The following is a 230,686-nucleotide window of genomic DNA, read 5'->3' on the forward strand; positions in this document are numbered from 1 at the left end:
GCGGTGAAGATAAATCGGGGGGAACCGTATCATAAATAGTGGTAAAGCGGTAATGGTCACATTAAAACAATGAGCCAAAGCTATGTAGTCTTGGTTCAAAATTAAGTAGTGGCTACAGTCGTATAACGACTGTAGCCTTTTTTTAATATTTTTGTGAATAAGCATTAATTTCTCGGAATGCTTCAGGTAGATAATTGCACTTATAACACCATATTCATATCAATAGTATAACCAGAATTCTTAATTCCTTAGCTACTGCAATATGCCATGCTCTGTGCGGTAGGGGGGCACGATCGACCCTGTTTCTAGCCTCCCCGTTCAACTCTGGCAGGGTTGAAGCAAAATGTAGTTGGCATTGGATTGACCCTGCCGCCACTTTTTCCAAAAATATTCGCTGATGCCAACAAGATTACTACAAGTCATCGATATCAAAACCTTATGCTATTTCGTGACGTGCTGAATGAAGCCTTAGTATGTGTTGATAATAGGCAAAATAGTTGTGAATCGCATACTTTATTCGAACGGGTAACTAATTATATTCATGAATATTATTATCAAAGCCTTACAATCGCATCGCTTGCAGAACAACATAACGTTAATCGAAATCGACTTTCTTACATATTTAGAAGACATGCAGGTATGGGACCAGCAGAATATTTATTAAAATATCGTATAAATGCGGCGCAAGAAATGCTATTTACGAGTGATGCGCCTGTACAACAAATTGCGCAAACGGTTGGAATGGCTGACCCCTTTTATTTTAGTAGAGTGGTTCAAGAAACAATGTGGCATTTCTCCTACTGAATATCGAGAGAAGTTCATCAATAATCCATGCTAATTTCAACATGCATCCATTCTAATCTAAAAATTACTTTACTATAATAATGGTTAACTAAAGAAACCATTATGTTGGAGGAATTTCGTATGCAGAAGATTAAAGGACTGCTAGTCTCAATGCTATTATTAGCAGGCATACTAGCAGGTTGTAATGAAGCACCTGCTGAAAATAAAGGATCAACTAAAAAAGGCGTATCTACATCAGCAGTTAATTTAGATGCAACTGATTGGCCGAGAACATTTAAGGATGCCTTAGGTAAAGAAATTGTTATCAAGAAAAAACCAGAAAAGATAGCCTCACTATGGTATTTTTATCCTGAAATATTAGTTGCATTAGGTGAACCACCTGCTGCTTCGACTGAAAAAGAGTATCTATCTTCTTTATCTTATTTAAAAGGAAAGCTGGATTCAGCTGAAGAATTAGGCGATAAAGTGTCTCCTAGTATTGAAAAAGTTTTATCTATTAACCCTGATTTTATTTTAGCAACAGAGCATCATGAAGCAGTGTATGATTCACTAGATAAAATTGCGCCAGTCATTACGTTAAAATACAAGGACATCTATGAAGATTGGCAATATGGACTCCGTACAGTAGCCGAGATTATTGGTAAAGAAGACGAAGCAGAGAAAGTAATTGATAAAATGATGAAAGAAATCACAACTGGGCGTGAAGTATTAAAGTCGATGGAAGGAGAGACAGTAGCACTTATATTGTCTTGGGATGGAAAAACTTTTAATGTTCTAGGTGAAGGAAATCCGGTCTATAAAATTGCGTTTGATAAAGAAAAGGGACTGGGGCTTACACCAGATGATACATATACAGGTGCTAATAATGAATTTACTACGTTTGAAGGAATGTCAACTATTCAAGCAGACCATATTTTCCTTATAGGTGACATTACAAAAGAGGAACAATTAATGAATGGCTTAAAACAAAGTAATGTATGGAATGCTATGAATGCCGTAAAGAAAGGCAATGTCTATTTAATGGATAATTCTGCTATTACTGGTGGGCCATTAGCTACTGAATATGCTATGCAAAATATATTAACTGCCTTGCGTAAGTAGATAATGGTTAGCTCTTGCCTATTCACTGTAAGTAACTTGAAGGTCAAAAAATAAGGAGTGATTACTATCCATTACCAAGCGATTAATCTAAATGAGAAACTATCTGAACTTAACGATCTTTGGTCTCTGAAAGTCATTGGTGAAATGAATGACTATCAATTTAAACTCATTAAGATTGCCGGGGAGTTTGAATGGCATAGTCATGAAGAGACCGATAAGGTATTTATGGTGATCGAAGGGGAGATGATCATTGATTTTCGTGACGGTCAGGTTAAAATCTCCAAGGGTGAGATGATTGTTCTCCCGAAGGGGATCGAGATGAAGCCTTCCGCCGAAAAGGAATGCCATATCATGTTGGTGGAGCCTAGAAGCATAGTAAACAATGACGGTACTGAGTCCGAATTAACTGCAGCCAATGATACTTGGATCTAGTGTTTGTTACTAGTACGATCTCAATGTATGAGAAAATGGTTCACTTGACATTCCCACGGCTAAAGCCGCAAGGTCACTAACGTGACTGGGATTCTTGGCAGAAAATTGGGCTATCCACTTACCTGAATGTTTTGTGATACGGAGTGTACCGAGTCTGGGCTAGCACGACCTCACTATCCATGACACTTCGGCCACCCTGTACGGTCACAAGAATGGTTCCTTGTGCCAATTCATGTGATTGATGAAGCGGTAAAACATATTTGGGATGGCTCGATTACTAATGTAGTTTACGATCCTAAGACTGTCAGATTGGTCGATCTTGCTCAGTGGAAATTCCATTTTTAGCCCTTGTCTCTACAATGAAGGGCACCCAATCAGGGTGTCCTTCATTTCGCTCTATAAATGTTACGGTGAACCGTAACATTTATAGAGCGAAAATTTTTTGATGAAAACAAAGCTCACCCTAAAGAAAAAAGAGCATCGTTCGCCAATTAAAAACCTTTATCCCGATTAGCGGAATAGAGGCTTTACACACAAAAAGATCCAATCACCTGAAATGACTGGATCCTCAATCATAAACTAAATTTCAAAATCAAGAGTACCCTGTTCGGTTAATTCAAAGGGACCAGGTGTAACATCTGCATCCGGTCTCTTTGTTCCGAAGAAATCGGAATCAAAATGATATGGACTGCTGTCTGGTTCCTCAAACTTCATGTTGGCGTGATAAGTCTTTCCAAGCAGATCCGTGGTAACTAACATTGCAGAGGTTCCCCGAAGCAATTCAGGATTATGGATCTGAATGTGCACTTTGCCTAGGGCAGGATTCATCTCAATATTTACACCCATCTGTGCAACTATCTTCGCTTGGGATTCATGACGACTTGGAACCGCATCGTTAAGAAATACATTGCCACCCATAGCCACCGGAAGAACGGCATTGCCTATAAAGATATCCTTCGCCGCATCGCCAAGCTCAAGAAGCTCCTCTTTGGTGTATTCCCACCATTTTTTATCTTTCACATCAGGATGTTGATCGTAGCCGCCAAGTCCTACAGCATGCAGATAACATATGGAATTGTCCGGAACACCATCCATGACGGTCTTCCCGTCCTCTCCAACTTCATCCCTTGGTTTAAGTGGAAGATGTTCAAAAAAGGTGATGGGCACAGGCTCCTTATTAGGATCATTGTCACCCAAGAAGATATTGTTGTAGTACCTGTCATCGCCTCCAGTGATATTGGAGTATCCGGCCATGGCCGTCTCGTGAGGGAAGTGATATGGCGTAATACGAGTAATTTCGGAACGAACTACAAATCGGCCTGCAAACAAATTATGAGCAAATGCCCCGCCCTGAGCCATATTTCTGAAATTCATCGGAGAGAGAAATAGGTTATGATCGACCATATATGGACCATGGCACACCTCAACGAAGAGGTCCTCCGAAAGATTGTCAAAAAATACATTACGGCTGATGCGAGTGCCCTGTGCCTGCCAGTCCAACCAAAGCGCACGGTAACAGCTATACATTATATTTTCGCTGATTTGAGTATCCAGGGAAGCATGCAGTTTAATTCCCGCTACTTCGGCACCATGTCTGAGTCGTTTGTGGTGAATATTATAAATACGGTTCTGATAAATGTGGCTGAAGGCTGCTCCCATATGACCCACAATACCTGCCTGTTCACAATCATGAATCACATTACCTCGAACTGTGTGACTGCCGATGTTATCTTTATGCCAGCCGGAGCGTAATGCTTGTAAAATAACCTCCTGCTCGCGTTGAGTACCACCTTTACTATGCTTCTCCAAAGACTTGGTGTGCCCTGTACCGATTTCGGTACCCAGGCTAATACCAACGCATTTGGATTCACTGATTATATTGTTTTCAATAATCCAGCCCTTGCTCCAGTGAGGTCCAATCAAACCTTCCTGGTAGTCCGTAGGTGGTGCCCATTGGGGGGAGGCTTGACGAAGTGTGAAACCACTTACGGTGATATAGTTCAGTCCCGGTTTCTCAGGCCAAAAGCAATAAGGACGTACATTAATTTCTACATTTTCCGTACGAGGGTCTTTTCCACCAAAGTTGGCCCAGATTTTTGTTGTTGTAGAACCAACCTCGGCATACCATTTTAACAATGAATCCTTGGGATACTTGGCTTCGGACCAAACTTCAGGATTGTGAACGCTTTCAATACTATCGCATTCATACAATGATTTACCATCCAAATAGACATCGCCTAGATGAATTGGGAAGGGCCCGTCAAACAACCAGTCTCCACTGAGCTCTACCTCATAGGGATTGCGAACGGAAAAGAGGGAATTGGGCACTTCTGTGCTCCAGACATGGTTTCCTTCAGAATTCCAGTTGGTAATCCGTTCAGCTCCTGTAATCACGACTTCCCCGTCTCCTGCGGATCGATATACGATTCTATGCTCCGCTGTTCCTCCATTAGCCGGGTTAACCCATTCCCTGTATACTCCCGCATGAACAATAACTGTATCACCGGCCATGGCATGAGCCGCAGCGCGTGATATGGTACGAAGGGGTTGATCCGCTGTTCCTTTTCCTTGATCATTCCCATGGTTGGATACATGATATTCCATAACAACTCTCCTTCTATTTTAAAATGTTTGTTGTATCCCGTTATTATACTAGAAAATAATTATAATGGCAGAGATAGGAAGGTGTATGTTAGCCTGAATTGATATTGATAAAAGGTAAAACCAAATCCACTACCCTATGAAGTTGTGGATTTTTGCGTATTAAAGTCTTGTAGCTATTGTTAAAAGCTATGACTAGCCATGCTTTTTTCATATAACAAGCATTCCTTTTCATCATGCTATACTCATTAGAATAAAAAGTTAGAAGGAGAAATAGTTATGATACCATTTCGTAATGATCATGTAGGTAGCTTTCTACGTCCTGCAGATTTAAGTCAGGCACGTGAACAATATAAATCAGGCAACATCACATATGAGGAATTAAGAGCTGTGGAAGATAAAGAGATTATTCGAATTATTGATAAGCAAAAAGAAAATGGCGTATTGGCAGTTACGGATGGTGAATTCCGCAGAAGCTGGTGGCATTTTGATTTTCTGGGTGGCTTGGATGGCGTAGAGTTGTATGAGCAAATAGACGGACCAAAATTCCATAATATGCAAACGCGCAAGGGTGGGATTCGTGTTGTTGGTAAAGTTGATTTCTCGAGTCATCCCTTTGTTCAGGATTTTGAGTTTTTGAAAAAGCATGCAGGTGACGCTGTGGCGAAACAGACCATTCCAAGTCCCAACATGCTTCTATATCGATTGGAGAATGACGCTAATATCTATACGGACCGAGAGCAATTCCTTCAGGATACGATTGCGGCGTATCAAAAAGCAATTCAAGCCTTCTATGATGCGGGTTGTCGATACCTGCAATTAGATGATACAGCTTGGGCAGACCTGTTCTCAGAAGCTGGTCACGATAAGTTACGTGCTAAAGGTCTGGAACCGGCGGAAGAGTTGAAAACGATGCAGCGCATGATTAATGAATCCTTGTCTCATAAACCAGCAGATTTAGTGGTGACGATGCATATTTGTCGTGGTAACTATAAATCGAACTATTTCTCAACGGGTGGTTATGATTACGCTTCTGAAGTTATCTTTGGAGGCTTAAACGTAGATGGATTATTTTTAGAGTTTGATGATGAGCGCTCAGGTGGTTTCGAGCCATTAAAATATGTGAATCGAAAAGATTTGAAAATCGTGCTTGGTTTACTCACATCAAAAACAGGCGAGTTAGAGGATAAAGAACACATTAAAGCTCGGATTGCAGAGGCGGCAACCTATGTTCCACTTGAGCAACTATGTTTGAGTCCACAATGTGGTTTTTCGTCTACAGAAGAAGGCAATATTTTAACGGAAGAACAACAATGGCGTAAACTTCGTTATGTTAAGGAAATTGCAGAAGAAGTTTGGAATTAATCCATCTAAATAACGGAGGGATTCAAAATGACGATCCAAGCAGACCAAGAGACAATTATAGTTGAAGCGTTCATTAATGGTCAAAATGTAAAATCCCTTTCGCAGGTAACAAAAGAGAATCCGACAAACCCAACTGAGATCGTAGGTTATTTCCCTGTCACTACGAAAGAACAAGCGGTTGAAGCGATTGAAGCGGCCGCAGGGGCTTTTAAAACATGGAAGCAGACCCCCATTGATGAACGCATTATGATGATGCGCAAGGCGATCGAGAAGATTAGAGCAGCTGAGAATGAAATTGTACATTTGCTGTCTAGAGAGCATGGCAAGCCCCTGTATGATGCACACGGTGAAATTTATGTTTCCTTAATGTGGATGGAGTTTGCTTGTAATGAAGCTAAATCGGCTCTACAGGAAGAGATCAAAGAGCATGAGAATGGTAAAACGATTCTTTCCTATGATCCCATTGGTGTGGTGGCAGCAATTAGTCCATGGAACTATCCCATTGCTTTATCTACGATTAAGATCGCTCCTGCCTTACTTGCGGGTAACACCATTGTGCTTAAACCAAGTCCATATGCGCCACTGGCGGCAGCGAAAGTGGCAGAGATTATTGCGAGTGAGTTCCCGGCTGGTGTAATCAATGTCGTTCATGGTGATGCGGATGTGGGCGTTGAACTGACTAGTAATCCTCTTGTTACTAAAATCGCCTTTACAGGTGGAACCGCAACAGCTAAGCATATTATTAAAGCGGCTTCGGAAACGATTAAGGATATGACGCTTGAGCTTGGTGGTAATGATGCGGCTATCTTCTTGGAAAGCTTTGATGTTCATGATGAGCGAGCAATGCGCCGGATTGTCATTTCTAATTTCTTGACAGCAGGCCAGATCTGTATGATCGCCAAACGTGTGTATGTACACCGTTCTATTTATGATGAGTTTGTGGAAAAATATATAGAGGCGGCTAATCGCTGGATTCGAATTGGTGACCCATTTGATTCAAATACGACAGTAGGTCCGGTTAATAACCTGAAGCAGAAAAATTATGTGCTTGGTTTGGTTGAAGATGCGCAAAAGCGTGGGGCTAAGGTCATCCATCTCGGTCAAATTCTTGATCAGAAGCTGTTTGAACAAGGTTACTACCTACAACCTACGCTTGTCTTAGGTTGCGATGTTCATGATCCGATTGTAGTGGAGGAACAGTTTGGTCCTACGGTTCCGATTCTTCCATTTGACGATGAAGAGCAGGTTATTCATCTACACAATGAAAGCATATATGGATTGACGAGTTCTGTGTGGGGGAAAGAAGAGGATGCCATCTCCGTCGCACGTCAACTCGAAGCTGGAACGACTATGATCAATACAGCTGCTGTGCAGGGGCTCGACGTTCGGTTCCCTTTCGGTGGGGTTAAGCAATCCGGTATTGGCCGTGAATACGGCGTGGAAGGTATCCGCACTTATACAGAAAAGCATGTCATCAACGTTCCGAAGACACTGGATCTTCCTTATATACCCGAATAAATCTTATAGTACACAACTTCGCATAGTACAGGAATGTACATGTGAAATTGAATGTAGGCTCTAACTTTGCGCTTTGTTTACTGATTTTTAAGAATCAGTAGGCAGGGCGTTTTTTTGTCAGATAAGTTTGACCGCAGCAACTTTTTAGAAAAAATTAACTCATATCTAATGGAGGTGACGCTGAAAAAACAAAGAAGCCACTTCCATTGATGGAGTGGCTTTTTATTCAGCTATTATACGGTGAACGGCCGTTATTTTCTACCTAGTGTCTCCCAAATGCCATGAAGCCAGGAGTCGAATTCAGCATCTTTGTCGCCCTCGTAAGTATCATAAATATCCAGACGTGTCTTTTGCAGTTTTTCCTTAAATTGCTCGAATGTGTGACCTTCAGGAAGGCTTTTTTTAATCCGTAGCAAAATTTTGTTAGTACCTTTAAACAGCTCACCTTTGTTTTTGGCAGGCATTTGTACATCTTCATCCAACTGCTTGAGCTTTTGATATGCGGCTTCGCGCACTTGAAACACTTGATCATTTTTCAAAACATGCTGCAGCAATTTAATGGTAGGGGCTGTATTCCAGTTCCCCAATTCGTTCACCGCATTTAGTCTTTCTCTCCAGCTTGACGTCCGGTTAGCCGCTCGTTTGAGCTCTTCAAAGTTCTCCGGTAGTTCGTTAACTGCTCCAATATCATGGTTGTTCGTCAAAATTCAATCTCCTTAATCATCGCCATCTCGGCAGAATGATGAATGTTATTTATGTGATCACTATTATAGCACGAACCTGACTAAACTACTCCTATGAAGCCGATTGGTTAGCCTTTTCCTTAATGAAGTCCACCATATACACCCAACCAATCAGTCCACATAAGACAAAACCAAACGCATGCAGAGATCCGTATATGGGAATGAAATCGAGTATGGTTAAGGAGTACATATTTTTCAGTAACGGATAGAAGATGGAAATGACAACAACCGTGTAAAAGGCTAGACAAGAAAGGCCTAAGAAGAAGGCTGCCTTAATATCCAAAGCATTTTTCCTCAAGTAAGCAAGGAGATAAGCGGTGTAAACCACAATATTGCAGGCGAACAAACTGACACCAATGTATTCAATCGGCTTGGAGAAAATCATACCAATAGCAATCAATATGGGTCCGATGATATCGATGGCAACAACCCAGGGATACCAACTTTTCTTCGTCATGATGCGTCCCAGTGCACCAATAAAAATCGGAACGATCGCAGATGAGAAATGAAAGTGGAGCGAGCTTAACGCGTGCGTTGCAGGATTAGCTTGAAAGAGGGTCAATTGATATTGATATAAGGTAAACCAAATGCCCCCGATAAAAAAATAAACGAGCCCCGCACCAATCGCTATTTCAGCTGCTTTTCCTTTAGAGATTACAATCGTGGTCAAGCCATAGATGCCAAGCAGCAGTGTGAACAGTAGCCATCCAAGAGACAGAATCCCTGGGATTTCCGTACTTTCTAACCCCCACATCTTATTACTCATTACCGAGGCCAGGGTAAGAAGCGCAGCGGGAAATTGAAGCCATTTCATAGCAACATAAATCATTCGTTGATGTTTATTCTTTTCGTCATGGTTCAAAAGTGAAATCACAAGAGGTACAATGACAAAAGCCGCAAAAAGCAGAAATTTTTCAACAAGTTCGATTTGGAAGTAATCAAGGGAAAATATCAGAATGGTTATGATTCCACCGGGAAACACGGGTGCTAATAATGATTTCATTCGTTGCTTCAAGGAACTATTCATGGGGTTTCCTTTCTAACTACGTTTATCGTAATAACTGCCTTTATCCAGTTGTGTTGCATTCTTTAGTATAGATTGGCAATTCTTCTTTTAGTAGTCTAACACATTTATTTGTCAATATATGAAAATAAGCTTATCTTACTGGGGTTGATGGAGTCATGGGAAATAGCCCTTCCGCTTTTCAAAGACTTTCGCGATAAAGGAGCTGTGGTATCAAATGAATAAGGATAAAAGTATAGAAATGAAATACTCTTCAAAAGCAGGGGACATTCTACAGCAGATCAATAGTAAAACTAAGCTAGGCGAATTACGAAAAATCGCAAAGGATATTAAAAAAGATCACGAACTAGCTATGGAACTTTGGTCGACCGAAGCGTTTTTGCCCAGACTATTAGCTATTTTAATTATGAATAAAAAACTTCTCTCACAAGAATTGCTCAATAAGTTTGATAAGGATATGCAGACTCACACTTTTGATGAGCGAAATAACTTAATGGATTGGTTAATGGCTAATCAGCTCACCAAAGACAAGAAGACCATTGCATTGATGGAGTCATGGGAAAAAAGTCCTTCTGCTCTTCAAAGGCGAGCTTTTTGGTATTATCAAGCGCGATTGAGATGGACCGGACAAACGCCTCCTGATAACACCGAGGACTTACTATCTGCAATTGAAGCTAGTATTACGCAGGAAGAGCCGGAAGTTCAGTGGGCTATGAATTTCATTGCAGGCTGGATAGGCATTTATGATCAAAAGTATCGTGCACGTTGTATAAAACTTGGTGAGAATACAGGTCTTTATAAAGATGAAATGGTATCAAAGGGCTGTACTCCTAATTATTTGCCAGAGTTCATTGCAATTGAAGTTAACAAACGAAATAAGAATTAGTTATCCCTGAAAAGTTCAATTAAGATGAATTAATTTTGGCGGATCAACCGCTTGGACTTTGAGATAAGTGGTAGTAAAGGGGATTGTGTAGAGAGATTATCGGAGTCTAACAGTTTATGTTGAGCGCATGATTGTCCTCCAGGACGGCGTAAATAGGAATCGATACGTACTATACAATAATTAACAGCACGAACAACATCTCAACGTTTTATGGCATTCGCTGATTTAGCGTCTTCTGCAAAAAAAACGAATAAGAGGTCAATCCACTCTCCTAAATATGATGGTGATCGATCTTTTTTGAATGCATACTTCTATCATCTAAACCAACATGAATTGGTGAGTAAGATAAAAAGGCAGAGAGACTTATAATTAGTCTCCCTGCTTTTCAGTTTGTATTTATTTTGATACTGGGGTGTATTCATTTACTTCAAATGTAATGATTTTATCGAAGATGATATAGTCTTTCCTACTATTGAATTGTCCAATGTTATTTTGAAGTTTATTGATTGCAAACATGATAGGTCCGGTACCAGATGCTTTTTCTTCATACCACTTAATGAAGGCATTTACATCCGTCATAGAGAGATCGTACTCTTTTTCTAAGCCAGTATTAAAGGTGATTTTAAAGATTGCTCTTTCTATCGCTATTTGAGCTTGTGGCGTAGCAGAAACTTGGTTAGAAGGTGCGCTATCCCCATCTTCATTAGCGGCTGTAATCTCGTAATAGTATGTAGTTCCATTGATAACATCAATATCTGTGTACGTAGTTGAAGTTACAGTTGCAATCGTTTCAAATGGGCCACCAGAAGTGAGTGAGCGTTTGACGTTATATGTAACTGCATTACTGACTGAAGTCCACTTAAGATCAACCTTAGCGACCTGAGCTTGTGCACTCAGAGTTGGAGAAGCGATACCTTGATTAATCAAATAACCGGTTTGATCAATATCAATAGCATCTAAAACCCAACGTTTTGTATCAGTGGATTTTATTTGAACAGTATGTTTACCAGATTTTAAATTTTCCACACCGAACACGAGAGCCTTATTAACTGGTGTTGCTGTTCCAGAAGAATTAGCTGGAGAATAATCGACTCCATCAATTGTAACAATCAATTTCGTTGTGTAATCCTGATACATTGTACCAATAATTCTTAATTGAGTACCATAAAATGTGAATGTTACAGATTGAGAAGAATCCGTAGGGTTATTTGGGATGAAATGCAACGTATTACCAAAAAAATTAGGGCCGGTTTCTTCCTTCCACTGACCGCCATTATACGAAATTTTTTTGTCAGCATCGTCTATTCTTTGCCATCCCGACTCAGCAACCGATAATTGCTGACCAACTGTTGCGGCCGATACACTTGAAACGAAAAGTGACGAAACTAAAATAAATAGCGCTATGAAACCTAATGTAACCTTTATTTCCTTAAACATTGAGATACCTCCAAAACTAGTGATTTATTAATAGATGTATAATATCTTGTGTAGAAAATATTGTCTAAACATAACATGGGATATTATGTAAATTTTGATTGTTGTGATTTAAAAGCATAATTTATAAATGAAATTACTCTGCTAGCTACGATAGACTGACCGGCCGTTAACGGAAATTTTCTATTTATTTTGCTGCCTTGATATGTCCCAGTATTAATCAATTTGCGATTCACGTCTGTATATGACAAACAAAAAGAACCTCACCATGGCGAGGTTCTTGAATATTAAAGTGACACTACTAATCACTATAATTGGTGTGAAACCAATTTTTTAACTCTTCACTCATTATCTCATACTCCTTCTCAGTAGCCTTCGGATGCAATTCGATTCCTCCAGAAGGTCCGAAAATAACGATGTCTAGGCTCGTTTCGTCTGTAAATGTAATTTTTCCATCATTGTTCGATCCAAACACATCACCTGCATCAAAAGGTCTAAGTTCTGCATCTTGTATCATTTGGATAACCGTATTTTTTTCTTCCTCGCTTAATATGGTGGGATTAATCATGCCTGAGATCCGTCCAGCACTTAGTGCTAAATCACTTGGCTCCGCATCTTTAAACTTCCATCCCAGTCGTATATACCAAGCAAAGTAAGGCCAAATTGCCATAATTAATCCTATTATTAAGATAAAAACACCTATGATACCTGTCAAACAATCAGATCCTCTATATGTTAAGTATTAGTCTAATATAAAAAACAGTAAGAACACCACTCTAAAAACTAGTCCCCAATTTTATCTAGGAACTATACATAATGCGATTAATTTAATGTATCGAATTCACTGTAATCGAACTGAGTATCAGTCTATTACGTTCTTGTTCAGTTTTTGTTTAGAGTTAATGATTATACTAAAATTCGCAACAAATCTGGAGACGGGAAGAAGGTAATAAATGTTGCTATAGTTCTTTTTGAACAGGGTAGGTTATAGACGAATAAACACAAGAAGTTTGCTGTATTAGGGATATTTACATTTCAATTTTGTACGGAGGACTAGATATGAACAACAATGGCTTTAGAAAATTTATTTCAATTGCGCTTACGGTCTGTCTAATATTTGGGCTTAGTGGTCTTACTCCTTTAGACGGCTCAGTGGCCAATGCGGCAATCGCTCCGACTATGGCGGAGACGAACTACGACCAGTACCAAGTCAAGTTAACTGCCGACCCGGTGACAGATGCGCCACCTAGTGGTTTTGGCACAGCGGCATCAGACGGACGTATTTGGACTGACAAGAGCGTTACAGCAGAGGGTGATGGCAGTTTTAATGTCAAATTGTCAGCGTTAGCACAAGAATATATGACGGCAAATTCGACCAATCCAGGTGTCGGGGGGAGCGGCAATGCTGACGGTCCTGCGGCGGACGTAACCTTTATTTTGGACATGAGTTCGTCTATGGGAAATCTAAATGGGAGAGAAATAGCAGAAACAGCAGGTGGACCTGGTGTGTACTATCGTGTCGAAGCGATGGCCAAGGCAGCCAATGATGCAATCCGCACAGTCATGGATGCGAATCCCAATAACCGCGTTGCGGTTTATTGGTTTGGAGGATCGGCTAGCTCCAACCACCTTGGCACTTTTATGGAACTAGGACACTACGTATTTAGTTCAGGACATGGAACGGAAGATTATTTGAAATATGCAACATCGAACCAAAACATCACATTGAACAGCAATCTAGTCAAGGATGGTACGGCCGTTGGAACGAAGTCGGCAGTCTCGCTAGGGGCAGGTACGCCAACGCAGGACGGTATCATGTATGGTGTCTCCAAGACGATGAGCAGTGTGGGAACTAAGGGCACGGGACCTAAGCGCCAGCCTTACTTGTTCCTTCTATCAGATGGGGCGGCAATTCATGCCAAGAAGGCATGGTATACTTCGCCCAAAGGCAAATCGTTTGAAACTGATTTTCAGAATGCGGTAACCGAAGCTACAACGATTGCAAACTACAATCAGAGTGGCACTGATGGTACCAAATACGTACCAGCTACTGCCGGTACCAGTCTGGCCAATACAGGTGATCCGGAAATTGCTGCGCTGACTATACTCACGGGCGCATATATGAAGGGTCTTTTAGATAATCAGTACACTGCATACAATGGAGGAGAATCCACTAAAGCCAAAGTGTATACAGTGGGACTGGGTTCCACAACGGCAATTAACGGACCGTATAATGGTAACCAGCCAGTCTACGCATGGGCAGGTCTTGACCCGAAAAGAGTCAACGATCATAAGGAAGACAGTAGTTATAACTATGGTACGGCAAAGAATACCTATGACAAGCTGAAAACGTATGCTGCTCAGGGGCCAAATGGTTTTAACTACGCAGACTCTTTTGTTTACAGTAATTATTACACATTCGCTCCAACCTATGACATTGTGAGTTCAGCTTTTGCTGGGTTGGCCAATGATGTAGAAGCTACTACGACCATACTTCCGCTTCTCAATATACCGGAGACTACCGATCTTGGCTCAGAGACAGCCGATATAGCAAGTGCAATTGTTGTTGCAGACGAAATCAGCGAGGACTTTAATGTTGATCTGTCCACGTTGAAAATCGTTGACGCTGTCGCAACGGTGGATGCAACTACAACGATAAATGGCGGTACAGCGTATCAATTCGCTGGATACGGAAGTAAAGCCGTCATTAAGACAGTCGCAGGTGTTACCAGTCTCACTTGGTATATCGACGCAGAAGATATGCAACGGCATATTTATCGCTTCAAGAACCGGACAAGCCCAAAGTCGGGAGAATATAGTGCACCAACAGACGGTTCATTTGCACTCAACTATAAAGTAAAACCTACTTTTCGGGTATCTCCCAATAATGTAGGAAACATATCTCGCTACCTGAATTCAGGTAATGCCATGGATGGGGCCAAAACAGCGGCTTATTTCTTCCCGCCTACGGACAGCCCTTACTATCTTGCTTTAACGAGTAAGCAGACGATCTCCAAATCAGATGGAATTGGTGCAACCTATGTAACCGAGGAGTCACTGAATAATGGAAGAGCGACGATGAAACTTGGAAACAACGGTAAGCTTGATCTGAAGATGGGGATTGACAAGACAGGTCCTGCAACGATTCAGACCAACGGATCTATAAACTACACAGTCACAATCTATAACTATACGAATACAACAAAAACAGGTCTTAGTGTCACCAGTGAGGGCCAAACACAAACGGGAATTGATGTACCCGCGAATAGCAGTAAGGTGCTGAGCTTCACGAAAACGGCACCAGGTACACCGCAAACTGTGATCAGCGACAATGCTGTAATTTCGGGTATTAATCTTGGCTCTAATACAGTAACTACCAATGTAACGGATGTGACAACAGCTGTAGTCACCACGCATGTCATCGAAGCCATTGGAGGCACGACTGAAGGGGATAACACCTACAGTATTGGTGACTCAGCAACAATTAAGGCAAGCGCAGATCAAGGATATTCATTCGTGGGATGGTACGACAACCAAGCAGGCACTGGTACTCCAGTAAGTACAAGTGCAGCATATACGTTTACCGTTCAGACGGATGTAGGCTATTATGCTAAATATGTTATGCTGCCAGTCGCGGAGAATGACACGTATAGTGTCTTAAGAGGAGATACGCTCACCGTTTCGGCACTAGAGGGCATCTTGATGAACGATACGGATGCGGAGGGACGTCCACTTACGGCGGGGGCTATCAGCTCTGTCAGCGACCCGAGCAAGGGCACTCTGAATGTAAGTCCTGACGGATCATTCACATTCGTGGCAGATGAGGAAGCATCCGGTGACGTGACGTTTACCTACCAAGCAGACAATGGCATCGCCCAGTCAAACGTAGCTACGGTGACGATTGCGATTACTCTACCAGTTTCTACGCATGAGCCTATTGCGGAGAATGACACCTATCGCATTAAGAGTGGAGATACACTCACTGTTCCAGTTGAGGCAGGTATACTCACGAACGATACCGATGATGAGAATCATCCGCTTACGGCGATGAATGTCAGCTCAATCAGTGATCCAAGCATGGGCACGCTGAATGTGAGCCCTGACGGATCGTTCACGTTCATTGCGGAGGAGAATGCTTCCGGTAATGTTACGTTTACCTATCAAGCCTTTGACGGAACCGTTTATTCGAGTGTAGCTACGGTGACGATCACAATTACGTTGCCAATCAATACACATGTCATTGGAAATGTCGGGGGCACGACTAATGGTGACGATGCTTATGGGCTTGGCGAATCGGCAACAATTGCGTCTAACCCAAGTCTGGGCTATTCATTCGTGGGATGGTATGAGAACGAAGAAGGCACAGGTATTCCAGTAAGCACGGATGCGTCATACACCTTTACTGTTCAGACAGCCGGAGACTATTATGCAAAATTCAGAGCGGTGCCAGTTGCCGAGAATGACAGCTATCAGGTTGCAAGAGGGGGTAAACTTACCGTCCCGGCAGAAAAAGGAATTTTACTCAACGACACTAGCGTAGGGAATGATACGCTCACAGCAGTGAATATTAGTTCAGTTAGCGAAGCAAGCAAGGGTACGCTGACGGCCAGCTCGGATGGCTCATTCACGTTTGAGGCAAAAGAGGAAGCATCAGGAAGTGTGACGTTCACATATCAAGCTTCTGACGGAACAGGTCAGTCCAACATTGCTACGGTGACGATCACAATTACCAACCCGAGCATTGTTGGAACGGTGACGGATAAGAAAACCGGAGATCCGGTATCCGGGGCGACAGTCATTTTACGTGACCTTGCAGGTAAAGAGAAGGAGCGGTTCACGACAGGTTCAAATGGTAAATACAATTTTGAGAATGTCGTGATCAATAAATATATTCTAGAAGTGGTTAGCGATGAGTACAGCTTTGCTCATCGAGAAATCTCAGTATCCACGATCAACGTTAATACGAATGGAGTTGTCATCCAAGACTTTGAGCTTGTCGAGTTTGAAATGACATTGACGGCCAACCCATCGTCCATACTTGGTAACGGCGCGTCAACATCCGTCTTTAAGGCGGTGGTGACTGATAAAGAGGGTCATCCTCAGGCAGGGATTCAAGTCGTATTTAAAGTGCCGGATACAACATACGGCCATTTTGCTGGGAACTTGAATATGATAAGCGTCTTGACGGACGCACACGGAATCGCAACTACAACCTTCACGGCGGCTATACTTGGCGGTACGGAATCTACATCTATTCCATTAACGGCAACGGTTGCTGATAGCCCAAGAGATCTCTACGTGAGTGATACGATTCATATTACGATCACCCCTGGTGTTATTACGGGTATCGTCACAGACCAAGCGGGTCACCCCGTAGCAGGCGCTTTGATTAAAGTGAGCAAAGATTTTGATGGTGATGGTATTACTGATTTTCATGCTGTTGCAGTTACAGCGGGCGATGGAGCATACACCCTAGCTATACCGCAGGGTAATGTGACATACGATGTATCCATTACAAAGCAAGTAGAGATTGGTGGACAGAAAAAACCCGTCACGTTTAATCAGAGTGTTCCAGTAAATGCTAGTGTGGATGGTCGATCCTTTGAGGGAAATAAAACAGTCTCTGGTGTTGTCTTGGTAGAAACATCGCAGGGTGGCTCCCTGGCACTCAACGGAACTGTGGGCGGCGGTTACACGGTGTTGATCAATGACGGCAATGGGACTCATACAGGCCAAATTGATTCTAATGGAATATTTAATATCGACAGTGTACTTAAGGGCATCTACACTGCCGATGTCATCTATAACATTCCGCTCCCGGGCGGTGGAACACAACCTGTTGTTGTTGGTCATGCTGATATTGAGATTAGTTCAGAAGGACAAATCAGCATTAGTGAGGTGCTCATTGACCCCTACGGTACAATTACCGATTCCGTGACGGGTCATCCAATATCCGGTGCAATCGTTACGCTTCATTACAGCAACGGAACGGTGGTCAACTTGCCACCGGTGGGCAACTTCCCGCCAGCGGATAACGCGAACCCGCAGACGAGTGATGCGACTGGGCAGTATGCGTTCATGGTATTTCCTCATACGGACTACTACTTAACCGCGACCAAGGCAGGATATAAGGATTTCGACAGCAGAGTTGTCGATACGAAGCAGCCACTAATTCATGTAGGTACGGAGATCGTACTGTATGACTTTAGCATGACGCCACTGCCGTCATCCAACGGAGGGGGATCTCCAGTTGTAACGACTGATCCTGTAGCGCCACCAGTCACAACGACTGAGCCTGCACCACCGAAGACCATAACGACCAAGCCCATTGACTTTGCCACAGCTATCCTTGTGGACAAAATGAAGGGCAGAGAAGATGATATTCTAACCTTCACGGTGATTTACGCCAATAAAACGTTGACTGAGGCTGATGGCTTGTATGTTAAAGCTACGATCCCGGCCGGAATGAGTTTAGTTGATGCTAACGGCGGCGTCGTTACCGGCCAAGAAATAAAATGGAATGTTGGGAAGCTGGCAGGAGACACACGAGGCCAACTGACGTTTAAACTAAAGGTTAACGAAATGACCGAGGGCGAGAACTATGCTTCTGTTACGGCTGTGATCGGCTCAGATCATAAGCTTACGCTTGTGAATACGCAGGACGATACGTCCTTGATTAAAGTGATGTTGTACTCTAACCGTTATGAGCACAAACATGATCGATATATTATGGGGTACCCAGACGGTAATGTGAAACCTGAAAAGCTCATCACTCGTGCAGAGATTGCAGCTATTTTTGCCCGTACACTTCATTTGCAAGATGAGGTTCGACAAATCAAGCTGTACAGCGATGTCGCTACGGATTACTGGGGTGCCAATTATATCGAAGCTGTTGCAAATAAAGGGATATTCAAAGGCTATGCGGATCATACATTCAGACCGGATCAGCCCATTACAAGAGCAGAGCTGGCGACAGCCATTGCGCGTTATCTCGGCGTTGCCAAAGAGCTGAAGATGGACCCTATCTTGAGAATTAGCTCGTTTACAGATATTGAGGGGAACTGGGCAGAGCAGTCTATCGATGAAGTTTTCCGTTTTGGTATCGTATCAGGGTATAAGGATGCTTCTTTCCAACCTGGAAGTCAGATTACCCGAGAGGAAGCCGTTAAGATGATTAATGGGATGCTGTATAGAGGTCCTCTGACTGGAGCAGAACCTTCATATCCGGACAACCGTTTGGACAAATGGTCATATGGACATGTCGAGGAAGCCACAAGAACCCATACGTATAAGATCAATGAAGATGGCTCCGAAACGATGATCAAGTACATCCCGGAAGATCTGTGGTAATCTCGCTCTATCAATACACTCAAGCTTAAAAGTATAAGCAATTTATCTCAAACTAACCTGAGGGACCTAACTAGGTCCCTCAGGTTTTTTTAAAGCTGATGTGAAACGTACTAGGTCTGTCTGGTGAATTCTACAAGGGCTCGCTTTGACCGTTGTTTTTTTGCTCATAAATTTTCTTCCTGCAAGCAGCCAAAAAAGGTATGAAGAATTATAAACCTTTCACGCTTGGTATTGCTTCCGGCCCTGCCGCTAAGGACGGAAAGTCAACAGGGAACGTGTATGTTAATGAGATATTTGCGATTCCAGCAGACGCATCTCATGTTGATGCAGCTTGGGATTTCATCAAATATTTCAATGGAGATGACTACGCTAATGAATACTATAAACCCAAGAACTCGAACAATAGTATCGGTGCGCCTCTATCTCGCATGATTAAGGAGTACTTAGGGTACAAGTTGGATGCATTCTATAAATTAAAACCTAATCTGGATTCATCGATAACAAGTTATGTTCTTATGAACAAGTCACCAAATTTTGAATTGAGATTTCGATCAATTGTATTGAAAGGATTGACATAGGTAGTAAACGGGAAGAAAACATTAGACAAAGCAACTGCAGCTATTCAATCCAACACTCAAGCCGTTGCTGATAAATTGAAGAAGGCTCAGACGGCAAAGTAATAGACTCTCTAGAGATATTTTATTTCCCCGAAATATAGAGAGCGGAATAGTCCATACGATATTTATGTATAGAGGTCAGCCATTTTTACTGGTTGACCTCTTTTTGTTAAGTGGTGAGTCTATCAGCACACCTTGCAGTATGTAAAATTAAAGCTGAACCTTATCACAAATATAGCGAGTTGGTTCCATCATCCTACTTTCTTTCATTATTCTTTCATAGCGCTCTGTTAATATCCATAGAAGGTGATGACTTTCGGATCTGATCAAAAAGTATGCTCTGGCGTTGCCTGAATCAAAGGGATGAAGGAGAGAATACATATTGTTATCGTTTAATTGGAGAAAGATGGATTATCTTGTTATATGCTTCGTATTGTTGTTCAGCACAATCGTTCCATTTGATGTTCGATCGGCTTATGCTGCAGGTCCTGCTTCACCTGTTAAAGTAGAGAAAATAGACGCAGGCGGTCTTGCTTCAATGGCGTTAAAGTCAGATGGGACGTTGGTGGCCTGGGGGAGAAACGACTTTGGTCAACTAAACGTTCCCTTAGGTTTAAGTGAAGTTGTAGCAATCGATGTTGGGTATTTCCATACACTTGCATTGAAATCGGACGGTACTGTTGTCGGCTGGGGTAACAATAGCGTTGGTCAACTAAACGTGCCAGCGGGCTTGAATGATGTGGTGGCTATCGCCACAGGAAGCAACCATTCACTTGCACTGAAGTCAGACAACACGTTGATCGGCTGGGGGAACAATGCCAACGGTCAAACCAATGTACCCGTGGTTGTAGACGGAGTAGTGGCGATTGCTGCTGGTAACCTCCATTCGCTTGCACTGAAGTCAGATGGCACGGTGGTCGCCTTGGGAGGCGATAATGTTGGTCAAACTAATGTGCCTGTAGGCCTAGACGGAGTAGTGGCGGTTGCTGCAGGAGCATCTCACTCACTAGCGCTAAAGTCAGATGGCACGGTGGTTGCCTGGGGAGGTAATAATGGTGGTCAAACCAATGTGCCCGTAGGCTTAGAAGGAGTAGTGGCGATCGCTGCAGGAGAAGCTCATTCACTAGCGCTAAAGTCAGATGGCACGGTGGTCGCCTGGGGGGAAAATATTAGTGGTGAAACCGATGTACCAACCGACTTAGAAGGAGTAGTGGCGGTCGCTGCAGGTCATTTACATTCGCTTGCCTTAAAGTCAGATGGTACCCTAGTTACTTGGGGATATAATCAGGATGGACAAATGAATGTACCTGGGAATGCCAATCTGAGAGATCTTAAGCTAGAGGAAGGGAATTTCACGGAATCCTTTGATCCTGCAGTCATGGACTACACGTATTATTACGACGGTCAATCGCTGTCCAGTGTAGATGTAACGCCGACAATGGCAAGCACGGACCAGACAGTTATGTACGTAAACAATGAGCTGCTGCCGGACGGCAACACCAAGACGATAGATATCTCGGGAGCAACCACGGATACGGTCATTCCTGTTCACGTGAAGCCCTATTTGCTTCCGGGTCAAACGTATACCATTACTGTAGCAATCGATTCAACGTCTCCAGAAGTGCAGTTCGGTACGAATGGTCGTGTTGCCGCGGCGAAAACCGCAGTAAGCCAAGTGAAGGTCAGCGACATACAAAGCGGAATAGATACTGCTTCACTGCAATATGTGTGGACGCAAAGTACCGTCGTTCCGACAGGTGGCTGGTTGCCCTTCAGCAACAGTGATAACTTGAGTCAGACTAGCGGAAATGGCAACTGGTACTTACACATTCGCGCAACAGACAACGTAGGGAATGTTAAGGATGCGATTTCCAATCCTTTTCTACTGGATAACACAATGCCGGTACCAGCACCGAATCCAATAGATCAAGGGGGTAATTCGTCTGCTCCGCCTGCAGTAACCTCATCTCCATCTAACCAGGCAGCTTTAGCTAAAATAAATGTTTATAATTCCGGAAAGGCTTTGGAATTATCTCCTAATTTTACATCCAGGACTATGGATTATACAGTAGAGACAGATGCTGAGCAGGTGGAGTTGGAAGTAACTTCAGTCCATTCCAAGGCGGTTGTTAAGCTAAGGGGAGAACGCATAAGTGAGATGGCGACCGTTCCTTTGGCGATGGGTGCCAATGTGCTGACACTTACGGTTCAAGCCGAGGATGGAACGATCAACACGTATACCGTAACGGTTACCCGTATTACCGATGATGAGGATAATGCGTCATCAGCTCCGGTATGCCGGCTCACGGATATCGAGAATCACTGGGCAACATCCGAAATTTGCGAGGCAGCAGAATTGGGTATTGTGGAGGGGATAGATGCCTACACCTTTGTACCAAGAGGCAACGTAACAAGAACGGAGTTCGCCGTTATGCTGATGCGGACAATTCAGATCCCGATACGTAACGAATCAAGTGAGGTGTCTTTCAGCGATGCAGAGAGCATCCCGGCATGGGCACACCTGACGATCCAGACAGCCGTAGCCGAGGGAATTATGCAAGGATATCCCGATGGAACATTACGGCCGAAGAAAACGGTAAGCCGTGCAGAGATGGCTACGATGGTCTCCAAGGCCATGAAGTGGAATGCTGATCGTACGGCTAACTCTTATTTCTCTGATAATACAAGCATTCCAACATGGGCCAAGGCATATGTCGAAGCTGCTCAGGAGCACGGACTTCTGAAAGGGCAAGCGGGTAATCGATTTGTTCCGGAGGGACGAACAACAAGAGCCGAAGCAGCGGTTGTACTCTTGCGACTTTGGAAATCTATACATTAAGCAATAAAGGACTGACCCCTGATGTCATTAGATGACAACAGGGGTCAGTTTTTGTTGAAGCCTGATAGGAGATATGCTTGTAATCCATAATTCCCTCTACTATTATGGATAGAAAAGGCATAAGGTGTCTATTTTCTTAATTTAAATATAAAGGGACCTGATGTATGAATTCCACTGTAGAACTTATCCTGATGATTGTTTCATTGATCATGACGGGTATCATCTTACTCACTGTGTACGGGTTTAGACGAGAGCGCGGAGTAATCTACCTCGTAGGTTTGATCGTATGCCGAATGATGTACTCAAGCAGTATCATTCTGGAGAGACGTAGCGATGTATTTATGACTAAATTAATTTTTCGCAATATTCAGAATACGACCCAAAATGTAATGGTCCCTTTCTTGATCTTATTCGTTTATCACTTAGTCGGTCGAGACAAGCTGCTGAAGAACCAATGGAAGATCCTATTGTTTGCCGTATTTGTATCGTGGTCGTTGCTTATGTGGCTTGACCCAAACTTTCATATTATATATCTGACGATTGAGCTTTATAATGGCCACCTAGTCACAACAAAAACCCTCTATTCTAGAGCATTCAGCCTCATTTGCTATAGTGCAGTGGTTATATGCCTCTACTATTTATTTCAGTATGTAAGGAATATTAGGAGTGATTATCGTAAGCCGGGAATGTGGGTTCTCCTTCTGGCTACATTACCGTTTGTCCTGGAGATTATCAAATTTGTGAAGCCTGAGTGGTCATCATGGTTACTTCCATTAACAGTTTACTGCGGATCTACAGGGACAATTATGCTGGTGATTATTCTGAGGATTAAGTTCTTCTCTACCGTTCCGATTGCCAGGAATATTGTGCTCGATACGTTGCAGGAGAGTATTGTGATTGTGAATGGTTCGGGAAAGGTCATCGATAACAATAATCGAGCTTCACAATGGTTCTCAGAGTTGGGCTATACCAATATTTCGGGTCGGAATATATCGGAAATCCTAGCTTCCTGGCCAGAATGGTATAAGCTGAGCAAGTCTATGCAACCGGGCAGTGTAGAGATTGATAAGTGGCTGGATGGAGAAAGAAAAATATATAGTGTAAACGTATATCCATTATATACACTGGGTAAGGCACAGGGTAATATTTCTCTTATTTTTGATATTACAGAGAAACAACGGCATCTGGAGCAGATGGCACAGTTGAACCAGTTGAAGGATCAACTGTTTACAATTATATCGCATGATATTCGCAGTCCGCTAGCGCTGCAGTTTCAACTCGTGGAGTTACTGGAGGCGGACAGGCAATCCTTCGCTGCGGATCATCAGGAGATCATTGAGCAGCTGGGTGACCAGATTCGTAATACACTTGGAATGGCTAATAACTTGTTGGAGTGGTTTCGCAGTCAGGTTGAAGACATGACACTTCGTCCAGAGTTACTGGAGCTTTCGGAGGTTGTTGAGGACTGTTGTCATATGTTACACATTAAAAGTGAGAGTAAACATATCAGCGTGATGAATAAGATTGCTATAGGCACCCATGTATATGCAGACCGGGAAACAGTTGGTTTAATTATTCGTAACTTATTAACCAACGCCATCAAATTTTCCGAATTGGGTGGTTTAATCGAAGTGTACGCTCAGTTGTCAGGAGACATGGTGATCGTGTCCGTTCGTGATAACGGAGTAGGTATGGAAGAGGGGCGAGTTCGTCAGCTATTTAACGAGAAGCAACTCAACTCCATGGCGGGTACATTAGGTGAAAAAGGGGCAGGGCTTGGACTGCTCGTAAGTCGGCAGTTCGTACAACTAAGTGGTGGAGATATGTGGGCAGAAAGCACGGTGCAACAAGGAAGCGTATTTCACTTCACTTTGAGAGGCGGAACAGAGAGATGAAAGTACTCATCGTTGATGATGAGCCTGCCATGCTGTTGGCAATGAAGCGGATGCTGTCGAGTATGCAAGATGTGGAGATTGTCGGAAGCTTTCAGAATGCGGCAGAGGCACTCGATTTCGTTAAGAACAGGGAAGTGGATCTCGCATTCCTGGACATCCAGATTGCTACGGACAATGGATTAGAGCTTGCACGCAGCTTGATCTCAGTTTGTAATGATCTTGACATTGTGTTTACCACTTCGCATGCAGAATATGCGATTCACGCTTACGATGTTTATCCGTTGGACTACATGGTTAAGCCGATTTCCAGAATGCGACTGGCTCAGACGCTCACTAGGGCGGCCAGCAGACGCAGATCTTCTTCTAATCTTGCTGACGACATTGCGCCTAATCGGCTGACGGTTTATGGACTGAGTTGCTTCGAGGCTAGCAGCAAACAAGCGGGTGCAGTAAAATGGAAATCCAAAAAAAGCATGGAGCTATTTGCCTATCTGCTTGTTCATCAGGGTCGAAGTGTAGCCAAATCCCGAATCCTGGAGGATCTCTTCCCAGGGAGGCCTCTCAAGCAGGCGGAAGTGTACTTGAATACGATTGTCTATCAGCTTAGAAAGGTGTTATCCGAGCATGGGTTCAAGGAGATGATCCTATCAGCGCAAGAGCAATATCGGGTAGATTTAGATCAAGCCGATGTTGATTTTATTCGATTCGAACAGACCATGTTGGAGTTATTCGAATTCAATATAACTAATGAAAAAGCGGCCATAGCGTTAGAGAAACAGTTCTTAGGCGAGTTGTTTGAGGGTAAATCTTTTGATTGGGCGACAGGGGAACGTGAGAGATTGTTAACTTTGTACGTTTCCTATGCCAAGCGTCTTGCAAGCTGGTTGCTGGAACGGAATCAATATAATGAAGCAGCCCGCATTGCCAGAAGAATTGTATCCCGCAATGAGTTTGAGGAAGAGTCAACATTGCTGTTATTAAGTATATTGGGAGCCATGGGAGATCGAAAATCACTACATAACCACTATGAGCAATATACGCAATTACTGCTTCATGAACTTGGATTACAGCCTTCGCTGTCTATTCAACAGCAATATGAACAATATCAATGATATCTTACTGATAAACAAAAAAAGAGCCACGCACCATGCGGCTCTCTAACTGATTTTAACGCCCGCCCGTATTGGAAGCCCAGACAGGAATCCAACTGTTAGGATAATAGTCATTGGTCAGGGTTGTGTTATAGAGAACTAAATTACCATCACTTTGCATGACCAGTGTATCACCCGTTGTGTTAGCAGGTAAGCTGCTCCCGTGATGACCTGGAATCCATGAGGTGGTATTGGGAGACCAGGCAGCTACCTGTACAGAAGTATCAATCATCAAAACTTTATCCCATCCCCAACCGGTGTAATATTCGAATTTACCTGTAGCCGGGTTGAAACCATATCGATAACCATATTGGTAAACGTCTTGATATTTCATGCCATATTTATACATGACAGGTTTCCCGTACTGTGATTCAAAATTGAACGAAAGAGCCCCACTGTTACTAGTTCCGCTACTCCAGAGAGAAGAACCGTTTTGATAGATAACAAAGTTCCCGTCATTTTGCCAGATGGCTGAGAACCTGCCATCTTGGGAGGTGAGATAGTCACCCTTTGCCATGCTTTGGCCGATCGTGAGTTTATCTCCAAGATAGCCAGCAGAAGCTGTTGCTGGTACGGCAAATGCAAGAATCAACAAGCAAGCCATAAGAACTCGAAAAGATCTGGGAAAAAGTCGTTTGTTCATTGGACACGCTCCTATTTTTCTTATAATGGTTAAAGTTAAATGCATAGAACAACAAATCCTTACAGCTATTGCATGTTTCTGCGTTGTATTCAGTCAGGAGCGGTGAGGTAACACGTCCCCATCTGGTGTAAAACGGGAACTAAGATCTAAAATGCTCCCAACGGTCACCTCCTTTAATAGAAGTGTGAAAATCTTTGATACATATTATGTAATGGGATGTGTGTGTTTTAGGAGATGGAAGCTAAGTGTTTTTTAGTAGAGGAGTTATATCATCAAGTGAAAATACATACTTTATTTTCCATTATAGCAACAAAAAATATAAAATCCATATTTTTCTATATGAGATTTTGCATCTATTACTTACAACCAATGCGTTATAACTTCTCGTCTCCTGAGCTAGAAAAAAACCTATTATTCGATTGAATAAATTGAAGCTAAACACTAATTTTGGTGCAGATCGAGATATAGGTATTCATCTCCTCTATCAATCTCTCAACTTTTTACACCCATTTTATATATTTAATGATTTTTATGAATTGAACTATGGTAAAATATCTCAGGATCTAAAATTGGAGAGGGGTTTTTTCATTCATGTTTTGGAAAAAAGTTTTGGGTAAAAGCACACTGCGTGTAGCTACCGCTGCACTATTACTCACGCAACTATTGGGCGCAGCGGGTTCTGTCTCTGCCGCAGGTAACGATGTAGAAGTACACTTGATTGGAATCAATGATTTCCACGGTCAGTTAGATACCACATCAATCGTGGGTGTTAAGAAGGCAGGAACGGCTCCAATTCTAGCAACCTATCTCAAAGAAGCTCAAGCCAAATATGAACACTCCCTACTCTTCCATAATGGAGACTCTGTTGGTGCATCTGCTCCAGCCTCATCTTTGGATCGTGACGAGCCTACCATGGAATGGATGAATATGATGGGCTTCGATGTAGGGTCCTTAGGGAATCACGAATTCGACCAAGGTGTCGCTGCTTTAAAGGCACAGATCTTTGGTGGCCTTGATCCAAAAGAAGGTAAGGTAACGCATGCCGGTGCAAAATTTGATTACGTCAATGCAAACGTGATTGAAACTGCCACAGGAAAAACATTGATTAAGCCGTATGTGATTAAAGAAGTGGGCGGAGTCAAAATTGGATTTATCGGACTAGTGACGAAATCAACACCTGCCAAAGTATCTCCATCTGGGACAGCTGGCGTACGTTTCTTAAGCGCAGAAGAAGAAGTGGAAGCCGTTAATAAATATGCTAAAGAATTGCAAGACCAAGGTGTAGAAACGATCATTGTTTTGGCACATGATCCAGCAACAACCAAAGAAGGCGTAACCACTGGAGAAGCAGCTGATCTGGCAAAAGCTTTACCAGCGGACTCCCCTGTTGACGTTATCGTTGCAGGTGACAATCATGCTTTGGCTAACGGTGAAGTGAATGGAAAGTTGATCGTTCAAGCTTATTCCTATGGTACGGCGTTTGAAGATATCAAGCTGATGATTGACCCTGCTACCGGGGATGTAACTGAAAAATCAGCGACTGTTACAACGACTTTCCAAGAGGGTGTAAAAGAAGACCCTGAATCTTTAGCTATTATTAAAAAATCATTAGACAAGCATCCTGAGCTGACGAAGCCAGTAGGTACAACGGACGGTTCTGTTACCCGTACAGATGCTTATAATAACGAAGCCCCTCTAGGCAACCTCATTGCAGATTCAATGCGTGAAGCAGACTTTGGGGATGAGGCAAGTGCTGCTGACTTTGCATTTATGAATCCAGGCGGTATTCGTGCGGATTTGCCACAAGGCGATGTGACCTTTGCTGATCTTGCCAAAATCCAACCGTTTGGTAATACTCTAGTAAAACTTGAGCTGACTGGCGAACAGGTTAAAACCTTGTTGCAGCAGCAATGGGGTACCAATGCTGACGGTACACCTAATACCAAAACACTCCAAATCTCTGGTTTGAAATACACTGCAGATTTCAATAAGCCGGTCGCAGAACGTGTTACGGGTCTTAGTCTGGAAGATGGAACATCGATTGATCCTGCAAAAACATATACGGCTGTAGTTAACAACTTTATGGCTGCAGGTGGAGATAACTATAAAGTGCTACTGGATGCTAAATCATCCCTGGCAGGTCCTATCGATCTGGATGTATTCTACCAATACATCGTAGACACGTATAAAGGCGGTAGCATCGAAGCTAAAAATGAAGGACGTATCACAAACCTGGCTGCATCTACCGAGCCAACAGAAACACCTGTAACAACAGAAGTCATTTCTCGTGCTGAATTTGTAAGTGCTCTGGTCGACATGTTGAAACTTAACGAAGTAGCTACAGCACCTGCATTCAAGGATGTTGCGGCTAATACTGCATATGCAGATGCGATTGCTGAAGCTATGCATGCTGGATTCATTCAAGGTTATGGTGGAAACTTCTATCCTGATCGGGATATCACACGTGAAGAAGCTGCTACCATTCTTGCTAAATTGGTAAAAGATCAAGCGACTGATAAAGACGCTGCTACGATTATTGCTAGTTTCGAAGATGGTAAATCCGTGTCTGCTTATGCAATTAAACCTATGGCAAAACTGATTGACAAAGGTATTTTTGCTGGAACAGATAAAAAATCACTTCAACCTAAACTAGGTCTGACTACTAACGATGCAAAAGCATTAATTGAAAAAGCTGTTGCAGCAAAAGCTTCATAATGTAGAACTTATTCAAACTTTATATTAAAACAGAGAAACACATCCTATCGGGCGAATGAGCATTCCTCTACGGATAAACCCTCTCATCAAGTAGTTCTTTAATTGGTGAAAAGGGTTTACCCAGGAGAATGCCATATCCCAATTTAGGATGTTTTTTTATGCTTAAAATCCACGATTCTATGGAGAAATCTATGTCTGAATTGGCTCTATGGTTTGGTTACCGTTTAGTGTTCAGAATTTGGTAAGGGCTCTAAAGTAAAATGGTAAGGCAAGCCATATGAACTTGATGAATTTTATCAGTTTCTGTTGTAAGGATGGAATGGCCAAAGGAAAGGGAAAAAGTTTCTGGTTGCTGCAAAAATTTTAGAAGTGGAGGAGATTTTCGTTTGAAACAAAAACGCAATATAGGTAAACCGTTATTGTCTTTATTTCTGGCAATGTTGCTCGTCTTGCAGACAGTGATATACTCCACCGCCGCATATGCGGAGAGTGTGCCAACCGATTCCGGAATGGAAGCGGTCATTGAATCTGACTCACCGAGTGCCGACGAACCACTTTCGGTACCTGAGGCAGTGAACGACGAACCGCTTTCGGAACCTGAGGCAGTGCAAGAGGAACCGCTTTCGGTACCAGAGGCAGTGAACGACAAACCGAATAATTTCGTAGCGATGGCGGCAGTCCCAACGGACAAAACAGCGGTATTTATGGAATCTAATTCAACCTTTCCGCTGGAAGTGACACAGGGGAATGCTGTTATTAATCCGAACGGTATTATTCAGGGTAGACAGCCCTTTACGCTCAAATCGGAAGGTCTCAAGGTACCAGTGAATGGTGATGACCCAAATCCCACTAATGCAGATCCTGAGAAATACATCCAAAAGGGTGACTGGATCGAGCTGAAAAGAGAAGATTACTTCAAGGAAGTGGTGCTGCCAACAGCTACTAAAACCTTGAATGCACAGACGGAATCAGGTACAAAACAGCTGGGCACCGCCTATTTCACTCCAAATAGCATCAAGATTGTATTTAACGGTGAAGATAATTTTTTCAATGGTGTTGGACGAGGTATTGCCTTCAGCTTTGAATCTACTGCCAATGCAGATATAACGGGACTAGCGTATGGCGATAAAAAGCCGATCAACATCTTTGGTGGTGCATATCAGCTTGAGAACCCAGATGTTACAGCAGAGTATAATATTACTTTAAGCTCGCCTGGAATGATCAGGTGGGATCAGTATGGTTACCGCGGGATTCAGCCAGCGCAATTGGTTGAAGGTGCAATTACTTGGGAGTCAAACGTCTCTGCATTCGATCAGTTTGATAAAACAGTCAAATTGCCGTTAGACGGGAAGACATTCTATACGAATCCAGCCACTTATAATACGGGTTTTGGAAATGTCCGTGGTATCTATAAGGAGGGTTCATTCAAAGTAAACGGCCAAAATGTAACGCCAGTCATTGGGGCCGACGGATCGCTGACTTACATATTTCCGCAGGGAACAGGTCTAGATCCAAAGGTTGAATATAAAACATGGATTCCAAAGGAAGCTTATTATTACGAACATCGGAATCCGCCAAACAATCTTGGTCGCAGCTACCGGGACATGAATGGCAAAGTGGAACTGAGACAGGACAACAACATGTTGGTACAGGCAGGTCAGGAGATTTCTTTTGCTCCCGACTGGATTCAAGCCAGCGCTTCGTATGACCATGCGAATGAAACCATTACATGGAAGATCGCGGTTAACCAATATAATAAAAAAGGGTTAAAGGACTTTACCATCACAAATGTATTACCGGCTGGGCTGGAATTTGAATCGGCTGCATGGCAGACATGGGTAGATGGCGCTGTATCTGAAGAAACGCCAATTACACCAGATTCAAACGGCGTGTATTCCTTCGGGGATATTAACGGAAAAGTCGAATTGTTGATTAAAAGCAAGGCAATAAGTGGTTCCAGCTTCCAAATTGACCCTCGTGCCAACTGGAATTTGGATACACCAGGTGTTATACAGAACAACGATGTAATGACGGGTAAAAGACCTATTGCGGTGACAGATGAGGCAGTCGTCAGCATTGGCGCACACACGTTTACAAAAACAGGCGCAGTATCAACCGAGGATTATAACCTGGGCAGTATCACGTGGACCGTTAATCTAGCACCACAGTATGCCTTACCTAACGCGGTAGTATACGATGTCCTTGTGCATGGCGGTGACTTGAACGTCTTGGACAACGCTGTAGATGAAACCAGCGAGGTGAGTGCGGAGACAATTGCGAAAATTAAAGCAAATATCACTTCTGCGCAGCTTTGGAAGCAGTACAAAGCGGGAACTCTGAAGTCGAATGCAACCGGATTGGCGATGAAAGCTATTCCATTAACCGTGGACGGTAAAGTGGTCGCGGATTTGATCAAGGTGACCGGATACACCGAAGAAGCGGCATCCTTCAGCTTCCGTGCACTTGAGACCAACCCGAACATTCTCTTCAGACAGGATATTAACGCAGGGAAAACTGTTTCGAATCGGGCTTTGCTCATTGATGGCGAAACCGTGAAAAAAGCAGATAACAGCGCCAACCTACACATGCATATGTTGAACAAGGATATGCTCTTTGCTTCGAGGCCATTAAAAGTAGATGGTACTTTTGACAATGTGACGCCGAATAACGTTAGCAGTTACATTAGAAATGATAACAATGAAGCATGGACAATTTCTGGCTATGACAGGACAACCAAGACGGTCACATTCCGTTTAGGGGTTAATATGCCTGGATATAACACAGAAGAAATGGCTAAGGATGGCGGTAATCGAGTCATTAGTAATATTAAGCTAGTGGATACACTTCCCGAAGGCTGGGAATTCGTTCCTTTCTCTGAAACTAAGGATTTTGAGCTTTGGAAAGGATTTTCGGACAATGGTGCAGGAACAGAATATGGTGTTAGAAACGATGCTAGAACTCTAATTGAACCAGGTACTAGTTCTCATGTAGTCCATTTTTCACATATTGGAAACGAGGGTACTTTCACCTTCTCCAAGTTGGAAAGTCCTTATATCATTCTGGTGAAAGCAAGACCTTCCAACGATGCTCTACAGAAGTATTTAGAGGAATACACCATCAACGGCACGGACAAACAGGTGCTGTATAACAAAGCCGACCTTCATATGACATGGGGTGGAGTGGAGAAGGTTGTCACCGAACAGCGCAAAGTTATTGTACCTATTCAGACCCTTGGAAAGTCGGTAACTAAGCCAGTTCCAGGAGTGCTGGAATGGACGGTGAACTATACCCCGCCATTTAACATGAAGCAGGGTGTTTATTTGCAGGATACCCTGGGTGCAGGCATGAATTTGCGTTATGAAGAAAACGGAAAGCTTGTGCTGACATCACCTAGTATGGCAGTCTATCCTGCTAAATTGACCGCAAGCGGGACTCTTGAACGAGAGGGCGCAGCACTGGACCTCAGCGACCCGAATGCTGAAGTTCAAGTAGAAGCTGTACCAGGCGCAGGTGGCACTACGGTTCTAACATTTAAAATGGACGACCCTAATCAGCTTTACCAGTTTGTGTACCAAACAGAAGTTGATCCATCTACAGCGAAAGCTGGAGACACAATGGGCAACGAGGTAAAACTGGAGGGCGATGACAATCTGAAATCTGTCAGTGCCAGAAGCGAAAGCACGCTGGACAGTTCGGACGTGGCCGGCAGTTCAAGTTCCAATGCTCTGTTACCTCTGAAAAAGGTAGATCCCAATGGCAATCCGCTAAAAGACGTAGAGTTCACACTCTATAAGAAAGACGGCGGAACTATAATCACCAAAGGAAAAACCGATAGCGGAGGGAAACTTAATCTGCTATTCCCTGATCCAGGGTATTATGAGCTGAAAGAAACTTATATTGACACCAATACTTGGCTGCCAACTACAAGGGTATACCAAGTATATGTAGGGAATACGCCAGGGAAGCCCATCTGGGTAGACGGGGTGAAATTAACCTCTGATAATCCGCTGATCGTGCCTACACCGGCACAAGGCAAGCTGACCATTACCAATAAGGTGGAAGGCAACGGCAGTGATCCGGACAAAGAGTTCGAGTACACCGTGACCATCACCGGCGAAGGTAAGGACAGAGAGTATACCTATAAGAAGTCGGATGATACGTTTGGCACGATCAAGAGCGGAGGCAAGATTACCCTTAAGCACGGGGAATCTGTGACGTTCCCAGCCTTGCCTGCGGATCTGGTCTATACCGTAAACGAGGCTGATTATACATCCGTTGACGGTTATACGACGATACCGGGTACGAGAGAGCTGTCTGGCTCAATCGTGAATAAAGGTGATCACAAAGCGGACTTCATCAATGAACGGACCGTTAACAAGCTGACCATCAGCAATACTGTCATGGGCAACGGCAGCGATAAAACGAAGGAGTTCGAGTACACCGTCAACTTTGAGGATACAGGCAAAGAGGAAAGTTACTCTTACTTGAAGACGGACGGCAGCACAGGTTCGATCAAGTCCGGCGGTAAATTCCGCCTTAAGGATGGAGAGGCACTGGATATTTTGGGTCTGCCTAAGAATCTGAAATACACAGTTACCCAACAAGATTATACAACCGATGAATACATGACTACTCCTGAGGAACGGTACTATACCGGAGTCATGAAAGGCATTGATGAAGATGCCCCATTCACGAACGTGCGAGTCTTGAAGGGCGGCCTATTAATCAGCAACACAGTTAAAGGCAAAGATGAAGACAAGAAGAAGCTGTTTAAGTACACGGTTGCCTTCACCGGCGAGGGATCGGACGAATCCTACGTCTATGAGAAATCAGACGGCAGCAAGGGTATGATCAAGAGCGGTGAGAGCTTTGAGCTTACAGATGGCCAGACGCTCATTGTCCAAGGGCTTCCAACCAATCTTCAGTACAAAGTGACCCAAGATGATTATACGCAAGATGGCTATGTGACTGATCCAGAAAGTCTCATTCACATGGGCACTATTCCAGAGAAAAAATTATCTGAAGCACATTTTGCCAATACCCGACCGTATCTGGAAGGCGTGTTGCGTAACAATAAAACAGGAGAAGTCATTCCGAATGCACCGATTACGGTAACCGATCTGAAGACAGGCGAAGAGATTCAGACGCAGACGAATGAGAAGGGTGAATATTCAATCCCAGCCGTAGCGGATACCGACTATACGATCAGATATACGAAGATGTATCGGGTAGGCGGTAAGGATGTACCTGTTGAGTTTACGCAGAAAGCAAATGTGAACAGCAGTGTAACGGACGAGACTGTTCCAGCGGACATTACGGCCGTGGGGATCATTCTGTTCAAACAATTGGATGGAACAACAGTGCTATTCAACGATTTGTTGACTAGCCAGATGCATATCTATTTGAAAGACAAGGATGGCATCTATGTTAAGGAAAACGGCCAACCTAAAGCATTTCCTATGGCGTCGAATGGAACTTTCTCTGTGGAAGGGCTAAGCGAGCAGAAGTACACAATGGAAGTTCGCTATCAAGCTGAGACAGGTGAGGAATTGCTCCTCAAAGTAGCGCAACTTGACGTTAAAGCTAACGGAGAGCTGAATATTTCAGAGGAGTTAGTCGACCCTTACGGTACCGTCTATGATGAAACGACAGGAGATGCCGTCACTGGCAAGAAAATTGATGGAGCCAAAGTTACACTGTATTATGCGGATACGCAGCGGAATAGAGATAACGGCCGCATTCCGGGTACGAAAGTAACGCTTCCAAAGGTTCCAAATTTCCCGCCGTACGACAACGAGAGCCCGGAGCAGAGTAGTGATGCAGATGGCTTCTATGCGTACATGGTGTTTCCTGAAGCGGATTACTATCTGATCGTAACGAAGGACGGATACGAAACGCACACAAGTGGTACTATTTCAGTCGATTTTGACATTGTCAGGTACGATGTGCCAATGAAGCCAATTAGTTCTGGTGGCGGCAATGGTAACAATGGAGGCGGCACCGTAACGCCTGGTCCAGGCACCGTAACGCCAGATCCGGGCACGGTAACGCCAGATCCAGGCACGGTAACGCCAGATCCGGGCACCGTAACGCCTGGTCCAGGCACCGTAACGCCAGATCCGGGCACCGTAACGCCTGAACCAGGCACCGTAACACCTGAACCAGGCACTGTAACGCCTGAACCAGGCACCGTAACGCCTGAACCAGGTACCGTAACGCCTGAACCAGGCAATGGTAACGATCAGCTTAAGAACGATAGCAACGAGTTGGACGATGCTCCGAAAACTGGAGATAACAGCGTATCGCCATTCTTGTATATGATTTTGGCGCTGATGTCCTTAATGACGATTGGGTTCTGTCTACTCGGGTACAAGAAGAAAAAGCACATCCAGTAATGGAAGGGAAGGCGGTAAGAAAATGAGCAAAACTAAAAAAATTCTTATCGCTGTTTCCTTGCTTGTGTTGGTATTTTCACTTGTCAGTCTTGCGAGGACTTTCTTGCGAGATTATGCCGAGAAGCAGAAAATCGAAGAGTTAACAAAGGTTTGGACAGAAGGATCAGAACAAGGTGGAGGGGATGCAATCCCCTCCCTTTTGTTCAATAAAGGCAATGAGCCGGTTATGCTTCCCGAATTTCGAGATCTTTACGAGAGGAACTCAGACATCGTCGGCTGGCTGAAGATTGACGGTACCCGAATTGAGTACCCGGTCATGCAGAGCCCACAGGATTCGGAGTACTATCTCAATCATGATTTTGATAGAAAAGAAAACCAAGGCGGTCTTCCTTTTTTGGACGAGTCTAGTACGACCAACCATTCGAACATTTTGCTGATTCATGGACATCACATGAAAAGTGGTTGGATGTTTAAAGATTTAATGAAGTACAGGAACGAAAGCTTCTATCAAGAACATGCGACGTTCCAGTTCAGCACGCTTTACGAAAAGGAAGAGTATGAGATTGTTGCCGTTATTCTGTCAAAAGTTTATCGCAAATCGGACGACGTGTTTAAATACTACCAGATTGAGAATGTAAGTACGCCCGCCGAGTTCGATTCATATGTTCAGAATATCAAACAACTCTCTCTTTATGACACAGGTGTAACAGCACAGTATGGTGACAAGCTTATTGTGCTGTCCACATGCGAGTATTCAACCGAAAACGGTAGGTTAGCGGTGGTGGCTCGAAAGCGTTAATTGACGATGCTGAAACACAAAATCAATCTGCTTTATCTCGCGTTCTCTCCTTAGAGGACGCGATTTTTCTTGTCCCCGAAATAAGGTGCTCATGGACATGTGGATTGAGGAATTACGCAGAATGATAAATTCTGACGAATCCAACGAGTATCGAGGATGTATACATTTGAGATGAGGACATGAAGGCCACTCCATCGTTGGGGTGGTCTCTATGCTGATCAACGACGCAGACTGGAAGGAGACGCTTTTGATCATATTATGGGGTTAAATCGACAAATCTATGTTTCTATGATAGGGTTGAAGCATCCCATAGGCATTCTACTCTTCGGAGTAGAGTGCCTTCATGTATATTATGGGTGCTTACATTAAATGTATTTTAAAATCAATTGGATCGTATATGGAGGTGGTGATGCTATGTTTCTCTCTTTAGCCCCAACAGGGGATGGTTGGATGAGTATGAAAAATGTGAAAATATCATTTAATAAAGAGGAGCGAACATAGCATGACTACTAGTTTTCAGGCGGAGACCCGCATTCCATTAAATACATCCCGACTTAGGGATTTACGTAAATCCGGGCGTTTGCCAGGTATTGTGTTTGGCAAAAATACGGAGAATGAAATGATTCATATTCCAACAATACAATTTCAAAAATGGTTGAAGCAGGGTACGTCTGGTTTTATCGAACTGCAGTTTGAAGAGAAAGGCTCATTGACGGTATTGTTGGAAGATCTCCAGCGTGATCCAGTTACACGGGATTTACTTCATGTGGATTTTCAGCAGGTGCAGACCAATGAGATCCTGCGTACTAAAATTCCTGTCAAGTTCAACGGCACACCGATTGGTACAAAACAGGGCGGAGTCGTGCAAGTTCAATTATCTTCTATTGAAGTGGAGGCATTGCCGAGATACTTGCCAACGTCGATTGAATTTGACATTAGTGCTATGGAACTTGGAGAAACGATACATGTAAGTGATGCTAAGTTTGCACCAGATGTGACGGTGATCTCTGAGGGAAATGAGTCTCTTCTCTCTGTAGTTAAACCTTAACAATTCCAAATTCGCAAAGCTGAATAATTCAAAATTAGCCGTACGGGTGATCATCCGTACGGCTAATTTGTGCTGATTACGAGATGTTGGCGTGCTCCCATCCTCACAAGGCGGGTAGTCTGGAATTCACCTCACGTATGTCTTTTGCTCGCGTACAGGCGCAATGATCCTGATATTTCGCTACCTTTTCAAAGTTCATTCACAAAATTTAGGTGTAAAGTAGGTAGACTCAGGAAAGGTAATCACTATAATGGAAATAAGATACATATATAGCTGAACCTGACCCGCTAAGGTCATTGGCATAACATTTCTAAACAGGGCGGTGAGCGAAAAGAAATGGACAAATTAAAGAATAGCGGATTCTATAAACTGAGATTCTTCATCACTCCTAAAGAGTTTAAAAGCCTTTTGCAGCTTTTGGAGCATCGGCAAGCGCAATTCTATCGTACCAATGCTGCCCGAACAGAGCATGATTATAATCAGGTGTACGAGGAGTATCAGACGTTCTATCAGTATTTTGTGGCAGGAGAAAAGAGAGATGACATCCATCCCTTCTTTGTTTACTCTATTTCTATTGCATCAGATCAGGAAAGTTCAGGATTTTTTGTGAGAAATGAAGGGGTTTCTTTTCCATATCACGGACAATGGGCAGAGGATGAACTGCCGTGTATCTTGCTTTCATTTCCGAAAGGTTTTCAAGTTAATGTGGAAGATGAAAAAGGAAAATACTATATATATGAGGATATCCGGGACCATAAGCCGTTGACCTATGCATTTTTCGATGAAATAAGAGACTCTATCAAAAAAATGACTAAACTCCTTCGCTTCTCAGCCCTTGATGCAGATGCGATGAAGGAGCAAAAGCCCTCTGTGCGTATAAGCCATGATGCAATGCACGAATTGAGCCAATCGTGGATATTCAGTAAATATGGACTTGTGATTCATGGCAAATAGGAGGGGGACGAAATGATGTTCGCCCTAAAGCTTATCTGTACCTGGGTACTGCTAGTTGCCTCATGTTCCGCAGTGTGGTGGAGTTTCAGAACAGAAAAGCTTATAACCATCTCCTGGCTGGCATTTTTGCTACCGGCTGTCTTCCAGCTTGTTACGGCTTTCCGGATTGGTCCAGGCCAAGCAAAGTCACTCATCGTGTTTGGCTGCATCAATCTGTTGTTTGCTGGCCTTGTGGGTGCGGGTGTCTGGTATCTAGTCCAAATAGCCAATTCATATCGAAGGGGCAAATGATCAACGAATGGAAAGGGGAACTCTAATCATGAAGCCAATGCAAGAAATAGAGACACTGGCCATAGAGATTGCCGCTGCCGCCAAAACGTCTTTTTGCACTCTTTTTGAAAATGGTGAACGTTACTATTATTGTACGTTATACACTACTGGCGAGGGACATGCGCCAAGCATCTCTGCCTGGTCGTGGGAAGCTTTGGCGTTGGAATCGGCTAGGCAAGCAGAGGAAAGTGATACGCCGGTATCCACGATTGCGAATCTCATCAAATGGTCGTATGCGGATTCCCCCTATTGTTGTTTTGGGGATGATCACTTTGACGGTGTCAAACAACGATATAACGAGCGTCCTTTCATTGCGGAACTGGAGAATGATGATTGGAATCGCGAGTTGGATGTGAGGCTGAACGCCATGGAGCTGGCGATGAAAATGCTCGATGATGAAGGCGTATTTGCCTTAAATCAACCGCGAGAGTCCGTATGTGTCCTTGTTGAAGTCATGCCACCGGATAAGATTAATACCGAAATTGCCTTACGTTTGAATCGGGCGGAATCTCCGGCTATGCAAGCATGGTTGGCGGAGGCGGCAGAATAGGGCATCTGCAATGGGGGAGTTTTGACCGTCTATGATGTACCGTTTCGACTCAATTGGCCAATAAGATGATACTAACAGCAGATCTATAATTCGCGAACCACCTTTGCATAGTAAAGGGTGGTTTTTTGTGTTTGAGTTATGACATCAAGCTACTAGTTTTCCTCTACCACTGTACAAACACACTTTTTCTGCCTTGTCCACATTTATACCTCACCAAAACTATTTAACTGCATTTAATAGATTATCAATACAAAAGGAGGTTTTGAGAATGGGAAATAGAAGACCTGGAGCACCTAGAGGTGGTTATGACCCTGTTCAGATCTATAACTCGACTTCGTTTAATGCGAGTGGAGTAGTGGAGTATGCATCGATTTTTTGTAGCAACGATAGATATAGTGTTCAGCGTGACGAGACTTGGAGATCTTCCGACCGTGGTGTGTGCCTGGTAACTAGAATCACCGCGACGGTTAGAACACCGAGTGGAAATATTGAGGCTGAACCGTATACCTCTTCTGGTACTTCGTACAGCCAGTTCGCCATTATACAGGTAGGGGTAAATCAGTTCCGAGTGACACGTGTTACAAGTGCGATTAGAAAATGCCGGAAATAACCGAAGAGGGTTAATATCGAGATTAGGTACGAAACATGAAGAGACGACTTGCCCGGGCTAGCAGGCAGGTCGTCTTCTTTTGCTTTAATGTTCTTTGTACCATAATATTCTGCGGTGCATCGAGGAATCTTTCAAAAGTCGGAAAGGCCGTAAGGCTGGTTGATAATTGCCTTCTATAATCCAAATTCGCCGTTTCTTGTCGATGGCTATATCGAACCCGACTTGTCTAAGCATAGGGTAATGCTCTCCCAATCGTTTGGCAGCTAATCGTGCAACTTGTTCCGCTCTGACAAGTAAGCGCCGATCTCTAATTCGAGCCAGTCTCAGTGCTTTAAAAACGGGAATGGGGCGGTTATTCACATTGGTGACTTGGTATCCTTGTGCAGCGACTTTAGCATAGGAACCTGTCACGTTCCAAGTGGACGAGGAACTCTTTTTGCGCTGAACCATGATCCGAATGTCGAACGGCCTGTGTTTAATTTGAGCAAGCTGCAGACGCTTTTGGACAATATATTCATCACTTTTGATTGTTTGTTCGAACCATTCCAGTAACTGCTCGTTGTCTCTCATGGTGACTGTGTTATTTTCATTTTGAATACGATAAGCATTTGCACCGCTTCGTTTAATGAACAGGATACCCCTTCCGTAACTGCCATTACGAGGTTTCAGTACAACGCTGGGATACTGAAGAAGCATCTTCGTTAACGTATCCTTCTCAAGCAACTGTGTTTCTGGCAACCGTTCAGCGAGAGAGGGCTCATCGCGCAGAATGCCATACTGCAACCATTTGTCTCTTTCGAATAACATTGGAATCACAGCCTTTTTTTAATCGTCTATGGTAATTCTAATTCAAATTCGTGATTCGCATAAGTGACCATTCGTCCAGATTTGTAAGTCGATGCATGTCCAATCGGTCGATGGAGACAGAAGATGAACTTTTGCGGAAATTACTGCATTCTGGGAAGGCGCTCATTCACGCTTTGAGTGCTTCTGGATACGCAGGCTCACTTCTATCACCACCGTGGATAACGGCATGCCGTGCTGGTACATGTACTGAAACAAGAGCCAAATGTGAAATGGTTTGAGTAGTACTAGACTGACCTTCCACTAGTGCTTTTTACCTATAAATTAGCTTATAAAAAAGTGCGACTTTTTTACCAATATATATACAAATTATTCGTTTACTGTATGACTTTTCGATGTTATACTCACAATATTCAAAAAAATTTGTTGAAATATGTCGAATTGAGGCTTATCAGGATGATTATAGGTAAACAAAACGGCGAAGCGATCATCCTCATTCCATCACTTGAACCGGATGAGAGACTTCCAACCTATGTACGGCAATTGCGAGAGTATGGATTGACCAATATTGTTATTGTGGACGACGGATCGGGTGAGGCCTACCAGTCGATTTTCGAGGAGCTTCGTGAGAATGGTTGTGCTCTGCTAACACATGCGGAAAATCAGGGGAAGGGTGCGGCACTCAAGACCGGATTTGAGTATATTGGGAAGCAATTCGACGCATCTTCCTTCGTCGTAACCGCTGATTCAGACGGACAACACGCAGCTGAGGATGTATACCTCATAGCCCAAGAAGCAAGGATTTATCCGGACTCATTGGTGCTCGGGGTAAGAAACTTCAGCGAGGGGAATATACCCCCAAAGTCCCTGTTAGGCAATCGAATGACCTCCTTTATTTTTGCCATGCTCTATGGTAAAAAACTGTCAGATACCCAGACTGGGCTTCGTGCCTTCGGTCCAGGGTTACTTGCGTTTATGCAGGATGTTCGCGGCACTCGATTTGAATATGAGCTGCAGATGCTCATCTCGTGCATTCAGTCTGGCATACCGATTCATACGATGCCAATCCAAGTCATTTATGAAAATGGCAATGCGGGAACTCATTTTAAAGCAATCCAGGATAGTGCCCGAGTAATGGGTGTGTTGTTCTCCAATTTTCTGCGGTTCATTTCATCATCTGTGGCCAGTTCTGTTGTTGATTTGGGTATCGCCTGGTTTTTGATCGACGCGTTGCGGCCCATGTTGGGTGAGCAACACTATTTAAGAATTCTGCTTGCAACCGTGATTGCGAGAGTTATTTCCATTGTAGTCAACTATGTACTGAACAGACATTTTGTATTCTGCAAGGAGGATAGCCAGGGAAGTCTATGGCGCTATCTAACGTTATGCGGAGTAGTGATCTTGCTTTCCAGTACCGGTGTATATATATTCCATACCGTTCTCTTCGTAGATGAGAAATTGGCGAAATTCGTCTGTGATGCCTTGCTGTTCCTGCTCAGTTTCCAATTGCAGCGAAGATGGGTATTTGCAGCAAGGAGGAAGCAGTTGTAGTGCAAAACGAAAAAAGGCAGAATATCTTTTTTGTCATCACGATGATCCTGATGTCGATTTATTTGGTATGGCGCACGTTCTTTACGTTGCCATGGGGTGAGGGCGTTCTGAACGTCATTTTTGGTATGCTGCTGATTGTGGCTGAAACGGTCACCGTACTGACAACCTTTGAATTATTCTTTCAAAAAATGCAAAAAGAACGTACACAGCTCGACTTTCCAATCGTTCCGCCGGAGTATTATCCGGATGTGGATGTATTTATTGCTACGCATAATGAGCCTGTTGATCTGTTATATAAAACCGTTAATGCCTGTACGTTCATGGATTACCCGGACAAGCAGAAGGTTCATATCTATCTCTGTGACGATGGAGCAAGACCAGAGGTGGAGGAACTTGCCGAACAGTTTGGTGTGGGCTATCTGGGGTTCCCCGGAAACAAGGATGCCAAGTCTGGTAATCTGAACAATGCACTGAGCAAAAGCTCTTCGCCGCTCATTGCAACGTTTGATGCGGATATGATTCCACAGCACACCTTTTTGATGAAAACGGTCCCCTATTTCATGCTCTCCACATTTATTAAGGAGAATGAGGTATGGCGTCCTCGCCGAGAGGACGAGATGGACCCTAAGTTCAAGCTTGGTCTGGTACAGACCCCGCAAAGCTTCTACAATCCGGATCTATTCCAGTTTAACCTGTATGCAGAGCAAGGTATTCCGAATGAACAGGATTTCTTCTCCAGAGAAGTGAACATCCTGCGTAATGCCTCCAATGCGGTAGCCTATACAGGAAGTAATACGATCATTTCCCGGCAGGGTATGGAAGACATCGGAGGTTTTCCGCTCAATACAATCACCGAGGACTTTGAGACAAGCATCCGCTTGCAGCAGGAAGGTTATATTACCTATGCGACTCAAGAGGTTCAAGCTGCCGGGCAGACAACAACAACAGTGAAGAGCATGATTAAACAACGGATTCGTTGGGCACGGGGTATCATTCAGAGCCTGCAGAATACGCGTGCACCTATATCGGGGAAGCTTCCCTTTTGGACGAGAGTAACCTACTTGAGTAGTTTCTTATACTGGTGGTCCTTCTTTAACCGCTTGATTTTCATTTTGGCGCCTATTTTGTTTGCGTTATTCGACTTCCAGATTGTAAATACAACCTTCTGGCAAATCTTAATATTCTGGCTTCCATCTTATTTCTTCTATAGTCTATCCATGCGATATCTGTCCAGCAATATTCGGAATCAGCGCTGGAGTCAGGTTATCGATACAATATTCATGCCTTATCTGATCTGGCCGGTTCTCCTGGAGACGCTGGGTATTCGTGAGAAACAATTCAAGGTTACCAACAAAAGCAGAGCAAGCGGTCGACAATGGATGTCTGCTCTGTTATATGCACTTCCGCATATCTTCTTGCTGTTGCTTTCCATTGCAGCTGTGATTCGGTATGTGAATGGCAAGTACGGCATTGCGCTGTTCTTCAGCAGTATCATTATTTTCTGGCTGATTCATAACATGATTGCGCTGTGTTATGCCCTGTTCTTCATGATCGGCCGCCGTGCGTATCGGGAGACAGAACGGATTCGGGCGCAGGAAGATGTCACGATTCACGACCAAGCCAACAATCTGCGTTATCAGGCCAAGACGGTGGATGTATCTGAGCAAGGTATTGCCTTCTATGTCCCATATCCCATTTATTTGGCTGAGCAGAAGATCATCTCTTTGGTTGTCAAAACCGACCGGTATGAGGCCAATCTCGATGCAGTCATCGTTTATGTGAAACAGGATGGAGAGGGCTGGCGTTACTCCGCAACGGTTCAGCCGATTGATGAGAATGATAACCGCCAATACATGCAAATCATCTACGACCGTAAACACTCGTTGCCAGAGCAGATGAATCTGTGGGATACGGCTTATGACGATATGTTACGTAATGTGAAAAAACGGATTGTTCAACCCAGATCGGATCAGCGAAAAATGCCGCGGCTTTCCCTTCAGCTTCCAGTTCATTTCACCAATGATGCTAGCTGTACGCTGCGCAGCTTCAATTATCGTTTCTTCTCCGCGACGGGTTTCCATGGTGATATTGCGGCAGGAGCGGTCGTTACTTTTTATACGAAGAGTAATATTGAAGTCATTTTGCAACATACGGGAAAAACGACAGCCCGTGAGCGCGAAGTGCTTCTCTCGGTGGAGAATATCGATGATATTGTGGAGAAGGGCCTGATCGACCAATTGCTGACTGATTTGATTCAGCCACATTCTGATCGTGCCACCAGAGAGGGTTAGGAGAGATAAAGATGCTCATTGTGCTTCATTTTGTGATGGGAGTTTTATTGATAATCTCCTTTGTTGGTTATATGCAGTTTGTTCGGAAGACATTTGCACTACGGTGGGAGTTTATCCCTGTATTTGTGTTTTCCTCGATTGCCTGCATCGTATATTTCGCTGGCTTGGCAGGTCAGCTCTTTATAGGAAGTATTATCGTGATGATACTCGGCTTGTTTCTTTTTAGAGATACGCTGGTTCGAGCTGTCCGACGAGGGACCAAGCCGAATGTATTGTTCTCGTTATTTCAGTTTTCTTTTCTGGGCGGAACGTTCATCTTTTTGCTGATTCTGTTCCAAAATCAATTGACACACTACGATAATTTCTCGCACTGGGCTATTGTATTGAAGCAGATGTTGAGTACAAATGCCTTTCCGACGCCAGACTCCAATCTGATTGATTTTAAAAACTATCCGCTCGGGACTTCGTCATTTATTTATTATGTCTGTCGCTTCATGGGGCATTCCCAGTCCGTGATGCTTTTGGCACAAGGTCTGCTTATCTTTTCCTGTTTTTATTCCATGTTTGGCATTATTTCGGAGAAGAAACGTTTTCTTCTGTACGCTTTTCTCGGACTCGGGTTATCGACGCTTTCTTTTTTCAATCTGACGATTCGGATCACCAATCTACTCGTGGATTTCTTGCTTCCGATCTACGCACTCGCGATCCTGGCGGTTATTTACCAATATCGGAATGAGATCATGAAGGCATGTATTGTTGTTCTTCCGCTTGCCGGATTGCTGACCATCATCAAAAGCACGGGTATTATTTTCGCCGCGATCGGTCTGATCTTCCTGGTGTATACATGGTTGAGAAATGGGCAACGCTCGAACTGGAAAGTCGGACTGGCTGTGCTTGGTACCATTGGTGGTTCACTACTTCCGTATTTCGGCTGGAGCTGGCGAATGGCGACGGTGTTCCAAGGCATTAATAACAAGTTCGAGGGAACAGCCTCGGTGATCAAAGCGGGCAAGACGGGAGAACAGAAATGGGAGATTCTGACGCTCTTCTTGAAATCAAGCATAGATATCACGTCCAGGCCTGTGCTCGGCATTGTACTTTTTCAACTTATCGCGATCGGAGCTTCGGTATTTGCTATCGTTGTGCTCAAGAAGAAGTGGAACTTATGGAAAGCATTAATTGCTTTGGATTTTGTACTGTTACTGTATTATGCAGGTATTCTGGCCCTGTATCTCTTCTCCATGCCATTGGATGAAGCCATTGTCCTGGCTGGATTTGAGCGTTATGCGTCCAGTATCGTGGTGCTGTTCGCCGGTGGGCTAGTGTTGTGTGCTGCGATCGACCTGGAGCGATCATTTCACTATCGGATTGGTGAAGTGCCTGATTATCAATCCTTTAAGACGGTTGAGACAAAAGGTCATTATCAAAAAGGCATTATCGGCTGTATGGCGGTTGCGGCGACCATCCTTTTATCGGAATACAACGGGATCGTCTCGATTGCCAAAACCTACGATACAACGCTCCCTTACAAGATTCATGCGGTTACCGGTGATCGGTGGTACCCAGGTGGGCAGGTGGATAATAATAGATATCTCTTCTACGCCTCAGACAGGGACCAGCAGGTCACGAATTATTACATGCAATATGTAGGAAAGTATTTCTTGTATGCTCCACATGTGGACGGGATCGTGTTGTTCTATGAGGATAATATGGATAACCTTCTGAGCGGCTACGATTATCTGGTGGTCGTCGAGACGGATCTCAACGCCAAGTGGTTGCTGAAAAAGCATTATGGCATCGACATGCAAGAGGGGATTTATAAAATTACCCGTTCGGGGGATCAAATCGTTCTTACGTTGACTTGAAATCATAGATGTTGAGATCCTGTTCCGGACATCCGGTCAGGTAAGATGGAATACATGATTGTATATGGAGTCTCCTTAAATATAGCCCGCTATAGCTAATACCTATAGCGGGCTATAACTCTTTCGTAGAACAGCTATTCCGATCGGATATGTTATATTTAATTCTATAATGATAAACGGGGAGATTAAACTATGAGCCTACAAACAGAACCTAAACAACGAACAGTCACTCCATTTCGATATGATATTGTTGGCAGTTTCCTGCGGCCGAGTACGTTGAAGGATGCCCGATTAAAATACCAGAACGGCGAAATTACCACGGAACAGTTGAAGGAAGTGGAGAATGCCGAGATTGTGAAACTTGTACAGAAGCAAAAAGAGGTTGGCCTTCAGGCTGTAACGGACGGCGAATTCCGCCGCTCTTGGTGGCATCTGGACTTTTTCTGGGGACTGGATGGTGTAGAGCGGACGATCATTGAGGAAGGCTACCGATTCAACGGTGCGACCTCCAGACCGGAAACAGCTCGTCTGAGCGACAAAATCAGCTATAGCAGTCATCCATTTGTAGCGCATTATGCCTTCTTGAAAGAAGCGGCTGGGGAGGACGTTGTTGCCCGTCAGTCCATTCCAGCAGCAGCCCAGTTCCTATTCGAATTGGACCGGGCAGATAATAAGGAAAGCACACAGGCCATCTATCCGAACCGCCAAGAGCTTCTCTCGGACATTGTCGGAGCGTACAAAGCATCCATCCTGGCTTTTTATGAAGCCGGCTGCCGTAGCATCCAAATTGATGATTGCACATGGGGTGCATTGTGTGACCAACAGTTCATCACAGTGATGGAGCAGATTGGTGTTAATGTGGAAGAGTACGCCAATGAACTCGCAAAACTGAACGAAGATGTGGTATCTGGCCTGCCGGAAGACCTCGTGGTAACCACTCATGTCTGCCGCGGTAATTATGTTTCGACATTTGCAGGAGTCGGTGGCGGTTATGAGCCGATTGCGCAGACACTTCTGAGCATCGATAACTACTCTGGATTCTATCTGGAGTTTGATACGGAACGGGCTGGAGACTTCAAGCCACTTCGATTCCTGAAGGACAATCAGCAGGTTGTACTTGGCCTCTTCTCTTCCAAATTCGGAGAGCTGGAGAACAAGGAAGATATCCTGAAACGGATTGAGGAAGCTACACAATATGTCGATCTGGATCGAATCTGTCTGAGCCCGCAATGCGGCTTCGCTTCTACGGAAGAAGGCAACCATCTGACCGAGGAACAGCAATGGCGCAAGCTTTCCTTCATTAAGGAAATTGCTGAAGAGCTTTGGAAGTAACATTTGCAGCGTCATTCATCATTTACGCATGTGTTTATGTATAAGAAAAAATCGCTAAAAAGCCGTACGGACCATCATCCGTATGGCTTTTTGGTGTAAATCCTCATTGTAGAGTGGATGTTTGATCAGAGTCCATAACAGCCAAGAGAGTGAAGCAATGGGTAGAGATGAGAATAACGGATTAGGCAAACGGCATGACTGAGGAAGAGGTGTGGTGGACGAAATAAAATAGCGACACTTAGGACAAAGGAATCTTTGTCGCGACTGCCGCTATTTGTCTATCTCGCATGATATCGCCCTTTAGGCACCACCATCGGTGATCCCGAAACGGGGTCTTCTATGACCGTACATTCCAATCCGAAAATGTCTTTAACCTGTGGGGCGGTTATTACCTCTGCGGGCTTACCCTCAGCCACAAGTTTTCCGGTATGAAGCACAGAGGGTTACATTCCTTGATGAAGTAGTCCATTATCCGTTCTTTTTATTAAATTAGGATGAAAATAATATCCATGTATTACATTCCAGATCATGGTATATTTGTATTATTAAATAATGTAAGGAGATTCTACATGCACAATCAAATCATCAAAAAGTTGATCGTACTTTGTTTGGTTTTTGTATTATTACCGGCAACGAGCGTTTTGGCTGCGTCGTCGCTTATTAAGGACCCGGTCTTGGCCAAAGTTATTCGAGCAGATCTGAAGATGTCGGCTAAGAAGGAAATAAAGGCTGCCGATTTGAAAAAATTAAAATCTCTATATGCTATGGAATTAAAAAGTAAGATTTCTAACCTGCAAGGTCTTGAACATGCCGTTAATATGACGGATTTATTCTTGCCTGGTCAAAATATAAAAAATATTAAGCCACTCAACAAGTTAAAGAAATTGACGTTCTTAGCTGTTGAAGGCAATCAGATTGCAGATATCTCACCGCTTTTAGGTCTGACTAATCTGCAAAATCTAGTTATGGACAATAACAAAATCAAAAGCCTGGCTCCATTAAAAAATATGCATAAGCTGACCAGTTTACTCGCCAGTGGGAATCAGGTGACCGATCTAAGTCCGCTTCAGAAATTAAAGTTGGAATGGGTCATTATGAATGATAATAAAATTCAAGATCTGACACCTTTCAAAAACCATCCAACCTTGGAGTATCTATATGTAGAAGATAACCTCATTGAGGATATTGCAGTGCTCGAAACCATCCCACATCTAACAGAGGTATATTTGGCTAACAATCCGTTGAATGATCGTGCAGAGCAGGTTGTGAAAAAGCTGGAGAAGAAAGGCGTCGTTGTAAGTCTGGTAAGCGATGAAGCGGATCAGGCGAAGTAGTTTCGATTAGAGAAAATGTATATGTATATGTAAGAAGAAGTTAATTCCTCATTATATTGAACAAAAACAAAGAAGGCCGCAGATATTCTGACGGCCTTCTTTAATTATGTTGGACAGAAACGCTCGGTAACAACTTAACGCCCGTCCCAAAACAATATTATTCCACTACGATCTCCTTCACCGTCTCCCCCTCAACCAGCACTGGCTGATAGTAGGTGTTTGTTGGCAGATCCTTTTTGCCTTGCAGCTTCTTGATCACCCAGTCGGCAGCATCACGGCCCATTTGCTCTTGAGGATGGGTTAGCGTTGTAAGCCTGATGTTGGCGTTCTTGGCGATGTACGAATTGTCCTGCCCAATGATGGATAACTCATCCGGGATCGAGATGCCGAGTTGCCTGCAGGCGTTCACGACCTCCAGTCCCACCTCATCGTTGTAACAGACAATCGCGGTGAGCGAATCCCTGTTTTCGTCCAGATACGTTGCTACATTAGAGGATAAACCCGGTTTCGATGCGGTATCAAAGGAAAGCACTTGCTCAGGATGGAACCGTAACTTCGCTTCACCCAGCGCCTTGATGTACCCCTTCATCCGGTACTTCCCCTGTAGATCATCCATTTTGGCAATGATGCCGATCTGGGTATGGCCTTTGGCGATCAATTCATGTGTGGCAAGATAACTGGATTGCACGTCATCCAGGCAGAAGAACGGAACCTCCAGCTCCTCATAAAATGCATTAATCATCGTAAACGGCACATCCTGCTCTTTGAACGATAGGTAGTATGCAATGTTGGGATTGTAGAGATTACTTTTGGTTGGTTCGACAATCAGGCCATCCACGCCGTAGGAGAGCATCATTTCGAGGGCTTTTTTCTCCTGCGCTACATCATTATTAGTACTGGCCAGCAGTAACGAGTAGTTGTCCTCATTCAGACGACTCTCAATACCGCGGATAATGGACGGAAAGATATAATCCGAGATGTATGTCGTGATCACACCAATCGTTTTCTTCGATGTGTTGCCGCCTGATCGAGAGCGATACTGATTGCTAACGTAGGTCCCTGAACCTTTTTCGCTTCGTAAAAATCCTTCGTTTGATAACTCCAAAATAGCCTTCCGCACGGTCTGGCGACTTACGGTGTAGCTTTCCTGTAATGCCAACTCGGTGGGGATCTGCTCGCCTATGCTATATGTCCCCGAAAGGATATGACTCTTTATATCATCAATGATGACCTGGTATTTTGGCTTCACGTAGTCCACTTCTTTCATCGTTACTCATCTATATCAACGTTGTTGTTCAAATAGTTGTACGTACATATTTTAGCATGATTCAGATAGGATGAAAATAAAACCGAACATTTTTCAAAATAAACCGTACATATCCAGCCTTTTTGGATGGAGGTGTACCTTACAGCATAGCCTTTTTATAGCCATATAAGACCTTTGAATGGTCAAAATGAGCACATTATGTGTCCTTTGTAAGTATAACTATTATATATTATTGACAAATGTACGTACAAAAAATATACTAAGGCTGTCAGAAAAGGAAAGCGCATTCTTTGAAAACACAGACTTTTTGAACCACCTCTTATACAAAATTCATTATTAGCTATTGTCATAAGTAGAAGCTTCACCTTATATATGCATCCTTTGGGATGTGAAATCGCGACCGGAGAGGGGATACACGTGATTATGAGTCAAATGGACTTGAAAGAAGCCATTACCAAGGGCGCTACTTCGCTCGGTATTGAATTTGGATCAACGCGGATTAAGGCGGTGTTGATTGACGAGCGTTTTGAGACCATCGCGTCAGGCAGTTATGAATGGGAGAACCTCCTGAAAGATGGATATTGGACGTACAACCAGGAGGATATCATCACAGGTCTGCAAACGGCTTATCGTGAGATGAAGCAAGATGTAGAACAGAAATACGGAATTACGCTGCGAACGGTCGGTTCTATCGGATTCTCGGCCATGATGCACGGATATATCGCTTTGGATAGCGCGGGTGAACTGTTGGTCCCTTTCCGCACGTGGCGTAACGCTACGACGGGAGCAGCCGCAAGAGAGCTAACGGAACTTCTGCAATTCAATATTCCGGAACGCTGGAGCATTGCCCACTTGTATCAAGCGATTTTGAACGAAGAGGTGCATGTGCCACAGATCGATCACCTGACAACTTTGGCTGGATACATCCACTGGTTGCTGACGGGTAATAAGGCGATTGGGATCGGCGATGCATCAGGCATTTTCCCAATTGACGAGTCTACACATAACTATCACCCATCCATGATCCAACAGTTCGACGAACAGATCGCAGGCAAAGGTTATCTGTGGAAAGTCGAGGACCTTCTGCCCAAGGTATATCTCGCTGGTGAGAATGCAGGTGTATTGACGGAAGCGGGAGCCAAGTTGCTCGACCCTTCGCAAGATCTGCAAGCAGGCATTCCGCTCTGCCCGCCAGAAGGCGATGCGGGAACGGGTATGGTGGCAACAAATAGCGTGAGAAAACGTACGGGCAACATCTCCGTTGGCACATCCGTATTTGCGATGATCGTACTGGAGAAGGAATTGTCCAAAGTGTATCCCGAGATTGATATGGTCACCACGCCGGATGGCAGTCCAGTAGGGATGGTGCATGCCAACAACTGTTCCAGTGATATCAACGCATGGGTTGGACTGTTCCGCGAATTCTCTCAAGCAATGGGATATGAAGTGGAAAACGCCAAGTTGTTTAGCGTGTTGTTTAACAAGGCTTTGGAGGCAGACCCTGATGGTGGTGGCTTGCTCAGCTACGGTTACTACTCAGGTGAGAACATTACGGGACTTGAGAAAGGCCGTCCATTGTTCGTCCGCTCCCCGGAAAGCAACTTCATTTTGGCAAACTTCATGCGGACCCATCTGTTCAGTGCCTTCGGTGCACTCAAGCTGGGTATGGACATTTTGACGGAGGAAGAGAATGTGGCGATTGACAGCATTTTGGCTCACGGTGGCCTGTTCAAAACGCCTGTCGTCGGGCAACGGATTGTAGCCGCTGCGATGAACGTGCCGGTGTCGGTAATGTCTACCGCTGGTGAAGGTGGCGCATGGGGCATGGCGCTTCTGGCTTCCTACATGATCAACAAGGATCAAGAGGAGAGTCTGGATGTGTTCCTAGAGCAGAAAGTCTTTAACGATGTGGAGGGTGTCGAAGTGGCGCCGGATGCATCCGATGTGAAAGGGTTTGAAGCATTTATCGAACGCTACCGGAGTGGACTTGCGATTGAGCAATCAGCCGTAGATCATCTGGTAGAGAACGGGAGGGAATAACATGTTAGAACAACTGAAAGAAGAGGTATTCCAGGCGAATCTGGAACTGCCAAAGCACGGACTTGTGAAATTCACATGGGGTAACGTCAGCGCAATCGATCGGGAAAGCGGTCTGTTCGTGATCAAACCAAGTGGCGTTAGCTACGATACGATGAAAGCAAGCGACATGGTTGTGGTTGATCTGGACGGTAACGTGGTGGAGGGTGAGATGAGACCTTCCTCGGATACCGCAACACATGCCGTACTATATAAGCATTACTCGGAGATTGGCGGCATCGTGCACACACACTCCACATGGGCGACCATCTGGGCGCAAGCCGGACTGGACGTACCTGTAATGGGCACCACGCATGCAGACACGTTCTACGGGGCGGTGCCTTGTGCACGTTTCCTGAATCAGGACGAGGTTGATCGCGGATACGAAGCGGAAACAGGACGCGTCATTATTGAAACGTTTGAACAGCGTGGCATTGATGTTATGGCTGTTCCAGCAGTATTGCTCCATGGTCATGCACCGTTTACGTGGGGGAAAGATGCCAAGTCTGCGGTGGTGAACAGCGTCGTGCTGGAGGAAGTGTGCAAAATGAACCTGTACGCGCGGCAGTTAAATAACTTCGCGAAAGAACTGCCACAAGGCATTTTGGATAAGCACTATCTGCGAAAACACGGAAAAGACGCGTATTACGGACAAAAGTAATTAGTTTGTGTATCGATCGGATGACACTAATCCAATCGAATAGATCTTGTGCTACTACTGCCAACGAAGTTGTATAAAACTTTTACACGATAACGGAGAAGACAGAAGAAAGCTGGAGAAGCGGAGCGTTCACCTTTATCCCCGGATTTTCCCTTTAGAAAAGGGAATCAAAAAAATCTGGGGATAACAGTGATCGGAAGATTATTCTGGCTGCGCAGTGGTCCAGTGTAACCCATTTATTCAACTATAAAATAATGAAATGAGGATGATTATATGTCAGCAGCAAAAGAATTCTGGTTTGTGGTCGGTTCACAGCACTTGTACGGAGAAGAAGCACTGGGCGAAGTAAAAGCCAACGCACAGAAAATCACGGATGCCCTTAATGCAAGTGGCGTACTGCCGTACCCGCTCGTATTGCAGGATCTGGCGGTAAGCGCAGATAAAATCACGAGCACGATGAAAGAAGTCAATTACCGTGACGAAGTAGCAGGTGTGATCACATGGATGCATACGTTTTCCCCAGCGAAAATGTGGATTCGTGGTACGAAATTGCTGCAAAAACCTTTGCTGCACTTGGCAACCCAATTCAACGAAAGCATTCCTTGGTCAACCATCGATATGGACTTCATGAACTTGAACCAAGCGGCACACGGTGACCGTGAATATGGCTTCATTAATGCCCGCCTGAGAAAACAAAATAAAATCGTTGTTGGCTACTGGGAGCGCCCAGAAGTGCAACAACAGGTTGCTGACTGGATGGACGTAGCGGTAGCTTATAATGAAAGCTTTAACATCAAAGTAGCGCGCTTCGGTGACAACATGCGCAACGTGGGCGTAACCGAAGGTGATAAAGTAGAAGCACAGATCCAATTCGGATGGACCGTTGATTACTTTGGTATTGGCGACCTCGTGCAATACGTGAACGCTGTGACAGAGCAGGAAATCGATGATTTGATCGCTCAGTATGGAGACCTCTACGAATTCGATTACGGCACGAACAGCAAGGAAGCTTGGGAAGCCAGTGTACGTGTGCAAGCGAGTTATGAAATTGCGATCAAACGTTTCCTGGACGAAGGTGGTTACAGTGCCTTCACTACGAACTTCGAAGATCTGCATGGCATGAAACAACTTCCGGGTCTGGCTGTACAACGCCTGATGGCTCAAGGGTACGGATTTGCCGGTGAGGGTGACTGGAAAACAGCTGCGCTGGATCGTTTGCTGAAAATCATGGCCCATAACGAGAACACAGGCTTCATGGAAGACTACACATACGAGATGGCCGCTGGACAGGAAGCTATCCTGCAATCTCACATGCTTGAAGTAGATCCGACACTTGCCAGCACCAAACCAAGAATCATCGTGTCCCCACTGGGTATTGGCGATCGTGAAGATCCGGCACGTCTCGTATTCGACGGCAAAGCAGGTGAAGGTGTTGTGGTATCCATGGCAGACTTCGGTACACATTACAAACTGCTGATCAATGAAGTATCTGCATTTGAGCCAACCGTTCCAGCACCTAACCTGCCGGTAGCACGTGTTCTGTGGAGCGTGAAGCCTAACTTCCAAGATGGAGTGAAAGCATGGATCGAAAATGGTGGTGGTCACCATACGGTTGTATCCTTGAACCTGACGACAGACCAGATCGTGACTTATGCGAAGCTAGTGAATCTGGAGTACGTTATTATTAAGTAAAAGTTGAGCGGTAGCTACTGCCTGAACTCAACCAATTTTTTTCTCTGTGGCCGGGGGTTAACCCTCGGCCCTTTGTTTGTTATGCTGAGAAGCATGATGTGAAGCTGAGCAAGGATTTGCTTTTTCATCGAAAAGGGATAAGAAATGAAGGAGGAAGGACATGTATACAAAAGAAAGCTTGATGCAGCAACTAGAACAGCTTGGTGTGGATAGGCAAGGCACGGTGCTCATTCACTCTTCAATGAAAAGTATAGGCGAGGTTGAAGGTGGAGCAGACACGGTGTTGTATGCCTTTAGTGACTATATGAAAGAGGGATTGTTGGTGCTTCCCACTCATACGTGGTCTACCATTAATGCGGATAACCCAGTGTTCCACGTGGAAAATTCTACCTGTTGTGTCGGTATTCTGCCTGAACTTTTTCGTAAACGTCCGGGCGTAGTTCGTTCGTGGCACCCGACGCACTCAGTAGCAGCACTGGGACGGGACGCAGAGGCATTTACGAAGGACGATCATCTATTCGATACACCGTGTGCGAGAGGTTCAGCATGGGGGAAACTGCTCGATCGGAAAGCAACGATCTTATTAGTAGGCGTTGATTTGAAGCGGAATACATTTATCCATGGGGTCGAAGAGTGGGTGGACATCCCAGGCAGAATGACGGACGAGCATGAAATGCTGTATACGGTTTTATCAGATGGAAGTCAGATTTCAGTACCATCCCGCAGACATTGTGGGTTGCCATGGTCGGAGCATTTCTGGAAAGTAGATGAGGTATTGGTTCGCGAAGGTGCGATGCGTAAAGGAATGCTCGGTGATGCGGTCGTAAGAGTGTGTGATGCGGCTAAGACAGCAGAGGTAATTACGGAGATGCTCAAGCATAACCCCGATCTATTCACGGACAATCTCCCTCTACATGCAGTAACCGAATGATACAAGGGCCGTCCGGTAGCCGGATGGCTCGATATCGACCACTTGATGATAGCTGAATAACTCCCGAGCAAATGATCTCCTCTCCTGTTTGTACTCTAAACCTTCAAAGGCATTCATAAATAATCAGAAATAGATCAGCATTTCGATCAGAGGTTGGTCGGACTTCCAGTGTATGGGCTACTCACCCTTATGGTGGTGTGATAAGATATGGTTAAATTAACCAATAAGGTTGGCGTAGCAGAATTGTATAGGTGTTTATTGAAGTTATATATAAGTATCACATAGAATCATGAACAACCACGTTGTCATTGTAGCATCTAAGAAGGAGAAGATTCGTGAACCCTTTAGTATGGTATGATCTCTTTTTATTTGTCCTATTGTTTGGTGTAGGTGTATATGTATTTGCTACGGTTAGAATTACGAACTTACATAAGGTGTACTTTTTATTTCACGGGTTGATGATGCTCTGGCCTTTCTGTCAATTTGCGAGTACGCTCACGGATGATTCCGGTCTGCAATTGTTCTACGTTACGTTATCTTTCGTTGCGGTCTCTCTGCTGGGGAGCGGGTGGCTTCTACTGACGATCTTTATTACCGGTTATTCAGAGCGTCTGAGTGCAAAAGGAACCTTTCTGCTATTTGTCCCTGCGGTGATCGGGGCTATAGGTGTGGTCGCTAATCCATGGAACGAATTCGTCATTCCACTGGAGGGCGGGTACATCGAGCGGGATTACGGCCTTTGGTTCTGGGTTGTGATGACTATTCTGGTGAGCTACTTCTTGACTTCTCTCGTGGTTCTATTCCGGGCGGTGTATTCTTCGCAGACGTCTGCCATGATCAAAAAACAGGTGAGAATCACCCTGTGGGGCATCTTGGTGTTGGCTGTTTTTGCAACGATTGATGCGATTCTGAATGTCGTTCTAGCCCGCTGGTTGCCGATCATTCCTGGCATGACTTCGCTGGGGATCTTTCTGTCGGACCTGTTCTTTGTTTATGTGATCAAAAGATACAATGTGTTCGATCTGGTCTCCATCGCGCATGAGGACGTGATCAATACCATTCCATATGGCATCCTGGTACTGGATGAGAATGAAGTCATTGTTGAAGCGAACAAAGCCTCTCGATCCTTTATGAATCTGCATGTGGGGGATTCTTTTGATATGGAGGTATTTCTGGAGTCTGTTCAAGTTGTGGGTAGCTATCGGGCGTTCGTGAATCATTATAAGAAAAAGGAAAATACCCTCTCTCACATTGAAGTGATCGTGGAGCGGGACAACAATATCCGGCACTATATCCTGCAATCGTCTCCGATTGTGGATTCGGCTCTTGTGCCGATCGGTCATATTCTCACGTTCCAGGATGTCTCGCAGGAGCGTTTCTACGTGAAAGAGATGAATCGCCAGAACGTAACGCTTCAGGAGCGCAATCAGGCGCTAGACCTGATACGTCAGGAGTTATCCGAGGCCAATCGCAAACTGGAGGAACTCGCCCTGACGGACAGTTTAACCAACTGTTACAACCGTCGTTATCTGACCCAACATCTGAATCACGAGGTCATTACCAATATTCAATACAAAACACCATTCTCACTCCTGCTACTCGATATCGACTACTTCAAAGCGATCAATGATCGCTATGGACATGTCATCGGGGATGAAGTGCTCGTCCGCACGGCGGAGGCGGTCAAACAATCCATTCGCAGTACCGATATTCTGACGCGTTATGGCGGGGAAGAGTTCATGATCTATCTTCCGCACACGGAGCATGATCTGGCGAACCAAATCGCGGAGCGCGTGAGAACAGCTGTGGAGTCTAACAACATTATGGTGGATCACGAGATTATGCAGGTGTCGATTACGATTAGTATTGGGATTCTTTCCTTTGAGGATTTTGAAGTTGTGCATGTGCCGGACAATCCGGAGGGGTATTTGACGCAACTGTTTGCAGCGGTGGATAAGGCATTGTATCAGGCGAAGCAGAATGGGCGTAATCGGATTGAGTTTGCGGCGTTTGAGCGGGGAGTTGTTTGAAAAGGGAAATAAAAAATTAGCGAGAATAAGACAAGTTATTATATTTAAATTCATTTTTCTGAAAATTTATCTGGTGCAATAACACTAGGTATATTTTCTTTATGGTCATTTATAATACTAGAAGGGCAAGTGGGGAGCTACTTCCCTTTTTTTATTACGGAAATTAAAAAAATTGGTGAAAAATCGATAGTTACCAAATGTGGATAGATAGTAACTTGGTATAATTATAAATATGAGAATGAGTACTAAATTTTGTTTCTGTCTTTTATAGCATCTACTTTTTGTATCAATCTGCAACTGATAATTCCATAGTTAAGGTAGATTTACATCACTAAATTGTTGCTTATTGTATGTTGACTTATTGTCTGAGAATAGTATAGTTTGAAAATGGGTGAATTATTATGAGACTACTAAATATCTTTGCAGATAATCTTAAAAGATATAGAAATAAGCTTGGACTATCACAGGAAGATTTTGCACATCGTGCGGGCCTTCATAGAACATATATAAGTGCATTAGAAAGAGGAAAGCGCAGTATTGCGCTTGATAATATTGAAAAAATTTCCTCGGCATTAGGTGTAGAAGCATACGTGATGTTTATTGATCAGACATGTAGAGAAGAGGAGTTTTCTGGAGGGGGATACAAGATGCCGATTGTAGCAGTTGATTTATTTTGTGGGATAGGCGGATTAGCACATGGGCTTATACAGTCGGGTATACGTGTGGCTGCAGGTTTTGATATTGATGGTACCTGTAAATATACTTATGAGACAAATAATAATGCAGTTTTTATTGAGGCAGATATTTCTCAATTATCATCAGTAGAGATATCAAATTTATATCCAGATCAAGCAATTCGTGCACTTGTGGGTTGTGCTCCTTGCCAACCATTTTCAAGATATACGCAACGTTATCGAAAAGAAGGGCATCAAGGAGATAAGTGGAGACTGCTTTACGCATTTTCAGATAAGGTTAGGGACATTCTACCCGAAATAGTATCTATGGAGAATGTACCAGAGCTAGCCACTGAATCAGTATTTAATGATTTTAGGATGTCTCTTATTGAAATGGGTTATCATGTTTGGTGGGATGTGGTTTTTTGTCCAGAATATGGGGTTCCTCAGAGGAGAAAACGGTTGGTATTACTTGCATCACGGCTCGGGGATATTTCTCTTATAGGCCCACAATATACTCCGGGGAATTATTTGACAGTTAGAGATTGTATAGGAGAATTACCTTCAATTAATGCAGGACAAGCCTCAGAAGAAGATCCTTTACATTCTTCGTCCAGTCTTTCGGAAGAAAATATTGCCCGTATTAAACAATCCGTACCAGGCGGAACATGGAGAGACTGGGATGAGTCACTACAATTAAATTGTCACAAAAAAGTTACAGGAAGCACTTATTCTTCCGTGTATGGCCGGATGTCATGGGACGAGCCTGCTCCAACAATTACTACTCAGTTTTATGGCTATGGTAATGGTAGGTTTGGGCATCCTGAGCAAAATAGGGCTTTGTCCATTCGAGAGGGTGCAATGCTGCAGTCTTTTCCAAGAGATTATGCTTTTCTGCCTCCAAATGGGAGAGTGAGCAAAAAGGAATTAGGGATACATATAGGTAACGCTGTACCCGTAAATCTTGGACGCGCAATTGGTGAAAGCATTCAATCTCATGTTGAGGGGATTAGACAAAATGGCTAAAAAAGGATTGAAAGGTATATCTATTGAGCAAAAGGAAAAAGCAGAGATTCAATTAAAGGCCTTACAGAAACAAATTGATTATGATACAAAAGACTATCCTGTTGAGTTAATAGTCTCAAAATTCGGAAAAAAAGAGTTCTTTGTTCCAACTTATCAAAGAGATTTTGTATGGAAAGATAAAAATAAGACTTCGTTCATTGAATCTGTTTTGTTAGGATTGCCAATTCCATTTATGTTTTTTGGTGACAGGGAAAATGGTAGTATGGAAATAATAGATGGCGCTCAGCGTGTTCAAACTCTAGCTGCATTCACAAATAATCAATTAGTGTTGTCTCAACTCCCAAAATTAACATGCCTTAAGGATTTTAAGTTTTCAGACCTTTCTGACTCGCAGCAGAGACGTTTTCTAAATAAGACTATGCGAGTTATTGTGTTGGATGAGTCCACTCCTAATGATATTAGACAAGATATATTTAATCGTATCAATACATCTGGAATTAAAGCTAATGAGTCTGAGGTCCGCCGAGGTTCATTCCCAGGTAGGTTAACTGAATTTATAGATAGTTATGCGAAAGATCCCCTATTTGTTAAACTATGTCCGGTTACACCTAGCCAGAATGATAGACATGAGCGGTTTGAACTTTTGCTAAGGTTTTTCGCGTATGTAAATAGTTACAAATCATTTGACCATAGAGTAGGTGATTTCTTGGATGATTTTTTAATTACTCATCAAAACAGTTTTGATGAAAAGGCTTATCTCGAAGAATTTAATAGTACTCTAAATTTTATTGAAATAAATTTCCCGTGTGGGTTTGCAAAAACAAAGACTGCAAAGACAACACCAAGGGTTCGTTTCGAAGCTATTTCTGTAGGTACCGCTTTAGCTCTAAGGGATAATCCTGAGTTAGAAGTGAAATCTATTGATTGGATAGATTCTGCGCGTTTTAAGGAACTTACAACATCGGATGCAAGTAATAATCAAGGGAAATTAAAAGAGCGTGTTGAGTTTGTTAGAAACCAACTGCTGAGGGACGCTAAAAATGATTAATACTTTTATTCTTTTCGAGGATCGTACAAAAGAGATAGAGTTTTATTACTCCATAATGTCCGAAATTGATAGTGAAAGTGATAATATACGTACAATAGATAATAAGAGACTTTTAAGAATTTTGAAATCAAATTTTTTACTTATGGTTTACAATTTGGTTGAGGCATGTGTAGTTAGTGGTATGTTAGAGATTTATGAGAAGCTAAAGAACAGTGGAAGTACTTATGGTGATCTTATAAGCGAAATTCAATCCATATGGTCCAACTATGAAATTGGAAAAGTCTACTCCAATATTGCGGGTAGAGCAGTTTATGAAGATCGTGTTCAATCTATAATAACCCAGGTCATTACAAGTCAGCCCCTAGCTTTAAATAAAGATTCATTAGGGATAAGTGGTAATCTTGATGCTCGAGCCATAAAAAAACTATGTGATAAGCATCGAATAAGATATGTCGCCGCTGATAATGATGGTTGCTTGAGGGTTGTGAAAGAAAAACGTAATAACCTTGCTCATGGAGATGAATCATTTGGTGACTGTGCTAGAGACATGTCCTTAAGTGATCTTGAACATATTAAAGATGAAGTTATCAGCTTTATTAGCGGAATTTTGGATGGTATGAAAGACTATAGTGATAACACACGTTATTTGAGTATATAAAATGGAGAATATAATTAGTATTTTTAATACTCTGTTTGGGAGATTTATTAATTATTTTTTCGGACAACTAGCTAACAGTCTAGAGAAAAAAGTCTGTCAAAAATAAAGAATATTGCTACATATAAATTACAGCTTTTTTTCAGTTTAATATCAATTTAACTTGTATATTCACTCTCTATCTCTCATGATCTTATTAAGTCAAATCTGAAAAAATATAAGTTATACTTCTGGAATGAAAAGTGGAGATACTAGAAGGGTACTTAGTTGTTGTTTTCTAGTTTCACCTACACTCTTGTATATCCTCATCTTTTTCTTAACAAATTAATAATCCGGCCTGTTCAGAAATGAATAAAAAAACTGCATCGTAGCAATTTTATAACGTTTTTATGGTTATAATTAGAAACTTTAAAATATTCCAAATAATTCATGATTAATTCTTTGAATTATTTGAATCTGTTCTTTAGTCAAATTACTTGTAGCAGCAATAAATTCATCAATCGCTTTCTGCCGATCATTTGTAGTTTCTTCACTGTCTCTAAGATCTTCTAAATACATCAATTCACTAATAGAAACATTCAAGGCGATAAGGACTTTCTCCAAAGTATCAATGGAAAAGTTTCTTTCGCCTCTTTCTAATGCTCCAATATATCTATAATCTAACCCAGCTATATCAGCCAGCTTTTGTTGAGTAAGTCCTTTGGCATTTCGCATTGCTCTAATTCGTGTGCCTATTAATTGGCGTAACTCTGACATTTAAATCACCTCATACATAAGCTTAGATAAGATGTGTCATAAAAGTCAGGTTAAAATATATAGCAATAATGGTGTTATTTACGCATTCTAAGTAGTATAATGAATGAATATCATTACTTCACAGGAGTAATTAGAAATTCTGTTCGCCTATACTATCAAAGGAGGATCTCCTTTTGCGAAAATCTATCCTAAAATCACTCAAACCGGACATCATTGTTGAAATGTTGGACATGGCTGTGGCTTTTGAAAATTGGAACAAGGTGATGGAGAGGGCGGACATGTTATATCAATGTGTTCAGTCGATCCATGAAGAGCGGCAGGAGTACCAGTCAAAGGGAGTGCCTGCACCACATATACACATCGAGAAGCCCTTGGTCTACTATTATGGGTTTAGTCACCTAATGCGGGGTATGGCTCACCAGAAGATGGGACAGGTAGATCAGGCGCGAGCTTGTATCGCTCAATATGGAGATCTGGGATGGATGGAGGATCTGGATGAGGTAGGTATGCTAGTGGTGCAGGAGTTCAAGCATAAGGCACAGATGAATCGGTATGCTCTTGAGATTGAAGCCGGGCAAGTGCAGCTACTGGAGGAGTTTGTGAACTTTTTGCTGGAGCATCCGGAGGAATGGTTGTTGGGTCTGAAAGTGATTACGGAGGCAGCAGTGCGGCATAGGTGGCAGATTGATCGAGTTTTACATATGAGTGAGGATCAGATGCTGGGCGGTGGCACAGAAATTAATTCTTCAAACAACGATGATATGTATCATTACTGTTATCAGCGGGCTTTGTATGAACGGTGGATGGGAAGAGCGCAGGAGGCCGTGGAGTTCATTTTGCAGGCTATTCGGTTAGCGGATAAGCTTGGGATGGATCGGTATTTTATAAGGTGCACGGCATTGTTGGAATCATTGCGGGAAGAGGCGACAGAGGAGCAGATTGGGCGGTATAAGGTGATGTTGGAGGGGATGAAGTAGGAAAGGTATTTACTGAAACTGGTAGGATATGCCTTGAAGTGGGTATATGCATATAGGACCATAGCACCGATGAGGAGCACAGCTTGTGTTTTTACCATGGTGAAATCAGGATGTTAGCCGGATAGTTTACATATTACACTTCTGCTAACATAGGATAATCCTATTTCGAATGAGCGGAGAAACGTATGAGTACAATCAAAGTTACCCCTGAACAACTACATCATGTATCGAATCAGGTGGATCAAGCCAGACAACAGTTGGAGAGTATACGAAGTGATCTGACGAGACAGATCATGTTCGTTCAGATGATGTGGATGGGTGCGACGCAGGAGCGATTTTACTATGAGTTCGAGCAGTCACGACCTATACTGGATAAAGCGCTGGAAGGTATGGTGAACACATCCAAAGAATTGAAGGATATCGCCACGCGTTTCCAAGATGCAGATGCTCAGAAGGGGAGTCTGGGTGGTGCAATTGGAGCTGTCGGTGCCGCAGCTATGATGACCAAATCAACAGGTGATTCAAGTTCGGGTGATAAGGGCTATAGGATGGCGCAAGTCAATATGTTTGGTAAGTGGGTATGGATGCCTGTCAACGAGAATGGTGTTGCGGATCAGGCTGCTCTTCAGGCTTATCAGAGGGATCAGGGAAATCTAGACTTTAATCGCATGCAAGCTGTGAACGTTGAACCGCCTGGGGAAGATATTTTTGCGTTACAGATCAAGGCTTTTGAGATGGGGATTCATCCTACGACGGGAGAGCCTGTATCCGATAAGTATGCTCAGATGATGGTGACCTCTCTGAAGTTTAGCCAGGTTTTCATGGCGCTCCAGATGGTTCGTGGGAGCATGCCGGGTAGTAAAGGGCCTTATCGATTGCCTGCTTCTAATCCTGCTGTGGCGAAGATTAAACAGCATATTGAGGCTGCTAAGGCGAAGAATGGTAAGACAGAGGGTAAAGCTACAGAGGCTTTAAGAAAACCTAACATTGAAACTGAAAATGCGATAAGAAAAATAGTCTCTGGAGATAATGTACAGGATATTCGTAAACATGCTAAAAAGGTGACTGTATATGATAATTATTCTGAAATTGTTACACATGATAATAAAGTAGTAAGAATCAATAAAGATGACATGCCGAATTCTTCGTTTAACAAGTTGGATGAACTTATCCTCTTTGAAGATAGCATTTCAGATTACGGTATGAAATCATATGATAAAATCAGGAACATGCAATTAGAGGATGTTCCCGATGTTGCTAAGAATACTGGCTTAAATATTTCAGACATTACAAATTTAAAGAAACATTTATTTTTAGAGAAACATGAAATTCCGAAAGCAGGGGGCATTCTGATCAAAAAAGAACATTTCTCACCTGACGATGAAATAGCATATGCATGGCAATTAGCTCAGAAAAAAGAACTCAATCAAGCCCAGAAGGATTGGTTTAAACAATTAGCCGATCATGAACTTACTGAAGCAAAATTAATGAGAGAGGGAATTCCGTACAGACGTATAGAGTCATGGTCAGATGATAAGAGAACGTATACTGATCAACCTCCGAATGATGGCGCACATAGAAAGGCACCTGAGCAACCGGAGTATGGTACATTTGAAGGTTTTGATCCATTTAAATAATCGCAAAATACTAAACAAAAACTCGGAACAGTGGAGGCAATGATGAGCTATTTTTCCAAAGGAATAGAAAGAATAAATAATATAGATTGGAATCTATCCGGTACTGTAGACGAGCCTTCACATATGGCACTAATACAAGAATATATAAGACGAGCAGCGGTACTAATTACATTATATGATCTAGAAACACCGTATCCTTTCTTTAAAGCTTCTCATGCAATTGGATTTGATAGTGATTTGGGTATATCAGAAAAGTGTCCTGAGTTGGCAGAATTAAAAAATACGTTTATGAAAGGAACGTGTGAAGCCTATCTAGAGTGGTTAAACTTGCAGGACACTGAGAATGAGATTGCATTGAAATTCCATGATTTGTACGAACCTCTAATTCTTCTGATTGAAAGAGGAGGAACCCTTAGAAGACGGCATGGTGATATTATTGCTGGGGGTTATGCATTCCCTCTGGCAAACGCTGATTACATGTCAAAACAGGCACCTATTGATATTAGTGATGAGGGCTTGAAAGCTTGGGTGAACCAATAACTTTCTCGCCATTCAAGGCAATTTTTTAATCACTAGCTTATTAAGTAGCATTTGTCATAATAATACGAAGCGACCTGCCTGCATCCTATAAGATCGCAGACAGGCCTTTGTTTTAATCCGGATGTATACTTAGTCAAGATCAGGAAGAATAGGCTTTTTATTTACTAAATTAAACCAATCTTCAATGTGATCACTTAAAGATGGAATGTCGTTGATCCCTTTTTCGCATATTTCGTTATACTTATCGCCTAAAATTCCTTTTAGATTATAATTTTTCTTATATTCGTCTGTTAATCTTGCCTGATACACTTCATGTGGTTCCAAGCTGTAGTTTTGGTTGCGAGTCTCAAGACCGAGATACAACTTCCATTGTAACTTGCCCTGGAAAGCATCTATACATATAGCTAATTCGTTGTACACATTCCCTGCATTGCGAAATCTGAAATAAAATCCAGGGGTGTGATGGTAAATGTCCTCTCTTGCAAACATATTATATCTGACCCATTCATAGGTACGAAGCTTAGATAATGTATAGCCTATAAGGTGCGGCAGTTCCAGAATTTTGTTCGCCATATTTGTACATGACTCTAAACTCTCAGTGAATATATCGCTCCCAAATTTTCTCCTGAACATCGTGTAGATTTCTTTAGCTAAGTTATGTTTATCCATGCTGACGTTACGAATATAATATTCAATTTGTGTTACCTCTTCCTCATATTCACCCTCAGGAGCGTAGGGGAATAGATTAATGGGGTCCCAATCGTCTATTATTTTTTTAACTAACATATGTAACACCTCTTCTAAAGTCCTTTATTGATTCTTCGGGTCTGGTCGTCACATAAACATCTTCCCATATCAGAAGCTTGATGAGAGCATCCTTTGAAGAATTCAATATAGACTCCATCCTTACTGGATGAAGCCAGATTCTTTAATTAAATTGTTGAATAAACGCTGTAAAGTCTGTGGCGGCCACATGACCACCCAAGGGGTTGTAAGAATTTATCGTTTCAATATAGATAATACTAGGCTGAGAATTGTGGCTGTAATTAAAACAAAATAGGTTACCCTCTTCATCTATAGCAAAAGGAAAATGATTAGGAGGAAGGTTATTCTTTTGCTCATTATATACATCCAATATATCAAGCTCATCAAATGCGATGAAGGTTAAGAAGGAAGAAAACATCACTTTTTTCCCACTGATGCTCAACGTCCGTTGGGCAGGTTCTGCACCGTGATATTTTTCTATGAAATGAATGTACTCAGAGGGGAATTGTATACCCCAAGTCTTTTCCACTTTCTTTACGGTATGAATATCAACAGGAGAATACTCTGTGCTCCATGCATTATTATTATCGACCATCTGATCTACTCCCTAGAGATAATCATTTTGGCTACTTCAGTTTTTGATCTACTAATTTCAAGGAATATAGTAATAACGGCCCTCTTAGTACGAATCATTCATCTTCGGGGAAAATTGGCATTTTATTCTCTGAATTAAACCAATCCTCAATTTAATTGTTCAAGGCCTGTATATCCTCAATACCCAACTCACAAATTTCATTATATCTTTCTTCCAAAATCTGATTCTTCTAATTGTTCAACAGATAGTTGTATTTTACCGTTATTTTGTTCTTGTATCGCTTTTAGATAACTATCGTATCTTTGTCATCGTCTCAATCCTCAGTTCTTGATCTATACTACATTTTAATCCATGTTAGATGCTGTTTGTGAGGACCTTGCCAAGAAGACATTTAATGTAGATACTACGAAAAATGCACATGATAAAGCAGATGTAACGGATCCTAATCCTCCCCCATTCCCAGGATACAATCCTGTAGGTGATGTCAGAAAATACGTTTTTGACGATCCAGATAAATATTGAAATTGAGGTGGCTATAGTGAATTTGCAAGCAGCAGTAGGAAGAATTAACAAGATAAATTGGGAACAAGTAGGAAGCCGATCTTCAGAAGTAGAAGCAGATTTGGCACGTGAGTACTTAAGAAGATTAGCTTATTTTTTTAAAGAGAGTTCTATACGACCGCTACCTCCTTTTATTGCTAACATTGCAACTGTATTGGGAGATAATGAAGAAGTAGAAATTTCTGATTATTGTAATATAACTGCAATGAGCGAATGTGGTACTAATGTGTATGTGTATAAAGTATTCGAATATTATTTACAATTAGCAAAGCTTGCTGATAAGAATCAATCATATGTAGAATATCTAAGCGTGTATGAACCATTTATAAAAATCTTTGAACGACAGGGATTAGTTGTACTTAAACCAAGAGAGCTGAATGTAGTAGGGTGTGCACATATTCCACTAAATAGTTGGTACGATAAATTTCTTGAGATGAAACCGTTAGATATGAATAGTTTGGAATAATAGGTCTGGGGCTGATTGAAGTATGGATTTAGCATTGTACCTATTCTATAAGAAAGATACTCAACATTTAGCGGAACTATTGTTGAGTTCACTACAAGATTTTTCTCAGGAGACTCACATGAAATCGAGGGATGGTTATTACACAATTACCAATCCTAACTTCTCACTTATCGTACAAGACGATGATGAGTTAGTGAGTTTTACGAGAGAAGAGTTAAATTTAAATATCAATTACTGTATCAATATTTCCGTTTTTTCACGTTCACCCAAAGAGGGATTACAAGTTATATTCCAAGCGATTAATACTCTAACGGACAGATTAGAAGAGGATATTGCATTGACAGATAATGAATCTGGCGTGATCTTTCTGCGGTCTGATGGTCAGCTTGTCATTAACTCGCATTGCAGAGAGAACCCTGATATCTATGATTGGCCTTATGATTTACTTGATGGGAGCTTTATTGAGAAGGATATGGCAGGATTGATTTAAGAAGCTGTGGGGTTACATTACCCAAATCTCTGAAATTGTAGATGGGATAAAGAGGGATTCCCTAGTTTCACTCTGATAGTACAATGATACGGAGATCTTAAGAGCGCTGCGTGGTGGGCAGAATATTCTAAAAATGGAGGTCTCTCTAAATGATCGAAGAGTCTAGAGAAGTAATACGAAAAAGAGCGGCTCTTCATATGAACGATCCTGCAATCGAGCAATACAGAGATGAACTAATTAATATACTAAGCCAGAATGAAGATGAGACGATTCAATTCCTCAAGAACTGTAGTAAGTACGAACTTATCTGGGTTAGTGAGGTGTTTGAAGAAATAGCTTATAATCTCCAAAGTACAGAATATATCAACACCCTCAAGGAATGTGATAAAAAATATCCTGAATTAAAATTAACGAATATTATCAAGACGGTCATTTCTTACATGGATTAATCTTACCGGTATCCAGAAAGTAGGATCAAACTGGGAGATGACTAGATAGAGGTTAATGTTTAATATGTACAAACTATTAGATAATCTTTTATCAGCTGTGACGACAGTTGATTCCTGGTATGATGACGGTTGTATTATAGCAGCAGAATTATTGGAGAATTTCGGACAAAGTGATCGGGATCAGTTAACCATTGAGGTGTTGAATAAGCCACTGTACTGGAAGAAAAAACTGGCTTACTGTCTAGATAGTACACAGCACACACAAGAATTTGAAATCCTACTTTCGCTACTTTCTGTTGAAGACAGCGAGTTATTTGAAATATGTATAGATACATTAAGAAGTTACACATCTACTGAACATAAGCAACGAATTATAAATCATCCTATAATATTAGATCGTGTGCATAATGCAATTTCAGGAGCAGGAACTGCTAGCCGAAAAATATTAGAGGAATTTCTTAAGGGGTTAAAATAGGTGAAATGAGTATAATAAGCGAGTACCTAAGTTCATTAGAGCGAGGGTAATGCTCTTTATGAACGTTGGAGAGTTGATGAACTATGAAAGAAGATAAAGTTAATGACGTTTATTATGTTGGTTACGAGGGGCAACCGGAAATATTAATTGTATTTGGAGACAGTATTGGATCTTATGTGCCAGTATGAGTCTACTGACAATGGTATTCTACAAGAATACTATGCCCATGAAGGTTGGTATGAGGAAAGTCCATGGGAAGTACAGGACCTTGATTCAGCTATTCATTTATTTAAGTCCTTCAATGTGAGTAAAGTAACTGGTGGGCAAAGAGAGAATGTTAAGAACATTGTCCCTACTCTCCCAGAAGTAGCACATCAGATATCAACATTTTTAGAATTAGCCAAAACGAACGGTTGTAGCGTGTATATTGAATTCGACTGATTGCGATCAAGGAACATAATTTCAAACGATAACGCAGTTGCCAGGGCTGCGTTATTTAGTCGTTACCTTGTACGTAACGCTAAATAGGTTTAATAGTTAATCGAGAGGAGAGCAACACATGGGGCAGCTACTAACCAAAGCTATTGAACGTTTATCGTTTATTTCATTTGAGGATACCGAAAATAGTTCACTAGAATCTTCTCATATTCTGATTAAAGAATATCTTAGACGCGTTAATCAATTATTAAACGAGATTGATGCTTCAATAGATCAATATCCCCTATTTAGTTTTGCTAAAATTCTTGGAAAAGCTATAGATGAAAAAGTATATCGAGCTTGTTCAAAACTGGACACGCTAGGAAATCCTTATGTGAAGGTAATTTGCCAAGGTTATTTAGAAGTCTCCGAATTAGCAGATCAAGGAGTGGATGAAGCAATTGAATACATCGACCTCTACGAACCGATGATAAAACTCTTCGAACTAGGTGGGAGTTTCAACATAAGACAAGGCGAAATGGTTGTAGGTGGTTCAGCTTATCCTCTTAAGTATTGGAGACATTTAAATATTTCAGTACAAGATATTAGCGACATCGAATAGGATCATGTTGATCAAACTGGGGGGATACTAATGTCCGTAGGTCTATACAGATATAACGGGGATATAGAAGACCGGAATTGTGAGCTTACACTCAGTGAGAATATTGCTACTCAGGAATTTTATGATGAATACTGGGAGGCAGCAATACATGAATTAGGAATAGCCCTGATTCGGGATGGATCTAAAATATATTCTCACCAATTAGAAGCTGCTGTAGTTGAGTTAAAACGATTAAGGGAGTGGGCAAAGGAACATTTAAACGGGAGTGAGTTAGATTATATGACGGGTAGAATTGAAAATTTACAAGATATTTTACCTAGCGCATTTATTAGTGAAAGTACAATTCTGTATATATTCTGAGGTTGGTGGCTTTATATGGGAAGATATTAGAATTGAATAGTTGACTCTAGAGGAGGAGGTATTAATGAATCATGGATTTTGATATCGTAGAGATAAAGGACTACTATGACACGGAAATAATCAATTATGACTATACTAAACTAAAAGCTTGGGGAGTAACTGAAGAGAATGCTCATTTTTTAATCGACATAGGAGTTCCAGAACAATATGATGATTTTTCCTTTTATGAATCTGAAGCTTTCCAAGTGAAAGTTGTTGAAGGAGAGGAATATATTCAGATTGGTCACTTCGCAAGTTATGGTATGCGTGACTCGTATGGTCTCTATCTAAAACAAGGGAGCGATATGTTTTTCGCAACATCATCATTGGATAAGTCCAACGTATATATGCTCAATAAGAATTTGGGAACCTTCTTTTTGTTTCATCTAATTAGAAGTGAACTGGCAACTAAAATGAGATTGGAAAGTACATATACCGCAGATGAGTATGCTAGAGCACTTCGTGGTTATTTAGAGAAGATTGATCCGATAGCAATGAAGAATGTTGAAGGTTACTGGTCACATTTGCTAGAAGACTACGAAACTGGATTGTAACTCTTCGAGAAATCTTGCATGGTTCTACATCTAAATAATCCCGGATCTTAAAGGAATGCTCGCTAATCAAGCCCTCATATGTAACAAAAAACATGAATAATCCGCTCTCATCCGAGAGTCGGATTTTTTCTCGTTCTAACACCAATATAACTCTTGTCAAAACGTAATCATTACGATATGATAATACTCACTGTTTAGATCATAATGATTACGATTAAGAGAGAGGGGCATTACCTTGAATAAAAAGACGCCACTGCTAGCGCTGGTCTCCTTGGCCTTGAGCGCTGGACTGTTGAGCGCCTGCGGATCATCTGAGTCCAGTCCCGCTGCGCAACCATCCACCGATAATAAAAATGTTCACTTCCTATATAACTTCTCCACCAGCTCGCTAGATCCACATGTGGATTCTAGCTATGTGCCGCTGCGCGCGGGCATTACGGAAACGCTGGTTCGTCTCGATGAAGAGAATCTGACGGTTGCTCCATGGCTCGCCGAGAGCTGGGAGAGCGAAGATGGGCAGCATTGGACGATCGACCTGCGAGATGATGTGACCTTCCAGAACGGCAAGCCAATGACGGGTGAATCCGTTAAGGCATCCCTTGAGCGGGCGCTGGAAGAGAATGTAGCCATCCAGAACGCGCTGAAGATCGATACGATTGAAGCCGAGGGTGACAAGCTGGAGATTACTACAACTCAGCCGTTTCCGGAGTTCGCTTCCGAACTGGTGAACCCCAACACGGCGATTATCGACGTGAGTGAGCCGGACATTGTGAACAAGCCCATTGGTACGGGCCCGTTTAAACTGACCTCTTTTACCCCGGGCAGCAAGCTGCAACTGGATCGCTATGATGAATACTGGGACGGAGCATCGCCTCTAGATTCCATCACGTTCTCATTCAATGAAGATGCCAATGCCCGCACACTAGCGCTCAAATCTGGGCAGGTAGATATCGTATACCGTCCGGAGGTAGAGAGTCTTGAATCGCTCAAAGCGATGGACGGCATGACCGTTGAATCTACATCGACGTTCCGCGTGCATCAACTAACGATGAACATGCAGCGGGAGAGTATGAAGGACCTTAATGTTCGTCGTGCGCTGGACGCGCTGATTGACCGTCAGGGTATCGTCGACACGATCCTGCTCGGCTATGGCGAAGCGGCCATCGGACCGTTCCTGCCATCGCTGCCATTTGCACCAACCTATACGGATACAGCAACGGAATCCGGAGCTGATGTCGCTGTAAAATATCTCAACGAAGCAGGGTACACGCAGCAAAACGGCGTGATGACCAAGGACGGAAAACCATTGCAATTGACCCTACTGACGTATTCGGCTCGTGCCGATCTGCCACTGATTGCTCAAGTATTCCAATCTGATGCGAAGAAGATCGGTATCGACGTGCAGATTCGCCAGATTGACACGCCAGAAGATTATATGGCATCTAACCGTGACTGGGATATTGCAACGTACAGTAATTTGACGGCTCCTCGTGGGGATGCAGGCTATTACCTTAATGCGACGTATCACCCTAAGGGTGCTCTTAACTTCAGTGGATCGGAAGATCCGGAACTGACCAAGATCATCGATGAACTGAATCTCACAGTTGCACCGGAGAAGCGCGCAGAGCTTGCCGAGAAGGCAGCCAACTATGTGCATGACAACGTGCTGAATTCATTCGTGCTGCATCCAGGTACGATCGTTGCCTATAATGGCAAGAAGATCAAGAATTGGGTTACCACTCGCAGTGAATATTACATGATTACCAATAAGCTGGATGTGATGTAATGTTTCGCATTTTGCTTCGGAAGTTCCTTGAGGTATTTATCTTTCTGTTGTTCATTATGTTTGTGAGTTTCCTGTTCATTCGTCTGGCTCCGGGTGATCCCGTGCTGACGATCCTGAATGTGGACAAACTGTCTGTTAGTCAGGAGCAGGTCGAAGCTGTACGCGAGGAGATGGGATTCAATGATTCGCTTCCTGTCCAGTTCGGCAACTGGTTGCTCGATTTTGTTCGTCTCGACTTCGGCGTATCGTATTCAACAGGCCAGCCCGTCATGCAGACCTTGATGCGTGCGCTGCCTGCTACGGCTGAACTGACGATTGGCGCACTGCTGGTCATGCTCGTTATAGCTATCCCGCTCGGCTCGCTATCAGCACTCCATCGTGGCAGTTGGATTGACCGCGGCAGCCGGATGCTCTCCATTGTGGGTGCGGCGGTGCCAAGCTTCTGGCTGGGTCTAATCCTGATCGACATGTTCGGCGTACGCTTCGGCAATCTGCCGACCATGGGCCGGGATGGATTCACATCACTTATTCTGCCATCTCTGACGCTGGGACTTGCCATCTCCAGCGTTTATGTGCGTCTTTTGCGTTCCAGCCTATTGGATTCTCTTAGCCAGGAGTTCGTTCGGTCCGCCAGGGCAAGAGGGTTATCCGAAGGCCGGATCTTCATGCTTCACGCCTTCCGGCACAGTCTGCCGCCTGTCATTACAGTATTCGGCGTCAGTCTCGGTAGCCTGATTGGCGGAGTTGTTGTAATTGAAGTGTTGTTCGCTTATCCGGGTATTGGCAAGCTTGTCGTTGATGCCATCCGCCAGCGTGATTATCCACTGATTCAGGGTTACATTCTGATCATGGCTATCGTGGTATTTCTCGTGAATACGGCGGTTGATCTGTCGTACCGTTATTTGAATCCCGAAATGAAACTGAAGGAAAAGGAGGCCCACCGATGAAAACCATACCCCTGCCCATTCCACCTACAAAATCTAAAAAACATAACTGGCAGGCGATCGTTGGTTTGCTATTTGCCCTGCTGGTCATCGCGGCCTCCGTATATGCCTTTTTAGTTCTGAAACATGATCATACCTTAACCGATCTGCGCGGACGATTGCAGGGTGCAAGTGCTCTCCATCCGTTCGGCACCGACCATCTGGGCCGCGATGTACTGACACGTCTGCTGCTTGGCGGCGGCCAAACACTGGGTTATAGTCTGCTGGCACTCGGTGCTGCATTGCTGATTGGCATTCCGTTTGGTTTGATCGCGGGTTACAAACGTGGCTGGGTCGATAAGTTGTTCATGCGGATTGCTGATGCCTTTCTTGCTTTCCCTGATACCATCGTGGCGATTGTGCTAAGTGGCTTGCTTGGCGCGGGAATCGGTAATCTGGTATTGGCGATTGTGATCGTAAAGTGGGTCAGCTATGCGCGTCTCGTTCGAAGTACGGTTTTATCGGAGTCACAAAAGGATTACATTCGCATTGCCCGCACCAACGGATTGTCGGACGGTCGTATCATGAGAAAACATCTGCTTCCACATATCGCAGGTCATGTGCTCGTGCTGGCCAGTCTTGATCTGGGTAAAATCATTCTGCTCATCTCATCATTGTCCTACATTGGCCTTGGCGCACAGCCGCCAACACCTGAATGGGGTGCGATGCTGAACGACTCACGGCCTTACTTCCAGTCTCGGCCAGAGCTGATGATCTATCCGGGTCTTGCCATTGTCTCGGTAGTGCTGCTTGCCAACATGCTGGGCGACTATCTAAGAGACCGGTTTGACGTGAAGAAAGAGGTGCAGCCATGATTCTCTCCATTGAGGAACTGAGTATCTCCAGTCGGGATCGTACTATTGTAGATCAAGTCTCTCTGGCTGTTCGCGAAGGCGAGTTCATGGCATTGGTTGGACAGAGTGGTAGTGGCAAAAGCTTGCTCTCGCAAGCAATTGGTCGTCTGTTGCCGCCCAACCTGCATGCGTCGGGGCGAGTCATGTTCGAGGGCAGCAACCTGCTCGAACGGAAGCCAAAGGAGATGCGCGCCCTGCGGGGAAGCCGCATCTCATATATTTTTCAAGACTATCAGGGAGCATTTACGCCCTTCCGCAGCATTGGCGGACACTTTGATGAATACCAGAAGGTACATGGGGAAAAGTCTTCTGCCATCCGCAAGAAACGAGCGGAGGAAGCGCTGGAATCGGTTGGCCTTGGCGCTGAATTGCTGCGCCGCTATCCGTTCCAATTGAGCGGTGGACAGCTTCAGCGGGCCTCAATTGCCACATCGCTGATGCTATCTCCTCGCCTGCTGATTGCTGACGAAGCAACAACGGCACTGGACAGTGTGTCTGGGCATCGCGTGTTGGAACTGCTGGCACGCAAACAAGCGGAGACGGGCTGTGCCATTTTGTTTATCACGCATGATTGGCGCCATGTACGTCGCTATGCCAACCGCTTGGCTGTGATGAAGGAAGGTCAGATCGTCGAATCTGGCGGGAAACATCGCATTCTTGATCATCCCCAGCATGAATATACGCGTCAGCTGATTGATGCGGCTCCCGTTCTGAGTCGCTCGCTGAAGTCGGGATTGAAGGAGGCAGGAACGGAATGAAGACAACCACAAATGCTGAATGCCGTGGACTCATGCAGTCCGAAGAATCTGGTGTGCGAAGCCACGATTTTGCTAGAGACTTAAACGATGTAGACAGAGACAATGTAATCATAGATACTGCGGGTACAGATCATACGGATATATATGCGGATACAGATAATGCCGGTTCAGACAATGCTTCATCGCTCAGCACCCTTGGCAATCCTGTGCTTCACGTGGAACATCTGAGCCGAACGTATGCGGGTGCAGACCGACCGGCTGTGAACGATATTTCCTTCACCCTGAACCACGGCGAATGTCTTGGCCTGGTTGGCGAGAGCGGGTGCGGCAAGAGTACGCTCGCCCGCTGTCTGCTACGGATTGAGGATGCAGATACAGGCTCGATTACACTGGGTGGACAGGATATTGCACGGCTGAGCGGCCGACGGTTGCGACCTCATCGCCGGAAGATTCAGATTGTTTTCCAGAATCCAATGGCTGCACTAAACCCGAAGCTCAAGATTGCTGATTCGCTGATTGATCCGTACGAACAACTTGGACGGAACGCCGAGCTGTCCCACTTTACCTATACGTCGAAGGAGGATTACGTCCAAAAGTTGCTTGAAGCGGTGGAGCTTCCTAGCGATTTGGCTGGACGTTACCCCCATGAGCTAAGTGGTGGACAGCGTCAGCGCGTCACGATTGCACGTGCTATTGGCATTGAACCGGACGTTGTTGTTCTGGATGAACCGACGGCCAGCCTGGACGTGATCTCGCAAGGAGCAGTTTTGCAGTTGCTCACCGATCTGCGGACATCGCTTGGTCTTTCATACGTGTTCATCTCGCATGACTTGGCCGCGGTACATCGCATGAGCCAGCGCATCATCGTTATGCGGGAAGGTCAGATCGTTGACCGCTTTGGTGCAGATGCGTTGTTCGCTGAAGAACGCCATCCGTATACAAAGGAACTGATTTCAATTTTCTGAGTACTCCCGGAGACGCCGGGGGTGGTAATCGTTAATTTATATATGAAGCCGCCTTACGAAGAGATTCGAGAGCGGCTTTTAGTGCATCCATTTGATCATCCAAAGTCCCCCTAAAACCGGGTTCCTTTCTTTGTTTTGAACAAATATATCTTTCAGGCCTATAACCGGGCTAACGTTCCGATGTAAACTAGCGTATACTGATGGAATAGCAAATATCTTGAAATTGCATATTTAAATTGCTCTATATTATTGATACACTAGATCAAGGTTATAATCATTCAGAGAAGGTGCGATCCCGTTCAAGAATGGGCTTGCTGCAAATGCCAAATCGATAACGCTTACATCCTTTTGGCAAATATAGGATATAAGGACGGTAGACATGAGCCAGGGACAAACGAGTACAGATGTTATCTTGATTGGTGCCGGAATTATGAGTGCAACTTTGGGAACTTTGCTAAAAGAATTGGCACCAGACTGGAATATTAAGGTTTTCGAAAAGCTAGCCACTGCAGGAGAGGAAAGCTCCAACGAATGGAATAATGCCGGAACCGGGCATGCTGCATTGTGCGAACTTAACTATACCGTTGAACGACCAGACGGAACCGTAGATATTAGCAAAGCGATTAAAGTGAATGAACAATTTCAGATCTCAAAGCAATTTTGGTCCTATCTCGTCAATAGCCGTCTGATTCGTAATCCGCGGGACTTCATTATGCCGATTCCCCATTTGAGTTATGTACACGGAGAGAGCAATGTCCAGTTTTTGAAAAGACGTTATGACTCCTTGTCGAATCACCCGCTGTTCGCAGGCATGGAATTCTCGGATGACAAGAAAGAGCTGGCGAAATGGATGCCGCTGATGATGAAAGATCGTACCAGTAATGAACCTGTTGCAGCGACCAAAATTGACTCCGGTACGGACGTTAACTTTGGTGCTTTAACGCGTATGCTGATCAAACATTTGAAGGAACAACAAGTGGGCGTCCACTACCAACATAGCGTGAAGAATATGAAACGCACCAGCGATGGACAATGGGAATTATCCGTGAAAAACCTGAAGAGTGGTGCAGTCGAACGCCATAAGGCAAAATTCGTCTTCATCGGCGCGGGCGGCGGAAGTCTGCATTTGCTCCAGAAGACGGGCATTCCGGAAGGTAAACATATCGGCGGATTCCCGGTCAGTGGGATCTTTATGGTGTGCAAAAATCAAAAAGTCGTGGAACAGCATCACGCCAAAGTATATGGCAAAGCTTCGGTAGGAGCTCCGCCGATGTCGGTTCCACATCTGGATACTCGTTTTATCGACAATAAAAAATCACTGCTGTTCGGACCGTTTGCTGGGTTCTCGCCGAAGTTCCTGAAGACGGGTTCCAATGCCGACTTAATCACGTCTGTTAAGATGCATAATCTGCTTACGATGCTCGCAGCAGGTGTCAAAGAAATCTCTTTGACCAAGTACCTGATCCAACAACTGATGTTATCCAAAGAACAACGTATGGCAGAATTGCGTGACTTTGTTCCGGGTGCGAAGAGCGAGGATTGGGATATGGTTCTGGCGGGGCAGCGTGTGCAGGTGATCAAGGATACCGTTCAGGGTGGCAAGGGTACGCTCCAATTTGGTACGGAAGTGGTCACGTCTGCAGATGGAACGATTGCGGCTCTGTTAGGTGCATCACCGGGTGCATCCACTGCCGTTCAGGTCATGCTTGAGATTCTTCAGCGGTGCTTCCCGCAGCATATGGAGGCATGGGAGCCAAAGATCAAGGAAATGATTCCTTCCTACGGCATATCCCTTGTGGAGAACTTGGATCTTCTCAAAGAGGTTCATTCTTCAACAGCCAAGGCACTGGGATTATCGGATGAAAAACATGTCCTGCACGTATAACGTTTAGCTTATTGTGTTAGATCATAATGAAGTCATAGAAAAGAGAGCTAAGCCGGGTCGAAACCCGTGCTTAGCTCTCTTTTGGTTTATTTGGTATGTCAGAACCTGAACTTGAGCTTGAAATTGAACTTGAACATATCCGCTATCACAGCGCTCCCCGTAGACCTTACACAGAGCAAACGGATATGGATCGAATAATATGCCGCTGTAGAGTTATAGAACGATCTTAATGCTCAGGCTCTCAACTGCGGTCCAAAGGGATGACAAAGGAAACTTTCGTACCTTGGCCCGGCGAGCTGACGATGGTCAAACCTTGTCCGTACATCTGGGTCAACCGGCGATGTGTATTGGTTAATCCAATGCCTCCAGTTCCACCGGGACCTTTCTTGGGCCACGCTAGTGCCCGTTCGATCTGCTCGGGCTGCATCCCCACACCGTCATCTTCGATCTCAATCAAGGTGGACGCTGTTTGGTTGATGATTCGGATATGCACGGTTCCACCCTCAACTTTGCTGAGAATACCATGTCGAACAGCATTCTCAATGAGCGGTTGAATGGTGAGTGGCGGCAGGGATAGATCAAGATCATCGGGAATATCCCAGATGACGTTCAACCGATGCATGAATCGTTCTTTCTCAATGTAGAGATAGGCGCGGGAGAGATCCAACTCATGAGTGACCTCAACCATTTTCTCCGAATTAACAAAATGAAAACTGGTCTGAAGGTACTCGATAAAAGCATCGCCCAGTTTCTGCATTCGCTCCGTGTCCATCTCACTAAGAACCATGATTGAATTGAGCGTATTAAAAAGAAAATGGGGCTGAATCTGTGCTTGTAAGTAAGCAGCCTCCATGCGCAGTCGCTCATCAATGGATTGTTTCAGTACGATCAGAGACCCGATGCGATGCCTTAATTCAACGGCATCCACGGGCTTGGTGACATAGTCCGTAGCACCGGCCATGAATCCGGCGTATACATCCGCTGGCTCGTTACGGGCTGTCAGCAACAGGATGGGAAGCTCGGATACCGAATAACGCTTGCGTACGTTCTCGGTCAGTTCATAACCGGACATATGAGGCATCATGACATCGGCAATCAGTAAGTCCCAAGGCTCCTTATCCAATAATTCAAGTGCCTCAAGCGCCGAGGCCGCGGGTTGAATATGATACGGTTCATTCGCCAGCATGGAGATCAGTACTCGCAGGTTTACAGGATCATCATCGACGGCAAGAATTCTTGCGGCAGTCTTATCTTGAGAGACGGTCTGCTGCTGTGGCTCTGCAATCGCAATTTCATCGAAGCTGTGAGCATCCCATTGCTGCTCAGTCTGGTCCGATAACGATGCGGTGTCTTCCCGTGGAAGCGAGATCTGGAAGGTCGATCCTTGCCCAGGTACGGATTGCACGGTGAGTTGGCCGCCATGGAGTTCGGTGAGCTGCCTGCTGATATTGAGACCGAGGCCGATTCCTCCGCTTAAACGGGCCTCTGGGGTCCCTTGTTCATACGCCTCGAATATTCGCTGTTGTATCTCCTCACTCATACCAACACCTGTATCTGAAACTTGAATCAAGACGTACTCTCCATGTTCCCGAACGGACACGGTAATGGTACCCTCATCGGTAAATTTGAGCGCATTATGCAACAGGTTGTAGAGCACCTGAACAAGTCTTCTCTCATCGGCTTGAATCAACGGCAGTGATTCTGGAATATCCACCTGCATATGGATGGGCTTCCCCTCTGCCATGAATCGGAACATACCGATCACGCCTGGAATGACAGATGCAAGAGATAAAGGTTTCTTCTGAAGCGTAATACGTTTTTCCTTCAAACGAATGACATCAAGGAGGTCATCCACCAGTTGGGACATGCGTCGGCCGATGGTAACTAACAGCTTCATGTCTTCTGCCTGCTGCCCACCTGATTTACGACGTTCACGAACCGCGATGCTCTCGGCGATATTGATGATCCCGTGCAGTGGTGTACGCAATTCATGAGCCGTATTCACAAGAAACTGATCCTTCTGGCGATCCTCTTCTTTGAGCTGTTCGTACAACTTCTCGATCTCACTTGAATTGCGGAAGTATTTTCTGAACCAATAGGCGGAGAAGCCAAACATGGCCGCAATCACATCGATCGGATAATACACGTTGGTAATTTCGCTATGTGAGTTCACAATTCCCCATAACACGCTTGATAGGCTGCTAGTAGCCGCAAAGAGCAAAAAGCTTGCGTCCCTTCGTTTCTCGGCTGCCATTCGGAAGAATAGGTACACAGACCAGCCGATGGCAAACAGATAAAGGAAATCAGAGAGCCCAATCTCAAGTACATGATAGATCAGGGTCACTGGTGCGACGAGCAAAAATAAACAGTAAACGCCAAGCACGCTGGCATAGATGCGGAACAGTTTACGCCATTGTAGACTATGGGAGAAGCTTTTAGCCATTTGTAAAAGAAAGAATGCGAACAACGGATAGGACAACGCTTTGGCCTTAACGATCCAAGTGAAGTTGAGTGGAATCCAACTTAATAACAGATTGTCATGGTCGGAAGCGACCGTTAGGGCAGCTACCAGTGTTAGCATCGAGAACGTCAGAAGAGCTCGTTCCTTTCGGATAAATAGAAACATGACAAAAGCGTATAGGCTGTGCAAAAGCAGTATAGCGAATGTAATCTTTTGCAAGTCAATGGATAGTCCTCGTTCACTTCCAATGGCTTCTGGAGAACCAAAATAGAGAGAGCGTGTGATCCCTCCGCTATAAGGATCGTCAAAATTGGCTGTCTGCACCGAAAGATTGAGTTCGGTAGAACCGTCAAGCACATAGGAAGTTGTAAATGCAGTCCTTTCTGGTCGATAGGCTTCGGCATGAGTGGCAGGTTGGCCGAATTCGGCAACAATGGTCCCGTTCATCTCGATAATCGATGATGTCTGGATTTTCTGAGCCCAGAGAGAGACTTCCTCCACAGATGGATCTAAAAGTATGCGAAGATGGTATGTCCCATATCCAAACGACGATGAGGATTGTGGTAATGCATCACGCCAGTCACCGGGAACTTGAATCGGTGTGGAGGGGTTATCCGCTATTTTCGCGTCACGATTAGAGATTAACGTCTGGGGATAAAACTCCCATTCTCCATCCAGGGATATGGGTGAAGTGTTGGCGAGGTCCCAGCCTCGAAGGTCTAACAAGCCTTCAATGGGTTCAGGATGTGCGGGTATAGTGAAAGTCTCGGACCATATCCAGCGAAAGCCAAGCAAAATAGTCAGGAATAGAATCGACAGCACTACATATCGGGGTATCTTTTTATAGGTTATTGGTTTCATGGCAGACTTTAGTTTTCGACAGTTTACTTCAAATTCCTGCATGCCCTCTGCCAAAGATGAACATTTTTTTGAATACCGGAACATAGATTCTATATTTAAATGATAGCGGTCCCACGTCAGGATTTATGGTAAAATTATAGATTAAAGGGTGATCAGTGAGCCAGAGGAGTTGTGCATATGAGAGTGATTTTGGTAGATGATGAATATCTCGCTCTGAGCAGGTTGAACAAACTGTTGCAAGAGAGAGAGGATTGCGAAGTTATCGGCTCTTTTCTGACGGCACAGGAAGCCATAGATCAGATCGAAATTCATCTGCCGGAAATCGTCTTCATGGACGTTCAAATGCCGGGGATGAACGGGATCGAGGCGACCGAACGTATCCATGAGGTTTCTCCTGGAACAGAAGTTATTTTCACAACCGCATATAACGAACATGCACTGACAGCCTATGGGCTTGAAGTGCTGGACTATATTATGAAGCCTGTAACGCGTGACCGTTTGGAAAAAACGATGAAGATGTATCAACGCCGAACGGTGTCAGCAAGTCTGAATATAACAGAAGGGCCATCCATGTTGATCCGTTGTCTGGGGATGCTCCAAGTCCAAGTGCACCCAAATGAGCCACCAAAACATATGAAGTTCAGAACAACCAAGATTAGAGAGTTATTCGCCTATTTGCTCCACCATCGGAACAAACCGATTAAACGGGATACGCTACTTGAACTGTTGTGGCCAGAGTTGGATGAGCGGAGAGGTATATCCAATCTGCACAGTGGGATCCATCGCTTACGCAGCATGATGAACGAATTCATGGGTGAGGACAAGATGGTCATTCGTTATCAACAGTTTGGTTATCTATTGGAAACGGGTGAATTCAGGATTGATGCGGAAGAATGGGAGAGCCGTCTTAACCGATTGCCTCTATTATCTTCGTCTACAATAACTGAACATCGGCAGACCTCAGATCAATATGAAGGCAAATATTATGGCGAGGACGATTATGTATGGGCTGAGTTGGAGCGCCAGCGATTGCATGCACTCTGGCGTAACCATGCCATGCAACTCGCACAATATTACATTGATCTAGGGCAGAATACGGAAGCACTAACGCTATATTACCGGGTACAGCAATTCGAACCATCATTGGAGGAAGTCGGACTGGCCTTAATGAAGACCTACGATCGATTAGGCAATAAAGATCCTGTGGTCGCTCAATATAATCAGTTGGTTATCGCTTTAGAACAAGAGGCAGGTATACGTCCTGGCCTAGAAGTTGAGTTATGGTACCAACAATGGAAAAATTCGAATAGTTAATTGGAAATATACAGCCTTGCAGCTTCATTTGCAAGGCTGTTTTTTTGTTGTATTTGTTAGCGAGGAGTCTGGTAAGAGTTTGGTAAGAGGCTATGTGTAGAATAAGCAAGATGAGGGTAGATATGATGTTTTGAGTCAGTAAGCAGTCCAAAAATAACATATTAAGTAGGAGGAAACTATGTACACAGCAAAAATCCGGAAGAAACCATGGCAAAGAATGTCCATGCTAGTTCTTTCCTTTATTCTGGCGATTGGAACGTTGCCCATGAGTTTGGCTCAAGCGGATGCGACTAACCAGACTCCTGTTGGTCCGGGCGGAGTTGGATCCCCTTCACTATGGCTACGACCAGAGCGGGTAAGCGGAGTTGCCAGCGGCGAAAAGGTGAGTATCTGGGAAGATCAAGGCAGTAAAATAAACAACGCAACCCAAAGTACGGAAGCTAATCAACCGACCTATTGGGATGATAAAAATCATAATATCAATTTCAATCCGGTATTGGAATATAACGGCACGAGTAGTTTTATGAATCTGGATGTAAGTAAGCTTCCTCAAGGGAAGAGCCCCAGATCGATCATTACCGTTAGCAAAACCAATAAAACGGGAGGCCTCAATTATATTATTTCATGGGGAGTACAAACAACGAATGCTTATACGGGTATGGGGATGCTTCAAGTTGACGCAAGGGGCGGCTTGACGACATTTAACAGTGACAGTAATCAGACTTTATACACTCCCGACAAGTTTATGGGAACGACATTCCCGACCGAGCTATTTGTTACTTGGACAGGTGGGGACACTGGAACGAATATAGCTAGATTGTACAGTAAAATGGAGCAGGTACAGGAACTGGGTGGTTGGGGAAAAGATAATGCTAAGGCATGGAATACTGGTAACTCGGACGGAGCTTTAGTTGGTAAGCTAATTCCGGCAACTGTGGAGAATAGTGGATATTGGCAGGGTACGATTGAAGAAATCATCGTATTTGACCATGCGCTGACGGACGCAGAACGCCAAAAAGTCAGCACATATTTGGCGATCAAATACGGCTATACGCTTGATCAGACGACAGCAAATTCATATGTCGATTCAAACATGGCTACGATCTGGGATGCCCAGGAGAACGAAGTCTATACCCATCGGATTACAAGCATCGGTCGAGATGATCAGAGCGGATTGATGCAGAAACAAGCCAAAGCGCAGGAAGAAGATTCGATATTGACGATTGCATTAGGCAACAGTATCGAGGATACGAATTCTGCTAATGAAAATAAAATAACAGAAAATTCTTCTTTCTTTACATTCGGTGACAATGGGGAGAAAAATACCGATTTCGTAACACCGATTACTAATGATAAAGAAAAACTGCTTATGATGAAGCGTATCTACAAAATACAGAAATTAAACTGGACTGAAACACAGATTACACTTCAACTAGACAAAAAAGGTGGCTCGACGGAGTTGCCTCGATATCTAGTAATTAGTGATGATGCAAAATTTGATGCTCCAAAATCGTTCTATTTAATTGAAAATGGCCAAGTAAGCATAAATACCTCCAATTTTGGTCTGAATTCATACTTTACGATAGCAGAAGTTGCTGCTCCTTTGACGGCGCCAGACATCACACTGATCGACGATGAGTTGAAATGGGAAGCAGTTGAGCATGCAGATAAATATGAAGTAACGATTGAACTGGAAGACGGCAGGAAGCGGACGGTGGAAGTAACCGAAAAGGCGCTTAACCTGTCGCAATTGGTACCATCGCTAGAAGTTGGCACCTACAAAGTGACAGTAACAGCGAAGACGGACAGTCCAGCCTATGCAGATTCAGAAGCATCAAATACGAAAAGTTATGTTGTTATTGATAAAGCGAAGTTGAAAGCCAAAGCCGATGAGATTAAGGATAAGATCGAAACAGGCGAACTGGACGAAGAGGAGTACACACCAGCGAGCTGGACAGCACTGGATAATGCAATGAATGAAGCAGAGCGAGTGTTGAATGAACCGACAGCGACTCAAGCGCAGGTAGACAAGGCGCTTTTGGATCTGACTGATGCAAGAACGGGCCTAATCCCTACAACATCTGTACCCGTTGTAGATAAATCAGTTTTGCAAGCGAAAGTAACTGAAATTACAGGTGAAAGCCTGGAAGAATCAGCTTACACGCCAGCGAGCTGGGTAACACTCAAAGATGCGATGAATGAAGCAGAGCGAGTGTTGAATGAACCGACAGCGACTCAAGCGCAGGTAGATAAGGCACTTCAGGATCTGACAGATGCAAGAACGGGCCTAATCCCTACAACATCTGTACCCGTTGTAGATAAATCAGTTTTGCAAGCGAAAGTAACTGAAATTACAGGTGAAAGCCTGGAAGAGTCAGCTTACACGCCAGCGAGCTGGGTAACACTCAAAGATGCGATGAATGAAGCAGAGCGAGTGTTGAATGAACCGACAGCGACTCAAGCGCAGGTAGATAAGGCACTTCAGGATCTGACAGATGCAAGAACGGGCCTAATCCCTACAACATCTGTACCCGTTGTAGATAAATCAGTTTTGCAAGCGAAAGTAACTGAAATTACAGGTGAAAGCCTGGAAGAGTCAGCGTACACACCAGCGAGCTGGGAAGCACTCAAAGATGCGATGAATGAAGCAAATCGAGTGCTTAATGATCTGACAGCGACCCAAGCGCAGGTAGACAAGGCACTTTTGGATCTGACTGATGCAAGAACGGGACTTACCAAAGTAATTGGTACAGATGCATCTACTTTGCAGACGCTGGTTCCTTCCGTGGGAAGCTTGTCTCCGGCTTTTGATCCGGCGAAAGACACGTACACCATCTCTGTGCCGAATAGCGTATATCAATTCCAGCTCACGCCAACGGCACTTGATCCACATGCGAAGATTGAAATAGCTGTTGGAGATGGAGAATGGAACGAGGTTTCAAGTGGCAGTGTAAGTGAGAATCTACCGCTTCAAGTCGGTGGGAATAAGATCGTTGTTAGAGTAACCGATTCACTTGGAAATGTTACGGCGTATAAAATCAACGTGACTAGAGCATCCAGTGACAATGGTAACAATGGTGGAGGCAACAATGGCGGCGGTGGAAATACGGGAGGTAACGGCGGAAGTACACCAGCACCAGCACCTACACCTGCGCCAGTACCAACGCCAACTCCGGCACCCGTGAAGGATAATTTGGAAACAACTCGGGATGGTAACCATCAACCATTTGCTACATCCAAACCATCTGACAACAAAGAAACATTGGTTCAAGTTGATCCAGCCAAGCTGAATGTTGCCATGTCACAAGGCACAGGCCAGCAGTTCGCCATTCATTCACCGAATGATGGGGATATGAAGGTGGACGGTTTAACCCTCGATACACTGAAACAATTGGTGGATCAAGGTTCCAAACTAAACATTAGCAATCCGCTGGCAATCTATCCGGTACCTGGCGGTAAAATGGACGTGAATGGTGTGTCCAGACAGCTTGGTAATGCAGCGTTGAATGATATTGATGTCCATGTTGATATCGCACGTTCCTCGGATGCTTTGATTGACAGCGCCGAGACAAGAGCCGCATCCCAAGGATACGAGCTACTTGTCACACCGGTTGATCTGGATCTGACGTTTACGAAAGATGGACAGAGCGTGCGATCCGGCCAGCTGAACGGTTATGCACCGAAGTATATTGCACTTCCGGAAGGTATCGATCCGAACCGGATTACTACAGGCGTAATCATTAATCCGGACGGTAGCATCTTCCATGTACCAACGGTTGTCACTAAGATCAGTAGTCGTTACTACGCACTCATTAATGACTTGCGTAGCAGCGGAAGTTACTCGGTTATCTGGAACCCGCAGGATTTTGAAGATGCCAGATCCCATTGGGGCAAAACTGATGTGAACAACATCGCTGCGAGATTAGATCTGCAAGGTAACGGAGATAACACATTCTCACCGAACCGTCAGGTTACTCGTTCTGAGTTTGCCGAGATTGTTGTGCTTGGACTGGGCTTAATGCGTCAGGATGCACCACAGAATCTATTCCCTGACGTTAACGATTCCGCATGGTTCCGCTCTGCGGTAGCCCTTGCAAATGAATTCGGTATCGTTCGCGGTTACGATAATGGGAACTTCAACGGTAATCAGGAGATCACACGTGAGCAAGGATTTGCTATGGTTGCTCGTGCCTACCGTCTGATTGAGCCGGAAGCGGTAATTAGCCCGGATCAGATGAACTCTGAACTGGAACGTTACAGTGATGCAGCCGATGTATCGAATTGGGCCAAGGAAGATGTAGCCCAGTTGATTACAGCGGGGATCATCCAAGGTAATGGGCCAGAAGTGCTGAGTCCGAAGACCACGATGACCCGTGCTGAGGTCACTGCATTGATTGCAAGAATGTTGAAGGTAACCAACTTGATTGATCAATAAACACAATCTAAAATGAAAAGCCTTTGCTGACATTGGGGGTCGGCAAAGGCTTTTTTCTATTTTTATTAAATTCTTAAATTCATGTCGTAATACTTTCGCCCTGTTGGCAGATCGTGGAATCTGAGATGATGGGTTCACCAGAGGTTCGGGTGACAAACTTTGAACTGCTGGCCTTCAGGCTATTGCGATCCTTCCTTCTACAATCATTGGAGATCATAGGGTCGCAGCTCTCCTGAAGATTTTATTTCAGAGAGGAGGCGTCCAGGCTATCACATTCCTTCCTTCTAACCCTAACCTTTCACGTTATATAGGGATGTGGCTTTCCTGGACTCTTTTATCATGAACAATACAATCTATTTGCGCAGAGCAAACGAACTCATTATCGAATCAAACGAAGGGAAGCAACAGTTGCCGGAGACACACCTGGCGACTGTCCTCAAAAATATTGAAGCACTCGGATACACATTCTCGGATGAGTTAATGCAGGCGATGCGGCAGCTGTCCAAGGAACAATTTGAAGCAACATATATTCAACTCGTGGCTGATCTAAGAGTCATGGTCGGCGCACATGTGAAGTACACACCGATGTATGCAGGATTCCCGATGCAGGTGATGCAAGCGGATGAGGCCGAGTTATATCTCAATGCGATTATTCATTATCTGACCAACCTGACTGTGGTCTATCCGGATCAACCATCTGTGGAGCGAATGCCTTTGCTGGAGAAGACGGACTTGAAAGTCATTGGACTGGGAAACCAGCAAGCATTCCAGACACTCATCCGTCAGATCATTGAAGCAAAAGGTTCCATCTCGGAAACAGACAAGGCCGATATCGACACGGTATTGGAGCATGCAGACCCGGAAGACGTGGATGCGCTATTACCCACTGAGATTCCGTTCAAAGAAAATGTGGGCTTTGTGGTCGCCTCGCTGTTGAAGCATGAAAAAGCGAACATCGACCGGATCGGTCCGTATTTCAAAACGGCAAGTGATGTCCTGCGTCTGGCTGTTGCCTGGTCCGATGGTGATGTTAGCCTCGCTGCGGCTTCTCCCTTCCGGAAATTCAAACGCCGCGAGAGACGCCTTTTGCTCGGATTATTGGAGCAGTGTGGCTCCATGACGGAGGATATGCTGCGATATAAAGATCGCTGGATTCGCCTTGGCGAAATTCTGCATCCTTCGGAATATAAGCTTCGGTATCCACGATGCGAAGAAGCCTTTGATATTTTGCGTAATAATAAGTCTTATTCGACCTTCAACGGAAGTGTGGAGCTTGCCTTCCAATATCGGAATGTATGGAGTCTGATCGATCTGTTGTCAAAGCGTCCAGGTGAATTCGCGAGAAGACTGGATCACTTGCTGCGGATGACCGAAGATGAAGCGTATGTACTGCTGGCATTTGGTGAGGTACTGGAGCAAGTATCTACCCCGGTGTTATTGCAGGTAAGACAGCATTTTGCCCACCGTAATGAACCGCAGGATCTGCGTGTCTTTTTCCCGAAAGGCAATGTAGCCAAAGCTTTTGCTGTTCCGAATGAGCTGACAGAGATCGATGAAGCCACGTGTCAGAATGTCGTGCAATTGTGCGAACAGGCATTGGTAGAGCGCTTCGCTGCCCTTGCCCCGCTCGGGAAGACTTATGTCGATCCGCAGCTTCATGATTATCTGGTGCCCTTTTCCCAGAGATCGGCGAGCAAGGCTCTGCATACTATCGTTCGTGGAAGCCGTGTGCCGATGGCAGAGGGTGATACCATTCGTTTCTTCAACTGGTGGAAAGAGGGGGACGTGGACGGAAAGTCTACAGGGCGCGTGGACATTGACTTGTCTGCGGTGATGTACGATAAGGACTGGAACTATGTGGAGCATATTTCCTATACGAATCTGCGATCCTCTAACTATAAGGCTGTCCATAGCGGAGATATCGTGACTGCACCTAACGGAGCAAGTGAGTTTATTGATCTGCATATTCCATCCATCGTGGCTTATGGTGGACGATATGTGGTGGCAACACTGCTTTCGTTCACCAGTCATCCGTATTGTGATCTGCCGGAATGTTTTGTAGGGTGGATGATGCGGAAGAAACCGGGGTCTGGCGAGATTTTCGAACCGTCTACCGTAGCGAACAAAATCGATATTACCGCGGATACGCAGATTGCGATCCCCGTCATTATGGATCTGGTTGAACGCACCGTCATCTGGACAGACCTGGCGCTGACCAGATATCCGGACTACTACAATAACGTAGAGGGGAATCAGAAAGGTATCGTGCTGATGGGTAAAGCACTAACGAATTTACGCAAACCCGATCTGCACGACTTGTTCATGCTCCACGCCAAAGCTAGAGGAGAACTGGTGGATACAATAGATCAGGCGGATACAATCTATTCGGTCGATCAAGGTATTACACCCTATGATATCGAGCAGATTATGGCGGAGTATCTGGTTTGACCTGTTTGACTTGACTACTGGTGATATGTGAATATCAAAGTTAGAAAAGAGTAGCTGATGCTGCTCTTTTTTTCTGGTTTAAATGCAAAGAGCCTACAGAATGGTGCAGGTAATGTCGGATGCAAAGAGAATGACTTTGCTAAGCTTGAATTAACGTGGGAGGGATGATATGGATACGCTGAGGCGGTTAAATGAAGCCTTGAATTATATTGAGGAGCATCTGATGGATGTCGTGGACATGAAGGAGATTTCCCGAATTGCCTGCTGTTCGGAGTATCATTTTACACGCATGTTCTCTTTTCTTAGTGGTGTAACACTCTCGGAATATATTCGACGTCGCCGCTTGACACTTGCAGCCATGGAGTTAAGCCACAGTGACAGCAAAATCATTGATATTGCACTAAAATACGGGTATACATCGCCGGATTCTTTCTCGCGTGCTTTTCAAAGCATGCATGGCACTACGCCCTCCGAAGCGCGAAACCATGGTCCATCTCTTAAAGCCTTCCCACGGATGACATTTCAACTGACCATTCAAGGAGGAAGCGAAATGAACTACCGTATTGAAGACAAAGAGGCTTTTCGAATCGTGGGTATTCGTAAAAGGGTGCCAATCGTATTCAACGGGGTTAATCCGGAGATCGCTGCGATGTACCAGAGTCTCACACCGGAATTGATTGATACGATCAAGGGTGCATCAAACGTCCAACCTCTGGGCTTAATCAGTGCTTCAGCCCATTTCAGTGAGGGACGGATGGCGGAACAGGGAGAACTGGATCATTACATTGGTGCAGCTACGACAAAAGAGACGCCTGAAGGACTGGAACAGCTGGAAGTTCCTGCTTCGACGTGGGCTGTATTTACTGTCGTTGGCCCGTTTCCAGGCACGCTTCAGGAGGTGTGGGGCCGGATCTACGCGGAATGGTTTCCTTCATCGGACTATGAGCTGAGTGAGGGCCCGGAAATGTTATGGAATGAGCACAAGGATGTTACTGTAGAGCAATATAGAAGTGAGATATGGATACCTATTCGGAAGAGATGATACTGTCTCTAGCTTAGTATCTGCGGGCGCAGCTTTTTGAAGCTGCGTTTTTTGTTTTCAGAATTTGCTATCGGATGTACGAGCCGTTTTCATTGCAAATATATGTAATATAATGGTATTATTTTATTGGAATTGTAAGAATACTTGTATTTAGAAGAGTGATTTAAGAAGGGGGTGGCGAGATCAGGTTTACATGAAGTGATGACTCTATTCTATACGCACGCAGACATAACATTCCATTGATTATGGACAGGCTCACATAGCAGACATATCGATATGAGACGGAAGTGTCAGTTATTATATATTATAATGTAAGCGCTTTATTAAATGAGTTCCAAGGAGGGAATTACTCATGACCAAAAGTATAGTGAGAAAGGCGCTTGGTTTGTTTTTAATCATCGTTATGATCGCAACAGCTGTTGTATACCCTGCATCTACTGGACACGCGGCAACCATTAATGTTACGGATAACGGCTCCAGAATTGAAGTAAACACCGGATCAGGATTAGTCTATGTGGTGAACAAAACCAATGGGGATATCATCTCAGCCAAAATGAACGGTACGGAGCTGAACAGCAACAGAGGATCACATATAGGCTCAGGTTTGGGCTCATCTGCCAATGTGACGTGGAATACCTCTCCTTCAGGATCAACGGTGTTAATCACGGTATCCACAAGCACACTAACTCACTATTATGCTTCACGTGGTGGGGAGAATATCATATACATGGCCACGCATATCACGGCTCAACCTTCGATCGGGGAGCTGCGATACATTTTCCGTGGCAATGGTAGTGTGTTGACAGGTGTTCCGGCGAATTCAAACAACCGGGGTAACACCGGAGCGATTGAAAGTCAGGATGTGTTCGGGTTCGCAAACGGCCAGAGTGCCTCCAAATATTATGGTAATGATCAGGCCAAAGATTTATCCGTTCGTGGAGTTACGGGTAATGGCGTCGGTGTATTTATGGCCTACGGCAATCGGGAAAAAAGCTCTGGTGGTCCATTCTTCCGCGACATCCAGTTCCAAAGTGGAACCGAGACGGAAGTATATAATTATATGAACTCGGGACATGCACAGACGGAGAATTGGCGCCTGGGTCTGCATGGGCCGTACGCTTTGATCTTTACAACCGGAGGTACGCCAAGTGTACCCGACTTCAGTTGGATGTCTGGTCTGAATCTGCAGGGTTGGGTATCCAGTCGGGGGAACGTTGTGCTTAATGGTCTCTCCGGGATGGATACGGGTTATGCATACACAATTGGGTTCGCCAATAACAATGCCCAGTATTGGGTGGGGACGTCTTCAAGTGGGGCGGCCGCCAAATACAGCATGATCCCGGGCACGTACACTATGACAGCTTATAAGGGAGAACTAGCCGTATATACGGAAACGGTTAATGTCACGGCAGGGCAAACGACGACTCTGAATACACGTACGATCAACAATGACCCAAGTAAAGCCTCTAACATCTGGCGAATCGGCAACTGGGATGGTACACCACGGGAGTTGCTGAATGGACAGACGATTCCGATCCGTCACCCTTCCGATAGTCGCAACCCAAGCTGGGGACCTGTCACCTATGCTACCGGTAGCGCGACCAATCGATTCCCGGCAATCCAGTTCCGTGGTCAGAATTCTCCAACCACAATAACGTTTAATTTGAATGCATCTCAAGCGGCATCTTCTCATACGCTCAACATCGGTATTACCGCAGCTTACAATAATGGCAGACCGAGTGTAACGGTTAATGGACATGCTTTAACCAATCCTGCTGCATCTTCACAGCCCAAATCTCGTAGCTTCACCATTGGTACGTATCGTGGAAACAACACAACCTTTAGCTGGAATGTTCCAGCATCCTACTTCGTCAATGGTTCCAACACTATCACGATTACGCCGATCAGTGGTTCCAGTGACTTGGGTAACTGGTTAAGTGCAGGTTGGGTCTACGATTGTGTTGAGTTGTTGAATTAAATTGCGAATGCAATGTAAGAGCAGGTGAAGATATGATCCGTAATAAAACATATTGGATGGTACCGGTCTTCATAGGGTTGATTATTTTCTTAATGGGATGTACTTCCTATTCTAATGTTTCATCTGCTTCAATTAAGGCGTATAAGCAAAACATCAAGCAGGAGTTTCCGAAAATTCGAGAGACGAAGATTCGTTATTCCACTCCACGGGTGGAATTTGCCTACATTGTGAAAAAGCAGTTGGGAGAAAATGAGGTAGGACGTCTGTTTGTTCAGACCCGAGATTTCATGACCAGCCCATCATTTCAAAATGAAGTAGTCAATGGAGAGTATAAGGACGAAAATCCGAGTTGGGGCGATCCGGAACTGGCGATTACAATTACCGTTCGTGGTAATGATGTGACAGCCTATCAGTTTACGTGTAAACCGACGGAATCAGATTCCGACACAGGTGCAGCAGAGTATACGGAATGGTACGTCCAGACAGCAGGTGATCCAGAAAGTAGGCCTTATTCAGTCCCGAACAACGAGGACGACACATAAATATTATTAATTTTCTGCCAATGATTCTTAGGTAAAGTAGTCCGAGTTGCATGATCAAACATAGTGGGTGTCATCCAAGTCGTCTGAATGAACTTGGATGACACCTATTTGATTTAAATTTGCAGGCAGTCCATTGCTGGAGATGGTGATCCGGATAGTGGTATAATTTTCAATACGTAATCATGAGTGAATGAACGGGGAGGAAAAGAGAATGAGAGACGATCTGTTGGTTCAATTGCAAGAGTGGCATGAAGAAGATGAGTTTCAGGAAATTGTAGATGCAATTCAAGCAATTCCTGTGGAAGAAAGGGATTATGAGCTGGTTAACCATTTGGGAAGAGCGCTAAATAACCTGGAAAGGTATGAAGAAGCGGTTGAACAATTCCTGACGGTTGCTAAAGAGGGCACAGGCGACCCACTTTGGCATTATCGGATTGGACTGGCTTATTATTATCTGGAGCAATATGCGCATGCCCAGCAAGCGTTCGAAAGAGCGGATCAATTGGAGCCTGAGGATGAAGATACGCTGGAGTTTCTGGAATGGATTCGAAGCAAAATGGAGGAGCCATCCGAATCTGAATCTGAAGTTGAAACGGATCCAGAGGCTAGTGAAGAATTCCGTGTACCCGTTGACGTTGCAGCGACCCTTCCAACGGTTCCCAGACCGGAATCAGGAAAATTCTGGAACGATAGTGAGCAGGCACTGGAGCATTATGTGTCCAATCCGCCAAGTGATGGTCTCATTGACTCTGTGGAGGAGCAATTGGTGTTCCGACTCCCTGTCTCCTACATTGAGATGATGAAGCTACATAACGGTGGCGTTCCGTACAATCGTTATTTCCCTGTAGCGAATACAGATACAGGAGCTACGGATTATGTTGAAATTGAAGGCATACTGGGCATTGGCCGTGAGAAGCCTCGCACATTAGCCGGTGCACAAGGTAGCTGGACTTTGATTGAACGTGAAGGCTATCCGGAGATTGGTGTAGTCATCGCAGTTTCTCCTTCGGAGTCGGGGGTTGTCATGCTCGATTATCGTTCATTCGGTAATGATGGAGAACCAGAGGTCGTTTATGTGAAGAGGGAGAATCCCAAAGAGATCATTCCGCTGGCACCGAACTTTGAGACGTTTATCCAAGGGCTGATGACTCCAGAAGTCTAAAAAATCGACAGAGGTTCTTTAAACTGTTGTGTGGAAGGGAGACAGAAGGTGATATGGAGGAACCGATCAAGGTATATAACACCGCAGTGGAAGCTTTTCTTGAAGTAATCGGGGGGAAGTGGAAGCCTGTTATTCTATTCCATCTTACCTTTGGCAAGAAACGTAATGGTGAGCTGATGAAACTGATCCCTGCGATCACTCAGAAAGTGTTGACTCAGCAACTTGGTGAACTAACGGAGGCGGGGGTTATTGTCCGTATTTCCCATCACCAGGTCCCACCTAAAGTGGAGTATGAGTTAACAGCGTATGGATGGAGTCTTAAAGAGATTCTTCATCTGATGTGTAGGTGGGGCGATATACACGTGGAGAATGTATATGGTGATCGAGGAAAAATTCTGTTTAAGCCGCCAACTACTACTGACCGTTGAGGGACTTATATTAGCCGATTCTGGAATTCAGGAATCGGCTTATTTTGCATTTTATTTACTTTACGGAAGGATCTTGCGATCACGTAGATTTCTGAAAATATCCATAAACATAGTCTCAGTGTCAATGAAATCATGGAATCCGAAGCGGCGAGCTTTGGAACCATCTGCGAAGAAATCATAATCCCACGAGAAGACAAAGTCACCAAATGCCCATGAAGAGACATCGTCATAAGGGGTGTTTAACAAACCATACTTTTCAATCATGGAATTCCAGAGATTTTCTTTATCCGCCATCACTGTTGCAAGTGAAAGGGGCAGTGGAGGTGCTGTTTCCAATTCAAAAAACGTAGCGATTTTGGGCCATAGCTCATTCCAGCGAAACAGATCACCATTGGTGATATTAAATGCCTGATTGGCACATTTCGGATCGGTTGCTGCCCATACGGTTGCATGAGCCAGCAATGTTGCATCAGTCATTTCAAGAAGAGAATGATACGCTCCTGGTTTCCCAGGGAATCGAAGGGGCAAGCCAAGTTCCTTGGAGATAGCAGCATAAACGCCAATAACCATGGCAAGGTTCATTGGATTACCCAGGGCAAATCCACATACAACAGATGGGCGCAGGGCTGACCAGGTCCAGCTGCTTCCGGGTTGCCGATCCTCGAGAAACCGTTGCTGATCGACATTAAATTCAGGGGGCATATGATATGCGTCCGTTTCTTTGGCAGGTGTTTTGAATGGCCCCAGATGTGCACCGTACACTTTATAACCTTGCATTAGGCTAATATGTTGGAGATTTGGAGCGATGGGTTCGATGGTATTCACCACATTGACGAGCATGGCCAGGTTGGGCTGTACCAATTCGGCCCAAGTTGGGCGATCCTGATACGCGGCGTAGAAAATATGCGTAACCGTCGTTAAATGACTCAGTTTGTCTTGTGTGTCTGCTTCGTTCAGTAAATCAGCTGATATATAACGTAAACCGGGGGCATCTTCTCCTCCGCGGCGAGATACACCAATGACATTCCATTGCGGAAGTGTCATCAGATAATCAATAAGGTTTCTTCCAATGACGCCTCCAGCACCAATGACAAGTGCGGTATGACGGGTAACGTTTTGTTCAGGTTTCAATGGACATGCTCCTCTCTTCTTCTGTTCATATTGTGGGTCAGAAAAAGAAGGATGAGAAGTACGCACCTCAAAGTCATATACGTACTTTGAAGTAATATATGAGCCTGGTACAGGATATGAGCGTTATAATCTGCACTTCATTGGATGTTACTTGCCTATAACCACAAAAAGCCGTAAAAGGAACAATCGTCCTTTCACAGCTTCGGTGTGTCTGTATATTCGTTCCATAGATCTGTTGTAGATATCGTTTACGCCGGGAACCCGCCACCTGGAGGTGGCCATGCGCCGTAGAAGCGACGCAGTAGAACAATCTCCCCTAGATGATACGAGTTATGGGAGGCGATATTGCGCAGAAGTCCTGCTTTAGTTTCACCCGGGAAATAGAGCAGTGGATCATCTAATTGTGCAGTTTCTGCAATGGCTACGGCTTGATCAACCCCATCCAAGAATGCCTGAATATCTGCCTTCCACGTCGCTTCGTCCTGTGGACCCTTCTCTTCAGGCCAGCTTTCACTCACGTTAGCAGGGAGCTGTGGCTTGCGTCCTTCCAAGTGTTCGAGCATGAATTGCTGCCAATAATGCATGTGCTTCACCAACTGATAGATCGTATATGGCATGGCATCGTGCGTACGAGTAGCAAGTGTGACATCGATATCGGGTAGAGCACGGGCGATGCGGATATGACCGCGTTCCCCCACTAATGATTTGACAAGGGCTTGCCCAAAGCTTTGATTAACATCTGACATATGGTACCTTCCTCTCTTCCAAGACCGGATCTGATAACCTGTCTTCTATTTAGTATTATACAATTAAATTGCTAAAAATTAAAAATGGGTAACGAAGAACGCTAAATACTTAAAATGCCTATGATATAATAGTAAAAATAAATCTCAAGACCTCAGGGTCGAGGAGGAAGCTCCTGTGAAAGTGATATTGGTTGACGACGAACGTCTAGCGTTGATAGGCCTTCAAAAATCACTAGAAAAAGAAGTAAGCGGCATTGAAATTATCGCTACATATATGAATCCAACAGAGGCTGTGGCGGGTATTGTGGAGCACCGTCCTGATGTTGTATTTCTGGATATTCATATGCCGGAGATGGATGGTATGGATCTGGGAAGACAGATTCAGGCGGCAACACCGGGCACCGAAATTATATTTGTGACCAGTTACGATCAATATGCGGTGCATGCTTTCGAATTACAGGCTTTGGACTATGTGATGAAGCCCATCCAAAAGGATCGATTGAAGCAGACGGTGAGCCGCGTAAGAGAGAAACTGAGCGTAAAACGCGAGCAACGGTCAAAGGATACAAACGTACCTTTAATTTGCTGTTTTAATCAGATTCAGTTTAAGCTTCCAGGCAAGGATGTTCAGGTGGCCAAATGGCGTACAAGCAAGGCGCAGGAGCTGTTTGCATACTTGCTTCACCACCGGAACCAGGTCATCCATCGCAGTGTTCTGCTGGAGCTTCTGTGGCCGGGAATGGAAGAGGAGAAGACGACACATCAACTCTACACTGCAATGTATCATGTCCGCCAAACCCTGAAAACTTGCAATATGGATATGATCACGATTCAGAGCGGGCACCTGGAGGCAGGCTATCGACTCGAATTGGGTGAGGCTCAGTTGGATAGTGAGCAGTGGGAACGGGAAATCAGGCAATGGAAAGTCATAGACGCAAGTACCGTTCATGCCTATGAGCAAGCGCTTCATCTATATAAGGGTACCTATCTTGGCAATTATGAATACATGTGGGCTGAACCTGAGCGGGAAAGATTACGCTATCTGTGGCTATATCATATGAGACAACTAAGTCTGTATTACCAGCAGCATGGGCTGGCGGAGAAAGTGGTCGAGAGTACACAACGTATCCAGCATATGCTTCCGGATGAAGAAGAAAGTTACTTTATGCTAATGAAGTTATATGATGAAATGCACAACGATCTCGGTGTGGAGGAGCAGTATCGTCTCTTAACCACCAGAATGGAGCAAGATTTGGAGATACCGATCAGTGAGGATATTACTGAATGGTATCAGGACTGGAAGCTCGGTTTAACCAAAGTCATGAAAAAATAATTAATGAAATTACTTCAAACGAAACGTATGGACCGTTACAAATATTTGATCATCATGCTAATCATTTTTGGAGTGTTAATTGGCATGCGCTCGGTATGGTCGGAGCTATTCCACACAGTAGATGAGCATCGCGCCGTTAACGGGGTGCTTGATTTGAGAGATGTGGATCTGGATCAGTCCCCTGTCATGTACTTGAATGGGGAATGGGAACTTTACCCGGATGAGTTGCTGACCCAACAAGATATTGCGAAGAAGAATGGCGGTGCGAAGAGTGTTCAGGTCCCAGGAGACTGGGGGAGTGCACAGAATCAGGAACAAGAGAGTTCGTACGGTTACGGAACATATCGATTGCGCATTTTGACAGATCCACTTCAGACGCCGGTAATCTTCTGGTTCAAGGGAATCCGAAGTTCATCCGAGATCGAGTTGAATGGAGACGCGGACGGGGGTATGGGTGAGGTCTCCGCGGATAGCAGTACATATATACCCCGAAGCACTTCATATACAGCGACCTATGATCAGGAAGGAACAACCTCCATTGAACTATTGGTTCGTGTAGCCAATTACGATAGCCCGTATATGGGCGGAATTAGCAAACCTGTTCGCTTTGGTTCACAGGCAGCCGTTGATTTTTCGCGTTGGTATTCCATTGGTTTTCAGATGCTCACCTTTCTGGTTCTGCTCCTCCACGGCATGTATGCCTGTATTCTTTACGCATTTAATCGACAGGAACGTTCCTTGCTGGTTGGAGCCGTATTAACTTTATCTGTTGGCATCACGGTTACGATGGGTCATGATAATATATTGATGTTATGGCTTCCTATTAATTATACCTGGGGCATTAAAATTCGATTGATCTCATTGTTGCTGCAAAATGCTTGTATCCTTCTGTTATTCCAGAGATTAACGATGGTTCATGTACGAAAGGCATGGCTACAGTGGCATGTTGTCATGACCTTGATCTATACGGCCGTGATTGTGGTGGTGCCCATTCATATTACCTATGCCATGATCCATTACAACGTCATTAACCTATTCTTTCTTGTATCCATGATCTGGTTTCTATACATCGTCGGAACGATGATCTTCAGGAAACAGGCGGACCGGGATATTGTTTTTCTGCTGCTTACTGCAGGAGGCATTATATCCAACCTGATATGGAGTGTGGTCGAGACAGCCAAAGATGTGACAACAGTCTATTATCCCATTGACATTATCTTTGCGATTACCGGCTTCTCCGCCTATTGGTTCAAGAAATACTTCAGGAATGTCAGGGAGAATATGAAGCTGAACACAGAACTGCAGAAGGGCGACAAAATTAAAGATCAATTCTTGGCGAATACATCACATGAACTGCGGACCCCGTTGCACGGGATCATTAACATCGCTCACAACGTGATCACCCGAGAGAAAAACCGGTTGGATGAACGGAGCCTGGAGGATATGGAGTTGCTGATTACGATCGGTCGACGGATGTCACATCTCCTTGGTGATCTACTGGATGTAGTCCGGCTGAAGGAGCACCGCATTGAGTTACGTCAGGGGCCTCTTTCCATACAGTCGGTTGTGCCTGGCGTTATCGCCATGCTGCAATTCATGGCAGAACGAAAACCGGTTTGCCTTCATATGGAGATTCCAGAATCGTTCCCTCAGGTCATGGCTGATGAAGAAAGGCTTGTTCAGATTTTGTATAATCTACTGCATAACGCGCTTAAACATACAGAGGAAGGAACGATATCCGTAAGTGCCGAAATTCGTGAAGGACATGCTCTGATTCATGTGACGGATACAGGCATTGGCATGGATGAGGATACACGGATGCGCATTTTCCTCCCGTATGAACAAGGGTCGTATGGAATCAGTGATGGACAAGGCATCGGGCTTGGACTGAACATCTGCAAAGAGCTCGTAGAACTGCACGGCGGGGCACTTACGGTTCACTCGGAACTCGGAAAGGGCTCGGTATTCAGCTTCGATCTACCACTCGCGGATGAAGCCGCCGATCAGGCTCAGTCGCAGCTACCTCTAATTTGGGAACAGGCCGCGGAGATGATGGAAGATGCACCTAGCGGATTCCTGTTACCCCGCCAAGGTATGGGGGACGCGGAAGCCTTGGCGACAGCAGAGATGGCTCCGTTGTTAAAAGAGGGAAGAGCTACCATTCTGGCTGTGGATGATGATCCGGTGAATCTGGATGTGTTGGTCAGCATCCTTTCGACGGAACCATATGATATAACTACAGCAGGTTCGGGTCAGGAAGCGATGGAATTGCTCGGCACACGTCAGTGGGATCTGCTCATTACAGATGTGATGATGCCTAATATGTCCGGATATGAGTTAACCCAGAAGGTGAGGGAACAATTCTCGATGTCTGAGCTTCCTGTGCTGCTGTTGACGGCACGAAGTCAGCCACCAGATATCTACACGGGGTTTGCATCGGGCGCCAATGATTATGTCACGAAGCCTGTAGATGCGGTGGAACTGAAATATCGGATACGTGCATTGACCATGCTAAATCAGTCTATCCAAGAGCGCCTGCGCATGGAGGCCGCGTATTTACAGGCTCAGATTCAGCCTCACTTCCTATTCAATACGTTGAATTCACTTATGGTTTTAAGTGATATTGATACAGAGCATATGCGGAAGCTTGGCGATGCTTTTTCATCTTATTTACGGATCAGCTTCAACTATCTCAACACAGGGGAACTGGTGAAATTATCATATGAGCTGGAACTCGTTGAAGCCTATCTTTTTATTGAAAAAACACGATTTGAAGATCGATTGTCGGTGGTATTAAACGTAGAGCCGGACCTTCCGTTGCTTCTCCCGCCGCTATCCATTCAGCCTTTGATTGAAAATGCCGTCAGACACGGACTATTAAGCCGCAATGTAGGCGGTACGTTATGCCTATCCATTACTCGTCATGAGGGTTATACCCGTATTGAGGTGAAGGATAATGGCAAAGGCATCGAACCGGAGAAGGTTGCAGAACTGCTACATGCTACGCCAGGTGGAAAAGGCGGAATAGGCATTGTGAATACAAACCGCAGATTGCTGCAACGTTATGGTCAGGGATTATCGATCGTAAGTGAGCCGGGTGAGGGAACGATGGTATCATTTGATATTCCGGATGAGATATAAGGAAAAGGCCGCAGAAGTGAAGACTTCCGGCCTTTTTGTTTTGCTTGCGTGTTCATTCCCTGATTTTAATTATTTCTAATGCTTCTTTCATATGTTAGTATATTTAACATTAGAAGCGCGGGTTTCGGCATTGGGCGCTAAACGTTGTTATAGTGGGTGAAGAGATCGATGCGCAATTGGGTCAAAAATGAGAATGTGCAGATGACGGCCATTGCCTTTACCACTGCGGTAGGGGCGCAATTCAAGATAAATCCGTTCCGGGAAGATTACTTCCGAATCGGGCTGGGGGTTAGCATCCTTTTATTTCTGCTGATGATCATGCCACACTTGTCTTATGTGAAGACAGGAATCCTGACAGGCATCGCGAATTTGCTGTTCCAGTCGGTAGATCTCATCAATCATGTACAGACGGTGTCTATACTGGAAAGCATGCGGGACAATCTGGGGGCAGGTGTGTATTATGTGGTCTTTGCCTATGGGCTTAGCATGTTCAAGCATCGATTCCATGAGATGCAGCCTCTTCTGCTCGGCGGGTTAATCACATGTATCGATTTCTCCTCTAATCTTGTTGAACTGCTTTTTCGCGGAATGTTAAGCGGGACCAATATCTTTTATATGAAGGAATGGTTGTATCTGCTTGTGGTAGGTGGTCTGCGAAGTTACTTTGTGATTGGGCTATATAACAGCATTGCGGTGAGGCAGATGCGGCTCTTACATGCAGAGCAGGAGAAGCGGATGGAGCAGATGCTGAGTGTGAACTCGGGTCTGTATGGCGAGGTCTTTTACCTGAAGAAAGCGATGAATACGATCGAAGGTATTACAGCTGACAGCTATGATCTATATCGCGATCTCCGGGAGCAGGACATGAACCAATACAGTCAGCGCACGCTGGGCATCGCTCAGCAGATTCATGAAGTAAAGAAGGATTCACAACGCATTCTGGCGGGTCTGCTGAAGCTGTATGATAATGAAAAAGCGGTCAACATGAGCCTGTCTGAAGTGCTGAACTTTGCCAGCAAAGCAAACCGAAAATATAGCGAGATGTTGCATAAGCAGGTCGAGATCGATATTGAGCAACAGTATAATTGTGAGTCTCCGTATTACATTCCTCTTCTCACGGTAATGAATAACCTGATTGCCAATGCGGTAGAGGCGATTGAGCATGATGGGACGATTCGAATTCGTATATATGAGCAGGAAGAAAACGTGCATTTCGTTGTGATGGATTCTGGAAAAGGCGTACCTGAAGCCAAACGGGATGTTATTTTTGAACCAGGCTATACAACAAAGTTCAATGAAGTTGGCATTGCTGCGACGGGCATTGGCTTGTCCCATGTACGTGATATCGTTCAGTCGTTGGCGGGACAGATCACAGTGGAATCGGCGCCTCTGGGAGCGAGAGGGACTACATTTCGTATAGCTATTCCCAAGATGAATTTAATAAAGGGGGCCGATGTCGATGACACTTTCTATCATGATCGTGGATGATGATGTGGTGAGTCGTAGCATGCTACATGATATCATTGAATCCTGTGGTATCGGTGAGCTTGCGGGCATGGCTGAGGGCGGTATAGAAGGCGCACGGATGATCATGGATCTGCGTCCTGATGTGGTGTTGATTGATCTGCTGATGCCGGATCAGGACGGAATTGAGACCGTAGCGAAACTGAGGCAGAGCGGATATACCGGGAAATTCATTATGATCTCTCAGGTGGAGAACAAGGAGATGGTAGGGGCGGCCTACCAAAACGGCATTGAATTCTTTATTCATAAACCGATTAATCGGGTGGAAGTGGAGCATGTGCTCAGCAAAGTGAATGACCAGTGGAAGTACGAACGTTACGTGCTGGAGATCAAGCAGTCGATGGCTCGATTGAATCTGGTGGAAGCGCCGGCCCCTGCCCAAGGTCGTACGGTGCGCGATGCGGCACGAAGCATTCTAATGGATCTGGGGATCATCGGAGAAAGTGGTAGCAAGGACATTGTTGCCCTTATGGAGTATGCGATTGATCAGAAGCAGGTCGCGGAGTGGCCGCCACTGAAGGAGTCCTATGAAGCGGTGGCCCAGACGTACAAGTCTACGCCCAAGGATGTGGAGAAAGAGAGCAAGGCGATGGAACAGCGCATTCGCAGAACGGTAATTGCCGCGTTAACAAACATGGCCTCGATTGGACTCACCGATTATAGCAACCACAAGTTTGAGCATTGTGCGCCCCTTTACTTTGACTTCCGGGATGTCCGAATGAAGATGAGAGCCATAGAAAAAGATCAGGCAGGAGACAAAGGCAAGGTTAATATCAAAAAGTTCCTGCATGTGTTCTATATGGAGACGCTTGAAAAGATGAATAACTGAGGCATCATATGCCTCTGTCTGTTGGAGGATATGAAAACCCGGGAAGGTGACCATCGGCGGTGTCGAGGTCACTTCACCAAAGACGGGCAAGCTGAAGGGGTTATTATTTTAATCCATAATGACTTCTTTATCTGGCTGTTCAAGAAATTCGAACATGATTTTAATTTGTTCCAGCGTATTTCTTTCCAATGATAATTCAGGTAAAGCGTCGATAGCAAAAAAATCAACTGCGCTGGTTTCTACACCTGTTTCCGCATGCCCTCCCACAATGTCACAGCGGATAAACATCTTATATACGTGATAAGGCTCAGGTGGGTGTCCATGGAATTTTTTGTCCAATACCGCTAACAACCGCATCGGCACAACATCAAAACCGGATTCTTCTTTAATTTCTTTCACAGCTACTTCTGATGGTGATAGGCCGATGTCACTCCATCCCCCTGGTAATGCCCATGCGCCATCTATTTTCTCTCGAACCAAAAGCACTTTGTTTTCCCTGAAAACAACACCGCGAATATCGACTTTAGGCGTTGCGTAACCTGAATCACTTGCAAATGTAAGTGATATTTTCTCTTTGTTAACAGAAGTATAGTTACTTAAGATATCAATACTAATGCGCCTCAATTCCTCATATCGCTCGATATCATAAACATCCTTGGCATAGGTTAAACCTGTTTGTGAGATAGCTTGAATCTGTTTTGCCCATTCTAGCCACTTTGTGTCCATGGACACCTCTTTTCTTCGCAAGTCACGAGATTTAGTTTAGTTAGGAAATAACCCCATTATATCATATGAATTACAGTCTATAACTACTAAGAAAGGACAACTCGAGGTTAGGGAATCACGCTAATGATTGAACGCACTTTACGATTATTGCTTTTTATTATAAAACTGCGAGATATTATAAAGAAACGATGTCCAGAGGAGGAGAAAGTGAATTGAACATAACCATTGATCAGCAAGGCAATTCCAAGGTCGCCATTATTGAAAGTGATGGTATCGTCATCAACAATGCTCAAGATGCACTGGATTTGATGGCTTCGGTAAGGTATAGCGATGATGCCGATAAGCTCATTATCGACAAATCGAACATCACGGAAGAGTTCTTCGAACTGAAAACCAAGCTTGCAGGTGAGATTTTGCAGAAGTACGTGAACTATCATGTTAAGCTTGCTATTGTGGGAGATTTCGAAGGACATAACAGCAAGAGCCTGAGAGATTTCATCTATGAGTGTAACAATGGCAAGCATGTTTTCTTTTTGAAAAACAAAGATGAAGCGCTTCAAAAGTTGCATAATATCAGTTAAGCGTACAACCGAGGCATGTAGAGAGCCTGCTTATAATCTGAGCCAAACGTAGGAGGTTTGCACCGTGATATCTAATGAGAATTTAAAGGTATATGCTCTGCCTGAGATCGGAAATCTTAAAGTGCATGGCAGAACAACTGGAGAGCGATCGCCGTTGACGTTATTTTGGACGGGGAGTGCAGTTGAACTCAATGTACAGGGCTCCGAACTATGGGTTGAAGTAGAGTCGCAGTATGACATGTATGAGTCATGGATCAGCATTCTGATCAATGGTGTTCCGGTGAGCAGACAGATGTTAACGGCGGGAAGGTACTGGGTCTGTGTATTCCGAGGTATGAACGCAGATGTTGTGAAGAATGTACGGATCGTCAAAGATGTTCAAGCGATGAGTGGTGACCCGGGTTGTGCCTTGCAGATTCATGCGTTGAAATCCGATGGAGCGTTCCTGCCTGTGCAGGAAAAACCGTACAAGATCGAGTTCATTGGTGACAGTATTACATCTGGCGAAGGTGCGATTGGAGCGAAAGCGGAGGAAGATTGGATTCCGATGTGGTTCAGCGCCATACATAATTATACGTTTATGACAGCAGAGGCATTGAATGCGGAGTATCGGGTCATCTCGCAAAGTGGCTGGGGTGTGCTGACAAGTTGGGATAACAATCCAAAGGGGAACATCCCCGAGTATTACGAACAGGTCTGTGGCTTACTTACTGGTGAACGTAACGATGCGCTAGGCGCAGGAGATCAGCATGATTTTAGTTCCTGGCAGCCGGATGTGGTAGTCGTGAATCTGGGTAGCAATGATGGGGGTGCATTTCAGTCACCGGAGTGGAAAGCCCCCGAAACGGGCAAGGTGTACAAGCAGCGTTTGAATGAAGATGGTACTTATCATGAAGAGGATCTGGCTACTTTTGAGAAAGCGGTGGAACAGTTCCTGTTCAAACTTCGGAAAAACAATCCGGCGGCACATCTCGTATGGGCTTATGGCATGCTGGGTTTTCCTATGATGCCTGCCATCTACCGCGCGGTTGATACGTATACAAAGGGGGCAGGAGATCGTAAGGTCTCAATCATCCAGCTTCCTGATACAACCGAAGAGACGGTAGGTGCGCGCACCCATCCAGGCGAGTTATCTCACCGTAGGACGGCAGAGGTGTTAGCGGAATATATACGAGGAATGATAGGATAACTTGATACTTGATACTTGATACTTGATACATGGTAATGGAAAGACCACTCTTTCATGAACGGGTACCCCAATGGTTAGATGGTGTCTAACTTTATGGTGTCCATTTATCACAAGAATGGTCTTTCCCTTTTCTACTCATCTAGATATTCGAGGGTGTATCCGCTGTGCTGGTGTTCTGTACCTCATAACGAATCGAAATGATCTGTCCGAGCGTCTGGGTTCGGAGCATTTTAAATTGACTTGGCACAGTGCCTGTCGGGAATAAAGGAATGCCTTCACCAAGAATTTTGGGAATGATGGCGACTTCAATCTCGTCCAGTAATTTTTTTGCTAACACAGCTTGAACCAATATGCCGCCACCCACAATCCACACGTCTCCATCAGAAGTCTGCTTTAATCGGGGAATGAGCGTATCTACCGTCTCAGTTGTAAACTGTACATGCGGAGCGGGCGGCTGTTCCGAGCGGGAAAGCACATACGTTGGGCGATCCGCATAGGGAAATTCTTCGGAAAGTGTGAGCACCTCTTCATACGTATAACGTCCCATAACAACGCTACCGATTGTTTTATAAAATGCAGCATACCCGTTGTCTCCACCATCACCCTCCACATCAAATAACCAATCGACCGAACCGTCCAGTCTTGCGATATATCCATCCAAACTCATAGCAATGTACAAAATTGTTTTGTTATCAGACATGTTCATCGCTCCCTTCTAAAATGTATGATACACTTTAACTATGACAAAAGTTGACGTAGTTAGGATGTTGAATAAATGAATCATCGGAAATTGGCGATCATGCGCCTGATGGATTCCAGACAAAAGTTCACTGCCCGGGAATTGGCAGAACGGTTCGACGTATCGATTCGTACGATCCAGCGAGATCTGGATGCATTGCAGGCGCTGGGTTTCCCTTTGTACACAGAAGTTGGCGTGAACGGAGGATACCGGGTGTTGCCCAATCGGATTTTGCCACCTCTTCAACTGACACAGCAGGAGGCATTAGGGCTGTTTATGATGCTGGAATATCTACAGCAAGTACCGGATTTTCCATATGGATCAATGCGTGAGCATCTGGCTGAGCAATACTTCTCTACTTTACCCGAAGATGTACAGGATCTCATTATGCGAATGAGAGAGCATATCACCTTTGTCCAGCACCCCGGTGGGCATTCCGAGCCTTTAACAACAGTAATATTGGGTGCAGCGGTAGAAAAGAGAGAAATCGAATTTATGTATCATGCCCGCAGTGGCCCTAAAAAAGTACAGGTCTTTCCCTATGGCATCTACTATGAGCAGGGACATTGGTACATGCCAGCCCGGAATAAGGATCGTGTATTGTTGTATCGGGTGGATCGCATGCAGCAGTTGGTTGTTATGGAATCAGTGGATAAATCTGTTCCAAGTCTAAAGGCATGGCTAGCTGCCAAAGAAGATAGAGCAAGCGTAGAAGTGGTGCTGCAATTCACGGAATTTGGAGCAAGGATTGCTGCGTCAGATGTGTTGTTCAAGTCAGTTGAAGGCCATGAGTGGCGCGGACTGATTCCGCCTGAAGAGTTTTCTTTTACAGCACGAAAGTTACTCTCCTATGGGCCGGAAGTGAAGGTGGTGTCTCCGCTCGAACTGCAGCAGCAGGTTAGAGGGATGCTGGAACGGAGTTTAAGCCAGTATGGTGGGGGATAAGAGCTTTCAAACGCTGGATATTAGGGTATCAAGGAAGAGATAAGAAAGGTGTGTAGACAAATGAGCGAAGTTTGGACTAAAGACATCATCCCGACTGTATCCGATAAAGTAGTGATTGTGACAGGTTCGAACGGCGGGTTAGGGTATGAAACGGCATTAGCGTTAGCTGAAAAAGGCGCAAAGGTTATCATTGCAGTTCGTAATATGGAAAAAGGTGAAAAGGCAGCTAATAAAATAAAGTCGTCTGTGCATGTAGCTGGAGAGGTAATCGTTATGCAGCTTGACCTTAGCGATTTAGCTAGTATCCGTAAGTTCGCAGCCGCTTTTCTTGAGCAATACGATTCGTTGTCCATTCTCGTTAATAATGCAGGAATTATGAACCCTCCATTCCAGTTGACGAAAGATGGCTTTGAATTGCAGTTTGGTAGTAATCATCTAGGCCATTTTGCGCTTACGGGTCTACTATTGCCTCGATTGATCTCTACTCCGAAATCGAGAGTTGTCACTGTAAGTAGTATGGCAGCTCATAATGGTGCGATTGATTTTAATAATTTAGATGGCTCCAAAGGATATAATCCCATGAAGTTCTACAGTCAAAGCAAGCTAGCCAATCTGATGTTTGCGAGAGAGCTGCAGAATAAATTTAATTCCGCCCATATTGATTCCATGAGTATCGCCGCTCATCCAGGGATTTCGCATACCAATCTATTTTCCTTTGGTTCGGGGAAACAGACCAATATATTCATGCGCAGTCTTTTGAAAATCATTAGTCAACCGGCACATATGGGGGCATTACCTACCTTATATGCTGCAGCAGATCCGACGATCACGGGAGGGGAGTATATTGCTCCCAGCGGTATGGGCGGCACTAAGGGCTATCCCAAGAGCGCTAAGATCATCGAAAAATTATATGACGCTAACATTTCAAACAAGCTATGGAGCGTATCAGAAGAATTAACAGGGGTATATTACAGATTCGACGTGTAGATTTTGCTATTAAGGAAAGTAAACCTTATTATGGAATAGACAGTTAAAAGTTCTTCAGCACGAATAAGATTAACTGAATGGGGGGCTACCATGATTCGTTTCATAAGAAGTTTCACGATCCGCTCTATGCAGAGTCCATGCGATGAACAACGGCGGTTGTTTGTATAGAGCGTGAAATCCATTTCCGCCATATCACTATAGTGCATATCCAATGCGTTCATCGTACGACTCTGCTGCCTTAAAGATTTTAACTTTTAAGGAGTGGAGCAACGTGAAATATATTAATGCGGATACAATCTTCCCGGAAGAATTACTCAAAGAAATACAGCGTCATATCTCCGGAGGCCTGATCTATATTCCAAGGCCCAAGGATGCTCATAAGAAGTGGGGCGAGAATTCGGGTGGCAGAAGGGTTGTCCAGGAGCGGAACGACGAGATCCGCCAGCTTTTTGCTGCGGGGACAACCATCGATCAGCTTGCGGACCAATACTGCTTATCCATCGATAGCATCAAGAAAATTGTGTATTGCAAAAAGGGATGAAACTATAGAAGCTATGTTCGAGCAATCGAATGTGGCTTTTTCCTGTAAGAATAAAGAATAGTTATTAAAGCTTTTTTACATATTCGAGGTTGTTAATTACGCGTACAATTCATTTGACGGTACAAGGATATGCGGTGAGAGTTCATGAATTAACTCCTTAAATCATCTGGTAAGGCTGGTGAATATGAATAATATGAATATAGAAGTGAAATTAACGAATAAAGACGAGGCGTATGTGATTAAAAATATGTACCCGCTATACCTTCATGATCTATCCGGACATTATAGTCTGGGTGGAGAGCATACCCCGAACGAACATGGCATTTTTGAGCCAAGTCCTGATTACAAAACGTTACAGGATCAGTATGATGTACAGAATATTTGGTGGGAAAAACCGGAGTGTCTTTATCCGTTCCTCATGATTGTGGATGGCATACCGGCAGGGTTTGCGTTCATAGCTACTCCGCCATATTGTTCACAAGGCACGAATTTCTTTGTACATGACTTCTTTCTGATGCAGCCGTTTCGAGGTATAGGCGTTGCTGAATACGCGGCATCGACGATCTTCGGAATGTTTATAGGAAACTGGGAGTTGTTCACCAATCCATCGGAGAAAAATAAGATTGGCCAATCTTTCTGGCGGAAAACAGTGAATAATTATACCAAAGGTAACTATCGGGAGATGTACGGGCAAACGTTCGATGGTTATAAATTGATTTTTCAATTCTCCAATATATAAAAAGAGAGACCGTCTCCCTTTGCGGAAAACGATCTCTCTCTACTGCCTTTTATAAACTACCGTTGAAATAGTGATACTCAGAATTTACTTCAAAACCAACACTGCGGTACAGATTCAAAGCACGTTTGTTCTCGGTAACAACGGATAAGCGGATATCTGTGTAACTTTGTTTCCTTAGGAGATCAACCAGGATGCTAAGCGCAGTGCGCCCCAGTTTCTGTCCCTGATAAGCAGGCAAGATACAGAAGTTATGAATAAATGCGGTTGTTGCATTAATGGAGTTGACCCGTACCAGCCCAACAGGCAGTTGATTCTGCCATGCAATATAGGTGACTCGGCTGGGTTCATTTGTTTGCATAAAGTACTCGCGTGTCCAGTCCTCCGAATCTCCAAAGGCTTGGGAGGAGCAAGTGACCATAAATTCCATATCCTCGGCTTCTGCCAAGGACAACGTTAGTTCAGGAGGCTCCACAACCGAAAGGACCTCATTCACAAGTTGCATCGAGTACTCCGCACGATCATAAATGGCTCCGAGGGATTGGGCAGTATGAACACCCGGAGATAAGCCCTGAGGAACGCGATAACTGAGTTGGTTGATTCCCTGTGGTTTCATATCCAGGATGGCCCTGTTCAGTAGGCTGCTGAATACACCTTGGCGACGAAAATCTGGGTGTACGATGGCATTAATATTCCCCCTTACGCCGTCGGATGGATACCAGCTGAGCAGTCCTACCAAATCACCTTGGCGATAACAGAGGAGCGCGTGGTCTCCGTCTTTTTTACTGATATGGTCAAGGTCAGCTTTCAGATGAATGGAATCAAGCTGCTTACATTGTTGTTCGAGTAAAATAATAGCATCAATCTGTTCCTTGGAATCATAGATCATAGGAACGACTTGATAAGTTGACATAGCTTTCACACCTTCATTGTTGAAGGAAACACGCAGTTATTGGACCCGCAGGCGCTATCCTTCGAGAGTTGGTCCAGTTGTAATTTTGATCATCATTATTATCTCCTCCAAATCAGTTCACGTTGACTATAACACAACCTATGATGAAGATGACACCCAATGGATGTAATTCACTGGGTGTCTGTTCAGATACGCCCAATAACTGGACATTATATCCTATTGAAGGGATAATTGAGAGTAATACTGACGAGAAAGGAGTTGATCACCTCGCGTAAGTTAGCTTATGTGATGAGTACGTTGTTTCTTTCATCTGTCATGATAATGGGGTGCACCCCATCTGAGTCAGCCGAGAACGTTAAAGAGACCATTCCACCAGCGACGAATCAGCCGAGTATTGTGAGCAATCAGAAGGCGTCAGCCATAGATGAGCAGCAGGCCCTCGAAATGTCGCTGGATTATAAAACAACCGAACTGACTGTTGATTATAAGGACTATGAAGATACGTTAACTGTGGAGGGTCTGCTGGCTAGAGCAGAAGTAATCAGACCATTTTTGACAGAAAGGAATTTCGAATCCAATATAGATGCGCGATTTAACAAGATTCCTTTACGTGTAGCAGACAAAGAGAAGGCTCTGCTGCATCCTGAAAATATACAAACCAAGATCAAAGATAGCAAGAGTGACTGGATTCTGGTGGAGTACACGCTAGATCTGAAATTTACAGACGAGAACGGCAAGGAGTTCAAGTCCATTCCGCTATCGGGCGATATCACCTTTTTGCAGGATCAGGGAGAATGGCGCATTCAGGATGATACGTACAACATGAAGCCCTTCACAGAAATCATTAATAATTCACTATAATGCATGAGTCACCTGTGAATCTGGCACATACAGATTGTGCTCGAATTATCCATTACGAATAAGCTCTTTCATATTAAGTACGCACTTCAAAGTGCGTACTTTTTTGTGGGTGTGTCCAGCTAAGCGTGCGTCGTCAAAAGGGCTTCATCGTGATGATTGTTCTTGTCGCTTCCTAGAAATTTGCAGGGTACATTCTCCTGTAATGATGATATTATTTGGATGATCAACTTACTTATTGCGCTCTTGTAGAATGGGGTTGGGTTCATCATGAGGGAGATTCTCCGAGTCGGTTCTCGTAAGGTTTGGTTGTATATCATTGCTGCTGTTATTGGTTTGGTTACAGGCTATGTCGTCCTCTCTTCGCCGGACTCTCCTAGGCTCCAAAGTGAAGAAGGTATTCTGGATTTAACGCAGGCTCAACTTAGTACGAATCCGCAAAAATTAATAGGGAAGTGGGCGTTCTATTGGCAAGAACTGCTGTCGCCTGAGGATATGCGGGTTCGTTCGGCAAGGGAAGGAAATCAGGACCACTGGATTAACATCCCAAGCTCCTGGCTGGGCTACCCGTTAGAAGGTCAGCGGCTGAGCGGTACAGGCTATGCAACCTTTGGACTGGTCGTTCATCTAAGCGAACAGGATCGAGATGAGATGCTTGCTCTGCGGCTGCCTAGCATTTTTAATGCGTACAAATTATGGGTCAATGGCGAGCTGCTGGCAGAAGTTGGTGAGGTTGGTCAGGACAAGCACAGCATGACCCCGCAACTGGAAACAAAGCTGGTGTATTTTCAGCCTGAAAGCGACACGTTAGAGCTGGTCATGCAAGTCTCCAACTTCCAACATCATCGGGGCGGAGTTACCAAGAATATCGAGCTGGGTGGCAGTGACGTACTAACGACCAAGACCAATCTGAATCTTGCCAGGGATATGTTCATCACGGCAAGTTTGCTAGTGATCGGTTTGTATAATCTGCTGTTGTTCATGCTGCGACGTAAGGATAAAGCTCCGTTATATTTTGGCCTGTTTACTGTACTGCTTGGTATTCGATCCTTGTTCAACGGCGAGCTTATCTTTACACAATGGTTGCCTCATTTTCCTTGGGAATTGCAGTTCAAGATCGAATATCTGATTCTTTGCCTCAGCGGTTATATCATCACCATGTATTTTGATTGTATTTTTCCGAATTATGTGTCGCGATGGTTTCGTCTTGGCACCCGGATCGTAACTGGTGCATTCTGTATCCTTGTAGTGGTAACCCCTGCAATTATATATACAAAATTTTTGCTGGTAATCGGTGTGATGGTAGTTCTACATATGATTTATCTGATGATCGGGCTGGTTCAGGCGGCTGTGCGACGTATGGAGGGAGCGCTGATCTTCCTGCTGGTGTCGGTGGTTACTTTGGTCACGGTTGTCAACGATTTTTTGTATTTTAACGGATGGTCGCTAGTTGGAAATACATCTCCGCTTGGCTTATTGATATTTACGATCGCGCAGCTGATTCTGCTGTCTTCGCGATCTACGAGGACGGCATCGAACGAAGAGAGAATTACACGTGAATTACAGGACGTTAATGACAAGCTGATTGAAATGAATATGAATCTGGAACAGACCGTTCAGGAGCGAACACAGGCCTTATCTACAGTGCATGATGATCTCCAAACCTCGTATGACCGACTGCTTCACTCCGAGCAAGGGAGGAAGAAGCTTCTTGCTTATATTACGCATGATCTGCGTATGCCGTTGTCCAGCATGCTTGGATATGTAGAGGCTATACAGGACAGGGTCAAGCCGGAACGCAATGAGCAATATCTGAAGTACATCCGGGAGAACACGATAAGGATTAACCGTATGATCGAGGAGTTGTCCTTCTTGTCGCATTTGGAGACCGGACAGGTCTCGTACCGAATGGAGCCGATTCAGATGATTCCTTTCTTGCATGGTTTTTTTGAACAATATGAGTTGGTAGTGCGAGACGCAGGATTAGACTTCATACTGGATATCGGAGATACCGAGGATAGACGATCTATTTTGCCAGTTGTCGAGATGGATGCGAAAAGAATAGAACAGGCCTTATTTAATCTAGTATCCAACGCCATGAAGTTCACCTCCAGCGGGGGGCTGGTGCGTATTGCACTAGTTGTGGAAGTGATGAATCATGCTCGCTATGCGACCATTAGCATACAGGATTCTGGCATGGGGATTCCTCCGGATCAGCTTGAGCAAATCTTCGAACGTAATTACAGATATGATCGGCCGGGAATGGGCATAGAGGGCAGTGGACTGGGGCTTGCAATTTGCAGGGAAATCGTACAAGCGCACGGAGGCATGGTTCGAGCGGAGAGCGACGGCAAGATGGGGGCGACATTCTATGTAACGTTTCCTTGTACGGTGATTGAAGGAAAGGGGTGATGAGATGGACACGCACAAAATCATGATCGTTGATGATGATCCTCATATATGCGAGATTGTGCAGGTGTATTGTGATAGGGAGGGATTTGTCTCCACCTGCAGTCATAGCGGGTCAGAAGCGATGGAGCTGCTTACATCGTTTGAGCCGGATTTAATTATACTGGATATATTGCTGGCTAATGAAAACGGTATTGACTGGTGCAGGAATGCGCGTAATCTCACCAGTGCGCCGATTGTGTTTCTGAGCAGTCAAGAGGAAGACGAAATAAAAATTAGCGCATTATCCTATGGCGGGGACGATTATGTGACCAAACCGTTCAGTCCGGGAGTGCTCATGGCCAAGATCAAGGCTCACCTTCGCAGAGTGTCGACGGGTAGAAGGGAACAACTGCTGGAGTTACCGGGTTTGACACTGGATTTCTACACGCAGTCCGTCAACATGGGGAGCATACCTATCTCTTTATCGAAAAAAGAATTCAGTCTGCTGTCCTATATGGCACAAAACGTAAATCGTGTCGTCAGTGTTGATACGTTGTTTCAAATCATCTGGGGAATGGAAAGTCTGGAGGATACAAGAACGGTTGCTGTACATATCAGTAATTTACGCAAAAAAATTGAGTCTGACCCTGCCGACCCCGAGCGAATCATTACGGTTCGGGGGAGCGGATATATGCTGGTTTCTAACAGTACGTCACAAGCATGAATATAGCAGTAAGGGTGGTAGTCTATTATAAATGGGAAAATGGCGTTGGAGCAGTACCTGACGCTATTGGCCCATTTTTTGTTTTTTCCACTAGCTTCATAATCGACTCAAGATATTGAATTCCTCAACACCAGTCTGCGCTTTTCCATCCTCGTCAAAATGATGTGCCATCTCTCCGAAGAATTAAACGATCCAATACGCACGGATTTAAAGTTTTCTTTAGGTTTCTCAAGTAGGATAATCCATCATGATAAAATCACTGTGGTCGATATAACGACATATTTCATCAAATTGTACCTGATTATTAGCTACGAGGACGTTACATTCAAGCCGGATCAAACGATAATACGTGAAGAAATGGTTGTCTTGCTGTCCCGCATTAGTACTTGAAGAGAAGGAAGTGGCTCCGATGGCACGAGTTATATGTATCACATCAGGGAAAGGTGGAGTTGGCAAGACAACGGTCACGGCTAATCTCGGGACTGCCCTTGCCTTATCGGGGAGCAGCGTTTGCCTGATCGATGCTGATTTTGGATTGAGAAATCTGGATATTCCGCTTGGTTTGAGTAATAGGGTAAGGTATCATATTTCTGATTTTCTGACGGGTCAATGTGCTTTACATCAAGTGATCGTCAAAGATAAGCGAATCAGTACCTTGTCCTTTATCTCCTGTAGTAACGACGCGGTGCATCACGATGATCCGCAAGTTTTTGGCGAGGTTGTACAGCAAATAGCCCAGGGCTATGATTATGTGCTGATCGATTCGCCGGCAGGCATTGAAAATGGATTCTGGAATGCGGCTTTGGCAGCAGATGAGGCTATTGTCGTTACTACACCTCATCGTACATCGCTTCAGGACGCGGATCGCGTAATCGGATTATTAGAAGATATGATTCCGGCTCCGCCACAGCTCATCATTAATATGGCCGACGGACAGGAAGCCCGTTCGGCAACGGTAAAGATGCAGGATATTATCGATATTCTCAATATCGGTGTGATTGGCGTGATCCATGCCGATGTAGAAATTATACGTTCCGTACATAAGGGCATTCCGATTGCGCTTAATCCCGAGTTTGAAAGCGGGCTGCGCTTCAGGCATATCGCCCACAATGTGGCGAAGAATCAGCAGGAGCCTTTTATCTCATTGAAACCCAAGAGGCATATTAGTGTTTTTTCACTTCCTCCAAGACTGCGTTGGGGGAAGAACAGTTCGTTATAGTCGCTTCTGGTAGATGAATCGTTGAGAAGAGAATCATCTGGAATGGATTGCAGACTAGCTTAAGAATTCATGAAAAATAGTGGTGTGGGAGTTACCTTCCCTACGCCGCTATTTTTTGATGTCATTGATGTTCTCACTTGCGAGTGGTTGCTTACTTAAAGTTTTCTTTATAATTCACAAGCGCCCCTATCTCGCATGATAAAATACGGAAGAAAAAACGACATAATTTGCTGTGTCGGTGTCACAATTCGACTGTAACTGATCAGAAAGGTCGGTGAACGAATTCAATCTGTAAATTTTTTTCGCTTGATCTCCGCGTGTCGAGCGAACTGACTTGCAGGAGACCAATGATCCCGATCTGGGTCAGTGGTATCCGCTATTAGTCTGGCTTTGTTGATTAGCTTGATTAGAAACCAATTTTGGATGGTCTTAGTTTGATCTATACATAGAAGGGATGAATGAAAGTGAAGAAAGTAAGACAGGGATGGAAGGTGAGCCGGCAGATCCTAATGTGGATGCTGGTGATCAGCTTAATAGTTTCTGCCGTGCCCCTATTACCAGCGCAATCGGCAGTAGCGGCTGAACTGCCGATGCAGATGACAAAAGTAACCACATCTACTGGATTCCAGGATGTGAGTCCCACCGACTGGTTCTATGATGCAGTCGTCCATGTGCAGGAGAAGGGCATATTCAGCGGAACGAACGCGAGTAGCTTCTCTCCTAAGGGGACAATGACACGTGCCATGTATGTAACGGCACTTGGACGGATGGCGGGAGTCGATGCCGGGGCGTACTCCACTTCGAGCTTTGCCGATGTACAGGCGGGCAGCTGGTATGCGCCATATGTCGAATGGGCGGTTAAGAAGGGAATTACCGATGGCACGGGGGATCGGAAATATTCGCCGGATGCTACCGTATCTCGGGAGCAAATGGCGACGATGACGTTGCGGTATTTCGAAAGGGAACAGATCCCTTATCAGACCGAGAATCCGGTCACGACAGAGCCGGGCGATATCGGGGATGTATCGCCTTGGGCGGCTGACGCGGTCATCAAGCTGTGGCAAGCCGGTGTGTTCACCGGGGACGAAAAGGGGAACTTCAATCCGCGTGCACAAGCGACTCGCGCGGAAGCAGCGGTTCTCTTCATGCGCAACAACGCGGTTGTAGAGGCGTGGAAAAATCAGAATCAAACGCCGGTGACACCGACATCGCCAGTGACACCAACACCGACATCGCCGGTGACATCAACGCCAACACCGTCACCCGGCAGTAATAGCGGTGGCGGAACGCCTGGAGACAACGGAGGTAACCCAGGCACGGGTTCCACTGCGTATACGCTCACGTTTGAGAGCAACGGAGGCACGGCGATTTCTGCGCAGACGGTACGAAAAGGCCAGGTGCTAAATAATCTACCTGCTCCAACAAAAGAAGGATATATATTCCAAGGGTGGTTTGCGGATAGTGATCTTTCACTCATCTTCGCAAGCGGCAGCACCCTGAACGCGGATACAAAGTTGTATGCAAAGTATACGGATAGCATAGATCGTGCCGTACAGAGCGTACCAAGCTATTCGGTACTGGATGTCGCGCCGAACTTCACCATTAAGGTGCAGGATTCATCGGGCAGTCTAACGGAATCCCAGGTCAAAGAGGGGATGAACTTCGTGGATACGGCGAATCCCGAATTCGAAGGGGTTACCGTCTCTGGTGGGAACGGAGTTTTCACGGTATCGTCAGCAGCCGAAAACGGCAAGTTCGTTGAAGGTAACACATATCAACTTACGTTGACGGATGACAGCTTGTCCTTCCAAGGCCAAGACGCGACGACAAGTATTTATGTATTTAGCGTTGCTAAACAAGAAGTCATGAATGTTCCACTCAATCCGAATATGATCTACATTCCGTTCACGGATGTCACGGATATGGTGATAAATGGAGCAGATGTCGATTCGCCCGCGATTTCAGTCGTTACTACGACGGTAGGTGGCGAAAATGCACTCGCCGAAGTGAATGCGAGTAGTGGAACGTTCAAGTACACCGGAAGCACTGGCACGGTAATTCAAGTCGGTGATACCGTAGCCATCTATGAGGGAGTTAGTCCCGAACTGCGCACAGTCGAAACGACTGGTGAAGACGATGGTGATGTGGCCTATGTCCAGATCACGGCGGTAGATGGAAGTGTCTACACTTATGATCACGCAGATGCCAATCAAGTGTTGTTCAAGCCGGATGTTCTACCGGTGAGCATAGAAGCAGATAAGGATGGAATTCCCAATAACCATTCCATCACGGTTGAGCACACTGCCATGAACTACAGTGACAGCCTGTACAAGCCCTTCGGTTTGGATGAGCTGACCACTGTTGATGTGGGCGACTTTATTGGTTTTTATGATGGACAATTCGATCAAGAAGGTATTGAGATCATGGGTTATGGACGTATTACGTCGATTACGCCTGAGGCGGAGATGGACGTAATTACGTATGAAGATGCCACCATTGAAGATATTGAAAATGCCTTCAACATCTATCAGAAGCAAGCAATTGACGGCGATGATCTGTTGTCGGAAGAACAGATTGCACAGCTCGAAGAGCAAATTGAGCAGCAAGCGAGAGACAGCGGATTCGTCAACGAAGCCGCGGATTATCTGTCTGACATCGCCATGGAGACAAAGGAAATTCAGGAGATCAAGGCTCAGTCCTCCCTAGCGTCCGGTAAAGGGAGCCGGGTAAGTGTGGAGAATCTGACCGTTGTTGCTTCACTCGGCACGAGGCTGAAGAATATTGACGGCCGAACCTCAGGCGTAAGCGCTACATTACAAGTTGGTGCCGATATTGTTGTCAATATCAATGAAGACAGCGATCTTGTCATCCATATGACGAGTACATTCGTTCAGGAGATGAGCCTGGACCTCGGTATCAATGGGGATATGAAAGGGCACTGGCTGAAAAAGTGGGGGATTCCTTACTGGTACAGCATTGATGATTATGTAATTACGGCGAATCTGGATGCTTATAGCTATACCGGAATGAACATCACGGCAGAGATAGCTCTTGTTGAACATGATAAGTTAAATGATGCACTGAATGACTGGCTGGGCGAGAAGAACGCTGGCAGGTTGGGAAAGGTTCAGGACATTGCGACACAGATTAAAGCGGTAATGGCGGGTGTGCAGGATACTGCCGTAGATGCGGAATCGTTGAAGGAAAAGTATCAAGAGATGTTGGAGCAAGACACGGAGTGGGTTCCGTTAATCAAGAAAGAACTCTTTGAAAAGAGCGTACGCGTGGCTTTAGGTATTGTGGAAGTCAAATTTGAAGCGGAGTTTGTGGTCAGCGCCCAGGTGAACCTGACGGTGGGGGCAGATTTCTACTATAAGATGGCCAAGCGCTACTCGGTTAGCTTGCGCGTATTGAGTTTCAGTGGTTCGAGCAATACGTTCAGCTTGCCGGGAGACGGAGATTACCAATTTACCTTCTATGTGATGGGGACGATCGGTTTACGAGCTGGTATTCATATGGAGGTCAAAGCGGGGATTGGAAGCGTCAAGTTGAATAGTATCGGGCTTGCTGTAGAACCCGGTGTGTATGTGAATCTGTGGGGCTACTTCTATTATCAATTGAAGAATATTAGCGGGGTGAAGACCACGAAGTCTTTAGGTGCCCTGTTCGTCGAGATTGGCATCTATTTGGAGGTCGAACTCGGCGCTCAATTAGGTGATGGCGGGCTTTCCGGCGGCGTAGAGCTGGTCGATGAAGAGTGGCCACTGTATACGATTGGAGAAGAACAGAACGTCTACGACTTCGCTTATCCACAGGATAAGTCGCTCAAAGTGAACATGGCGGGTTCTGCGTCATCCATCGTTGTACCGGAGTTGTGGGCCACAATGAATACCTTTGATTTGAAGACAGGCGCTACGGATAAACGGGCTTATGATCGCTCGAATTTCGATATTCAGGTGGACAATCCGAACTTCAAGTATGACGCAGTAAACGGGACGATTGAAGTGGTGGACAAGAAGATTCAGGTGAGTGATGGCAATCTGGTTATCACCTGGAAGGGGCCGCCGGGGTCGTTCACGTCCGATCCACTCAAGCGTACGATTCAGTTAAGCTGGCTTGCTAGAGTGGGTGACTACATCCTTCAGCTGGATCCGCAGAACGGCGGAGTGACCCAGGTTGTGGCGGCTCCGTATAACGCGCCAATTAGCGTGGTCACCCCGGTATATCCAGGATACACCTTTGATGGCTGGTATACGGCCGCTTCCGGCGGCACGAAGATCACGATTCCGAGCCGAATGGCTGCGGAAGATCGGAAACTGTACGCGCACTGGATTGCGAACAAGAATACGCCGTATACCGTTGAGTATTATGTGCTAGACCCGAACAGCAGGGTACAAGCTCCGCCTGTGGATACGGAAAATATGACTGGAACAACGGACACGGAGATACGAATCAGCTCCGACAGGTTTAAGGAGCAAGGCTATGCGACTGGAACGGTGAGCGGCGTATTAATCAAGGGCGACGGCTCTACAGTCGTAAGAGTTAATTACTATCCGGAGAATCGAAAGATGACTTTCGCTGGGGGTTATGCCGGTGCGCCCCAAATCTCGGTAACAGAAGCCGTTGGCAAGAACATCGCTACTCGTATACCTGTACCGACAAGGCAGGGATATACGTTTGCCGGTTGGTCGCCAGAAGTTCCAAGTGCGATGCCGATTGAGGATACTACGTATACAGCGAAGTGGACGGGAAGAGAGGGTACGCCTTATCAGGTCGTGTACTTGCTGCAAAATATCGGAAGTGACACCTATACGGTTGCAGATACGGAATCGTATCGTGGAGTTACGGGTACCGAGGCGAATATGACGGACGTCAAGCCGAGATCCTATGATGGCTTCGTGCGGGACGACAGTATTTCGGTACTGACGGATCTAATCACGAGCAACGGAAAAACGGCGCTGAAGGTATATTATAAGCGTGATGTATACCAAATGACGGTTGATTATAACGGTTCTGGAGCAGCAAATAAAACGGATAACGTTCCTTTCGGAGCGACGACGCTGCTACGTCTGGGCACTCCGACAAGGCAGGGATATAGCTTTATGGGGTGGTCGCCAACGCCGCCGACCACAATGCCTGCTGAAGATGTCCAGTTTACCGCTCAGTGGGCAATTAACGACTACACTGTAAATTTCGACAGTAACGGTGGGTCCGAAGAAGTGCCGGCTCAGACTGTAGGGTTTGGCGCCACGATTAGTACGCCGACTGAATCGACGAAAGATGGTTATGTATTCGGCGGTTGGTACAGTGATAACACGTTGACGAATGCTTACGACTTCGCTGCAGCGGTGACGGCGGATCTCACACTGTATGCGAAGTGGCTGATCCCTTACACGATAAGCTTCGAGAGTAATGAAGGATCGGTAGTAGATGCCCAAACAGTGAATGAAGGCGTCAAGGCTATGGCTCCTGCCCCTCCGACGAAAGACGGCTATGTGTTTAGCGGCTGGTACAGCGATAGTGAGCTAATGAACGCCTACAATTTCACGACTATGGTGGTTACGGGAGACCTGACATTGTACGCGAAGTGGACGGTATATGTACCGATTACCTACACTGTAACTTTCGAGAGTAACGGCGGATCGTTGGTCACAGAACAGACTGTGAATGAAGGTGCCGTGGCTACTGCTCCTGGCGCTCCGATGCTGGAAGGGTATACGTTCGATGGCTGGTATAGCGATAGCGAATTGATAATACCTTATGGTTTCACGGAAGGTGTAATGGCGAATGTGATGCTGTACGCGAAGTGGACGAAGAACAGCTACACAGTGAGCTTCAACAGTAACAACGGATCATCGGTGAGCAGTCAGTCCGTGAGTGAAGGTGACACGGCAACAGTTCCTGACGCACCGACCCGTGCAGGGCATGTATTTGAAGGTTGGTATAGTGAAGCAGGTCTGAATGAAGCCTACAGCTTCACGACACCTGTGATGAATAACCTCACATTGTATGCGAAATGGACGGCTATTTACACGGTCACCTTCAACAGTAACGGCGGATCACTGGTGGCTGAACAGAATATGCAAACCGGCGGTAATGCTACGGAGCCTGCCGTACCGACGAGGGACGGTTACGTGTTTAACGGTTGGTACAGCGACGCTGGACTGAATGAAGCCTACAGCTTCACGACATCGGTGACGGGTAACCTCACGCTGTACGCGAAGTGGACATTTAACAGCCGCATGGTGGACTTTGACAGTAACGGTGGGGCAGCAGTAGGTAGTCAGACGGTGGTTACTGGCAACCAAGCTGTGGCACCTGCTGCGCCGAAGTGGGCAGGGTATCGATTTGAAGGTTGGTACAGCGATCGTGATCTGGAGATCGTCTACGACTTCATGACGCCGGTGACGTCAGACATCACCCTATATGCGAAGTGGACCATGACATCGTGGCTACAAGTAGGTGACTTGTTGGATTTGAATAGTAAGTCCAATGTCATCTTCGACAGTCAAGGAACTCCTTACGTGGCTTATATAAAGGACAATTACGAAGTGTTTGTGATGCAATTTAAGGGAGGCAAGTGGCAGTCCTTTGGCAATCAAAGCGATCTTGAAAAAGCGGGAGGATTAGGGAGCTCAGCTATATCGCTCGGAATAGACAGTAAGGACAAGCTTTATGTTGCTTATAAGAATAGCTCAGGTAAAGTAAGCTTTAAGAATTATAATGATGAACATAAGTGGTGGAGACCAGTATCTACTATCTCTGATTTCAGTTGGAATGATGGAAAGACGAGCAGAAAAGTGGATAAAGTTAATGATAGCTTCTTCATTACCTTCGATAAGGATGATAATCCTTTTCTGATGTTTAGAGGTATTTTAGACGGTAATGCTAGGGAACCGTCAATGCTTATGTCATGGAGTTATCATCAAGGTAGTGGATGGAAACAAGAAGCGAGACTAGAGGCATTCGCAGGTCTAAGAGCCTTCCTCGCACCATTACCAAACAACGGCATGTATTTATTTGCTCCATTCAGGTCATCTAGTATCCCTGTGGCAACAGGATATAGCTTGGCAGATGGATCATGGAAACAATTAGATCCTAAATTATATTCATATCGAATAACTCCGAATATGGATGCTGCATCTGCGCTTGATCCATCTGGCGTACCTTATATGATCTATCTTAGCAACTCCAATGGTGTTGAAATGTGGAAATATCCGCACTCGACTCCGTCAGAAGATACGACATGGGAAAAGGTGAATACTTCCGGATTCTCGGTCGGTACATCTCAAGAAGGAAGCATGGATATGGCCTTTGACAGCGAAGGAACGCCTTACGTTGCTTATCGAGATGCAGCAGACGGCAACAGGGTGACTGTGTTGAAATATGAGAACATGGATTGGAGACCGGTAGGGTCTGCCGGATTCTCCAATGATGACGCTCTGGAGCTAGATATTTTCATAGACAGCACTGACCACGTTTATGTGAGTTATAAGGAACAAGGTAAAATGAACGTGATGAAGTTTGATCCTAATTTCAAATAACTTTTATAGATCAACTGGCAGAAGAGCCTACTCCCATCGGAGTAGGCTTTTTTGCATATATTACATAACTCACTATATTTCATGCAGCGTTTGTGTCTCTGGGAAGTTATGCACACCCCATTTGCAGATTTCCTCCAGAATGGGCATTAGACTTTTATCTCGGTGGGTTAAGTAATACTCCACTTTGGGCGGGGGTTGATCGTACTTGACTCGTTTTATCACACCTTCACGTTAACCGCTTCTTCAGTTCTGAACCCTGAAAAAACGGCCTTTCCCAAGATTTAAATTGTAGGTGTAGGTGGCTAATCCTCATCTCCAATTATTTTGCTTAGAAATTGGTTCGCCCAAACGTGGCATCACTCTTCACTGTTGAGCTGCTGGATGCATTGATGGCATCGAGCTGTAACACGTAGTCATAATGACGGATGTAATATCCGGGCTGACTGTACGATTGAAGGGATACTTTGGTGCTATCAGCCCAACCAGGACTGCTTAGGAACGTAGCATCTCCCTTATAGGCGGAGGTGTCGGCATAAGCTTCAAGTACAATTTTATTGCTGGTGTTGCGCTTCAAGAAGTAGCCTGGGAAGTTGATGGACTCCAGTGAAATTCCCGTGGAGCTGGCAAGGCCTGGTACGACGCGGAACTGTGAATCCAGAACAGGAGAGACGTTGGCATCCACGCGAGCGGTGTAATTGGCATGGCGGATGTATCGATCCGGAACGTTGTGTGAACTGAACCGGCTGTAACCTGTGGCTTCAGGTGTTGCAGGGCCCAACATTTTGACCTCGTGCAGGGTTGGGGTGTACCAGTTCCCCGGATTATTCCACAAGACGGCGTTCACTATATTGATCCGTACATAACGGGCAGTGAAATGCACGGCATCCGTGGTGAAGCCATAGGTCAGATTATTGGTGCGATCCAAGGTGGAGTAATTAACTCCATCTTTGCTAATTTCAATTTTGTATTTGTAGTACCCTTCGGAACCTTTATACATAAACCAGGACGTGTCGATCTCGGTGATCGTCTTTGGTGCGCCGAAGTCCACCTGCCACCAGGCAGGCCAGCTATTGGAGGAAGCCACCCATGAAGTCTGGTAGTTGCCATCATTGACGTTGGATGCAGACGAGCCGGAGGCTGTGGAGCTGGCGGTAGCTGTTTTGCCTTGTGCATGATTGACGAGAGCAGGCGGTGTTACCGCACCCGTTACTGCGTCGATATTCCACGTTGTATACCACTCCAGTGATGCGGTTCCGTTCGAATCATTCAAGGTTAGCGGCAGCCAGATATGTTTGTGCTCTCCGAGGTTCATCGGATTCCAGCGATCCCCCATGTAGATGTAGGATGTGGTGTTGCTGCCTGTAATCGTGGCAATATCATGAATCTGCGAGCCGAAGGCAGATGGATTGCCATATGGCGTAAGCGCAGTCCATGGACCCGTCATGGAAGTTGCTGTAGCATAAGCACCCTGATTCGGATACCAGCCAGCGGCTTGGGAGGTGAAGAGGTAGTAACGGTTTCCTTTTTTCACAACAGCAGGTGCTTCACGGTAGGCGTTCTCGAACAGCCAGCCCTCGAAGGACTGTATTCCGGTGTAACTTGCATTCATTTTAAAAATAGCCATCGTATCATTGGCACCGCCATTTTTGCGTGAAGCAGTAACCAGATAACCTGTGCCATCTGTATCAACAAAGACGGTCATGTCACGGGATTCATAATTCAGCGGGCGGAAGCTGCCCTCATAGGTGAATTTGCCATTCGGGGTATTGCTTGTTGCGACCGCTACACGCCCGAGGTTGTAGTCTGTACCGTTCTCATAGTGTGCCCAGAGCACATACTGATTGGTGGAGGCGTTATAGATGACTTTGGGGCGTTCGATCTTACTGGAGGCCAGCTCGGTTGCGGAATCTTTCGTCAGGATGGCATTGCTGAAAGTCCAGTTCTTCAGATCAGTGGAGGTGTAGACGTTCACGCTGTCAAACCTGCCGCCCACCGCATGTTCACCGTACAGATAATACGTCGAGCCTACCTGCAGAATGTTGCCACTATTCGCATGGATGGGGTTGCCTGCGGTATCGAGCCAATCGGTACCGTTGGTTATTGTGACACTTGCTGCGCTTGTCCGTTCAGGATGAAGTCCAAACAGGGTGAACGTGAGTGCAAAGACCAGAAACCAGACCGCTTTCCTGTTACCCATTACATACACCTCCCGAAAGATATCAGATTAAATGTAGCGCTTTCATTTATATTGTAGTTGGGTCAGACTCTTTTTCAAGTGAACAATCCATCCATTGCTGAACAAACCTTCATTTCATCGTGGCTGAGCGGTGAGAGCGGAGGAAATGTTCCTAAATATCAAGTACGATGATGTGGAGAGGATCAGGTACACACGTTAAAATAAAGCTAGACTGAATTCACATCATGGTTGGAGGGTGGACCGTCATGAACAAGTTTATTGTAGATGAAGACCTTCAGGTGATATTGCATAATGACGAGGATGGAACGAACACTCCGATTAAGGGAGGCATTACTGCTCAGGATTTTGAAGTCATCTCTACGTATCAAAAGGGATGGTTGACCTTCGCCTATCTGCGTGATCGTCAGGGAATATGGTGGTTCAATGCTCGCAAGAACAAGGCGAGTTTGTTCAGCAAGGATACGGAAGCTTTCCGTGTGATCGATGAAGATTACTGCTGCGACTCACAGTACGTATATCTGGAAGATCAGGTCGTGCCTGACTCCGATCCGGAAAGCTTTCGGCTATTGCCGGATACGCCCTACTTTGCTCAGGACCAACATTATTTATATGTGAAGAGCAACACGCATTTTCATCTATTTGAGGATATAGATACGAATGCTGTAATTGCTCATCATGACTATTGCACCGATAAAGACCATTTGTTCCATATGTCCAGTTCTCTTCGCTATGCAAATGGGGAAAAGGATGAGGTGAGGGCATGGCTGCAAGAACATCATCCCGACGTACCTGGCTGGTGGCATGATCATTATGCCCACAGTGCAGAAGGTGCTACGCTGCTCAAAGGCAATTGGGTTGAGACGCAGTCGTCCATTTTTTATAGAACAGAATGGGGCGATACGTATCGTCGAGAAGCGAAAGGTGTATTCAACCTTGTTCGTGGAGCAGACGGGTCTACCTTTGAACCGTTGGACGAGCAGTTTGCACGGGACCGGGAACGTGTTTATTTTCAGTGGCGTACTGTAAAAGGAGCAAACCCGGATACGTTCCAGTCACTAGGTGGACCCTTTGGTCGTGATGGCAAACATGTGTATTACAATGGTTACCGTGTGGATGGAGCTGACGCTCAGCATTTTGAAGCTTATGCCGGGACGGAGCATCTTGGACTTTCCAAGGATCAGCAACATGTGTATCGTGCCGAGGTTGTTCGGACAAGTCAGCCCTTCGGTCATCCGGACGATGTGCTTCAGATCATTAAGGGGGGAGACGCAGCGACTTTTGAGTTAATAACGCCTTCCGGCAGTTGGGCGGTGGATGCCAATCGTGTGTATCTATGGGGTAAACCAAATAAACATATGGATCGAGTCAGCTTTACACATCTATTTGATGCGGATCCCCAGAGTTGGGCCACGGATCAGAATGGTCTGTATAATGCCAATGGAAACCGCACGGTAAAGGGTATGAGCGGTAGTACATTTGTCATGCTGAATCAATATTGGGGTAAAGATGAGCGTGTGGTGTTCAGCTTTGTGACGGGTGGGGTTTATAAGTCGGGAGATGCAGCGACGTTTATGGTTACGGATGATATCGGGGGCGCCGAAGATGCGCTATTTCGGTATACGGTGGAAGGCGGTACAGTGCGGAAAAAGAAGAGGTAATGAAAAAAGGGATGGTAGACTTAGAAAAGAGTCCACTATCCCTGTTTGAATTTCTAGTTATTTGACCGTGTTTAGCAAACTATTTATGACCTTTGCGAACCTTAAGCTGCATCTTTTTGATCGTTATGTTTTGCATGAGCTCCAGTACGAGAGGGCCTTTGCCGTTCAGGATCTCTACATCCGTTACATTGTCCTGAATGGTAATGATCCCGATGTCTTCTGCGGTTACCCCTTCGAGCTTGGCGATGGTACCTACAAAGTCAACGGCACGAAGTTTCTTCTTCTTGCCTCCGTTGAAGTTCAGCTTCATGATCTGTTGGTTCAGCTGTTCACGCTTGTCTTTTTTGCGTTCAGGCACAATCTTCAATCGTTTCTCAAAATCTTCTCTGCGGCGATCTACAGCTTCTTCAGAAGGTGCTTTTACAACAGGGATTTCGAATCCAATATAGGATTCAATCTCGGCGAGACGTCTGCCATCTTTCGGTGTAATCAACGTAATGGCTTTACCTGTTTTGCCTGCGCGACCCGTACGGCCTGTACGGTGAACATATCCCTCTTTTTCCAAAGGAATATCGTAGTTGATGACATGGGTAATATTCGTGATATCAATACCACGTGCGGCTACATCCGTCGCGATCAGATAGCGGAATTGTCCGCGTCGGAATGCGTTCATTACTTCGATCCGCTCATCCTGCTCCATACCACCATGGATACGATCTGCTGGGTAGTCAAGATCAGCCATAACCCGGAACAGTTTATCCACATTCTCCTGCGTACGGCAGAACACAATGCAGCTATCCGGATTTTCCACAATGAACAAGTCTTGAAGCAGTGCGGTTTTGTTCACCTCGGGTACGTTAATCACAGCATGTTCAATCGTGGCTGTTGTCAGTCCACTTGCCTTGATCTCGATCTCTACCGGTTTGTTCATGTATTTGCGTGACAGCTTGGCTACATCTTCAGGGAATGTAGCGGAGAACAACATCGTTACTCGCTCCTGCGGCAGTTTCTGAATGATGGACTGTACCGTCTCAATAAAGCCCATATTCAGCATCTCATCGGCTTCGTCAATGACGAGATACGCGATCCGTTCGAGTGGTAGCGTGCCTCGTTCGATATGATCCAGTACCCGACCTGGTGTACCAACAGCCACGTGGGTTCTTTGTTTTAACTCTGCTTTTTGGATATGAAAAGGGGACTGTCCGTATAGTGCGGTTGCTTTAATACGCTTAAAGCGGCCGATATTCGTAATATCTTCGTTAACCTGCAAAGCCAGTTCCCGGGTTGGTGTAAGAATCAAAGCCTGTGGCTTATTCTCATTCCAATCCACCAGCTCACAGAGCGGAATGCCGTAAGCAGCTGTTTTACCACTACCTGTCTGTGATTTGACCACAAGATCCTGATTCTCTAGTGCTACCGGAATAACTTTGGTTTGAACCTCGGTTGGTGTCTCATAGCCCAGACTGTCCAGTGCTTTTACGATCTCTTCACCAAGTCCATAATCTTTAAATTGTTGCTCGCTCATCGTTTACCTCTTTTGCGTTAGTTTTTGTACAATTATTGCACCGTACATTTATCGTATACCTCTTCATTATACTCTATATGCAGGCAGGCTAACGGAGTAAATGCTTCAAGTGTGTAAATTGTTTTCATCATTTCCGATTTTAGTAGCAACCACCCGTTGCTGTTCGTATGTGTATCATAACGTTCCACGTGAAACGAAATGTATCGGCGTATATGCTTGGTGTTAATGAATGACCATCTTCACAGCCGTGGTTTGGGGAGGGTAAGATTGATTGATAAATCCACCGATCCACACTTCTGCACTTCGACCAACGAGTGTCTCATCCAAAGAGACGGTGACAATCTCTTCTTCGATGATGAGTTCGGCGTCCTTGCTGAGCGAGACCCAAATCGGTCCAGAATCAACACCGCCATCTTCTTTATTCTCGATGAGTACCTGACCTCTTTCTTCCTCAAAATCCGTAATAATTCCTCGTACATGTGGCTTCTCTTTCCCTTGTTCCTCGGATTTATCTGCGCATCCGAGCGTTAGCAGAAGCAAGATAAACGGGAATACGAATAATCTTCGTAAAATGGACATCGAGTTGCTCACCTCCTTTTTAATACATCTATAAGTATGGACGGTCTTAGAGACATCAAAGTTCCTTTACATCAATGGAATAAAGAACAAAAATCACTCCATTGAGGCTGGAACTGGAAAATGGGATATGGTAGCATATGGGTACCCGTAAAAAAGCTATAGGATAATCAATCGTATATTACACGTATGTCGCTAGTCATGAAAGAATTTTTATAATAGTGGTACTTTTATATACTACGTATTACCCGGCCGGAGCGAGTACAACCGAAATTTTAATGGACTGCACAGACATGGATGTCTGTGTTTTATTTTTTTATCAGGAAAAGGGGGATAAGATATGCCGCGAGTCAAGATGACATGTTGGTTGTTAAGTATCGTACTGGCTCTGGTCAGCCTATCCGGGTGCTCGTCCCCTTTTTACGAATCGTTTAATGCCGCAGGGAGCAGGTTATCCTCTGATCGAATGAATGAACTCCGCAAGGAATATCCGCTATCCACTGGCGTCCCCGCGACGATTAACATGAGAGAAGTTAGCTTCAATGAGGTCATGGCGTTTGGGGATGGGATCGTTGTGGCGGAGGTCGTGAAGGTGTTGCCGAGTTTTCGTGTGGAGCTATCGACTAAACCCGGTACGCCTGAACGAAAGGTGGCTGATAAGGATAGGGCTAATGGAATCACATCCTACCAACCTGAATTCATCTCTTATCAGGTGAAGGTAAATGAAGTAGTAACAGGAGATGATGTACCCGAGGATACTTTTTTATTTTACAACGCTGACTTCGCAGGTGTGGAGCCTGAACTTAAACCAGGTATGAAGATTATCGCTGTAGTCAAAAAGGGGACGACCGGAGAACAGCAGGGAGGATATTCATTCACTCGCTACGGCACGTACTATATTGTCGATGATGACTACGTACTTGCCGCCTACGAGGGGGAATCGGAGGAATTGCGTGATTTTATGGAACAAACGAATGGCATCCAGCTGGACGCTTTTATGGATAAAATCAAGAACCAACCACAAGGCTAAATGACTTCATTCCCCTAGAGCAGTAGAGGAAGGGCCATACGCATAACCATTCGTTTAACATAACAAAGGGCGATCCCGACCATGATATTCATGGGAGAATCGCCCTTTTTCTTTTTCGTTAAGCGTGGTGCGTCACGATTGTATCTATTTCAAAATACTTACATATTTCCCATATACAAATGCTACACGTCCATCCAGCTTCACTTTTACCCAGCCATACTTGTCTGTACTGATCACCTCAAGCAGGGTGCCCTTTGGTACCGCAGCAACGACCTTCGCTTTGGATGAAGCGCCAGTGCGTACGTTCAGGTAAGACGCTGTAACCTTGGCTTGTTTGCCTTTGGTGACAGTTCCTGGTTTACCCGTGCTTGGTGTGGATGGTTTACCAGGTTTCGACGTGCCTGGAGTTGGTGTTGGTTTTGGTACTGTTGGCGTTGTCGGCTTCTCAGGTGTAGGAGTAGTTGCTCCCTCACCACTACCTACTGCTTTGCGAGCCTTGTTCAGCTGTTGATAGAATGCTCCCTTGTTTTTCACGCCTGCGAATTGTGTTGCACTCACATCTGCTTTGGCAGATAGTGTATCAATCTCTTCTTGAGTCACCGCATCCAAAATGTTAATGGAGGCAATGTTGGTGTACTTGCCATCTTCCGTTGTTGGCACAGACATGATGCCATCGTTAACTAACTCCACCACATCTGCACGTTCCGGTGCAGTCAGGTCTACGCCGGTGATTTTCCAGTTGCGTTGAATCTTCGGTTCGTAGACACCTTCCATGACATCTTTCAGATAGGCGATGGACAGGTTGCGAATCGTACCTTGAATCTCACCAAATGCCGAGGCGTCCTTGGAGGACCAGAGTTGCTTGAACTTACGCCCTTCCATGGCGCCACCTTTGGCAATCAGCGCTTCCATCCGGTAGGCATTCATACCGAGCTTCAGCGTATCGTCTTCTTTGACAACTGATCCATTGCTGTACTTGAGATTTGTAATCCGACTACCGTATGGCTTGGTCAGGTCAATCTCATATGTTACGCCGCCGAAGAAATCATCGGTGCTGTATTTGGAAGCACGTCGTTTCGGATCAAAGCTGACGGTCACATCACCCGGGCGTGTGGAGTTGAAGTACCCCGCAGACCACTCCATATAATCCATTAGATCGCGTCCGGTTACTTCATATACGGTCACTTCACCAAAGGTGTATTGGTAGTTGAATGCAATATCCTTTTTCTTGATCGGGCCTACATCCAGCTTGGCTTTGTCGTTATCAATCTGATGCGCGACCACATCGGCATCACTGTAATGCAACATCACTTCGGTGAAAAAATCAGACAAAGGTGTTTCCTGGATCTGCACCGCAGGTATACCCTTAATCTCATCAGCAGGGACCAGGTTCGTTCCTTTCAGTTCAGCCACTTCAATGTTGGCATCGGCACGAGCGAACTCGTGGAATGGGTGCAAAGTCTCTTCCAGCGCAGGATCGGAGACTTCATACGTTCCGTCTGCTGCTTTTACAGCGAGTGCTTGAGCTTCTTTGCTTTTCAGCACAACTTTGTCGCCGTCTTTTTCAAATGTCAGATCGATTCGTGAAATATGTGAGCCATATTTATTCGGTTCGGAGATCAATACGCCGTTAACCGTTTGGGATTCAATCAAAGTATGCATGTGTCCGGCAAAAATGGCAGCCAGCTCCGGGTTGGCATTGGCGATATCCGTCACTCCGGTTCCCGGATTACCGTTCTCGTTGTCCAATCCCATATGCATGAGTCCAACCATGACATCGACTTTGCCTTTCAGCTCAGCAATAGCCTTCTTGGTCTCTTCCACAGGATCTTTGACGATGATGCCGTCCAGGTGATCCGTACCTTTTTCAAATTCGGTAATCATAGGTGTGTTCATTCCGATAACACCCACTTTGATTCCGTCTTTCTCGATAATCGTATAGGCAGGCATGTAGCGGTCGCCGTTTTCTTTGAAAATATTACCCACGAGAGGCTGTCCATTGAATTGGGAAGAGATTTTCTCCAGTACGTCCAGTCCAAAGTTAAACTCATGGTTACCCATAACCCATGCGTCATATTTCATTTCGTTCATTGCAACCATCATGGGAGATTGAGGTTGATCATTAAACAACTCAGCCGAGTTATCCTGAATCATGTCTCCTGCATCCAGCAGGATCGTATTGGGATTCTCCGCACGGACTTTTTTCACAATGGTGTAGAGCTGTGTCATGCTACCGGTTGGGTTTGGACCGTCCAGAGCATAGTCCCACGGCATGAATCGACCATGTATATCCGATGTACCCAGCAACGTAATCTTGGTCTCCTTGTCTGCCTCAGTAGCCTGAACCGGAGTGGAAGCAAAAGGGGCGAACAAAATGGAGGCACATAAGAGGAAAGATAAAGGCCATCCGGCGAAATGTTTCGTTGAAATTTTGCGCATGTTGTAATCTCCCTTGTTATCTAGTGTGTGTAAAGATATGTATCATTTCATACTAGATAAACATCTGGTGAATGTAAACTCCAATGTAAGAGGTTGTTCAAAAAGTCCGCTTTTGATTACGAATCATGCCTAGCGGCATCATCAGCATTGAAGTTGAAATTCAGCCGAAATGTCCGTTGCTCACGTAGTTTTCCCTACGCTCCGCTACTCCATTTCTAACTTCATTCCAACTTCTCGGTACTGAAAACCAAACTTTTTGAACTCGCACTGTAAGAGTTATGTTGGATTTAAGAGAGTGAATCTATGAATAACTTCAGAAAAAGCATTTAAATCTATTTTTTTGCAATAAAATACTATAATTTGACAGGTGTTAAAAACCAAAATTATCCAGTAAAATGATGTTTGTAAGCGCTTTACAAAAAATGAATTCTAAGGAGGAAAATCATTGATTAAGTCTAAGTGGTTCAAAACAGTCGGCTCACTGGCATTGGTAGGGATTCTCGCTGCTTCTGTTGCGGTTGGTAGTGTGAGCGCTGGTCTGGCGAAAGGTAGCAAATTTCTGGGCAATATTATTGCCAACCAGGTTCCTTCGAATTTTAGTCCATATTGGAATCAGGTAACTCCGGAGAACTCTACCAAGTGGGATGCTGTTGAAGGCACACGCAACGTGATGAACTGGGGCCAGGCGGACATGGCCTACAACTATGCTAACAACAACGGATTTCCGTTCAAGTTCCATACGCTCGTATGGGGAAATCAACAGCCAAATTGGATTAACAGTCTCTCAGCCGCAGATCAGAAGGCTGAAGTGACACAATGGATTAAAGCGGCAGGACAGCGGTATTCGAAGTCTGCCTTCGTTGATGTGGTGAATGAACCTCTGCATGCGAAACCATCCTATCGCAATGCTATTGGTGGAGATGGGGCAACGGGTTGGGATTGGGTTATCTGGTCATTCCAACAGGCGAGACAAGCCTTCCCTAACTCCAAATTGTTAATTAATGAATATGGTATTATCGGTGATCCTGCTAAAGCGGACCAATATATCCAGATTATCAACCTTTTGAAAAACAGAGGTCTAGTTGATGGTATTGGAATCCAGGCGCATTACTTCAATATGGACAACGTTTCTGTGAACACAATGAACACGGTACTGAACAAGCTTGCGGCTACAGGGCTACCAATCTATGTATCCGAGCTGGATATGACAGGTGACGATAATACACAATTGCAACGTTATCAGCAGAAATTCCCTGTGCTGTGGAAACACTCTGCTGTTAAAGGTGTGACGCTGTGGGGTTACAACCAGAATCAAACCTGGCAGGCTGGCTCTCACTTGGTCAATAGCAACGGTACAGAACGTCCGGCTATGCAATGGCTGAGAAATTACCTGGCGAACAATCCTTAAGCGTGCGTTTTGACGAGTCGGAGCATCCTTTGTAAATCCGGTAATCATATAACACCAAATAGCGCCTGTTCCACATGTTAAGCATGGGAACATGGCGCTTTTTGTGTTAATGCTTTGTCTCAACAGTGTTCGGCAATTTATGGTGCAGGGAAACATTTAATTTTAATCCAAATCAAGACAAAAGCGATCAGCGCAAATATCATTCCGCTCCAGATCAGTTGATGTATTCCCAGGTTTGCGATGAACCATCCGCCGATAGCAGTACCCAGGGTAATACCGAGGTTGGAAAAGGATACATACAAGCTGTTGCCGAATTCAGGCGCGTCCTGCGCTTCAGCGGTTAACCAGGTTTGGCTTACAATTAATCCTCCTGAATGCACGGATGCCCAGAGGATGACTACAATAACCATCCACATGAAGTGGGGACCGGCCCAATAGACGAGTGCGTAAGCTGCTACATACAGAAGGGGGAACATGAGGACAGTGCGGACCACGCTCTTACGCAGAAACTGTCCAAACCCCAAATTTCCGATGATCATGACGACACCAAAGACGGTCAGCATGACACTGATCCATGATCCGCTCATGTGGGTGACCTGTCCAAGATACTCGGCGAAATAGCTGTACACGGAGAACATGGCGGCGAATATAAAAATGACTGCGGCAACATTCAGCCATAATCCAGGTTTGCGCAGAATACCGAGCTGCTGGCCATAGGACATCTTTTCCTTCACGGGCATCGAGGGTAGCCAGATCCATATGCCGATCAAAGCGACCACACTGACCATCGCTCCAAACAGGAAGGCGATTTCGAGGGATAGGCGTTCAGCAAGATACGATGTGAGTGGCACGCCAAAGGCAAAGCCCGCGGTAACTCCGGTGAATACTTTGGCGACGGCCTGACTGCTTTTCTCTGCTGGTACGAGTTGGGCACTGGTGACCAGGGCTACGGAAAAGAAGACGGGATGGAATAACGCGGGAATGATACGGAAGATAAGCATGGTATCAAATGTTGTGGCGTAGGCATAGACCACGTTTGAAATGGCAAACATCAGCACAGCGGCTAAAAGGATAATTTTGCGATTCATCCCGGATGCCAGCAAGGTGAGAAAAGGGCCTGCTATGGCTACAACCAGCGCAAATATACTGACCAGCCAACCTGCCTGTGCAGCCGAGATGCCGAATTTATGCGCAACCTGAGGAAGTACCCCCACGATTCCCATTTCTGTTGTAATAATCCCGAATACCCCGAGTGCCAGCATCAAGATAAGGAGTGGATTGACCTGTTGTGATTTCATGCAAAGCGTACCTCCATTAAATTTAAATATACAGAAAAGTAGATATAATATGCTGAAATGAGCCTGCCTTGCCTCCTATAATATGATGGACATGAGAGTAAGTTCTCTGGATTACATTATATCTAGATTTATAGATTTGTAAATATAAAAAGTGAAACATCATATCTTTAAGTCGTCTTCTGCTTGTGTTCTACAGGAGTAATCATGCTGACAATAAGCATGGTCTGGCCCATAAAAAAATAGCGACGGCCCGGGGAATCCTTGGGGCCTGACGCTATTGATATCCGCGTTTTTAACGATGTGTTGGATTAGTTATTTCGGTTGAATAACCATGCTGTTGAATGAATCGGCTTCCAGCTCCATGTGTAGGGTCTGTCCTTCTTCAAGGGTTAGATACAGGTCACGACGGTCCTGGAATGGATTGTTGATGACAATCACGAGACTGTTATCCGGGTTGCGGAAAGCAACGGATTTCCCGCTCCATGCGCCAGACAGGCCGACTCTTCGAGCACCAGGAACAATATGATGCGCGAAGTGTTTCATCACATAATACTCGGGGTTCCGAGTAACCTCCCTATTGTCCGGATCTACAGTGATCATGGAGTTCTGCTCCCAGCCCCATGTGCTGCGGCCTTTGGGTTCCAGAACCATGTTCCAGTAGATGTACGCGTTCACTCCGTTGCTGAAGTAGTGCTGGTAGAGGTTATATACATATTTGGCATAGTTCCATGAGTTGTTGCCATCACCGCATTCGTTCTCAGTCTGCATATAACGTAGCTCCGGATAACTCGCTGAGGTACGTTGAATCGCATTTTTGCCTGCCCACTGATATCCAACACCTTTGATATAGGAATAGGCTTTTGGATCACTCAGGACAAGCCCGGCGTACTCATCGAAGTCATTTGTTTTTTTCTTGATTAATTCCTCCCATGGATCAGGGGCATTGATCGTTCCGAGCCAGATTTCCGTATCCAGACCGTGTTGGTCAAAAGCCGGGCCCAGATAATCGCCGATAAACTCACGAAGCTGCTCGCCTGTCCACATGCAAGAAGGAAATTTCTGATCTGCAATCACTTCGTTCTGTACATGCACCTGATGGATCGTAATGCCTGCGTCACGGTAAGCCTGTACAAACTTTACGAAATACAGGGCGTAGGCCTCCAGAATATCTTTCTCCCAGCGCAGTGTCCCATAGTTATAGGCTTTGGGCGACTTCATCCACGTTGGCGGACTCCATGGCGAGGCGAAGAATTGCAGGTTCGGGTTATAAGTCAGAGCTTCCTTGATGTAGGGAATCAGGTATTTGAAATCACGTTTGATCGAAAAATGTTCCATGGCCACGTCGCCGTCTACCTCGTTGTGGCTATACCACTGCTCTGCATAATCATTTGCGCCGATCGGCAGGCGACAGATGTTAAACTTGTGCTCGCCCTCGGGATGGAAAAGAGAGTGAAATACCTCATGGCGCTGCTCCTCATTCAAATGGGACAGAGCCATATAACCAAGCTCGTTGAAACATCCGCCAAACCCTTCCACAAGTTGGTGCTGTTCACCCGTCATTTTTAAGTTAGCGCTTTCATTAGTTGGCACAAAAGGCAGCTCTCTCCACGGGCTGTCTTGGGTTGTGGAATAACCAGTGAGCGTGAATGTCATGTGAATTTCCTCCTCGCTTGAACCTCAGTTGTCATATATATTACGTTCAGTATAACAACTCCCACGGCAAAAGAAGATATGCTAAACCGTGTGAAATTTACCCTAATCGAAGATGGAGTATCACGAGTTCGTATTCGCATAGACAGATCGTATGCTGTATTTGCTTGTGATCGGCGATGTCCATATACCATTATCCAATGTCTTAACACAACTGTCATAACACAACAAAATCCCCGCTGATTATTCAGACGGGGACTTGCGCTATGTTTCTCATATTCTCTTATGGCTGTAAATGAACGTGAGACACAACTTAAGGCTGTACACTCTCACCATGCTGTTTATTTTCAAAAATCAGAATCGTTTTGCTGCTTCCGATGTAACCAACAGAGGTATTGAATTGCTCCGAGATGAAGCGAACCGGTACAAAAGCTTTACCATCTTTCATCAGAAGAGGAGCATCATTGATCGCAAGTGTATCATTCACGACAACTTGTTTGTTACCCACGCTCCAGCGGATGGTCTTATCATTCTGTGTGATCACAGCTTCGCGCGTACCGCTGTTCCAGTTCACACGGGCGTTTAACTGCTCCGAGACAAAACGCAGAGGCACATAGGTCCGGCCTTCATCGATAAAAGGTGCAGCATCCAGTGCGTAAGCACGATCCCCAACATAGGCGGTGGTAGACCCTTCGATTAGACGCTGAAAGCTGCCCTGGGGCGTTCGTTTCTGCTCCCGCACATTCATCCGATTCAGAAGCTGCATTGTATGACTGCCACTCACAACATCCAGATAATTGTTCTGCACCGTGAGTCCGGCAGGCTCAACCTCTGAGACAGACGTCTGAATAGCCGAGGATAACGAGGTAGACGCCGAGATATCCTGTATAACATTTGTCGCTGACTGATCACGGGTAAACGTAAAACCTGCGATCGGTGTCAGATCCCACACCCGGTTGTTGGATAATTTCAACACGTCCAGGCTGGAAAGCTGCCGTAAAGGTTCCAGATCATAGATCTGATTGGACTCTGCATTCAGCTCTGTCAGCCCAGTCAGTTCCTCAAGCCCCTTGAGATGCTGTACTTGGTTACCAGAGATATCAAGTGTCCGAAGGCGTGTCATATGCTCCAGTGGTGTCAGATCCGTGATTTGATTACCTGCCACATTCAGATTCCGCAGTGTATTTGGCAATTCAGCCAGTACGTCCAGCGTCTGAACCTGGTTGTTTGCTACATTGAGTTGTTGGAGCCGGGTTTTACCCATGAGCGGTGTCAGATCGTTAATCGTATTGTTCGAGATCTCAAGCCACTTCAGTGCATCCGCATCCGAGAGGGCCGCAAGACTGGCAATCTGGTTACCACTGGCGTGGAACGTATGTAATCGGTTGAACCCACGTACAACCTCTATGGAAGAAATGGAATTGTTGCTGATATACAGCCGTCCCAAGTCTTTTAATTCAGTAAGTGCATCTATGGATGTAATGTAATTATTGCGAACATCGATCTCGCGAAGCTGGGTTAGGTGCGCCAGCGGTGTGAGATCCTCAATCTCATTCCCATATAATCGGAGGTGAGTCAAATTGGTTGCATATTCGAGACCGGACAGGCTGTGAATACCTGCATTGCTCAGATCTACCACCTCAAGCTGCTCCAGATCCGTTGAAGTTAATGGCATATCCAGAGGTTTGTTCAGGATTAACTTCAGTCCGTCTTCCAAAGCGGGATCTTCAATGATTCCCTCGCCCAAGTCCGTAGTTGTGTAAGCCATGGCTTGCCCCGATGCCCCGAGACTCAGGATGAATACTAGAAATAATAGCGTCATTCTTCTCATTGCATGCATTCCCTCCGATTTTTAGAATTATAAAATAATCCGAACAGATTGAGTTAGTTAAGTATAGTATCTACACGATAACAGCGACCGGAAGGTTGTTCTGCCCACGGAGTGTTCAGTGTGAATTGAAGAGTTTAACATATACAGGTTCGGCTCAAAGCACATCTATAGTTATTAACCCGTCAACGGGAAAAAGGAACAAGGAATTTCGTAATGGGTATTTCTCTACTTCTATTCTATATGAAACAAACCCTGCTCTGCACTCTTCAGAGACATGTTTATCAAAAAAAATAAAACATCTCCCGCAGACCCTATTCAACCCACCCTTGAAAAGGGTAAAGATGAAGTAAAGATGCCAATTTGGAGGGGAAGATGTGAGTATGCGCCAAGCCATGATCATTAGTAATCCATCGTCAGGTAAGGAAGAGGCCGAGCAGTATGTGTCCCAAGTCAGAGAAATTCTGGAGTCACAGCAGTATGAGGTGGTGGTTAATGAGACGGCCGGGGAAGGTGATGCCACCAACTACTGTCTGAGCGCCTGCAAAGACGGCTGTGATCTGGTCATCTCCATCGGAGGTGACGGTACGCTGCATGAGACGATTAACGGCATGATGGATCAGGATCATCGTCCCCGATTAGGCGTTATACCGCTAGGTACGGTGAATGATTTTGCGCGTGCGCTGAATATCTCGCTTGACCCGGAAGAAGCCATTAGGCAGTTACGTTCGAATCAGACCCATATCGTGGATCTGGGGAAAATCAATGATCGCCTGTTTGCCAACGTTGTGGCTGCAGGTTCTTTGGCAGAAGCTTTGTTCTCCGTATCCTCGGAAGAAAAGTCGAAGTTGGGATCATTCGCATATCTCAAAGAAGGCTTGAAAGACCTGGTGAATACACCAGCCAATCATCTAACCATCGAATATGACGGACAGCTCTGGGAGGGGGAATCGCCACTTTTTCTGGCGGCGCTGACCAACTCGGTCGGAGGATTCGAGAAGTTGTCCCCGGATGCAGAGGTGGACGATGGTCTGATACATTGTTTTGTTGTTCGTAATATCAGTGTGTTCAACAGTCTGACCCTGGGCACCTCCCTGTTATTTGGTAGTCTGAAAGACCATAAGGACGTGGACTATTTTACAGCCAAAGAAGTTCATGTTCGCTCAGACGAAGCCATTCGCACTAATGTAGATGGGGAAGAAGGTCCTGCCCTGCCGATTCATATCCGTGTCTTGCCAAGGCATATTGAGGTCATTATACCGGAAGAAGTATAGTTTATTCTTTTGGATCTATAGGCTGGAATGAAGAACCTATCATTTCTCCATATGAATGTAGGATAAAGCTATTGAAACCGATTGCAGATATATGTCACAATCAAAGGTAAGATACACGATAATATTCGAATATGGAGGGAAAACATCTTGAGAACGATTAAATTGGGCAGCAGCGCACTCGAAGTACCTGTAGTCGCGGTGGGCTGCATGCGGATTAATTCACTAGACGGTAAGGAAGCCGAACATTTTGTTCGTTCTGCAATGGAGGTTGGCGCAAATTTCTTTGACCATGCCGACATTTATGGTACAGGAACATGTGAGGAGATCTTCGCCGAAGCAGTACAGATGAATCCCCAAGTTCGTGAAAATATGATTCTTCAATCCAAATGCGGTATCCGCAAAGGCATGTTTGATTTCTCCAAAGAGCACATCCTGAATTCGGTGGATGGTATCCTTCAACGTCTGAAAACGGAATATCTTGACGTTCTGCTGCTGCACCGTCCTGATGCATTGGTTGAGCCGGAGGAAGTGGCTGAAGCCTTTGATCAACTGGAGCGCGAAGGTAAAGTGCGTCACTTCGGGGTATCCAACCAGAATCCGAACCAGATCGAATTGTTGAAAAAATACGTGAAACAGCCACTGGTAGCCAACCAGTTGCAGATGAGTATTACCAATACCACGATGATTGACAGTGGCATTAATGTGAACATGGAGAACGATGCCGCGGTTAACCGTGACGGTAGCATTCTTGATTACTGTCGTCTGCATGATATCACCATTCAGCCGTGGTCTCCGTTCCAGTACGGATTCTTCGAAGGTGTATTCCTGGGTAGCGACAAGTTCCCGGAATTAAATGCAAAGATCGACGAGATTGCTGCGAAGTATGACGTGAGCAATACAACGATTGCAATCGCATGGTTGCTTCGTCACCCTGCGCAGATGCAACCTGTGACAGGCACGATGAATATTGAACGTCTGCAAGACTGTGTAAAAGCAGGAGATGTTCATCTCACGCGTCCAGAGTGGTATGAAATTTACCGTGCGGCAGGTAATATACTGCCTTAAATTCAAGTTATAGTGAGCATGATGACTGCTGAGTCAGTTGAGAACACGAGCCCGTAGATGGCTCGTGTTTTTTGTCTATTTTCAGGTTTGATGCCAGACGTGTTTCCGATATAAAATAAGGATAGGATTGTCCGTTTTAAAAAAAGGATTAAAATGGTTTTAATACAAATTAGTTGAAAATATTATATTGACCGATACTTTCTAATTACATATAATTACTTTTGCATACCGATAATCCCGTTTATGTTTTTTATTTTGGAGGGTGGTGTTCGTTTGGAGTCGACAACCACGATACGCGATCACTTGGAAAGTTATCTGAAGCGTGAACAGATGTCCATTAGTCATTTTTCGGAAACGTCAGGGATTAATTCGGGTACGCTCAGCAATATTTTGAATAAAAATCGGCCTATTGCCATGCAGCAGTTGGATCGCATTACTTCCGCCATGAGACTGGAAGAAGGTTACTTCTATGAGTTATACATAGACGAGTGTTTTGTACACGCGACCCCGGACTGGCGAAGACTGGGACCCTTCCTTCATCGCTGTGCCGAGTTGGACAAGTTGGACTGTATTGAAGAGGTTATTCGTCTGATGATGGATAATCTATCCTATATTCCTTTGTTATTTGATGTGGCTGAAGAGTTCTACCAAGCGGGTAAATTCAAACCGGCCATTCTTCTATATGAAAACATTGCTGAAAGCGAGAAAATGCAACATTCCGAGCGGCTTGCACTCTGTCAGTATCGACTGTTCCGGTTGGGACTGACTAATGATCAGCAGCGGAATCTGATTATCGCAGCCCGGTTCGAATATTATGTGGATCGGCTGGATGAGCGCTATCAATTGGATGCGCTTAACGAACTAATTAATGCATTTGCATCACTTCACAGATGGAGTAAAGTTCAGGAACTATCTGAAAAGCTGAAGGTGAAAGCAGCCATCCATTATGAGATGAATGGCCGAAGGAAACAAGAAGAGACCAAACGACCTATCGTTTTTTATATTATGTATGCGTATTTAGCCTGTGGAAGTGCCCACTTCCACTTGAACAACTATGAAATGGCATTGAAGTATGTTGCATTATACTCCGATTACAGTTGGGTGAAAGAGCCTGAACCTGAAGAAAAAGTGGTTATTCATCAGTTTCAGGAATGGGCTGAGGGTAATCGTTATATATATCAATTAATGGCTGGGCAGTTTGAAGTATTACCTGACTACCTCGCGTATATCTCAACGAAGGAAAATGAGATATTTCCAGCGCTTTGTGATATTGTAACGGCTGCTAACCGTTATGATATGAACATAGATCATGTACTCAATCAATATGAGCCATACTTCACTTATCATGAACAGAGAAATCGGATTGGGAAAGTAAGCAAGCAGGTAACCGATGATCGCTACGTTCGTCTTTTAGCTGGATTAGGCACGTATTGTCTTAAAAAAGACAGGTTTGTGGAGGGGTTAGATTTTGTACTGAACAGCTTGAGATTTTCTATTGAAATTAGCGATGGACGAGGTATGCTTAGAGGTGTCGGACTGTTTGAGCAATACAGGGAATATGCGTCTGACACAGCTATACAGCAGTACAAAATCTTGATTGGTGAGGTGCAGAAACTCAATGAAGAGAAAGCTGGCTTTGCTGATAGTTACATGTAGTATAGTGGTGAGCATTGTAGCTCCTGTTACTGGACCTGTCCCGACTGTGGAGAATCCAGACCCTTCAATTTACCGAACAAATGATCACGGTTTAGGGACATAAGCCTGAACCAATGGACGCTTCTGAATTCATTTCAGAAGCGTTCTTTTTTTGAGTATCAAAGTGGAAGAATAAGTATGTCGTATCTCACACGCGCTTATGATTGGCATAATACACTAAAATATGACAAAAAGGAGGGGTACTATGGATCGCCTGGATTTGATATCACGGATCGAAGATGCCAGACAGTTGTTATATCGCATGCATATGGAATACGGTAGTCTGCTTCATCCGGAAGTGATCCAGCAATCCGTAGTCCTGGACGGGCTTATTAATCAATACAACAGAGCCAAGGTAGGAAAGGCGATGAATTAAGTTCGCCTATTTACATTTGCGTCTTTGTATACTATAGTTAGTTACATGAGTAACTAACCGACTAACTGACTAATGAATACGTATGAAAGTTGGAAGCACATGAAATCGACTTTGGATGAATCTCAGCCTATTTTTCATCAGATTGCCACAATGATTATGGACGATATTGTGGAAGGCAGATTGAAGGTGGAAGAACAGGTTCCCTCAACCAATGAACTGTCACGCTTCTACAATATCAATCCGGCTACAGCCCGCAAAGGACTGCAGGAACTCGTGGACAAGGGGATTATATACAAACAGCGAGGTGTTGGAATGTTTGTTGCAAAGGGAGCAAGAGAAGCATTGCTCGTTGAACGGAAGCAAGATTTTTATGAAGAATACATCAAGCCTTTACTTGAAGAAGCCAGACGGATTCACATGAATGAAGACATGATCATTGATCTGATTCGCGGCAAGAAGGATAAGGAGAGTGAGTTATGATTCATATGGAGCAGGTCAACTACAGCTACCAGAAGACGCCCGTTCTGAACCAGGTTACGCTACATGAGAGTGAGCCAATCATTAGTGCAATTTGGGGAAGAAATGGAGCGGGTAAAACAACCATGATGAGTTTACTTGCAGGGCATAACCGCCCGGACAGTGGAACCGTACAGATCATGGGTCAAGACCCCTATAATAATCTGGTTGCCCAAGAGCATCTGTGCTACATCCAGGAGAATCATCCCCTGGGGAAAAACTGGACAGTTAGTGATATGGTTCAAATGGGACAATATTTTCATCCGCAGTGGAATCAGGATTTGGCGGAACGTTTAATCGATGTGTTCGAACTACCGGCGAAGAAAAAGATCATTAAATTTTCGAAAGGCATGAAGACTGCTGCCCAGATTATATTGGGTCTTGCCAGTAATGCAAAGATAACCATTCTGGATGAACCTACCAATGGACTCGATGCTGAGAAGCGTAAATTCTTCTACAATGCGCTACTGGAAAGTTATGAAGATAACCCGCGTCTGATTCTCATATCCAGTCATCATATTGAGGAGATTCAGCCTTTATGTGAGTCCCTTATCGTTTTGCAAGCCGGAGAGGTGTTGTTAAATCAATCGATGGAAGAGATGCGCGAAAAAGGAGTTCTTCTAACAGGGCGAATAGATGATATCAATCGAGTCACAGCAGGTGTTAAAGTTATAGAGTCTTCCCAGATGGGATCAACTGTAAAAGTCATGATTGATGAGCCCTACTCGAAAATGTGGAAGGATATCGCTCATTCACAGGGGCTATCCATTGAGAAAGCGACATTACAAGATTATTTGGTTAACAGGACCCGTAATCAAGAGGGGGTTAAACCATGAACGCAGTAAAAGGTACGAATCGACTGATTCGCGATGATATGCGTTTGTATCTGGGCATTTTTTCATCCATCGCTCTGATGCTCGCCGTTGTATATCTGGCCATTGGCTTCATATTTGATGTCTCGTATGCTACGCAACTGTTTGGTCCCATGTACGGAGGGATATGTACGTTTGCAATAGGGGGAATGATTACACTGTTTCCGGTTGCGATTGGTATGGGCAGTACACGAATTCAATTCATGAAATCCTTCTATATGAACTCGGTATGGATGGTTGCAGGCACCATGGTCATTCTGCATGTGGCGTATTTCCTCATACACCTGCTTCAGGAAAAAGGAATTGTTGACGTAACCCTTTATCAACCAGGCATGTTGTATTCAAACAAATATCATTTTTTATCCTACCTGTGGATCGATCTGATGTGCGGCTTTCTCGTACTGGGAATCTCTGTCTTCCCAACGGTTTGTTGGATGCGCTTGGGGATGCGTAACTTCTTCATTATGTTCTTCGGGGTTGGCTTGTTCTTTACGCTGATAATTACATTGGGTGATCTTGGTGAGTTTATGTTGTGGATTGCTAGGATCAATCGCATGACATTGTTCACCGTTCTGGGATGCATTGGTGGTGTGCTACTTCTATCTACGTACCCGATGATGAAGAATGCGCCGCTTACCATGAAATCCAAAAAAGACTGACAGGAAACAGTTATAAAGGAACTGGGCAAGGAATCTAAGTGAAATCATTCCGAAATCAGAAAACACGAGTGCGAACACGCCTCGTGTTTTTTGTATCATATTAAATCACTGAATATACCTATTCAACAATCTTTGTGCGGAATTCCAAATGAAGGTGCACCCTTAAGCCTGAGCCTGCGGTTTGAATCCTTCGTCTTTGAGATACTCGCCAGCTTCGCTACGCGTTTCAAAAGCCATATCCAGGTTATCACCGGAATACACATACCACATGTCATCTTCGTATTTTAAAGTCAGCGTATGTCCATCTTCATCGATCCACGTTCCGCCACCCGTAGAGATTGTAGACAATGCAGGAGCAGCAGCTTTTACTTGTTCTGGCTCTTGGAATTCAACTGCGTTGGGATTGTGAGACATCGCTTGGATCGTTTCATCTAACAAGGTGCGCAGATCTGCTTCGGAGTAATCACGAATATTGACGAATCCTTTAGCATCGGTCTCATAGTTAGGCAGTAGTCCTGCATAGATATAACCGTTTCCGTTAGGGTGAATATGGAGAGCAACAATTTTTTTATCATACGCACTATCCTCGTAGTGGAAATTAACTCGACCGAGAGAAACATCTTTGCGTTGCAGTTGGGGATACGATTGTAGTACTTCAAGCTTTTGTTCCACGTTAAGCATAATTGCCTCCTGTAAATGTTCAATAGAGGTGATTATAACATGCCCTCCTGTTAATTTCCCGATAAAATGTTTCTCCCCAGTTCTTTTAGGTGTTCCATAACTTGCAGATAGGGATATGGCCCGTAACTTACACGTGCTACACCCAGTGTGGCAAGCTGTTTTGGTGAAGGCTCAGGAGACGTAACCATAACGTTAATTGGCAACGGTGAACGCTCACACAATTCCTGAATCAGTTGGTGATCCTGCAAACCGGGTACAAACAGACCACTGGCTCCTGCATCTGCATAATGGCTCGAACGTATAAGTGCTTCCTCTAGGAGAGAGTGGTTATGGTGTTCAGGTGCATGTTGCAGAAAAATATCTGTGCGGGCGTTAATGAACAACGGGATGCCTGCCTGCTCTGCAGCTTCCCGGGCGGCGGACAATCTTGGGCATTGCTCCTCCACAGTGTACAATCCCAAGCCAGCGGGAAGTTGATCTTCCATGTTGATTCCTACAGCACCATGATCGATGACTTGCAGGATATTTTGCTTCACCTCTGACACAGACCTCCCATACCCTCCCTCTATATCGATCGTTACAGGCAGATCCACGCTCGCTGTAATCCGTGCGAGATTGGCAAGCACCAGATGGAATGACATGGCTTCACCGTCGTGTTCACCGTGGGCCGCAGCAACGGACCAGCTTCCGGTAGCAATGGCCGTTGCTCCAGTGGATTGAATGGCTTGTGCGCTTCCGGCATCCCATACATTGACCAGAACAAGTGGTTTTCCTTTCACATGGTATTGTTGGAACAACGCTGCTTTTTCTTCTAAGATACTCATATTATGTTGACTCTCCTTTGTTATATCATGCATTCCTTTGGACATTTGATACGTACTTCATTACTTCATTTCTGTTTTTCAGCTACCCTGTTTTTGTTTCTCGTGAGTCAACAGCCAGTTTTTGCGAGTTAATCCTCCGCCGTATCCGCCCAACTCACCACTGGCATTGATTACACGGTGACATGGAATCACAATCGCAAGCTGATTGGCCCCATTCGCCTGTGCCACAGCTCGGCAAGCAGTCGGTTTTCCCAGTGCATTTGCAATCTCTTGATATGACCTCGTTTCACCAGCCGGAATGGCCAGCAACTCGTCCCACACACGCTTTTGGAATGGTGTTCCTAAACAGAACAACGGTGTGTCGAATGCTGTCCGAATACCTTGAAAGTACTCGTTTAGTTCACGCTCAATGGACTGGATGGGAGCTGTAGTGCCGGGTACAATCGCTGATTTGGTTCGTTTGCGCAGACGCTCAACTTCGCGTTCCAGACCTCTGCGGTCCACAAATTCCAGTAAATATAGCGACTCCTCATCAGCAATAGCCATCATCGGGCCGAGGCGGGTGTCAATCCAGGACGCTTTTAGGATATGTCCTTCATCGACTTGTGTAGGGGCGGCACCCATGATCCGCGAAAAGGCATCGCGGAAGCCGCTACTTGATTCATATCCAGTAGATAATTGGCTATCAATCACGGTGCGGCCGGAGCGAATATTTTTCAGGGCAAGACCCATGCGTCGGGCGCGAGCATATTCGACAAAGGTCATGCCGAACCGCTTCTTGAACTGACGGCGCGCCGTGGATTCATCGATGGAGAGGGCCTTGAAATCCTGTCCTTTCCAGCGTTTCTCCGGATTTTTCTCCACAGCTTCCACTAATATGCGAACGACATCGGATACTTGGTTAGGGTGAGAAAGTGGACGACAGCGCTGGCAAGGGCGATAAGAGGCCAGAAGTGCCTGTTGAGCCGTCTCATAGAATTCGCAGTTTTCGAATTTTGGCTTTCGCGCAGGGCATGTGGGACGACAGAACACACCTGTGGTTCGGACTCCAACATAGAATAAACCCTCGTATTCCGAATCCTTGGCCACAAGCGCCTCGTAATATTGTTCCTTCAGATCAGCAGAAATCATGGGGGCACGTCCTTACTCATTAGAATCTTTATCTATACCTATTATAGAAAAACGTTGCAGCAAGCATCGCCGAAAATCAGGCATGAATATTGGATAAATTGAATCTGATATAACATTGAAATTCGGTTGTTCAGAATTTGTTTAGAGTTCACTGGTAGTATAGACCTATCAGGATAGGGTGACTTAGGCAAAGATACCTATATAGTGAAAAAGTGAGTTATTGATCATTCATTGTTATAGGAAAAATACATAGGTAAACATGAAATTAAAGATTAGCGGAATGAAAGTCTGGAGGTCGACTAGAATGAGATATTCTACGTACAAAAGTATTTATGAATCCGTTTATACCAAAACGTCCGAGTCCCGCACCATGTATGTTAAAGGTCAATTCATGCAGCGTGTGAAGACGCCAACCTGGCTAATGAAGATCGTCACTATAACTCTAATTATAATCATAGGGTGTAGTGCTGTATTCACTGCATTTGCCGGGGATGAGCAATTGTTGTCGGGGGACCAGATCGTTGTATCTCAGGGAGATACACTGTGGGGCATTTCATTGGTACATAAACCTCAGCAGATGGACACTCGTGTGTATGTAGAAGCGATCAAGAAAGTGAACAAAATCGAGCATAACGCCATTCAGATTGGACAAGTGTTGGTCTTACCTGGGTTTGATCGATAAAATAAACGGTGCATGACGTCATGAACAGAGTTCCTTTTTTACTCATCGAGGTGCAGTTACATACTGAATTTATTAATCATTTACATATAATGGAGCTTCATGTGGGACGATATGGTGTAGTGATTAATAAGTGGCGTGCTATATAAGTTGAACTAAAGAATATTTACACTGACACTACGATGACAGAATAACCTTCCAATCGCTGTTATCCCCAGATTTTTTGATTCCCTTTTCTTAAAGGGAAAATCCGGGGATAGCGTATGCTTCCGATGCAGCTTTCTTTTAGAAAGCTTTTAGGCGAACGCTTCGCTTTTTCAGGTTTTTTCTGTCCTCTCCGTTATCGTGTAAATGATTAGTTCAACTGATATAGATATATGTGCTGTAGATAGATGAAGGGAGAATTAGATGATGAAAATAAATATAAAGAAATCTGCACTTTGCATGTCTGTGCTCTGTATTTCGCTATTCGTCAGTGCCTGTGGCACTAGTGGTGAATCGGTTCAGGAACATGCCTATCCGCAATCGAAGCAACCCGTAGAGGAAGCTGGAGAAAACTCTGTACCGAATGCGGATGCGAAGAATAACAATAGCCAAGGCAGTGCCAGTGGTGATGAGGGCAAGCCTACAGCTCAATCGGAATCCACTGAACCGTCTGAGAAGATTGATATCGTCATTGACCAGTCGGAGAAACCGAGCGAGGGTAACAGCTTTGATTTTGGAATTAAACAGGTTCCGAAGGGGTATACACTAACGGAGATGCGGTGGACGTCTAACACGGTGACGATTGTGAATTCACTACAGGAAGCCATTGAACATGGTGGAAATGGAGAAGATGGCTTTTACTTTAGCGGCAATGGACAGTTCTCCGGCTTTATTTATTCGGATGAGATGAAGGGTGAGCGGGGCAAAGCCACATTTGTCTTCACAAATGATGAGGGGAACGAAATCATGTCCGAAAAAGAAATTACGTTGAAGTAGCGTAGGCACATCATGAAGGCTCCGTCTAGGGGCCTGTTGAACAGGAAAAGCAGCCACTTGGGCTGCTTTTTTTGACATCCATGATTACAAGATCGCCGATCTATCTGTCGCTACATAAAATCAAAGAAATAACGGACCACGTGGAACATAACCGGCGAGGTATAGGTCAGGCTGTCGACCCGGCTCAGGTAGCTTTTTTTGAGCGAATCGAACTTCGTGTCATCTCCAATTAACAGATCGCGCTTCAGTACAGACACCGTCAGACTGCCGAAGAATCCGGCCAGACTGATCAACACCCCGATGAACAGCGAGAATTTCCAATCAAATGGCGTCAGGTAGGGATGGATAAAATAAGACGTTGCTGTCGTTACAATTAACGCACATGCAAACCCTTCCCAGGTGACAAATGGATTGGCGGTAGGCACCACTTTTCGTTTGCCCAGATAGAGAGAGACCAGATAATGCACCACATCATTAAGCTGTGTTAACACGACGAGGAACAACACCAGCTTGGACCCGTACTCCGGTGTGGCAAATGGGAAATAGGCCAGGTGGCTCAGCCCGAATACCATCAGCATTAGTCCCCATTGTGTGGAGCTGACACTGCGCAGGAAACCGACTGTACCTTTGTTAATCAGGCGTGGCAAGGGCAGCACCAGGAACACATATAGTGGAATAAACACGATAAACATGCCATACCATCCAATGTAGATCCAGTAGAACTGAACCGGAATTGCCAGATACGCCCACAGGAACAGCCTGCGGTCAGCTTTGCGTGTACTGCGAATCATGGAGAAGTATTCTTTGAGTGAGAAGAATGCAAGCACCATGAGGGAGATGAGGGACACGATAGGGTTGAAGAGGGTAGCGAGGCAGAAGATCACAAACATACCCCACCAGGTTTTGATTTTTTGGCCGATGCCTGAATAGTCTTTGCTTGGCTGAAGCTTTGCAATAATTTTGTACACGATATGTATCACAAGTAAAGCTGTGAAGATTAACGTTAGTGTAAAGAGTGAACTGCTCACGTACCGATCACCTGCTTATTCAAAGTAAGATTCCATTGTAGGGTACCTATGTTATTATGAAGGAATAGTGCCAACTTGATAAGGGGAAATTTTGCTATGACAGATGAACGCTCCATCTATATCCTGCTTACGAATACAGGAACGCTGTTTACCAAGGTTATTCAGAGCTATACCCGAGCGCCATATAATCACGCATCGATCTCATTTGACCGGGAGTTAACCGAGCTGTACAGCTTCGGCCGCAAGCATCCGAGCAATCCGCTGAATGGCGGGTTTGTGAAGGAAAATATTCAGACAGGTACATACAGCAAGTATCCCAATACCACATGTGTCATATACAAGCTTCAGGTGACGGATCGTGAAGTGGAAAAGATGAAACGTGTGCTGCACATCTTCATCCGCAGCCGCCAGAAATATATGTACAATCTGCTCGGCGTGATTGGCATTACACTCAAGGAACCGGTGGAGTTCAGCAACTCCTACTTCTGCTCCCAATTTGTAGCCGAGATTCTACAGCGTTCGGGAATCAAACTGTGGAACAAGCTGCCTGCGCTGGTGACACCGGATGATTTTCGCCAGAGTGAACGATTGCAATTGGTCTATGAAGGAAAGCTAAGCGAGTATACGCTGGGGAATACAGAGCAAGAGTAGGGTAGGTGTGTGTGCTGATGCTTGCCAAGGAAATCAAACCATGAAACAGCCTGCTGCCACGAATGACGAGGCAACAGGCTGTTTGTGTACTTCATATGGATGATGGTGAGGATGAGGATCGGTCAAAATCAACCTCTTCAAGGAATTCGATCACTTCACCATTCGGACTGTGGACGAGCGCATTTCTAACCCGAAGTGCAGGTTCGCCAAGCGATATCCAATCCGGTTCAACATAGGCCTTGGCTCCATTGGCGAGCGCTTGCTGATCGGGAGGGATCAGCATACATGCGCGATAGTCTGATAGTAGGTCTTAGATGACATATTTAACGAAAAAAAATGTTGAATTATGACGAAGAAAATGAAATAAACCCCCATTTTTAATATATATTATGGGAATTGTCCCTTTTTTTTGCTCCGATGTTCAGAATCCGTTCAGAGTTGTGTACTACAATAGGCCTATCTTTTGAAAGCGAGATTAGGGGGATAAGAAATATGCAGTACAGAAAAATAGTGAACATATTGCTCATTTTGCTATTGGTAGCACCATGGTTGGCACCAGTAGGAAAGGTTAGCGCAGAAGTATCGTATCCGGTACCGGGGAAAGATGGTCTAATTACATTAAAGAACATTGGTGATGACTCGGTTGAACTAAGTTGGGAGTATGCCGAGTCAGTTACAACGTCTTCACCTGATCTGAATTATCAAGTATTCGTCTCCCAGGCACCTAATATCAAAGATATGGAGGAAATCAGCGGATTTCCACAATACGCCTATGGTAATTGGGTTGGTGGTAGCGATTCCGAAACAGGTACATTCACCAAAGTGATTACGGATTTAGTCGAAGGGGAAACGTACTATTTTAATGTAATCGTTCAGGATAGAAATAATATGGAAATTGCATACCAGATGCAATCCATAACATTTACATCTAATACCTTGCTAAGCGAATTCAACAATGTTATTGGGGCAAATTTTGATGCCTCAAGAATAAGTGAGCTACTTCAAAATACGAGCTTCATCACCATGGTTCCAGCATTTGAATCCCTCCCTTCTGATGAACAGAATGCAATCATATCGTTAGTGGGACATTCCCATCTACCAGATGGTAAGTATCTGAACACGGATCAAATTCAATTTACGGTTGATCTGGCATTCCAAGGTCTATTAGTTATGCGTGAACATCAATTGCCTGTTATGCAAGCTAAGCTAACCTCTTATTTTGAAAAACTAGCTAGTGCGAACAATGTTTTCAGCCCAGCGTATTTAAGTGCGATTCAGCCACAACTGTATCAGTATCTATTGGGGCCTGATCTGGATAAAAACATATTATCATATTCAGTTAATCTAGATAGAATTGGAAATGATTTATCCCTAGAACAGTCTGTGACAAATCTCAACATGATGCTTAGTCAAAGTTTCTATTTCACCAAAGCATCAACGACTAACGAAATGAATGAAGCTTTAACAGGGCTATATAAAATTCAACAAAAAGCGGAGCAATATAAGGGAACTCCTAAGGAGAGCCTCATAGGGATATTCCCGCTTGATTTCCATAAAATGCAGATTATTTCTTCTAATGTTGCGGAAATGGAACGGTTGTCAAAGTGGATGTTGGATAGAAAGCCAAATGGGGGTTACACCAATTACAGTGAGATACAAATAGCTTTCAATAACTTCTTCTTCCCGATGATTCCACCACTACCGACATTCCCACCATTCCCACCAATTCAGCCAATACCGGTAGCACCAGCAGTAAGCGTAGATGACAATGCAAATGTCATTGTTGATGCCGATGAGACTATGGAATACACTCAGAACAATGGCGAAAATTGGTTTGATTACAGCTCCACGAACCCACCCCAATTTGAAGGGAATACAACGGTATGGGTTCGTGTTAAGGCAAACGGAAGTTATACTGCAAGCCTCTATAAGATCTTGGTCTTTACTCAGAATATAGAAACAGACTCACTTGAGCTATTGAATCTAGCTAAGAGTAATGAAGATGTAAAAGGTGTGCTTGCCGCAATCCAAGGTTCCGTGTGGGGACTTGAACTGCCTGTAGATTTCAGTGATTGGAGCAACGATGAGAAAGAATCTGTAGCTGTATTTGTCACTTTAATGAATGGGGCAAAAGGATATGTGAGTAAAGAACAAGTGCAATATGTACTTGATATGGCTGTAGAACCACGAAACCTCTTTAATAAACATGCACTGACTGATGTTGAGGAGAATATCAATGCTTATTTTTCCAAATTATTAAATTTACCTGAAGTTTTTAGCATAAACCTCGACCCAAGTATTCAATCACTATATAAAGTAGGGAAAATGTATGAAAATTTGTCTGTTGTAGATAAACAAATTTTTGCATACCGCATGAAATTCTACTCAATGCGTGATGAGATTCCTTCATATCAGAACAGAGATCAACTTTCTACGTCGTTATCTACTTATAATGCAATCAATGATGTAACTACTCAAACCAAGATGTATAATGCTTTGGTACGTCTTCGTTTAGTACAGAAGGAATCAACACAGTATAATAATCTCCCTAGTACTATCAAATATATGGTAGAGTTTCCGCTTAACATGGACAAAGTAGATAGCATAGATTATGCGACATATAGAAAACTTGCCCAATGGATGATTGATAAGCGTCCAGTTGGTGGTTATGAAAACTATAAAAACATCCAAAAAACTTTTGATCAGTTCTTTAATCCATCGGATCCTTTGAAGGTAATCAACGAAGCGAGAGCTACGAAGAATACTGATGCTATCCTGGGAGCAATTACTCAACCGGAATGGATGGATCTTCCGGCTGGCTTTGACAATCTCCAACCTGAGGAGAAGAAAGCCATAGCTAATGTGGTAATGACCTTTTTACCGAGTGACTATGCCTATAATCTTAAGAAACAAGTAGAATATGCTGTGGAAATTGGATATAAAGGCATCCAAACGATCAAACAAACAGACAGGATTCTTTTCCAACAGCATTTGAATGAGTTCTATTCCCTTTTTGTTGAGTCAACAGAGTACTTTGAATATCCAGGGATGGAAATGTTTAAAGAGTTAGGTCAAAAATATTTAAATGCATCCAATGTGGATAAAGAGTTGCTTGCTTATACCGCAAAACGTCTGTTTCAGGGTTCGGATCTTTCAATTGAACAGGTTTACGGTGCTTCTTTAATGTTAGTCATGAATTATTCCTACATTAATGATGCTCTGGACGTTAGCGAGATGAAGAAAGCCATGCTGATGCTATACAGCTTCCAGCAATCTACTGAGATGATGGAGCCTTTCGAACCATTCCTACTTAAGTTGAATGCTATGAAGGATCTAGTAGAAGATGATACTCGAATGGGAAAACTGGCTCAATGGATGCTTGATCGCAAGCCTGCTAACGGATACAGCAGTATTAGCGAAGTGCAGACAGCATTCGATCGTTTCTTTGATCAGATCATTATTATTACGCCTACACCAACACCAACACCAACACCAACACCAACACCAACACCAACACCAACACCATCAACTGGCGGTGGAAGTGGAGGAGGATCTTCACCAGTAACGTCTACACCTGCACCAACAACGAAACAAGAGCAGATCGTGGTTGACGTTAATGGAACAAACGGTACCAACTTGACCAAAACGCCAATCACACGTACAACCGAAACCAACGGCACGATCAAAGATCTGGTGAAAATGACCGAAGCGATTGCCAAGGAATCGGTGGAAAAAGCGAAGCAATTGAATATGAACACCGCACGCATTGTCATCCCAGACACCAAAGATTCCGTGTCCGAGACACGTATTGAACTGCCTAAGGCAGCGGTGAAAGAATTGAATGATGGTTCACTCAAGCTGGAGATTTCCACTGAAAATGTAGTGATTTCCGTTCCGACGAATTCCATCGCTGGATTCGATCAAGACTTGTACTTCCGTGTGGTTCCGCTCAAGAAAGAATCCGAACGCAAAGAAGTTGAAGAGCGTGCGAAGAAAGAGCAACTCATTCAACAAATAGCTCCGAACACCAATGTTCGTGTATTGGCTCGTCCGGTAGAGATTGACACGAATATGCAGAGCCGTGAAGTGACACTCACGTTGCCACTGCGTGATAGTCTGCCAACCGATCCGGCTGCTCGTCAGCAAGCATTGGACAACCTGGCGATCTATATCGAACACAGTGACGGCACAAAAGAATTGATTCAAGGCAAATTGGTGCAACTCGCGGATAATAGCGAAGGCATCGAATTTACCGTAACAAAATTCAGTACGTTCACCCTCGTTGTTGTGGATGGACTGAAAGCTTCTCAAAGTACACACCAACCGTACATCCAAGGATTTGGTACAGATTTCCGTCCAGATGCATTCGTAACGCGTGCACAAATGGCAGCCATGCTGGCTCGAAATCTTCCAACTGAAGCAGCAAGTTCCGTGGATAGCGTGAGCTACAAGGATGTATCTGCGACACACTGGGCAACAAGTGAGATTCAAAAAGCGCAATCCGCTGCAATCATGAACGGCATGAGTAACACCCAATTTGCACCGGAAGGCTCGATCACCCGTGCACAGATGGCAACGATTGCGTATCGCTGGATGCAGCAACAAGCGAGTGCAACAACCGTGAATGGTCCAGCAGTTTCCTTCACAGACGTATCCGCAGACCTGTGGGCAGCAGATGCGATTGCATACGTGCAATCGGCTGGCCTGATGGTTGGATACAACGATGGTACATTCAAACCGGATAGTAAGCTGACGCGTGCTGAAGCGGTGAAAGTGTTGAACGTACTGTTCAACCGGACACCCCTAACTGGCGCAGTTACGCTAACGTTCAGTGATGTACCAGCAACACACTGGGCATATGCAGATATCGAAGCCGCAGCGCAAAAGTAATATTTTTAAAAGAAAAAAGGGGTCATTAACGCAGTAGCATATGGAAAAGAGAACCCCTAATGACGGATAGGATATGACGATACAATAGATAGAATAAAAAAAGAGCTGTTCCAAAAGCCATACATTGGCTAGGAACAGCTCCTTTTTGCGCTTTAGTGTGACTTAACATTGGTCTAGGTTGGTTAGCGCTTGATCACCCATTAGTTATTCTGTTTACGCAGTTGTACTACTCTTTATCGGGCGTGTGTGAAGCATTCTCGTAAAACTTACCATCCCGCAACTGATCCACGAATCCTTGTAACCAGACGTAGTATTGCTCCGCATGTTGGAGTTTGTGCAGATCACGCAGTGCATCATCTCGATCTTCAGAAGAGGTATGTTCCGAAAGGATCATTGCCGACAGGTCAGGAATGACCTCACGAATGCCTTCTAACATGACATCTACTTCCCGTTGGAGCTTGGCCCCGAAGAAATTCTGGAACGTACGATAGAAGTCGGTTTCAGCCAGATATTGATCCTGGCGCTCCTTCTTTTCCTCCAGTTTATAGATCATCTGTGATTCTGTAAGCGAACGAACCGCATAGCTCATGTTGCTCTTGCTCATATTCATCGAGTTTTTCATCTCTTCAAGTGTCATCGGTCGATCCTCAAAATACATGATGCCGTATAATTTGCCAAACGTATGATTAACCCCATATAGATCCATCGTATTGGCGATGGCCTCAATGACTCTCTCCCTCAGCGCATGCCGATCAGGTAACGAAGAATGATTCGGGTTCCCGGCGGTTTCTTTTCCCACAATGTCACCTCTGGTTTATGATAGCGTTCCCACTAGCTGCCTCATATTTTACATGACTTGCTCCAATTTTAACATAAGCCGGAATTAGAATTTTCAATACGAGTGTACAATCAATTTTGTACAGAATAAATATAAAGCTGATTATACTCAAAAATTCCCAATCATTAAAGAAAAATTGGACAGTAAGGAGTGGGGGATTTGCGTTTAAAACTATGGAGGGAGTCTGAGGCGGTACTATTCACGCTGCCAGCTCTAATCCCATTGCTGATCTTCTGGCTGGGACCTCTGGGATATATCGTTTATCTCAGTTTCACCGATTGGGACTTTATGAGCCCGAATAAGCTGTTTGTTGGTTTGGACAATTACAGTTATCTGCTGACAAACTCTGAATTCTATCGATCATTGAAAGTCACCTTGTTATTCGGACTGGGGAGTGTAATCCCAACTATTGTGGGCGGATTGGCGCTTGCGATGCTCATGAATAGCAAAATCAAATCATCCGGCATCTTCCGGACATTACTCTTCTCACCTTGGGTCACCCCGACAGTTGCGGTGTCTATTGCGTGGTCCTGGATCTTTGAGCCCGAAGTGGGACTCGCTAATCTGATGCTGGGCTGGGTAGGCGTATCTCCGATCGGCTGGTTGCGTGACGCGGACTGGGCATTGGTTGCTGTTCTGATCGTCACGCTCTGGAAGTCGATTGGGTGGGCAATGGTATTTTATCTCGTTGCGCTACGAAATCTACCTTCCGATCTGCTCGAAGCAGCTTCAATCGATGGTGCAAACGGTTGGGATAAGTTCAGAAGTATCACATTGCCGATGATCTCACCAACGACGTTTTTTCTCTCAATTATTCTTACTATCCAGTCCTTGCAAGCTTATGACCAGATCAATGTCATGACGCAGGGTGGACCGGCGGGATCAACGAGAACGTTGCTGTACATGTATTACCAGTCTGCATTCGAATCCTTTAATGTAGGTGAAGCTTCGTCCATCGCCGTTGTGATCATTCTGATCTGCGTGTTGCTCTCGGGAGTATCCTTCCTGCTTGGCAGACGTCTGGTGCACTACTAATGACAATGACATTGCCCAACAAAAAGTCTAAACGGATGAAGCGCAAGGAGTTGCAGAACGTGTCACAACCGAATTTTAAAATAAGTAAATTAATCCGCTACCTTCTGTTAGCCATTATCGCGCTGGGTACAGCCTTTCCCTTCTATTGGATGGTCATTAGCGGGTTCAAAACCAATGATGAGATCTGGCAGTTTCCGCCGACCTTCTGGCCGGAGACGTTCCTGTGGAGCAACTATGTGGATGCCTGGAATGCGGCACCATTTGCCCGTTACATCCTGAACAGTACCGGGGTAGCCTTAGCCATCTGTTTATTTCAGATCGTCAACTCCAGTATGATGGCGTACGCCCTGACACATATGAAATTCCGTCTCAAAGGTGTACTGACATCCCTGATTCTGGTGGGTTATATGATACCGAGTACGGCTGTGTATCTGCCTAGTTACTTGGTGCTTAGTGAGCTTAATCTGCTGGATTCCTACACCGGCTTGATTGTATCCAACTGTGTCAGCGTGTTCTCGATCTTCCTGATCCGGCAGGCGTTCATGCAGGTATCTCATGAATTGGTGGAAGCCGGACAACTGGACGGTGCATCTCACTTCCGGATTCTCTGGACAATTATCACGCCGCTTGTTCGCTCAAGCTTCGCCGTGATGGTGCTGATTACGTTTATTGAACAGTACAACAACTATTTCTGGCCTATGCTCATCACCAAAGACCCTGATTTACAGCTGGTATCGGCGGGTCTGCGCAGCTTCTTTGTAGAAGGCGGGGCATATGGCCTTGCTTGGCCACAGATTATGGCTGCGAGTGCCTTCACCATTGCACCCCTGCTTATTCTCTTCCTGTTCACCCAGAAGACCATTATGCAAAGCGTGAATATCACGGCTGGTGTGAACAAGAACTGATATGCACTACCATTCACCTAAAACGGGAGGAACAACAATGAATTGGAGTCAGACAAGCATGACATGGAAAAAGAGATTGAGGTTGAACTGGAAGGGTGGCATGTCGCTGGTACTTGCGACCAGCTTTGCACTGCTGACCGCTTGCGGAACACAAGCACCGGCAGAATCAGGCACGACGGCTGCTGCCAGTGGAACTGAAGCTCAGGCGAAAGATCCGGTGGAGATTGAGTTCTGGTATGGTCTGGGTGGTAATCTGGGCGATAACATGAAAAAGACGATTGATGCGTTCAACGCCTCCCAGAACGAAGTCGTTGTAAAAGGGATTGTACAAGCAGATTACACGGAAACGGAACAGAAGCTGCAAGCAGCAATTGCTTCCAAGAAGGTTCCAGCCGCTGTACTCAGCTCCAATATAGACTGGGCACGCAAAGGATATTATGCACCCATGGATGAGATGATTGCAGCTGATCCGAATTTTAAGAAAGACGATTTCATTCAGACATTCCTGAACCAGGGACAGGTGGATGGAAAGCAATACTTTTTGCCAATGTACGGTACAACTCAGATCATGTATTACCGTATGGATACGTTCAAGGAGAACGGAATCGACCCAGCAACTCTGACGACATGGGAGAAGCTGGCTGAGGCGGCTGCGAAGATGAGCAAACAAGAAAATGGCAAGACCACCTTCTACGGTTGGGAACCGATGTGGGGTAGAGACAATATGATTGATGCCGTGCTGGGTAAGGGCGGACAGATTCTTAGCGACGATGGCAAAACCGTTATGATCGACTCTCCGGAATGGATCGAGACATGGGACTTATTCCGTAAATGGATCAACGAAGACAAGATTATGGGCATTCATTATGGAGGTCAGGGCTGGGAGTACTGGTACAAAACGATTGATGATGTGATGAAAAATAAAGCAGCAGGTTACACCGGATCTAGTGGTGACCAAGGCGACTTGGACTTTAGCGTAGTCGCTGCGATGCAACAACCAGGCTGGGAAGGTATTGGTGAAGGAAAACCGGTAGCAAGTGCCATTTCGGCAGGTATTCCGTCAGCTGCAACGCCTGAACAACAACAGGCAGCATACAAATGGCTTACGTATTTCTCTGAAACTTCGAACACAGCTTCATGGTCCATGAACACCGGATATATCGCAGTCCGTCAATCGGCTCAACAAGATCCAGAGTTCATGAAATTCAGTGAGGAAAATCCACAGATCACCGTACCACTGCAACAAGCAGCTCACGCTTCGGCTCCCTTCCAGGATCCAACGGGTGGCAAGATCAATGATGCATTGAAAGATGCAGCTGATCAGGTACAGATCAATAATATGCCAGCGGAACAAGCGCTGAAGGAAGCGAAAGAGAAAGCGCAGAAGGAGCTAGATCGTGTAACGAAATAAGAAACGTATACAGGCAATTGACTCACGCGATAAGGGCGGTACATGCTGTACCGTCTTTTCCGTTCATACAAGATCGCAGACAAGGAGTTTAACCAATGCAAGATGAAACGTATGTAGACGGATTACCCAATCCGATTGAAGCCGTTTTGTTCGACAAGGACGGGACATTACTTGATTTTACGGGCATGTGGGGGTTCTGGACCGATTGTGTGTTGAACGACTTCAGAAAACAGTTAGCGACTAGAGGACTCCGTATCGACACAGATGAATTCCCACAGATCTGGGGTACATTCCACGATGATCAAGGCCGAATGAATGGGTATGATGTGCGGGGCCCGCTTGCGATGGGCACGATGGATGAAGTGTATGCCGTGCTGACGTGGCATGGATATCGTGCGGGTCTCAGCTGGGCGGAATCCAAGATTATGGTCCGGGAGTGTTTGGCGCGAGCGGAGGAAGAGATGGAGCAGCATCGTCCGGCACGTCCGTTACCGGGAGTTCAAGAATTCCTTGAACAGTGCCGTAGCGAAGGTGTCGCTATGGGTGTCGTGACGGCAGATGATACACCCAGTGCAATTAAACATTTACAGTGGATGGGACTGGATTCCTTTTTTGACGTGGTGATTGGTACAGATCTGGTGGAGCGGGGCAAACCTTTTCCCGATATGCTACTGCTTGCCTGTGAACGGTTGGGTGTATCCGTGCAGTATACCGTGGTCATTGGAGATACGGACGGAGACATGGAGATGGCACGAACCGCTGGTGCGGGGTACAGGATGGGCATTGGAGAACCGGGAAAAATCCGCTTGGCGGATAGAACGATTCAATCCTTCCATGAATTGCTGAATGGTGGGCTGAATCGATGACAAACAGTCACGCCTACTTGGGCTGGGTACTGTTGGCACTGGCCATCGGGCTGGAGCTGAGCGCTACCATTTTGCTGAAAGTATCGGATGGATTCTCGCGGTTATGGCCTTCGGTGTTGATGTTTGTCTGTTATGGCGCAAGTTTTACGTTTCTCAACTTTGCAGTGAAGTATATGCCGCTGGCTGTGGCCTATGCGATCTGGTCTGGCGTGGGTATTACGCTCATTGGCGTCGTGGGGCATTACTTTTTTGGTGAACGTCTGCGGCTCACGTCGATGGTCTGGATCGGGTTTATTCTGATTGGCATTATTGGACTGAAATGGAGTGATTCTTGATGGGAAATGAACATACACCGGAGCAACCTCTTGTCAGCTTTCAGGTTATTACGGACACACATGTACGGGACGAGGCAGACCACATTCATAACCGACATCTGGAGCAAGCATTAGCCGATATAGCTACATTTAGTCAGGGGAGCAGCGGGATTATGCATGTGGGCGATGTGACGGATCGGGGGCTGCCGAGCGAATATCGTGAGTTGCAACGCATATGGAAGCAACATGCGGAGAGTTTGCCGGACATCCGGTACACGGTAGGTAACCATGATATTGGAGCCGTGGTATGGCAAGATCCGCCGATCGTTTTGCTTGAGATGAAAGAGGATGAAGTAGCTGAGTTGTTGGAGCAGGAAGCAGATATGGAACTGGTCACAAAACAAACCGCTGCTGAATCAGCTGCACTGATTGAGCAACTATCCGGCGGGACCTATACGTTGTCTGCTGTAACTTCTGAGCAGGAGGGCCAAGACGGGGGACCGATCTCTTCAGGAGTGAACCCCATTACAGTCGTAGGGTTATGGCAGCGTCGATTAAGTGATTTTGAAGGGACAACCGGCATGAAGGGCTCTTATCACGATCATTGGATTGATGGGTATCATTATATTTTCCTAGGCACCGAGCAACCTCATCCGAAGGATTGTGATATGTCGGCCGAACAATTGGAGTGGCTGGATGCGAAATTGTCTGAGCGTGCAACACTAGATCATCCCATCTTCCTTTTCTTACACCAGCCGCTTATGGATACGGTGGCAGGATCGATGAAGGAACAAGGCTGGTATGGTGTGAATCAGGATGCAGAACTGAAGGCCGTTCTGGCCAAATACCCGCAAGCGATCCTTTTCTCGGGTCACACCCATTGGCAACTGGAGGCACAGCATACGATGTACGATGGTGCAGGCCACATGCCAACGATGTTCAATGCGTCGTCTGTAGGTTATCTATGGACGGATCAGGATGAACATCTGGAGGGCAGCGAAGGGCTTCATGTGGAGGTTTATAAGGATCGAGTGGTTGTAAAGGGGCGGAACTTTGTTACGAGCGAATGGATTGAGGGTGCTGAGTTTACGGTAAGTTATCCTGTAGAAGGGTAGTTATTTGGATGGTAAAAAGGAAAGGGTTACACTAAGGGTCAATGCCATTAAGACAAGTTAAACTTGATGACATTGCTTAATGGGTGGCCTTTTTGGTGTTCATCTTAAAGATATGTATCAGATCATCCACCCCATAAAGTTCCACGTGAAACGTAGCAGGGGAGGCTAGAGTTGGGTAAAGTTGTAAATGGGTATGATTACAAACTATACTCAAATAAGTACACATGATATGCACATACTCGTTAATTTAACCTATTTACGGAGAGGAAGTAGAAGTGGCATGAGAGAACTTCAAGTTCAAACGACATATGGTACCGTTCAAGGCGAACTTTTGCACGATGCAAGCGTATGGAAAGGCATTCCCTATGCGAAACCTCCGGTAGGTGAGCTGCGTTTCAAGGCTCCGGTTCAGCCCGAGTCATGGGATGGAATCAGACAGGCCACTCAATTTGGACCTGAGAATATACAACCACGAAATCATCAACCAGAAGGCCAGACAGAAATTCCGAATGAGTCAGAAGATAGTTTATATCTGAACATCTGGGCACCTAAGGGAAAAAGAGCAACACCACTGCCGGTCATGGTATGGATTCACGGTGGTTCCTTTGTAACAGGTTCAGGTAGCCAGCCGATGTATGATGGTACACAGTTAGCGGTTCGGGGGGACGTCATCGTTGTGACGATCAACTACCGATTAGGACCTTTGGGATTCCTGCATATGGCTCCATTAGGTGATTCATATGTATCCAATGCAGGTCTGCTGGATCAGGTTGCGGCATTACAGTGGGTGAAGGATAATATCTCTGCTTTTGGTGGTAACCCGGATCAAGTTACGGTGTTCGGCGAATCAGCAGGTAGCATGAGTATTGCAGCACTGATGGCGATGCCAGCGGCCAAAGGACTGTTCCAACGTGCCATTATGGAGAGCGGTGCATCCCAGTTCATGCCGGCAGAGCAAGCTTCAGCGTTGCGGGAAGGGATGTTAAAGATTCTTGGGGTGGACCGGGACAACCTGCAGAAGTTAAATACAATTCCTGTAGAGCAGATTATTGCAGCGGGTGAAACGGTCAAACAGCAGAGCGGTGCAGGCATGGCAATGTTGTTCCAACCTGTGTTGGATGGTAATACACTACCACAGATGCCACTTCAGGCAGTGAGTGAAGGCTCAGCGCAGGATATTCCGGTGCTGATTGGTACGACATTACACGAGGGTGCACTGTTCATCCAGCCACATGTGCCTTTTTCAAAAGAAATCGATATGGTTCAGGGCGTAGACTTTATGACACCAGATCTGGAGAACCGGGTAGCCATCGCGGATAGTTATCCAAAAACGGCAGATGGACAAGCCCAAGTCATGACCGATATGTTCTTCTGGCGGTCAGCGCTGCAATATGCTGCGGCACATCAGAAATATGCCCCGGTGTGGATGTATCGATTTGATTGGGTGATGCCGGAACATCCCCTGTTAAAAAGAGCGATTCACAGCATCGAAATGTTCTTTGTGTTTAATACACTGCATGTCCTCAAATTCATGAATGCGGAGCCCGACGAAGCTGCGGCGGCACTTGCCCTCAAGGTACAGGATGCCTGGATTTCCTTTGCCAAGAATGGCCAACCTGAAGTTGCAGGTGTGAACTGGCCTGAATATGAGCAGGATCGTGCGACACTAATCTTCAACCATGAGATTGAGGTCATACATGATCCGGATGCAGCCAAGCGAGAGCTGTTAGGGTTATAATCCAGGCTGATTATTTGAATGGATACTCTGAATAACTGCTATGCGCCCGATCAAAAGAGGACGTTCATCTCATAATGAACGTCCTCTTTTTGTAATCCGGCTGAATAATAAGCAGAACGTAAGCACTGAAGAGGTACATTGTGCCGTTATACTCCAAACATTATTTACGAGAGGCACGTGTGCGGGACACCTCATCGAAGTAGAAGGAACGTTTTCCACGGGAGAAGAGCACGATCAAGACATGAACAAAGAGCACGGCGTAGACTAACATATAGATGCCGAATGTCCCCAAGGAGATCCACATTTGATAAGGCTGAAGCATAACATCCTGATGACCTGAAAAAGCATAATCGTTGACCAAGCGAATGATCGTAACGAGCAGCCATAGAACATAGAGTGCGGCAAATCTTTTGAATAACGATTCACTGGTGGGTGTGCCGGTCTGACGATTCACATAGCGGAATCGCAAGATGGCCGAGCCTGGAGTTACCCCATTTCGCACCCAAGGTATGAAGAACAGTACAATGACCATAGCAATGGATGTACTTAGGGCATCACTGATCACATCAGACGCTGTGAAGATCGATATCAAATTCGAAAGGAAGACAACAACGACTCCATCAATAATTAACGCGAGCAATTGAGGCATAGTATACACTCGGTTTTGCTCCACGATCTGTTCACTCTTCGCCTGAATGCTTGCACGTGATGGGAATAAAGCAAGCAGGATGGGCGCTGTGAAAAATCCAATGACTGCTCCCGAAGTATTCAATAACAGATCATCTACATCGAAGAGGCGGTAAGGACAATTATAATACCCGTAGAATCCGGTGATTTGAGTGATCTCGAAGAATAAGGAAAGCCCGAATCCACCAAGCAGGGCGTACTTCCAGAATGATCTCTTTTGAAAAAAATAACGGATATATACACCCAGCGGCATGAGAAGCAGGACGTTAAATAGAACTTGCAGAAAGGCTCTGCCCTGAATCATGCTGAGATAGCTGGAAGGCTGGGTCCATACAATGGGTGTTTCCTTCATGATGTCTTTGACAAAAGTGAATGGAACCAGATTGTAGTAGATCGTGTCAGCGGCTTGCTGCGCACAGGTATCTCGCGTAGCCGGAAACGGGAGAATGACGAGGCAATAGGCGGCCAGAATATAAAAGATAAATGAAAAGCTGATGCCAAACCGTGACCAGCTGAAGAAACCGTCTTTACGATACCCATAGATCAACCACGGCACCAGCAAAAACATGGCCGCAACAACAAAGATCAAAAAAGCCGTTTGCACAGGGAAAACATATGAGGACATGAGCAGGAACTCCTTTGGTTTTAAATATAATAACATTCATATAGACATTAAAATTCATGTATGTGTAGTGCGTATCTATTAGTTACATCATAAGTAGTTACCCTTAAAGTGAGGGATGCATGAACCTTAAATTTGGTTTAAATCCATCCATGCAGTGACCAAGCGTATGGAATATACCGTCGAAATCACGTATACTTGCGGGAATGCCAATCGTAGAATGGAGAGTTTAATACATATGTCTAATTTGCCTAACTGCCCCAAATGTAATTCAGAGTACACGTACGAGGATGGTAACCTGTTGGTTTGCCCAGAGTGCGCGCATGAATGGTCTTTGGAAGCAGACAATGAGAATGCAGAGGATGCAAAAGTAATCCGTGATGCCAACGGAAATGTGCTAAGTGATGGCGATACCGTTACCGTCATTAAAGATCTGAAGGTAAAAGGTAGCTCGCTCGTGGTCAAACAGGGCACGAAGGTAAAGAATATCCGCCTGATTGATGGGGATCATGATATTGATTGCAAGATTGACAGCTTGGGTGCGATGAAGCTGAAGTCTGAGTTTGTGAAAAAGATATAAGATCGAGAAATGTTCAGTTCCGCATTCAATGGGAATTGAACGTTTTTTGTTTGACAGGAAATATTTAGTAGATATATACTGGTTGGAATTTAATTTTTTTGAACATGGATGAGTAGTCTACATATAAGAAAAGGCAGGTGTCAGAGCGATGAAGAGAGATCACATTATTGAATATTATTCTGGGTTTGATGAGTGGGGTAGACTGGAGCGGGAACCAATTGAATTCATCATTAACATGCATTACATCAGGGAACATCTCCCCGCTACTGGTTGTATTCTGGATAATGGCGCAGGGCCAGGAAAGTATGCCATGGAGCTTGCGAAGCTGGGGTACAAGGTCACTTTATCGGATCTGACACCTTCCTCCGTGGATACTGCGCGGCAAAAGGCTCAGGAGTTTGGTTTGACACAACAATTCGATGGATTCCATGTTCTCGATGCGACTTCGCTCTCCGGTATGGCTGACGAGACGTACGATGCGTCCCTCATGCTGGGGCCGTTATACCATCTGCAGACAGACGAAGAGCGCACGGCTGCTGTACGGGAGCTGTACCGTGTGACCAAGCGAGGGGGCGTGGTGTTTGTAGCCATGCAAAGCCGAATGCGCATGAGTATCAATTCGCTGCAATCCCCGCAGTATTGGAAGCCAAATGATAACTTGGCAGCAATCCGTTCTTTTGTGGAAAAGGGTATATTCGATCATCAGGATCAAGGACGATTTACGGGAGCATACTATTTTAATATTCAGGACGTTACACCCTTCATGGAGCAACATGGATTTGAAACCGTTGATTTGATTGGTTCATCCAGTCTTAGAGCGATGCTCACGGACGAGCAGCAGCAATACTGGAAAGAGAGTGGCGAGTATGATGAACTCATGCAATATATGATTGAAGCTGCCAAAGACCCCTCCATATTGGGAATCTCGTCTCATTTGCTGTACATCGGGAGGAAGAAATAATAGACTTACAGGCAATGCTCTAAAAATCTATGTATTTAGAATTTCAGCCCGTGGAATACTGTTTCCACATGATATAATATCTCTATCTAATGGTCTGGAGGTGTCACTATGCAATGGAAGGAAGTTCAGGAGCGATTCCCTAACGAGTGGGTCGTTTTTGAGGCAACCAAGGCGCATTCTAGAGAAGGCCAGCGTTATATTGAAGAGATGGCAGTGATTGATTCATTTGATGATTCTACAAAGGCACTAAAACGTTATGGTGAATTGCATCAGGAAGATCTCAGACGGGAATACTGCTTTTTTCACACTTCACGTCCAGAAGTTGTGGCAAGAGAACGATATGTTGGCATGAGAGGTCCTCGATGAAAATTTTAGATGGAACAGCGATTAATGATTTTCAAGTTGAAATAGGAAATATGGATTATGGTTTGGAGATTGACGGAATTCTGGGATTTAATTTTATGAAACAGACCGGTGTTGTAATTAATGCCAACCTGATGGAACTAAGTATAGATAAGCTATAATCTATAGAAAATAAACATAAATGTGCCCTCTGGAAACAGGGGGTACTTGTGTTTTTCATCAAAATAGTTCAATATTAAGATACATAACAAAAGGTGATCTACTTACAATAGGTAAGATGAACAACGGATCGCTTCATAACAGGGAGGAACAGACAATGGAAATCGGAATTAGTACATTTGTGGAGACGAATCCGGATGTAAAAACAGGAGAACTTATCAGTCATGCGCAGCGCATTCGCGATGTTGTTGAAGAGATTGTTTTGGCAGATCAGGTGGGTTTGGATGTATACGGCGTGGGAGAACATCATCGTGCCGACTACGCCGCTTCATCACCAGCTGTCATTCTGGCGGCCGCAGCTTCACAGACCAAGAATATTCGCTTGACGAGTGCAGTAACCGTGCTGTCATCGCATGATCCGGTACGGGTCTATCAGGATTTTGCTACACTGGACGGCATTTCGAACGGACGTGCAGAGATTATGGCAGGGCGTGGATCATTTATCGAATCGTTCCCACTGTTTGGCTATGATCTGAACGACTACGATGAGTTATTCGACGAGAAACTGGATTTGCTGCTCAAGCTGCGTGATTCGGAAAAAGTAACTTGGGAAGGCAAACACCGCCCTTCCTTTAACAATCTGGGCATCTACCCGCGCCCGGTACAGGAAAAACTTCCGGTATGGATTGGCAGTGGCGGTAATCAGGAATCCGTGGTTCGTGCAGGATTGCTCGGTTTGCCATTGGTGCTTGCCATTATCGGTGGTCGTCCGGTGCAATTCGCACCACTGGTGGAGCTGTACAAGAAAGCAGCTGCACATGCGGGACATGATGCTTCCAAGCTGACTGTTGCTTCTCACTCTCACGGCTTCATTGCCGATACAACAGACGAAGCTGTGGAGAAATTCTTCCCGCCAGCGCAAGCGGTCATGAACATACTGGGTCGTGAACGTGGATGGGGACACTACAGCCGTGCGACATTTGATGCGGCGCGCAGCCTGGAAGGTGCATTGTATGTAGGTGATGTGGATACCGTAGCTCAGAAAATTATTTACCTACGCAAAGAAGTTGGGATTACACGCTTCATGTTACACACTCCCCTCGGCACCATGCCGCACAACGAGGTCATGAGAGCGATCGAACTGCTTGGTAAAGAAGTCGCTCCAATCGTGCGTAAAGAAATTGCACGTTGGGAAGCTGAGAACGAAGAGGCACGTTAATCGACTGAAACCGTTACGGAACTAGATAAAGTCAACCAAATAAAGGAGCATGCCCTAGGCGTATTACGCCAATGGGGCTGCTCCTTTTTCGTTTATCTTCTGAAAGTATCTAAAACAGCACAGATGTAATGCTTATCCATTCGCAGATGTACTCACAAGGGAGTGTATAACCATCGACAACGTATGATCATAGAGGGTTTTGGCAGCTTCTTCGCTCTCAATATGGCCTCCCAAATACAGATGAATAACACCGTGTAAGGGAGCCCAGATCATCCGAACGGCAAGCAGGGGATCTTGCACCTGAAGCATTCCCTGTTCAATCGCTACCTCAACCAAAGCGGACACTTGCTTCAGTGCAGTTGCTGTTCCCTGTAAGGTCTCTCCATCTGGTTTGAATTCGGAAAAAGATCCTCCAAACATCAGCTGATAGAAGCTGGATTGAGAAATGCCGAAGTCCCAGTAGACGTAGGCCAGATCACGGAAATATTGTTCGAACGATGCCTGCCGGGGGATAGTTTCAAATCGCTGGGCCATGAGGGAGCATCCCTCTAGATACAGATGTTTTGCTAACCCTTCTTTTTTTCCGAAGAGGTTATATATGATTTTGGTGGAGCACTCCATGCGTTCAGCTACACGGCGTACCGTGACGGCTTCTGGTCCATGCTCTTGCAGTAAAGCAGCAGCAGCATGCACAATATTTTGCCGCAGATTATCCGAGTGCTGCAGTCTGGCTTCCTGAAAGGTTGTTACCGTATGTGCAGATTCCGTGGAACCCGAATTAAGATCCTTCATTGATTTCATCCTCGTAACCGTATTGTTGTTGAACAGAAACTACGTTTCCTTTTCTTAAGGTCATTCTACTGTTTTACGCCAGACAACGTCAATTTAATCCGAGTTTAGTAAGTAAGCACCCCGTTCTAGATTCAAATCTAACAAATGTATTTGACAGCGTCATGGGTTTTGGTTACGATGATTCTATACAGAAACAGTGTTTCCTAATGAAAACGAGTGTTTAAATTATACACAGAGGATGGATGAGAGATGATAAAGGAACAGCATCAATGGGTACTTATTACAGGTGCTTCTTCAGGTATTGGGGAAATTTTTGCCCTCGAGATGGCTTCCAAGGGTAAAAATATTGTGCTGGTGGCCAGAACAGAATCCAAACTGAATCAATTGGCAGAACGTATAGAACGTACATATCAAGTAAGGGCTGAGGTAATCGTATCGGATCTTTCCGAAGTAGAGGCACCTCAGAACGTATATGAGGAATGTCAGAATCGGGGAATACACATCGATATGCTGATCAACAATGCGGGATTTGCTACCCATGGATGTTTTGAACAACTGGATGGTTCCCGGCAACAGGAAGAGATTATGTTGAACGTGCTCGCCTTGACAAACATGACACATCTTTTCTTGCCAGGTATGTTACAGAAGAAAAATGGTGCTGTCATTAATGTATCGTCGACGGCTGCCTTTCAACCTGATCCGTATATGGCTGTGTATGGAGCGACAAAGGCATTTGTACTTTCTTTTACAGAGGCATTATACGAAGAAAACAGGAAGCGTGGCGTTCAGTTTTTGGCACTATGCCCAGGCTCAACCGAGACTTCGTTCTTTGATGTGGTGGGTGCTGATGAAGCCTCGGTGGGCAAACGTGATACACCTGAGCATGTCGTGGCCGTAGCCATGAGAGCACTGGAGTCAGGCAAACCTTATGCTGTGCCAGGGGCCAGGAATTATTGGACAGCACAGTTCACCCGCCTCATACCACGCAAGTCCATGTTGCGAATCGTAGGAAGTATGCTCCGTCCACGTTCCGAGGGTGTTAAACCAGAAAAAGTACAAGCCTGATTAGGGGTATAGGGTAAAAGCTTTAGGCCAAAATGCCTTTGGCCTGAGCTTCCTTTATCCAACCTGGAAATTCAGTGAGGAGACGATCGTACAATTCTTCATCGCTGATCTTGGAGATATCGTCGAGAGCAAAAAAGTCAGCATTATCGATGAAACGTCCAGTCATGTCATCGAGTTTCTCAAGGATACCGTAATTGGCTTGTCCCAGGCCAACAAATTGCCAGAACAGGTTTTTGGTTGAACTTTCGGTAATAAGCCGTATGATTTTCCCTTTTTGACTGACTCCACCATCGCTAAAAAAGATAATATACGTTGGAATCTTCACATCGGGTTCCTCGATCGTGTATTTGCGAATGACATCCTGCATCACAGGGGGTTCGTTATTGGTACCGCCTTTGCTTCCCAGCGTATATGTGCGTTCAATATAATTCTCGAAATCCCTGGCGGTGACGCTAGGTGCACGCAAGAAGTCTTTGGCGAAGAACCAGACGTCCAACTCTTCGTTATCATCAAAAGCGGATGCAATCGCCAGGATACGCTCGAAGGCTTCTTGCACGATGCCTTTACGATACAGATGGTACATGGAGCCTGATGCATCAAATACGACAGCAACACGTGCCTGTATAGGTTCGATCTTTTTCTTTTGCAGAGACAGGTTTACTTTACGCTTGAGGAGATCGATCTTGGTCAGGTTAAGCGGCGCATGATTCGTGTTTAGTGCAGCATCAGGTACCAAGACTTCTGGAGAGGCCGCTGCTACTTCAGCTTGTGCCGTGAGAAGAACCTGTTCGGCTTCCGAGGTGTCGTTACTCTCAATTTCAACACCAAATGACTCTGCCAGCGGCTGCAATCCACCAAAGAAACCTCGTCCAATCGCACGAACTTTGAACCCGTCACGATACTTATAGATTTCAATAAAAATAAGAGCTGTTTCCGCAGTGACCTGCGTGATCTCATAGGTGATCTGCTGGGAACCAGTTTGTACAATCGCCTGACATGCCTGAACATTGGCGAATGTGCCTCCCGCATCGAGAGTAGCCGTGAACACACACTTTTCCACAGGGGCCTGCCGTAATTTATTCGTATCCAGTACAAAAGAGGATTTCAGTTCCTCTGCCTGTTGCAGAAGTACACTTTGATGGGGATCGGCCGTCTGATTATAAAATACAAAATAGTCGTCAGATGGGACCTTTCCCTCTTCGTTCACCATAAAGCAGCTAACATCCAAGGGAGAAGGAGATGATGTACATTGAATGGTTACCTGAAGTTGGGTGGATTCGTTGATACTGATATTCTGGCCTGTGTTTAAGTGGATGAACGAATCTGTCATAATCGGATGCGCCTCTCTTCTCCAATATAATGGTTGAAAATGTACAGTAACAAGATCGATTCTGAGACAAATGTTTCCATAAGTCAATCTTTTCACCGTTGATCCTACGCTTCATCAGACTCGTACTTTTCCCGATGCTCCTTCTTCATTTTTACATAGTCTGGATCGGTCTTCGCAATCTCCCATTGTGCTTTGAATATAGCCGCGGCTTCTGCCTTCACCTTATCATTCTGATAGGGCAAGATTGAGCCATCCTCCTTTGAGTATTTGCGTCCTCCTTTGTGATTTGTATAACGTCTGGCCCGTGTATAACCCATCTGGAGAAATTTGCGAGCCATATCCATACCGACGAAATCTCCCTTTTTCTTATACTCCAAAAATAGCTCATAGATTTTCTCCGATGACTCCATCGCAATCTCGGGTGTTTTGAATCGCCAGTGTGGCAGAATCTCGCCTTTGTACGGCTCTACCATCAGCACACCCTGCTCTCCCCGGCCTACGGTGTACAGCTCAGGATGTTTGCGCAGATCCAACTCATCATAATTGAGACTGTAATCAAATTTTTTCATGTATACACCCTCCTTGATAGGGATTACCCCGATTCTGAACCAACAAGCACGGTTAATGGGGAACAATAGAAGGAATTACACAGGAGGGGTAGCGGTATGGGAATGTCCGGCAGATATCTTGTGGTAACAAAGGAGCTAGTTGAATCCATTAAGTCAGGCGAGGTTAGTGTGCATGATTGTGCAGTTGATCTGGATATCGATAAGACATGGCAGATGCTGCAGTTCACGCTGAACGGTAACTTGGTAGAAGGGGAGCCGCCCCTGGGATATGTGGTGCCTCTCGCAGGTGAGCAATACTTGGGAAACTATTCGGATATGGATCTGTTTTTGCTTAGTAACGAGCAGGTGCTGGAAGCCTACATGGCATTGGAGCAGCTCACACCGGAAGAATTAAAGCAGCGGTATAGTCTGGACCAGATGATCGCTGAAGGCGTCTATCCAGTCATGGAAGATTGGGATGCGGAAGAGACATTTCAGGAGATCGTTCAGACTGTGGATGATATCCAGGCCTTGTTTCAGGCCACGGCTGCAAGTGGGAACGGGATCATCTTTTATGTTTTCTAAGTGAGCACTAAAATTATGATGGGGATTCTATGGCCGACACTGAAGTAGGTTTGAACTAAGCCTATTCGGGTTATTGATAGACACAAGGCTCAGGCCTTGATGATATGACAATCCGGTAGAAGAGAGGGAATGCGATATGACACAGGATCAGAACGAAGAGAACAAAGCGATTCAAGAGGACGAGCCGGATCAATTCGAGACTCCCGCAACTGCGGAAGATGAAGAAACGGATGAGAAACTCGCAGAAGATCAGGAGCAAGAATAACTCCCAGCATTGCATAATGAAGCAGGATGTTTTATCGAAACATACGATATGCTGAAATATAGATAGACCAGAGGTCGGACATGTTCCGGCCTTTTGGTTTATTTTTTTGCGTATCCGTTTACAAGAATTACCTATACCTTCATAATGGAAATGAACCATATTTTTCTAAGGAGGAGTTCATATTACGAATCGGAAGTTAGTCCAATGGATGGCAGTGCCACTAGTACTTTTAATGGTTGTTCTTACAGGATGTCAGGCTGTGGGTGGAGTAGACGTTGGCAAAGCAATGGCCAATGGCGCGAGTATCAAGTCCGGTGAATCCAGACAATCCATGAATATAAACATAGAACCGGCTAAGGAATTTGCTACAGAGAAAGACCTTGAAATGATCGAACTAATTAATTCCATTTCCCTGGATATTGATCAAGCCAAAATGAAAGATGCGAAGACAGCATCGATCAAAGGTACACTGAGCATGGAGGGAACGAAGTTACCTTTCCACGTGTCCATGAATGAGTCCCAATTGGTCATTGATCTGGACGGAGCCCAGAAACCGCTGTACATGTCTCTGGATACGTTCCAGGATGCACAGGCGCTTCCAATGGTAGATACGAAGGCTCTGGAGAAACAACTCGAGGAAATTTCCCCGAAACTGTTCTCTTTTGTCCTGAAGCATCTGTCCAATCCGAAGAACATCTCCGTAACACCGGTACAGGAATCCGTGAATGGCGAAGCACTTAGCCTCTCCAAGCTGCATCTGGAAGTTAGTGGTGAAGAGATGCTTGCCATGGTTAAACCATTCCTGACGAGTATTTCGAAGGATGAGCAAGGACTGAAAGATCTGATTGGCGATCTGTACGATGTGTTCTACCCTGTACTGGAAGCTGTGAATGAGGTAGAAGGTGGGGGAGACGACACGCTGAATTCGATCGTTCCTGAATCGAAAGATGAAGCCGTTGCGTCACTATATGCCATCATCAAAGTAGGACTGGACAGTATGCTGGTCAATTATGATCAGGAGCTGAACAACCTGTTGAATGAGACCCCTGAATTCAAAACGGTCTTTGGCACAGAAACCAAACTGAAATTGGACTTCTATCTCGACAGCAAGCTGGATATTCGCAAGCAAAACTTTGAACTGAAAGTAGCGCTGCCTGCTTCTGAGGATCTGCCGGTGAACTCTGTAACGGTAAGTGGAGACAGTGAACAGTGGAATATCGGTGGCACAGTTGCAGTTGATGAAGTGGATGTATCTGGTGGCGTTATGGATCTGATGAAGGATGATATTACGCCTGGACAGATGCTGCGCAATTTTGATTCCAATTCACTGGCATACCAATTGCTGAAAGATGAGGCTGGGATCACGAGTAAAAGTGTAGTGCTCTTCCCGGATGATGAATACGCTGGGGCGATCACGGTTAAGAACACAACATTTGTTCCGCTTCGCTACGTGTCTGAAGAATTGGATGCTGAAGTGAAATGGACCAAAGGCTCAAACCAAATTGTTGTCATTGACGACATCACTGGTGATGAGATTGTCCTGACCGTAGGTTCCAAGAAGGCAACCGTTGCTGGTAAAGAAGTGACTATGGTGGAATCCGCTTATGTAGGCAAAGACGGCAAGACGTATGTGCCGCTGCGCTTTATGGCTGAATCCCTTGGAGCTACTGTAGATAAGGAACAAGAAACAGGCTGGATTTACATTGACCGTCCTTAAGTGAGACGTTATAAGTAATCCTTAGTATGAGAGGGGATTTCAGAGTATGCCAGATTTCTCGTAATGATCGTGAAAAGAACACCGCAAAAATTCCGTTAGACCATGAACGGGATACGTGTGTCCTTTTGACCCATTACGAGGAGCTTCGGCGTTTCTGAAATGATGAAACGGATCGGGGAGTGCCTCTATTGGAGGTGCTCCTCTTTGTCGTTTCATCCTAAATAAATCCCCAGAGGTGTTGTATATGAAAAGTCAATTATTCATCCATTCAAACTCCGTTACGTTGCGTCCATTTACGCTTGAAGATCAGGCTGCCGTGTATGCATTAACCCAACAACCTGAAATCACAGATGTCCTGCCAGATTGGAAGATGACCGAGGAGCAGTTGCGCGAATTCTTACAATTTGTCGTTGGCAGTTACGAACAGTTCAACCCGGAAGATGTGCGCATCCTGCTTGCTGTTGTACACAATAAAGATCAGCGTATCATTGGTTGGTGTGGCGTATTTCCAAATGAACTGCTGGATCGTGATGACCGTGAAGTGGCCTACGCCATCTCCCGGGATTACCGGAATAAAGGATATATCTCAGAGGCGGTGCATGCCCTAACAGCATATTTATTTGAGCATACCTTGCTGGATCGAATTGTGGGCATTGTGAAGCCCTTCAATCAGCCGTCACGCAAAGTTCTGGAGCATGCGGGTTTTCGTTATATCTCTCGCAGGAAACTTGTGGATCAGGAGAACTACGATTATTTTGAACTGCTTAAAGTAAAGTCCGAACCAGTGCAACCGAAGCAGGTACATTCTGAAATTCGCTTACGACGAGCACAGCAGGAAGATGCTGTTGTACTTACAGAGATTTGCACTCGTGCTTTTGATCATGTCATAAAAGTCTGGGCGGATAATGAGAAGGATATCGATAGCAATCTATGCCCGCCTGATTATTCGTCAGTTCGCATGCATCGTTACGTGATCCGTGAATGGGATTATTATGTTGTAGAATCAGATGGATGCGCTATTGGCGGAGTGAGTGTTAACGTGCTTGGACGAAAACATGCCAGGATCGATAAGATCTATATTGACCCGGTATGCCAGGGCCGTGGCGTTGGAACTCAAGTCATGAGGCTTATTGAGGCTGAATTTCCGCAGATTGAAACCTGGAAGCTGGAGACCTCAGGTCGGCAACTGGATAATCATCATTTTTACGAAAAAATGGGATATGTTTGTATCTATGCATCTGAGGATGAGTTTGTATATGAGAAGAACATGTCCGTTGATTCTTTTGATCCAATATGTGATGAGACATTAGCCAAGGACTCGGGTGAGTCGGTGGTTGAATATGTTCAAGCTAATCTGGACTCAGTCCGTTACAGCACCAGTAATCTGACCAATAGTCGGATTACCGACTGCAACCTGAGTGGAAGCAAATTTACCAATTTAAATATGACCAATATATTGCTAGCTGATTTACGCCTAACTGATAGCAAGATTGAATTTTGTGCTTTGGATGGCGTTCAATTCCAGGACACACATCTTGGATCTGACCGTGTACCCATGCAGTGGGCGCATTGTGATCTTGGGGGAAGTCGTTTTATCGATTGCGATCTATCTGGAGTACAGTTGGAACAGTGTCAAGTGAACGGGATGAAGATCAACGGAGTAGAAGTAAGGGAATTACTTGCAGCCTATGAGGCTATGAAGTCCTGAGGACGAATGGCAGGGCCAGTACGGAAGCATACTAATCCGGTTGAGATGATGGCTGTAACTGTTCCCCGTTAGATTAGAGCAAATGAAGAAATGGGTATTTACGTATGGAGGATGTCAAAACAGCAAAGGGAGGTCTATGGATTATGACTGAACGATTTGCGGGTAAAGTGGTCCTGATTACAGGCGGTGGCTCCGGTCTCGGACGGTCGGCTGCTGTGGAAGTTGCACGTGAAGGGGCGAAGCTTGCCCTGGTGGATGTGAACATGAAGGCGCTGGAAGAGACCAAGCGTGTGATCTCGGAAGAGGTACAGCATGCCGAATTTCTGCTAATCGAAGGTGACGTATCGGACGAAGAAGCTGTGAAGAAGTATGTTAGTGATACGGTCAATGAATTTGGGCGTATTGATGCATTTTTCAACAATGCAGGCATTGAAGGCAAGCAAAACCTGATCGAGAACTACGAGACGGAGATGTTCAATAAAGTTATCGATATCAATCTGAAGGGTGTATTTTTCGGGTTGAAGCACGTTCTACCTGTGATGAAAAAACAGGGCGAAGGCTACATCGTGAACGCGTCCTCTGTTGGAGGGATTCGCGCCGTGCCAAACCTGGTTGCCTACGGAGCGAGCAAACATGCCGTAGCTGGCATGACCAAAGATGCAGCGATTGAATACGCCGAGCATGGGATCAGCGTTAATGCAATTGCACCCGGAGCCATTCTGACAGATATGGTCATCGGTTCGTTCAAACAGATCAATCCGAATGACTGGGAGTCAGCATCCAAAGAGTTCGTGAAGGACAACCCGGCGAAGCGCTTGGGTGAACCGAAGGAAGTAGGGCGTCTCGTTGCCTTCCTGCTGTCTGGCGAAGCACCGTTTATCAATGGAGCCATTATTCCGATTGATGGTGCGCAGTCAGCCAAATATTGATCCCATAATCATCAAAAAGTATATCAATGCGGCATAGATATATACTGAAGAACGCCCTTTTCGCCAATGTGTGGATTGGGGCGTTCTTTTTTTGATTTGATATTTAAGGGGGCGTATCCCGTATCCGGCAGGTTAAGTGTGCTGTAGAATCTGCGGCTTTTTGCTAAACCCGGTACTCCCGGCTGTAAAGCCCATCTGACGATAGAATTCATGTGCAGCTTCACGCTCTGGGCGATTGCCACTGTTCAGAGACAAGGAATCCACGTTATGCGTGGCTGCCCATTGCTCAGCTTCAAGAATGAGCTGACGGCCGATGCCTGAGCCCCTGAACTGGTCGTGTACAACCAATGCCAAGATGCGGCAGTGTCTTCCGTTTTTTTCATACATATAAGAAGTCTGTAATCCGATCAGTCCAACTACGCGGCCTCGTGCTTCAGCAACGAGTGTAGTAAAGTTTGCGTCCGCAGAGATATGGGTATAGCGCTCTTCCATCTCGGCGTACGTGGTGGGATAACCAAGTTGGTCCATCAGAATGACCATATCTTGCAGATCGGTAGTGGAGCTATGTCTAATCGTCACATCCAGGCTCATAATGTTGTATCCTCCTTGGGTCTTTCCTTCAACGAAAGTGCAATAATGGTATCCAGCAGCTCTGCAAAAGAAATGCCTGCAGCAGCTGCACTTTTGGGCAACAGACTGTTACGGGTAAGACCCGGTAGCGTGTTCACTTCAAGCACATACGGCATGCCCTCCCGAATCATCATATCCACGCGCGCGTAGACGCTGCATTTGAGCACCTGATAACAGGCCAAGGCCGCGGCTTCAACGCGATGGTGAAGGTCCACAGGCAATTGCACAACCTGCTCATCGGCCCCGTGGTCATCGTATTTGGAAGCATAATCGAAAAACTCGGCGCTCGAACGAATGGAGATCACCGGCAGCATCTTACCATCCAGAATGGCACAGGTAATCTCCTCACCTTCGATATACTGTTCAATCATGACCGTATCATCCCAGGCGAGGGCAGCCTCTACAGCAGTTGGCAGGGCGGAAGCTTCCTTCACCACTTGGGTACCGATGCTGGAACCGCCTGAATTGGGTTTGACCACCACGGGGTACGTTAATTGTTGAACAGCAATAGAGGACAGTTCCTCCATATGATTCACCCGCAGCCATTCCCCGGTAAGTACACCTGCATGCTGCATGAGCTGTTTGGACATGTCTTTATCCATACATACACTACTTGCCAGCACACCACAGCCTGTGTAGGGAATACCCAGAGATTCTAATGTGCCTTGGACCGTACCGTCTTCGCCGTATTTGCCATGCAGGGCAAGCAGTGCCACATCGATCCCCACTGACTTGTCGATTAGATCGCGCTTGGTATTCAGCTCAATGGGTACAACCTCGTATTTGTCTTTATTCAGGTTTGCAATCATCTCCTGTCCGGTGAGCAGTGAAATATCCCGCTCTGAAGATGTACCGCCCATAATCACGCCAACTTTCATGTGAAATCCTCCTTATCTCATTTGAGCTGCTGTCTCGCCAATGATGCGAATGCCTTTACGTATATTCTCATCGCTGACTCTGGAGAAACCCAGACGCATCGTGTTTACACCCTGACCGGGTTCCAGATAAAAGGTATCCCCTGGTGTGAACGTTACACCTTTCACTTTACAGGCTTCCAGCAGTTCACGGGTTCTGTATTCGGACGGGAACTGCACGAACAGATGCAGACCACCCGCACCGGAAATTTGGCACATTGGCAGATACTGTTTCAGGCAACGCACAACCAATTCATATTTTCGCTTATATTCGGTGCGAGCTCGCTTCAAATATTTCTCGAAATTACCGTTGCTCAGATATTGATACAATAACGATTGGTCCAGCGTGGAGGTATGGATGCTGCGTGCCCGTTTCATACTCTCCAGATAATCAATCAGCGCCGCATCCGCAATAATCCAACCTACCCGCAGACCTGGGAACAGGACTTTGGAGAAGCTGCCCAGATACACCAGTCCATTGCCTTTGCCCATGCTGGCGATCAGGGGAGATACGTGGGAACCTGAATATCGCAATTCTTCGTTAAAACCGTCTTCAATAATCGGTACCTGATACTTGTTCATCAACCGGATGATCTCTACCCGTTTCGCAGGAGACGTCACAATCCCGGTTGGATTGTGATAGGATGGCACGAGATATGCCAGATCATATGGACTTGCCTCAAGTTCATGTTCCAGTTGCTTCAAGTCCAGGCCATCCGGCTCCATGTTCACACCGGTCAGTTGAAACTGGTGCAACTTTAGATTTTTAATCGCCGTGTGATGCGTTGGATTCTCGCATAGCGCTTTTCCGCTTTTTTTGCGCAACACTCCAAGCACCAGATCGAAACCTTCCGTGAATCCGTTGGTGATCAGAATGTCCTTGCCACGGAGGTCAACACCTTTGTTCTCCATATAACGTAGTAAATAGTTCATCAGCGGTCTGTATCCTTGCGCATATCCGTAATTCAGCAGTACTTCGCCTTCAAGTGACATGCGATCCAGAAAAGCCCGCTTCACGTTGTGCAGATCAAACAGCTTTTCATCCGGCGCTATGCTGGTAAACGATATCTCACCTCGCTCTGCTCCGGAGCCGTGCTTCATCAGATCGTACTGCTCTGCCTGAATTGCATACTCGCTTACCTCTGTCGTCCAGTCCAGTTCCCAGTTCGCTGCTGCCTCAGGTGTTTCGATGGAGGCACTGACGTAATTGCCCTTGCCTTTGACTGCATAGATCAGACCTTCATCTTCAAGCTCGGCATAAGCGAGCAGGACCGTGCTGCGACTAACCTTCATGAGTGTACTGAGTTCACGGGTCGAGGGCAGCTTTTGTTTGGCTTGCAGGCCGCCTTTGAGCATCAAACGCTTCATATAATCTTTGACTTGTATATATACAGGGCGGTCCTCCGTCAGTTGCAGATCGGAATACATCCCATCACTCCCTCTACTGGTATCTTGCCATATTATAAACCCCGCAGAAAGAACCACGATACCTCTGTTTCCCTGAGCGTGTGGTTGGTTGTTCGCACAAACGCAAAAAAGCCCTGGCAGTATGCCGGGGCCTGGTGGTGAAACTTGATCCATTTTCTATAGTACTGCTGCTATAATTTCTACAGTTGTATTGCATGACTAGTCTCTCTAGGATCGATAGCTATCTGACCTTCTACGTGTGTCTATTAACTTCAGTACGACTATAATTGCAGGCTTTCTAGGTGATACTTAAAATCTACAGTGAATCATGAATCTAGGTCTTTCTAGGTTTGCTTGCTGCAAGGTTCGATTAGATGATAAATCCACAATCTATAAGCTAGGGTTCTTGCTAACTGTACTCTTGTCGTGATCACATAACAGAATTCAGCATGAAAAAGATATTCAATCATAGGGTACAATAGACAGAGGTAGATATAAAGACGTATGTCTCAGTGCCCAATTTCTTCCTCATACCCCTATAGTACCACTTTGAATCAGGGAAGTTAACCTTTTTTTTGAAATATTTGTCGTAATAGCGAAAATTGCGTGAATTGTACTTCATATAGATTGAAATGGTGTCCCTTTATAATATGTGATAGGATGTAAACCTATAGATAATGAGGAAGTGAGCCTATTGATTAATATTACCGTGCCAACACCGGATGTAACCATCACAAAGCAGGCTGATCCACAGCTTAGCCACATTTATGGATTTACTGATTTTCACCTGATTACCCGGGAACTAGGCGGGATTTTCATGTTTTACAATGCTGCTGGAGAGTTGTTATTTGTCGGGAAAGCACGTAAATTAAGACCCCGCATCAAAAAGCATTTTGAAGATACAGTATCACCAATTAAGAATCACCGCGAAGAAGTAACGAAGATTGAAGTATGCCTGGTTGAAGATCCGGTAGATCGTGAAATTTACGAGACGTATATCATCAACACGATGCGTGCGAAATACAATGTAGATAAAGTGTTGTACAAATAAGACGCTTAAAAAGCACATGAACATGCAATGTCTGGGACATATGTCCTAAGTGTTGCGCCAGTGGGTAAGGATGTGATCGAAGGATTGCATCCGATTCCTTCTGGTGCTATCCCGATCTTTTTGAGGGAGTAGCTTGTAGAATTTGAAACGTAGTAAACCCAAGCTTAGTATCATAGATATACCAAATACATATGAAGAGGTGATTGTGTTGATCGGTCGTAGCGGTAACCCTACACTTAAAGACAGCACGTTTGAAAACAGAGGATATGGAGAAGATCGGTATCAGAATTACATGACGATCAACGGCACGGTGAACAAAGCGTTTATTACGCTTGTGATTCTGCTGGGCAGTGCGTTTGCAACATGGATGATGTTCTTTAACGGACAACAAGTGATGCCGCTCGCTTATGGTGGATTAATTGTTGGTTTCATTCTGGCGCTTGTCATTTCGTTCAAACCAGTAGTGGCACCTTATCTCGTACCTGTCTATGCCGTGGCAGAAGGACTGTTCCTGGGAGCACTCTCTGCAACCTATGAGTCCCTGTATAACGGAATTACCTTGCAGGCGGCTCTGTTGACCATGGCTGTATTCATCGCTCTGCTGGTGGCATACAAAACCAGATTGATCAAAGCTACGGAGAACTTCAAGTTGGGCGTTGTTGCTGCAACTGGCGGTATCATGATCATGTATCTGTTGAGCTTTGTACTGGGTTTCTTCGGCATTTCGATTCCTTATCTGCATGATAACAGCTTGATCGGCATCGGTATTTCGGTCGTTATCGTCATTGTGGCTGCCCTCAATCTGGTCCTTGATTTCGACTTCATTGAGGGTGGTGCTGAACGTGGTGCGCCCAAGTATATGGAGTGGTACGGTGCATTTGGATTGATGGTGACATTGGTATGGTTGTACATTGAGATCATCCGTCTGCTGGGAAAATTGCGTAGCCGGGACTAGTCCTATTCGATACGTCAGAGACGTAAACGGAGTGTGAATATAAAGCCAAAAAAGCTAACTCGTGATACTCACGTCGTTAGCTTTTTTTGATTAACATTAGCAGAATTTCCTTAATGGCGCCTCTTATAAAACTCAACTGATTCCAACTCGTTGAGGCCCAGCACCACTCTATACTAAATCCGGATACAGATCCTCTAAGGTTACGATTTCCGGCTTGCTCGGCAGCTCTCCCCCAGCCGAACAGGCTGCAAGCATATGTCCATCATCCAGTCGCTGACTGAGAAAGAGATATGTCCCGGCCTGTTTGCAATGCCAATCTTCCCGCTCATTGGGAAGGATGGCGAAGGAATCCAGTGGCATGGACAGGCCCATACCGACTGCCTTGATATAACTTTCCTTCAGCGTCCATAGACGGTAGAAGGTCTCCAGCCGACGATCATCAGGCTCGGCGGCCAAGAACTGGCTCTCCTTAGGGGAGAAGAAACGCTCTGCAATCTGCATGTCAATTGGAGCTATTTTTTCCACATCCACGCCAAGTTCATCTGTACTGCCAGAGATCAGAGCAATCCAATCACCAGAATGGGAGACGTTGAATTGTACATCCGAATGGTGACTGAGCGAAGGTTTGCCGTAGGAATTACGGGTAAATGAAAGCTCAGCAGGTCTCAGTCCAGTTAACATGCTCAAAGTCACACGAGTCAATATCTCTCCCAGCACGGAGCGATACGCGTCAGCCTGACGCACAAAACGCGAAGCCTGAGCACGTCGCTCCGCAGAAACTTGCGATAGCAATTGGTTCCAGTTCGCCTCGGGCAATACTTCTGGAACTTGGAGTACACGAATAGTTATCATCATTAATCACCTGAATACGTATTCGGCGCAGTTCAGTAACTTTCCTTTATATGGAACGTCCCCTCAACTCTTCCTCCCAAATCATTATGCTTCCTGTACTCGTTTCCATTCTGTATGCGCAGCCTTTATTCGATCCCACATATCTAGGCATTCCAGTTCGCTGTAATTCACCAAGGGTTCATGGAATATTTCCGTTAATACGTTACGCCACTCGGTATAATTCCCGATCTCTGTTTTCTGGATTCCTTCGATATCATGTGTTCGGAGCATACATCCACGTAATTCATGACTGCGATTCTCATCCCGCTGACGAAGTAAAAATACGTTATGCCAAGGTGATTCGACCGCCTGGCTGTAGAATTCATGTTTGGGAATGAACTCTTCCAGACTGGAGAGTGCTTCAGGAGCATAGTCGACTCCTTCACTTGGCCCATTTGGCTCGTACTCAAGCCGCCATCCCCCAGCCACAACAGATGATGGCATCAATTGGTATGTGAATGGAGCTGAACCATAGGTTCCATAACGAAGTGGCAGAGGTTCAAAGGGCATTCCGCCGAGACCTACATCTACAATCCAGCGTTCAACTGTCGGGTCAGCATCCGGCAGAAGCACGGACAGACCGAGATGAAATGAGTTCACACGGGGTTGTTCCCCATGAGGCTGTACTCCACCGCGATGCCAATCAACCGTATAACCCAGTGATCGGAGAAGAACACTAAATGCACCATTTAGATGAAAGCAGTAGCCGCTGCGTCCTTGTAATATAAGCTGAATTGAATCTTGAAGACTGAATCCCGCAGGACGACCTGCAAAAATATCGACCGTTTGCCAGGATAAATATTGCACATGTGCTCGCTGGAGTTCAAATAAGAATTCCAGTGTAGGTTCCTTTATATCATCTATGCCGATCCGTTTCAGATAGGCCTGTATTTCAGCTGTATTCAAAAGTTCAATCATTCTTATCACCTCACGTCATATAGTGGGCTGCATGTGGTAGTTATAAAGCTGCCCTGAGTTCATTGTAAAAGTGAACGGATGAAAACAACATCATCAGTTAAGCAGATTGTAACGGTACAATTATTGAACAAAGCCTTGAAATTCATCTCAAGAGATGGACATGGTTCTGATTTCATTGGAATACAATATATGGATGAGCTATTTCTTTTTCCGGGGTATGCTAACCCTTTGGAGTGGATATAGGTTAGAATATAGATAGATAGCAGGATTAGGAGATGGAAAAATGGCTAATGATGAAGTGATTTTGACACAGGAAGGCTTGGAAAAGCTGGAGGACGAACTGAAGGATTTGAAGACGGTGAAGCGTAAGGAATTGGCAGCTCGTCTGAAACTCGCGATCAGTTACGGTGACCTGAAGGAAAATAGTGAGTATCATTCAGCCAAAGATGATCAGGCCTTTATGGAGACCCGAATTTTGATCTTGGAGAAGATGCTGACAAAAGCAAGAGTCATTTCTTCAGATAATATAGACTCCAACAAAGTGAGCATCGGATCGACGGTGTTGCTTAATGACATTGAGTTCGCCGAGAAGATTGAATATAAAGTGGTTGGCCCTGCCGAGGCCGATGTTGCGAATAATAAAATTTCGTACGAGAGCCCGCTGGGCAAGGAGATAATGGGCAAAGAAGTGGGCAGCGTCATTCATGTCAATGCTCCGATGGGCGTTATCAAGTACGAGTTACTTCAAATTAAAGTGTAATTCAAAAAGTGAGGTGCTTCGCAGTCATCCAAATGGCTGAGGGGACACCTCTTTTTGATTCTGTTGGGCTTTGAATGGTTGGGAATACAGATTTGTTGAAACTTCATGCGGTTGGACTAACGGACTTTATCACATACTGTGTTTAAGGAACTTATGAGATGAAGATTTCCGCATGTTTTTTATGTAAAAAAATAACATTTCGACAAATTTCGAATTTCGAATGACCTGACAAGGTGAGTAGTATATAATTACGGGAAAACTTTAAAGTGATGGAGTAGATACGATGAATTTTAGTAAGCCTAATCTAGATCAAGACAACGCTGGCAAAGGAGAACGTTTCTCCCAAGCTGGATTTATCCTGGCGGCCATTGGTAGTTCGGTTGGTCTGGGCAACATGTGGAAATTCCCGTACATTACGGGTGAGAACGGAGGGGCTGCGTTTTTCCTGCTCTTCATCGTCTGTTTGCTGCTCATCGGTCTGCCAGTTCTTCTCGCTGAACTTGCGATTGGTCGCAGTGGCAGAGGTAGTGCAGCTACGGCTTTTATCAAAGCAGGTGGACATAAAGGTTGGCTCGCAGCCGGATTGCTGCAAGTACTGACGCCTTTTATCATCCTTTCTTTTTATGTCATTATTGCTGGCTGGACCTTGCAATATGCAATTACGTCATTCAGTGGAACATTGTTTAACAATCCGGATTATGCGGGACAATTCAATTCCTTCATAGGCGGTTATATGCCGATTGTGTGGCAACTGGTTTCGGTTCTGATCACAGGCTGGATTGTTGCCAAAGGGGTATCTAACGGAATCGAGAAGTTTAACAAGGTACTGATTCCAGCAATGTTGGTACTGCTCATTATCCTGATGATTCGTGCAGTTACATTGCCGGGTGCAGGTGCTGGGGTATCCTTCTTCCTGAATCCGGACTTCTCGCAGCTTACAACCGAATCAGCACTGGTAGCGCTTGGACATGCCTTCTTCTCCCTGTCACTCGGGATGGGTATCCTTGTAACCTATGGTTCGTATGTCGATAAAAATCAATCCCTCGGTGCGGCAACCGTCGCCGTCGGCGCGGGTGACCTGATCTATGCATTCATTGCTGGACTGATCATCTTCCCAACAACATTCTCGTTTGGTATTGCACCGGACCAAGGACCTTCACTGATCTTTGTGGCACTTCCGGCGGCCTTCTCGGCGATGCCACTTGGCTTCTTGTTTGGTGGGCTGTTCTTCATCCTGTTGGCTATTGCGGCATTAACGTCAGCAGTATCCTTGCTGGAAGTTCCGGTGAAATATTTCATGGAACGTTTGTCCTGGAGCCGCAGTCGTTCGGTGTGGGTTATCTCGCTAGCGGTCTTCATCGTGGGACTTCCTTCGGTATTGTCGCTCGGCTTGCTGCCTGAATGGACGATTGGATCGAAGAGTGTGTTCGACTGGATGGACTTTGTAGCATCCAACATCCTGTTGCCTGTAGGTGGACTGCTTGTAACGATTTTTGCCGGATACTTCTGGAAAACGGCTGCTGAAGCTTCCGGTCTGCGTTCCGGATGGTTCCGGGTGTGGCTGTTCATGTTGCGTTACGTAGCTCCGATCCTGGTTTTGCTGGTTCTACTGCACACATCCGGTATCATTCACTTCTAATGGTGAAGGCCCGATAGGGTGAAATATGGTCTGTTGTGCAGATTTACCATGGATAAAACCTCTTGGAAGAAATGCAAAAGCCCTTGTTTTCCCTCGTCAATTTTGGGACAATACGGAGTAGAGGTTTTTTGGGTAGGACCGATAAGCCATATGCTTTTTTGCGAAAAGAGGATTATACAATGAACAAATCATCCATATATGGATTAACATTAGAGCAATTACGTTCCTGGCTACCTGAGCATGGGCAGAAAAAATCCCGTGCATCCCGGATTTGGGAATGGTTATATCAAGAGCGTGTACACGATTTCCCCGCAATGTCCGATGTCCGTCAAGAATGTTTGGCTGTTCTTTCTGAGCACTTCACAATGAACTCGCTGAGCGAACATGTGAAGCAGGAATCGGCAGATGGTACCGTGAAGTTTCTGCTTCGGATGCAGGACGGCAACCTGATTGAGACGGTATTGATGCGGCAGAAATACGGACTTACCGTCTGTGTGACCACACAAGTGGGCTGTAATATTGGCTGTAGCTTCTGTGCGAGCGGTCTGATCAAGAAGAGCCGAGACCTGACCGCTGGAGAGATTGTGGAACAGATTATGCATGTGCAGCGACATCTGGATGCAGCAGGTCAAAACGAACGGGTAACCAACGTAGTTGTGATGGGGATTGGCGAACCATTCGACAACTTCCAGCACATGAGTGATTTCATCGAAGTTATCAAGGATCGCAAAGGATTGGCACTTGCCGCCAAACGGATAACTGTATCCACGAGCGGCCTTCCGGACAAAATCAAGGAATTTGCAGATAGCAGTCTGCAGGTTAACCTGGCGATCTCTCTGCATGCACCTAATAATGAACTGCGTACACACATCATGAAGATCAACCGGGCTTTCCCGATTGAGCAATTGATGGATGCGGTGGATTATTATCTGGCTAAAACGAACAAACGCATCATGTTTGAGTACATCCTGCTACGTGATGTTAACGATCAACGTGAGCATGCCGCGGAGCTCGCTGAACTGTTGTCCAGTCGCAGAAGTATGGTCAGTGTGAATCTGATTCCATACAACCCGGTGGATGAGCACAGTCAGTATCAACGGAGTACAGAAGAATCGATTCTGGGCTTCTATGATACGCTCAAAAAGAACAACATCAACTCCACTGTACGTATGGAACATGGTACGGATATCGATGCTGCTTGCGGACAGTTGCGCAGTAAACAAATGAAGAACAACGCTGCCGAATCCGAGCCAGACCGTCTGGCACTGGGATAAGATACAACGCGGAGCTGGCAGGTAAGTTAGGATACTTAGTTTCTCTTATCGGTGCCTCTACGTGCCATTTATCGTTGTTGGATTCGCGAATGCGTTGCCTGAATGCAAAACGCCTCTGTATATCACTGAGAAGTGATAACGGAGGCGTTTTTTGGAGTTTCATTATTTCAGTTTTTTGGTCATCAGCAGATGGGGGATGCCGTCTTCCATAAATACTTCCGACGCGGGTGCGTATCCGAGACGTTCGTAGAACCCGGAAGCTTGTACCTGTGCGTGCAGCTTGGCTTTCTCAAGACCATCAGCAACAGCCATCTGCTCCAGCTTGTCGATCAGCACACGGCCCAGGCCGTGTTTGCGGTAATCAAGCATGACACAGATCCGTTCCAATTTGGCGACCTGTTCCACAATGCGCAGTCTGGAGGAAGCGGCAGGTACACCGTCTACGTAGAGCAGAATGTGGCGCGCCTCTGCGTCTAATGTATCATAAACATCGAATTCATCCGCTGCGGGTACGCCTTGTTCTTCGACGAAAATAGCAGTACGAATGGCGAAGCAGGCATCGAGCAATTCCTGATTAGTAACTTCAACAATCGTTGTATTCATGAATGTTTCTCCTTTGGACGATAGTAATCATATCCGGGCATGATAAACTGGTATATAGCATAATCATTGCAGCCGTTCCATGTGAGTATCATGGTTAAAATTTAATCCAATTTAACTGTAGTTATATCACTATTTATGTTGTGAATGCAACAATTTTATAAAAGGGCGTGAGCGCATTGACTGATAAAAAAGAAGTGTTGCGTGAAATTGGCATGATTGCCCGCTGTCTGGATTCGATCAGCAATGTCGAATTTCAACATCTGAACTTGTCCCGAGGCCAATATCTGTATCTTTATCGCATATGTGAGAATCCGGGCATTATTCCCAACCAGCTGGCTGAACTAATCAAAGTAGATCGAACGACAGCGGCCAGAGCGATTAGCAAACTCGAATCCGATGAATTTATTGTCAAACAGTCGGCAATAGACAATAAGAAGAACAAGTTGTTATTTCCGACAGAAGCTGGCCTGAAAGCATGGGAATTCATTCGTAAAGAGGGCGAGCATTCCGACCAGGTGACGCTGGACGGCTTTACGGATGAAGAGATAGAGACCGCGGTTAAGCTTCTCCGCCGAATGCGCCACAACATCGAGGTAGACTGGAAATTTGTCAAAAAGGGCGGACGGCGGTCCTACATGGATATCTCAGAATGAACAATACCTCTATCCTTGACCCCTACATCCCAGACCCTAGCCGAACCGATCTCAAGGAGCAGAGTAGTCATTATCTCACAATAGCAAAAGTACAGGAGGGAATCATGAAGAGAATGAACCGGAAAACAGTAACGTGGTTGGTCATATTGGTGGTCAGTATTGCAGCAGCGTTCATTATTTTCATGAAGGAGCGGTTCGTGATGAATGAATTATCCCCTACAGTATCCTTTGTCCAAGATCATATGACCAATCCCAATGGTTTACTTGCGTCCTATTTGCAGGATGCCACATCCGAAAAAGCGGATATCGTAGCAGGCAGAGAGGTTTTATCTGAATCACTTGGTCTTTGGATGCAATATGCTGTAGCCAAGAACGATCAGGCGTTATTTGAGCAAAGCTATGAGCTGCTGACGACCTATTTCCTCATGCCGCAAAAATATATTGCCTGGAAGCTGGATGCTGAGGGAAAATCTCACGTGACCACCAACGCGCTCGGTGATGATTTCCGAATTGTCGGTGCTTTATTAAAGGCAGCAGATCAATGGCAACAGGGAAGAGAAGCCAAAATGGCAACGGCCTCGGATATTTCCCGTACACTGACGCAGTCGGTTCAGAATAAAGGATATTATGTTGATTTTCACGATTTTGGCAATGGTTACTCCGCGGATATGTTAAGCCTGGTTTATGTGGATCTACCGTCTCTCCAATTAATGGAGAAGCATGAATTGCTGGAGCCGGGCACATATGCCAAGTACGAATCCATGTTGAAGAGTATGCCGGATGACGGGATATTTTATCCGAAAACATTCAATGTGGGGACGAAAGAGTATACATATGATGACACAGTGAATCTGATTGATCAGCTGATCGTAGCGAACCATCTAACTGCGACCAGCCGCAAACCGGACAAGCTCATTGCTTTTTTGAAAAAAGAATTCAATACCCGTCATCAGCTGCCGGGACAATATAAGCGTAGTACTCGCACACCTGCGGTATCTTACCAATCTCCATCCGTATATGGACTCGCGATGCTGATTGCGGTTCAGTCAGGTGATCCAAAATGGGCGAAACAGCTGTATAAGCATATGATCAGCATGCGTAGTCTGGACGCCAGTTATCCAGGCGGATATGTATTTAGTGGAAACACACATATGTTTGATAACCTGTTTCCTTTGCTTGGGGAGACTGAATTACAAAAGTTACTTAAAAAGTAATAAAAATGTCATTTCATATATTCAACAATGTGTTAACATGATGTTTGTCTATTCATGTCATATATTGTTTACTCGAAATATCACTAAACAATCTACTGGAGAGAAGAAACCTATGAGGAATAAAGCACCCATCCTTCGTATTGCATGGGGATATGCGAGTTTGATTGGATTAGCCGTAATCCAGCAGCTCGTTGTCTATCTTAAGATTTATATGAATCAGAGTTATACTACACTGGATGTGGTGTTTAGCATTGTGTCGCTTGGAGCGCTGATCCTGGGTTTTGTGATACCTGTCGGGGTATCTGTCGTCGCCGGATTTATCTATCTGGTCTCTTATTTTGTATGGCTTGTTACCTACGCGGATGTAAGTGTACTTACGTTCTCTTGGTGGCTGCTCATTCCAGCCAATGTGGCTGTGGCTGCTTTTATCAAGGCAAGTCTTGTACGCAATGCGCGTGTCATGGAGCGTCTGCAGGAGCTTCAGGAGCGTAATCCGGAGATTGATCTGGATACCTCCCTGGGCAATAAGGATGCACTTGCGGATACGCTTGTTAAGCAAAGTAATCTAGCCAGACGTTATTCGGAGCAATATGGATTCAGCATGGCGATGTTCAAGATTGAGTTTTTGCCGTTGGTACTGGAATCACTCGGTTCCGTACGTTATGCACAGTTCCTTCTTGAACTATCCACTACCATACAGAAGCAGATTCGGTTTGAGGATTATAAATTTTTTGTGGATCGAGGACGTTTTGTGATTATCTGTCCAATGACCAATGTGGAGTACTTGCCCATCCTGACACAACGGATCAAAAAAGCCATGATGGATCTGCAAATCATCGATAAAAAGGGAAATGAGTTGCAGACGGTTATTCGATCGGGTGCACTGGTATTCCAGAAGGAACAATTCAGTAAGTATGAGGATATCGATGCTGTTATTGCGGCACTGGAACGGAACACAGAGACAGATCTCATTGGTGAATACATCTAGATGCTATGGGGGAGGAGTATTTCTGTGAATTATTTAACATGGTTTGTTCCATTATGTATTGTAGTTAGCAGTTTCTTTGCCATTACGATTCTTATATTAACCTTTGCGACTCTTCGTTTTCGAGGGAAAATTAACAGGAAATATGATCGGAGGAAATTGAATGGCTGATTTCCTGCTGTTGATGTCCATCCTCAGTATTTGGATATCCGTCACCGAGTCGATTGTCATTATGGCTGGAGCTATTCGTTTCATTAACAAACAAGAAAAAAAGGGAATTCAAATTCCTGAAAGTATGGATGATTACCCCACTGTGACTGTCATGGTGCCTGCGCATAATGAAGGGGTAGTTATCGTGTCTACCGTTGAGCATATATTGCGTCTGAACTACCCTGAGCATAAAGTTCAAGTTATTGTTATTGCAGATAATTGTACAGATAGTACAGCAGAGCACCTGAAGGAACTCAAGGCCAAGACGAGTTATGCAGATCGTGACTTTACCATTCTGGAGCGTACCGGTACAGGTGGGAAGTCGGGAGCTTTGAATGATGGCCTTGAACTGGCGTGGGGAGAATGGATATGTATCTATGACGCAGATGCGGCGCCTGAGCGGAATGCATTGATGTTTTTGACACAAAAAGCATTGGAAAACCCGGAGAAGTATGGTGCTGTATTTGGTCGAAACAAAGCTCGTAATCGGGGTCAGAATTTTCTCTCCCGTTGCATTAATCTGGAACTTGTAACGGTCCAACGTGTTCACCATACGGGGCTATGGGAGTTATTCAAACTGGGCACGATTCCTGGTACGAACTATATTATCAAGGCAGCACTGATCCGTGAGATTGGTGGATGGGACCCTGATGCGATCACGGAAGATACGGCCGTGTCGTTTGATATTCTTACTCGGGGTCAGCTTATTGCATTAGCGCCACAAGCAGAGGCTTACCAGCAGGAACCTGAGCAATTATCGGTATATATGAAACAGCGCCAGCGCTGGTCCAAGGGAAATTACCAGGTTGTTATCGACAATGTGAAGCATTTATTTGACCGTACTAGCTGGAGAATTAAACTGCATGTTCTGTACTATGCTGCAAGTTATTTCTGGTTTATGATCGCTATTATTGTATCGGATATTATTTTTGTCTCGAATCTAGTGTATCAGGTTATTGCATTATTTAATCCGAATGTCATTTCTCCCTTCCAGTTCTCAGGGGATGTTTACGTGTATCTCGTAATAGCATGGGCATTAATGTACTACATTTATGTACTACAAATTAATCTCGCACTCTCAGCAGATATTGGGCAAAGCAATACGCAGAATTTTATTGTGGCCTGCCTCTCCTATTTCACATATGCCCAGTTATTTCTGGTCATATCCGTCAAAGCATTTATCTCGCTTATTGGAGATAAGCTATTCCGGAGAGAAACCAAATGGTACAAAACGCAGCGTTTTGGCTGAGAAACATCAACTTATAAATGAAGGGCTGTTTTCTGGATTCGTTCAGAAGGCAGTCTTTTTTACTATGGAAAGATTGGTTGGCATTATGTATACTCTTTCAGGCTGTACATTGAACGTTGCATAAAGGAAACGGAGGCATGTGGAATGGGCTACAGGGGACCTGAGTTTTACGATAATGAGGAAAACTTTGAGAAGTATATGGAACGCCGCCAGTGGCAGGAGAATGCCAATGATACGTTAGAGAAACCCGTTATGCTAGAGCTGATCGGAGACGTTGCGGGCAAGAGCATACTGGATCTTGGCTGCGGGGATGCGAGGTTTGGCGTAGAATTGCTCCGTTCTGGTCAAGAGGGTACAACTTACACGGGAGTTGAAGGTTCACTGAATATGGTGCGGGCAGCTAACGAATCGGTTAAAGGCACGAATGCACAGATTGAACAGGCATTCATGGAAGACTGGACCTATCCGGTAGGTACATACGATCTGGTTATATCCCGACTGGCTGTTCACTACATCGAGGATGTGGAGAGCCTATTCCACAAGATATATAACACGTTAAATGAAAATGGCACATTCATATTTTCGGTAGAACATCCTGTTATTACATCCACCCTGCAGCCCTCGGGAACCCGAACCAATTGGGTAGTTGATCAGTATTTTGTGGAAGGATTCCGTGAGCAGCAGTGGCTGGGCGGTTCTGTGAAAAAGATGCATCGTTCCATTGAATCCTACTTTATGGCATTGCAGCGGGCAGGGTTCCGTGTAGAACATTTACGTGAGTCAGCACCACAACGTGCTTATTTTGTAAACGAGGAAACCTATCTGCGCAGGCAACGCATTCCGCTATTTCTGTTTTTAGGTGTGCGAAAATAGGTTAGTGGTGAAACGTATAGATAAATAGATGAAACCGTAAAGTTATACTCATAAATTAGAAAGTTCTACACAGAAAACGGTGGATAACACTAGATATAGCAGTTAAAAGCCCAAAATCTATCCACATGTGGATAAGATATTGGGCTTTTACTGTTAAGTTTCTTCACCTATGTTACGTTTGCTGTGTATAACCCCGCAATTATGAATCCGCCGCTGCTCTGACATAGACACGTTCTCCGTGCCGATCCACTTCCACAGGTGCCTCGAAAAAGTTGCTCAGCACTTCCGTATTCATCAGATCGCCAGTTAATCCACTACGGACGACTTCGCCCCGGCGAAGCAGAAGGCTGTGACTAAAGACAGGCAATATTTCTTCGGTATGATGGGTGACATAGATGAGTGAAGGGGTATCTGGGCGCTGTGATAATTCACGGATGCTCTCCAGCAGTCGCTCTCTTGAGAAAAGATCCAGTCCATTGCAAGGCTCGTCCAGAATGAGTACGCGCGGATTGGCCATCAGTGCTCGGGCAATGAGAAGTTTCTGTTTCTCGCCTTGAGAGCAGGTACGATATTCGCGATCCCACAGGTGCTGACAACCCAGCGTTTGCATCAATTCCTGTGCCTGATCCAGATCATCATCTGACAGCTTGTCATATAGGCCAATGGTGGCGTGTTTGCCGCTGATCACGACATACTGCGTGCGGTCTGTGCCATGCAATTTCTCTTGCAGAGATGAACTGACCCAGCCAATGGATTTGCGAAGCTGTCTCAGATCCACATCACCATATTCATGGCCTAACACGGATATCTTGCCTTCGGTCGGCCAGAGATATCCGGTGATCATGTTCAGGAGTGTTGTTTTGCCTGAGCCATTCAGGCCAAGCAACGCCCAGTGTTCACCGTCATTAACCTGCCAGTTCACATCGTTCAATAGGGTAAGGGGTCCCCTTTTCCAAGTAACATGCTGTACATCAATAATCATGCGTTATTCCTTCCTTCTGATATCCTTGAGTGTCTTAGGTGTATTGTAGTCACAAAATCAGTGAGGTTTCAACGGTTATCACGCTGTTCTTGGTTGGTCCTTGCGCAGAAATACAGCACACACACCAAGCAGTGGCAAAAACGAACATAACTTGATAACAAACGAAATGCTAGTCACGTCAATTAAGGAACCTAACACAACCGAGCCAAGCCCAGCCATGCCAAACGACAGGCCAAAAAACAATCCGGATACCGTTCCAATATGACGAGGAAGCAATTCCTGTGCATAAACAATGATGACGCTGAAGCCGGACATCAGGATTAGTCCAATCATTCCGCACAACACCATGGACAGGACAGGTCCCGCATAAGGTAGCAACAGGGAAAACGGTGCAGTGCCTGCAATGGAGAACCAGATCATCGGTTTGCGTCCGTAGCGGTCAGCGAGTGGGCCGCCGAGCAAGGTTCCGACCATGCCTGCAAATTGCAGAACAAATAGACAGATCTGTGCCTGGGAGAGAGGCAAGTCATATGCATCCGCGTAATAGAAGGCGTAATACCCGGTCATGCCTGCAATATATACGAATTTGGAGAACAGCAGCAGGATGAGAATTCCCATTGTAAAAGCGATGAATCCCCTGCTCACAGGCCGAGCTGCTGGCTCTGCGCCGCTTGATTTTAGAGGGCGTTGCTGACGAATGCGAGTCTCGGTAAGCTTGTCTCTGTACCAACGACTGACAAAAGACTGAATGAAGATGCCGATCAGGGCAAAGCCCATCAGCCATAGAAAACTACGCTGCCCATGTGGCAGCAGGATGAAGGCGACCAGTAATGGAGCAATGGCCTGCCCTGTGTTGCCTCCCACCTGGAAGATCGACTGCGCCATTCCACGTCCACGACCAGCCGCCATATGAGCCACGCGTGAGGATTCGGGGTGCAGGATGGATGAGCCTATGCCAATCAATGCTGCCGAAACAAGCAGCATCCATAACTCGGAAGACAAAGCTAAACCGAGAACACCGATCAGGGAGAATAACATACCTCCGGGAAGCAGGATCGGCATGGGCTTGCGATCCGACATATAACCGACCAGTGGCTGAAGGACGGATGCGGTAATATTCAGGGTGAAGGCAATCCAGCCCATCTGGGCGAAACTGAGCTGCATGGTCTGCTGGAATAGCGGGAATGCAGACGGAACCACCGTCTGCATCGCATCATTCAGCAGATGGGCGAAGCTGACTCCGGCGAGTGCCCAATTGGCGGAGGAGTTGATTTGCATTTTGCTTAAAGTGGCCTGAGCCATGGGAGATCACCTCGAATTATTTTTTTCTATGATAAAAGATGGGAGCAGATCATGTCTTTGTGAAAAGTGCTTGGAAAGTGAGCACGATTTGCTATAATGTCAGCAGGTGAGCAAACGATGGAATTAAACATGACGCTAAATGGGTTGGAATTATGGAAAGCTACCGGAGGGTTTGCGAATGAGCCGCATGTACATGACGACTGGTATCAGCTAACGCTGCCGGTCAGAGGTCAATGTCATCTGGTACAGGAGCGGCATGCATACCCGCTAAGAGCAGGCATAGGGATTATTACTCATCCCCAGACTGAGCATTATTTTGAGATAGGGTCGGATTCGGCTGTCATTGTGATTAAGTTCCGTAAACCGCCATTAGGCAGTTTCGAAGGTGTGGAGTCAAGAGGGGGGCGAGCTGAGTTTCGACCTACCCAGACTTTTGATCCTGCTGAGATCAGCAGTCTGTTTCGTGGCTGGAATTCCATTTTGTTAGATGATGTGCCCGAAATGCTGCAAGTGCAGGAAACAGAAATGGCGATTGAAACGTATCTAAGACGTATGTTGGCGGGGCAGGAAAATGAAAAAAGGACTGTAAATCCCGGCTCATTCATTGATCCTCATCTCCAACGAGTGCTTGATTACATTCACAGTGCCTATACAGGCCCAATGGATATTGATTCGATGGCGATGGTTGCACATCAGAGCCGGTATCATTTTATGCGTTCTTTCAAGGCTCTTACGGGAACAACACCGTATCAATATCTGCTGAATTTGCGCGTAGAAGAAGCGTCCAAGAGGCTTCGCCATACAACGGATTCAGTAACCACAATCAGTTATGAACTGGGATTTTCCAGCGTCAGTCAGTTTTACAGAGCCTTTCAGCGAGTGTATGTTATGACACCGATGGAATATCGGAATCATGTGTAGATTTTAACGGGCAGTCTCGCGAATGCGAGACTGTATTTAGTACGTTACAGCATGCCACTGATTTTTGTTGTTGCCAAACATTGAAGACTTTGCTAAGATGGGAAAAAGTTTATGTAAGCGTATACATTTAGATTAAAATTACAACGTTGTAATTATGGTTATGGCAAGTATTGAAAAGACAGAAATACGGTGTAAGGAGGACTATTTCTAATTAATTATCTCATTAGTGCGCAGAATGATATAGGTTGTTACAAAATGTGAATGAGATGAATAACAAATACGTCAGTGGAATGACAGTTCTTTTTATTCAAAAATTCAAACGTTGTAATTATGTAGCGAAGGGGAGTGTTTCACGTTGAAAAAACGCATGTCCACGCTGTTCAGCCTGATCAGACGGGATAAATATTTGCTACTGATGTTTTCGCCTATCTTTCTGTATTACCTCATCTTCATGTACCTTCCGATGCCTGGCGTGCTGTTGGCATTTCGTAATTTCTTGCCGGGTCAGGGCATGCTCAGCGGGGAATGGGTGGGACTGCGCTGGTTCGAACAGTTCGTGAATTCCATTTACTTCTGGCGACTGCTGCGTAACACATTTCTGCTCGCCTTCCTGCCGCTCTTGTTCGGCTTTTCCATTCCGATTTTATTCGCTGTCTGCATCGTGGAGATCAAGAACCGGACATTCAAGCGATTTGCCCAGACCGTTACGTACCTTCCTCACTTCATCTCCACTGTTGTTGTAGCTGGCATGATTATTAACTTCCTGTCACCAACAGACGGTATTGTGAACACCCTCATCGCGAGTCTTGGCATGGAAAAAGTGAACTTCATGATGGATGCGAGCTGGTTCCGTACCATCTTCACGAGTTCCGACATCTGGCAAAGTTTTGGCTTCAGCTCCATCATCTACATTGCAGCCATTATGGGGATCGACCCCGAGATGTATGATTCCGGCAAAATTGATGGCGTCAACAAATTCCAGGAGCTATGGCACCTGACCCTACCCAGTATCAAACCAACCATCGTCATTCTTCTGCTTCTGTCGCTTGGCGGCATTATGAGTGTAGGTTTCGAGAAAGTATATCTGCTCTACAACGGAGCCACCTACGAAACAGCTGATGTCCTGTCCACCTATGTATACCGGATGGGGATTGAGGGCCAGAATTACGGCTTCGCCACAGCGGTCGGCCTGTTCAACTCCATCATCACCTTTATCCTTGTTTTTGCTGCCAATTCCATGACCCGCCGCCTGACCAAGATGTCACTCTGGTAAGACTATAACCCGGACCAAAGGAGACCTGTATGCAAAAATCGAGAAGTGACCGTTTGTTCTACGGATGTGTCTACCTGCTGACCATACTGGCGGTTGTTGTCACGTTGTATCCCTTTCTGTACGTCATTAGTATTTCATTCAGCTCGGTGGATGCCATCGACAAACAAAAAGTTGTATTGTGGCCCGTTGGATTTACCCTGTCAGGTTACCAAATGGTACTGCAATACAAGGAGTTATGGGTTTCGTTCTACAACACCCTCTGGTACACCGTGGTAGGCACACTGTTGAACATCGTGGCAACATGTCTTGCGGCGTTTCCATTATCCAGACAGCAGTTTTTCTTACGTCGCAAGCTGAATTTCTTCATCGCCTTCACCATGTATTTCTCGGGTGGACTCATTCCGGTCTACATGCTGATTACCTCGCTTGGGCTGTACAACACTCGCTGGGTTATGGTGCTGCCTGTGCTGGTGATTACGTTTAACGTCATGATCTGCCGCTCAGCTTTCGAAGGCATTCCGAATGAAATTTTCGAAAGTGCCAGTATAGACGGGGCCAACGAGATGACGATGCTGTATCGTCTGGCGGTTCCAATCATTAAGCCAACACTGGCTGTGCTCACGCTGTACTATGCGGTATTCCACTGGAACAACTTTTTCACGGCCCTATTATATCTGGGCAAACAGGATATGCAGCCCTTACAGATGTTCCTGCGAAGAGTGCTGATCATGGCTTCGCCGGAAGTGATGCAGAAGATGGGCGGTACGATGACATCTGGTGCGCTGGCGGTCTCCTCCCTTCAGGTTCGTTATGTATCCATTGTGGTCAGCATTCTGCCTATTGTTACGATCTACCCGTTTATCCAACGGTACTTCGTTAAGGGAATTACCCTCGGAGCCGTGAAAGGATAGCTTTACTTACTTAAGTGTCATGTCATTCAAGGGAGTTCAAAATGGTTCATACCAAGGAGGAATGATGGATGAGATTTAAAGGGGCAGGAAGAAAAAGTGTAATCGCAGCGATACTGGCAATCAGCCTGGCGGGATGTAGCGGCGGAACAGGGGCGGGAACCGATGCGGGGAGCACCCCGTCCAGTTCGGAGCCAGCCTTCAATTATACCGGAGCAGGGCCGGTGACGGATCAACCGGATGCCAAGCTGTCTATTCTCGGCACCAACGCTTGGACGACCAATGTGGACTTGTCCACCGCAGCCATCGTGAAGAAAATTGAGAGTAACGCTGGTGTGACGGTGGATTGGGATCTGATTCCGCCGCAGAACTATGCGGATGCCGTCAATCCGAGGCTGGCTGCTGGTACCGGCTTGCCCGATATCGTGTACCTGCCGGATCAGGATCAACTGATGAAGTACATTAACAGCGGTCTATTCATTCCGATTAATGAACTGGTAGAGAAGTACGGCGTGAATCTCAAAAAAATATATGAAAAGTCGCCTTCGGTTAAAGCCAGTTTAACAACGCCAGATGGTAAAATGTATTATATCCCACAGCAGACGTTAACCCGTAACTACATGCCGGTATTTATGGTCAATGTGCGCTGGCTTAATAAGCTGGGATTAAGCGAGCCGACCACGCTGGATGAATTCACGGCGATGCTGCGCAAATTCAAGACAGATGACCCGAACGGCAACGGAAAAGCCGATGAGATTCCGCTGTCCATGGAAGCAAAATTTGTGTCAATGGCCTTTGGCCCCGCATTTGGACTTGATCTGTCCAACCAGTTTTATGCAGACGATCAGGGCAAAGTACATTTCAGCTATTATGAGCCTACCTACAAGGAGTACTTGACCTATCTGAACGGACTGTACAAGGAAGGTCTGCTTGGGGTGGATTATGCGAGTACTACGAGTGATCAGGTCACGTCGCGTATCTCTCAGGATGTGACGGGAGCAACGTTTAATTTTAGCTGGTATATGTCGATGGTCTACAGTCCGTTGTTCAAGGATTACAATCCGGAAGAGCCAATCATCAAAGGCATTTTACCACTGAAAGGACCGCATGGGGATCAGTTCTATGTAGGACGTACACCAGTGAGTGGTATCTTTGGCATTACACGTGATAGTAAGAATCCCGAACTTGCTTTCCGTTTCCTGGACTATGCCGTAAGTGAGGAAGCACAGACGTATTATACGTGGGGCATCAAGGATGACACGTATACGGAAGAGAATGGCGTGAAGACATTTACGGACAAAGGCAAGGACAATGAATACATTCAGAAGCTTGGCATTGGTCCGGTGAATCTGCCAAACATTCAATCCACCGATTCTGCTGATTCCGTCGTAGCCCCTTGGCATGCGAAGATGGATAAAGAACTGGAGCCATATGTGCGCGAACCGTTCCCGTTTGTCTATGCCCTGCCGGATGAAGCGAGCGTGGAAAGCATGGCGATGCCTGACATCACCACATATGTGGAAGAGATGAACTTTAAGTTTATTAGCGGGGACGCCAGTCTGGACCAGTTTGACAGTTATATTGAGACGTTGAAAAAGATGAATATAGAGCAGGTTATTGCGGGCAGACAGGCACAATATGATCGTTATAATTCTGCACAGAAATAAGAAATAGGGCTTCAGGCGTATGAGAGGTGTTGATTGATTTTGATAACCATTAAAGACATTGCCAAACTTGCGGGGGTGAGCTATAGCACGGTATCAAAGGCGCTGAATGATGATCCCCGAATCAAACCGGCAACAAAGCAGAAGGTGCTTGCAGTCGCAGAGAAACATCAATATCGGAAAAACATGCTGGCCCGGCAGCTCTCCACAGGCAGAAGCAACATCATCGGTTTTGTGCTGGATGAGCTGAGCAATCCGTTATTCTCGAACATCTCCGGCCGTCTGCACACCGAGCTGAAGAAGCGGGGATATCAGATGATCTTGGTTGTGGCGGATGATGGCGTGGATGTCTTCAGCCAGCTGCGCGTGGACGGATGTATTCTGTGGGACTATGCACTGGACAATCGGGAGATGTTCTGGAAAAAGTTTGCAACACTCAACATGCCATGTTTTGTGCTGGGTACAGATGAAGCGCCGAACTCTCCTTACATCAAGATTGATCGCAAAGAAGGGCTGTTCAAAGCAGTGGAGCATCTGAAATCGCTGGGCCACAGCCGAATCGGATTCATCGGCAACTCCCAGCATGTCAAGCTGGAGGGATACCGGGAAGCGTTGCAGCGTACGGGTCTGGATTTTAACGAAGACCATGTGCTGCCAGCGCATTCCTCTTGGGAAGACGGGTATTTTGCCATACGTAATCATGCGTTTGGGGCGGATTCGCCGACAGCTTTTATTGGACTGAACAACTTGGTCACCCGAGGGGCACTCCGGGCTTTACTTGAGGCAGGTTACAGTGTTCCACGCGATATCTCGTTAATTGGGTATGATGATCTGCCGGATATGCAATATGCGGAAGTGGCCTTGACTACAATTGGCCCGCCTTTGGATGAACTGGCCGTGCAGGCAGCAGAGCTAATTGTATCGTTAATCCGTGATGAACAGGTCGATGTTCCGGTAGTCATTCAGCCTAAGCTGAACCTTCGCAGTTCAACGGCAATGTGCCGGCAATAAGGACAGCGACCTTTGAAGAGTGAAGCGGTTATCCGTTAGTCATACATGTATTAGGTGAGTACAACATTCAAGGAGGAATTGCTTATGCAGGTACAGACACAGTTATCCTGGTCTGAGCGAATTGCAGCAACGATCATCCAGCAATGTGACGGGGACGGTTATCATGCGTTCCCTTCGGGACGATGGGCATACGTGGAAGGCATGACCTTGATGGCAATGGCACGAACCGGGCAGTATTATGGCAAACAAGAGTATGTTGATTTTATGAAAAAACATATGGACCTGTATATCCAGCCGGACGGCTCTATTGGCACCTATACTTTGGAAGAATATAATCTGGATCAGATTAATCAGGGGAAAAACCTGTTTGCATTACTGGATGGTGCTGAAGATCAGCGTTACGCAGAAGCGGCTCATCTCCTGGCAGCACAACTTGCAGGGCAGCCCCGCACGTCGGAGGGCGGTTTCTGGCACAAAAAAATCTATCCATTCCAGATGTGGCTGGACGGCCTTTATATGTCCTCTCCCTTTCTGTCCGAGTATGCGAAGACATTTCATCGTCCCGAGTTATGGGATGAAGTTGCACATCAGATTCTGCTGATCGAACGCCAGACCCGTGATCCGCGGACCGGGCTGCTCTATCATGGCTGGGATGAATCGAAGGAGCAGGTCTGGGCAGATTCATCGACAGGGTGCTCACCACACTTCTGGAGCCGGGCGATGGGCTGGTATGCCATGGCGATTGTAGACAGCGTGGAGCATTTCCCCGTGAATCATCCAAAGCGCGGAACCATCATCGGCATCTTCGAACGGATGTGTCATGCTCTGGTACGCGTGCAGGAGCAGGAGAGCGGGTTATGGTTCCAGGTGCTGGATCAGGGCTTCCGCAAAGGCAACTATCTGGAAGCATCCGGGTCAAGCATGTTTGTATATGCACTTGCGAAGGGTGTGCGACTAAGGTATCTGGAGCCGCATTTCAGAGCTGCGGCGGAGAAGGGATGGCAGGGACTGTCCTCCAGATTGGTGGAGGAGACGGCTGACGGCGTTCGGTTAAACGGGATCTGTCATGGCGCAGGACTAAGCCTGGATCGGGATGGCTCGTACAACTACTATGTAACCGAAGCGGTTGTAAGCGATTCCTTTATGGGTGTGGCTCCGCTTCTGCTGGCAGCACTGGAAATGGAGCGACTGCCATGACGCAGCAGAGATTGCCAAATACAGCATTGGAATCATCAGCTCCCTGTCTGACTGTTGCTTCAGATGGGACAGGGGATTATGTGACGATTCAGGCCGCAGTTGATGCGCTGCCGGAGAATGGCATCGGAATCGTTCCAATTCGAGTGAAGGCTGGTGTCTATCATGAGAAGTTGCATATGGAGAAGCCTGGCATCCACCTGATTGGTGAGGGGGCGGAGCAGACGATCATTACGTATGATGATCATGCACTCAAGAAGTTTCCGGACGGGTCGCCATATCATACGTTTCATTCCTATACGGCTTTCATTGGTGCCGATGATTTCACGGCAGAGGGGATTTCCTTCGTAAATGCTGCCGGGCCAGGCAAGCAGGTTGGTCAGGCGCTGGCCGTTTATGTGGATGGAGACCGTGCGGCCTTTCGCCGCTGTCGTTTGATCGGTCACCAGGATACGATCTTCACCGGCCCGCTGCCGGAGCAACCCATGGATCGCAGTTATTTTGGTGGGCCACGCGATGGTGCCGAGCGGCGCAAACTGCGGCAGTATTTCGAGGACTGTTACATCGAAGGTGATATCGATTTTATTTTTGGTTCGGCTACGGTGGTGTTTAAGGGCTGCGAGATCTTTACGAAGAATCGCCTGACTGAAGCGGAGGCTGCGGATGGACAAGTGAACGGTTGGATTACCGCAGCCTCTACGCCGGAGGATGTGCGTTACGGCTATGTGTTTCTGGACTGTGATCTGACCAGCAATGCTCCACCGCAGTCGGTGTATCTGGGCAGACCGTGGCGTCATCATGCCAAAGTCTGTTTTCTGAACTGCTGGATCGGCGCTCATGTGAAGCTGGAGGGATGGCACAACTGGAACAAGACAGATGCAGAGCGGACCGTTCAGTATGCGGAATACAACAGCGCCGGGCCTGGTGCCAGATGTGCTGCTGATCGTGTGCCTTGGGCCAAAATATTGACCGAACAGGAAGCGGCCGAGTACACTATACCTCTGATTCTGTCCGGCGTGGATGAGTGGCAGCCTTTGGAAGGGAGAGGGGAGCAGCGGCAGTAAGATACGCCCTCTTCTCTGCGCAATATCTAACACAGGTTTTCTTTCAAGTCTCCTAAGGAGTTGAAAGAAAACCTTTTTTGTGCGCTATATTACATTTTTCGCCCCCATCTTTAATTATAAGTGCAGTTCCAACGTTTGGATCTGTGAAATAACCGGTAGCATAAACATTTGAGATATTATCCCCATCTCCAGGGTTCCAAGCCCAAGGTATCCTTAAAGCATTGCCGTAACAATTGGATTAGGTTGTAGTAACTGCATAATATGACCATACGTTTCCATAAGCTGACGCTAAAGGTTTTACAACTTCATTGTGTGGTGCCAGTAGTATAGTTATATTCGGTGTTTCAACAGTTTGATCGGGACTGTCAGGTATAATAACATTTGTATTGGCTTTGAGTTCTCCTAATGTGGATTGGTTACCCTCTTCATCCATGATAATTGTATTATCACCGTGGTATTTACCCACTTTTGCTCTGGCTGTTCCTGATGTTTGGACTTCGGTAAATTTCTCCGTAGTGAATTGATCCGTAGTTTCTGGTGAGGCCATTGCAAAGGATGCCAAGCTTAAATCAAGTAATAAAGTACAGGTGAGGGCGGTTTTAAAAATTTTATTCACTTTAAATTTCACTCCTTTTGTTCGGATAAACAAAAACATATATAACCATTTTACTCCATTTAAATCCGAAATCTGAATTGTGTTTACTGTTCGTAAAATTATACCTTTAATCTGAAAATAAAGGATGCCGCAGGTAATCTGTCTGCTGCGAGCAGTGCTGTGACTGTGAAAACTGCGCCAGGAACGACCAATCCGGGCATTTCCGCCTGGCAGGCCAACATACCCTATACTGTAGAGCAGCTTGTGACGTATAACGGCAAAACGTATAAATGCTTGCAGGCCCATACCCCTTTGCCGGGGGGGAGCCATCCAATATACCTGCATTGTGGTAGGTTCAATAGTTAGAACATTTCGGAACAACACAAACAACATTTTCATGAGTTACCGAAAATTGTGTGATAAATTATTTATCTTCACAAAAGATAATGTTATAATTTTTCATATAAGGAAGGAATGAGAACCATGTAGTCGCAAATAATTCTGATCCTCGGGCAAGGTCTCCACCTCCTCTTCTTCTTTAAGGGGCTAAAGGAAATATAATTTAGGAGGATCAATATGAATAGTTATATTTGGAATGGTATAAAAGTAAGGCTGCGCCCAGTGTTACCCACGGATTGGCATAAGTTTCATTACAATGATCTTGATTCGGAGAATGCGAGATTGTGTGACGAGATTCATTTCCCAAGATCAGAAGAGGGTACAAAGGCTTGGGCTGAAAATCAATCCGTTCAAAGTTCTAATGGTGATAACGTCTTTATGGCGATAGAAACACATGACGGGACACTCGTTGGGAGCATTTCCACAAATAGCTGTAATCTTCGATGTGGAAATTTCAAATATGGAGTATCCATATTCCGTGAGCATTGGCGCAAAGGTTATGCATCTGATGCGATAAAAACTATACTGCGGTATTATTTTGAGGAATTAGGATATGTAAAAGTCAACGCTCACGTATATGCATTTAATGACGGTTCTACAGCGTTACATGAGCATCTAGGCTTCGTTCAAGAGGGAAGAATCAGAAATATGGTTTTTACTAAGGGACGACATTATGACGAATATATATTTGGACTGACTAATAAAGAATTCGATGCGATTCATACGTAAGGAAGATATCGGGCTCCTTTGTGACGTCATTGTAGTCCAACAAATGAGCTGACAAAGAGGATCGTAGCAGAAATGCTGACGATCCTTTTTTGTTATATTTTCGTCTTCCTGATTTTCCACTCATCCACAGTATTCGCATCGATCCCGCACAATCTGGCAATAAGCAGGCCGAGGACAACACTGGGGATTTTTAGTCCATATTCGATATTCTGATAATGTCGTAGGGTACACTTCATAAATTCGTTAATTTTCAGTACTAGAGATTCTTGTGTATATCCTGCTGCTTCGCGTGCCTCTATTAGTTTCACGTTATAACCCCTTATACATGGTATAGCAAAATTGTATATGAGTTACGATGAAGTTATAACGATCTATTAGACATGATCTATAGTTGTCGTCTTATAGTAAGTTAAGTGTAATTATATATGCCGACGTTATCGGCTTCCGAGAAACCTTTGCCGGATGAATATAGAGAAAAGCTTTTAAAATTTCTCTGTAGGAGCTTTTTTTAACTTAAATATGTTCAAAATACATTTATTGTTGACCGATGGTTGATTCTTAACTAAGATAAGTTATATATAGGTATGGAATCCTATTTTTGGTTTTTGTGCGGGAGGTGTTTGTATTGGAGTCTACAAATTCAATTCGAAAAAAACTGTTACAACATATGCAAAGTAATCATATTATACATTCTCAATTTGCCGAAATATCGGGTATTAATTCCGGTACACTTAGCCGTATATTGCAGGGTAATAAACCTATATCTATGAGCCAGCTCGTCGCCATTACCGCAGGGATGGGGTTACCCGAAGATTTCTTTTTTGATGATTACATAGAGGAATGCTTCTCCTTTTTGATCTCTATCAGGCGCATACGGCCGTTTATTATTCGTTGTGCTGAATTAGATCGTTTAGATTGTGTCGAACAAATTGTTAATCGTCTATTGGATGATCTCTCCTATGTCTCCGTGCTTTTTGATATAGCTGAAGAGTTATTTGCCAATAGTAAACGTTTGGCTGCGGGGATTTTATACAGGAGTGTACGTGAAGCAGAAAAGTATCAGCATTCTGAACGACTCGCGCTGTGTCATTACCGTTTGTTCCTCATTGATTTGGGAGAGGACTTGGAAGAGAATGTGCGTGCGGCAACTCAATTTGAGTTGTACGTTAATCGTCTCGATGAAGCGGATCAGCTTGAAGCTTTAAAGCAATTGATGCACGTTTTTGGAATGGTTCACAAATGGGCAAAAGTCGATACTTTAGCCAAGGAAATGCACCGGATTGCAACGATTCAGTATGATTTACAACGCAGATCTGAACGATCAGAAGGAGTCCAGAAACGGACGGAACGACCTTTGTATTACTATATTCTGTATGCTTATTTGGCCCGATCTACGGCCAGTGAAGAGTGTGGAGACTACAAGAGAGCATTGGAATTTGTATCTCTGTATGCAGGAGGGGAAAGTTGGATTCAAGAAAAGGATGAGGAAGCCAAACGAATTCTTGGACAATTTTCGGAATGGGCCGTTGCAAACACTTTTCTCTATCGCTTAATGTCCGGAGAAGTGGATGTTTTGCACGAGTATGCGAATTACATAGCGTCGCAAGAAGATGAAATATTCATTGCTGTATGGCACATGGTTCAAGCAGCGAATTTATATGGGTTGAATATTGATAGCATCCTGGAACGTTTTGCAGCATATATACCCTATCAGTCGGACAAAACCGAGTTTGGAGAGTATAATCCGACTATTTTAAAAGAGAGCTACGCCCAATTCCTCGGTGATCTGGCCGTATATCGTTTCGATGCAAGCAAGGATGCTGACACTGCAATAAAACTTGTGTTAGAAGGTTTGAATTTATCGATTATAATTAATAGTAGCAAAAATATCATTACTTGTATGACTCTTTTTGAGCAATACAGAGATTGTGCGGATATTGAAGCGAAGGAGAAATTCAAAAAATTATCAAGTGAGGTGCATCGGCTTGCTAAAAAAAGCGTTATACTTCTTGGTTCTCTGTAGTGTTACGATTGTCGTATCTACGCCAATTACATTGGCTACAATGGGACATGGTTGGGGGACTTAATCATTAAGCAGACATAGGATGTTCCTGATTTTCGGGAACATCCTTTTTCTTGTTTTGAGGATGGTTTCGTATGGATTAAATCATGTCTTGAATGGGGGGAATTATCAGATACTTCTTAAGTTAGCAATCAATCAAAAAAGCGTCCAGGTAGAGTGAAGCTTCACTTGGACGCTTTTGTTGACTGATTTGGAATTAACTCAGAGAAGGAGCTAGAAGACTGACGGTCTAAACACTTTTTTTGTGCTTTTAAATGATTATTCTATTATCTGACAGCAAAGCCTAAAATATTACAAAAAGGAGGATTGGGTTCTATGAAAAGAAGCATGCTCATTCAATTACGTATTGAACGTGCCAGGAATCTCCTTTACACCCTGGCAGAAAAGCACAGGGGGGTTCAACATCCCGCAGTAATCAAACAGTCTATGATACTGGATGATTTAATTAATCAGTACAATAAAGAAGGAACACAAAAAAAAGCCGATTGAATAAACAATCGACTCTGGGCGAGAAACTTTTGCCGGGTTCACTCGCCCTTTAATTTTAACAGAGATTGAGGAAAAACGGGATTAGGTTCTCTAAATAAATTTCAACTTAGAATATGATAAAAGTATCAGGACCCTGACTCATCTTAGAAATCGAAGTTGTCCGGGTCAGGTCCAACGCGAACATCTTCGTTCAGGGCGCTAATACGCTTCATCTCATCATTGGACAATTCGAAGTCGAAGATGGACTCGTTCTCGATAATCGATTTTGTTTGGTAGACTTCGGGATGGATGATGGAGCCGAATAAAATGTTACGTAATGTTCAACAAAGAAATACATTTTTTAAACTTATTGGATAAATGGGTTGGTATAATGTTAGGAAAATATGTATATGAAAGCGGGAGTTTACAATTAAGAAATATGTTTTGCTATTAACGTCATCTGTATTGCTATTTAGTTTGCTCGTGGCCTGTAACAATCAACAAAACGCTGGAGCGACTACATCTGGCAATAATATAAATCAAGAAACCATCTATAATTCCTCTGCTCCAGAACAAAATTCCTCAGGTGATATATCTAGTGTATTTCCAAAGTCTGAGCTAACGGATTTAATTGCTATCGATTCAGTAAATGAAGACCAATCGATTCGGGCAGAACAACAAACGGATCAGGGAACCTTGCTTATGGTTTCCAATGGTAAGGAAGAACGAGGACACTTAAATGTATCAAGTACGCTGGGGCAAGAGGGGGATCAAACCTTCCACAGTAATTATTCTATCGTCTACAGACACGATGATCAGGATAAAGTTTTATTGGAACTACCGGCATATTTATTTGTTCAGCCATCTGACCAAAAAATAATCTTTGAAAAGGTGAGTTTTAAAGATGCTGATGTTTATGTTCTCACCCCACAATACCAAACAGGGCATGGATTGGAAGGGTATTTATTCGCGGTCACCAAACAAAGTGGAGATGCATTCCTATTAGAGATTGTTAAAAAGGGTCAAGTTTCTGAGAAACTTTTGTATTCTGAATCTGGGCCTATGCCAATTGTCGAAAATAATACTTTGGTTGTTCATCCTCCCGTTGGTGCGGGCACCCCTGAAGAAGATACAAAAGTTGTTTTTTACAAGCTCAATCTGAGCACAAAGCAATTAATTGCTAAATGAATCAATTTCATAATACCTTTAGCTGCTTCAATCAAGGCTGGATATACATCAAAACGGTTCAATTTGCCTATATCTAGTTACAAAACTCCATTTTAGTGAGTTATGAAATTGATTCAAAATAAGGTTATATAAAGGGTATTTCTAAAAAGATCTATGGTTTGGTTGGACTGGGTATCAATGTTAATCAAAAAAGCTGACAAAGAAGGAGCTGAGATTCAATCCGGGCTTCTTTTTTCTCTAATAAAACCTGATAAGATCAGTAAAATCAACCCAAAAGTGATTGAGATAATTCCTAATGATTTGTAAGCATAAAGTTCTTCAATATTGAAGCAAGTAAATCCTGCAGCAAATAAAAGAATCCCAACAAATAATAGTCTTTTTCGAATGATTAGTTTTTTCATAAAGTTTACCCTTTCGTTAGCTGATATTTAGAATATATTTACATTATAATCTGCGATTGGAACAATATATATACTGAAAAAACATGAAATGGAGGATACACTTTTTGAAAAAAATCATTATTGTCGCAATGTTAGGAGTTATTTTGTTATCTGGGTGTGGGGCAAATGATCAGTCTTTAAGTCCACCACAGATTGAGGAAAGCACCCCCAAAGAAAGTATAACAACCCTTGATACATCGACTCCCAATACACTATTATCTGAAACTTCTGATAAGAAAATTGCTATTTATGGTGTTCAGGATAGAGCACAAAAAGATATATTTTCATCTTTAGATGTAGTAATAAACGGAGCAACGAAAAGATTTACTTGGAACAATGTGACGAATCCCTCCTTTTATCCTCAACTATCGGTCATTGATTTAGATGCAGATGGAGAAGATGAAATGGTTATTGTTTTGACCAAAGCCACAGGGACTGGAGTACATGATTCAGAAGTGCATGTGCTTAAATCGGATTTTACAGAAATAACGGTTTCAGATCCGAAAAAATATGTTCTAAGTCATATTAAAGTTGACCTAAAAGCAGATAAGGAAATTCGACAGTATACAGTTTCAGTTGATGGCCGGAAGCACTCCTTTGAATTCAGTGAGAACGATTCTAACGATTGGTTTGAACAACCAACAGTTCAAAATATATTGAGATTTGAGATAAAGGATAGTCATCTTATTGCGGAGTTACCAATTCAGATTTCAACAGGGCATTACTTAGGAGAATCTATCGTTAGATATGCATTGATTAATGGGAGATTTGAACCTTCTGAAATAGAAATGACAAAGGATTATTCGGGCTGATTGGAGTGTCACGGGGTCGAGCGGATCAGTTAATTCAGCAATTAGATAAGCAGGTAGGTGGAAAGGGGAATATAGTGTTGAAAAAAGAGTTTGGTGTAGTGATGGTGTTGATTGCCGCATTGCTTTCAGGATGTGAATCAGATAAGCCTGCAATGGTTATGCAAAATACGGGGGAGTCTTCCAGTAAACAAGTAACAGCACAGCCTGAGAAAGAAAATGATTTGAAAATCATTAAGGCATCGCAAAATGAAGAAGTTAAACTCTATAGTATTAAAGAAACGAAGAATGGAATCGAAGGGGTAACCTTAAATATTAGTGGAAGTCAGAAGGACTTTGATTGGAAAATTCCTGATACTGGGACTGAACCGCAGGTATTCTACACTGATCTTACGGGTGATGGTAAGGAAGAAGCCGTAATTATCATCCAAACTGGAAAAGGGACAGGCTTAGATAACTTCGATATTCATGTGGTGAATTCCGAGGACTTAACCGAAATTAAAGTCCAAAGCTATGAGGAGATTGTTGCTGAACAGATTGAAACGCATGTTGCTAAAAAGGGGGACGGTACACTAGCGATTTCGGTTAAAGCGCAAGGAAAAGAACACAATTTCAATTATGGATTTGATCCAGTGCCGGATCACAAGCAAGATAGCCTTGGTTTTGGTGGTGTATACATATATTTTTTGGAGAATCAAAAAATAAAATTAAACCTTGTGGGATCGGTAGGCGTGTCTACCACATATGTGTGTGAATTCAATATCACTTACAAATTTGACAGTGCCGAGAATGAATTTTTTGCGGATCAAATTGAAGTTAAACCTATTGATCTTTGAAGTTAATATAAAAAGTTTGGATAACCTCAATCGTTTGACATAGAGTTCCTGTTTTAAATTTTCTCGATGTGGTCTTACTCCTGTCAAGCTGCCTATATGCAAGCTTAGCATCCTTTATAGGCGTATGGACGAGATCAGCTACTTTCGGGGGAGGCGGAAGCTTAGTGTTATACTTTTTTTAGTTAATATTTGGAAATATCCTCTTATCCATATCTTGGACGCACATTCTATTCATTCATCATGATGATTTAAGTGTCTAGTGGAGCACTTCACAACATAAATCAGAATTAGTTGGCTTACCTATATCGGTAATGATAGCCAACATAACTAGGCTTCTTTTGTACTCCACGCTGAAAGGAACAATCATTCGCAAAATATAGGGATCAAAATCATAAATCCACTTATTACAGACTCGTTAAAAAAGCAGTAGCCAATCTAGGAACCAAGAAGTTCTAGACCTGCTACCGCTTTTTATTGTGCGCTACAAACCACTAAAGATAATATCTGCTTATTTCTTCTTAGTGTACGGAAATCGATGAGTTTACTGGATTTAATTACACAGTGTACGTTTTGCGCATTTTTGTTTAAGACTAGATACATAGCAATTGTTTCGACATATCGTAACAAACCTGGTACTGGCGGGAATTTACATACTACCAGACTTACGTTGGACAGGTAATACGCGCTGTTCCATTTTTTCATATAAAGCCAGAAACCGCCTGATAATCCCAAGCTTTGGTGCCAACCAATAGATGAACAAAGCTGAAATGATGCCAATCAACGTTCCCACTGCGATATCTATTGGATAATGAACTCCAACCCAAACGCGGGAGACAGCACCACAACAAGCCAGAGCCAGCCAGAGCCACCCACCCTTTCTCCGGACAAGCCAGAAGGAGACAGAGATGGAAAAAAACAAAATCGTATGATCGCTCGGAAAAGAATTATCTATATCATGGTTTAGGAGTTTGTTGACATTTGGCAATACCGCGAACGGCTGATAATGCTCATAAAACTTGCCTGCCAATTTACCGATGATCTCTGCCAAAAAAACAGCAAGCCCTGCCTGGATAACCATCATCCGATTCCGGCTGCTGCGGGTGAACCAATAAACAAGCATTGTTAACGCTAGTACATACAGCATATATTCCGCCACAAAGACAGCAGCGGGATTCAGAAAAGTAAACTGTTTGCCCAGATCATTAATCGTCCGGAACATATCAATATCCCATTGAAACAAAATCCCACCTCCACCTGAATTTCCAACTTCCAATGGAGAACTCCAACCAGCCTACCTCAGTGATTATCCAATTTTTTAAAGTAGGCTATTGTTGCCACTAGTCCTAACGGCAGCAGCATAAAGAGACACATAGGAATAGAACGAAGGGTATGCAGGAACTCCGCAATCAAATGTACGACTGACTATGGAAAAATCGCTTTATAGTCATAGTTTGCGATACTATATTCCCCATCTCAAACACAACTGTAAAAATAATGGTTTACGCAGTTAGTTTTTTTGCACATATTGTAATAAACATCGTCGGGGCCGACAATAGAAACAGCTAAACAGCTAACTTCATCCAACATAATAGCGATTCTTAGCTGTTAGATGACGCATCATGGCGTAATCCCGAAAAACAGGAATATCAACATTACAATAATACGTTTACAGGACGTCCTCTATCAGCAATCTGCTATACTCTTCTGTCTCTTTGCATGAAAAGGTCGTACAAATCGTCCCCTTGTAACCGTTCTTTAATACGAGATTATCCGGTTCCACCGGACCGAAGCTGCCGCAAATAGCCGTTGCGGATAACCAGGAAGTACACGATTTGAATGATCGCGAATGCACTCAACACGATTATCGACTCTTTGATGAGCGAAAAATTGAACATGCCCTGCAGTGCCGTCAGTGCCACTGCACCGTGAATGATCGCGATGGCAATCGGCAGGAAGAACAGAATAGCCATCTGGCGAGTGACAATCTTCGACAGCTCATGGCTGGTCAGCCCGAGCTTCATGATTGAAGCGTACTTCGCCTTGTCATCATCCAGATCCGTGTACAGTCGGAAATAGAGGAAGCTGCCGGACGCCACAAAGAACACCACGCCAATGAACAACCCAACGAACATCACTGCGCTATAGCTCTGAAGCAACTGCTTGATGTGGAACGCCAGTGAGAAGAAGCTATCATTCTTGGAAAGGCCAATCTCACCGTCCAGCTGCTGGCCGACTGCTTCTGTTGCCTCCCAGTCACTGACCGCGAACACATAGTAGCCCTCGAACGATTGCGGCTCCGGCAGCTGCTTGTAGCGGTCATCATTCAAGACATAGTACTTGTTGTACTTCAACATGTACTCCGACATTAAGAAGGAGGCGCTCTGTGTGATCAACAGTGGTTTCCCGCCGCCTTCCACTGCCAGCTCCTGCTCGTCGAAGGATTCTCCTCGTCCGTCTATTGAGTTGTACTGGACGATAGCCGCTTCGTTCGCCCCTAGTTTCAACTTCTGATCCCCGGCGACGACGGCAAATGTGTTGTACATTGACTCGCTGATGATCATCACCGTTTCGTTGCTCTCGGCTCGTTTGTAAGAGCGCAGCTCGGCCTGCAGCTTCGTGAAGGGAATTCCCTCCACGAAAAGTTTATGTTCGATCACATCCACCGCCGAGGCGGCCTGTTCCGGAGAGTTCCCCGCATACGAGATATATTCAAAGGCGAACGGTTTTTCAATCGACTCAGTAAGGATCGTCTTGAACCCGACTAGGGCACCGATTGCTGAGAAAGCGACAGTCGCCAGGATCGTCACAAGGAAAAAAGTACGGGCATTGTCCTTCATCCGATAAGCAAGATCGTTGAAAAACAACAAGTTCGTTCGTCGCCAGTATAGCCTCCGGTTGTGCTTCAAGCCGCGGATCGCATATACGCTTAATTGAGTGAACAAAAAGTACGTCCCGACGACGACCGCCACTGTCACTGGCAGCAATGCATAAACGACCATCAAGCCTTCGACGACCAGCGACACACCATATCCACAACCGATCAGTGCGAGCGACGCGAGTGACAACCAGATCGAAGCGCGGGGCTCAGGCCGGGGCTTGGTGGATCCTTTGAGTAGGTCAATCAGCTTGTTGCCTCGAAAGAACAGCACCGTGAAAAGCGAGATGCCCAGAAAAAGCAGCATGAACGCGGCAAAGGTCAGAACGAGCGCTCGGTACGGCATGTAGAAGGGGAGCTCTTCCTCCATCCCAATCAGCGACTCCGCCGCAAGCAACAATATCTTGGATAGCACCAGCCCGGACGCGACGCCAGTCAGCGTGGCGCCGAAGCCAATCACAATATTTTCGATAAATACGAGCCTCCGGAGCTGCATATTGGTGATGCCGAACATGACCAGCAATCCGAACTCTCGGCTGCGCGACTTGATAAAAGCGCTCATTGAATAAAGGACAAAGAAGAATGAGAATAGGTAGATGAGCATCTGCGCCACTAGTAATCCGATCGTTACCGGACTGCCGATTTCCCTCGTTGCCAGCCCCGGATGAAAGGCGAAAACGCCATAGACGAAAAACACCATCACCGCAAATGCGCTGCTGAGAAAATACGCTATGTACAAGCGTTTGTTGCGCATGACGTTATTAAACGCGAATTGTTGAAAGGTCATGCGCATTCCCTCCAAGCAGTGACAGTACATCGATGATTTTTTGGAAGAACGCCTGCTGGCTGTCCCCGCGGTGAATCTCGTTGTAAAGTTCACCGTCCTTGATGAACAGCACACGGTGACAGTAGCTGGCCGCCAGCGCGTCATGCGTGACAAGCAGCATTGTCGCCCCGTCCGCCCGGTTGATCGCCGTCAGCGTCTCCATAACGTCCCGAGATGATTTGGAGTCGAGGTTACCTGTCGGTTCATCAGCCAGTAGTAGCTTCGGCTCGTGAATGATCGCCCGGGCGATGGCCGTTCTCTGCGCCTGTCCGCCAGATACTTCATAGGGCCACTTGTCCAGAATGGAGGCGATCCCAAGCCTGTCAGCGATTCTATGCGCCTTCTCCTCCATCGTGCGCACCTTCTCACCTTCCAGCGTCAGTGGCAGCACGATATTTTCTAAAATTGTCAGTGTGTTAAGCAGATTGTAGTCTTGAAAAATAAATCCAAGCTGTTGTCGGCGGAAGCGGGCGAGCGCGTTGTGGCCCAATTGGTGTGGGTTCTGGCCGTCGATGAGCACTTCACCGGAAGTCGGATTGTCGATCGTCGCGATCAACTGTAGTAGCGTCGTCTTGCCGCTGCCCGATGGCCCCATAATGCCGACAAACTCGCCTTTCTCGACGCTGAACGATATATCGCCGAGTGCCCGGTGCATGACCTGGCCGCTGTAAATCTTGCCCAGATGAGTTGTTTGCAGAAGTTCCATATCCTCGCTCCTTCATGTAGCTGGTGATTTCTTGTTCTCCACCTCAAGTATACGGCGGGCTCGCCGAGCAAACCAATCGACGAAGATTACATTTAGCTTACATCGATGTAAGCTTGACCGCAGTCAAGAAATAAACCCGCACCCGGGTGCCAACGTCAACGGTAGAATCGATCTCCAGCTCGTGGCCCAGTCGGTTGCAAACTTCTTGCGCCAGATGCAGCCCCATTCCCGTTGACTCCCTGAACTTGCGGCCGCTCTCACCAGTGTAGAACGGCCGAGTCACCCGCTTTAAGTCGGCTAGCGGAATACCGATGCCTTCGTCTGCCACCTCCAGCACCGTCTTCGCGCCTTGCCGCCAGGCGCGAATGGCGACGGTCCGGCCGCAGCCAGCAGAGTATTTGATCGCGTTCGACAGCAATTGGGTCAATACGAACCCGATCCACTTCTCATCGGTCGGCACCGTTAGTTCATCGTCCATCTGAACTTGAGGGTATAGATTATTGACAATGAACAGCCGCTTGTGTTCATTGACCGTTTTTCGCACAACACGCTTAAGTGGCACATGCGCCGCTTGGAAATCCTCCTCAAACGTCTCCAACCGGGTCGCGTGCAGTACTGTCTCTAGCCCCCACTGGATTCGGTCTGCTTCGTCGCGGATGTCGACCTGCCGCCGGTCGCTCTCGTTTTCGGTCAGCAGGTGGATAACCGAAAGCGGCGTTTTCATCTGGTGGACCCATTGGGTAATGAATGTCGAATGCTCGCGGCGGCGGCGCTCCATCTCTGTGATACGAGTCATGTACAGTGCATACTGCGCCTGCAGCAGTTGGTCGACTGCCTGCGCGATGGGGGCACTGCTGCCGGAACCAGCCGCAGACTTATCCAGCTCATTTAGCGGCTCCGCAAGCCGATCGTACATCTTGCGATGGCTGATATAGCGCCAACCAGTATAAACTAGCAAGGTGACCATGCCAAGAAATATCGAATAGAGGGCGGTGTACACGTTGCGATAGCCGTCAAGCCAGTAGATCGCCACAACCAGCGTCAACTGAACAAGATGCATAACAAACATGGGCCAATGCTCGCGGATTAGCAGCTTCATTTGGGTTCACCCAATTCGTCCGTTTCCAGCACTAGCTTGTATCCGGACCCGCGCACCGTCTCGATACTTCCCGCAACCGCGATCTCCTGAAGTTTCTTGCGGGCACGCGCGATGTTCACGTTCAGTGTGTTCTCGTCCACGAACTGCTGGTCGTCCCACAGTCTATCCAGCAGTGCTTCGCGGGTAACGACCAGCGGGTAGCGTAGAAGCAGCAGGTCCAGCAGATCCGCCTCCTTGCGCGCCAATGCGACAGTCGCGCCCCGCCACTTCAGCTCCAGCCGATCCGGATAGAGAGCAAGCCCGCCTTGCTCGACCATTTTTTCCCGCGCATCCCCCGCATATTCACCGTACACCCGCCGCAACTGGCTGTGCACTTTGGCAATGACCAACTCATGGTGAAACGGCTTGGTCATATAGTCATCGGCTCCGTACTCCAGCGCCATTACCTGATCCATATCGCCTGAGCGGGCGCTGATGAAGATGATCGGACAGGTAGACACTTTGCGGATCTGCCGGCACCAGTAATACCCGTCGTAACTCGGCAGATTGACATCCAGCAGTACAAGATGGGGCTTGTAATGCTGAAACTGCGCCATTATATCTTCAAAATCGTCCGCGTACTGAGCTGTTAAGTTGTACTTTTCCAGACAAGCCTGTAAAAGCGAAGCCAAATTCGGATCGTCCTCCACAATCCATATGCGATACATTGCAACTCTCCTCCTCTGCGTCATCGTGTCCATAAGAAGCACAGCTTGTTTGCTCCACTTGCCCCTGGCGCGGCATACCCGCTCGCAGCCGAGGTAGTGAATGGGGCGACTGTCTCTATATTAACATAAACATAATTGCTGATAATCGTTACAAGCCCATCGAATCTAAGGATAGGAGAACGAACATCATTCGCTATAATGGATATAATTTACTGACGTTAACCTTAAGGATTTGGAAGGCGAGGCAGCTAAAATTCAGCAGATCGTAATAAATGGTGAAACGAAAACCTTCAAATGGGGCAATGTAGCAAATCCCTCCTTTTATCCTCAAATATCGGTCGTTGATTTAGATGCAGATGGGGAAGATGAAGTTGTCATTGTTCTGATCCAAGGCACAGGGAGTGGAGTACATGATTCGAAAGTGCATGTTCGTAGAGCAGACTTTATAGAAATATCGACTTTGATGTGAACCCACGTCAAAAAACCTCCAACTCTCGTACACAATGAGAGTTGGAGGTTTTGCCCTACTTATTCTTTGCTGTAAATCAACCCTGAATCATGTGGACAACTTCTATTAGAAATCGAAGTTGTCCGGATCAGGTCCAACGCGTACATCTTCGTTCAGAGCACTGATCAGATCCATCTCTTCATTTGAAAGTTCAAAGTCGAAGATGGAGGAGTTCTCGATAATCCGGTTTTCCTTGGTGGACTTCGGAATGGTAATGACTCCATTTTGCAGATCCCAACGCAGGATTACTTGTGCAACCGATTTGCCTTTGTCTGAAGCAATCGCCGTGAGCACTGGGTTGTCCAACAGCTGACCTTGCATCAGAGGCGACCAAGCTTCAAGCTGGATACCATGCTTCTCACAGAAAGCCTTAAGCTCAACCTGAGTCAGGCGAGGGTGGTATTCCACCTGATTGATCATCGGTTTCACTTTGGCATCCTGCATCAGGTCTTCGAGATGATGAATCTGGAAGTTGCTTACGCCAATAGCTTTAATGCGGCCGGCTGCGTACAGTTCTTCGATCGCTTTCCAGGCTGCTTTGTATTTGCCTGTCTTAGGCCAATGAATCAGATACAGGTCAAGGTATTCCAGTCCCAGTTTGTTCAATGTGGTATCAAAAGCGGCAAGTGTCTCTTCATATCCAAGGTCTGCATTCCATACTTTAGATGTAACAAACAGTTCTTCGCGTTTCAGGTTGTTTTCTTGCAAAGCTTCTGCAATCGCTTGACCAACACCGGCTTCATTGCCGTATATTGCAGCAGTATCAATGCTGCGGTATCCATGTTTAATCGCATTTTTCACGGCTTCAATCAGTTCAGATCCTTCTTCTACCTTAAATACACCAAGTCCGAACCAAGGCATAGAAACACCGTTATGCAGAGTTACTGTGGATTGTAAATGTTGTGCAGTTTGAGCTGTTGTCATGAGATTTCCTCCTTAAATTGTGTAAAAATCAGTTATATTAAGCTGAATTTTTGTTGTTTTATCATACAAAATTAAATCATAGTAGATCAAATTGGGTTCAACGTATTATAGTATAATAAAATACATTGTGAAACCGGTTCCCCTCGAAGGCTGGAACTGATATATATAAGAGTGAGACCTATGGTCGGATGGAAATTAGCACGAAGCTTTCTCCATTTCGACTGATGCATGTTGATCCTTGCTTTCCAGCATTTTAGCCCAAGCGGTCAGAATTACAGCTACGAGAACCATCAAGGCACCGACCCATGTCGTGTGAATCAAACCGATGGAATCATTGATCACTCCACCCAAATAGGCACCTATAGCGATCCCTGCATTAAATGCGGCGATGTTAAAGGCTGAGGCTACATCCTTGGCCTGTGGTGCATATCGTTCAGCCAAGGTTACAACGTACATCTGAAGACCAGGCACATTCATGAAAGCGAGCAGGCCCATACCCATAATGGTGAGCAGTGCTGCCAACTTAAACGGGACGGTGAAGTACATCACGCCGAGAATGATGGTCTGAATGATGAACATGTAGAAGAGCGCCTTGAGCGGGTTGCGATTGGCTGCTCTGCCGCCGATGATGTTGCCAACAGCAATGGCGATTCCGTACAACAACAGAATGAACGCTACTGTTTTCTCGGAATAACCGCTAATATCATGCAACAACGGGGACAGATACGTAAAGACAACAAATGTTCCTCCGTACCCAACAGCCGTGATGGCAAAAGCAAGCAGCAAGCGTCCACCTGTAACGAGCTTCAGCTGATCCCGAAATGCCGTCCGTGTTCCTCGCTTCAACGTGGATGGCACGAGTATCAGGTTACCGATCATTGCAACGATGCCAACCACAACAATCAGGATAAAGGCGGCGCGCCAGCCCCAATGTTGACCAATGAGTGTACCGAGAGGTACACCGGTTACTGTGGCAATGGTTAGACCGGAGAACATGATGGCAATGGCACTCGCCCTACGGTTGGCAGGTACCAGATCGGCTGCAATCGTGGAGCCAATGGACATGAACACCCCGTGTGCCAGAGCGGACACTACTCGTGCAATGAGTAACATGGTGATGCCCGTCGATAGTGCAGCCAACGTGTTACCCGCAATGAAGACAATCATGATGGCAAGCAGTAGCGTTTTGCGTGATATGGTAGACGTCAGTGAGGTCAGAACAGGAGCCCCAAAGGTAACGCCTAATGCATATAAAGTAACGGTCAGTCCCGCAGTAGTTACGGAAATGCCCAGGTCATCTGCAATGAGGGGCAGTAGCCCAACGCTGATAAACTCTGTGGTACCGATCGCGAATGCACTAATGGCCAGCGCAAGCAATGCCCATGTGCTGCGTTTTGAATCTTGTAACATTTCTTGCTCAACTCCCCCGAATGTAGATTTACGTACCGGCAAATGCTATTATGAGTTATTCGGTATAGATTGAATAGTACGTACTTTTTAGTACCCTACGTACTTTTTGGTGCCTATACAGCATGCGACGGATGTAATTCAATTCATCAGGGAGGAAGCAAGTTATGGTTAGAAAAAAATATAACATCTCGGTTGAAGCTACCCTAGAGGTGATCGGTGGCAAGTGGAAATGCGTCATTCTCTGTCATTTGACACATGGGAAAAGACGAACCAGTGATCTCAAGCGTATTATGCCCGCAATTACACAGAAAATGTTAACACAGCAACTGAGAGAGCTAGAAAACGACGGGATCGTGAATCGAATCGTATATAATCAGGTCCCTCCCAAAGTAGAATACGAATTGAGTGATTACGGGAGAAGTCTTGAACCGATTCTCAATGCGCTCTGCAATTGGGGAGATCAACATATTGTGAAGGAATACGGAGACAAATCAGCAGTTCTGGAAGATAATGGACTCAATGATTTTAACTCTGACAATAGGGAGCTGGTGCAACCGTGAACTATGAGATTTTATATGATGGTGCTTTTGCGATGCTCAAGGTACATTTGCAGCGGGGAGAGCGGTTCAAGGCCGAGAGTGGTGCGATGGTATCTATGACTCCTACGGTTGAACTGAAGGGTTCAGCAGAAGGCGGGATGTTTGCCGGGTTCGGTCGGATGCTGAGCGGGGAGAAGTTTTTCTTTCAGGAACTGACGGCTGCGGGCGGATCGGCAGAGATTCTGCTCTCACCTTCAAGCATGGGCGATGTAGAAGCTGTTGAATTGGACGGTTCCTATTCACTTTATGTGCAGAAAGACGGATTTCTGGCAGGAACCGAGGGCATTCAGGTGAATACCAAAATGCAAAACCTGAAAAAAGGTCTCTTTTCGGGAGAAGGTTTCTTCATTATTGAGATCAGCGGACGTGGAACTGTATTTCTGTCTTCCTATGGTGCCATCCATGCGATTAATCTGGCAGCAGGTGAAGAAATGATCGTGGATAACGCCCATTTGGTGGCATGGCCTCATTATGTAGATTACCGTATTGAGAAAGCTTCACAGGGCTGGTTATCCAGTGTTACAAGTGGAGAAGGACTGGTATGTAGGTTCCGGGGAGAGGGAACTATTCTTATACAGAGCCGCAATCCGCAAGGATTCGGACAATGGGTGAAGCAGTTTATCCCTGCGCGCTAATTATTTTTTTGAGAAAGAACACACAGAGTTGCAACGGATATGTTTCCATCATCGTTATATGAATAATGGATTTACTTCATTGACTGACGGGTATATATTCTGTTGCATAAGGTCGCACATCATGGAGGTATGAGATGACAAGCTCACGGTATAAAAACGCACAAGAAAGTCCGGGATATCTGTTATGGCAGGTAACAGCCATGTGGCAAAAGGAAGTACGCAGGGTGCTGGAGCCCCTCGAACTGACACAACCTCAATTTGTATTATTGCACGCCTGTTTATGGCTCAATGAACACGATGAGGAAGGCAAGGGAGTGACTCAGGTTCAAATTGCTCAGTTTGCCAAGGTGGATGTTAACGTGACTTCTCAGGTTCTACGTGCGCTTGAAAAAAGGGGATTAATTACCCGCGCTCGTCATCAGACAGATACGCGTGCCAATATTATCACAACAACGGAAGAAGGAACCCGATTGGCTGTGGAGGGAATCCATCTGGTCGAGGAATCGGACAAGGCATTTTTCGAAACTTTGGATGAACGTAAGGGAGAGTATTTGGAGATCATGCAGGAGTTTCTTCGCCAAAAAACGGAGAGTTGATCCGTAATATATCTTTTTTTAATGTATTAAACTACAGAATGTAGTGGAACTGGAAAATTTTCTGATTATTAATAATTATAGCACCTCTGTAAAATACAAATAGACCTCCTGACTTCATCTTGTCGGAAGGTCTATTTGGGTTGCTCAATCGATTCGATAGGACGCAAACGGCTCGCGGCGACGGAAAGAGTCACTAATCTGGTCCAGATCGGCCAACAGCTCATCGGGCAGTGACATGTTCAGACTAGCCAGATTATGTTCCAGCTGTTCGGTGCGTGTAGCGCCCACAATCACTGTGGATACAGTTGGACGTGTCAGTAGCCATGCAAGCGACAGTACACTCGGGGAGCATCCATATGAGGCAGCTTTAGCACTCACTTGTTCACTCAGTTGGATATTATGCTCCAGCAGGAAACGGTTGAAGGACGGATCGGTGTCTGCTCTGGAACCGGAGGGTACACCGGTCTGTCCGTTATATTTACCTGTCAGAATACCACCTGCCAGCGGGAAATACGGGATAATGCCTACACCCTGATCGAGACACATTGGTACCAGTTCCAACTCAGGTGTACGGTCTGCCAGGGAGTAGCTGGTTTGGGTGGAGATGTAGCGCACATAATCCTTCTGTTCACTGATGCCTAAAGCTTTCATCAGCTCCCAAGCTGCGTAGTTGGAGGCTCCGATGTAACGGACTTTGCCGGAAGTGACCATATCATCCAGTGTGCGCAGTGTCTCATCCAGCGGTGTATGCGGATCAAAAGTATGGATCTGGTACAGATCGATGTAATCCGTTTGCAGACGCCGCAGGCTATGTTCCAGCTCTTGTTGCAGATGGTAGCGGGAGGAACCCCGCCCATGAGGACCATCATGCCGGGGTAATCCGGCCTTGGTAGCAAGCACCGCGTTTTCCCGTCGACCTGTGAGAGCCTGTCCAATAATGCGTTCCGATTCCGTGCCTGCGTAGATATTGGCGGTATCGATAAAGTTGATGCCCTGATCCATCGCTGCATGAATAATGCGGGTAGAAGCTGCTTCATCCGCGCGTTTGCCAAACGCATTGGTGCCGAGCCCCAGTGCCGACACACGCAAACCACTATTGCCCAAACGTCGATACTCCATCATTCATCGCTCCTTCTCTATTCATTTATGTAATGCAGATTATAACGTAATCTATTGAAAACGTGTTATTAATATAGTTAAATGATTCTAAGAACCCGTTATTAAAGGAGATATGATGGAAAACAGTGCCGCACATTTAACAAGACGGAAGTCGAAGAAACCGAAGAAGAAATGGAAGAAGCCATTGATCATCACCCTAAGTGTGCTGCTTGTGTTGGGAGGACTCGGATTTATCTATCAAAAGCAACTCGTCGTGTTTGCCTTTAATTTGTTCGCTTCAGCTACGGTGAAGGAAGCCTTGGATGACTCCTTTGTACCAGCGGGCGATAAGGATGCCCCTGTCGTGGAACATACGGACCCATTCTCGCTGTTGCTGCTGGGTATTGACCAACGGGATAACGAACCAAGCCGTTCGGATACCATCATCTATTCCGTCGTGCGTCCAGAAGACAATAAAGTGCTGCTGCTGTCCATTCCACGTGATTCCTATACCGAGATTGTCGGCCGGGATGTGAAGTCAAAGATCAACTCAGCGTATGCCCATGGTGAAGCCAAGATGGCAATGGATACGGTGGAGAATTTGCTGGGGAACAAAGTGAATTTCTATGCCGCGATTAATTTCAACGGGCTCAAGGATATTGTTGATGCGGTTGGTGGTGTGGAACTGCCGATCAAGAAGAACATCGAGAACAAGCTCAAAATTCATGAGAAGCTGTTTGTTGAAGCGAATAAACCAATCTATAGCGGCGAAGAAGCGCTTGGATATGTGCGTTACCGGGAAGATTCCGATTTCAATCGGACGATGCGTCACCGGATTTTCTTAAGTGCCTTCATGAATCGTGCGCTGGAGGTCAAAAATCTGACCAAGATCCCGGATGTAATCCAGATTGCCGGATCGAATTTTACAACCAACATGACCTCGGACTTTATCGTGAAATTTGCCGAGTCCTTATATATGAAAGATAGCATACCAACGATCAGCAATTACATGCTGAAGGGTGAGGGTGCAACGCGCAGTGGCACATGGTACTACGATCTGTCGGAGGACGATCTGCAATATGTGCGTGGCATGATCGCCAGTTGGCTGGACCCGGATGCGACCGAGATAATTGAGCCCGAGTCAGCGGACCAATCGGAGACGAGTGATGCGGCATAAGCATCCATTCTTGTGCAAATGCTCATATGAATATAAGTCCGGAGAAGCAGTTGCTTCCCGGCTTTTTTGCGTTTGAGATCCTGCGGATGAAATAATGCACAGATATATCTAATGTTTAAACCTCTTTTTATGGCATACATATAGTAAAATATAGGGAAAAGATTAAACATCAACCAACGGAGGAAGCTCATGAAGGAGTTTAAGGATCGGCTTCAACAGGTTCAGGAGCAACAAAAGCAACTGGCGAAGGAGTATCACGCCTTGCTCCAGGAGTACCAGTCCGATGACCTGATCGTTAAGAATGAACAGTTACAGGAACAGTATGAAGCTCACAAGCTCAAGCTGCAACAGCTCGAACTTCGCTCACGCAAGATGGAAGAAGAGAATGCACGTCTTCGCATGGCGTTATCCGAACAGATGCTGGATGAGAAGCTGAATCTAGTCCGGGTATCGCGAGAGAAGATGGAGACCTATTTTCAAGGGAAAACAGCAGTACATAATGATCGAATTGCATTCCATGAGCATCGAACCAAATCCAATCTAAACGCGCTGTACAACCAGGCAGCACAGGAGTTGCAAGAGGATTCCGATGAGGTGAAGGAGAGGATTGCTTACCTTGCGGCAGAGGTGAATGAGCGTATTGAATCGCACAGACGAGCCGTACGGGATAGGGAAGAGGCTCTGCGTGGGCACATGGAACGTGGATATGAGCATATGGCGGAGGAAGGGTTGAGCGAAGAGACTATTCAACGCCGGATCAAGCAGAATCGCATGGAGATGAAGATTGGACTCAGCTGGATCAACAAGGTAGCCATCTTGCTCCTCATTCTGGGGGTTGGAGCAGCGTTCCGTTACTCGTACTCCACTTGGTTTAATGACGAGATGAAGAGCGGAGCCTTTTTCCTGCTCGGTGCTCTGATGCTCGCCGGAGGAGAGTGGCTGTTCCGCCGCAAAAGGCAGACGTTTGCGATGGGGCTGCTCGGCGGGGGGATATCCGTGTTGTTTGGCTCCGTCTTCTATAGTTACTTTTTACTGCATATTATCGGGTTATATACGGGACTTGCCCTTTCTGTATTGGTATCGGCAATCTCCGTTTTGTTGTCCTTGAGATACCAGTCGAAGACCATCTGTTCACTAGGTTTGGTGGGCGGATATCTTCCGCTATTCTCCTACATGTTCTCGTTCGGACTTGAGGGCCCTGCTGTCTATGTAGCCATGATCTACCTGCTGCTCTTAAACGGGATTATTGTGTTCATTTCGTTTGGCAAACGGTGGCCGGTGGTGCACTATATCAGTTTCCTGTTTAACACACCATCCATGCTCATCCTCTTATGGCTGTCGCCAAGTGAGAAAATTGGCATGTTGTATTCCATTGTGACGTTTGCATTATATCTGGGCATTACGCTGGCATATCCATTCAAACACCGAATGAAGTTAACCTGGTGGGATTTCGCTCTACTCGCCATGAATACGAGCATCAGCTGTCTGATGTTATACGTGTTATTTGATGTGGCAGGTTGGAATGATGCTCAGGGCTTGCTGGCGTTGATCTTCTGCGCGGTGTATCTGGGCCTCGCACGATTCGTTCAGCGCCATATGGCTCAGGAGAAACAGACCATTCTGCTCTTCTATGTCACTTCCCTGACCTTTGCCATTCTGATAATTCCGTTCCAGTTCGGAGCCAAGTGGTTATCGATGGGTTGGTTAATTGAAGGGGTTCTGCTGGTTACGCTTGGACATCTGAAACGGCTCAAGTCGGTGGAACGTGCCGGATGGGGCATTGTGCTTCTATGTCTAATCACTTTTGTGTACTACGATCTGCTGGCGTTATTCTTCATCGGGGAACGTTCTTACTTTATGTTAAAATACACCAGCATTACGCTGGGAACTTTGCTTATTACACTGTATTATGCCTGGGCAGTTGGCAGCAGTTCATTTTCCAAGGAGAGATTGCACTACAGCCCGCTTGAGCTTGGCTTCCTGAACGGATTCAAGTATGTGACACTTGCGAATCTGTGGTTATACGTGCTGTATGAGTCAAATGAATTGTATACCAGAGCTGTCGATGGGACGTTCCTGTTATACATGTTCTACAAGTTACTCATGTTCTCAGCGCTCACGATTGCATTGGCCTATGGACTGAGCAAGGTGAAGCTGCTGCATGATCGATACGTACAGGTGTATACCACCTTCCTGCATGCTATTGGCTGTTGTATTGCATTGGCCGTAACCTTAACCATGCCAGCCCTTCAGCCGGAAGTTCAGCAGCATACAGCGGCAGAGATTGTTGGTTTGCTGGTGCTGATTATCTTTAACGTAGGGGTATTCTTTGCAGGAAGGGATCTGCTGATTGCAGGCATCCGCGGGCAGTTCAAGAGCATTGAATGGTACCCGGTTATCGCAGGGGTATACCTGCTAGGGATCATCACCGTATTCCTGACGATCCAGTTCCAGTGGGGTGATGTGGGGCTGATGTTCAGCCTGATCTATCTGCTGCTCGCGATTCTCTATATTGCCTATGGATTCCGTAGAAAATATGTCATGATTCGGCGTCTCGGCCTTGGCCTAACGTTGTTCGCTACGGGGAAGGTGGTGTTCTATGATGTGGGGATGCTTACCTCGGGTAGCAAAATCTTTGCCTATTTCAGCTTCGGCGTACTATTGCTGGGGATCTCTTACCTATATCAGAAGGTGTCCAGCCGGATGGAGGAAGTACAGTCCAGAGTGACAGCGAAGCCTGACGACGAGCCGACTGTGCCGGAGGAAGGCCAAGATTGATTTGGGTTTTGGACGATTGTAGTGAACTTTGCGATTATCGGAGGAGGGATTCTTGAAATGGGATTCGACCTGAAAATTATGCTTTGGCAGTTGTTATGGCTTGCTGGCCCTGTAGCTCTTGGCGTGTATGGCTGGAGGAAATTCGGCGCGAGAAAGAAGCGGCAATGACATGAATGTGGGTGAGATGTTGGGAGTGTTCACTGTCCACTTCACTTCGATTTGGGAAATAAGTCGTGTAATATAGATTTTTTGGATTAAAATGAGGCTCCGGGCTGCTGTGAACAGCAATCTGGGGCCTTATTGATGTTAGTCTATGGCTTAGCCTAATATGACATTCGTGAAACGTTTTACGCAGAGATCACGTTATAATAGAGTAGACTAGGGTTGGATCTTCATTTGTAACCATGAGGTTTCGGAAGCCGATGTGCCTTTCAGTGATTCTCCGCCATCATCATTCATACGGGAGAGCACGGTTAATGTCATGGACAGGGCAAAGGCGAGCAACACGTATATGAAAATATTTTTTTTGTTCATAGGAAGGTACCTCTCTTGTTGAATGAGCTAAAGTAGACATCCGGCCGCCATGAGAAAAAAAGCACAACGTCTGGTATAGTAGAGTAAGTAGAACCGAACATAAATCGTTCCTGTATACCACTATATTGAACTATAGCGGTGCAAACAATGGAACAAATCTGATGATCTTATCATTATTGTTATGAAATGTTTATAGAGATCGAGTGAGTGATCATTGAAGGTGGGAGAATAACATGCGGGAGACGGCAAAAATCGTCATTCGTACGCCAGGACAGGAAAGTGACGGCTCATTCGCTTATGTAAGCCAAGGTCGCTCCATTACGGTGGGACGTTACACAGGCGGTAGTGAATTGGACTTGTCTGTTTATAATCAGATGATATCGAAGCGGCATTGCCGCATTCATTATGATGTACAGCAACAGTTATGGATCGAAGATCTGGATAGCAAAAATGGAACCGAACTGAACGGGCAGCGCCTCGTTCCCTATGAGAAATATCCGTTTGGCGAAGGAGACAGCCTGACGTTGGTCAACGGCCTGATCCAGCTTCGCACGGAAGGTGATCTTGGAGAGACGAGGGAATATCGTGTGTCGGATCTGCTGGGTGAGGGCGTACGTTTACTGGATCACCTGCAAACCGTACAGATCGGCGAAGTGGAGATTCCGCTGTCCAAGAAGGAGTATCAGCTGTTCAAGCTGCTGTATAGTCAACTGGACCACTTTGTGACAAGGGAACAAATTGTGGCTCAGGTGTGGCCGGAGCGGAGCATGCTGGAGAGTGAAGCGGTAGGGATCGACGAGATTAACTCGCTAATCTATCGGACGAATCGCAAGCTGGGTGTACATTTTACCATCAAGTCCGTTTATAAAAAGGGTGTATATATGAAGTCTCATGTGCCGGAATGAATGAGTGATAACAAAGGGATGAGTTCATGTTCATCATTTACTTGATTCCATGGCTGATTGCCGTGGTGACATTGATAGGTGTCATATCCATCGTACTTGTCAGTTGGAAAAACGGGATTTCGCCGATGCCCACATCTGGCCGTGTCAGGCAGGTGGTCATTCAAGAGGTAAACCGTATTCCGGGGTACGGGGATGTGCTCGAAGTGGGCTCTGGATGGGGCACATTGGGATTGGATGTTGTAAGACACTGCCCTGGCAAAAGGCTGACCGGGATTGAGAATTCTATTATCCCCTTATGGTCTTCCCAACTGATTGCCTATCTAAGTGTTCGCTTACGTCGAGCCAAGGGAAACAAGCACTCTCTCAAGGGCAGGCTGCGCTTCGTGCGTGGAGACATCTACACCAGTTCCTATGAACATGCAGATTGTGTAATTTGTTATCTGTTCCCGGGAGCCATGACCCGGCTTCTGGACAAGTTCAGTCGAGAGCTTCCGCCGGGTGCCAAGGTGATTAGTGTCTGTTTTGCGTTGCCAGGAAAAGAACCGCTACGCACCATTACATGCCGGGATGCCTTGCGCACCAAGGTGTATGTGTATTCCTTTTAAAGAAAAGAACAGGAAAGTGATCACCAGTTTTTTGCTCAGCTGGAGTGCTGTAAATCTTCTACCATAACGTTAATGGATGAAAGAGTGTGCTCCATATCATAGTAATGCAGATACCACGTAAGAACGCGGATGCGAAAAAGGCCCCGAACTCACTATGAAGTGATTCGGGGCCTTTTTGTCTCGCCTTTGAGTTGGGGCAAGAGATTGCTTGATTATTGCTTACCGCACGTATTACTTTGCAGAATCAGTAGTAACTGTGCTGTCGGATGTTGTACCGGATTGCGATCTGTTTCTGCCGCCTCCAAATCCGCCTTGTCCACCGCCACCAGGACCGCCCATACCTGTATTGGCAGTGGTTACACCAGATTCATTCACCCAAGTCACACTACTAGTCGATTGGAAGGCAACCACTTGAGTTCCACCACTATAGGTACCGTCTGTATAGAGTCCATCCACCGCTTTACCTGTAGACGTACCACCGGAGTA

At 45.3% G+C, this 230,686-nt stretch carries 190 protein-coding genes and 3 pseudogenes (2 of these 193 cut by a window edge); 137 read left to right on the forward strand and 56 right to left on the reverse strand.

Features of this window, described 5'->3' with window-relative positions:
* From rlmH to MHI01_RS18990, 4 genes and pseudogenes are all read left to right on the forward strand, one after another.
* Positions 1 to 39: the final stretch of a 23S rRNA (pseudouridine(1915)-N(3))-methyltransferase RlmH gene (rlmH, locus tag MHI01_RS18975; RefSeq protein WP_017691463.1), read on the forward strand. Its footprint begins 441 nt before the window's first position; the window shows 39 of its 480 coding nt (coding positions 442-480); its start codon lies beyond the left edge, outside the window; it ends in the stop codon at positions 37 to 39.
* 387 nt (positions 40 to 426) lie between these two features.
* Positions 427 to 838: pseudogene (locus MHI01_RS18980) on the forward strand (helix-turn-helix transcriptional regulator); the annotation flags it as partial.
* Positions 839 to 924: 86 nt separating this feature from the next.
* The gene (locus tag MHI01_RS18985; protein ID WP_340983816.1) at positions 925 to 1,905 is read left to right on the forward strand and encodes an ABC transporter substrate-binding protein; all 981 of its coding nucleotides are present in this window, start codon (positions 925 to 927) and stop codon (positions 1,903 to 1,905) included.
* Positions 1,906 to 1,971: 66 nt separating this feature from the next.
* Positions 1,972 to 2,337 carry a cupin domain-containing protein gene (locus MHI01_RS18990; protein WP_026010820.1) on the forward strand — a complete coding sequence of 122 codons (366 nt, stop codon included), beginning with the start codon at positions 1,972 to 1,974 and terminating at the stop codon, positions 2,335 to 2,337.
* Between the two features lie 579 nt (positions 2,338 to 2,916).
* Here MHI01_RS18990 and MHI01_RS18995 read toward each other — a convergent pair.
* Positions 2,917 to 4,941 (reverse strand): right-handed parallel beta-helix repeat-containing protein, encoded by a 2,025-nt coding sequence (locus tag MHI01_RS18995; RefSeq protein ID WP_340983817.1) that lies wholly within the window; start codon positions 4,939 to 4,941, stop codon positions 2,917 to 2,919.
* A 276-nt stretch (positions 4,942 to 5,217) separates the two neighbouring features.
* Between MHI01_RS18995 and MHI01_RS19000 the strand changes: the two genes are divergently transcribed.
* Positions 5,218 to 6,303, forward strand: a complete 1,086-nt coding sequence (locus MHI01_RS19000) for a 5-methyltetrahydropteroyltriglutamate--homocysteine S-methyltransferase (RefSeq protein WP_340983818.1) — start codon at positions 5,218 to 5,220, stop codon at positions 6,301 to 6,303.
* A 27-nt stretch (positions 6,304 to 6,330) separates the two neighbouring features.
* Positions 6,331 to 7,821: an aldehyde dehydrogenase family protein gene (locus MHI01_RS19005; RefSeq protein WP_340983819.1), complete on the forward strand. Its 1,491-nt coding sequence runs from the start codon at positions 6,331 to 6,333 to the stop codon at positions 7,819 to 7,821.
* Positions 7,822 to 8,072: 251 nt separating this feature from the next.
* Here the strand turns inward: MHI01_RS19005 and MHI01_RS19010 are convergent, their stop codons facing one another.
* Both MHI01_RS19010 and MHI01_RS19015 read right to left on the reverse strand, forming a co-directional pair.
* A complete protein-coding gene (locus MHI01_RS19010) occupies positions 8,073 to 8,525 on the reverse strand; it encodes a HEAT repeat domain-containing protein (RefSeq protein ID WP_017691470.1) in 453 nt (150 codons plus the stop codon).
* Positions 8,526 to 8,616: 91 nt separating this feature from the next.
* The gene (locus MHI01_RS19015) at positions 8,617 to 9,591 is read right to left on the reverse strand and encodes a YndJ family transporter (protein WP_340983820.1); all 975 of its coding nucleotides are present in this window, start codon (positions 9,589 to 9,591) and stop codon (positions 8,617 to 8,619) included.
* Positions 9,592 to 9,805: 214 nt separating this feature from the next.
* Here MHI01_RS19015 and MHI01_RS19020 point away from each other — a divergent pair, with 214 nt between their 5' ends.
* Positions 9,806 to 10,474 carry a DNA alkylation repair protein gene (locus MHI01_RS19020; RefSeq protein ID WP_340983821.1) on the forward strand — a complete coding sequence of 223 codons (669 nt, stop codon included), beginning with the start codon at positions 9,806 to 9,808 and terminating at the stop codon, positions 10,472 to 10,474.
* A gap of 396 nt (positions 10,475 to 10,870) precedes the next feature.
* Here the strand turns inward: MHI01_RS19020 and MHI01_RS19025 are convergent, their stop codons facing one another.
* Positions 10,871 to 11,911, reverse strand: a complete 1,041-nt coding sequence (locus MHI01_RS19025) for a hypothetical protein (protein WP_051449798.1) — start codon at positions 11,909 to 11,911, stop codon at positions 10,871 to 10,873.
* 298 nt (positions 11,912 to 12,209) lie between these two features.
* Complete coding sequence (locus tag MHI01_RS19030) at positions 12,210 to 12,623, reverse strand: DUF6199 family natural product biosynthesis protein (RefSeq protein WP_340983822.1); 414 nt, start codon at positions 12,621 to 12,623, stop codon at positions 12,210 to 12,212.
* A 344-nt stretch (positions 12,624 to 12,967) separates the two neighbouring features.
* On the opposite strand from MHI01_RS19030, the gene MHI01_RS19035 reads away from it, so the two are divergent.
* The 5 genes from MHI01_RS19035 to MHI01_RS19055 all read left to right on the forward strand — a co-directional run bounded on the left by MHI01_RS19035 (position 12,968) and on the right by MHI01_RS19055 (position 25,721).
* The gene (locus tag MHI01_RS19035; RefSeq protein WP_340983823.1) at positions 12,968 to 19,258 is read left to right on the forward strand and encodes an Ig-like domain-containing protein; all 6,291 of its coding nucleotides are present in this window, start codon (positions 12,968 to 12,970) and stop codon (positions 19,256 to 19,258) included.
* A 200-nt stretch (positions 19,259 to 19,458) separates the two neighbouring features.
* Positions 19,459 to 19,836, forward strand: coding sequence for an extracellular solute-binding protein (locus MHI01_RS19040; protein ID WP_076320165.1), 378 nt, complete (start codon positions 19,459 to 19,461; stop codon positions 19,834 to 19,836).
* 475 nt (positions 19,837 to 20,311) lie between these two features.
* Positions 20,312 to 22,714 (forward strand): RCC1 domain-containing protein, encoded by a 2,403-nt coding sequence (locus tag MHI01_RS19045; RefSeq protein ID WP_340983824.1) that lies wholly within the window; start codon positions 20,312 to 20,314, stop codon positions 22,712 to 22,714.
* A 191-nt stretch (positions 22,715 to 22,905) separates the two neighbouring features.
* On the forward strand, positions 22,906 to 24,609 hold the full coding sequence (locus tag MHI01_RS19050) for a sensor histidine kinase (protein ID WP_340984878.1): 1,704 nt from the start codon (positions 22,906 to 22,908) through the stop codon (positions 24,607 to 24,609).
* Positions 24,606 to 25,721: a response regulator gene (locus MHI01_RS19055; protein WP_340027985.1), complete on the forward strand. Its 1,116-nt coding sequence runs from the start codon at positions 24,606 to 24,608 to the stop codon at positions 25,719 to 25,721. Before MHI01_RS19050 ends, MHI01_RS19055 begins: the two co-directional genes overlap by 4 nt.
* Before the next feature lie 55 nt (positions 25,722 to 25,776).
* Here MHI01_RS19055 and MHI01_RS19060 read toward each other — a convergent pair whose 3' ends face one another.
* The gene (locus MHI01_RS19060; protein ID WP_340983825.1) at positions 25,777 to 26,403 is read right to left on the reverse strand and encodes a hypothetical protein; all 627 of its coding nucleotides are present in this window, start codon (positions 26,401 to 26,403) and stop codon (positions 25,777 to 25,779) included.
* Positions 26,404 to 26,994: 591 nt separating this feature from the next.
* On the opposite strand from MHI01_RS19060, the gene MHI01_RS19065 reads away from it, so the two are divergent.
* From MHI01_RS19065 to MHI01_RS19100, 8 genes are all read left to right on the forward strand, one after another.
* Positions 26,995 to 29,118 carry a 5'-nucleotidase C-terminal domain-containing protein gene (locus tag MHI01_RS19065; protein ID WP_340983826.1) on the forward strand — a complete coding sequence of 708 codons (2,124 nt, stop codon included), beginning with the start codon at positions 26,995 to 26,997 and terminating at the stop codon, positions 29,116 to 29,118.
* A 386-nt stretch (positions 29,119 to 29,504) separates the two neighbouring features.
* A complete protein-coding gene (locus MHI01_RS19070) occupies positions 29,505 to 35,513 on the forward strand; it encodes a DUF7601 domain-containing protein (protein ID WP_340983827.1) in 6,009 nt (2,002 codons plus the stop codon).
* 22 nt (positions 35,514 to 35,535) lie between these two features.
* Entirely contained in the window at positions 35,536 to 36,312 is a 777-nt protein-coding gene (gene srtB / locus MHI01_RS19075) for a class B sortase (RefSeq protein WP_340983828.1), read from the forward strand.
* A gap of 502 nt (positions 36,313 to 36,814) precedes the next feature.
* Entirely contained in the window at positions 36,815 to 37,360 is a 546-nt protein-coding gene (locus MHI01_RS19080; protein WP_340983829.1) for a 50S ribosomal protein L25, read from the forward strand.
* Positions 37,361 to 37,696: 336 nt separating this feature from the next.
* Complete coding sequence (locus MHI01_RS19085) at positions 37,697 to 38,314, forward strand: hypothetical protein (RefSeq protein ID WP_340983830.1); 618 nt, start codon at positions 37,697 to 37,699, stop codon at positions 38,312 to 38,314.
* A gap of 12 nt (positions 38,315 to 38,326) precedes the next feature.
* Positions 38,327 to 38,605, forward strand: coding sequence for a hypothetical protein (locus MHI01_RS19090; RefSeq protein ID WP_315370665.1), 279 nt, complete (start codon positions 38,327 to 38,329; stop codon positions 38,603 to 38,605).
* 28 nt (positions 38,606 to 38,633) lie between these two features.
* Positions 38,634 to 39,194 (forward strand): DUF4303 domain-containing protein, encoded by a 561-nt coding sequence (locus MHI01_RS19095; protein ID WP_340983831.1) that lies wholly within the window; start codon positions 38,634 to 38,636, stop codon positions 39,192 to 39,194.
* Between the two features lie 268 nt (positions 39,195 to 39,462).
* Complete coding sequence (locus tag MHI01_RS19100) at positions 39,463 to 39,804, forward strand: hypothetical protein (RefSeq protein ID WP_047841001.1); 342 nt, start codon at positions 39,463 to 39,465, stop codon at positions 39,802 to 39,804.
* Positions 39,805 to 39,888: 84 nt separating this feature from the next.
* On the opposite strand, the gene MHI01_RS19105 is transcribed toward MHI01_RS19100, so the two are convergent.
* Positions 39,889 to 40,611 (reverse strand): YheC/YheD family protein, encoded by a 723-nt coding sequence (locus tag MHI01_RS19105; RefSeq protein WP_340983832.1) that lies wholly within the window; start codon positions 40,609 to 40,611, stop codon positions 39,889 to 39,891.
* A 453-nt stretch (positions 40,612 to 41,064) separates the two neighbouring features.
* Between MHI01_RS19105 and MHI01_RS19110 the strand changes: the two genes are divergently transcribed.
* The 5 genes from MHI01_RS19110 (at position 41,065) to MHI01_RS19135 (ending at position 48,981) form a co-directional block, all read left to right on the forward strand.
* Positions 41,065 to 42,159, forward strand: coding sequence for a bifunctional glycosyltransferase family 2/GtrA family protein (locus MHI01_RS19110; RefSeq protein WP_076320158.1), 1,095 nt, complete (start codon positions 41,065 to 41,067; stop codon positions 42,157 to 42,159).
* Positions 42,159 to 44,450, forward strand: coding sequence for a glycosyltransferase family 2 protein (locus MHI01_RS19115; protein WP_340983834.1), 2,292 nt, complete (start codon positions 42,159 to 42,161; stop codon positions 44,448 to 44,450). The genes MHI01_RS19110 and MHI01_RS19115 overlap by 1 nt, the downstream gene beginning before the upstream one ends.
* A gap of 11 nt (positions 44,451 to 44,461) precedes the next feature.
* A complete protein-coding gene (locus MHI01_RS19120; RefSeq protein ID WP_340983835.1) occupies positions 44,462 to 46,315 on the forward strand; it encodes a hypothetical protein in 1,854 nt (617 codons plus the stop codon).
* Positions 46,316 to 46,507: 192 nt separating this feature from the next.
* Positions 46,508 to 47,647, forward strand: a complete 1,140-nt coding sequence (locus tag MHI01_RS19125) for a 5-methyltetrahydropteroyltriglutamate--homocysteine S-methyltransferase (RefSeq protein WP_340983837.1) — start codon at positions 46,508 to 46,510, stop codon at positions 47,645 to 47,647.
* 569 nt (positions 47,648 to 48,216) lie between these two features.
* On the forward strand, positions 48,217 to 48,981 hold the full coding sequence (locus MHI01_RS19135) for a leucine-rich repeat domain-containing protein (protein WP_340983838.1): 765 nt from the start codon (positions 48,217 to 48,219) through the stop codon (positions 48,979 to 48,981).
* Positions 48,982 to 49,138: 157 nt separating this feature from the next.
* Here MHI01_RS19135 and MHI01_RS19140 read toward each other — a convergent pair whose 3' ends face one another.
* The gene (locus tag MHI01_RS19140) at positions 49,139 to 50,230 is read right to left on the reverse strand and encodes a GntR family transcriptional regulator (protein ID WP_340984879.1); all 1,092 of its coding nucleotides are present in this window, start codon (positions 50,228 to 50,230) and stop codon (positions 49,139 to 49,141) included.
* Between the two features lie 441 nt (positions 50,231 to 50,671).
* Between MHI01_RS19140 and MHI01_RS19145 the strand changes: the two genes are divergently transcribed.
* From MHI01_RS19145 to MHI01_RS19180, 8 genes are all read left to right on the forward strand, one after another.
* On the forward strand, positions 50,672 to 52,288 hold the full coding sequence (locus MHI01_RS19145; protein WP_340984880.1) for a xylulokinase: 1,617 nt from the start codon (positions 50,672 to 50,674) through the stop codon (positions 52,286 to 52,288).
* A 1-nt stretch (position 52,289) separates the two neighbouring features.
* Positions 52,290 to 52,985: an L-ribulose-5-phosphate 4-epimerase gene (locus tag MHI01_RS19150; RefSeq protein ID WP_036611813.1), complete on the forward strand. Its 696-nt coding sequence runs from the start codon at positions 52,290 to 52,292 to the stop codon at positions 52,983 to 52,985.
* 273 nt (positions 52,986 to 53,258) lie between these two features.
* Entirely contained in the window at positions 53,259 to 54,677 is a 1,419-nt protein-coding gene (araA, locus tag MHI01_RS19155; RefSeq protein ID WP_282319800.1) for an L-arabinose isomerase, read from the forward strand.
* 160 nt (positions 54,678 to 54,837) lie between these two features.
* Entirely contained in the window at positions 54,838 to 55,608 is a 771-nt protein-coding gene (locus tag MHI01_RS19160; RefSeq protein WP_340983839.1) for an AAC(3) family N-acetyltransferase, read from the forward strand.
* 335 nt (positions 55,609 to 55,943) lie between these two features.
* Positions 55,944 to 57,638, forward strand: coding sequence for a histidine kinase N-terminal 7TM domain-containing diguanylate cyclase (locus MHI01_RS19165; protein ID WP_340983840.1), 1,695 nt, complete (start codon positions 55,944 to 55,946; stop codon positions 57,636 to 57,638).
* A 401-nt stretch (positions 57,639 to 58,039) separates the two neighbouring features.
* Positions 58,040 to 59,338 carry a DNA (cytosine-5-)-methyltransferase gene (gene dcm, locus MHI01_RS19170; RefSeq protein ID WP_340983841.1) on the forward strand — a complete coding sequence of 433 codons (1,299 nt, stop codon included), beginning with the start codon at positions 58,040 to 58,042 and terminating at the stop codon, positions 59,336 to 59,338.
* Complete coding sequence (locus tag MHI01_RS19175; RefSeq protein WP_340983842.1) at positions 59,331 to 60,386, forward strand: DUF262 domain-containing protein; 1,056 nt, start codon at positions 59,331 to 59,333, stop codon at positions 60,384 to 60,386. Before dcm ends, MHI01_RS19175 begins: the two co-directional genes overlap by 8 nt.
* Complete coding sequence (locus MHI01_RS19180; protein WP_340983844.1) at positions 60,379 to 61,044, forward strand: MAE_28990/MAE_18760 family HEPN-like nuclease; 666 nt, start codon at positions 60,379 to 60,381, stop codon at positions 61,042 to 61,044. The genes MHI01_RS19175 and MHI01_RS19180 overlap by 8 nt, the downstream gene beginning before the upstream one ends.
* Positions 61,045 to 61,449: 405 nt before the next feature.
* Here the strand turns inward: MHI01_RS19180 and MHI01_RS19185 are convergent, their stop codons facing one another.
* Entirely contained in the window at positions 61,450 to 61,797 is a 348-nt protein-coding gene (locus tag MHI01_RS19185) for a helix-turn-helix domain-containing protein (RefSeq protein WP_340983845.1), read from the reverse strand.
* A 173-nt stretch (positions 61,798 to 61,970) separates the two neighbouring features.
* Between MHI01_RS19185 and MHI01_RS19190 the strand changes: the two genes are divergently transcribed.
* From MHI01_RS19190 to MHI01_RS19200, 3 genes are all read left to right on the forward strand, one after another.
* Positions 61,971 to 62,774: a DNA-binding protein gene (locus tag MHI01_RS19190; protein ID WP_340983846.1), complete on the forward strand. Its 804-nt coding sequence runs from the start codon at positions 61,971 to 61,973 to the stop codon at positions 62,772 to 62,774.
* Positions 62,775 to 62,959: 185 nt separating this feature from the next.
* Positions 62,960 to 64,411, forward strand: coding sequence for a WXG100 family type VII secretion target (locus MHI01_RS19195; RefSeq protein ID WP_340983847.1), 1,452 nt, complete (start codon positions 62,960 to 62,962; stop codon positions 64,409 to 64,411).
* A gap of 42 nt (positions 64,412 to 64,453) precedes the next feature.
* The gene (locus MHI01_RS19200; RefSeq protein WP_340983848.1) at positions 64,454 to 64,951 is read left to right on the forward strand and encodes a hypothetical protein; all 498 of its coding nucleotides are present in this window, start codon (positions 64,454 to 64,456) and stop codon (positions 64,949 to 64,951) included.
* A gap of 129 nt (positions 64,952 to 65,080) precedes the next feature.
* On the opposite strand, the gene MHI01_RS19205 is transcribed toward MHI01_RS19200, so the two are convergent.
* Positions 65,081 to 65,737: a DUF1871 family protein gene (locus MHI01_RS19205; protein ID WP_340983849.1), complete on the reverse strand. Its 657-nt coding sequence runs from the start codon at positions 65,735 to 65,737 to the stop codon at positions 65,081 to 65,083.
* Between the two features lie 142 nt (positions 65,738 to 65,879).
* Positions 65,880 to 66,311 carry an SMI1/KNR4 family protein gene (locus tag MHI01_RS19210; protein ID WP_340983850.1) on the reverse strand — a complete coding sequence of 144 codons (432 nt, stop codon included), beginning with the start codon at positions 66,309 to 66,311 and terminating at the stop codon, positions 65,880 to 65,882.
* A 538-nt stretch (positions 66,312 to 66,849) separates the two neighbouring features.
* On the opposite strand from MHI01_RS19210, the gene MHI01_RS19215 reads away from it, so the two are divergent.
* The 13 genes from MHI01_RS19215 to MHI01_RS19275 all read left to right on the forward strand — a co-directional run bounded on the left by MHI01_RS19215 (position 66,850) and on the right by MHI01_RS19275 (position 77,975).
* The gene (locus MHI01_RS19215) at positions 66,850 to 67,338 is read left to right on the forward strand and encodes a hypothetical protein (RefSeq protein WP_282319810.1); all 489 of its coding nucleotides are present in this window, start codon (positions 66,850 to 66,852) and stop codon (positions 67,336 to 67,338) included.
* Positions 67,339 to 67,360: 22 nt separating this feature from the next.
* Positions 67,361 to 67,828 carry a hypothetical protein gene (locus MHI01_RS19220; protein WP_340983852.1) on the forward strand — a complete coding sequence of 156 codons (468 nt, stop codon included), beginning with the start codon at positions 67,361 to 67,363 and terminating at the stop codon, positions 67,826 to 67,828.
* A gap of 149 nt (positions 67,829 to 67,977) precedes the next feature.
* The gene (locus tag MHI01_RS19225; RefSeq protein ID WP_340983853.1) at positions 67,978 to 68,277 is read left to right on the forward strand and encodes a hypothetical protein; all 300 of its coding nucleotides are present in this window, start codon (positions 67,978 to 67,980) and stop codon (positions 68,275 to 68,277) included.
* Positions 68,278 to 68,332: 55 nt separating this feature from the next.
* Positions 68,333 to 68,752 (forward strand): hypothetical protein, encoded by a 420-nt coding sequence (locus tag MHI01_RS19230; protein ID WP_340983854.1) that lies wholly within the window; start codon positions 68,333 to 68,335, stop codon positions 68,750 to 68,752.
* Between the two features lie 559 nt (positions 68,753 to 69,311).
* A complete protein-coding gene (locus MHI01_RS19235) occupies positions 69,312 to 69,791 on the forward strand; it encodes a hypothetical protein (protein ID WP_340983855.1) in 480 nt (159 codons plus the stop codon).
* Between the two features lie 30 nt (positions 69,792 to 69,821).
* Positions 69,822 to 70,151: a hypothetical protein gene (locus MHI01_RS19240; protein ID WP_340983856.1), complete on the forward strand. Its 330-nt coding sequence runs from the start codon at positions 69,822 to 69,824 to the stop codon at positions 70,149 to 70,151.
* Between the two features lie 71 nt (positions 70,152 to 70,222).
* Positions 70,223 to 70,744 carry an SUKH-4 family immunity protein gene (locus tag MHI01_RS19245; RefSeq protein ID WP_340983857.1) on the forward strand — a complete coding sequence of 174 codons (522 nt, stop codon included), beginning with the start codon at positions 70,223 to 70,225 and terminating at the stop codon, positions 70,742 to 70,744.
* Between the two features lie 235 nt (positions 70,745 to 70,979).
* The gene (gene nikA / locus MHI01_RS19250; RefSeq protein WP_340983858.1) at positions 70,980 to 72,530 is read left to right on the forward strand and encodes a nickel ABC transporter substrate-binding protein; all 1,551 of its coding nucleotides are present in this window, start codon (positions 70,980 to 70,982) and stop codon (positions 72,528 to 72,530) included.
* Positions 72,530 to 73,477, forward strand: a complete 948-nt coding sequence (gene nikB, locus MHI01_RS19255) for a nickel ABC transporter permease (RefSeq protein WP_282319823.1) — start codon at positions 72,530 to 72,532, stop codon at positions 73,475 to 73,477. Before nikA ends, nikB begins: the two co-directional genes overlap by 1 nt.
* Positions 73,474 to 74,328, forward strand: a complete 855-nt coding sequence (gene nikC / locus MHI01_RS19260) for a nickel transporter permease (protein WP_076217106.1) — start codon at positions 73,474 to 73,476, stop codon at positions 74,326 to 74,328. Before nikB ends, nikC begins: the two co-directional genes overlap by 4 nt.
* The gene (locus MHI01_RS19265) at positions 74,325 to 75,125 is read left to right on the forward strand and encodes an ABC transporter ATP-binding protein (RefSeq protein WP_036671813.1); all 801 of its coding nucleotides are present in this window, start codon (positions 74,325 to 74,327) and stop codon (positions 75,123 to 75,125) included. Before nikC ends, MHI01_RS19265 begins: the two co-directional genes overlap by 4 nt.
* The gene (locus MHI01_RS19270) at positions 75,122 to 76,090 is read left to right on the forward strand and encodes an ABC transporter ATP-binding protein (RefSeq protein ID WP_340983859.1); all 969 of its coding nucleotides are present in this window, start codon (positions 75,122 to 75,124) and stop codon (positions 76,088 to 76,090) included. Before MHI01_RS19265 ends, MHI01_RS19270 begins: the two co-directional genes overlap by 4 nt.
* Positions 76,091 to 76,469: 379 nt before the next feature.
* Complete coding sequence (locus tag MHI01_RS19275) at positions 76,470 to 77,975, forward strand: malate:quinone oxidoreductase (RefSeq protein ID WP_076252082.1); 1,506 nt, start codon at positions 76,470 to 76,472, stop codon at positions 77,973 to 77,975.
* A 241-nt stretch (positions 77,976 to 78,216) separates the two neighbouring features.
* On the opposite strand, the gene MHI01_RS19280 is transcribed toward MHI01_RS19275, so the two are convergent.
* On the reverse strand, positions 78,217 to 81,297 hold the full coding sequence (locus tag MHI01_RS19280) for a hybrid sensor histidine kinase/response regulator (RefSeq protein ID WP_340983861.1): 3,081 nt from the start codon (positions 81,295 to 81,297) through the stop codon (positions 78,217 to 78,219).
* Positions 81,298 to 81,474: 177 nt separating this feature from the next.
* On the opposite strand from MHI01_RS19280, the gene MHI01_RS19285 reads away from it, so the two are divergent.
* From MHI01_RS19285 to MHI01_RS19320, 8 genes are all read left to right on the forward strand, one after another.
* Positions 81,475 to 82,611: a response regulator gene (locus MHI01_RS19285; RefSeq protein ID WP_076320146.1), complete on the forward strand. Its 1,137-nt coding sequence runs from the start codon at positions 81,475 to 81,477 to the stop codon at positions 82,609 to 82,611.
* A gap of 178 nt (positions 82,612 to 82,789) precedes the next feature.
* Positions 82,790 to 87,046: an S-layer homology domain-containing protein gene (locus MHI01_RS19290; RefSeq protein ID WP_340983862.1), complete on the forward strand. Its 4,257-nt coding sequence runs from the start codon at positions 82,790 to 82,792 to the stop codon at positions 87,044 to 87,046.
* Positions 87,047 to 87,385: 339 nt separating this feature from the next.
* The gene (locus tag MHI01_RS19295; RefSeq protein WP_340983863.1) at positions 87,386 to 89,494 is read left to right on the forward strand and encodes a TerD family protein; all 2,109 of its coding nucleotides are present in this window, start codon (positions 87,386 to 87,388) and stop codon (positions 89,492 to 89,494) included.
* A 169-nt stretch (positions 89,495 to 89,663) separates the two neighbouring features.
* Positions 89,664 to 90,536, forward strand: a complete 873-nt coding sequence (locus tag MHI01_RS19300) for an AraC family transcriptional regulator (protein ID WP_340983865.1) — start codon at positions 89,664 to 89,666, stop codon at positions 90,534 to 90,536.
* 352 nt (positions 90,537 to 90,888) lie between these two features.
* On the forward strand, positions 90,889 to 92,514 hold the full coding sequence (locus MHI01_RS19305) for a rhamnogalacturonan lyase B N-terminal domain-containing protein (protein ID WP_340031505.1): 1,626 nt from the start codon (positions 90,889 to 90,891) through the stop codon (positions 92,512 to 92,514).
* Between the two features lie 32 nt (positions 92,515 to 92,546).
* Positions 92,547 to 93,056 carry a hypothetical protein gene (locus MHI01_RS19310; RefSeq protein WP_339284866.1) on the forward strand — a complete coding sequence of 170 codons (510 nt, stop codon included), beginning with the start codon at positions 92,547 to 92,549 and terminating at the stop codon, positions 93,054 to 93,056.
* A 211-nt stretch (positions 93,057 to 93,267) separates the two neighbouring features.
* Positions 93,268 to 94,218, forward strand: coding sequence for an SMI1/KNR4 family protein (locus MHI01_RS19315; protein WP_340983866.1), 951 nt, complete (start codon positions 93,268 to 93,270; stop codon positions 94,216 to 94,218).
* A gap of 53 nt (positions 94,219 to 94,271) precedes the next feature.
* Entirely contained in the window at positions 94,272 to 94,646 is a 375-nt protein-coding gene (locus MHI01_RS19320; protein ID WP_036671801.1) for a winged helix-turn-helix transcriptional regulator, read from the forward strand.
* Between the two features lie 60 nt (positions 94,647 to 94,706).
* On the opposite strand, the gene MHI01_RS19325 is transcribed toward MHI01_RS19320, so the two are convergent.
* The gene (locus tag MHI01_RS19325; RefSeq protein WP_340983867.1) at positions 94,707 to 95,777 is read right to left on the reverse strand and encodes an SDR family oxidoreductase; all 1,071 of its coding nucleotides are present in this window, start codon (positions 95,775 to 95,777) and stop codon (positions 94,707 to 94,709) included.
* A gap of 248 nt (positions 95,778 to 96,025) precedes the next feature.
* Positions 96,026 to 96,523: a DinB family protein gene (locus MHI01_RS19330; protein ID WP_100526685.1), complete on the reverse strand. Its 498-nt coding sequence runs from the start codon at positions 96,521 to 96,523 to the stop codon at positions 96,026 to 96,028.
* A gap of 175 nt (positions 96,524 to 96,698) precedes the next feature.
* Between MHI01_RS19330 and MHI01_RS19335 the strand changes: the two genes are divergently transcribed.
* The 4 genes from MHI01_RS19335 to MHI01_RS19350 all read left to right on the forward strand — a co-directional run bounded on the left by MHI01_RS19335 (position 96,699) and on the right by MHI01_RS19350 (position 103,350).
* Positions 96,699 to 97,856: a response regulator gene (locus MHI01_RS19335; protein WP_036671798.1), complete on the forward strand. Its 1,158-nt coding sequence runs from the start codon at positions 96,699 to 96,701 to the stop codon at positions 97,854 to 97,856.
* 3 nt (positions 97,857 to 97,859) lie between these two features.
* Positions 97,860 to 100,997, forward strand: coding sequence for a hybrid sensor histidine kinase/response regulator (locus tag MHI01_RS19340; RefSeq protein ID WP_340983868.1), 3,138 nt, complete (start codon positions 97,860 to 97,862; stop codon positions 100,995 to 100,997).
* 168 nt (positions 100,998 to 101,165) lie between these two features.
* Positions 101,166 to 102,485, forward strand: a complete 1,320-nt coding sequence (locus MHI01_RS19345; protein WP_340983869.1) for an ATP-binding protein — start codon at positions 101,166 to 101,168, stop codon at positions 102,483 to 102,485.
* A complete protein-coding gene (locus tag MHI01_RS19350) occupies positions 102,457 to 103,350 on the forward strand; it encodes a response regulator (protein WP_340983870.1) in 894 nt (297 codons plus the stop codon). Before MHI01_RS19345 ends, MHI01_RS19350 begins: the two co-directional genes overlap by 29 nt.
* A 108-nt stretch (positions 103,351 to 103,458) precedes the next feature.
* Here MHI01_RS19350 and MHI01_RS19355 read toward each other — a convergent pair whose 3' ends face one another.
* Positions 103,459 to 104,076 (reverse strand): NUDIX hydrolase, encoded by a 618-nt coding sequence (locus MHI01_RS19355; protein WP_036671794.1) that lies wholly within the window; start codon positions 104,074 to 104,076, stop codon positions 103,459 to 103,461.
* A gap of 212 nt (positions 104,077 to 104,288) precedes the next feature.
* Between MHI01_RS19355 and MHI01_RS19360 the strand changes: the two genes are divergently transcribed.
* A complete protein-coding gene (locus tag MHI01_RS19360; protein WP_036671793.1) occupies positions 104,289 to 104,657 on the forward strand; it encodes a DUF4180 domain-containing protein in 369 nt (122 codons plus the stop codon).
* Positions 104,658 to 104,721: 64 nt separating this feature from the next.
* Positions 104,722 to 105,846 carry an SGNH/GDSL hydrolase family protein gene (locus MHI01_RS19365; protein ID WP_340983871.1) on the forward strand — a complete coding sequence of 375 codons (1,125 nt, stop codon included), beginning with the start codon at positions 104,722 to 104,724 and terminating at the stop codon, positions 105,844 to 105,846.
* A 139-nt stretch (positions 105,847 to 105,985) separates the two neighbouring features.
* Here MHI01_RS19365 and MHI01_RS19370 read toward each other — a convergent pair whose 3' ends face one another.
* Positions 105,986 to 106,552, reverse strand: coding sequence for a dihydrofolate reductase family protein (locus MHI01_RS19370; RefSeq protein ID WP_340983872.1), 567 nt, complete (start codon positions 106,550 to 106,552; stop codon positions 105,986 to 105,988).
* 69 nt (positions 106,553 to 106,621) lie between these two features.
* Here MHI01_RS19370 and MHI01_RS19375 point away from each other — a divergent pair, with 69 nt between their 5' ends.
* The 4 genes from MHI01_RS19375 to MHI01_RS19390 all read left to right on the forward strand — a co-directional run bounded on the left by MHI01_RS19375 (position 106,622) and on the right by MHI01_RS19390 (position 109,797).
* Positions 106,622 to 107,530 (forward strand): helix-turn-helix transcriptional regulator, encoded by a 909-nt coding sequence (locus MHI01_RS19375; RefSeq protein ID WP_036671788.1) that lies wholly within the window; start codon positions 106,622 to 106,624, stop codon positions 107,528 to 107,530.
* Positions 107,531 to 107,590: 60 nt separating this feature from the next.
* Positions 107,591 to 108,517: an oxidoreductase gene (locus MHI01_RS19380; protein ID WP_315372106.1), complete on the forward strand. Its 927-nt coding sequence runs from the start codon at positions 107,591 to 107,593 to the stop codon at positions 108,515 to 108,517.
* A gap of 271 nt (positions 108,518 to 108,788) precedes the next feature.
* Entirely contained in the window at positions 108,789 to 109,058 is a 270-nt protein-coding gene (locus MHI01_RS19385) for a CD3324 family protein (protein ID WP_076252047.1), read from the forward strand.
* Positions 109,059 to 109,242: 184 nt separating this feature from the next.
* Positions 109,243 to 109,797: a hypothetical protein gene (locus MHI01_RS19390; protein WP_340983873.1), complete on the forward strand. Its 555-nt coding sequence runs from the start codon at positions 109,243 to 109,245 to the stop codon at positions 109,795 to 109,797.
* Between the two features lie 49 nt (positions 109,798 to 109,846).
* Here MHI01_RS19390 and MHI01_RS19395 read toward each other — a convergent pair whose 3' ends face one another.
* Positions 109,847 to 110,707, reverse strand: a complete 861-nt coding sequence (locus MHI01_RS19395; protein ID WP_340983874.1) for a GNAT family N-acetyltransferase — start codon at positions 110,705 to 110,707, stop codon at positions 109,847 to 109,849.
* A 288-nt stretch (positions 110,708 to 110,995) separates the two neighbouring features.
* Here MHI01_RS19395 and MHI01_RS19400 point away from each other — a divergent pair, with 288 nt between their 5' ends.
* The 5 genes from MHI01_RS19400 to MHI01_RS19420 all read left to right on the forward strand — a co-directional run bounded on the left by MHI01_RS19400 (position 110,996) and on the right by MHI01_RS19420 (position 123,443).
* A complete protein-coding gene (locus MHI01_RS19400) occupies positions 110,996 to 111,568 on the forward strand; it encodes a hypothetical protein (protein ID WP_340983875.1) in 573 nt (190 codons plus the stop codon).
* A gap of 267 nt (positions 111,569 to 111,835) precedes the next feature.
* Complete coding sequence (locus tag MHI01_RS19405; RefSeq protein WP_340983876.1) at positions 111,836 to 113,977, forward strand: sensor histidine kinase; 2,142 nt, start codon at positions 111,836 to 111,838, stop codon at positions 113,975 to 113,977.
* 4 nt (positions 113,978 to 113,981) lie between these two features.
* Complete coding sequence (locus tag MHI01_RS19410; RefSeq protein WP_036611725.1) at positions 113,982 to 114,680, forward strand: response regulator transcription factor; 699 nt, start codon at positions 113,982 to 113,984, stop codon at positions 114,678 to 114,680.
* 409 nt (positions 114,681 to 115,089) lie between these two features.
* Complete coding sequence (minD, locus tag MHI01_RS19415) at positions 115,090 to 115,899, forward strand: septum site-determining protein MinD (protein WP_036611723.1); 810 nt, start codon at positions 115,090 to 115,092, stop codon at positions 115,897 to 115,899.
* Between the two features lie 464 nt (positions 115,900 to 116,363).
* Positions 116,364 to 123,443, forward strand: coding sequence for an InlB B-repeat-containing protein (locus tag MHI01_RS19420; RefSeq protein WP_340983877.1), 7,080 nt, complete (start codon positions 116,364 to 116,366; stop codon positions 123,441 to 123,443).
* 72 nt (positions 123,444 to 123,515) lie between these two features.
* On the opposite strand, the gene MHI01_RS19425 is transcribed toward MHI01_RS19420, so the two are convergent.
* Together MHI01_RS19425 and MHI01_RS19430 are read right to left on the reverse strand one after the other, a co-directional pair.
* Positions 123,516 to 123,665, reverse strand: a complete 150-nt coding sequence (locus tag MHI01_RS19425) for a winged helix-turn-helix transcriptional regulator (protein WP_127550199.1) — start codon at positions 123,663 to 123,665, stop codon at positions 123,516 to 123,518.
* 106 nt (positions 123,666 to 123,771) lie between these two features.
* On the reverse strand, positions 123,772 to 125,640 hold the full coding sequence (locus MHI01_RS19430) for an AbfB domain-containing protein (protein ID WP_340983879.1): 1,869 nt from the start codon (positions 125,638 to 125,640) through the stop codon (positions 123,772 to 123,774).
* 245 nt (positions 125,641 to 125,885) lie between these two features.
* Between MHI01_RS19430 and MHI01_RS19435 the strand changes: the two genes are divergently transcribed.
* Positions 125,886 to 127,298 carry a DKNYY domain-containing protein gene (locus tag MHI01_RS19435; RefSeq protein ID WP_340983880.1) on the forward strand — a complete coding sequence of 471 codons (1,413 nt, stop codon included), beginning with the start codon at positions 125,886 to 125,888 and terminating at the stop codon, positions 127,296 to 127,298.
* 79 nt (positions 127,299 to 127,377) lie between these two features.
* Here the strand turns inward: MHI01_RS19435 and MHI01_RS19440 are convergent, their stop codons facing one another.
* Both MHI01_RS19440 and MHI01_RS19445 read right to left on the reverse strand, forming a co-directional pair.
* Complete coding sequence (locus MHI01_RS19440) at positions 127,378 to 128,823, reverse strand: DEAD/DEAH box helicase (RefSeq protein ID WP_127550206.1); 1,446 nt, start codon at positions 128,821 to 128,823, stop codon at positions 127,378 to 127,380.
* 222 nt (positions 128,824 to 129,045) lie between these two features.
* The gene (locus MHI01_RS19445) at positions 129,046 to 129,402 is read right to left on the reverse strand and encodes a hypothetical protein (RefSeq protein WP_340983881.1); all 357 of its coding nucleotides are present in this window, start codon (positions 129,400 to 129,402) and stop codon (positions 129,046 to 129,048) included.
* A gap of 337 nt (positions 129,403 to 129,739) precedes the next feature.
* On the opposite strand from MHI01_RS19445, the gene MHI01_RS19450 reads away from it, so the two are divergent.
* A complete protein-coding gene (locus tag MHI01_RS19450; protein ID WP_340983882.1) occupies positions 129,740 to 130,429 on the forward strand; it encodes a hypothetical protein in 690 nt (229 codons plus the stop codon).
* A gap of 144 nt (positions 130,430 to 130,573) precedes the next feature.
* On the opposite strand, the gene MHI01_RS19455 is transcribed toward MHI01_RS19450, so the two are convergent.
* A complete protein-coding gene (locus MHI01_RS19455; RefSeq protein ID WP_340983883.1) occupies positions 130,574 to 132,868 on the reverse strand; it encodes a 5'-nucleotidase C-terminal domain-containing protein in 2,295 nt (764 codons plus the stop codon).
* Positions 132,869 to 133,313: 445 nt separating this feature from the next.
* Here MHI01_RS19455 and MHI01_RS19460 point away from each other — a divergent pair, with 445 nt between their 5' ends.
* Positions 133,314 to 134,276, forward strand: a complete 963-nt coding sequence (locus MHI01_RS19460) for an endo-1,4-beta-xylanase (protein WP_036611704.1) — start codon at positions 133,314 to 133,316, stop codon at positions 134,274 to 134,276.
* A 137-nt stretch (positions 134,277 to 134,413) separates the two neighbouring features.
* Here MHI01_RS19460 and MHI01_RS19465 read toward each other — a convergent pair whose 3' ends face one another.
* The 3 genes from MHI01_RS19465 to MHI01_RS19475 all read right to left on the reverse strand — a co-directional run bounded on the left by MHI01_RS19465 (position 134,414) and on the right by MHI01_RS19475 (position 139,055).
* Positions 134,414 to 135,574 (reverse strand): MFS transporter, encoded by a 1,161-nt coding sequence (locus MHI01_RS19465; RefSeq protein WP_036671768.1) that lies wholly within the window; start codon positions 135,572 to 135,574, stop codon positions 134,414 to 134,416.
* Between the two features lie 312 nt (positions 135,575 to 135,886).
* Positions 135,887 to 137,227: a glycoside hydrolase family 30 protein gene (locus tag MHI01_RS19470; protein WP_340983884.1), complete on the reverse strand. Its 1,341-nt coding sequence runs from the start codon at positions 137,225 to 137,227 to the stop codon at positions 135,887 to 135,889.
* 310 nt (positions 137,228 to 137,537) lie between these two features.
* Positions 137,538 to 139,055 carry a leucine-rich repeat domain-containing protein gene (locus tag MHI01_RS19475; protein ID WP_340983885.1) on the reverse strand — a complete coding sequence of 506 codons (1,518 nt, stop codon included), beginning with the start codon at positions 139,053 to 139,055 and terminating at the stop codon, positions 137,538 to 137,540.
* A 380-nt stretch (positions 139,056 to 139,435) separates the two neighbouring features.
* Between MHI01_RS19475 and MHI01_RS19480 the strand changes: the two genes are divergently transcribed.
* The 7 genes from MHI01_RS19480 (at position 139,436) to MHI01_RS19510 (ending at position 145,509) form a co-directional block, all read left to right on the forward strand.
* The gene (locus tag MHI01_RS19480) at positions 139,436 to 140,326 is read left to right on the forward strand and encodes a diacylglycerol/lipid kinase family protein (RefSeq protein ID WP_036611691.1); all 891 of its coding nucleotides are present in this window, start codon (positions 139,436 to 139,438) and stop codon (positions 140,324 to 140,326) included.
* Positions 140,327 to 140,473: 147 nt separating this feature from the next.
* A complete protein-coding gene (locus MHI01_RS19485) occupies positions 140,474 to 141,391 on the forward strand; it encodes an aldo/keto reductase (protein WP_076213731.1) in 918 nt (305 codons plus the stop codon).
* A 273-nt stretch (positions 141,392 to 141,664) separates the two neighbouring features.
* Positions 141,665 to 143,047 (forward strand): transcriptional regulator, encoded by a 1,383-nt coding sequence (locus MHI01_RS19490; protein WP_091012369.1) that lies wholly within the window; start codon positions 141,665 to 141,667, stop codon positions 143,045 to 143,047.
* 244 nt (positions 143,048 to 143,291) lie between these two features.
* Entirely contained in the window at positions 143,292 to 143,462 is a 171-nt protein-coding gene (locus tag MHI01_RS19495) for an aspartyl-phosphate phosphatase Spo0E family protein (protein WP_017691550.1), read from the forward strand.
* A 99-nt stretch (positions 143,463 to 143,561) separates the two neighbouring features.
* Positions 143,562 to 143,942 carry a GntR family transcriptional regulator gene (locus tag MHI01_RS19500; protein ID WP_036611682.1) on the forward strand — a complete coding sequence of 127 codons (381 nt, stop codon included), beginning with the start codon at positions 143,562 to 143,564 and terminating at the stop codon, positions 143,940 to 143,942.
* Positions 143,939 to 144,814, forward strand: a complete 876-nt coding sequence (locus tag MHI01_RS19505; RefSeq protein ID WP_340983886.1) for an ABC transporter ATP-binding protein — start codon at positions 143,939 to 143,941, stop codon at positions 144,812 to 144,814. Before MHI01_RS19500 ends, MHI01_RS19505 begins: the two co-directional genes overlap by 4 nt.
* On the forward strand, positions 144,811 to 145,509 hold the full coding sequence (locus MHI01_RS19510; protein ID WP_127550219.1) for a hypothetical protein: 699 nt from the start codon (positions 144,811 to 144,813) through the stop codon (positions 145,507 to 145,509). Before MHI01_RS19505 ends, MHI01_RS19510 begins: the two co-directional genes overlap by 4 nt.
* 162 nt (positions 145,510 to 145,671) lie before the next feature.
* On the opposite strand, the gene MHI01_RS19515 is transcribed toward MHI01_RS19510, so the two are convergent.
* The 3 genes from MHI01_RS19515 to MHI01_RS19525 form a co-directional block, all read right to left on the reverse strand.
* A complete protein-coding gene (locus MHI01_RS19515; RefSeq protein ID WP_076252018.1) occupies positions 145,672 to 146,190 on the reverse strand; it encodes a hypothetical protein in 519 nt (172 codons plus the stop codon).
* A 50-nt stretch (positions 146,191 to 146,240) separates the two neighbouring features.
* Complete coding sequence (locus tag MHI01_RS19520; RefSeq protein ID WP_340983887.1) at positions 146,241 to 147,014, reverse strand: isocitrate lyase/PEP mutase family protein; 774 nt, start codon at positions 147,012 to 147,014, stop codon at positions 146,241 to 146,243.
* A gap of 78 nt (positions 147,015 to 147,092) precedes the next feature.
* The gene (locus tag MHI01_RS19525; protein ID WP_133386327.1) at positions 147,093 to 148,145 is read right to left on the reverse strand and encodes a bifunctional transcriptional activator/DNA repair enzyme AdaA; all 1,053 of its coding nucleotides are present in this window, start codon (positions 148,143 to 148,145) and stop codon (positions 147,093 to 147,095) included.
* A gap of 304 nt (positions 148,146 to 148,449) precedes the next feature.
* On the opposite strand from MHI01_RS19525, the gene MHI01_RS19530 reads away from it, so the two are divergent.
* Together MHI01_RS19530 and MHI01_RS19535 are read left to right on the forward strand one after the other, a co-directional pair.
* Positions 148,450 to 148,827, forward strand: coding sequence for a LysM peptidoglycan-binding domain-containing protein (locus tag MHI01_RS19530; protein WP_340983888.1), 378 nt, complete (start codon positions 148,450 to 148,452; stop codon positions 148,825 to 148,827).
* 408 nt (positions 148,828 to 149,235) lie between these two features.
* Complete coding sequence (locus tag MHI01_RS19535; RefSeq protein WP_083669973.1) at positions 149,236 to 149,805, forward strand: hypothetical protein; 570 nt, start codon at positions 149,236 to 149,238, stop codon at positions 149,803 to 149,805.
* 110 nt (positions 149,806 to 149,915) lie between these two features.
* On the opposite strand, the gene MHI01_RS19540 is transcribed toward MHI01_RS19535, so the two are convergent.
* Positions 149,916 to 150,833, reverse strand: coding sequence for a phosphatidate cytidylyltransferase (locus tag MHI01_RS19540; RefSeq protein WP_253504305.1), 918 nt, complete (start codon positions 150,831 to 150,833; stop codon positions 149,916 to 149,918).
* A gap of 96 nt (positions 150,834 to 150,929) precedes the next feature.
* On the opposite strand from MHI01_RS19540, the gene MHI01_RS19545 reads away from it, so the two are divergent.
* Positions 150,930 to 151,484, forward strand: a complete 555-nt coding sequence (locus MHI01_RS19545) for a hypothetical protein (RefSeq protein ID WP_036671746.1) — start codon at positions 150,930 to 150,932, stop codon at positions 151,482 to 151,484.
* A 91-nt stretch (positions 151,485 to 151,575) separates the two neighbouring features.
* On the opposite strand, the gene MHI01_RS19550 is transcribed toward MHI01_RS19545, so the two are convergent.
* On the reverse strand, positions 151,576 to 151,767 hold the full coding sequence (locus MHI01_RS19550) for a hypothetical protein (RefSeq protein WP_340983889.1): 192 nt from the start codon (positions 151,765 to 151,767) through the stop codon (positions 151,576 to 151,578).
* 209 nt (positions 151,768 to 151,976) lie between these two features.
* Between MHI01_RS19550 and MHI01_RS19555 the strand changes: the two genes are divergently transcribed.
* A complete protein-coding gene (locus MHI01_RS19555; RefSeq protein WP_340983890.1) occupies positions 151,977 to 156,374 on the forward strand; it encodes a DUF4073 domain-containing protein in 4,398 nt (1,465 codons plus the stop codon).
* Between the two features lie 226 nt (positions 156,375 to 156,600).
* Here the strand turns inward: MHI01_RS19555 and MHI01_RS19560 are convergent, their stop codons facing one another.
* The gene (locus tag MHI01_RS19560; protein ID WP_076320388.1) at positions 156,601 to 157,173 is read right to left on the reverse strand and encodes a GbsR/MarR family transcriptional regulator; all 573 of its coding nucleotides are present in this window, start codon (positions 157,171 to 157,173) and stop codon (positions 156,601 to 156,603) included.
* 198 nt (positions 157,174 to 157,371) lie between these two features.
* On the opposite strand from MHI01_RS19560, the gene MHI01_RS19565 reads away from it, so the two are divergent.
* From MHI01_RS19565 to MHI01_RS19595, 7 genes are all read left to right on the forward strand, one after another.
* The gene (locus tag MHI01_RS19565) at positions 157,372 to 158,247 is read left to right on the forward strand and encodes a carbohydrate ABC transporter permease (RefSeq protein WP_340983891.1); all 876 of its coding nucleotides are present in this window, start codon (positions 157,372 to 157,374) and stop codon (positions 158,245 to 158,247) included.
* A gap of 59 nt (positions 158,248 to 158,306) precedes the next feature.
* On the forward strand, positions 158,307 to 159,152 hold the full coding sequence (locus MHI01_RS19570) for a carbohydrate ABC transporter permease (RefSeq protein ID WP_223199815.1): 846 nt from the start codon (positions 158,307 to 158,309) through the stop codon (positions 159,150 to 159,152).
* A 37-nt stretch (positions 159,153 to 159,189) separates the two neighbouring features.
* Positions 159,190 to 160,563: an ABC transporter substrate-binding protein gene (locus tag MHI01_RS19575; RefSeq protein WP_340983892.1), complete on the forward strand. Its 1,374-nt coding sequence runs from the start codon at positions 159,190 to 159,192 to the stop codon at positions 160,561 to 160,563.
* Between the two features lie 95 nt (positions 160,564 to 160,658).
* On the forward strand, positions 160,659 to 161,429 hold the full coding sequence (locus MHI01_RS19580; RefSeq protein ID WP_340983893.1) for an HAD family hydrolase: 771 nt from the start codon (positions 160,659 to 160,661) through the stop codon (positions 161,427 to 161,429).
* Positions 161,426 to 161,764 carry a DMT family transporter gene (locus tag MHI01_RS19585; RefSeq protein WP_083684565.1) on the forward strand — a complete coding sequence of 113 codons (339 nt, stop codon included), beginning with the start codon at positions 161,426 to 161,428 and terminating at the stop codon, positions 161,762 to 161,764. The genes MHI01_RS19580 and MHI01_RS19585 overlap by 4 nt, the downstream gene beginning before the upstream one ends.
* Positions 161,764 to 162,858: a metallophosphoesterase family protein gene (locus MHI01_RS19590; RefSeq protein WP_340983894.1), complete on the forward strand. Its 1,095-nt coding sequence runs from the start codon at positions 161,764 to 161,766 to the stop codon at positions 162,856 to 162,858. Before MHI01_RS19585 ends, MHI01_RS19590 begins: the two co-directional genes overlap by 1 nt.
* Before the next feature lie 280 nt (positions 162,859 to 163,138).
* Positions 163,139 to 164,596, forward strand: a complete 1,458-nt coding sequence (locus MHI01_RS19595; protein ID WP_340983895.1) for a carboxylesterase/lipase family protein — start codon at positions 163,139 to 163,141, stop codon at positions 164,594 to 164,596.
* Positions 164,597 to 164,756: 160 nt separating this feature from the next.
* On the opposite strand, the gene MHI01_RS19600 is transcribed toward MHI01_RS19595, so the two are convergent.
* On the reverse strand, positions 164,757 to 165,908 hold the full coding sequence (locus tag MHI01_RS19600; RefSeq protein ID WP_340983897.1) for a VanZ family protein: 1,152 nt from the start codon (positions 165,906 to 165,908) through the stop codon (positions 164,757 to 164,759).
* Between the two features lie 235 nt (positions 165,909 to 166,143).
* Between MHI01_RS19600 and MHI01_RS19605 the strand changes: the two genes are divergently transcribed.
* The 5 genes from MHI01_RS19605 (at position 166,144) to MHI01_RS19625 (ending at position 169,187) form a co-directional block, all read left to right on the forward strand.
* On the forward strand, positions 166,144 to 166,485 hold the full coding sequence (locus tag MHI01_RS19605) for a zinc ribbon domain-containing protein YjdM (RefSeq protein WP_169482263.1): 342 nt from the start codon (positions 166,144 to 166,146) through the stop codon (positions 166,483 to 166,485).
* A 148-nt stretch (positions 166,486 to 166,633) separates the two neighbouring features.
* Positions 166,634 to 167,446, forward strand: a complete 813-nt coding sequence (locus MHI01_RS19610) for a class I SAM-dependent methyltransferase (protein ID WP_340983898.1) — start codon at positions 166,634 to 166,636, stop codon at positions 167,444 to 167,446.
* Between the two features lie 108 nt (positions 167,447 to 167,554).
* On the forward strand, positions 167,555 to 167,812 hold the full coding sequence (locus tag MHI01_RS19615) for a hypothetical protein (RefSeq protein WP_340983899.1): 258 nt from the start codon (positions 167,555 to 167,557) through the stop codon (positions 167,810 to 167,812).
* The gene (locus MHI01_RS19620) at positions 167,809 to 167,970 is read left to right on the forward strand and encodes a hypothetical protein (protein ID WP_340983900.1); all 162 of its coding nucleotides are present in this window, start codon (positions 167,809 to 167,811) and stop codon (positions 167,968 to 167,970) included. Before MHI01_RS19615 ends, MHI01_RS19620 begins: the two co-directional genes overlap by 4 nt.
* A 155-nt stretch (positions 167,971 to 168,125) precedes the next feature.
* On the forward strand, positions 168,126 to 169,187 hold the full coding sequence (locus tag MHI01_RS19625) for an LLM class flavin-dependent oxidoreductase (protein WP_017691578.1): 1,062 nt from the start codon (positions 168,126 to 168,128) through the stop codon (positions 169,185 to 169,187).
* 132 nt (positions 169,188 to 169,319) lie between these two features.
* Here MHI01_RS19625 and MHI01_RS19630 read toward each other — a convergent pair whose 3' ends face one another.
* On the reverse strand, positions 169,320 to 169,979 hold the full coding sequence (locus MHI01_RS19630) for a TetR/AcrR family transcriptional regulator (protein WP_340983901.1): 660 nt from the start codon (positions 169,977 to 169,979) through the stop codon (positions 169,320 to 169,322).
* Positions 169,980 to 170,228: 249 nt separating this feature from the next.
* On the opposite strand from MHI01_RS19630, the gene MHI01_RS19635 reads away from it, so the two are divergent.
* On the forward strand, positions 170,229 to 171,044 hold the full coding sequence (locus MHI01_RS19635; RefSeq protein WP_074092771.1) for an SDR family NAD(P)-dependent oxidoreductase: 816 nt from the start codon (positions 170,229 to 170,231) through the stop codon (positions 171,042 to 171,044).
* Between the two features lie 22 nt (positions 171,045 to 171,066).
* Here MHI01_RS19635 and MHI01_RS19640 read toward each other — a convergent pair whose 3' ends face one another.
* Together MHI01_RS19640 and MHI01_RS19645 are read right to left on the reverse strand one after the other, a co-directional pair.
* Positions 171,067 to 172,374 (reverse strand): VWA domain-containing protein, encoded by a 1,308-nt coding sequence (locus tag MHI01_RS19640; protein ID WP_340983903.1) that lies wholly within the window; start codon positions 172,372 to 172,374, stop codon positions 171,067 to 171,069.
* A 104-nt stretch (positions 172,375 to 172,478) separates the two neighbouring features.
* A complete protein-coding gene (locus tag MHI01_RS19645; RefSeq protein ID WP_340983905.1) occupies positions 172,479 to 172,943 on the reverse strand; it encodes a DUF4385 domain-containing protein in 465 nt (154 codons plus the stop codon).
* Between the two features lie 96 nt (positions 172,944 to 173,039).
* Between MHI01_RS19645 and MHI01_RS19650 the strand changes: the two genes are divergently transcribed.
* The 5 genes from MHI01_RS19650 to MHI01_RS19670 all read left to right on the forward strand — a co-directional run bounded on the left by MHI01_RS19650 (position 173,040) and on the right by MHI01_RS19670 (position 178,126).
* Positions 173,040 to 173,507, forward strand: coding sequence for a YfbM family protein (locus MHI01_RS19650; RefSeq protein WP_340983906.1), 468 nt, complete (start codon positions 173,040 to 173,042; stop codon positions 173,505 to 173,507).
* 136 nt (positions 173,508 to 173,643) lie between these two features.
* The gene (locus MHI01_RS19655) at positions 173,644 to 173,772 is read left to right on the forward strand and encodes a hypothetical protein (RefSeq protein WP_017691584.1); all 129 of its coding nucleotides are present in this window, start codon (positions 173,644 to 173,646) and stop codon (positions 173,770 to 173,772) included.
* Between the two features lie 208 nt (positions 173,773 to 173,980).
* Complete coding sequence (locus tag MHI01_RS19660) at positions 173,981 to 175,489, forward strand: copper amine oxidase N-terminal domain-containing protein (protein WP_076251974.1); 1,509 nt, start codon at positions 173,981 to 173,983, stop codon at positions 175,487 to 175,489.
* Between the two features lie 244 nt (positions 175,490 to 175,733).
* A complete protein-coding gene (locus MHI01_RS19665; protein ID WP_127550255.1) occupies positions 175,734 to 177,197 on the forward strand; it encodes a GNAT family N-acetyltransferase in 1,464 nt (487 codons plus the stop codon).
* Positions 177,198 to 177,340: 143 nt separating this feature from the next.
* Positions 177,341 to 178,126: a glucose 1-dehydrogenase gene (locus tag MHI01_RS19670; RefSeq protein ID WP_076251972.1), complete on the forward strand. Its 786-nt coding sequence runs from the start codon at positions 177,341 to 177,343 to the stop codon at positions 178,124 to 178,126.
* Between the two features lie 132 nt (positions 178,127 to 178,258).
* On the opposite strand, the gene MHI01_RS19675 is transcribed toward MHI01_RS19670, so the two are convergent.
* The 3 genes from MHI01_RS19675 to pdxR are packed head-to-tail and all read right to left on the reverse strand — an operon-like array spanning position 178,259 to position 181,098.
* Positions 178,259 to 178,717, reverse strand: coding sequence for a GNAT family N-acetyltransferase (locus MHI01_RS19675; RefSeq protein WP_235193849.1), 459 nt, complete (start codon positions 178,715 to 178,717; stop codon positions 178,259 to 178,261).
* Positions 178,714 to 179,634: a D-alanine--D-alanine ligase gene (locus MHI01_RS19680; RefSeq protein WP_340983907.1), complete on the reverse strand. Its 921-nt coding sequence runs from the start codon at positions 179,632 to 179,634 to the stop codon at positions 178,714 to 178,716. The genes MHI01_RS19675 and MHI01_RS19680 overlap by 4 nt, the downstream gene beginning before the upstream one ends.
* Before the next feature lie 12 nt (positions 179,635 to 179,646).
* On the reverse strand, positions 179,647 to 181,098 hold the full coding sequence (pdxR, locus tag MHI01_RS19685; RefSeq protein WP_340983908.1) for a MocR-like pyridoxine biosynthesis transcription factor PdxR: 1,452 nt from the start codon (positions 181,096 to 181,098) through the stop codon (positions 179,647 to 179,649).
* Positions 181,099 to 181,771: 673 nt separating this feature from the next.
* Here pdxR and MHI01_RS19690 point away from each other — a divergent pair.
* Entirely contained in the window at positions 181,772 to 182,128 is a 357-nt protein-coding gene (locus MHI01_RS19690; RefSeq protein ID WP_036612270.1) for a nucleotide excision repair endonuclease, read from the forward strand.
* Between the two features lie 208 nt (positions 182,129 to 182,336).
* Positions 182,337 to 183,083, forward strand: a complete 747-nt coding sequence (locus tag MHI01_RS19695; protein WP_340984881.1) for a Bax inhibitor-1/YccA family protein — start codon at positions 182,337 to 182,339, stop codon at positions 183,081 to 183,083.
* A gap of 168 nt (positions 183,084 to 183,251) precedes the next feature.
* Here the strand turns inward: MHI01_RS19695 and MHI01_RS19700 are convergent, their stop codons facing one another.
* Both MHI01_RS19700 and MHI01_RS19705 read right to left on the reverse strand, forming a co-directional pair.
* Entirely contained in the window at positions 183,252 to 183,935 is a 684-nt protein-coding gene (locus MHI01_RS19700) for a 4'-phosphopantetheinyl transferase family protein (RefSeq protein WP_340983909.1), read from the reverse strand.
* Positions 183,936 to 184,019: 84 nt separating this feature from the next.
* Positions 184,020 to 184,889: an arylamine N-acetyltransferase family protein gene (locus tag MHI01_RS19705; protein ID WP_405159436.1), complete on the reverse strand. Its 870-nt coding sequence runs from the start codon at positions 184,887 to 184,889 to the stop codon at positions 184,020 to 184,022.
* 286 nt (positions 184,890 to 185,175) lie between these two features.
* Here MHI01_RS19705 and greA point away from each other — a divergent pair, with 286 nt between their 5' ends.
* The 3 genes from greA (at position 185,176) to rlmN (ending at position 188,565) form a co-directional block, all read left to right on the forward strand.
* Complete coding sequence (gene greA, locus MHI01_RS19710) at positions 185,176 to 185,652, forward strand: transcription elongation factor GreA (RefSeq protein ID WP_047840913.1); 477 nt, start codon at positions 185,176 to 185,178, stop codon at positions 185,650 to 185,652.
* A 283-nt stretch (positions 185,653 to 185,935) separates the two neighbouring features.
* Complete coding sequence (locus MHI01_RS19715) at positions 185,936 to 187,291, forward strand: sodium-dependent transporter (protein ID WP_340983911.1); 1,356 nt, start codon at positions 185,936 to 185,938, stop codon at positions 187,289 to 187,291.
* A 179-nt stretch (positions 187,292 to 187,470) separates the two neighbouring features.
* The gene (gene rlmN / locus MHI01_RS19720) at positions 187,471 to 188,565 is read left to right on the forward strand and encodes a 23S rRNA (adenine(2503)-C(2))-methyltransferase RlmN (RefSeq protein ID WP_340983912.1); all 1,095 of its coding nucleotides are present in this window, start codon (positions 187,471 to 187,473) and stop codon (positions 188,563 to 188,565) included.
* 162 nt (positions 188,566 to 188,727) lie between these two features.
* On the opposite strand, the gene MHI01_RS19725 is transcribed toward rlmN, so the two are convergent.
* Positions 188,728 to 189,168 carry a GNAT family N-acetyltransferase gene (locus MHI01_RS19725; protein ID WP_340983914.1) on the reverse strand — a complete coding sequence of 147 codons (441 nt, stop codon included), beginning with the start codon at positions 189,166 to 189,168 and terminating at the stop codon, positions 188,728 to 188,730.
* A 212-nt stretch (positions 189,169 to 189,380) separates the two neighbouring features.
* Here MHI01_RS19725 and MHI01_RS19730 point away from each other — a divergent pair, with 212 nt between their 5' ends.
* The 5 genes from MHI01_RS19730 (at position 189,381) to MHI01_RS19750 (ending at position 194,352) form a co-directional block, all read left to right on the forward strand.
* A complete protein-coding gene (locus tag MHI01_RS19730) occupies positions 189,381 to 189,821 on the forward strand; it encodes a MarR family winged helix-turn-helix transcriptional regulator (protein WP_340984882.1) in 441 nt (146 codons plus the stop codon).
* Positions 189,822 to 189,925: 104 nt separating this feature from the next.
* A complete protein-coding gene (locus MHI01_RS19735; RefSeq protein WP_340983915.1) occupies positions 189,926 to 191,035 on the forward strand; it encodes a glycosyl hydrolase family 8 in 1,110 nt (369 codons plus the stop codon).
* A 112-nt stretch (positions 191,036 to 191,147) separates the two neighbouring features.
* Positions 191,148 to 192,023, forward strand: a complete 876-nt coding sequence (locus MHI01_RS19740; protein WP_036612242.1) for a diguanylate cyclase domain-containing protein — start codon at positions 191,148 to 191,150, stop codon at positions 192,021 to 192,023.
* A 160-nt stretch (positions 192,024 to 192,183) separates the two neighbouring features.
* Positions 192,184 to 193,479: a glycosyltransferase family 2 protein gene (locus MHI01_RS19745; RefSeq protein WP_340983916.1), complete on the forward strand. Its 1,296-nt coding sequence runs from the start codon at positions 192,184 to 192,186 to the stop codon at positions 193,477 to 193,479.
* Between the two features lie 144 nt (positions 193,480 to 193,623).
* Positions 193,624 to 194,352: a class I SAM-dependent DNA methyltransferase gene (locus MHI01_RS19750; RefSeq protein WP_340031465.1), complete on the forward strand. Its 729-nt coding sequence runs from the start codon at positions 193,624 to 193,626 to the stop codon at positions 194,350 to 194,352.
* A gap of 199 nt (positions 194,353 to 194,551) precedes the next feature.
* On the opposite strand, the gene MHI01_RS19755 is transcribed toward MHI01_RS19750, so the two are convergent.
* On the reverse strand, positions 194,552 to 195,334 hold the full coding sequence (locus MHI01_RS19755; RefSeq protein WP_340983918.1) for an ABC transporter ATP-binding protein: 783 nt from the start codon (positions 195,332 to 195,334) through the stop codon (positions 194,552 to 194,554).
* A 78-nt stretch (positions 195,335 to 195,412) separates the two neighbouring features.
* Positions 195,413 to 196,636, reverse strand: coding sequence for an MFS transporter (locus tag MHI01_RS19760; RefSeq protein ID WP_340983919.1), 1,224 nt, complete (start codon positions 196,634 to 196,636; stop codon positions 195,413 to 195,415).
* A gap of 117 nt (positions 196,637 to 196,753) precedes the next feature.
* On the opposite strand from MHI01_RS19760, the gene MHI01_RS19765 reads away from it, so the two are divergent.
* The 7 genes from MHI01_RS19765 to MHI01_RS19795 all read left to right on the forward strand — a co-directional run bounded on the left by MHI01_RS19765 (position 196,754) and on the right by MHI01_RS19795 (position 204,671).
* Entirely contained in the window at positions 196,754 to 197,557 is an 804-nt protein-coding gene (locus tag MHI01_RS19765; RefSeq protein WP_340983920.1) for an AraC family transcriptional regulator, read from the forward strand.
* 367 nt (positions 197,558 to 197,924) lie between these two features.
* Entirely contained in the window at positions 197,925 to 198,830 is a 906-nt protein-coding gene (locus tag MHI01_RS19770) for an ABC transporter permease (protein WP_047841090.1), read from the forward strand.
* A gap of 29 nt (positions 198,831 to 198,859) precedes the next feature.
* Positions 198,860 to 199,741 (forward strand): carbohydrate ABC transporter permease, encoded by an 882-nt coding sequence (locus MHI01_RS19775; RefSeq protein WP_036612222.1) that lies wholly within the window; start codon positions 198,860 to 198,862, stop codon positions 199,739 to 199,741.
* 68 nt (positions 199,742 to 199,809) lie between these two features.
* Positions 199,810 to 201,405, forward strand: coding sequence for an extracellular solute-binding protein (locus tag MHI01_RS19780; RefSeq protein WP_340983921.1), 1,596 nt, complete (start codon positions 199,810 to 199,812; stop codon positions 201,403 to 201,405).
* Between the two features lie 39 nt (positions 201,406 to 201,444).
* Entirely contained in the window at positions 201,445 to 202,413 is a 969-nt protein-coding gene (locus MHI01_RS19785) for a LacI family DNA-binding transcriptional regulator (RefSeq protein ID WP_315370855.1), read from the forward strand.
* An 84-nt stretch (positions 202,414 to 202,497) separates the two neighbouring features.
* Complete coding sequence (locus MHI01_RS19790) at positions 202,498 to 203,610, forward strand: glycoside hydrolase family 88/105 protein (RefSeq protein WP_315370854.1); 1,113 nt, start codon at positions 202,498 to 202,500, stop codon at positions 203,608 to 203,610.
* Positions 203,607 to 204,671, forward strand: a complete 1,065-nt coding sequence (locus MHI01_RS19795; protein WP_340983923.1) for a pectinesterase family protein — start codon at positions 203,607 to 203,609, stop codon at positions 204,669 to 204,671. Before MHI01_RS19790 ends, MHI01_RS19795 begins: the two co-directional genes overlap by 4 nt.
* A gap of 238 nt (positions 204,672 to 204,909) precedes the next feature.
* Here MHI01_RS19795 and MHI01_RS19800 read toward each other — a convergent pair whose 3' ends face one another.
* Positions 204,910 to 205,572: a hypothetical protein gene (locus tag MHI01_RS19800; RefSeq protein WP_164783372.1), complete on the reverse strand. Its 663-nt coding sequence runs from the start codon at positions 205,570 to 205,572 to the stop codon at positions 204,910 to 204,912.
* Here MHI01_RS19800 and MHI01_RS30990 point away from each other — a divergent pair.
* The 4 genes from MHI01_RS30990 to MHI01_RS19815 all read left to right on the forward strand — a co-directional run bounded on the left by MHI01_RS30990 (position 205,531) and on the right by MHI01_RS19815 (position 208,966).
* Positions 205,531 to 205,632: a carbohydrate-binding protein gene (locus tag MHI01_RS30990; protein WP_445253640.1), complete on the forward strand. Its 102-nt coding sequence runs from the start codon at positions 205,531 to 205,533 to the stop codon at positions 205,630 to 205,632. The two genes, MHI01_RS19800 and MHI01_RS30990, sit on opposite strands and share 42 nt — an antisense overlap.
* Positions 205,633 to 205,842: 210 nt before the next feature.
* Entirely contained in the window at positions 205,843 to 206,394 is a 552-nt protein-coding gene (locus MHI01_RS19805; RefSeq protein ID WP_127550289.1) for a GNAT family N-acetyltransferase, read from the forward strand.
* Between the two features lie 616 nt (positions 206,395 to 207,010).
* Positions 207,011 to 208,417, forward strand: a complete 1,407-nt coding sequence (locus MHI01_RS19810) for a helix-turn-helix domain-containing protein (RefSeq protein ID WP_445744904.1) — start codon at positions 207,011 to 207,013, stop codon at positions 208,415 to 208,417.
* Between the two features lie 375 nt (positions 208,418 to 208,792).
* Positions 208,793 to 208,966, forward strand: coding sequence for an aspartyl-phosphate phosphatase Spo0E family protein (locus tag MHI01_RS19815; protein WP_340983925.1), 174 nt, complete (start codon positions 208,793 to 208,795; stop codon positions 208,964 to 208,966).
* Between the two features lie 143 nt (positions 208,967 to 209,109).
* Here the strand turns inward: MHI01_RS19815 and MHI01_RS19820 are convergent.
* Positions 209,110 to 209,255 (reverse strand): annotated as a pseudogene (locus MHI01_RS19820) (aldo/keto reductase); the annotation flags it as partial.
* Between the two features lie 134 nt (positions 209,256 to 209,389).
* Here MHI01_RS19820 and MHI01_RS19825 point away from each other — a divergent pair.
* A complete protein-coding gene (locus MHI01_RS19825; protein WP_127550295.1) occupies positions 209,390 to 210,133 on the forward strand; it encodes a hypothetical protein in 744 nt (247 codons plus the stop codon).
* A gap of 215 nt (positions 210,134 to 210,348) precedes the next feature.
* On the opposite strand, the gene MHI01_RS19830 is transcribed toward MHI01_RS19825, so the two are convergent.
* Positions 210,349 to 210,534 (reverse strand): hypothetical protein, encoded by a 186-nt coding sequence (locus tag MHI01_RS19830; protein WP_127550298.1) that lies wholly within the window; start codon positions 210,532 to 210,534, stop codon positions 210,349 to 210,351.
* A 104-nt stretch (positions 210,535 to 210,638) separates the two neighbouring features.
* Here MHI01_RS19830 and MHI01_RS19835 point away from each other — a divergent pair, with 104 nt between their 5' ends.
* The 3 genes and pseudogenes from MHI01_RS19835 to MHI01_RS30995 form a co-directional block, all read left to right on the forward strand.
* Positions 210,639 to 211,385, forward strand: coding sequence for a hypothetical protein (locus tag MHI01_RS19835; protein ID WP_340983926.1), 747 nt, complete (start codon positions 210,639 to 210,641; stop codon positions 211,383 to 211,385).
* Positions 211,386 to 211,459: 74 nt separating this feature from the next.
* Positions 211,460 to 212,218: a hypothetical protein gene (locus MHI01_RS19840; RefSeq protein WP_425607856.1), complete on the forward strand. Its 759-nt coding sequence runs from the start codon at positions 211,460 to 211,462 to the stop codon at positions 212,216 to 212,218.
* Between the two features lie 86 nt (positions 212,219 to 212,304).
* A pseudogene (locus tag MHI01_RS30995) lies at positions 212,305 to 212,598 on the forward strand (hypothetical protein); the annotation flags it as partial.
* A gap of 266 nt (positions 212,599 to 212,864) precedes the next feature.
* Here MHI01_RS30995 and MHI01_RS19845 read toward each other — a convergent pair.
* The 5 genes from MHI01_RS19845 to MHI01_RS19865 all read right to left on the reverse strand — a co-directional run bounded on the left by MHI01_RS19845 (position 212,865) and on the right by MHI01_RS19865 (position 218,431).
* Positions 212,865 to 213,437, reverse strand: a complete 573-nt coding sequence (locus MHI01_RS19845; protein WP_445744930.1) for an undecaprenyl-diphosphatase — start codon at positions 213,435 to 213,437, stop codon at positions 212,865 to 212,867.
* 547 nt (positions 213,438 to 213,984) lie between these two features.
* A complete protein-coding gene (locus MHI01_RS19850) occupies positions 213,985 to 215,880 on the reverse strand; it encodes an FtsX-like permease family protein (protein WP_340983927.1) in 1,896 nt (631 codons plus the stop codon).
* Positions 215,855 to 216,625, reverse strand: a complete 771-nt coding sequence (locus tag MHI01_RS19855) for an ABC transporter ATP-binding protein (protein WP_127550306.1) — start codon at positions 216,623 to 216,625, stop codon at positions 215,855 to 215,857. Before MHI01_RS19855 ends, MHI01_RS19850 begins: the two co-directional genes overlap by 26 nt.
* A gap of 97 nt (positions 216,626 to 216,722) precedes the next feature.
* A complete protein-coding gene (locus MHI01_RS19860) occupies positions 216,723 to 217,724 on the reverse strand; it encodes a sensor histidine kinase (RefSeq protein ID WP_282319900.1) in 1,002 nt (333 codons plus the stop codon).
* Positions 217,721 to 218,431 carry a response regulator transcription factor gene (locus MHI01_RS19865; protein ID WP_340983930.1) on the reverse strand — a complete coding sequence of 237 codons (711 nt, stop codon included), beginning with the start codon at positions 218,429 to 218,431 and terminating at the stop codon, positions 217,721 to 217,723. The genes MHI01_RS19860 and MHI01_RS19865 overlap by 4 nt, the downstream gene beginning before the upstream one ends.
* A gap of 232 nt (positions 218,432 to 218,663) precedes the next feature.
* Here MHI01_RS19865 and MHI01_RS19870 point away from each other — a divergent pair, with 232 nt between their 5' ends.
* Entirely contained in the window at positions 218,664 to 218,900 is a 237-nt protein-coding gene (locus MHI01_RS19870; RefSeq protein WP_164783374.1) for a hypothetical protein, read from the forward strand.
* 105 nt (positions 218,901 to 219,005) lie between these two features.
* On the opposite strand, the gene MHI01_RS19875 is transcribed toward MHI01_RS19870, so the two are convergent.
* Positions 219,006 to 219,863, reverse strand: a complete 858-nt coding sequence (locus MHI01_RS19875) for an aldo/keto reductase (RefSeq protein WP_340983931.1) — start codon at positions 219,861 to 219,863, stop codon at positions 219,006 to 219,008.
* A gap of 195 nt (positions 219,864 to 220,058) precedes the next feature.
* Complete coding sequence (locus MHI01_RS19880; protein ID WP_340983932.1) at positions 220,059 to 221,273, reverse strand: MFS transporter; 1,215 nt, start codon at positions 221,271 to 221,273, stop codon at positions 220,059 to 220,061.
* A 164-nt stretch (positions 221,274 to 221,437) separates the two neighbouring features.
* Here MHI01_RS19880 and MHI01_RS19885 point away from each other — a divergent pair, with 164 nt between their 5' ends.
* The 3 genes from MHI01_RS19885 to MHI01_RS19895 all read left to right on the forward strand — a co-directional run bounded on the left by MHI01_RS19885 (position 221,438) and on the right by MHI01_RS19895 (position 223,103).
* Positions 221,438 to 221,833, forward strand: a complete 396-nt coding sequence (locus MHI01_RS19885) for a winged helix-turn-helix transcriptional regulator (RefSeq protein WP_017691613.1) — start codon at positions 221,438 to 221,440, stop codon at positions 221,831 to 221,833.
* A complete protein-coding gene (locus tag MHI01_RS19890; protein ID WP_017691614.1) occupies positions 221,830 to 222,507 on the forward strand; it encodes a TIGR00266 family protein in 678 nt (225 codons plus the stop codon). Before MHI01_RS19885 ends, MHI01_RS19890 begins: the two co-directional genes overlap by 4 nt.
* A gap of 134 nt (positions 222,508 to 222,641) precedes the next feature.
* Complete coding sequence (locus tag MHI01_RS19895) at positions 222,642 to 223,103, forward strand: MarR family winged helix-turn-helix transcriptional regulator (protein ID WP_036612197.1); 462 nt, start codon at positions 222,642 to 222,644, stop codon at positions 223,101 to 223,103.
* Between the two features lie 144 nt (positions 223,104 to 223,247).
* Here MHI01_RS19895 and MHI01_RS19900 read toward each other — a convergent pair whose 3' ends face one another.
* Positions 223,248 to 224,222 (reverse strand): aldo/keto reductase, encoded by a 975-nt coding sequence (locus MHI01_RS19900; RefSeq protein WP_340983933.1) that lies wholly within the window; start codon positions 224,220 to 224,222, stop codon positions 223,248 to 223,250.
* Positions 224,223 to 224,334: 112 nt separating this feature from the next.
* Between MHI01_RS19900 and MHI01_RS19905 the strand changes: the two genes are divergently transcribed.
* Together MHI01_RS19905 and MHI01_RS19910 are read left to right on the forward strand one after the other, a co-directional pair.
* A complete protein-coding gene (locus MHI01_RS19905) occupies positions 224,335 to 225,378 on the forward strand; it encodes an LCP family protein (RefSeq protein ID WP_340983934.1) in 1,044 nt (347 codons plus the stop codon).
* A gap of 189 nt (positions 225,379 to 225,567) precedes the next feature.
* Positions 225,568 to 228,156, forward strand: a complete 2,589-nt coding sequence (locus MHI01_RS19910) for a DUF2339 domain-containing protein (protein ID WP_340983935.1) — start codon at positions 225,568 to 225,570, stop codon at positions 228,154 to 228,156.
* Positions 228,157 to 228,534: 378 nt separating this feature from the next.
* Here MHI01_RS19910 and MHI01_RS19915 read toward each other — a convergent pair whose 3' ends face one another.
* Complete coding sequence (locus tag MHI01_RS19915; protein WP_165980318.1) at positions 228,535 to 228,690, reverse strand: hypothetical protein; 156 nt, start codon at positions 228,688 to 228,690, stop codon at positions 228,535 to 228,537.
* A gap of 233 nt (positions 228,691 to 228,923) precedes the next feature.
* On the opposite strand from MHI01_RS19915, the gene MHI01_RS19920 reads away from it, so the two are divergent.
* A complete protein-coding gene (locus tag MHI01_RS19920) occupies positions 228,924 to 229,595 on the forward strand; it encodes an FHA domain-containing protein (RefSeq protein WP_036671661.1) in 672 nt (223 codons plus the stop codon).
* A 26-nt stretch (positions 229,596 to 229,621) separates the two neighbouring features.
* Positions 229,622 to 230,200 carry a class I SAM-dependent methyltransferase gene (locus MHI01_RS19925; protein ID WP_339190656.1) on the forward strand — a complete coding sequence of 193 codons (579 nt, stop codon included), beginning with the start codon at positions 229,622 to 229,624 and terminating at the stop codon, positions 230,198 to 230,200.
* A gap of 231 nt (positions 230,201 to 230,431) precedes the next feature.
* On the opposite strand, the gene MHI01_RS19930 is transcribed toward MHI01_RS19925, so the two are convergent.
* Positions 230,432 to 230,686 carry the 3' portion of a carbohydrate-binding domain-containing protein gene (locus MHI01_RS19930; RefSeq protein WP_340983936.1) on the reverse strand. The gene runs 2,052 nt beyond the window's last position, so 255 of the gene's 2,307 nt are visible here — the last part of the coding sequence; its start codon lies off the right edge, out of view; its stop codon occupies positions 230,432 to 230,434.

Origin of the sequence: Paenibacillus sp. FSL M7-0656 (assembly GCF_038003225.1) — a bacterium.
In the GTDB taxonomy this organism is placed as follows: domain Bacteria; phylum Bacillota; class Bacilli; order Paenibacillales; family Paenibacillaceae; genus Paenibacillus; species Paenibacillus amylolyticus.

Coding starts and splice junctions, on each gene's coding strand:
- MHI01_RS18985 (WP_340983816.1), top strand. CDS start 925: ATGCAGAAGATTAAAGGACTGCTAGTCTCAATGCTATTATTAGCAGGC.
- MHI01_RS18995 (WP_340983817.1), bottom strand. CDS start 4,941: ATGGAATATCATGTATCCAACCATGGGAATGATCAAGGAAAAGGAACA.
- MHI01_RS19000 (WP_340983818.1), top strand. CDS start 5,218: ATGATACCATTTCGTAATGATCATGTAGGTAGCTTTCTACGTCCTGCA.
- MHI01_RS19005 (WP_340983819.1), top strand. CDS start 6,331: ATGACGATCCAAGCAGACCAAGAGACAATTATAGTTGAAGCGTTCATT.
- MHI01_RS19015 (WP_340983820.1), bottom strand. CDS start 9,591: ATGAATAGTTCCTTGAAGCAACGAATGAAATCATTATTAGCACCCGTG.
- MHI01_RS19020 (WP_340983821.1), top strand. CDS start 9,806: ATGAATAAGGATAAAAGTATAGAAATGAAATACTCTTCAAAAGCAGGG.
- MHI01_RS19025 (WP_051449798.1), bottom strand. CDS start 11,911: ATGTTTAAGGAAATAAAGGTTACATTAGGTTTCATAGCGCTATTTATT.
- MHI01_RS19035 (WP_340983823.1), top strand. CDS start 12,968: ATGAACAACAATGGCTTTAGAAAATTTATTTCAATTGCGCTTACGGTC.
- MHI01_RS19040 (WP_076320165.1), top strand. CDS start 19,459: ATGAAGAATTATAAACCTTTCACGCTTGGTATTGCTTCCGGCCCTGCC.
- MHI01_RS19050 (WP_340984878.1), top strand. CDS start 22,906: ATGATTGTTTCATTGATCATGACGGGTATCATCTTACTCACTGTGTAC.
- MHI01_RS19055 (WP_340027985.1), top strand. CDS start 24,606: ATGAAAGTACTCATCGTTGATGATGAGCCTGCCATGCTGTTGGCAATG.
- MHI01_RS19060 (WP_340983825.1), bottom strand. CDS start 26,403: ATGAACAAACGACTTTTTCCCAGATCTTTTCGAGTTCTTATGGCTTGC.
- MHI01_RS19065 (WP_340983826.1), top strand. CDS start 26,995: ATGTTTTGGAAAAAAGTTTTGGGTAAAAGCACACTGCGTGTAGCTACC.
- srtB (WP_340983828.1), top strand. CDS start 35,536: ATGAGCAAAACTAAAAAAATTCTTATCGCTGTTTCCTTGCTTGTGTTG.
- MHI01_RS19080 (WP_340983829.1), top strand. CDS start 36,815: ATGACTACTAGTTTTCAGGCGGAGACCCGCATTCCATTAAATACATCC.
- MHI01_RS19085 (WP_340983830.1), top strand. CDS start 37,697: ATGGACAAATTAAAGAATAGCGGATTCTATAAACTGAGATTCTTCATC.
- MHI01_RS19090 (WP_315370665.1), top strand. CDS start 38,327: ATGATGTTCGCCCTAAAGCTTATCTGTACCTGGGTACTGCTAGTTGCC.
- MHI01_RS19095 (WP_340983831.1), top strand. CDS start 38,634: ATGAAGCCAATGCAAGAAATAGAGACACTGGCCATAGAGATTGCCGCT.
- MHI01_RS19100 (WP_047841001.1), top strand. CDS start 39,463: ATGGGAAATAGAAGACCTGGAGCACCTAGAGGTGGTTATGACCCTGTT.
- MHI01_RS19105 (WP_340983832.1), bottom strand. CDS start 40,611: ATGTTATTCGAAAGAGACAAATGGTTGCAGTATGGCATTCTGCGCGAT.
- MHI01_RS19110 (WP_076320158.1), top strand. CDS start 41,065: ATGATTATAGGTAAACAAAACGGCGAAGCGATCATCCTCATTCCATCA.
- MHI01_RS19120 (WP_340983835.1), top strand. CDS start 44,462: ATGCTCATTGTGCTTCATTTTGTGATGGGAGTTTTATTGATAATCTCC.
- MHI01_RS19125 (WP_340983837.1), top strand. CDS start 46,508: ATGAGCCTACAAACAGAACCTAAACAACGAACAGTCACTCCATTTCGA.
- MHI01_RS19135 (WP_340983838.1), top strand. CDS start 48,217: ATGCACAATCAAATCATCAAAAAGTTGATCGTACTTTGTTTGGTTTTT.
- MHI01_RS19145 (WP_340984880.1), top strand. CDS start 50,672: ATGAGTCAAATGGACTTGAAAGAAGCCATTACCAAGGGCGCTACTTCG.
- MHI01_RS19150 (WP_036611813.1), top strand. CDS start 52,290: ATGTTAGAACAACTGAAAGAAGAGGTATTCCAGGCGAATCTGGAACTG.
- araA (WP_282319800.1), top strand. CDS start 53,259: ATGTCAGCAGCAAAAGAATTCTGGTTTGTGGTCGGTTCACAGCACTTG.
- MHI01_RS19160 (WP_340983839.1), top strand. CDS start 54,838: ATGTATACAAAAGAAAGCTTGATGCAGCAACTAGAACAGCTTGGTGTG.
- dcm (WP_340983841.1), top strand. CDS start 58,040: ATGAGACTACTAAATATCTTTGCAGATAATCTTAAAAGATATAGAAAT.
- MHI01_RS19175 (WP_340983842.1), top strand. CDS start 59,331: ATGGCTAAAAAAGGATTGAAAGGTATATCTATTGAGCAAAAGGAAAAA.
- MHI01_RS19180 (WP_340983844.1), top strand. CDS start 60,379: ATGATTAATACTTTTATTCTTTTCGAGGATCGTACAAAAGAGATAGAG.
- MHI01_RS19185 (WP_340983845.1), bottom strand. CDS start 61,797: ATGTCAGAGTTACGCCAATTAATAGGCACACGAATTAGAGCAATGCGA.
- MHI01_RS19195 (WP_340983847.1), top strand. CDS start 62,960: ATGAGTACAATCAAAGTTACCCCTGAACAACTACATCATGTATCGAAT.
- MHI01_RS19200 (WP_340983848.1), top strand. CDS start 64,454: ATGAGCTATTTTTCCAAAGGAATAGAAAGAATAAATAATATAGATTGG.
- MHI01_RS19205 (WP_340983849.1), bottom strand. CDS start 65,737: ATGTTAGTTAAAAAAATAATAGACGATTGGGACCCCATTAATCTATTC.
- MHI01_RS19210 (WP_340983850.1), bottom strand. CDS start 66,311: ATGGTCGATAATAATAATGCATGGAGCACAGAGTATTCTCCTGTTGAT.
- MHI01_RS19220 (WP_340983852.1), top strand. CDS start 67,361: ATGGATTTAGCATTGTACCTATTCTATAAGAAAGATACTCAACATTTA.
- MHI01_RS19225 (WP_340983853.1), top strand. CDS start 67,978: ATGATCGAAGAGTCTAGAGAAGTAATACGAAAAAGAGCGGCTCTTCAT.
- MHI01_RS19230 (WP_340983854.1), top strand. CDS start 68,333: ATGTTTAATATGTACAAACTATTAGATAATCTTTTATCAGCTGTGACG.
- MHI01_RS19235 (WP_340983855.1), top strand. CDS start 69,312: ATGGGGCAGCTACTAACCAAAGCTATTGAACGTTTATCGTTTATTTCA.
- MHI01_RS19240 (WP_340983856.1), top strand. CDS start 69,822: ATGTCCGTAGGTCTATACAGATATAACGGGGATATAGAAGACCGGAAT.
- MHI01_RS19245 (WP_340983857.1), top strand. CDS start 70,223: ATGGATTTTGATATCGTAGAGATAAAGGACTACTATGACACGGAAATA.
- nikB (WP_282319823.1), top strand. CDS start 72,530: ATGTTTCGCATTTTGCTTCGGAAGTTCCTTGAGGTATTTATCTTTCTG.
- nikC (WP_076217106.1), top strand. CDS start 73,474: ATGAAAACCATACCCCTGCCCATTCCACCTACAAAATCTAAAAAACAT.
- MHI01_RS19265 (WP_036671813.1), top strand. CDS start 74,325: ATGATTCTCTCCATTGAGGAACTGAGTATCTCCAGTCGGGATCGTACT.
- MHI01_RS19270 (WP_340983859.1), top strand. CDS start 75,122: ATGAAGACAACCACAAATGCTGAATGCCGTGGACTCATGCAGTCCGAA.
- MHI01_RS19275 (WP_076252082.1), top strand. CDS start 76,470: ATGAGCCAGGGACAAACGAGTACAGATGTTATCTTGATTGGTGCCGGA.
- MHI01_RS19280 (WP_340983861.1), bottom strand. CDS start 81,297: ATGAAACCAATAACCTATAAAAAGATACCCCGATATGTAGTGCTGTCG.
- MHI01_RS19285 (WP_076320146.1), top strand. CDS start 81,475: ATGAGAGTGATTTTGGTAGATGATGAATATCTCGCTCTGAGCAGGTTG.
- MHI01_RS19290 (WP_340983862.1), top strand. CDS start 82,790: ATGTACACAGCAAAAATCCGGAAGAAACCATGGCAAAGAATGTCCATG.
- MHI01_RS19295 (WP_340983863.1), top strand. CDS start 87,386: ATGAACAATACAATCTATTTGCGCAGAGCAAACGAACTCATTATCGAA.
- MHI01_RS19300 (WP_340983865.1), top strand. CDS start 89,664: ATGGATACGCTGAGGCGGTTAAATGAAGCCTTGAATTATATTGAGGAG.
- MHI01_RS19305 (WP_340031505.1), top strand. CDS start 90,889: ATGACCAAAAGTATAGTGAGAAAGGCGCTTGGTTTGTTTTTAATCATC.
- MHI01_RS19310 (WP_339284866.1), top strand. CDS start 92,547: ATGATCCGTAATAAAACATATTGGATGGTACCGGTCTTCATAGGGTTG.
- MHI01_RS19315 (WP_340983866.1), top strand. CDS start 93,268: ATGAGAGACGATCTGTTGGTTCAATTGCAAGAGTGGCATGAAGAAGAT.
- MHI01_RS19320 (WP_036671801.1), top strand. CDS start 94,272: ATGGAGGAACCGATCAAGGTATATAACACCGCAGTGGAAGCTTTTCTT.
- MHI01_RS19330 (WP_100526685.1), bottom strand. CDS start 96,523: ATGTCAGATGTTAATCAAAGCTTTGGGCAAGCCCTTGTCAAATCATTA.
- MHI01_RS19340 (WP_340983868.1), top strand. CDS start 97,860: ATGAAATTACTTCAAACGAAACGTATGGACCGTTACAAATATTTGATC.
- MHI01_RS19345 (WP_340983869.1), top strand. CDS start 101,166: ATGCGCAATTGGGTCAAAAATGAGAATGTGCAGATGACGGCCATTGCC.
- MHI01_RS19350 (WP_340983870.1), top strand. CDS start 102,457: ATGACACTTTCTATCATGATCGTGGATGATGATGTGGTGAGTCGTAGC.
- MHI01_RS19355 (WP_036671794.1), bottom strand. CDS start 104,076: ATGGACACAAAGTGGCTAGAATGGGCAAAACAGATTCAAGCTATCTCA.
- MHI01_RS19370 (WP_340983872.1), bottom strand. CDS start 106,552: ATGAACATGTCTGATAACAAAACAATTTTGTACATTGCTATGAGTTTG.
- MHI01_RS19375 (WP_036671788.1), top strand. CDS start 106,622: ATGAATCATCGGAAATTGGCGATCATGCGCCTGATGGATTCCAGACAA.
- MHI01_RS19380 (WP_315372106.1), top strand. CDS start 107,591: ATGAGCGAAGTTTGGACTAAAGACATCATCCCGACTGTATCCGATAAA.
- MHI01_RS19390 (WP_340983873.1), top strand. CDS start 109,243: ATGAATAATATGAATATAGAAGTGAAATTAACGAATAAAGACGAGGCG.
- MHI01_RS19395 (WP_340983874.1), bottom strand. CDS start 110,707: ATGTCAACTTATCAAGTCGTTCCTATGATCTATGATTCCAAGGAACAG.
- MHI01_RS19400 (WP_340983875.1), top strand. CDS start 110,996: ATGAGTACGTTGTTTCTTTCATCTGTCATGATAATGGGGTGCACCCCA.
- MHI01_RS19405 (WP_340983876.1), top strand. CDS start 111,836: ATGAGGGAGATTCTCCGAGTCGGTTCTCGTAAGGTTTGGTTGTATATC.
- MHI01_RS19410 (WP_036611725.1), top strand. CDS start 113,982: ATGGACACGCACAAAATCATGATCGTTGATGATGATCCTCATATATGC.
- minD (WP_036611723.1), top strand. CDS start 115,090: ATGGCACGAGTTATATGTATCACATCAGGGAAAGGTGGAGTTGGCAAG.
- MHI01_RS19430 (WP_340983879.1), bottom strand. CDS start 125,640: ATGGGTAACAGGAAAGCGGTCTGGTTTCTGGTCTTTGCACTCACGTTC.
- MHI01_RS19435 (WP_340983880.1), top strand. CDS start 125,886: ATGAACAAGTTTATTGTAGATGAAGACCTTCAGGTGATATTGCATAAT.
- MHI01_RS19440 (WP_127550206.1), bottom strand. CDS start 128,823: ATGAGCGAGCAACAATTTAAAGATTATGGACTTGGTGAAGAGATCGTA.
- MHI01_RS19445 (WP_340983881.1), bottom strand. CDS start 129,402: ATGTCCATTTTACGAAGATTATTCGTATTCCCGTTTATCTTGCTTCTG.
- MHI01_RS19450 (WP_340983882.1), top strand. CDS start 129,740: ATGCCGCGAGTCAAGATGACATGTTGGTTGTTAAGTATCGTACTGGCT.
- MHI01_RS19455 (WP_340983883.1), bottom strand. CDS start 132,868: ATGCGCAAAATTTCAACGAAACATTTCGCCGGATGGCCTTTATCTTTC.
- MHI01_RS19465 (WP_036671768.1), bottom strand. CDS start 135,574: ATGAAATCACAACAGGTCAATCCACTCCTTATCTTGATGCTGGCACTC.
- MHI01_RS19470 (WP_340983884.1), bottom strand. CDS start 137,227: ATGACATTCACGCTCACTGGTTATTCCACAACCCAAGACAGCCCGTGG.
- MHI01_RS19475 (WP_340983885.1), bottom strand. CDS start 139,055: ATGAGAAGAATGACGCTATTATTTCTAGTATTCATCCTGAGTCTCGGG.
- MHI01_RS19480 (WP_036611691.1), top strand. CDS start 139,436: ATGCGCCAAGCCATGATCATTAGTAATCCATCGTCAGGTAAGGAAGAG.
- MHI01_RS19495 (WP_017691550.1), top strand. CDS start 143,292: ATGGATCGCCTGGATTTGATATCACGGATCGAAGATGCCAGACAGTTG.
- MHI01_RS19500 (WP_036611682.1), top strand. CDS start 143,562: ATGAAATCGACTTTGGATGAATCTCAGCCTATTTTTCATCAGATTGCC.
- MHI01_RS19505 (WP_340983886.1), top strand. CDS start 143,939: ATGATTCATATGGAGCAGGTCAACTACAGCTACCAGAAGACGCCCGTT.
- MHI01_RS19510 (WP_127550219.1), top strand. CDS start 144,811: ATGAACGCAGTAAAAGGTACGAATCGACTGATTCGCGATGATATGCGT.
- MHI01_RS19515 (WP_076252018.1), bottom strand. CDS start 146,190: ATGCTTAACGTGGAACAAAAGCTTGAAGTACTACAATCGTATCCCCAA.
- MHI01_RS19520 (WP_340983887.1), bottom strand. CDS start 147,014: ATGAGTATCTTAGAAGAAAAAGCAGCGTTGTTCCAACAATACCATGTG.
- MHI01_RS19525 (WP_133386327.1), bottom strand. CDS start 148,145: ATGATTTCTGCTGATCTGAAGGAACAATATTACGAGGCGCTTGTGGCC.
- MHI01_RS19530 (WP_340983888.1), top strand. CDS start 148,450: ATGAGATATTCTACGTACAAAAGTATTTATGAATCCGTTTATACCAAA.
- MHI01_RS19535 (WP_083669973.1), top strand. CDS start 149,236: ATGAAAATAAATATAAAGAAATCTGCACTTTGCATGTCTGTGCTCTGT.
- MHI01_RS19545 (WP_036671746.1), top strand. CDS start 150,930: ATGACAGATGAACGCTCCATCTATATCCTGCTTACGAATACAGGAACG.
- MHI01_RS19550 (WP_340983889.1), bottom strand. CDS start 151,767: ATGCTGATCCCTCCCGATCAGCAAGCGCTCGCCAATGGAGCCAAGGCC.
- MHI01_RS19555 (WP_340983890.1), top strand. CDS start 151,977: ATGCAGTACAGAAAAATAGTGAACATATTGCTCATTTTGCTATTGGTA.
- MHI01_RS19575 (WP_340983892.1), top strand. CDS start 159,190: ATGAATTGGAGTCAGACAAGCATGACATGGAAAAAGAGATTGAGGTTG.
- MHI01_RS19580 (WP_340983893.1), top strand. CDS start 160,659: ATGCAAGATGAAACGTATGTAGACGGATTACCCAATCCGATTGAAGCC.
- MHI01_RS19585 (WP_083684565.1), top strand. CDS start 161,426: ATGACAAACAGTCACGCCTACTTGGGCTGGGTACTGTTGGCACTGGCC.
- MHI01_RS19590 (WP_340983894.1), top strand. CDS start 161,764: ATGGGAAATGAACATACACCGGAGCAACCTCTTGTCAGCTTTCAGGTT.
- MHI01_RS19595 (WP_340983895.1), top strand. CDS start 163,139: ATGAGAGAACTTCAAGTTCAAACGACATATGGTACCGTTCAAGGCGAA.
- MHI01_RS19600 (WP_340983897.1), bottom strand. CDS start 165,908: ATGTCCTCATATGTTTTCCCTGTGCAAACGGCTTTTTTGATCTTTGTT.
- MHI01_RS19605 (WP_169482263.1), top strand. CDS start 166,144: ATGTCTAATTTGCCTAACTGCCCCAAATGTAATTCAGAGTACACGTAC.
- MHI01_RS19610 (WP_340983898.1), top strand. CDS start 166,634: ATGAAGAGAGATCACATTATTGAATATTATTCTGGGTTTGATGAGTGG.
- MHI01_RS19615 (WP_340983899.1), top strand. CDS start 167,555: ATGCAATGGAAGGAAGTTCAGGAGCGATTCCCTAACGAGTGGGTCGTT.
- MHI01_RS19620 (WP_340983900.1), top strand. CDS start 167,809: ATGAAAATTTTAGATGGAACAGCGATTAATGATTTTCAAGTTGAAATA.
- MHI01_RS19625 (WP_017691578.1), top strand. CDS start 168,126: ATGGAAATCGGAATTAGTACATTTGTGGAGACGAATCCGGATGTAAAA.
- MHI01_RS19630 (WP_340983901.1), bottom strand. CDS start 169,979: ATGAAGGATCTTAATTCGGGTTCCACGGAATCTGCACATACGGTAACA.
- MHI01_RS19635 (WP_074092771.1), top strand. CDS start 170,229: ATGATAAAGGAACAGCATCAATGGGTACTTATTACAGGTGCTTCTTCA.
- MHI01_RS19640 (WP_340983903.1), bottom strand. CDS start 172,374: ATGACAGATTCGTTCATCCACTTAAACACAGGCCAGAATATCAGTATC.
- MHI01_RS19645 (WP_340983905.1), bottom strand. CDS start 172,943: ATGAAAAAATTTGATTACAGTCTCAATTATGATGAGTTGGATCTGCGC.
- MHI01_RS19650 (WP_340983906.1), top strand. CDS start 173,040: ATGGGAATGTCCGGCAGATATCTTGTGGTAACAAAGGAGCTAGTTGAA.
- MHI01_RS19655 (WP_017691584.1), top strand. CDS start 173,644: ATGACACAGGATCAGAACGAAGAGAACAAAGCGATTCAAGAGGACGAG.
- MHI01_RS19660 (WP_076251974.1), top strand. CDS start 173,981: ATGGCAGTGCCACTAGTACTTTTAATGGTTGTTCTTACAGGATGTCAG.
- MHI01_RS19665 (WP_127550255.1), top strand. CDS start 175,734: ATGAAAAGTCAATTATTCATCCATTCAAACTCCGTTACGTTGCGTCCA.
- MHI01_RS19670 (WP_076251972.1), top strand. CDS start 177,341: ATGACTGAACGATTTGCGGGTAAAGTGGTCCTGATTACAGGCGGTGGC.
- MHI01_RS19675 (WP_235193849.1), bottom strand. CDS start 178,717: ATGAGCCTGGATGTGACGATTAGACATAGCTCCACTACCGATCTGCAA.
- MHI01_RS19680 (WP_340983907.1), bottom strand. CDS start 179,634: ATGAAAGTTGGCGTGATTATGGGCGGTACATCTTCAGAGCGGGATATT.
- pdxR (WP_340983908.1), bottom strand. CDS start 181,098: ATGTATTCCGATCTGCAACTGACGGAGGACCGCCCTGTATATATACAA.
- MHI01_RS19700 (WP_340983909.1), bottom strand. CDS start 183,935: ATGATAACTATTCGTGTACTCCAAGTTCCAGAAGTATTGCCCGAGGCG.
- greA (WP_047840913.1), top strand. CDS start 185,176: ATGGCTAATGATGAAGTGATTTTGACACAGGAAGGCTTGGAAAAGCTG.
- MHI01_RS19715 (WP_340983911.1), top strand. CDS start 185,936: ATGAATTTTAGTAAGCCTAATCTAGATCAAGACAACGCTGGCAAAGGA.
- rlmN (WP_340983912.1), top strand. CDS start 187,471: ATGAACAAATCATCCATATATGGATTAACATTAGAGCAATTACGTTCC.
- MHI01_RS19725 (WP_340983914.1), bottom strand. CDS start 189,168: ATGAATACAACGATTGTTGAAGTTACTAATCAGGAATTGCTCGATGCC.
- MHI01_RS19730 (WP_340984882.1), top strand. CDS start 189,381: ATGATTGCCCGCTGTCTGGATTCGATCAGCAATGTCGAATTTCAACAT.
- MHI01_RS19735 (WP_340983915.1), top strand. CDS start 189,926: ATGAAGAGAATGAACCGGAAAACAGTAACGTGGTTGGTCATATTGGTG.
- MHI01_RS19740 (WP_036612242.1), top strand. CDS start 191,148: ATGAGGAATAAAGCACCCATCCTTCGTATTGCATGGGGATATGCGAGT.
- MHI01_RS19745 (WP_340983916.1), top strand. CDS start 192,184: ATGGCTGATTTCCTGCTGTTGATGTCCATCCTCAGTATTTGGATATCC.
- MHI01_RS19750 (WP_340031465.1), top strand. CDS start 193,624: ATGGGCTACAGGGGACCTGAGTTTTACGATAATGAGGAAAACTTTGAG.
- MHI01_RS19755 (WP_340983918.1), bottom strand. CDS start 195,334: ATGATTATTGATGTACAGCATGTTACTTGGAAAAGGGGACCCCTTACC.
- MHI01_RS19760 (WP_340983919.1), bottom strand. CDS start 196,636: ATGGCTCAGGCCACTTTAAGCAAAATGCAAATCAACTCCTCCGCCAAT.
- MHI01_RS19765 (WP_340983920.1), top strand. CDS start 196,754: ATGGAATTAAACATGACGCTAAATGGGTTGGAATTATGGAAAGCTACC.
- MHI01_RS19770 (WP_047841090.1), top strand. CDS start 197,925: ATGTCCACGCTGTTCAGCCTGATCAGACGGGATAAATATTTGCTACTG.
- MHI01_RS19775 (WP_036612222.1), top strand. CDS start 198,860: ATGCAAAAATCGAGAAGTGACCGTTTGTTCTACGGATGTGTCTACCTG.
- MHI01_RS19780 (WP_340983921.1), top strand. CDS start 199,810: ATGAGATTTAAAGGGGCAGGAAGAAAAAGTGTAATCGCAGCGATACTG.
- MHI01_RS19790 (WP_315370854.1), top strand. CDS start 202,498: ATGCAGGTACAGACACAGTTATCCTGGTCTGAGCGAATTGCAGCAACG.
- MHI01_RS19795 (WP_340983923.1), top strand. CDS start 203,607: ATGACGCAGCAGAGATTGCCAAATACAGCATTGGAATCATCAGCTCCC.
- MHI01_RS19800 (WP_164783372.1), bottom strand. CDS start 205,572: ATGGGCCTGCAAGCATTTATACGTTTTGCCGTTATACGTCACAAGCTG.
- MHI01_RS19805 (WP_127550289.1), top strand. CDS start 205,843: ATGAATAGTTATATTTGGAATGGTATAAAAGTAAGGCTGCGCCCAGTG.
- MHI01_RS19815 (WP_340983925.1), top strand. CDS start 208,793: ATGAAAAGAAGCATGCTCATTCAATTACGTATTGAACGTGCCAGGAAT.
- MHI01_RS19830 (WP_127550298.1), bottom strand. CDS start 210,534: ATGAAAAAACTAATCATTCGAAAAAGACTATTATTTGTTGGGATTCTT.
- MHI01_RS19845 (WP_445744930.1), bottom strand. CDS start 213,437: ATGTTCCGGACGATTAATGATCTGGGCAAACAGTTTACTTTTCTGAAT.
- MHI01_RS19850 (WP_340983927.1), bottom strand. CDS start 215,880: ATGACCTTTCAACAATTCGCGTTTAATAACGTCATGCGCAACAAACGC.
- MHI01_RS19855 (WP_127550306.1), bottom strand. CDS start 216,625: ATGGAACTTCTGCAAACAACTCATCTGGGCAAGATTTACAGCGGCCAG.
- MHI01_RS19860 (WP_282319900.1), bottom strand. CDS start 217,724: ATGAAGCTGCTAATCCGCGAGCATTGGCCCATGTTTGTTATGCATCTT.
- MHI01_RS19865 (WP_340983930.1), bottom strand. CDS start 218,431: ATGTATCGCATATGGATTGTGGAGGACGATCCGAATTTGGCTTCGCTT.
- MHI01_RS19875 (WP_340983931.1), bottom strand. CDS start 219,863: ATGACAACAGCTCAAACTGCACAACATTTACAATCCACAGTAACTCTG.
- MHI01_RS19880 (WP_340983932.1), bottom strand. CDS start 221,273: ATGTTACAAGATTCAAAACGCAGCACATGGGCATTGCTTGCGCTGGCC.
- MHI01_RS19885 (WP_017691613.1), top strand. CDS start 221,438: ATGGTTAGAAAAAAATATAACATCTCGGTTGAAGCTACCCTAGAGGTG.
- MHI01_RS19895 (WP_036612197.1), top strand. CDS start 222,642: ATGACAAGCTCACGGTATAAAAACGCACAAGAAAGTCCGGGATATCTG.
- MHI01_RS19900 (WP_340983933.1), bottom strand. CDS start 224,222: ATGGAGTATCGACGTTTGGGCAATAGTGGTTTGCGTGTGTCGGCACTG.
- MHI01_RS19905 (WP_340983934.1), top strand. CDS start 224,335: ATGATGGAAAACAGTGCCGCACATTTAACAAGACGGAAGTCGAAGAAA.
- MHI01_RS19910 (WP_340983935.1), top strand. CDS start 225,568: ATGAAGGAGTTTAAGGATCGGCTTCAACAGGTTCAGGAGCAACAAAAG.
- MHI01_RS19915 (WP_165980318.1), bottom strand. CDS start 228,690: ATGAACAAAAAAAATATTTTCATATACGTGTTGCTCGCCTTTGCCCTG.
- MHI01_RS19920 (WP_036671661.1), top strand. CDS start 228,924: ATGCGGGAGACGGCAAAAATCGTCATTCGTACGCCAGGACAGGAAAGT.
- MHI01_RS19925 (WP_339190656.1), top strand. CDS start 229,622: ATGTTCATCATTTACTTGATTCCATGGCTGATTGCCGTGGTGACATTG.